This is a genomic window from uncultured Maribacter sp. (assembly GCF_963975365.1).
GTDB lineage: Bacteria > Bacteroidota > Bacteroidia > Flavobacteriales > Flavobacteriaceae > Maribacter.
Window position 1 is genome coordinate 57,672 of sequence record NZ_CAXBGF010000002.1, and the last position, 230,686, is coordinate 288,357.

General features: G+C 34.3%; 224 protein-coding genes and 3 tRNA genes (2 of these 227 only partly in view). 115 read left to right on the plus strand and 112 right to left on the minus strand.

Translation table 11 applies throughout. The features are described 5' to 3' along the window. The 3 genes from AACZ49_RS03230 to AACZ49_RS03240 all read left to right on the plus strand — a co-directional run. On the plus strand, nucleotides 1-319 hold the 3' end of the coding sequence (locus tag AACZ49_RS03230; protein ID WP_339651557.1) for a Gfo/Idh/MocA family oxidoreductase. Its footprint begins 1,076 nt before the window's first position; 319 of the gene's 1,395 nt are visible here — the last part of the coding sequence; its start codon lies beyond the left edge, outside the window; it ends in the stop codon at nucleotides 317-319. Nucleotides 320-434: 115 nt separating this feature from the next. Next, a complete protein-coding gene (locus AACZ49_RS03235) occupies nucleotides 435-1,655 on the plus strand; it encodes a sensor histidine kinase (RefSeq protein ID WP_339651560.1) in 1,221 nt (406 codons plus the stop codon). 115 nt (nucleotides 1,656-1,770) lie between these two features. Next, nucleotides 1,771-3,360, plus strand: a complete 1,590-nt coding sequence (locus AACZ49_RS03240; protein ID WP_339651561.1) for an amidohydrolase family protein — start codon at nucleotides 1,771-1,773, stop codon at nucleotides 3,358-3,360. Between the two features lie 167 nt (nucleotides 3,361-3,527). Here AACZ49_RS03240 and AACZ49_RS03245 read toward each other — a convergent pair whose 3' ends face one another. The 6 genes from AACZ49_RS03245 to AACZ49_RS03270 form a co-directional block, all read right to left on the minus strand. Continuing rightward, entirely contained in the window at nucleotides 3,528-3,785 is a 258-nt protein-coding gene (locus AACZ49_RS03245; RefSeq protein ID WP_339651564.1) for a hypothetical protein, read from the minus strand. A gap of 307 nt (nucleotides 3,786-4,092) precedes the next feature. Continuing rightward, entirely contained in the window at nucleotides 4,093-5,445 is a 1,353-nt protein-coding gene (locus AACZ49_RS03250) for a DEAD/DEAH box helicase (protein WP_339651566.1), read from the minus strand. A 238-nt stretch (nucleotides 5,446-5,683) separates the two neighbouring features. Next, a complete protein-coding gene (locus AACZ49_RS03255) occupies nucleotides 5,684-7,300 on the minus strand; it encodes a M28 family metallopeptidase (protein WP_339651568.1) in 1,617 nt (538 codons plus the stop codon). 115 nt (nucleotides 7,301-7,415) lie between these two features. Continuing rightward, nucleotides 7,416-8,876: an amidohydrolase family protein gene (locus tag AACZ49_RS03260; RefSeq protein WP_339651569.1), complete on the minus strand. Its 1,461-nt coding sequence runs from the start codon at nucleotides 8,874-8,876 to the stop codon at nucleotides 7,416-7,418. A 136-nt stretch (nucleotides 8,877-9,012) separates the two neighbouring features. After that, complete coding sequence (locus tag AACZ49_RS03265; RefSeq protein ID WP_339652173.1) at nucleotides 9,013-11,514, minus strand: FtsX-like permease family protein; 2,502 nt, start codon at nucleotides 11,512-11,514, stop codon at nucleotides 9,013-9,015. Between the two features lie 47 nt (nucleotides 11,515-11,561). After that, nucleotides 11,562-12,251 carry an ABC transporter ATP-binding protein gene (locus AACZ49_RS03270; RefSeq protein WP_091622973.1) on the minus strand — a complete coding sequence of 230 codons (690 nt, stop codon included), beginning with the start codon at nucleotides 12,249-12,251 and terminating at the stop codon, nucleotides 11,562-11,564. Between the two features lie 62 nt (nucleotides 12,252-12,313). Between AACZ49_RS03270 and AACZ49_RS03275 the strand changes: the two genes are divergently transcribed. Then, a complete protein-coding gene (locus AACZ49_RS03275) occupies nucleotides 12,314-13,054 on the plus strand; it encodes an arylesterase (protein WP_339651571.1) in 741 nt (246 codons plus the stop codon). Here AACZ49_RS03275 and AACZ49_RS03280 read toward each other — a convergent pair. The 3 genes from AACZ49_RS03280 to AACZ49_RS03290 all read right to left on the minus strand — a co-directional run bounded on the left by AACZ49_RS03280 (nucleotide 13,051) and on the right by AACZ49_RS03290 (nucleotide 14,701). After that, nucleotides 13,051-13,290: a hypothetical protein gene (locus AACZ49_RS03280; protein WP_339651574.1), complete on the minus strand. Its 240-nt coding sequence runs from the start codon at nucleotides 13,288-13,290 to the stop codon at nucleotides 13,051-13,053. The genes AACZ49_RS03275 and AACZ49_RS03280 overlap by 4 nt on opposite strands. 307 nt (nucleotides 13,291-13,597) lie before the next feature. Then, complete coding sequence (locus tag AACZ49_RS03285) at nucleotides 13,598-13,834, minus strand: hypothetical protein (protein WP_339651575.1); 237 nt, start codon at nucleotides 13,832-13,834, stop codon at nucleotides 13,598-13,600. A gap of 183 nt (nucleotides 13,835-14,017) precedes the next feature. Beyond that, nucleotides 14,018-14,701: a peptidoglycan DD-metalloendopeptidase family protein gene (locus AACZ49_RS03290; protein ID WP_339651577.1), complete on the minus strand. Its 684-nt coding sequence runs from the start codon at nucleotides 14,699-14,701 to the stop codon at nucleotides 14,018-14,020. Nucleotides 14,702-14,802: 101 nt separating this feature from the next. Here AACZ49_RS03290 and msrA point away from each other — a divergent pair, with 101 nt between their 5' ends. From msrA to AACZ49_RS03305, 3 genes are all read left to right on the plus strand, one after another. Further along, nucleotides 14,803-15,510 carry a peptide-methionine (S)-S-oxide reductase MsrA gene (msrA, locus tag AACZ49_RS03295; protein WP_339651579.1) on the plus strand — a complete coding sequence of 236 codons (708 nt, stop codon included), beginning with the start codon at nucleotides 14,803-14,805 and terminating at the stop codon, nucleotides 15,508-15,510. 76 nt (nucleotides 15,511-15,586) lie between these two features. Beyond that, nucleotides 15,587-16,963, plus strand: a complete 1,377-nt coding sequence (locus tag AACZ49_RS03300; RefSeq protein WP_339651582.1) for a DUF1080 domain-containing protein — start codon at nucleotides 15,587-15,589, stop codon at nucleotides 16,961-16,963. A gap of 3 nt (nucleotides 16,964-16,966) precedes the next feature. Further along, on the plus strand, nucleotides 16,967-18,295 hold the full coding sequence (locus tag AACZ49_RS03305; protein WP_339651584.1) for a Gfo/Idh/MocA family oxidoreductase: 1,329 nt from the start codon (nucleotides 16,967-16,969) through the stop codon (nucleotides 18,293-18,295). Between the two features lie 584 nt (nucleotides 18,296-18,879). On the opposite strand, the gene AACZ49_RS03310 is transcribed toward AACZ49_RS03305, so the two are convergent. From AACZ49_RS03310 to AACZ49_RS03320, 3 genes are read right to left on the minus strand one after another with little or no spacing between them, the layout of a single operon-like run. Beyond that, nucleotides 18,880-20,310 carry a hypothetical protein gene (locus AACZ49_RS03310; protein ID WP_339651586.1) on the minus strand — a complete coding sequence of 477 codons (1,431 nt, stop codon included), beginning with the start codon at nucleotides 20,308-20,310 and terminating at the stop codon, nucleotides 18,880-18,882. Continuing rightward, nucleotides 20,282-20,866 (minus strand): hypothetical protein, encoded by a 585-nt coding sequence (locus tag AACZ49_RS03315; protein ID WP_339651588.1) that lies wholly within the window; start codon nucleotides 20,864-20,866, stop codon nucleotides 20,282-20,284. The genes AACZ49_RS03310 and AACZ49_RS03315 overlap by 29 nt, the downstream gene beginning before the upstream one ends. Continuing rightward, the gene (locus tag AACZ49_RS03320) at nucleotides 20,850-21,395 is read right to left on the minus strand and encodes an RNA polymerase sigma factor (protein WP_339651590.1); all 546 of its coding nucleotides are present in this window, start codon (nucleotides 21,393-21,395) and stop codon (nucleotides 20,850-20,852) included. The genes AACZ49_RS03315 and AACZ49_RS03320 overlap by 17 nt, the downstream gene beginning before the upstream one ends. Nucleotides 21,396-21,499: 104 nt before the next feature. On the opposite strand from AACZ49_RS03320, the gene AACZ49_RS03325 reads away from it, so the two are divergent. The 5 genes from AACZ49_RS03325 (at nucleotide 21,500) to AACZ49_RS03345 (ending at nucleotide 25,962) form a co-directional block, all read left to right on the plus strand. Beyond that, nucleotides 21,500-22,411: an aldose epimerase family protein gene (locus AACZ49_RS03325; protein WP_339651593.1), complete on the plus strand. Its 912-nt coding sequence runs from the start codon at nucleotides 21,500-21,502 to the stop codon at nucleotides 22,409-22,411. 28 nt (nucleotides 22,412-22,439) lie between these two features. Continuing rightward, nucleotides 22,440-23,012, plus strand: coding sequence for a DUF2911 domain-containing protein (locus AACZ49_RS03330; protein WP_339651594.1), 573 nt, complete (start codon nucleotides 22,440-22,442; stop codon nucleotides 23,010-23,012). A gap of 41 nt (nucleotides 23,013-23,053) precedes the next feature. Further along, on the plus strand, nucleotides 23,054-24,043 hold the full coding sequence (gene meaB, locus AACZ49_RS03335; protein ID WP_339651595.1) for a methylmalonyl Co-A mutase-associated GTPase MeaB: 990 nt from the start codon (nucleotides 23,054-23,056) through the stop codon (nucleotides 24,041-24,043). Nucleotides 24,044-24,125: 82 nt separating this feature from the next. Next, a complete protein-coding gene (locus AACZ49_RS03340) occupies nucleotides 24,126-25,085 on the plus strand; it encodes a glycosyltransferase family 2 protein (protein ID WP_339651597.1) in 960 nt (319 codons plus the stop codon). Beyond that, nucleotides 25,069-25,962, plus strand: a complete 894-nt coding sequence (locus tag AACZ49_RS03345) for a lysylphosphatidylglycerol synthase transmembrane domain-containing protein (protein ID WP_339651599.1) — start codon at nucleotides 25,069-25,071, stop codon at nucleotides 25,960-25,962. Before AACZ49_RS03340 ends, AACZ49_RS03345 begins: the two co-directional genes overlap by 17 nt. Here the strand turns inward: AACZ49_RS03345 and AACZ49_RS03350 are convergent. From AACZ49_RS03350 to AACZ49_RS03365, 4 genes are read right to left on the minus strand one after another with little or no spacing between them, the layout of a single operon-like run. Next, the gene (locus tag AACZ49_RS03350) at nucleotides 25,959-27,617 is read right to left on the minus strand and encodes a glycosyltransferase family 39 protein (RefSeq protein WP_339651600.1); all 1,659 of its coding nucleotides are present in this window, start codon (nucleotides 27,615-27,617) and stop codon (nucleotides 25,959-25,961) included. The genes AACZ49_RS03345 and AACZ49_RS03350 overlap by 4 nt on opposite strands. Next, entirely contained in the window at nucleotides 27,614-28,183 is a 570-nt protein-coding gene (locus AACZ49_RS03355; RefSeq protein ID WP_339651602.1) for a phosphatase PAP2 family protein, read from the minus strand. Before AACZ49_RS03355 ends, AACZ49_RS03350 begins: the two co-directional genes overlap by 4 nt. A gap of 5 nt (nucleotides 28,184-28,188) precedes the next feature. Continuing rightward, nucleotides 28,189-28,416, minus strand: a complete 228-nt coding sequence (locus AACZ49_RS03360) for a hypothetical protein (protein ID WP_339651603.1) — start codon at nucleotides 28,414-28,416, stop codon at nucleotides 28,189-28,191. Between the two features lie 54 nt (nucleotides 28,417-28,470). After that, complete coding sequence (locus AACZ49_RS03365) at nucleotides 28,471-29,838, minus strand: MATE family efflux transporter (RefSeq protein ID WP_339651605.1); 1,368 nt, start codon at nucleotides 29,836-29,838, stop codon at nucleotides 28,471-28,473. Nucleotides 29,839-30,201: 363 nt separating this feature from the next. Between AACZ49_RS03365 and AACZ49_RS03370 the strand changes: the two genes are divergently transcribed. Further along, nucleotides 30,202-30,600, plus strand: a complete 399-nt coding sequence (locus tag AACZ49_RS03370) for a response regulator (protein ID WP_339651607.1) — start codon at nucleotides 30,202-30,204, stop codon at nucleotides 30,598-30,600. An 8-nt stretch (nucleotides 30,601-30,608) separates the two neighbouring features. Here AACZ49_RS03370 and mazG read toward each other — a convergent pair whose 3' ends face one another. Beyond that, the gene (mazG, locus tag AACZ49_RS03375) at nucleotides 30,609-31,385 is read right to left on the minus strand and encodes a nucleoside triphosphate pyrophosphohydrolase (RefSeq protein WP_339651609.1); all 777 of its coding nucleotides are present in this window, start codon (nucleotides 31,383-31,385) and stop codon (nucleotides 30,609-30,611) included. A 117-nt stretch (nucleotides 31,386-31,502) separates the two neighbouring features. Between mazG and AACZ49_RS03380 the strand changes: the two genes are divergently transcribed. Both AACZ49_RS03380 and AACZ49_RS03385 read left to right on the plus strand, forming a co-directional pair. Further along, entirely contained in the window at nucleotides 31,503-32,336 is an 834-nt protein-coding gene (locus tag AACZ49_RS03380) for a sugar phosphate isomerase/epimerase (RefSeq protein WP_339651611.1), read from the plus strand. Nucleotides 32,337-32,344: 8 nt separating this feature from the next. Then, the gene (locus AACZ49_RS03385; protein ID WP_339651614.1) at nucleotides 32,345-33,253 is read left to right on the plus strand and encodes an SMP-30/gluconolactonase/LRE family protein; all 909 of its coding nucleotides are present in this window, start codon (nucleotides 32,345-32,347) and stop codon (nucleotides 33,251-33,253) included. Between the two features lie 20 nt (nucleotides 33,254-33,273). Here AACZ49_RS03385 and AACZ49_RS03390 read toward each other — a convergent pair whose 3' ends face one another. Then, nucleotides 33,274-33,738: a hypothetical protein gene (locus AACZ49_RS03390; protein ID WP_339651617.1), complete on the minus strand. Its 465-nt coding sequence runs from the start codon at nucleotides 33,736-33,738 to the stop codon at nucleotides 33,274-33,276. Between the two features lie 266 nt (nucleotides 33,739-34,004). Here AACZ49_RS03390 and AACZ49_RS03395 point away from each other — a divergent pair, with 266 nt between their 5' ends. From AACZ49_RS03395 to AACZ49_RS03410, 4 genes are read left to right on the plus strand one after another with little or no spacing between them, the layout of a single operon-like run. Beyond that, nucleotides 34,005-34,736, plus strand: a complete 732-nt coding sequence (locus AACZ49_RS03395) for an MIP/aquaporin family protein (protein WP_339651620.1) — start codon at nucleotides 34,005-34,007, stop codon at nucleotides 34,734-34,736. 10 nt (nucleotides 34,737-34,746) lie between these two features. Then, nucleotides 34,747-35,622 (plus strand): alpha/beta hydrolase, encoded by an 876-nt coding sequence (locus tag AACZ49_RS03400; RefSeq protein ID WP_339651623.1) that lies wholly within the window; start codon nucleotides 34,747-34,749, stop codon nucleotides 35,620-35,622. Nucleotides 35,623-35,626: 4 nt separating this feature from the next. Beyond that, nucleotides 35,627-36,319 (plus strand): GDSL-type esterase/lipase family protein, encoded by a 693-nt coding sequence (locus tag AACZ49_RS03405; protein WP_339651626.1) that lies wholly within the window; start codon nucleotides 35,627-35,629, stop codon nucleotides 36,317-36,319. Between the two features lie 9 nt (nucleotides 36,320-36,328). After that, complete coding sequence (locus AACZ49_RS03410) at nucleotides 36,329-37,942, plus strand: family 20 glycosylhydrolase (protein ID WP_339651629.1); 1,614 nt, start codon at nucleotides 36,329-36,331, stop codon at nucleotides 37,940-37,942. 48 nt (nucleotides 37,943-37,990) lie between these two features. Here AACZ49_RS03410 and AACZ49_RS03415 read toward each other — a convergent pair whose 3' ends face one another. The 6 genes from AACZ49_RS03415 to ruvX all read right to left on the minus strand — a co-directional run bounded on the left by AACZ49_RS03415 (nucleotide 37,991) and on the right by ruvX (nucleotide 41,901). Then, nucleotides 37,991-38,410 carry a response regulator gene (locus tag AACZ49_RS03415; RefSeq protein WP_339651631.1) on the minus strand — a complete coding sequence of 140 codons (420 nt, stop codon included), beginning with the start codon at nucleotides 38,408-38,410 and terminating at the stop codon, nucleotides 37,991-37,993. After that, the gene (locus tag AACZ49_RS03420; RefSeq protein ID WP_339651633.1) at nucleotides 38,410-39,498 is read right to left on the minus strand and encodes a PAS domain-containing sensor histidine kinase; all 1,089 of its coding nucleotides are present in this window, start codon (nucleotides 39,496-39,498) and stop codon (nucleotides 38,410-38,412) included. The genes AACZ49_RS03415 and AACZ49_RS03420 overlap by 1 nt, the downstream gene beginning before the upstream one ends. A gap of 224 nt (nucleotides 39,499-39,722) precedes the next feature. After that, nucleotides 39,723-40,151 (minus strand): DUF5606 domain-containing protein, encoded by a 429-nt coding sequence (locus AACZ49_RS03425; RefSeq protein WP_339651636.1) that lies wholly within the window; start codon nucleotides 40,149-40,151, stop codon nucleotides 39,723-39,725. Nucleotides 40,152-40,211: 60 nt separating this feature from the next. Further along, nucleotides 40,212-40,802, minus strand: a complete 591-nt coding sequence (gene def, locus AACZ49_RS03430; RefSeq protein ID WP_339651639.1) for a peptide deformylase — start codon at nucleotides 40,800-40,802, stop codon at nucleotides 40,212-40,214. 2 nt (nucleotides 40,803-40,804) lie between these two features. Continuing rightward, nucleotides 40,805-41,485, minus strand: coding sequence for a DUF1919 domain-containing protein (locus tag AACZ49_RS03435; protein ID WP_339651642.1), 681 nt, complete (start codon nucleotides 41,483-41,485; stop codon nucleotides 40,805-40,807). Nucleotides 41,486-41,490: 5 nt separating this feature from the next. Continuing rightward, nucleotides 41,491-41,901 carry a Holliday junction resolvase RuvX gene (gene ruvX, locus AACZ49_RS03440; protein ID WP_339651644.1) on the minus strand — a complete coding sequence of 137 codons (411 nt, stop codon included), beginning with the start codon at nucleotides 41,899-41,901 and terminating at the stop codon, nucleotides 41,491-41,493. Between the two features lie 100 nt (nucleotides 41,902-42,001). Between ruvX and AACZ49_RS03445 the strand changes: the two genes are divergently transcribed. Together AACZ49_RS03445 and AACZ49_RS03450 are read left to right on the plus strand one after the other, a co-directional pair. After that, nucleotides 42,002-42,817: a 2,3,4,5-tetrahydropyridine-2,6-dicarboxylate N-succinyltransferase gene (locus AACZ49_RS03445; protein WP_339651647.1), complete on the plus strand. Its 816-nt coding sequence runs from the start codon at nucleotides 42,002-42,004 to the stop codon at nucleotides 42,815-42,817. Between the two features lie 253 nt (nucleotides 42,818-43,070). After that, nucleotides 43,071-43,865 (plus strand): glycosyltransferase family 2 protein, encoded by a 795-nt coding sequence (locus tag AACZ49_RS03450; RefSeq protein WP_339651650.1) that lies wholly within the window; start codon nucleotides 43,071-43,073, stop codon nucleotides 43,863-43,865. Here AACZ49_RS03450 and AACZ49_RS03455 read toward each other — a convergent pair. After that, on the minus strand, nucleotides 43,847-44,665 hold the full coding sequence (locus AACZ49_RS03455; RefSeq protein WP_339651653.1) for a glycosyltransferase family 2 protein: 819 nt from the start codon (nucleotides 44,663-44,665) through the stop codon (nucleotides 43,847-43,849). The genes AACZ49_RS03450 and AACZ49_RS03455 overlap by 19 nt on opposite strands. A 99-nt stretch (nucleotides 44,666-44,764) precedes the next feature. Between AACZ49_RS03455 and AACZ49_RS03460 the strand changes: the two genes are divergently transcribed. The 6 genes from AACZ49_RS03460 to AACZ49_RS03485 all read left to right on the plus strand — a co-directional run bounded on the left by AACZ49_RS03460 (nucleotide 44,765) and on the right by AACZ49_RS03485 (nucleotide 50,286). After that, the gene (locus AACZ49_RS03460) at nucleotides 44,765-45,595 is read left to right on the plus strand and encodes a zinc-binding alcohol dehydrogenase (protein WP_339651656.1); all 831 of its coding nucleotides are present in this window, start codon (nucleotides 44,765-44,767) and stop codon (nucleotides 45,593-45,595) included. Between the two features lie 18 nt (nucleotides 45,596-45,613). After that, nucleotides 45,614-46,174, plus strand: coding sequence for an L-threonylcarbamoyladenylate synthase (locus AACZ49_RS03465; RefSeq protein ID WP_339651659.1), 561 nt, complete (start codon nucleotides 45,614-45,616; stop codon nucleotides 46,172-46,174). A gap of 4 nt (nucleotides 46,175-46,178) precedes the next feature. Then, nucleotides 46,179-47,603 (plus strand): HD domain-containing protein, encoded by a 1,425-nt coding sequence (locus tag AACZ49_RS03470; RefSeq protein WP_339651661.1) that lies wholly within the window; start codon nucleotides 46,179-46,181, stop codon nucleotides 47,601-47,603. A gap of 1 nt (nucleotide 47,604) precedes the next feature. Continuing rightward, on the plus strand, nucleotides 47,605-48,642 hold the full coding sequence (locus AACZ49_RS03475) for a COX15/CtaA family protein (protein ID WP_339651663.1): 1,038 nt from the start codon (nucleotides 47,605-47,607) through the stop codon (nucleotides 48,640-48,642). Nucleotides 48,643-48,668: 26 nt separating this feature from the next. Then, nucleotides 48,669-49,166 carry a hypothetical protein gene (locus AACZ49_RS03480; protein WP_339651666.1) on the plus strand — a complete coding sequence of 166 codons (498 nt, stop codon included), beginning with the start codon at nucleotides 48,669-48,671 and terminating at the stop codon, nucleotides 49,164-49,166. Nucleotides 49,167-49,227: 61 nt separating this feature from the next. After that, nucleotides 49,228-50,286: a nucleoid-associated protein gene (locus tag AACZ49_RS03485; protein WP_339651669.1), complete on the plus strand. Its 1,059-nt coding sequence runs from the start codon at nucleotides 49,228-49,230 to the stop codon at nucleotides 50,284-50,286. A 106-nt stretch (nucleotides 50,287-50,392) separates the two neighbouring features. Here AACZ49_RS03485 and AACZ49_RS03490 read toward each other — a convergent pair whose 3' ends face one another. Further along, nucleotides 50,393-51,475, minus strand: a complete 1,083-nt coding sequence (locus AACZ49_RS03490; protein ID WP_339651672.1) for a hypothetical protein — start codon at nucleotides 51,473-51,475, stop codon at nucleotides 50,393-50,395. 89 nt (nucleotides 51,476-51,564) lie between these two features. Between AACZ49_RS03490 and AACZ49_RS03495 the strand changes: the two genes are divergently transcribed. The 7 genes from AACZ49_RS03495 to AACZ49_RS03525 all read left to right on the plus strand — a co-directional run bounded on the left by AACZ49_RS03495 (nucleotide 51,565) and on the right by AACZ49_RS03525 (nucleotide 61,912). Beyond that, the gene (locus tag AACZ49_RS03495; RefSeq protein ID WP_339651675.1) at nucleotides 51,565-52,467 is read left to right on the plus strand and encodes an ABC transporter ATP-binding protein; all 903 of its coding nucleotides are present in this window, start codon (nucleotides 51,565-51,567) and stop codon (nucleotides 52,465-52,467) included. An 11-nt stretch (nucleotides 52,468-52,478) separates the two neighbouring features. After that, the gene (locus AACZ49_RS03500; protein WP_339651678.1) at nucleotides 52,479-53,312 is read left to right on the plus strand and encodes an ABC transporter permease; all 834 of its coding nucleotides are present in this window, start codon (nucleotides 52,479-52,481) and stop codon (nucleotides 53,310-53,312) included. A 94-nt stretch (nucleotides 53,313-53,406) separates the two neighbouring features. Next, nucleotides 53,407-55,176 carry a T9SS type B sorting domain-containing protein gene (locus AACZ49_RS03505; RefSeq protein ID WP_339651681.1) on the plus strand — a complete coding sequence of 590 codons (1,770 nt, stop codon included), beginning with the start codon at nucleotides 53,407-53,409 and terminating at the stop codon, nucleotides 55,174-55,176. A gap of 88 nt (nucleotides 55,177-55,264) precedes the next feature. Beyond that, the gene (locus AACZ49_RS03510) at nucleotides 55,265-56,614 is read left to right on the plus strand and encodes a T9SS type B sorting domain-containing protein (RefSeq protein ID WP_339651683.1); all 1,350 of its coding nucleotides are present in this window, start codon (nucleotides 55,265-55,267) and stop codon (nucleotides 56,612-56,614) included. An 18-nt stretch (nucleotides 56,615-56,632) separates the two neighbouring features. Beyond that, nucleotides 56,633-58,099 carry a T9SS type B sorting domain-containing protein gene (locus AACZ49_RS03515; RefSeq protein ID WP_339651686.1) on the plus strand — a complete coding sequence of 489 codons (1,467 nt, stop codon included), beginning with the start codon at nucleotides 56,633-56,635 and terminating at the stop codon, nucleotides 58,097-58,099. Nucleotides 58,100-58,260: 161 nt separating this feature from the next. After that, a complete protein-coding gene (gene uvrB / locus AACZ49_RS03520; protein ID WP_339651689.1) occupies nucleotides 58,261-60,249 on the plus strand; it encodes an excinuclease ABC subunit UvrB in 1,989 nt (662 codons plus the stop codon). 136 nt (nucleotides 60,250-60,385) lie between these two features. Next, nucleotides 60,386-61,912 (plus strand): M20/M25/M40 family metallo-hydrolase, encoded by a 1,527-nt coding sequence (locus AACZ49_RS03525; protein ID WP_339651691.1) that lies wholly within the window; start codon nucleotides 60,386-60,388, stop codon nucleotides 61,910-61,912. 67 nt (nucleotides 61,913-61,979) lie between these two features. On the opposite strand, the gene AACZ49_RS03530 is transcribed toward AACZ49_RS03525, so the two are convergent. Beyond that, a complete protein-coding gene (locus AACZ49_RS03530; protein WP_339651693.1) occupies nucleotides 61,980-62,405 on the minus strand; it encodes an Hsp20/alpha crystallin family protein in 426 nt (141 codons plus the stop codon). A gap of 452 nt (nucleotides 62,406-62,857) precedes the next feature. On the opposite strand from AACZ49_RS03530, the gene AACZ49_RS03535 reads away from it, so the two are divergent. After that, a complete protein-coding gene (locus AACZ49_RS03535) occupies nucleotides 62,858-62,971 on the plus strand; it encodes a hypothetical protein (protein WP_339651695.1) in 114 nt (37 codons plus the stop codon). Nucleotide 62,972: 1 nt separating this feature from the next. Further along, on the plus strand, nucleotides 62,973-63,140 hold the full coding sequence (locus AACZ49_RS03540; protein WP_339651697.1) for a hypothetical protein: 168 nt from the start codon (nucleotides 62,973-62,975) through the stop codon (nucleotides 63,138-63,140). A gap of 2 nt (nucleotides 63,141-63,142) precedes the next feature. Here the strand turns inward: AACZ49_RS03540 and AACZ49_RS03545 are convergent, their stop codons facing one another. Continuing rightward, the gene (locus AACZ49_RS03545; protein WP_339651699.1) at nucleotides 63,143-63,544 is read right to left on the minus strand and encodes a TerB family tellurite resistance protein; all 402 of its coding nucleotides are present in this window, start codon (nucleotides 63,542-63,544) and stop codon (nucleotides 63,143-63,145) included. A 263-nt stretch (nucleotides 63,545-63,807) separates the two neighbouring features. Here AACZ49_RS03545 and AACZ49_RS03550 point away from each other — a divergent pair, with 263 nt between their 5' ends. Beyond that, complete coding sequence (locus AACZ49_RS03550) at nucleotides 63,808-64,185, plus strand: DUF1456 family protein (RefSeq protein WP_339651702.1); 378 nt, start codon at nucleotides 63,808-63,810, stop codon at nucleotides 64,183-64,185. 47 nt (nucleotides 64,186-64,232) lie between these two features. Here AACZ49_RS03550 and AACZ49_RS03555 read toward each other — a convergent pair whose 3' ends face one another. From AACZ49_RS03555 to AACZ49_RS03565, 3 genes are all read right to left on the minus strand, one after another. Next, nucleotides 64,233-64,568, minus strand: coding sequence for a hypothetical protein (locus AACZ49_RS03555; protein ID WP_339651704.1), 336 nt, complete (start codon nucleotides 64,566-64,568; stop codon nucleotides 64,233-64,235). Nucleotides 64,569-64,926: 358 nt separating this feature from the next. Next, nucleotides 64,927-66,120 carry an ADP-forming succinate--CoA ligase subunit beta gene (sucC, locus tag AACZ49_RS03560; RefSeq protein ID WP_339651706.1) on the minus strand — a complete coding sequence of 398 codons (1,194 nt, stop codon included), beginning with the start codon at nucleotides 66,118-66,120 and terminating at the stop codon, nucleotides 64,927-64,929. Between the two features lie 152 nt (nucleotides 66,121-66,272). Further along, nucleotides 66,273-66,911 carry an LON peptidase substrate-binding domain-containing protein gene (locus AACZ49_RS03565; RefSeq protein ID WP_339651708.1) on the minus strand — a complete coding sequence of 213 codons (639 nt, stop codon included), beginning with the start codon at nucleotides 66,909-66,911 and terminating at the stop codon, nucleotides 66,273-66,275. Nucleotides 66,912-67,061: 150 nt separating this feature from the next. Here AACZ49_RS03565 and lysA point away from each other — a divergent pair, with 150 nt between their 5' ends. Then, the gene (gene lysA, locus AACZ49_RS03570) at nucleotides 67,062-68,300 is read left to right on the plus strand and encodes a diaminopimelate decarboxylase (RefSeq protein ID WP_339651709.1); all 1,239 of its coding nucleotides are present in this window, start codon (nucleotides 67,062-67,064) and stop codon (nucleotides 68,298-68,300) included. Nucleotides 68,301-68,358: 58 nt separating this feature from the next. Further along, nucleotides 68,359-68,895: a DUF255 domain-containing protein gene (locus AACZ49_RS03575; protein WP_079510874.1), complete on the plus strand. Its 537-nt coding sequence runs from the start codon at nucleotides 68,359-68,361 to the stop codon at nucleotides 68,893-68,895. A 65-nt stretch (nucleotides 68,896-68,960) separates the two neighbouring features. Here AACZ49_RS03575 and guaB read toward each other — a convergent pair whose 3' ends face one another. Further along, nucleotides 68,961-70,433, minus strand: coding sequence for an IMP dehydrogenase (guaB, locus tag AACZ49_RS03580; protein ID WP_079510872.1), 1,473 nt, complete (start codon nucleotides 70,431-70,433; stop codon nucleotides 68,961-68,963). A 315-nt stretch (nucleotides 70,434-70,748) separates the two neighbouring features. Between guaB and AACZ49_RS03585 the strand changes: the two genes are divergently transcribed. Beyond that, a complete protein-coding gene (locus tag AACZ49_RS03585; protein WP_339652176.1) occupies nucleotides 70,749-72,893 on the plus strand; it encodes a TonB-dependent receptor in 2,145 nt (714 codons plus the stop codon). Nucleotides 72,894-72,957: 64 nt separating this feature from the next. Here the strand turns inward: AACZ49_RS03585 and AACZ49_RS03590 are convergent, their stop codons facing one another. Both AACZ49_RS03590 and AACZ49_RS03595 read right to left on the minus strand, forming a co-directional pair. After that, nucleotides 72,958-73,827 (minus strand): hydroxymethylglutaryl-CoA lyase, encoded by an 870-nt coding sequence (locus AACZ49_RS03590; RefSeq protein WP_339651713.1) that lies wholly within the window; start codon nucleotides 73,825-73,827, stop codon nucleotides 72,958-72,960. A 53-nt stretch (nucleotides 73,828-73,880) separates the two neighbouring features. Continuing rightward, nucleotides 73,881-74,501: a LysE family translocator gene (locus AACZ49_RS03595; protein ID WP_339651715.1), complete on the minus strand. Its 621-nt coding sequence runs from the start codon at nucleotides 74,499-74,501 to the stop codon at nucleotides 73,881-73,883. 177 nt (nucleotides 74,502-74,678) lie between these two features. Between AACZ49_RS03595 and AACZ49_RS03600 the strand changes: the two genes are divergently transcribed. Then, complete coding sequence (locus tag AACZ49_RS03600) at nucleotides 74,679-74,996, plus strand: Dabb family protein (protein WP_339652179.1); 318 nt, start codon at nucleotides 74,679-74,681, stop codon at nucleotides 74,994-74,996. 238 nt (nucleotides 74,997-75,234) lie between these two features. Here the strand turns inward: AACZ49_RS03600 and AACZ49_RS03605 are convergent, their stop codons facing one another. Continuing rightward, the gene (locus AACZ49_RS03605) at nucleotides 75,235-76,278 is read right to left on the minus strand and encodes a quinone-dependent dihydroorotate dehydrogenase (RefSeq protein WP_339651718.1); all 1,044 of its coding nucleotides are present in this window, start codon (nucleotides 76,276-76,278) and stop codon (nucleotides 75,235-75,237) included. A 58-nt stretch (nucleotides 76,279-76,336) separates the two neighbouring features. After that, nucleotides 76,337-76,786 carry a hypothetical protein gene (locus AACZ49_RS03610; RefSeq protein ID WP_339651720.1) on the minus strand — a complete coding sequence of 150 codons (450 nt, stop codon included), beginning with the start codon at nucleotides 76,784-76,786 and terminating at the stop codon, nucleotides 76,337-76,339. Between the two features lie 75 nt (nucleotides 76,787-76,861). Between AACZ49_RS03610 and pepT the strand changes: the two genes are divergently transcribed. Both pepT and AACZ49_RS03620 read left to right on the plus strand, forming a co-directional pair. After that, the gene (pepT, locus tag AACZ49_RS03615; RefSeq protein ID WP_339651722.1) at nucleotides 76,862-78,085 is read left to right on the plus strand and encodes a peptidase T; all 1,224 of its coding nucleotides are present in this window, start codon (nucleotides 76,862-76,864) and stop codon (nucleotides 78,083-78,085) included. 4 nt (nucleotides 78,086-78,089) lie between these two features. Then, on the plus strand, nucleotides 78,090-78,689 hold the full coding sequence (locus tag AACZ49_RS03620; protein ID WP_339651724.1) for a YdeI/OmpD-associated family protein: 600 nt from the start codon (nucleotides 78,090-78,092) through the stop codon (nucleotides 78,687-78,689). 12 nt (nucleotides 78,690-78,701) lie between these two features. Here AACZ49_RS03620 and AACZ49_RS03625 read toward each other — a convergent pair whose 3' ends face one another. From AACZ49_RS03625 to nusB, 4 genes are all read right to left on the minus strand, one after another. Beyond that, on the minus strand, nucleotides 78,702-80,051 hold the full coding sequence (locus tag AACZ49_RS03625) for a Gfo/Idh/MocA family oxidoreductase (RefSeq protein WP_339651726.1): 1,350 nt from the start codon (nucleotides 80,049-80,051) through the stop codon (nucleotides 78,702-78,704). Nucleotides 80,052-80,144: 93 nt separating this feature from the next. Next, nucleotides 80,145-80,429, minus strand: coding sequence for a preprotein translocase subunit YajC (gene yajC, locus AACZ49_RS03630; protein ID WP_091622797.1), 285 nt, complete (start codon nucleotides 80,427-80,429; stop codon nucleotides 80,145-80,147). Nucleotides 80,430-80,452: 23 nt separating this feature from the next. Then, on the minus strand, nucleotides 80,453-80,923 hold the full coding sequence (locus AACZ49_RS03635; RefSeq protein ID WP_339651728.1) for a DUF1573 domain-containing protein: 471 nt from the start codon (nucleotides 80,921-80,923) through the stop codon (nucleotides 80,453-80,455). 43 nt (nucleotides 80,924-80,966) lie between these two features. Then, nucleotides 80,967-81,914: a transcription antitermination factor NusB gene (gene nusB, locus AACZ49_RS03640; RefSeq protein WP_339651731.1), complete on the minus strand. Its 948-nt coding sequence runs from the start codon at nucleotides 81,912-81,914 to the stop codon at nucleotides 80,967-80,969. A gap of 172 nt (nucleotides 81,915-82,086) precedes the next feature. Between nusB and AACZ49_RS03645 the strand changes: the two genes are divergently transcribed. Next, a complete protein-coding gene (locus tag AACZ49_RS03645; RefSeq protein WP_339651734.1) occupies nucleotides 82,087-83,838 on the plus strand; it encodes an ABC transporter ATP-binding protein in 1,752 nt (583 codons plus the stop codon). Between the two features lie 65 nt (nucleotides 83,839-83,903). Then, nucleotides 83,904-84,287 carry a PUR family DNA/RNA-binding protein gene (locus AACZ49_RS03650; RefSeq protein ID WP_339651737.1) on the plus strand — a complete coding sequence of 128 codons (384 nt, stop codon included), beginning with the start codon at nucleotides 83,904-83,906 and terminating at the stop codon, nucleotides 84,285-84,287. Between the two features lie 112 nt (nucleotides 84,288-84,399). Here AACZ49_RS03650 and AACZ49_RS03655 read toward each other — a convergent pair whose 3' ends face one another. The 4 genes from AACZ49_RS03655 to AACZ49_RS03670 are packed head-to-tail and all read right to left on the minus strand — an operon-like array spanning nucleotide 84,400 to nucleotide 86,909. Further along, nucleotides 84,400-85,452: a lysophospholipid acyltransferase family protein gene (locus AACZ49_RS03655; protein ID WP_339651739.1), complete on the minus strand. Its 1,053-nt coding sequence runs from the start codon at nucleotides 85,450-85,452 to the stop codon at nucleotides 84,400-84,402. Continuing rightward, a complete protein-coding gene (locus tag AACZ49_RS03660) occupies nucleotides 85,449-86,369 on the minus strand; it encodes a bile acid:sodium symporter family protein (protein WP_339651742.1) in 921 nt (306 codons plus the stop codon). The genes AACZ49_RS03655 and AACZ49_RS03660 overlap by 4 nt, the downstream gene beginning before the upstream one ends. A gap of 4 nt (nucleotides 86,370-86,373) precedes the next feature. Beyond that, nucleotides 86,374-86,712 carry a tRNA-binding protein gene (locus AACZ49_RS03665; RefSeq protein ID WP_339651745.1) on the minus strand — a complete coding sequence of 113 codons (339 nt, stop codon included), beginning with the start codon at nucleotides 86,710-86,712 and terminating at the stop codon, nucleotides 86,374-86,376. After that, on the minus strand, nucleotides 86,709-86,909 hold the full coding sequence (locus AACZ49_RS03670; RefSeq protein ID WP_339651748.1) for a hypothetical protein: 201 nt from the start codon (nucleotides 86,907-86,909) through the stop codon (nucleotides 86,709-86,711). The genes AACZ49_RS03665 and AACZ49_RS03670 overlap by 4 nt, the downstream gene beginning before the upstream one ends. Before the next feature lie 202 nt (nucleotides 86,910-87,111). Between AACZ49_RS03670 and AACZ49_RS03675 the strand changes: the two genes are divergently transcribed. Together AACZ49_RS03675 and AACZ49_RS03680 are read left to right on the plus strand one after the other, a co-directional pair. After that, nucleotides 87,112-87,675, plus strand: a complete 564-nt coding sequence (locus AACZ49_RS03675) for a thioredoxin family protein (RefSeq protein WP_339651750.1) — start codon at nucleotides 87,112-87,114, stop codon at nucleotides 87,673-87,675. Between the two features lie 42 nt (nucleotides 87,676-87,717). Beyond that, the gene (locus AACZ49_RS03680; protein WP_339651752.1) at nucleotides 87,718-88,245 is read left to right on the plus strand and encodes a GNAT family N-acetyltransferase; all 528 of its coding nucleotides are present in this window, start codon (nucleotides 87,718-87,720) and stop codon (nucleotides 88,243-88,245) included. A 12-nt stretch (nucleotides 88,246-88,257) separates the two neighbouring features. On the opposite strand, the gene AACZ49_RS03685 is transcribed toward AACZ49_RS03680, so the two are convergent. Then, on the minus strand, nucleotides 88,258-88,794 hold the full coding sequence (locus AACZ49_RS03685) for a YfiT family bacillithiol transferase (RefSeq protein WP_339651755.1): 537 nt from the start codon (nucleotides 88,792-88,794) through the stop codon (nucleotides 88,258-88,260). A 108-nt stretch (nucleotides 88,795-88,902) separates the two neighbouring features. Between AACZ49_RS03685 and AACZ49_RS03690 the strand changes: the two genes are divergently transcribed. Further along, entirely contained in the window at nucleotides 88,903-89,541 is a 639-nt protein-coding gene (locus tag AACZ49_RS03690) for a peroxiredoxin (RefSeq protein WP_339651758.1), read from the plus strand. Between the two features lie 129 nt (nucleotides 89,542-89,670). Continuing rightward, entirely contained in the window at nucleotides 89,671-89,865 is a 195-nt protein-coding gene (locus tag AACZ49_RS03695; protein ID WP_027064347.1) for a cold-shock protein, read from the plus strand. 360 nt (nucleotides 89,866-90,225) lie between these two features. On the opposite strand, the gene AACZ49_RS03700 is transcribed toward AACZ49_RS03695, so the two are convergent. After that, a complete protein-coding gene (locus tag AACZ49_RS03700; protein ID WP_339651760.1) occupies nucleotides 90,226-91,158 on the minus strand; it encodes a peptidylprolyl isomerase in 933 nt (310 codons plus the stop codon). Between the two features lie 966 nt (nucleotides 91,159-92,124). Between AACZ49_RS03700 and AACZ49_RS03705 the strand changes: the two genes are divergently transcribed. Further along, nucleotides 92,125-92,490 carry a hypothetical protein gene (locus AACZ49_RS03705; protein WP_339651763.1) on the plus strand — a complete coding sequence of 122 codons (366 nt, stop codon included), beginning with the start codon at nucleotides 92,125-92,127 and terminating at the stop codon, nucleotides 92,488-92,490. Between the two features lie 52 nt (nucleotides 92,491-92,542). Here the strand turns inward: AACZ49_RS03705 and AACZ49_RS03710 are convergent, their stop codons facing one another. Continuing rightward, nucleotides 92,543-93,937: a M20/M25/M40 family metallo-hydrolase gene (locus tag AACZ49_RS03710; protein WP_339651766.1), complete on the minus strand. Its 1,395-nt coding sequence runs from the start codon at nucleotides 93,935-93,937 to the stop codon at nucleotides 92,543-92,545. Next, nucleotides 93,909-94,790 carry a PPK2 family polyphosphate kinase gene (locus AACZ49_RS03715; RefSeq protein WP_339651769.1) on the minus strand — a complete coding sequence of 294 codons (882 nt, stop codon included), beginning with the start codon at nucleotides 94,788-94,790 and terminating at the stop codon, nucleotides 93,909-93,911. Before AACZ49_RS03715 ends, AACZ49_RS03710 begins: the two co-directional genes overlap by 29 nt. Before the next feature lie 170 nt (nucleotides 94,791-94,960). Here AACZ49_RS03715 and AACZ49_RS03720 point away from each other — a divergent pair, with 170 nt between their 5' ends. Then, a complete protein-coding gene (locus AACZ49_RS03720; protein WP_339651772.1) occupies nucleotides 94,961-95,653 on the plus strand; it encodes a hypothetical protein in 693 nt (230 codons plus the stop codon). A gap of 15 nt (nucleotides 95,654-95,668) precedes the next feature. Here AACZ49_RS03720 and AACZ49_RS03725 read toward each other — a convergent pair whose 3' ends face one another. The 10 genes from AACZ49_RS03725 to AACZ49_RS03770 all read right to left on the minus strand — a co-directional run bounded on the left by AACZ49_RS03725 (nucleotide 95,669) and on the right by AACZ49_RS03770 (nucleotide 105,226). Further along, the gene (locus AACZ49_RS03725; RefSeq protein WP_339651775.1) at nucleotides 95,669-96,832 is read right to left on the minus strand and encodes a sigma-54 dependent transcriptional regulator; all 1,164 of its coding nucleotides are present in this window, start codon (nucleotides 96,830-96,832) and stop codon (nucleotides 95,669-95,671) included. A gap of 9 nt (nucleotides 96,833-96,841) precedes the next feature. Next, complete coding sequence (locus tag AACZ49_RS03730; protein WP_339651778.1) at nucleotides 96,842-97,723, minus strand: DUF6268 family outer membrane beta-barrel protein; 882 nt, start codon at nucleotides 97,721-97,723, stop codon at nucleotides 96,842-96,844. Then, nucleotides 97,710-98,645 carry a mechanosensitive ion channel domain-containing protein gene (locus AACZ49_RS03735; RefSeq protein WP_339651781.1) on the minus strand — a complete coding sequence of 312 codons (936 nt, stop codon included), beginning with the start codon at nucleotides 98,643-98,645 and terminating at the stop codon, nucleotides 97,710-97,712. The genes AACZ49_RS03730 and AACZ49_RS03735 overlap by 14 nt, the downstream gene beginning before the upstream one ends. Continuing rightward, nucleotides 98,642-99,985: an ABC transporter permease gene (locus tag AACZ49_RS03740; protein ID WP_339651784.1), complete on the minus strand. Its 1,344-nt coding sequence runs from the start codon at nucleotides 99,983-99,985 to the stop codon at nucleotides 98,642-98,644. Before AACZ49_RS03740 ends, AACZ49_RS03735 begins: the two co-directional genes overlap by 4 nt. Next, nucleotides 99,978-100,916, minus strand: coding sequence for an ATP-binding cassette domain-containing protein (locus tag AACZ49_RS03745; RefSeq protein WP_339651787.1), 939 nt, complete (start codon nucleotides 100,914-100,916; stop codon nucleotides 99,978-99,980). Before AACZ49_RS03745 ends, AACZ49_RS03740 begins: the two co-directional genes overlap by 8 nt. Before the next feature lie 237 nt (nucleotides 100,917-101,153). Then, nucleotides 101,154-102,272: a molecular chaperone DnaJ gene (dnaJ, locus tag AACZ49_RS03750; protein WP_339651790.1), complete on the minus strand. Its 1,119-nt coding sequence runs from the start codon at nucleotides 102,270-102,272 to the stop codon at nucleotides 101,154-101,156. A gap of 9 nt (nucleotides 102,273-102,281) precedes the next feature. Then, a complete protein-coding gene (locus tag AACZ49_RS03755; RefSeq protein ID WP_339651792.1) occupies nucleotides 102,282-102,839 on the minus strand; it encodes a nucleotide exchange factor GrpE in 558 nt (185 codons plus the stop codon). A gap of 139 nt (nucleotides 102,840-102,978) precedes the next feature. After that, the gene (locus AACZ49_RS03760) at nucleotides 102,979-103,941 is read right to left on the minus strand and encodes a TIGR01777 family oxidoreductase (protein WP_339651794.1); all 963 of its coding nucleotides are present in this window, start codon (nucleotides 103,939-103,941) and stop codon (nucleotides 102,979-102,981) included. Between the two features lie 123 nt (nucleotides 103,942-104,064). Beyond that, a complete protein-coding gene (gene mnmD / locus AACZ49_RS03765; RefSeq protein WP_339651796.1) occupies nucleotides 104,065-104,727 on the minus strand; it encodes a tRNA (5-methylaminomethyl-2-thiouridine)(34)-methyltransferase MnmD in 663 nt (220 codons plus the stop codon). Between the two features lies 1 nt (nucleotide 104,728). Continuing rightward, complete coding sequence (locus AACZ49_RS03770; protein ID WP_339651798.1) at nucleotides 104,729-105,226, minus strand: DUF4920 domain-containing protein; 498 nt, start codon at nucleotides 105,224-105,226, stop codon at nucleotides 104,729-104,731. Nucleotides 105,227-105,334: 108 nt separating this feature from the next. Between AACZ49_RS03770 and AACZ49_RS03775 the strand changes: the two genes are divergently transcribed. Beyond that, nucleotides 105,335-106,405: a branched-chain amino acid aminotransferase gene (locus AACZ49_RS03775; RefSeq protein WP_339651801.1), complete on the plus strand. Its 1,071-nt coding sequence runs from the start codon at nucleotides 105,335-105,337 to the stop codon at nucleotides 106,403-106,405. A 22-nt stretch (nucleotides 106,406-106,427) separates the two neighbouring features. Here the strand turns inward: AACZ49_RS03775 and AACZ49_RS03780 are convergent, their stop codons facing one another. Then, nucleotides 106,428-106,814 carry a nucleoside triphosphate pyrophosphohydrolase family protein gene (locus AACZ49_RS03780; protein ID WP_339651804.1) on the minus strand — a complete coding sequence of 129 codons (387 nt, stop codon included), beginning with the start codon at nucleotides 106,812-106,814 and terminating at the stop codon, nucleotides 106,428-106,430. 549 nt (nucleotides 106,815-107,363) lie between these two features. On the opposite strand from AACZ49_RS03780, the gene crcB reads away from it, so the two are divergent. The 4 genes from crcB to AACZ49_RS03800 all read left to right on the plus strand — a co-directional run bounded on the left by crcB (nucleotide 107,364) and on the right by AACZ49_RS03800 (nucleotide 110,777). Continuing rightward, entirely contained in the window at nucleotides 107,364-107,735 is a 372-nt protein-coding gene (crcB, locus tag AACZ49_RS03785) for a fluoride efflux transporter CrcB (RefSeq protein ID WP_339651807.1), read from the plus strand. 292 nt (nucleotides 107,736-108,027) lie between these two features. Continuing rightward, entirely contained in the window at nucleotides 108,028-108,366 is a 339-nt protein-coding gene (locus tag AACZ49_RS03790; protein ID WP_339651810.1) for a P-II family nitrogen regulator, read from the plus strand. A 30-nt stretch (nucleotides 108,367-108,396) separates the two neighbouring features. Continuing rightward, nucleotides 108,397-109,635: an ammonium transporter gene (gene amt / locus AACZ49_RS03795; RefSeq protein WP_339651813.1), complete on the plus strand. Its 1,239-nt coding sequence runs from the start codon at nucleotides 108,397-108,399 to the stop codon at nucleotides 109,633-109,635. 107 nt (nucleotides 109,636-109,742) lie between these two features. Beyond that, on the plus strand, nucleotides 109,743-110,777 hold the full coding sequence (locus AACZ49_RS03800) for an outer membrane beta-barrel protein (RefSeq protein ID WP_339651816.1): 1,035 nt from the start codon (nucleotides 109,743-109,745) through the stop codon (nucleotides 110,775-110,777). Nucleotides 110,778-110,832: 55 nt separating this feature from the next. Here the strand turns inward: AACZ49_RS03800 and AACZ49_RS03805 are convergent, their stop codons facing one another. Beyond that, a complete protein-coding gene (locus AACZ49_RS03805) occupies nucleotides 110,833-111,480 on the minus strand; it encodes a DUF1684 domain-containing protein (RefSeq protein WP_339651819.1) in 648 nt (215 codons plus the stop codon). Nucleotides 111,481-111,563: 83 nt separating this feature from the next. On the opposite strand from AACZ49_RS03805, the gene AACZ49_RS03810 reads away from it, so the two are divergent. After that, complete coding sequence (locus AACZ49_RS03810) at nucleotides 111,564-112,301, plus strand: DJ-1/PfpI family protein (RefSeq protein WP_339651821.1); 738 nt, start codon at nucleotides 111,564-111,566, stop codon at nucleotides 112,299-112,301. Here the strand turns inward: AACZ49_RS03810 and AACZ49_RS03815 are convergent. Both AACZ49_RS03815 and AACZ49_RS03820 read right to left on the minus strand, forming a co-directional pair. After that, nucleotides 112,288-113,703 carry an alpha/beta hydrolase gene (locus tag AACZ49_RS03815; RefSeq protein WP_339651823.1) on the minus strand — a complete coding sequence of 472 codons (1,416 nt, stop codon included), beginning with the start codon at nucleotides 113,701-113,703 and terminating at the stop codon, nucleotides 112,288-112,290. The two genes, AACZ49_RS03810 and AACZ49_RS03815, sit on opposite strands and share 14 nt — an antisense overlap. A gap of 130 nt (nucleotides 113,704-113,833) precedes the next feature. Beyond that, complete coding sequence (locus tag AACZ49_RS03820) at nucleotides 113,834-114,283, minus strand: Lrp/AsnC family transcriptional regulator (RefSeq protein ID WP_339651825.1); 450 nt, start codon at nucleotides 114,281-114,283, stop codon at nucleotides 113,834-113,836. Between the two features lie 223 nt (nucleotides 114,284-114,506). On the opposite strand from AACZ49_RS03820, the gene AACZ49_RS03825 reads away from it, so the two are divergent. The 3 genes from AACZ49_RS03825 to AACZ49_RS03835 all read left to right on the plus strand — a co-directional run bounded on the left by AACZ49_RS03825 (nucleotide 114,507) and on the right by AACZ49_RS03835 (nucleotide 116,472). After that, nucleotides 114,507-114,791: a hypothetical protein gene (locus tag AACZ49_RS03825; protein WP_339651827.1), complete on the plus strand. Its 285-nt coding sequence runs from the start codon at nucleotides 114,507-114,509 to the stop codon at nucleotides 114,789-114,791. An 85-nt stretch (nucleotides 114,792-114,876) separates the two neighbouring features. Then, complete coding sequence (gene purU / locus AACZ49_RS03830; protein WP_339651830.1) at nucleotides 114,877-115,728, plus strand: formyltetrahydrofolate deformylase; 852 nt, start codon at nucleotides 114,877-114,879, stop codon at nucleotides 115,726-115,728. 27 nt (nucleotides 115,729-115,755) lie between these two features. Continuing rightward, the gene (locus AACZ49_RS03835) at nucleotides 115,756-116,472 is read left to right on the plus strand and encodes a DUF4197 domain-containing protein (RefSeq protein ID WP_339652182.1); all 717 of its coding nucleotides are present in this window, start codon (nucleotides 115,756-115,758) and stop codon (nucleotides 116,470-116,472) included. A 200-nt stretch (nucleotides 116,473-116,672) separates the two neighbouring features. On the opposite strand, the gene AACZ49_RS03840 is transcribed toward AACZ49_RS03835, so the two are convergent. After that, nucleotides 116,673-117,455: an alpha/beta hydrolase gene (locus AACZ49_RS03840; RefSeq protein WP_339651833.1), complete on the minus strand. Its 783-nt coding sequence runs from the start codon at nucleotides 117,453-117,455 to the stop codon at nucleotides 116,673-116,675. Between the two features lie 224 nt (nucleotides 117,456-117,679). Here AACZ49_RS03840 and AACZ49_RS03845 point away from each other — a divergent pair, with 224 nt between their 5' ends. Beyond that, on the plus strand, nucleotides 117,680-117,871 hold the full coding sequence (locus AACZ49_RS03845) for a hypothetical protein (RefSeq protein ID WP_339651835.1): 192 nt from the start codon (nucleotides 117,680-117,682) through the stop codon (nucleotides 117,869-117,871). Here AACZ49_RS03845 and pyrF read toward each other — a convergent pair. The 6 genes from pyrF to AACZ49_RS03875 all read right to left on the minus strand — a co-directional run bounded on the left by pyrF (nucleotide 117,863) and on the right by AACZ49_RS03875 (nucleotide 124,924). After that, nucleotides 117,863-118,684 (minus strand): orotidine-5'-phosphate decarboxylase, encoded by an 822-nt coding sequence (pyrF, locus tag AACZ49_RS03850; RefSeq protein ID WP_339651837.1) that lies wholly within the window; start codon nucleotides 118,682-118,684, stop codon nucleotides 117,863-117,865. The two genes, AACZ49_RS03845 and pyrF, sit on opposite strands and share 9 nt — an antisense overlap. 3 nt (nucleotides 118,685-118,687) lie before the next feature. Then, nucleotides 118,688-119,764 carry a peptide chain release factor 1 gene (gene prfA, locus AACZ49_RS03855; protein WP_339651838.1) on the minus strand — a complete coding sequence of 359 codons (1,077 nt, stop codon included), beginning with the start codon at nucleotides 119,762-119,764 and terminating at the stop codon, nucleotides 118,688-118,690. Nucleotides 119,765-119,876: 112 nt separating this feature from the next. Beyond that, nucleotides 119,877-120,863 (minus strand): FAD:protein FMN transferase, encoded by a 987-nt coding sequence (locus AACZ49_RS03860; protein ID WP_339651841.1) that lies wholly within the window; start codon nucleotides 120,861-120,863, stop codon nucleotides 119,877-119,879. 81 nt (nucleotides 120,864-120,944) lie between these two features. Further along, nucleotides 120,945-121,412: a Rieske 2Fe-2S domain-containing protein gene (locus AACZ49_RS03865; protein ID WP_339651845.1), complete on the minus strand. Its 468-nt coding sequence runs from the start codon at nucleotides 121,410-121,412 to the stop codon at nucleotides 120,945-120,947. A 51-nt stretch (nucleotides 121,413-121,463) separates the two neighbouring features. Continuing rightward, the gene (locus AACZ49_RS03870) at nucleotides 121,464-122,642 is read right to left on the minus strand and encodes an AIR synthase related protein (RefSeq protein WP_339651847.1); all 1,179 of its coding nucleotides are present in this window, start codon (nucleotides 122,640-122,642) and stop codon (nucleotides 121,464-121,466) included. Between the two features lie 95 nt (nucleotides 122,643-122,737). Then, the gene (locus tag AACZ49_RS03875; RefSeq protein WP_339651849.1) at nucleotides 122,738-124,924 is read right to left on the minus strand and encodes a glutamine synthetase III; all 2,187 of its coding nucleotides are present in this window, start codon (nucleotides 124,922-124,924) and stop codon (nucleotides 122,738-122,740) included. 186 nt (nucleotides 124,925-125,110) lie between these two features. On the opposite strand from AACZ49_RS03875, the gene AACZ49_RS03880 reads away from it, so the two are divergent. Then, nucleotides 125,111-126,133 carry a glutamine synthetase beta-grasp domain-containing protein gene (locus tag AACZ49_RS03880; RefSeq protein WP_339651852.1) on the plus strand — a complete coding sequence of 341 codons (1,023 nt, stop codon included), beginning with the start codon at nucleotides 125,111-125,113 and terminating at the stop codon, nucleotides 126,131-126,133. A 97-nt stretch (nucleotides 126,134-126,230) separates the two neighbouring features. Here AACZ49_RS03880 and AACZ49_RS03885 read toward each other — a convergent pair whose 3' ends face one another. Next, nucleotides 126,231-127,169 (minus strand): calcium/sodium antiporter, encoded by a 939-nt coding sequence (locus tag AACZ49_RS03885; protein WP_339651854.1) that lies wholly within the window; start codon nucleotides 127,167-127,169, stop codon nucleotides 126,231-126,233. 148 nt (nucleotides 127,170-127,317) lie between these two features. Here AACZ49_RS03885 and AACZ49_RS03890 point away from each other — a divergent pair, with 148 nt between their 5' ends. From AACZ49_RS03890 to AACZ49_RS03900, 3 genes are all read left to right on the plus strand, one after another. Further along, a complete protein-coding gene (locus AACZ49_RS03890; protein ID WP_339651857.1) occupies nucleotides 127,318-127,677 on the plus strand; it encodes a BlaI/MecI/CopY family transcriptional regulator in 360 nt (119 codons plus the stop codon). Then, nucleotides 127,678-129,168 carry a M56 family metallopeptidase gene (locus AACZ49_RS03895; RefSeq protein ID WP_339651860.1) on the plus strand — a complete coding sequence of 497 codons (1,491 nt, stop codon included), beginning with the start codon at nucleotides 127,678-127,680 and terminating at the stop codon, nucleotides 129,166-129,168. A 524-nt stretch (nucleotides 129,169-129,692) separates the two neighbouring features. Next, the gene (locus AACZ49_RS03900; protein ID WP_339651862.1) at nucleotides 129,693-129,845 is read left to right on the plus strand and encodes an SsrA-binding protein; all 153 of its coding nucleotides are present in this window, start codon (nucleotides 129,693-129,695) and stop codon (nucleotides 129,843-129,845) included. Here the strand turns inward: AACZ49_RS03900 and AACZ49_RS03905 are convergent. Then, on the minus strand, nucleotides 129,842-130,354 hold the full coding sequence (locus tag AACZ49_RS03905; protein ID WP_339651864.1) for an adenine phosphoribosyltransferase: 513 nt from the start codon (nucleotides 130,352-130,354) through the stop codon (nucleotides 129,842-129,844). The two genes, AACZ49_RS03900 and AACZ49_RS03905, sit on opposite strands and share 4 nt — an antisense overlap. A gap of 74 nt (nucleotides 130,355-130,428) precedes the next feature. Between AACZ49_RS03905 and AACZ49_RS03910 the strand changes: the two genes are divergently transcribed. Together AACZ49_RS03910 and AACZ49_RS03915 are read left to right on the plus strand one after the other, a co-directional pair. Next, a tRNA-Arg gene (locus AACZ49_RS03910) sits at nucleotides 130,429-130,502 on the plus strand. A 133-nt stretch (nucleotides 130,503-130,635) separates the two neighbouring features. Then, nucleotides 130,636-131,466: a universal stress protein gene (locus tag AACZ49_RS03915; protein WP_339651867.1), complete on the plus strand. Its 831-nt coding sequence runs from the start codon at nucleotides 130,636-130,638 to the stop codon at nucleotides 131,464-131,466. Between the two features lie 38 nt (nucleotides 131,467-131,504). Here AACZ49_RS03915 and AACZ49_RS03920 read toward each other — a convergent pair whose 3' ends face one another. After that, nucleotides 131,505-131,906, minus strand: a complete 402-nt coding sequence (locus AACZ49_RS03920; RefSeq protein ID WP_339651870.1) for a hypothetical protein — start codon at nucleotides 131,904-131,906, stop codon at nucleotides 131,505-131,507. Nucleotides 131,907-131,999: 93 nt separating this feature from the next. Here AACZ49_RS03920 and AACZ49_RS03925 point away from each other — a divergent pair, with 93 nt between their 5' ends. From AACZ49_RS03925 to AACZ49_RS03965, 9 genes are all read left to right on the plus strand, one after another. Next, nucleotides 132,000-133,511, plus strand: coding sequence for a PAS domain-containing sensor histidine kinase (locus AACZ49_RS03925; protein WP_339651873.1), 1,512 nt, complete (start codon nucleotides 132,000-132,002; stop codon nucleotides 133,509-133,511). 3 nt (nucleotides 133,512-133,514) lie between these two features. Beyond that, complete coding sequence (locus AACZ49_RS03930; RefSeq protein WP_339651876.1) at nucleotides 133,515-133,964, plus strand: response regulator; 450 nt, start codon at nucleotides 133,515-133,517, stop codon at nucleotides 133,962-133,964. A 7-nt stretch (nucleotides 133,965-133,971) separates the two neighbouring features. Continuing rightward, nucleotides 133,972-134,172: a hypothetical protein gene (locus tag AACZ49_RS03935; protein WP_339651879.1), complete on the plus strand. Its 201-nt coding sequence runs from the start codon at nucleotides 133,972-133,974 to the stop codon at nucleotides 134,170-134,172. Between the two features lie 232 nt (nucleotides 134,173-134,404). Next, nucleotides 134,405-135,241: a universal stress protein gene (locus AACZ49_RS03940; RefSeq protein ID WP_339651882.1), complete on the plus strand. Its 837-nt coding sequence runs from the start codon at nucleotides 134,405-134,407 to the stop codon at nucleotides 135,239-135,241. An 85-nt stretch (nucleotides 135,242-135,326) separates the two neighbouring features. Then, entirely contained in the window at nucleotides 135,327-136,178 is an 852-nt protein-coding gene (locus AACZ49_RS03945; protein WP_339651885.1) for a universal stress protein, read from the plus strand. Nucleotides 136,179-136,280: 102 nt separating this feature from the next. Continuing rightward, nucleotides 136,281-137,126, plus strand: a complete 846-nt coding sequence (locus AACZ49_RS03950) for a universal stress protein (RefSeq protein ID WP_339651887.1) — start codon at nucleotides 136,281-136,283, stop codon at nucleotides 137,124-137,126. A gap of 17 nt (nucleotides 137,127-137,143) precedes the next feature. Next, nucleotides 137,144-137,989: a universal stress protein gene (locus tag AACZ49_RS03955; protein ID WP_339651889.1), complete on the plus strand. Its 846-nt coding sequence runs from the start codon at nucleotides 137,144-137,146 to the stop codon at nucleotides 137,987-137,989. 238 nt (nucleotides 137,990-138,227) lie between these two features. After that, nucleotides 138,228-139,199 (plus strand): ROK family protein, encoded by a 972-nt coding sequence (locus tag AACZ49_RS03960; protein ID WP_339651892.1) that lies wholly within the window; start codon nucleotides 138,228-138,230, stop codon nucleotides 139,197-139,199. Nucleotides 139,200-139,259: 60 nt separating this feature from the next. Continuing rightward, nucleotides 139,260-140,099 (plus strand): universal stress protein, encoded by an 840-nt coding sequence (locus AACZ49_RS03965; protein WP_339651895.1) that lies wholly within the window; start codon nucleotides 139,260-139,262, stop codon nucleotides 140,097-140,099. A 104-nt stretch (nucleotides 140,100-140,203) separates the two neighbouring features. Here AACZ49_RS03965 and trxA read toward each other — a convergent pair whose 3' ends face one another. Further along, nucleotides 140,204-140,503, minus strand: a complete 300-nt coding sequence (gene trxA / locus AACZ49_RS03970) for a thioredoxin (RefSeq protein ID WP_339651896.1) — start codon at nucleotides 140,501-140,503, stop codon at nucleotides 140,204-140,206. Nucleotides 140,504-140,620: 117 nt separating this feature from the next. Here trxA and AACZ49_RS03975 point away from each other — a divergent pair, with 117 nt between their 5' ends. From AACZ49_RS03975 to AACZ49_RS04000, 6 genes are all read left to right on the plus strand, one after another. Next, nucleotides 140,621-141,457 carry a universal stress protein gene (locus AACZ49_RS03975; protein WP_339651899.1) on the plus strand — a complete coding sequence of 279 codons (837 nt, stop codon included), beginning with the start codon at nucleotides 140,621-140,623 and terminating at the stop codon, nucleotides 141,455-141,457. A gap of 7 nt (nucleotides 141,458-141,464) precedes the next feature. After that, nucleotides 141,465-142,313 carry a universal stress protein gene (locus tag AACZ49_RS03980; protein WP_339651902.1) on the plus strand — a complete coding sequence of 283 codons (849 nt, stop codon included), beginning with the start codon at nucleotides 141,465-141,467 and terminating at the stop codon, nucleotides 142,311-142,313. A 66-nt stretch (nucleotides 142,314-142,379) separates the two neighbouring features. Beyond that, nucleotides 142,380-143,219, plus strand: a complete 840-nt coding sequence (locus AACZ49_RS03985; RefSeq protein ID WP_339651904.1) for a universal stress protein — start codon at nucleotides 142,380-142,382, stop codon at nucleotides 143,217-143,219. A gap of 377 nt (nucleotides 143,220-143,596) precedes the next feature. Continuing rightward, the gene (locus AACZ49_RS03990) at nucleotides 143,597-144,028 is read left to right on the plus strand and encodes a hypothetical protein (RefSeq protein WP_339651906.1); all 432 of its coding nucleotides are present in this window, start codon (nucleotides 143,597-143,599) and stop codon (nucleotides 144,026-144,028) included. Between the two features lie 34 nt (nucleotides 144,029-144,062). Beyond that, a complete protein-coding gene (locus AACZ49_RS03995; RefSeq protein ID WP_339651908.1) occupies nucleotides 144,063-144,611 on the plus strand; it encodes a hypothetical protein in 549 nt (182 codons plus the stop codon). A gap of 105 nt (nucleotides 144,612-144,716) precedes the next feature. Then, on the plus strand, nucleotides 144,717-145,724 hold the full coding sequence (locus AACZ49_RS04000) for a 2-hydroxyacid dehydrogenase (RefSeq protein ID WP_339651910.1): 1,008 nt from the start codon (nucleotides 144,717-144,719) through the stop codon (nucleotides 145,722-145,724). Between the two features lie 95 nt (nucleotides 145,725-145,819). Here AACZ49_RS04000 and AACZ49_RS04005 read toward each other — a convergent pair whose 3' ends face one another. Continuing rightward, nucleotides 145,820-149,440: a family 78 glycoside hydrolase catalytic domain gene (locus AACZ49_RS04005; RefSeq protein WP_339651913.1), complete on the minus strand. Its 3,621-nt coding sequence runs from the start codon at nucleotides 149,438-149,440 to the stop codon at nucleotides 145,820-145,822. A 237-nt stretch (nucleotides 149,441-149,677) separates the two neighbouring features. Here AACZ49_RS04005 and AACZ49_RS04010 point away from each other — a divergent pair, with 237 nt between their 5' ends. From AACZ49_RS04010 to uxuA (AACZ49_RS04055), 10 genes are all read left to right on the plus strand, one after another. Continuing rightward, the gene (locus AACZ49_RS04010) at nucleotides 149,678-150,454 is read left to right on the plus strand and encodes an IS30 family transposase (RefSeq protein WP_339651915.1); all 777 of its coding nucleotides are present in this window, start codon (nucleotides 149,678-149,680) and stop codon (nucleotides 150,452-150,454) included. Nucleotides 150,455-150,726: 272 nt separating this feature from the next. Next, nucleotides 150,727-151,749, plus strand: a complete 1,023-nt coding sequence (locus AACZ49_RS04015) for a GntR family transcriptional regulator (protein ID WP_339651918.1) — start codon at nucleotides 150,727-150,729, stop codon at nucleotides 151,747-151,749. 47 nt (nucleotides 151,750-151,796) lie between these two features. Beyond that, a complete protein-coding gene (locus tag AACZ49_RS04020; RefSeq protein ID WP_339651920.1) occupies nucleotides 151,797-154,292 on the plus strand; it encodes an alpha-L-rhamnosidase C-terminal domain-containing protein in 2,496 nt (831 codons plus the stop codon). 132 nt (nucleotides 154,293-154,424) lie between these two features. Further along, the gene (locus tag AACZ49_RS04025) at nucleotides 154,425-157,760 is read left to right on the plus strand and encodes a glycosyl hydrolase (RefSeq protein ID WP_339651922.1); all 3,336 of its coding nucleotides are present in this window, start codon (nucleotides 154,425-154,427) and stop codon (nucleotides 157,758-157,760) included. An 11-nt stretch (nucleotides 157,761-157,771) separates the two neighbouring features. Then, nucleotides 157,772-159,877, plus strand: a complete 2,106-nt coding sequence (locus AACZ49_RS04030) for a bifunctional aldolase/short-chain dehydrogenase (protein WP_339651924.1) — start codon at nucleotides 157,772-157,774, stop codon at nucleotides 159,875-159,877. A 180-nt stretch (nucleotides 159,878-160,057) separates the two neighbouring features. Then, a complete protein-coding gene (locus AACZ49_RS04035; protein WP_339651926.1) occupies nucleotides 160,058-161,338 on the plus strand; it encodes a sugar isomerase in 1,281 nt (426 codons plus the stop codon). A 10-nt stretch (nucleotides 161,339-161,348) separates the two neighbouring features. Beyond that, the gene (locus AACZ49_RS04040; protein WP_339651929.1) at nucleotides 161,349-162,722 is read left to right on the plus strand and encodes an FGGY family carbohydrate kinase; all 1,374 of its coding nucleotides are present in this window, start codon (nucleotides 161,349-161,351) and stop codon (nucleotides 162,720-162,722) included. A gap of 7 nt (nucleotides 162,723-162,729) precedes the next feature. Beyond that, nucleotides 162,730-163,881 (plus strand): alpha-hydroxy acid oxidase, encoded by a 1,152-nt coding sequence (locus AACZ49_RS04045; RefSeq protein WP_339651931.1) that lies wholly within the window; start codon nucleotides 162,730-162,732, stop codon nucleotides 163,879-163,881. Between the two features lie 18 nt (nucleotides 163,882-163,899). Then, nucleotides 163,900-165,309 carry a hypothetical protein gene (locus tag AACZ49_RS04050; RefSeq protein ID WP_339651934.1) on the plus strand — a complete coding sequence of 470 codons (1,410 nt, stop codon included), beginning with the start codon at nucleotides 163,900-163,902 and terminating at the stop codon, nucleotides 165,307-165,309. A 303-nt stretch (nucleotides 165,310-165,612) separates the two neighbouring features. Then, nucleotides 165,613-166,797 (plus strand): mannonate dehydratase, encoded by a 1,185-nt coding sequence (gene uxuA, locus AACZ49_RS04055; protein ID WP_339651937.1) that lies wholly within the window; start codon nucleotides 165,613-165,615, stop codon nucleotides 166,795-166,797. A 31-nt stretch (nucleotides 166,798-166,828) separates the two neighbouring features. Here the strand turns inward: uxuA (AACZ49_RS04055) and AACZ49_RS04060 are convergent, their stop codons facing one another. The 3 genes from AACZ49_RS04060 to AACZ49_RS04070 form a co-directional block, all read right to left on the minus strand. Beyond that, nucleotides 166,829-169,063: a c-type cytochrome gene (locus AACZ49_RS04060; protein ID WP_339651938.1), complete on the minus strand. Its 2,235-nt coding sequence runs from the start codon at nucleotides 169,061-169,063 to the stop codon at nucleotides 166,829-166,831. Nucleotides 169,064-169,144: 81 nt separating this feature from the next. Next, nucleotides 169,145-170,341, minus strand: a complete 1,197-nt coding sequence (gene uxuA / locus AACZ49_RS04065; protein WP_339651940.1) for a mannonate dehydratase — start codon at nucleotides 170,339-170,341, stop codon at nucleotides 169,145-169,147. A gap of 114 nt (nucleotides 170,342-170,455) precedes the next feature. Then, nucleotides 170,456-171,274 (minus strand): SDR family oxidoreductase, encoded by an 819-nt coding sequence (locus tag AACZ49_RS04070; protein WP_339651942.1) that lies wholly within the window; start codon nucleotides 171,272-171,274, stop codon nucleotides 170,456-170,458. A gap of 384 nt (nucleotides 171,275-171,658) precedes the next feature. Between AACZ49_RS04070 and AACZ49_RS04075 the strand changes: the two genes are divergently transcribed. Continuing rightward, nucleotides 171,659-172,489 carry a DMT family transporter gene (locus AACZ49_RS04075; protein ID WP_339651944.1) on the plus strand — a complete coding sequence of 277 codons (831 nt, stop codon included), beginning with the start codon at nucleotides 171,659-171,661 and terminating at the stop codon, nucleotides 172,487-172,489. An 80-nt stretch (nucleotides 172,490-172,569) separates the two neighbouring features. Here the strand turns inward: AACZ49_RS04075 and AACZ49_RS04080 are convergent, their stop codons facing one another. Continuing rightward, entirely contained in the window at nucleotides 172,570-172,800 is a 231-nt protein-coding gene (locus tag AACZ49_RS04080) for a hypothetical protein (RefSeq protein ID WP_339651946.1), read from the minus strand. Between the two features lie 214 nt (nucleotides 172,801-173,014). On the opposite strand from AACZ49_RS04080, the gene AACZ49_RS04085 reads away from it, so the two are divergent. Further along, nucleotides 173,015-173,551, plus strand: a complete 537-nt coding sequence (locus AACZ49_RS04085) for a lipid-binding SYLF domain-containing protein (RefSeq protein WP_339651948.1) — start codon at nucleotides 173,015-173,017, stop codon at nucleotides 173,549-173,551. A gap of 627 nt (nucleotides 173,552-174,178) precedes the next feature. On the opposite strand, the gene AACZ49_RS04090 is transcribed toward AACZ49_RS04085, so the two are convergent. The 6 genes from AACZ49_RS04090 to AACZ49_RS04115 form a co-directional block, all read right to left on the minus strand. Further along, nucleotides 174,179-175,798 carry a sodium:solute symporter gene (locus AACZ49_RS04090; protein ID WP_339651950.1) on the minus strand — a complete coding sequence of 540 codons (1,620 nt, stop codon included), beginning with the start codon at nucleotides 175,796-175,798 and terminating at the stop codon, nucleotides 174,179-174,181. 9 nt (nucleotides 175,799-175,807) lie between these two features. Continuing rightward, the gene (locus AACZ49_RS04095; RefSeq protein WP_339651952.1) at nucleotides 175,808-176,911 is read right to left on the minus strand and encodes an aldose epimerase family protein; all 1,104 of its coding nucleotides are present in this window, start codon (nucleotides 176,909-176,911) and stop codon (nucleotides 175,808-175,810) included. 93 nt (nucleotides 176,912-177,004) lie between these two features. After that, nucleotides 177,005-178,516 (minus strand): L-arabinose isomerase, encoded by a 1,512-nt coding sequence (gene araA / locus AACZ49_RS04100; RefSeq protein ID WP_339651955.1) that lies wholly within the window; start codon nucleotides 178,514-178,516, stop codon nucleotides 177,005-177,007. Between the two features lie 12 nt (nucleotides 178,517-178,528). Further along, nucleotides 178,529-179,230 (minus strand): L-ribulose-5-phosphate 4-epimerase, encoded by a 702-nt coding sequence (locus AACZ49_RS04105; protein WP_339651958.1) that lies wholly within the window; start codon nucleotides 179,228-179,230, stop codon nucleotides 178,529-178,531. A gap of 4 nt (nucleotides 179,231-179,234) precedes the next feature. Beyond that, complete coding sequence (locus tag AACZ49_RS04110; protein ID WP_339651960.1) at nucleotides 179,235-180,911, minus strand: ribulokinase; 1,677 nt, start codon at nucleotides 180,909-180,911, stop codon at nucleotides 179,235-179,237. Nucleotides 180,912-180,956: 45 nt separating this feature from the next. After that, nucleotides 180,957-182,513, minus strand: a complete 1,557-nt coding sequence (locus AACZ49_RS04115) for an alpha-L-arabinofuranosidase C-terminal domain-containing protein (RefSeq protein ID WP_339651962.1) — start codon at nucleotides 182,511-182,513, stop codon at nucleotides 180,957-180,959. Between the two features lie 201 nt (nucleotides 182,514-182,714). On the opposite strand from AACZ49_RS04115, the gene AACZ49_RS04120 reads away from it, so the two are divergent. After that, the gene (locus AACZ49_RS04120) at nucleotides 182,715-183,407 is read left to right on the plus strand and encodes an NUDIX domain-containing protein (RefSeq protein WP_339651965.1); all 693 of its coding nucleotides are present in this window, start codon (nucleotides 182,715-182,717) and stop codon (nucleotides 183,405-183,407) included. A 138-nt stretch (nucleotides 183,408-183,545) separates the two neighbouring features. Here AACZ49_RS04120 and AACZ49_RS04125 read toward each other — a convergent pair whose 3' ends face one another. Continuing rightward, complete coding sequence (locus tag AACZ49_RS04125; RefSeq protein ID WP_339652185.1) at nucleotides 183,546-183,902, minus strand: hypothetical protein; 357 nt, start codon at nucleotides 183,900-183,902, stop codon at nucleotides 183,546-183,548. A gap of 34 nt (nucleotides 183,903-183,936) precedes the next feature. On the opposite strand from AACZ49_RS04125, the gene AACZ49_RS04130 reads away from it, so the two are divergent. Continuing rightward, nucleotides 183,937-184,116 (plus strand): substrate-binding domain-containing protein, encoded by a 180-nt coding sequence (locus tag AACZ49_RS04130; RefSeq protein ID WP_339652188.1) that lies wholly within the window; start codon nucleotides 183,937-183,939, stop codon nucleotides 184,114-184,116. Nucleotides 184,117-184,181: 65 nt separating this feature from the next. On the opposite strand, the gene AACZ49_RS04135 is transcribed toward AACZ49_RS04130, so the two are convergent. From AACZ49_RS04135 to AACZ49_RS04165, 7 genes are read right to left on the minus strand one after another with little or no spacing between them, the layout of a single operon-like run. Then, the gene (locus tag AACZ49_RS04135) at nucleotides 184,182-185,798 is read right to left on the minus strand and encodes an altronate dehydratase family protein (protein ID WP_339651967.1); all 1,617 of its coding nucleotides are present in this window, start codon (nucleotides 185,796-185,798) and stop codon (nucleotides 184,182-184,184) included. Nucleotides 185,799-185,814: 16 nt separating this feature from the next. Then, nucleotides 185,815-187,251, minus strand: coding sequence for a tagaturonate reductase (locus AACZ49_RS04140; protein ID WP_339651969.1), 1,437 nt, complete (start codon nucleotides 187,249-187,251; stop codon nucleotides 185,815-185,817). Between the two features lie 27 nt (nucleotides 187,252-187,278). After that, nucleotides 187,279-188,574: a TRAP transporter large permease gene (locus AACZ49_RS04145; protein WP_339652191.1), complete on the minus strand. Its 1,296-nt coding sequence runs from the start codon at nucleotides 188,572-188,574 to the stop codon at nucleotides 187,279-187,281. Next, nucleotides 188,574-189,032 (minus strand): TRAP transporter small permease, encoded by a 459-nt coding sequence (locus AACZ49_RS04150; RefSeq protein WP_339651972.1) that lies wholly within the window; start codon nucleotides 189,030-189,032, stop codon nucleotides 188,574-188,576. Before AACZ49_RS04150 ends, AACZ49_RS04145 begins: the two co-directional genes overlap by 1 nt. 5 nt (nucleotides 189,033-189,037) lie before the next feature. After that, the gene (locus AACZ49_RS04155; RefSeq protein WP_339651974.1) at nucleotides 189,038-190,015 is read right to left on the minus strand and encodes a TRAP transporter substrate-binding protein; all 978 of its coding nucleotides are present in this window, start codon (nucleotides 190,013-190,015) and stop codon (nucleotides 189,038-189,040) included. A gap of 53 nt (nucleotides 190,016-190,068) precedes the next feature. Next, on the minus strand, nucleotides 190,069-191,472 hold the full coding sequence (uxaC, locus tag AACZ49_RS04160; RefSeq protein WP_339652194.1) for a glucuronate isomerase: 1,404 nt from the start codon (nucleotides 191,470-191,472) through the stop codon (nucleotides 190,069-190,071). A gap of 35 nt (nucleotides 191,473-191,507) precedes the next feature. Next, on the minus strand, nucleotides 191,508-191,804 hold the full coding sequence (locus tag AACZ49_RS04165; protein ID WP_339651977.1) for an SDR family oxidoreductase: 297 nt from the start codon (nucleotides 191,802-191,804) through the stop codon (nucleotides 191,508-191,510). A gap of 470 nt (nucleotides 191,805-192,274) precedes the next feature. On the opposite strand from AACZ49_RS04165, the gene AACZ49_RS04170 reads away from it, so the two are divergent. After that, entirely contained in the window at nucleotides 192,275-192,496 is a 222-nt protein-coding gene (locus tag AACZ49_RS04170; RefSeq protein ID WP_339651979.1) for a hypothetical protein, read from the plus strand. 162 nt (nucleotides 192,497-192,658) lie between these two features. On the opposite strand, the gene AACZ49_RS04175 is transcribed toward AACZ49_RS04170, so the two are convergent. The 5 genes from AACZ49_RS04175 to AACZ49_RS04195 are packed head-to-tail and all read right to left on the minus strand — an operon-like array spanning nucleotide 192,659 to nucleotide 196,254. Further along, nucleotides 192,659-192,934, minus strand: coding sequence for an ATP-dependent Clp protease adaptor ClpS (locus AACZ49_RS04175; RefSeq protein WP_091622406.1), 276 nt, complete (start codon nucleotides 192,932-192,934; stop codon nucleotides 192,659-192,661). Nucleotides 192,935-192,954: 20 nt separating this feature from the next. Further along, nucleotides 192,955-193,791: a 50S ribosomal protein L11 methyltransferase gene (prmA, locus tag AACZ49_RS04180; RefSeq protein WP_339651982.1), complete on the minus strand. Its 837-nt coding sequence runs from the start codon at nucleotides 193,789-193,791 to the stop codon at nucleotides 192,955-192,957. Between the two features lie 22 nt (nucleotides 193,792-193,813). Beyond that, entirely contained in the window at nucleotides 193,814-194,563 is a 750-nt protein-coding gene (gene tpiA, locus AACZ49_RS04185) for a triose-phosphate isomerase (RefSeq protein ID WP_339651985.1), read from the minus strand. Between the two features lie 36 nt (nucleotides 194,564-194,599). Continuing rightward, nucleotides 194,600-195,697: a BT_3928 family protein gene (locus AACZ49_RS04190; protein WP_339652197.1), complete on the minus strand. Its 1,098-nt coding sequence runs from the start codon at nucleotides 195,695-195,697 to the stop codon at nucleotides 194,600-194,602. Nucleotides 195,698-195,699: 2 nt separating this feature from the next. Beyond that, nucleotides 195,700-196,254: a DUF1599 domain-containing protein gene (locus AACZ49_RS04195; protein WP_339651987.1), complete on the minus strand. Its 555-nt coding sequence runs from the start codon at nucleotides 196,252-196,254 to the stop codon at nucleotides 195,700-195,702. Nucleotides 196,255-196,347: 93 nt separating this feature from the next. Here AACZ49_RS04195 and folP point away from each other — a divergent pair, with 93 nt between their 5' ends. After that, nucleotides 196,348-197,172 (plus strand): dihydropteroate synthase, encoded by an 825-nt coding sequence (gene folP / locus AACZ49_RS04200; protein WP_339651990.1) that lies wholly within the window; start codon nucleotides 196,348-196,350, stop codon nucleotides 197,170-197,172. Nucleotides 197,173-197,226: 54 nt separating this feature from the next. Next, nucleotides 197,227-198,012: a diadenylate cyclase gene (locus AACZ49_RS04205; RefSeq protein ID WP_339651992.1), complete on the plus strand. Its 786-nt coding sequence runs from the start codon at nucleotides 197,227-197,229 to the stop codon at nucleotides 198,010-198,012. Nucleotides 198,013-198,015: 3 nt separating this feature from the next. On the opposite strand, the gene AACZ49_RS04210 is transcribed toward AACZ49_RS04205, so the two are convergent. Beyond that, on the minus strand, nucleotides 198,016-199,782 hold the full coding sequence (locus tag AACZ49_RS04210) for an ABC transporter ATP-binding protein (RefSeq protein ID WP_339651994.1): 1,767 nt from the start codon (nucleotides 199,780-199,782) through the stop codon (nucleotides 198,016-198,018). After that, nucleotides 199,775-200,524 carry a tRNA pseudouridine(38-40) synthase TruA gene (gene truA, locus AACZ49_RS04215; protein WP_339651997.1) on the minus strand — a complete coding sequence of 250 codons (750 nt, stop codon included), beginning with the start codon at nucleotides 200,522-200,524 and terminating at the stop codon, nucleotides 199,775-199,777. Before truA ends, AACZ49_RS04210 begins: the two co-directional genes overlap by 8 nt. Nucleotides 200,525-200,679: 155 nt before the next feature. On the opposite strand from truA, the gene AACZ49_RS04220 reads away from it, so the two are divergent. Then, a complete protein-coding gene (locus AACZ49_RS04220) occupies nucleotides 200,680-201,174 on the plus strand; it encodes a metallophosphoesterase family protein (RefSeq protein WP_339651998.1) in 495 nt (164 codons plus the stop codon). A gap of 147 nt (nucleotides 201,175-201,321) precedes the next feature. Here AACZ49_RS04220 and AACZ49_RS04225 read toward each other — a convergent pair whose 3' ends face one another. Next, nucleotides 201,322-201,732, minus strand: a complete 411-nt coding sequence (locus AACZ49_RS04225) for a DUF4293 domain-containing protein (protein ID WP_339652000.1) — start codon at nucleotides 201,730-201,732, stop codon at nucleotides 201,322-201,324. Between the two features lie 193 nt (nucleotides 201,733-201,925). Here AACZ49_RS04225 and rho point away from each other — a divergent pair, with 193 nt between their 5' ends. The 3 genes from rho to AACZ49_RS04240 all read left to right on the plus strand — a co-directional run bounded on the left by rho (nucleotide 201,926) and on the right by AACZ49_RS04240 (nucleotide 205,146). Continuing rightward, on the plus strand, nucleotides 201,926-203,572 hold the full coding sequence (rho, locus tag AACZ49_RS04230) for a transcription termination factor Rho (RefSeq protein ID WP_339652002.1): 1,647 nt from the start codon (nucleotides 201,926-201,928) through the stop codon (nucleotides 203,570-203,572). A gap of 200 nt (nucleotides 203,573-203,772) precedes the next feature. Then, nucleotides 203,773-204,450, plus strand: a complete 678-nt coding sequence (locus AACZ49_RS04235; RefSeq protein ID WP_339652005.1) for a hypothetical protein — start codon at nucleotides 203,773-203,775, stop codon at nucleotides 204,448-204,450. A 12-nt stretch (nucleotides 204,451-204,462) separates the two neighbouring features. Then, on the plus strand, nucleotides 204,463-205,146 hold the full coding sequence (locus AACZ49_RS04240; protein ID WP_339652007.1) for a hypothetical protein: 684 nt from the start codon (nucleotides 204,463-204,465) through the stop codon (nucleotides 205,144-205,146). Between the two features lie 870 nt (nucleotides 205,147-206,016). Here AACZ49_RS04240 and rpsT read toward each other — a convergent pair. The 4 genes from rpsT to proS all read right to left on the minus strand — a co-directional run bounded on the left by rpsT (nucleotide 206,017) and on the right by proS (nucleotide 208,079). Beyond that, nucleotides 206,017-206,268 (minus strand): 30S ribosomal protein S20, encoded by a 252-nt coding sequence (rpsT, locus tag AACZ49_RS04245; protein WP_091622364.1) that lies wholly within the window; start codon nucleotides 206,266-206,268, stop codon nucleotides 206,017-206,019. A 55-nt stretch (nucleotides 206,269-206,323) separates the two neighbouring features. Next, nucleotides 206,324-206,395, minus strand: a tRNA-Glu gene (locus AACZ49_RS04250). A gap of 58 nt (nucleotides 206,396-206,453) precedes the next feature. Continuing rightward, nucleotides 206,454-206,525: transfer RNA gene (locus AACZ49_RS04255), tRNA-Glu, on the minus strand. A gap of 78 nt (nucleotides 206,526-206,603) precedes the next feature. Beyond that, nucleotides 206,604-208,079, minus strand: a complete 1,476-nt coding sequence (proS, locus tag AACZ49_RS04260) for a proline--tRNA ligase (protein ID WP_339652010.1) — start codon at nucleotides 208,077-208,079, stop codon at nucleotides 206,604-206,606. 96 nt (nucleotides 208,080-208,175) lie between these two features. Between proS and AACZ49_RS04265 the strand changes: the two genes are divergently transcribed. Both AACZ49_RS04265 and AACZ49_RS04270 read left to right on the plus strand, forming a co-directional pair. Then, nucleotides 208,176-209,459: a hypothetical protein gene (locus AACZ49_RS04265; protein ID WP_339652012.1), complete on the plus strand. Its 1,284-nt coding sequence runs from the start codon at nucleotides 208,176-208,178 to the stop codon at nucleotides 209,457-209,459. A 33-nt stretch (nucleotides 209,460-209,492) separates the two neighbouring features. After that, a complete protein-coding gene (locus AACZ49_RS04270; RefSeq protein WP_339652015.1) occupies nucleotides 209,493-210,998 on the plus strand; it encodes an outer membrane protein transport protein in 1,506 nt (501 codons plus the stop codon). 52 nt (nucleotides 210,999-211,050) lie between these two features. Here the strand turns inward: AACZ49_RS04270 and AACZ49_RS04275 are convergent, their stop codons facing one another. Both AACZ49_RS04275 and AACZ49_RS04280 read right to left on the minus strand, forming a co-directional pair. Further along, on the minus strand, nucleotides 211,051-212,496 hold the full coding sequence (locus AACZ49_RS04275) for a T9SS type B sorting domain-containing protein (RefSeq protein WP_339652017.1): 1,446 nt from the start codon (nucleotides 212,494-212,496) through the stop codon (nucleotides 211,051-211,053). Nucleotides 212,497-212,621: 125 nt separating this feature from the next. Then, on the minus strand, nucleotides 212,622-214,424 hold the full coding sequence (locus AACZ49_RS04280) for a T9SS type B sorting domain-containing protein (protein WP_339652019.1): 1,803 nt from the start codon (nucleotides 214,422-214,424) through the stop codon (nucleotides 212,622-212,624). A 134-nt stretch (nucleotides 214,425-214,558) separates the two neighbouring features. On the opposite strand from AACZ49_RS04280, the gene folE reads away from it, so the two are divergent. Together folE and cysS are read left to right on the plus strand one after the other, a co-directional pair. After that, on the plus strand, nucleotides 214,559-215,239 hold the full coding sequence (folE, locus tag AACZ49_RS04285; protein WP_339652022.1) for a GTP cyclohydrolase I FolE: 681 nt from the start codon (nucleotides 214,559-214,561) through the stop codon (nucleotides 215,237-215,239). Nucleotides 215,240-215,253: 14 nt separating this feature from the next. Beyond that, on the plus strand, nucleotides 215,254-216,732 hold the full coding sequence (gene cysS, locus AACZ49_RS04290) for a cysteine--tRNA ligase (RefSeq protein ID WP_339652023.1): 1,479 nt from the start codon (nucleotides 215,254-215,256) through the stop codon (nucleotides 216,730-216,732). A 7-nt stretch (nucleotides 216,733-216,739) separates the two neighbouring features. Here the strand turns inward: cysS and AACZ49_RS04295 are convergent, their stop codons facing one another. Beyond that, on the minus strand, nucleotides 216,740-217,657 hold the full coding sequence (locus tag AACZ49_RS04295; RefSeq protein WP_339652025.1) for an AraC family transcriptional regulator: 918 nt from the start codon (nucleotides 217,655-217,657) through the stop codon (nucleotides 216,740-216,742). A 196-nt stretch (nucleotides 217,658-217,853) separates the two neighbouring features. On the opposite strand from AACZ49_RS04295, the gene AACZ49_RS04300 reads away from it, so the two are divergent. The 7 genes from AACZ49_RS04300 (at nucleotide 217,854) to AACZ49_RS04330 (ending at nucleotide 223,472) form a co-directional block, all read left to right on the plus strand. Next, entirely contained in the window at nucleotides 217,854-219,377 is a 1,524-nt protein-coding gene (locus tag AACZ49_RS04300; RefSeq protein WP_339652027.1) for an aldehyde dehydrogenase family protein, read from the plus strand. A gap of 13 nt (nucleotides 219,378-219,390) precedes the next feature. Beyond that, nucleotides 219,391-219,765 (plus strand): DUF779 domain-containing protein, encoded by a 375-nt coding sequence (locus tag AACZ49_RS04305; protein ID WP_339652028.1) that lies wholly within the window; start codon nucleotides 219,391-219,393, stop codon nucleotides 219,763-219,765. A 118-nt stretch (nucleotides 219,766-219,883) separates the two neighbouring features. Continuing rightward, nucleotides 219,884-220,105, plus strand: a complete 222-nt coding sequence (gene yidD / locus AACZ49_RS04310; protein ID WP_339652199.1) for a membrane protein insertion efficiency factor YidD — start codon at nucleotides 219,884-219,886, stop codon at nucleotides 220,103-220,105. A 120-nt stretch (nucleotides 220,106-220,225) separates the two neighbouring features. After that, nucleotides 220,226-221,188: a prolipoprotein diacylglyceryl transferase gene (lgt, locus tag AACZ49_RS04315; RefSeq protein ID WP_339652030.1), complete on the plus strand. Its 963-nt coding sequence runs from the start codon at nucleotides 220,226-220,228 to the stop codon at nucleotides 221,186-221,188. Then, nucleotides 221,188-221,682, plus strand: a complete 495-nt coding sequence (locus AACZ49_RS04320) for a DUF192 domain-containing protein (RefSeq protein ID WP_339652032.1) — start codon at nucleotides 221,188-221,190, stop codon at nucleotides 221,680-221,682. The genes lgt and AACZ49_RS04320 overlap by 1 nt, the downstream gene beginning before the upstream one ends. 35 nt (nucleotides 221,683-221,717) lie before the next feature. Further along, nucleotides 221,718-222,239: a GNAT family N-acetyltransferase gene (locus tag AACZ49_RS04325; protein WP_339652034.1), complete on the plus strand. Its 522-nt coding sequence runs from the start codon at nucleotides 221,718-221,720 to the stop codon at nucleotides 222,237-222,239. Beyond that, nucleotides 222,240-223,472 carry an ATP-binding cassette domain-containing protein gene (locus tag AACZ49_RS04330; protein ID WP_339652037.1) on the plus strand — a complete coding sequence of 411 codons (1,233 nt, stop codon included), beginning with the start codon at nucleotides 222,240-222,242 and terminating at the stop codon, nucleotides 223,470-223,472. Between the two features lie 53 nt (nucleotides 223,473-223,525). On the opposite strand, the gene secDF is transcribed toward AACZ49_RS04330, so the two are convergent. From secDF to AACZ49_RS04345, 3 genes are all read right to left on the minus strand, one after another. Next, nucleotides 223,526-226,495: a protein translocase subunit SecDF gene (secDF, locus tag AACZ49_RS04335; protein ID WP_339652039.1), complete on the minus strand. Its 2,970-nt coding sequence runs from the start codon at nucleotides 226,493-226,495 to the stop codon at nucleotides 223,526-223,528. A 120-nt stretch (nucleotides 226,496-226,615) separates the two neighbouring features. After that, the gene (locus AACZ49_RS04340) at nucleotides 226,616-227,221 is read right to left on the minus strand and encodes a hypothetical protein (protein WP_339652042.1); all 606 of its coding nucleotides are present in this window, start codon (nucleotides 227,219-227,221) and stop codon (nucleotides 226,616-226,618) included. Between the two features lie 140 nt (nucleotides 227,222-227,361). Then, nucleotides 227,362-228,288 carry a malate dehydrogenase gene (locus AACZ49_RS04345; protein WP_339652045.1) on the minus strand — a complete coding sequence of 309 codons (927 nt, stop codon included), beginning with the start codon at nucleotides 228,286-228,288 and terminating at the stop codon, nucleotides 227,362-227,364. Nucleotides 228,289-228,579: 291 nt separating this feature from the next. Between AACZ49_RS04345 and AACZ49_RS04350 the strand changes: the two genes are divergently transcribed. Further along, nucleotides 228,580-228,957, plus strand: coding sequence for a hypothetical protein (locus AACZ49_RS04350; protein WP_339652047.1), 378 nt, complete (start codon nucleotides 228,580-228,582; stop codon nucleotides 228,955-228,957). A gap of 278 nt (nucleotides 228,958-229,235) precedes the next feature. On the opposite strand, the gene AACZ49_RS04355 is transcribed toward AACZ49_RS04350, so the two are convergent. Together AACZ49_RS04355 and gyrB are read right to left on the minus strand one after the other, a co-directional pair. Further along, nucleotides 229,236-230,252, minus strand: coding sequence for a DUF6588 family protein (locus AACZ49_RS04355; RefSeq protein WP_339652048.1), 1,017 nt, complete (start codon nucleotides 230,250-230,252; stop codon nucleotides 229,236-229,238). 71 nt (nucleotides 230,253-230,323) lie between these two features. Beyond that, on the minus strand, nucleotides 230,324-230,686 hold the end of the coding sequence (gene gyrB / locus AACZ49_RS04360; protein ID WP_339652050.1) for a DNA topoisomerase (ATP-hydrolyzing) subunit B. The gene runs 1,578 nt beyond the window's last position; the window shows 363 of its 1,941 coding nt (coding positions 1,579-1,941); its start codon lies beyond the right edge, outside the window — the gene reads right to left on this strand; the stop codon is at nucleotides 230,324-230,326.

Sequence of the window (230,686 nt, forward strand, 5' to 3'; positions counted from 1 at the left end):
AAAACATGTTTTGGAAATGGCTCAAAACAATAAGGAAGAATTAAACCATGAGTCAATTATAGTTCACAAGCTTTGGGAAAAACATGAAGTAATAAATATACCTATGGAAAAAAGTGGCCATGGTGGTGGAGACAAACGCCTTCATGATAAAATATTCGTCAATCCTGAAACAACTGACCCATATGGCAGAACTGCCGGTGTTAGAGATGGAGCAATGTCCATTTTAATAGGTATAGGTGCTAGAATAAGTATTGAATCTGGCAAGGCTATTAATATTGGAGAATTAACAGACCTTAAACCAAAGAAAGAGCGCAGCTGACACTAACTTTACATAATTATGTCATACAAAAACAAAAAACACTAGCATAATGATAAAAACATAATTAGATTTACATTTCTAATTTAGTATGTTTTTTTGTACATAAACAATATCTATGCCCGGATTTACCATTGACAAAGAGCGTCTTCAGGATAAAACCAAACTTTTTTTAAGGGTAAATTATACCACTAGCATAATATCCATTTTATTTGGAGCATTATGCTATTTCCTATTAGGCATAACCGAAGTTATTCCTTTCACACTTTTAGCATTTGGAGTTTTAAACTTCATCAACTTACAATACTTTAAAATTCATAAAAAGATATTTCCAACCTTCAATTTTTCATCTATAATTGGTCTTTTATCCTCATTTATAGTGACTTTATACAGTGGCGGAATACATAGTCCTTTTATCTTTATGATTCCGTTAGTTGCATTTGGTGGCTTTATCAACAGCAGTAGATATGGCAAACTCTATTTGAACGTTATTATAGTTCTCATCTTATTAGTTTTTACACAAACTATACCTGAGCTAAATATCACAGGAAATGCCGTGCCAGAAAGTTCGAGTGCTGTATTTAGCCTTGTTTCAGTTTTATTTTCGGTTTTTATTTTAGGAAACACATTTGGCAAAAGTTTATTAAAGACCTACAACGCACTGTATACTTCCAAGAAGGACATGGCCAATCAAGTTCATGAAAAAGAAAATTTACTGAAAGAAGTTCATCATAGAGTTAAAAACAACTTACAGACCGTATCAAGTTTATTAAGCCTACAATCTCGAAATATTAAAAGCAGCCCAATGAAAAGCCTCCTAAAAGGAACGCAGAATAGGGTAATCGCAATGGCAATGGTTCATGAAATGCTCTACATGCGAAAAGATATTAGCCATATTGAGTACAAATCTTATGTTCAAGAGCTAAGTGAATATTTAATTCGTTCTATAAAAGGAATCGACAATAATATTAATTTAAAAATTGATATTCCAGATATAAAGTTAGGTATAGACACTGCCATTCCATTAGGTTTATTAATCAATGAATCTTTGACCAATTCATTAAAGTATGGTATCGAAGGTGATAAAGAAGGCGAAATCAGTATTAAGTTACAAAAAGATTCAGAAAAAGAAAATTGTTACATTCTTGAAATAGGAGATAATGGTATTGGTTTTCCTGAAACAATCAATTACAAAAACACAAAGTCATTAGGGTTAAAACTCATATACAATCTTACCCGTCAATTACGGGGAACAATTGAACGCGATGCCTCCAAAAAAGGCACCAACTACATTATCAAATTCCAAGAAATAAACCAACAATTATCTCCAGTTATGTAAGTTAAAGCCTTTTGTGTTTTTTAGTTCAGAATTCTATTAATAAAGTTGATACTTGCTCTGTGTACTTATTATCTCTTTGCCTATATTTATAAGGACTAACTTAAACTGTCTCCTTATGTTCAAACAAATAGTATTAGCTACGGTATTCATTTTCGTAGGCTTACTAACGATCAATGCCCAATCTCTTGCAGGAGATGGCCCACACACTCAATTAATAATTAGAGGCGTTATGCTTATTAATGGAAATGGAGCACCACCACAAGGCCCCATTGACATTGTCGTTGAAAACAATATCATTAAAGACATTAAAGTTGTAGGATATCCTGGTGTAGCCATCGATAACTCTAAGCGACCACAATTAAAAGTAGGTGGCAAGGAGCTAGATTGTACTGGTATGTACTTAATGCCTGGCTTTATAGATATGCACACCCATATTGGCGGTGATGCGCAAGGTGCTGATCCAGATTATGTTTTTAAACTTTGGATGTCACATGGTGTAACCACAGTAAGAGAGGTTGCTGGAAGAGGTATTGATGCAACGCTAGATTTAAAACAAAAAAGCGAGAGAAATGACATTATCGCCCCACGTATAATCTCATATACCGCATTTGGGCAAACCAGTAAATCCTTTAATCCGTTGAACGATATTCCTATATCAACTTCGGAACAAGCTCGTGAATGGGTACGTGCGAATGCCAAAAAAGGAGCTGATGGTATTAAATTTTTTGGTGCAGAACCATCTATTATGGCGGCAGCACTTGATGAAAACAAAAAATTAGGACTAGGTTCTGCATGTCACCATGCACAAATGAGCGTTGCTAGATGGAATGTACTTCATTCCGCTAGGGCGGGATTAACTTCAATGGAACATTGGTATGGATTACCGGAAGCATTATTCGATAATCGTACGGTGCAGGATTTTCCTCTTGATTATAACTATCAGAATGAGCAACATCGTTTCGAAAATGCCGGAAAATTATGGGCACAGGCAGCTGAACCATACTCTGAACATTGGAATAATGTAATGAATGAATTATTGGCGTTAGATTTTACTTTGGACCCTACGTTTAATATCTATGAGGCTAGTAGAGATTTACAGCGCGCTAGACGTGCCGAATGGCATGAAGACTATACATTGCCCTCACTTTGGGAATTTTATCAACCAAGCAAAGTATCTCATGGTTCTTATTGGCATGATTGGGGTACAGAGCAGGAAGTGCAATGGAAAAAGAACTATAATCTTTGGATGACCTTTATTAATGAATATAAAAATAGAGGTGGTCGAGTTACAACAGGTTCCGATTCTGGGTTTATATTCCAATTATACGGTTTTGCCTATATACGTGAACTAGAATTAATGCGTGAAGCAGGATTTCACCCTTTAGAAATAATACAATCTGCAACTTTAAACGGTGCAGAAGCATTAGGTTTAGATGACAAATTAGGTTCAGTTACTATCGGAAAATTAGCTGACTTTGTTGTAGTTGAAGAAAATCCGCTTCAAAATTTAAAAGTACTATATGGAACAGGAGCAATAAAGCTTACCGATGATAATGAGGTGGTTCGTATTGGTGGTGTAAAATATACTATTAAAGACGGTATCGTTTACGATGCAAAAGCCCTATTAGCAGACGTAAAACGACAAGTTGATGAAGCCAAGGTCAAAGAGAATTATAGAATTAAGCAGCCTGGCATTAAGAACTAAAACTTTCTTTTGTTTACTGGTACCTTGATTGGACGCAATTGTTTTTTATTTTTTGAAGTTAAGGAAACAACTACAAGAACAATTAAAGCGGGTATTAAAAGTGTAAGTATTATCATAATTGAAATTTTAAAAGGATGCTTCATTGCACCTTTTTAATATAGCAAAGATTATGCCAGCTTACCATAATTCTTATGTGTAATAAACGCCAATTCTCTGTTGACTCTAGAATTTCTATATCGATACAAACGAGTTATTTCAGTTTCAGTAGTGATTGTAAACGTTTTATTATAGTCAGTACCATTAAGGCTATGAACCATAACAATGCCCATTTCAATAGTGTTAACTTTATCATCTGATTGAGGGTTTTGTGCTATCGCTAATGCTCCGGCGAAAATTATAAGTAGTAAGGTGAATATTACTTTCATATCTTAATATTGAACAATATAAAGATACCAGCGGCTCAACAATAAAGACTCTTGACCACGATGAACGACTGTAATTTTCGGCTAATGTAAATTCCTATGATGAATCGACAAAAAATGCCGATGAATAGCTTTTGACCTAAAAACATCACACCGAGATGATATGTAATTCGTCGAAATTTTTAAAAAATTTTATTATTAAAGCATCAATAAAAACACCTTTAATGGAATGTAATAAATGATATTTATTAAAGTATATACTTGCCCTGTTTTGTAAAAGAAAAGTATTTTGAATATATAGAAGGTATCCTTATTTGTTCCTACCCCTTTTTCCATAATTTTTATCGCCTCGAGTCTTTGGCTTAGAATATTTCTTTTTAATAATCCGTTTATAAGAACCGCCCTGGTTTTCTTTTTTGTTCTTATCCGATTTATCATGAAAACTAGCTCCACGCTCTTCTTCATTTATATTCAAAGGATTTTCACGCTCCTTATGTTTAGGCTGTTCGTCGAAAGTTAGTTTAGTGGCTATTTCAACATTACCAGGTAAGTCTAATAAATCTACTTTGTGCAACATCAAATCTTCGATGGCATCTTTTGCTTCTTCTTCATTTGGGGTAAATAATAAAATAGAAGTTCCCTCTTTCTCCGCCCTACCCGTTCTACCGATTCGGTGCATATAGTTTTCAGGATAAATAGGCGTATCAAAATTAATGACATGTGAAATTTCCTGAAGGTCAAGTCCCCTTGCCATAACATCTGTAGTTACCAAAATTCGGTTCTTACCTTCATCAAATTGGTTGATAGAGCGTAATCTATAGTTTTGGGTCTTATTAGAATGTATAATACAAATTTCTTCACTAAAAAATTCTGCCAGCTCTTTAAACAACAAATCTGCACTACGTTTGCTAGAGACAAAAACCAAAACTTTATGGTATTCCTCTTCTTTCTGCAGTAAATTAACCAACAAATTTACTTTTGTATAAAAGTTAGGCGTTGCATACCCGAATTGAGCTATGTTCTCTAATGGAGTTCCACTAACTGCAATTGATATTTTCTGAACTCCTGTAAAGAAATCGGTAATAAATAACTCTATGTCATCGGTCATAGTTGCAGAGAACATAATATTCTGTCTTCTGACAGGTAACAATTCGAAAATATTAACCAATTGAAATCTAAATCCCAAGTCTAACATAACATCGACCTCATCAATTACTAGTTTCTTGACCGATTTTAATTGAACTGCTTTGGTCAAAATTAAATCGTATAATCGTGCAGGAGTTGCCACCAAAATATCGGTACCCAAAGCCAACGCATCTTTTTGTCGTAACATACTTTTACCACCAAACACACCTAGGACACGAATAGCTGAATATTTAGCTAGTTTTTCAGCTTCCTCTACTACTTGTACCACTAACTCGCGAGTAGGCACAAGAATTACCACCTTTGGGTGTATCTCTTTAGAAAATGAGAGGTTATTTAAGATTGGAAGTAAATAAGCAAATGTTTTTCCTGTTCCGGTCTGTGCTATACCGACAACATCACTACCACTCATTACGATAGGAAAAGCCTTCTCTTGAATAGGTGTAGTATTTTCAAACCCTAAATCATCTAGAGCTTTTTCTAGGTTTCTAGAAATCTTTAAATCGGTAAACAAAGACATAACAATTACTTTTGTATTTCAGTTGCAAAGCTATGTGGATTAGTTGACAAAACACGATAACTAAGACAATTATCGTTTTTATCCTTTTAGATTCTATTTTTTTTAGAACTAAAACTAAATTTAGTTTTGTAGTTGACAACAGATTGAATGCCACATTCTATTCTTTACTAATATTAGTACTTGACAGTCAAGAATTTCCTAAATAGATTTTTAATTTCCCGTAAACCAGCTGACTCTTTTATTCTCTAGCCGCTTTAAATTCGCTGCGATCATACCATTTCGGAAAATAATTATCATTCGCTAATTTCAATCCAATCGCATAAAATAATTGCAAGTCTAATTTCACCCCACTAAGGTTTGTTGTTTCGGAATTATACTCATCAGAAACTTGATGGTAATTATTAATATTGTAGTATGTATTAAGTTTTTTTACCTCTTCAATACTTTTATCGAAGCCTTCATAGGTACCACTAGCATATAATGCAGGTATCCCGATTTTGGCAAAATTAAAATGGTCGGATCTAAAGAAATACCCTTTTTCCGCCTCTGGATCCGGTATAATATATCTGTCCTGTTTTAGAGCTTCCTCTTTGGCATATTCATCCATTTCGGAATGTCCGAAACCTGTAATAGTCAAATCTTTCATTTTTCCTGGACTGGCCAATGCATCCATATTTATGTTCGCAACTGATTTTTTAGGATCAAAAATTGGATTTTCAGCATAAAAGGCTGAACCCAACAATCCCTGTTCCTCTCCTGTAAGAGCAATAAAAAGAATTGAGCGTTTTGTTGTTTCACCTTTTTTAAACGCTTCTGCAATAGCTAACAACCCTGCAGTACCAGAAGCGTTATCTATTGCACCATTATATATTGAATCTCCATCAATGGCCTTACCAACGCCTAAATGATCCCAATGTGCAGAATAAATGATTACTTCATCTTTTTTCTCTGAGCCAGTTATCATAGCTACCACATTTTTAGAAACATCTTTTTTAATATTGTTTTCAACAGAAACGGAAACATTCAAATCCAAAGGTGTTGGTTTAAAATCTTTATTTCTAGATAGGCTTTTATAATCCTGGCCTTTCATTGCCGATGCATCGAAGATTTGCTGTGCACTTTCTCCACTGATCCAAGACTCTACCTCAAGCAATGGTAAATCACTTTCAATTGTTAATCGAGCACCAGTCCAACCAGATTCAATAACATTCCAACCATAAGAAGCGGGTTCCGTATCATGTATTATAATTAATCCTGCTGCGCCTTGTCGTGCAGCTTCTTCGTATTTATAGGTCCAACGACCATAATAAGTCATTTCATTTCCTTTAAATAAAGTGGAGTCTCCAGATTTAAAACCTGGGTCATTAATAAGAACTACAGCTGTTTTTCCTTTCCAATCTATTCCTTCATAATCGTTCCAATCATATTCAGGAGCCACAACACCATAACCGGCAAATACAAGTTCCGATTTTTCTAGACCAACATCGGTAACAGGCTTATTTGTTGTTGCTACAAAATCTTTTAAGTAGTCTAATTTTATTTCTGTATTTCTTCCTGAAATGATCATATGTTCTGATGGCGTACCGGTAATTTCTACCATTGGCACATCTTGAAAATAACTATCACCGTTACCAGGTGAAAGTCCTAGTTTTTCAAATTCATCTTTTAAATAGTTTACCGCTAGCGTTTCGCCAACGGTAAATGGCTTTCGACCTAGAAACTCGTCGGATGCAAGACGCTCGATATGTTTACCAATAACTTTTTGGTCAACCTCTATTACTGCCGTGGGCACCTCTTTTTCATCTATGCAGCTAACAAATAAAATGATTCCTAAAAATTGTAAAAAAATCTTCATCCTTAATATTTTGAATATGTGTTCGTTAAGGTAAATAGAATACCTATAAACAGGATATAAATCGTTATATATTTTGATTTAGCTCAATACCACAATTTAAAAAACGGTAAAAGCATTAATTACGCTCTGTGTCAAGTTCCATTTTTCTATCTTTTGCATTTTCAAGCAACACATCTATTTTATCTTTATCAAAATACTCACCGTCATTTACAACGGCGTAAATATCTTGCGTGGCTTTTATATCTTCTAATGGATTCGAATTTAAAAGAACTAAATCTGCCTGTTTATTTACTTCAACAGTGGCCATAGTAGTTAAGGTACCCATTAGCTTTGCTCCGTTTATAGTAGCACTTTGCAATATCTGTAAAGGCGTAAGACCAGCATCTTGAAACAGCATCAATTCTTCGTGAAGTGATTGCGCCGGATATACATAGGTATTCAAAGCAGCTGCATCACTACCGGCAAGAATGTTTATACCTGCTTCTTGAAAATAAGGCAATTGTTTTGCTATTAATTGATAACGGTCTTTACGGGCTTGTCTATCGTCTGGGGAATCATTTGCCATCCTATCGATTCTCCATTGATAATTGGATGTAAATCGATTTGTTAAATAGGCTAAATATGCATCATTTTCATGATTGTTTTCATCTAAATAGGCAAGTTGTTTTCCTCCTATCAATGTTGGCGTAATGGCAACAATGGTTTTACCTAATTTTTGATAGGCCAGATTCGCAATTTCTTGGTCAAAACCAGTCGCGTATAGTTCATTTGCACGCTCTTTGGTAATTTCACCAGCTTTTACTTTAGCAACAATATCCTTTTCATCATTACCTAATCGCAAAGCATAACTAGCATGCTCAATACTTGTAAAACCTTCATCGACCAATTCTTGCACCGTTAGATCTATTGGTATATGACCGGACACCATAAAACCTCTTTTTTTGGCCTCTTGAACGCTCTTTAAAAATAAAGGTCCGGGTAGGGTGTTCTCTGTAATTTTCACTAAATCAACGTTATAACTTTCAAGCTTATCAAGCATTTCTGACAATTCTTCTTCATTGGCAATTTCTAAATCTCCTTTCCAAATGGAATTGACACCTTCCAATTTTCTACCTGCCGTAAATATTTGGGGACCTAAAATTTTATTCTGTTCAATTTCATCTCTCCATTCAAGCACCTGTTCCCCTAAATCACTCGCCATATCGCGAACCGTAGTAACGCCATACGCCACAAAAACCGGTAGTAATGCCAAGTTATCCTCAACCAAATTTTCACCTTCAATATGTACATGCATATCCCACAGACCTGGAATAATGAATTTATTACTTGCATTATATTGATGATTAGTGTCGACTTCTGATTTGAAAATTTCATAATCACCAATTGCTTTTATCATTCCGCTATCAATAAGTATGGCCTTATCCTTTAGAATTTCTCCATTCGTAACGTTGATGATCTTTCCATTGTACACTAAAATTGCATTAGTAGATAATTTAAAAGCAGACTTTTTTTCAGATTTGCAGGATAAAATAAATAGGACGCTTATTATAATTGAAAATAAGAGAGATTTTTTCATAAGAGATTTTTTGAAAATACTAGTTAAATAGATAGGTAAACAAGAAGTGAATTTAATTAATACATTCATTTTCGCTTCTATTAAGATCAAGCTCTATTAAATATTATATAACATCAATATTTAAAAAACCACCACACTAACTACCTTCCTTTCGCAAAACTTGCAACGGCGGACTATTTAAAACACCTCTACTATTCAATAATCCTATAAACACCACCAATAAGGTAATACCTGGCATCACCACTAAAAAAGGTACCCATGAAGGTATAAATGGCGTGTCAAAAATAAAATAAGCAAGTAAGAAACTGCTAACCAAAGAAAGAAGTACGCCTACACCACTACCCAAAACGCCCAAAAATAGATACTCTAAAGCATTTATTTTTAAAATCTGTTTGCTTTGTGCTCCCAGAGTACGCAACAATACACTTTCACGAATACGTTGGTATTTACTGTTACGTACAGAACCGATTAAAACAATAATTCCTGTTAGAATACTAAAAAAAGCCATAAACGTAATCACCCATGAAATCTTATCCAAAATATTTTCAATAAGTGTTACCACTTGCCGTAAATCTATAATGGAGACATTAGGGAACTTTTTCACCAGTTCACGTTGCAAATTGGCCGAGGATTTTTTGTCCGGTGCGTTTGTTGTCAATACATGAAATTGTGGCGCATTCTCCAACACTCCTTTTGGAAATACAATGGAAAAATTGAGCTGCATACGTGCCCAATCTACTTGTCTAATATTACCAACTATGGTCGTCATTAATTTTCCTTGAACATTAAATAAAATAGTATCACCTAGAGTTACAAGAGCATCTTTGGCTACATTATCTGCCAAAGAAATCGGTATCACCTCAGCATTAGGTTCTACACTTGGTATCCACGCCCCATCTAATAACTTCTCAGAACCAATCATAGTATCTCTATAGGTAGTTCTAAACTCATGGTTTAATATCCATTTATTCACCCTTGTGGTACTATCTAATCGAATATCATTAACATTTCGTTCTTTTATACGCTCCATTCGCATAGTTACGATCGGAATATTATTTAGTACGGGTAAACCTTTAGGAATTATAGTATTGGCTACAGCTTCTCGTTGTTCGGTCTGTACGTCAAAAAGTATCAAATTCGGACTTTCGGTACTTGATTCGAAAGACGTTTTAGCGAGTAGAAAATCTTTAGTAAAATATAAGGTACTTATTAGAAAGGTTCCGATTCCTATTGCCAATATCAATACAACGGTTTGGTTATTTGGTCGATATAGATTCAATAAACTTTGTCGTGAAGCAAAGCTCCATGATTTAGGGAAATACCGTTTTATCAATCGCATAAATAGACTGGAAACTCCGGCCAAAATGGAGAACGTTACTAAGATACCTGCCACAAAACTTGCTGCAAATGACCATCTACCTAATAACCAATATGCAAAAAGGAATACAAATAGAACTATAGCTATCATTACCCATATTTGATATGGACGCGATTTTTTGCTCGTATCTTCTTGTACACGCAGAACTTGTAAAGGTGAAACGAACCACGTATTTATTAAAGGAGAAAGTGCAAACAAAACTGACATAAACACGCCTAATAACAAGCCGACAAAAATCGATTGATACGAGGTAGATATTTCTACTTGAAACGGCAGAAATTCTTGTAGAATTAATGGGAAAGCTTGTTGTAAAATTAATCCTATTACCGTGCCTATAAAACCACCCAACAATCCCATACCCGCAATTTGAAGCAAATAGATTAAAAAGGTCTGCTTACGGGTCGCTCCTAAACATTTGAGAACTGCGACCGATTTTAATTTCTCTTTAATATAAATATGAACAGAGCTAGCGATACCTACACATCCTAACAAAAGTGCTATAAACGCAACTAGGTTTAAGAATCGACCAACATTTTCATACCGGCGCCCTAATCGTTCACTAGTATCTATATGGGTGTCTAAATCGGCATTTTCGGCATCTAACAAAGGGTCTACTTTTTTGTTAAGCGCGATTAAATCTATAATAGAGTTTTTAAAATAATAATTATAACCTAAACGACTTCCTCTTTGAAGAAGACCGCTTTCTTCCATAAACCGAAACGGAACAATAATAGGTGGAGCGGCCGTAGCACCAATACCAGTACTACCAGGTGCGGTTATCAATGAACCGATAATCGGAAAAGTAATAGACCCTAGCTTTACACTATCGCCCGGTTTTAAATTAAATTGTAACATCGCGGTAGCATCAACTAAAGCACCTCCTTTTTCTTGGTATTCAATAGCTGCGTTTGCGGGTTCGGTTTCGAATTCGCCATAAAAAGGGAAGTTACCTTCTATACCACGTACTTGTACTAGTTTAGTAGCTCCATTCTTGGTGAAAGCTGCCATCGAAGCGAAATTCACCTCCCTAGCATCGGCTCCACCAAGGGAGTCCATCAACTGAATTACCCGCTCATTTGCTGGTTGATTACTATCGATGAGAAAATCGGCTCCCATAAGGGCTTTTGACTGTAGACCGATGTTATCTTTAAGGTTATCACTAAAAGACTGAATTGAAACGACTGCTGATATACCCAAAATTATGGAAGCCATGAACAAGAGCAAGCGCTTACCACTTGCCTTACCATCGCGCCAAGCCATTTTCAATAACCAATTAAAGTCTGCTTTTGAAGTTCGTGTTGGTTTACTCAAGATATTGCAGAGGTTTCATTGATTACTATTTTACCACCTTTAAGTCGTAATACATGTTGGTTCAGTTTAGCCAATTCTAAATCATGGGTTACAATAACCAAAGTAGTTCCCATTTCAGTATTTAAATCGAACAGTAATTTTATCACCTTTTCTCCTGTTTCTTCATCTAAATTACCCGTTGGTTCATCAGCAAAAAGAATTGAAGGTTTGTTTGAAAATGCCCTAGCTAAAGCAACCCGTTGTTGTTCCCCACCAGAAAGCTGTGACGGATAATGATTATGTCGATTGCCAAGACCAACTTTGGTCAGTAGTTCCATAGCATCTTTTGTTGCATGTGGCGCGCCTTGTAATTCTAAAGGAACACTTACATTCTCTAATGCGGTTAAGGTCGGTAACAATTGAAAATCTTGAAAAATAAATCCGACTTTTTTATTTCTTAAAAGAGCACGCTGGTCTTCATTCAACGTACTTAAATCTTCACCACAAAGATCTATACCACCTTCATCAATTTCATCTAAACCAGCACACAGTCCTAACAAAGTAGTTTTCCCACTACCAGAAGGACCTACGATTGCAAAAGTTTCCCCTTCCTCTATTGAAAAAGAAATATCATCTAATACTGTCAAATTTTTAGATCCACTCGTATACGTTTTCCTTAGATTACGTACGTTTAATATCTTTGCCATAAATCATTTTACTTCAAGCTAACAAAATAAGCAAATGATTTTGAATCTAATAAGCTAAAACTATGTTGAAAGTATTAAAGTTTCGTTATTTTTTATGGGCACTCATGGTTATTGGATGTGGAGAAAGTACAGAACAAAAACAATCGGATGGCGCTACCAAAGAAATTAGTACTACCCAAAAGGAGGTTATTGATACTAACCAAAAGGTTATCTTGTTTTATGGCAATAGTCTTACAGCCGCATATGGCTTAGATACCAAAGAAGGATTCCCAAATAGAATTCAGCAGCGTTTAGACTCTTTAGGATTGGAATATAAGGTCATTAATTCTGGATTGAGCGGCGAAACCACATCTGGCGGTTTAAATAGACTTGATTGGGTTCTGAACCATCCTGTAGATATTTTTGTTTTAGAGTTAGGTGCTAATGATGGACTAAGAGGAATACCCATTTCTGAATCGATGAACAATCTCCAAGCAATGATTGATATGGTAAAAGATAAAAATCCTGAAACTATAATTATTTTAGCCGGTATGCAGATACCTCCAAATATGGGTGCTGACTATACTTCTCAATTTATGGCTATGTATCCTGCTTTAGCCAAGTCTAATGAAATTCTGTTAATACCTTTTTTATTGGAAGGCGTTGCCGGTATACCAGAATTAAATTTAGAGGATGGCATTCACCCAACAGCAGAGGGGCAAAAAATTGTTACTAATAATGTCTGGAAAATTTTAAAATCGGTTGTACTACCAAAAACCGATACAGAGGTAACTACTACTACCGAAGTTGATAAATTGAATTAAGCAAAAAATGTTTTTACTGTTGTTGGTTTAAATTTTAAAGCTTGTTTAATTCTAGCATTTTTAACTTTAAAAAACCTTGCAGCTGTTTGGTAACCCTGAGTATTAATTTCAGATTGGACAATTATATCTGCCATGGGCATTACAATAGTCTCCACTTTGGTAACGGGTAACATCTCTTGAGCTTGGGACTTGGTTCCCAAACAGACAACAAGGAATAAGAAAATAACGGTACGCATAATAATAAGTAGGTAAATTTGGTTTGTAGATAACCCCTCTTTGTAAGTAAACGTATATTAAAATCGACAAAACGCACTGTTTTTACGATGAAAGTATATGTTTTCGATGTATTACCTTTATTCGTAGTCCTTTTTCCTACAAAATTTTTAGTTTTTAATCGATAATTGTGGACCGTTTATCGATTCAGCTATCATATTCCTACAATTTAATTGATTGTTTGCTTTTTGGATGTCATCTAGAGCTACTTTCTTGTAGCTATTAAAAGTATCTAGAACTGTTAAGTAGTTACTTTAAAACGTAATAAGATTAAGCAATTTTAGGTTTGTTAGCCTTAGTAAGAAAATTCAATTCCTTTTTGATATTAGAATTTTTAAACTTGTATAAACGAGCAACTTCAGTTTTAGTCTCCAAGTTCCATTCGTAAGATGTTTCAGTAACGATAGTCATTTCAGTAGTTTCAACTTTTACATCGGCAGTACTGTTTTGTGCTTGAGCAGTAAATCCTAAGAAGATGATAAAGATAATTGTTACTATTGTTTTCATGACTTTTGCGTTTGTTACACTTATAGAACGCAGCAAGCCTTAATTCACTAGGTGGTAAATCGCTCAAAAACACATATTACTCGTTACTTTACACATACTCGGTTGAAGTGTAAAATCTGGTCGATAAACGACACAGTAACCAAAATCACCTTAGCGATCAAAGATGCAGTTAATCGATACAGGTTACTTCAACTTCAATAAAATGTTGGGGTCTGGGCAATTTTCCTGATAAAAGGACAATTGTACGTTTGCGCATACGCCCGGATAATCACCGTTGTTTCCTTCTAAGTCCTTAATAATCTGAAAATGTAGATGCGGGGCATAATTGACATTAATATCAGGTGTACCTAATCTACCAATAATCTCGCCAGCTTGAAATTCTTTATCAATAAAAAGTCCGTCCAAAGAATCTACCGACAAGTGGCCATATAAAGTATAAAAGGTATGATTCCCCAAAATATGCTTCAATATAATCGTAGGGCCATAATCACCAATAACATTATTATTCTTAAAACTATGCACCACGCCTTTTATAGGAACAATTACTTTAGTAAAAGCAGCACACCAATAATCGATTCCTAAATGAATGTTTCGAATAGGTTTTGTGCTAGACGTGAAACCTTCTTTATCATTATATAGGTTACGTTTTTCTAAATAGCCCCCATAGGCTATTAATCCTTGCTTATCATGCAATACTTTATCAATATAATTTTGACAGATAGAATAGTTCGTAATATCTAAACCAAATAACTCCTCATTATCTTTTGATAGATTTAAGGGCACATATTTTTTAAAAGGAATTGTCGTGTCTAAAATAGAAATAGGGTTTGTGGTATACGATTTAAGGTCTTGAAGCAATGTATTCATTTTTCAAAAATATAATATCCTTTTATCTCGTTAACATTTTTTAACCTTTTTCCTCGTAAGGTCTTTGTAAATTACCTACAAATTGCTAATAGAAAATTACCATGAAATTATTACAAATAACAGTATTGGCCTGTGCTACATTACTAGCTACAAGTTGTCAATCTAAAGTCAAAAAAAATACCTTATCAGAAAATACCGAAAACACTGAAATTGTGAACGAAGAAGTTGATGAGGCTGTAAAACTAAGTGCCCAACAACTAAGTAAATATGAAACCGCCTATTTTGCTAGTGGTTGTTTCTGGTGCGTAGAAGCTATTTTTGAGAGTGTTAAAGGAGTTAAAGAGGTTATTTCTGGCTATGCCGGTGGCAAACAGAAGAACCCTACTTATGAAGACGTTGGTTATGGTAAAACCGACCATGCAGAGGCTGTAGAAATCTATTATGACCCTAAAGAAATCTCCTTTACCGAATTAGTTCAAGTTTTCTTTGGTTCTCACGACCCTACCCAATTAAACGGCCAAGGTCCTGATCGCGGTAGACAATACCGTTCTATTGCCTTTTACAAGACCGATGAACAAAAGAAAATAATAGAAGGATACATGCAAGCACTTACAAATCAAAATGTATATGGCGGCCACCCAATTACAACTGAAGTCACCCCTTTCACGGTTTTCTATAAGGCAGAATCTTATCATCAAGATTACGAAAAAAACAATCCTAATAATTCATATATTAAAAATGTATCTATTCCAAGATTAAACAGGTTTAAAGAAAGCTTTGGAGATTATCTAAAGAAGAGTGTCCACTAAAAGGTCTCCCAAAAAATTGTTATATTCAAGCGCCCTACCGGGCGCTTTTTTTATAAACCATAATTTACCAAAACCAATGAAATCAAATATCAATTTTCTACTCTTTACCTTAATTCTATCTACTTTGATAAGTTGTAACCAAAAACCCAAAGACGATACCCCATGGGTAAATCTTTTTGATGGAGAAACTTTAAATGGATGGACACAACTCGGTGGCGAAGCCACTTATTCAGTAAAGGATAACGCTATTGTGGGTACCACTGTTCATAATACACCCAACTCATTTATGACAACTGACAAGATGTATAGTGATTTTATTTTAGAATTAGATTATAAGGTAGACCCTAGTATGAATTCTGGCATACAGATTAGAAGTAATAGTTTACCACATTATATGGATGGGCGGGTTCATGGATATCAAATAGAAATAGATCCATCTGAAAGAGCATGGAGTGCTGGTATTTATGATGAAGCAAGAAGAGGTTGGTTAAACCCAATGACCGATAATCCTGAAGCTCAAAAGGCATTTAAACAGAATGAATGGAATCACTATAGAATAGAGGCTATTGGTGACACTTTAAAAACTTGGATTAATGATGTACCCGCCGCTTATTTAATTGATGACAAAACAGACAAAGGTTTTATAGCACTGCAAGTACATAGCATTTCTGATGAGCAGAAAGATGGTACCGATATTATCTGGAAGGATATTAATATTTTAACCGACAGTCTTTCTAAATATTCAAGAAAAAGTCCATTGACACCAATAATCACAAAAAATGGATTAGGTGCCGACGAAGTAAAAAATGGCTGGAAAATGTTATGGGACGGTGAAACTACAAACGGATGGAGAGGAGCTCGTTTAGATGAATTTCCAACAAATGGATGGGAAATTAAAGATGGTATTTTAACCGTACAATCATCAGGAGGTGAAGAATCTGCAGCAGGTGGTGATATTGTTACTAAAGAGTTATATGGTGATTTTGAATTAATATTAGACTTTAAAATTACTGAAGGCGCTAATAGTGGTATCAAATATTATGTAGATACCGATATCAATAAAGGACCTGGTTCTTCCATAGGTTTAGAGTATCAAATTTTAGACGATGCTAGACACCCCGATGCAAAACTGGGGAACCATGATGGTAGCCGTACCGTTTCATCTCTTTACGACCTTATTCAAGCAGATGTTAACAAACCAATGAACGAGCCAGGTGAATGGAATACGGCTCATATAGTTTCTAAAAATAACCATGTTGAACATTGGCTGAACGGAATGAAAGTTTTAGAATATGAACGTAAAAGTGACGACTACAGAAAATTAGTATCGGAGAGCAAATATGCTCAATGGCCTAATTTCGGAGAAGCTGACACAGGTCATATTTTACTACAAGACCATGGAGACAAAGTGTCTTTTAAAAACATAAAGATAAAATCAATCGAAAAAGAATAAGCCATGACGACTAGAAGAAATTTTATTAAAAAAACCTCGGCCGGAACAGCAGCGGTAACTTTGGGCAGTTTAGTCTTTCCAAGTAGTTCTTATTCAAACATTCTTGGCGCTAACGACCATATCAATTGTGCTATTATTGGAGTACGTAGTAGAGCAAAAGCACACGTAATAGCTATCCATAATGATAAAAATGCCAAGATTATATATTCTTGTGATGTCGATGATGTAATCTTACAAGAACATAATGTGTGGTGCCAAGAAAACATAGGATACATACCAAAAGTAGAAAAAGACTTTAGAAAAGTATTGGAAGACAAAGATGTCGATGCAGTATTCATTGCAACGCCCGAACACTGGCATGCACCAATGGCTATTTTAGCACTACAAGCAGGTAAGCATGTTTATGTTGAAAAACCTTGTAGTCATAATCCGTATGAAAATGACCTTTTGGTCGAAGCACAAAAAAAGTATGGAAAAAAAGTGCAAATGGGGAACCAACAACGATCTGCAAAAACTTCCATAAGTGCCATCAAAGATATAAGAGAAGGTATTATTGGTGATGTTTATAAAGGAGAAGCATATTACTCGAATAATAGAGGTTCTATTGGTAAAGGAAATATAATTGATGTTCCTTCAACATTAGATTGGGATTTATGGCAAGGGCCTGCACCAAGAGAATCGTATAAGGATAATATTCACCCTTATAACTGGCATTGGTTTCGCACTTGGGGCACAGGTGAAGTACATAATAACGGCACCCATGAAATTGATATCTGCCGTTGGGCCTTAGGTGTGGACTTACCAGAAACAGTCACATCTTTTGGTGGCAAATATACCTTTCAAGACGATTGGGAATTTGTAGACAACCAACAAGTTACCTACACTTTTGCGGAAAATAAATTTTTAACATGGACAGGCCATAGTCGAGGAATAATGAAACCAACGCGACCTGGCCGCGGTAGTACTATTTATGGGTCTAAAGGAAGTATTATGCTTGATCGTAATTTCTATCAACTTTACGATTTAGATGGCAATCTTTTAAAAGAGGAACTTGAAGGTGGCTCAAGCGAAACAACCAACACAAGAGGTGAAGGTCAATTAGATACCAACCATATTTCTAATTTCTTTGCAGGTATTAGAGAAGATAAAAGTCTTAATTCCGATATAAGTGATGCGAGTGTTTCTACCATGCTATGTCATTTAGGAAATATGGCTCAAGATGCAGGAGAAACCTTAAAGATTGATACCATTACTGGAAAAATCACCAACAATGCTAAAGCTATGGAATCATGGAAGCGCACCTATGCTGAAGGATGGGAACCGGTTCTATAACCTATAGTTAGGTAATATTAATTTTCAAATAAGAGCAATCTACTAGTTCGAATTATGAACTTAGTAGTTTGCTTTTTTATTCTCAGATATTAAAAACACACAATGTGATGAAAATTTTATCCTATTTGATAAGATGATATCTTAATTGTGTAGACCCCCTTAAAACATTGGTAGAATAATGACTGTATAGTGGTTTATTTTGATGAAGATAATATTGGAGGTTAACATCAATTCAATAAATTCATTTACTATCATGTAGCCATAGATGGTACCGCTAATTACTTAAAAAATGATGAAAGTCAAAAATATACAACGACCATATAACATTGGTATAGAAAAAAAGGTACAACCACTTATAGGGAAATGTTCATTTAAGTTTATCTAGACACAAATGATGATACCTCAAATTTAGAACCAGCCATTTTAACTAAAAATAAAAAATAGGATTTACTTTCGGTTATGCCGATAACGATAGAAGTACGGAGCGTGAAAATTTTATTGGATTGGTATTTATGCCCATTGAAGATAAAAGCCCAGTGTGGATAGAGGCAAGTATTTTTGGCACATTAGAAATGGTAGCGTAATTAGTGGATTACCACTTCACTATAATCTGAAGTAATTACAACAGCACGATTACTATTTTCTTTTAAGTAAGCGCCTTTATTAATAATTGAAGTACCATTTTTAATCTGTTCTAATTTTAAAGTAGCAGGTACTTTAAGAGTAGAAGAATTACCCTTCACATAAAAGTCAGTAGCCACTCTTGGCAATGATAGGTTTAATTCCCCATTTCGAACACTAATATCTAATTCTTTAAAATCTTGTCCCAATTCAAGAATATGTACTGCACCAAAGTTGTTTTTTATAAAAGCATTTTTAAGTAGTTTGTTTATTGTAACGGCAGATGAAGTTGCCTGCAAATTTAATTGATCAACCTCAGACAATGATATTTCTTCGGAATACGAAGTGCTTAATTGCCCATAATTCCATTTTTGAACATTTACAGGTGAATATGAAGCCGAAACATTAGTTTCCTGACCATCTATTGTGGCTGCCCAAAGGCTTGAATGCGAAAGTTTCGCATTCAAGTTTTTGGTATTTGCTGCTAGTTTTACTTCTCCATGACGTACATCCATTTTTATACGGGTAGACTTAGGTAACTTAATTTTTATGATTTTTTTTATTTTAAAATTCTTTTGGCCTTCATTCGTATTCAAATAGAAAATATTTGGTGCATTGATTAAACTATCGCGTCTTAAAAAAGCATAGTTCCTTATCGAATCTCTTTCCGCCAGACGATGCTTACGCTCCTTTTCACGCTCTTCAAGTCGTTTTTCCATTTCTTTGGCACGTTCTTCCATATGCTTAATTCGTTCTTCATTTTGTTTTTCCATCCGCTTTTCCATTTCTTCAGCTTGCGCTTCCATTTTTGAAGCCCATTCTTCTAAACGATCTTGATGCTTTTTATCAAAGCTTTTCTCAAAGTTCTTTTGCCATTTTTTCATGTATTTATCGCCATCTTTTTGGTATGCCTCATAATCAAATGAAAAAACTTCTGTTTGTGGTAAAGGAGGCATTTCTGGAAATGGTGCAATTTGTGGCATGTTAACCACGAAAGAAGCTATTTCAGGCACCTCAATTCGCACATCGCTAAAGTCAAAATGTGAATGAGAATCAAAATCCGCAAAAAAACTGTTGCTTTTCGATTTAGAAGATATTCTAATTTCCTTACTATTCCCTAAAATCTCAATTGGGCTATGCTTAAAATAACTCTCTGCTTCCTCTTTTGTAGCGCCTTCTAAGGTGATGGTGGCCGTAATGGCCACCTCATCTTTGTCCCATGTTTCAAATTCAATATCAGCATTGCTGGTATTGATGTCCACAACTGCATCATCTGCCACAATAAAACGTTCTTGAAATGTTTTACATTCCTTTTGGGCATTCATCCCTCCAGTAATTAATAGCCCTAATGCAATGATGAGTTGCCTAGATACTGTTTTCATTGATCTGTTCATTCTTTGATAATTTTAAATCGTTTAACTTTCTTTTTAACTTCTGTAATAATTGTAATCGTAATTGCAAATTCTCTATGAGTGCCGTTATGGTCTGGTCATTTGGCCCTAATTCTTTTAACTCTGCGTTTAAGGTTTTATACTCTATGTTCAGATTATTTAGTTGTTCCATATAACCGTCTATTAAATCTTTGGTATCAGGCGATACTTCTAGTTTTGCTAATTCTAGATTTATATTCGCCACATAATAATTTTCCACTTTCTTTAGATCTGGCGATAGGTCACCAAAAGTAAATTCAGTTTGTTTTTCATTGATAGGGTCACTTTCCACAACTGTACTCCCAACATTGCTATTATTATTCCATAAAAAATAGCTTACACCAACACTTAGCATCACCATTATCGAAACAGCAACTTTTAACCACGCTCTATTTGTTTTTTCGCCTTTAGGCAACGATTGCTGCAGTTTCTCCAAAAAGCGCTCTTCATGACCATTATTTATGATGGATTGCTGCTCTCGCTTTTCTTTTTTGAACATTTCCCTAAGATCCTGTTCCATATTTTTTACTTTTTAATAGTTCTTTTAAACGTCCTTTTCCTCTTAATAATCTTGTTCTACAGGCAGATTCTGAAATATTCAAAACCTGAGCAATTTCTTGATGATCATACCCTTCTAGCAAAAACATGAGTACAACATACTTGTATTTACTCTGCAAATCATCAATTGCTCTTCTAACCTGCTCTATACTAATTGTCGATGGTACATTCCAATTATCATCTTCTTCCACAACCTTCATATACCCTTCATTTAAAGTCACAACATTGTCTTTTTTTGACTTTAGAAAATCTATACTCTTATTTATAACAATACGCTTCAACCACGCTCCAAATGTCACATCTCCCTTATACTGATGTAGTTTTTGAAAAGCTTTTATAAACGATTCCTGTAAAACATCTTCCGCATCATCTGCATTCTTTACAAATCGCATAGCAACGATAAACATACCATCACAATATTTTCTATACAGTTGCAACTGTGCAGATCTATCATTTGCTTTACATTTCTCTACGACATTGCTTTGAAACATCGGTTGAATAAGTTGGTTTAAGTTTGTTGTTATAATAAGGACGTTAGAAAAAAAAGAATGTTGCAAAAATCTTTATTTTTACATCATCTAATTAATTGTTCCCTTTGAAACAAGTTACAATTTCCAATAACTATATAACCCTCATGGTGCTTGATTATGGCGCCACGATACAAAAATTACTGGTAAAAGGTAAGGATGGCAACTATACCAATGTAGTTGTTGGTTTTAATCACCCCAGTAGATATCGTTTAGATGACAATGTACTAGGTGCAAGTGTAGGTCGCTATGCTGGTCGTATTTCTAATGGAGGGTTTGAACTTGACAGGGAAAAATTTTATTTATACCATGAAGATGGAGTCCATTTACACGGTGGAAAAGAAGGTTTTCATCATAAATATTGGACCATTGATGAGGTAAACAAAGACGATAACCCTTCAGTTAAACTTTCTTATAAAAGCAAACATTTAGAAGAAGGTTACCCGGGTAACCTTACTGTAAGTGTTACCTATAAACTAATGAATAATGCATTACAGGTAATTTACGAGGGAACTACGGATAGAAGCACGGTTATTAATCTTACCAATCATTCATATTTTAAACTAGATTCAGACCCATATATAGACGATTATGAATTGCAGTTAAACTGTCCGTATAGACTTGAAATGAATGAGAATTTACTTCCAACGGGAGACATCATTCCTATTAGAAAATCTGAATATGATTTTTTACTGCCAAGAAAAATTGGAGTCCAACGCTTAAATACAGTTTTCATTAAAGATATTGGCAATGAAAAAGTTGCAGAAGTACATTCAAAAACATCTGGTATTTCAATGAAGGTATATACCAATCAACCAGCCGTAGTACTATACACACCTTCAGATTTTCCAGGTATTTGTTTTGAAACACAGAATTATCCTGATGCCCCCAACCAACCAGATTTCCCTAAAAGCGTCTTAAGACCAGGTGATATCTATAATAACATTTCTATCTTTAAATTTGATAGTATAACGCAATAAATAATTAAATTTTCTAGTCTTATAGCAAATGAAAGTATTGATTAAAATCCTCATTGGTATTGCTGTGCTAATAGCTTTTATTTATTTTATTGCTATACCCTATATACATAATGAAGCCAAAAAATTCAGTCCTGAAAAAACAGCTACTTTAGACCTAGAAGGCAGCTTGTTAGAAATATACTATTCGAGTCCGTCAAAAAAAGGTAGAACAATTTTTGGTGAGTTAGTACCTTATGGTAAAATATGGCGAACTGGAGCTAATGAACCTACCACTTTTACCACTACCCAACAAATTAAAATAATCGACAAAACTTTACCAGCAGGAAGATATTCTTTATGGACGATACCTAACAAAGATTCTTGGAAGGTTATTTTTAACACGGAAATACCCGAATGGGGCGTAACCCGTATAGATGGCAACCAAACTACTCATGAATCGAAGCACGACTACTTGACTATTGAAGTACCAGCCAAAAAATTAGTAGAACCAGTAGAGGATTTATCTATTAATTTTGAGGATATAGAAAATAATAATAAGTCTCAAAATCATTTAAGTTTGGCTTGGGATACTACAAAAATTATGGTTCCGATATACAAGTAGTACATTTACAATAGGCTTACCAAAACTCAAGCTGTTTTTTAATGAATATAGCCAACCTTAGCACTACAGAAATAATTGAGGGTATTTTTTCGAACAATATTGCAATTGTCAGCAAGGCTATTACTATTATTGAAAGTACAAAGCCAGAACATCGTATTATCGCTAATAAAATAATTGAAGCCTGTATTTCAAAGAAACATGACACCATTCGAATTGGAATAACCGGTGTGCCAGGCGTTGGCAAAAGCACATTTATAGAGCAATTTGGTAAAATGCTTACTGGTTTAGGTAAAAAAGTAGCGGTGCTTACCGTTGACCCTTCTAGCAGTAGAACAAAGGGTAGTATTCTCGGAGACAAAACTCGAATGCAAGAATTAGTAAAAGATCCTAATGCCTACATTAGACCATCTGCCTCTGGGTCTTCACTTGGCGGTGTTACTAGAAAAACTCGAGAAAGTATTGTTATTCTTGAAGCCGCCGGTTTTGATATTATTCTAATTGAAACGATTGGGGTGGGACAAAGTGAAACAGCCGTACATGGTATGGTAGACTTTTTTTTACTGCTAAAATTAGCAGGTGCCGGGGATGAATTACAGGGTATAAAAAGAGGAATTATAGAAATGGCAGATTCTATTGTCATTAATAAATCTGATGGGAATAATGTACAAAATGCCGCTCAGGCAAAAATGGAATTCGCCAGAGCTTTACATATGTTTCCACCAAAAGAGAATGGCTGGTCTCCTGAAGTGTTAACATGTTCTGCAATAGAAAACAAAGGGTTAGAAGAGATTTGGAAATTAATATTCAACTATTGCCAAACTATGAAAGAAACCGGTTATTTTAACAAAAACCGGCAACAACAAAATGAAAATTGGCTTATTCAATACCTAGAACAAGAACTTTTATCGAAATTCTATCAAAATCCGAAAACAAAAAAGTTATTGCCTTTACTTAAAGAGGAAGTAATGAATGGCAATACTTCACCTTTTTCAGCTGCAGAAAAACTATTAAACATACTTTCAACAAACTAGGTTGAGAAAGATGTAGTAATAATCATGTTCTTCATCTTAACGATAAAAAACATAACTTTGCAGCTATTCCAAAAACAACCTAATGCAACCTGTTACCACTTCCCTACTTTCGGTCGTTGTTCCTTTATATAACGAAGAATATAATGTGGCATTATTGACACAAAAAATCCACGAAAGCTTGGTAGGCTACGATTATCAAATTATATATGTTGATGATTTTTCTAAGGACAACACTAAAAAAGTGGTAAAAGCCCTTAAAGATGATAAGGTTCATCTTATTGAACTTAAGAAAAATTACGGGCAAAGTTTAGCTTTGGCTGCTGGTCTTGATTATGCAGAAGGTGAATATATCATTACCATGGACGGAGATTTGCAAAACGATCCTTCCGATATTCCTGAGATGCTTACCTATGCCGTAAGTGAGGAATACGATGTAGTAACGGGAATACGCCAAAAAAGGAAAGATTCTTTAGTAAAAAAAATACCCTCTAAAATTGCAAATTTTCTGGTACGTCGAATCACCAAATTAGAGATAAAGGATAATGGATGTGCCCTTAAAGTTTTCACTAAGGATATCGCCAAAGATTTAAACCTTTATGGCGAAATGCATAGGTTTATTACCTTATTAGCACATTTAGAAGGCGCACAAATAAAACAAATTCCTGTAAAACACCATGCACGTCACGCAGGCGTTTCAAAATACGGTTTAGAACGCGTATTTAAAGTAGTAGCAGATATGATGCTGCTACTATTTATTCGTAAATACTTTCAACGCCCAATACACCTTTTCGGAATATTCGGATTTTTAATGATTCTTTTGGGTGTATTAATTAACATATATCTCTTTGTCGTAAAACTAGGTTTTGGACAAGATATAGGCACAAGGCCTTTATTGATGTTTGGAATGATGTTTATTCTTGCAGGAATTCAATTGTTCACCATAGGTATTGTTATGGAATTGCTAATACGCACGTATTATGAATCGCAGAAGAAAAGACCGTACCGCATTAAAAAAGTAAGTGTAGGTGGCGAAGTTAAATAAGAAAATAACTACCGGATTAAAAGTACTAATCAGTGCAGTTCTTATATATTTCATCCTTACAAAAATTAATGTTGAAGAAATAAAGGGAATATTAGTAAAGAGTACTCCTATATATTTATTCGGTGCAGCCATTTTATTTATCATTTCAAAGATTATAGCGGCTGTGCGGCTAAATCTTTATTTTCATAATCTCAGTATACCTCTTACCCATAAAAGCAACCTTAAACTATATCTTTTAGGCATGTTTTACAACCTCTTTTTACCAGGTGGTATTGGTGGCGATGCCTACAAAGGCTATATTTTAAAAAAGAGTTTCGAAGTACCTACCAAAAAAATAGTGAGTGTTTTGGTCTTAGACCGTTTAGGAGGATTAATGCTACTTTTAATTTATGCTTGTGCATTATTATCCTTTTTAGATTTAGAAGCCTTAAACGGTTTTCGATGGATGTTCATTTTAGCTATCCCATTATCCATAGTCGTCTTTTGGTTTTTAAACAAAAGATTCTTCAATTATGTGCTTTCCATTTTTTGGAAAACCACCTTCTTATCTGCTTTGGTCCAGTTGGCCCAACTATTAAGTATATGGCTTATTTTGATTGCCCTGAAAATAGAATTGAATCAAATTGCATATCTTATCATTTTCCTTGTTTCATCAATCGTAGCGGTTGTTCCTTTAACTTTAGGGGGCATCGGTAGCCGTGAAGTTACATTTTTTTATGGCGCACAGCTATTAAGACTAGATCAAAATATATCGATTAGTGTAAGTGTATTATTCTTTTTAATTACTGCAATAGTTTCTTTAGCTGGGGTATGGTATCACTTCAAAGGAATAAAACTAGAATCTATAGAAACTTCAAAGCAAGAAGAGACTTTTTAGTAAATATGTAGCAAATGCATCTTACGCGTTACTTTTTTACGGGTATTTGGATTTAAAAATTTACCTTGAAGACGAGTTATTCGAAACTGATCTACAGAAATTTGAGAATCCCAGTCTAGGCCGCTATTCTGTAATATTGACAAATCTTCATCACGAGCATATACCCAAATATCCTTTTTACCCTTTAGTAAATTTGGCGTTGCTATTTGAATAGGATATTGATTATAAAAATCTAAAGACCATGTATAATCTGAACTAACCTTATACACTCTGTCTACAGGAATATTTTTCAGTTTAATGATTTTTGCCATTGAAGATCCACCTTGAAAATCTAATAAATTAGGATAAAAATGCAAATTCAAAACAGCGTTCAATAATAAGGAAGCACAGACAGAGATTGTTATTAATCGTTGATAAACACCCTCTCGTTTTAATGCATAGAAGATAATAATTACCGCAGCGATCATAAGAAAGATATAAGCCACTATACTCTTTAATTCAAATACATAAAAACAAATTAAAGCAGAGGCAATGAATACCACACCAAGTATAAAGTATTGACCTTTCATCAGTAATCGTGTAGCTTTCTCCCTATTTAATTGGTTTAAATTATAGAGATAAGATGCCGTTAAAACGGCAAACAAAGGAATGGTAATATTTAGATAGTGTGGTAATTTAAATTGTGCAAAACTAATAACTGTAAATATTAAAGTTATTCCCCCTAAGGTTAATACTTCAAACTTGGCGTTGTACTTAAATTTAAGCTTAATAAGCCTTTTTGCCTTAGCGTAATAGGCAGTAATTCCAAGAATGGTCCAAGGAAGAAATACCCATAAAAAAGTATGGAAAAAGAAGAAAAAGTCACTACTATTTTTCCCTATTCCTTCTCCACTAAGTCGTTCAAAACTTTGTTCCCAAAAAATAAAGAATATGCCACTACGGTTATCCTTTCCACGAATTACTTTTTCTGGATGCAAATCGAATTGAAGATAATAAGCATATAGCATAGGGCTGATGGTCATTCCAAAAACTAATAATGCCACTAATACCTTCCAATTCAAAAATGCTTTCCATTTACCCGTATACAAAAGATGGCACAAAATGGGCAAACCAATAACCAATAAAGAAATCTGCCCTTTAGTAGAGAATGCTATACCTGCTGCAAAGGCTCCTATTATAATTCCTTTTAAAGAACCTTTTTCAATATACTTGGTTAGTTGCCAAATCGCCAAAATACTAAAACCTGTCAATACCGCATCGGTACGTACATCTATCGCTCCCAAAACTATTGTTTGGGCGGTCATAAAGATTAAAGCTGATAATTTACCAACATGTTTACCATACAATAAATTTCCTAATCCGTAACAACTGTATGCAGCAAGCAATGTGGCCAAAATACCAGGTATTCTGTATGCCCAATCATATAAACCAAATATTTTATAGGATAAAGCGGCAAGCCAATAATGCATATGTGGTTTATCCAAATACTCTTCTGGACCTTTAAATAAGCTAAAAAAATCATTTTCTTGAACCATTCGCATGGCCATTACCGAAAACTGTGCAGAATCATTCTCAAACAACGTAACAAACATACCTGCCACGTAAACCAAGAATATCAAAACAATTAAAAACCAGTACCTTAGATTAGATATCATAGGGAGAATTTGCGAAGTGCAAATATAAATAACTTTACAAACAACCAGCCGAACAACGAACCTATTACCGCACCAGTAATAATATCTAGTGGAAAGTGAACACCAAGGTAAATTCGACTATACGCAACCAATGCAGCCCATAAGACTAGAAAGACACCAATATATTTTATGGTTGACTTTAAAATACTACCAAAAAACACTGCGATAGCAAACGCATTAGCGGCGTGTGCTGAGAAATAGCCATACTGCCCCCCACAATAACTTTTAACCAAACGCATTACAGGTACTATTTCGGGATCATGACAAGGTCTTAATCTGGCAACACCATACTTAAAAAAATTACTTAATTGGTCAGTAACAGTAATTAACAAGGCAACAGAAATTAATAAAACCAAAGTTCTTTTGAGTCCGAATTTTTGATACGACAGTATAAGAAGAAATATATACAATGGCACAGCACTTAACTTATGAGATATAAATTGAAATAAATTATCCCATTGAGGTGTTCCCAAACCGTTGAGGTATAAAAAAAAATCTTTGTCTAGTTGTAATAACTCTTGAAGCATATTACTTAATCTTCGTATCTAGAGACCTCCCTATCATAGAAAGCAGTGGCAGCCATTATTAAGTTTTCTGCCTCCTCTTCCAATTCCTTTTCGTCTTCTTTAGAAAATTCTTCAAGCCATTCTACCTCGTCATTTTCAAGATTTATAATAAATCTTGGAAACTCGGTATGAACAACAAATATTGCGGTTGGATAATCAGTATTGTCACCCAGTAAAAATTTTGGAAACTCCATAAAAAATGTACTATATAAGTTGAAATTTAACTGCGGATTTAGGTATCGAAACCATTAAGCCGCAATCAGTTTTTTTGTTAAATAATTAAATCGAAGATACAACATAATGGCCGATGCTGTTAAACCCGTTAGCAAACCAATCCAAATACCTGTGCTTTTCAAATCTGTGTAAAGACACAAGTAAAAACTTACAGGAAAACCTATTAACCAATAAGAAATAAAGGTAATAACCGTTGGTATTTTTACATCTTGCAATCCTCGTAATGCCCCAAGCACTACTACTTGAATTCCATCTGAAATCTGAAAAAACGCAGCCACCAATAATAACTCGGCCGCAATAACTATTACCTCAGTATTATCAGTAATGTTGGCTATATCATTTATATCTAAATATAAAGAAGGGAACCAAAACCTACATAATAAGAAAAGTATGGCAAAGAAAATTTCCAATAAAAAAGTGAGTAAAAATATGGACTGAGCAATACGCCTTAGCTCCGTAAAATTAGTCATGCCCTTTTGGTTTCCAACTCTTATCATTGCTGCTATTCCTAGCCCCATGCCAAACATAAAGGTCATACTACTTAAGTTCAAGGCAATTTGGTTGGCTGCTTGTGCATTTTTACCTAAAACGCCGCTTAACCATACTGCGGCGGTAAAAATCCCAACTTCAAAAAACATTTGTAATGATGAAGGAAATCCCAATTCAATAATTTTCTTCATCACCCTTTTCTCAATTTTCGCAAAATTGAAACCGGTTACGTAGTATTTGAATTTTTCTTTTCTCTTAAGAATAAGCCATAAATAAAATACCATAATAATCCTTGACACTAAAGTGCCAATTGCAGCCCCTACTATACCCATTTCTGGAAAACCAAAATTTCCAAATATTAAAAGATAGTTCAATATAATATTGATTATGTTGGCAATAATAGTCGCATACATAGGGTATTTAGTTTGCGACAATCCCTCTGAAAATTGTTTAAATGCTTGAAAAATTATCAGTGGAACCAATGAAAAAGCAACCAAATCTAAATACGGTAAAGCTAACGTTACAACCTCAACCGGTTGATTCATTATATGCATTATTGGTTTCGCAAGTAAAATCAGTCCGAATAGTGTCAAGCCCAAAACAGTACATAACACCAAACCATGCTTCAAAGCACTTTTAGCATCTTTTTTATTACTAGCACCATCTGCCTCTGCAACCAACGGTGTTATTGCGGTAGAAAAACCTATTCCCAAGGACATGGCTATAAACACAAAACTATTACCCAATGACACCGCAGCTAATTCAGCCGTTCCTAATTGACCAACCATTATATTATCTGCTAATTGCACGAAAGTATGCCCCAGCATTCCTAGAATAACCGGAACGGAAAGCTTAATATTATATTTAAATTCTTTGGTGAATTTTTGTAACAAACCTTTATCTCAAATTTTGACAAAGGTACTTCTAATTAGCCTATTTCAACTTAGAGAAAACTGTATTATATTATTGAAAATCTATGTGAATAAATTCTTTTGCTTCATTTCAAATAAAATTATCTCCATAAATAACCACAATATTATTGGGCCCTTTGATAAGATATTTTCCCTATTGAAAGACACAAAAAACTCTAGAAATAAACAGACCTACAAGATTATTCATCTCCAATTTCATCTTAATAAGTAAGATTACTTTCATGAATTATAGCTAAACAATTTTTCAAAGCAATGTACTATTTGTATATAATAAAACGTTATTCATATTGTATTAACACTACAAGACCATTAACTATTAGTAGCATGAGTGACACACCATTAGTTTGGATAATCGACGATGACGATATTTCAAAATATGTAATGAAGAGGAACCTTAGGCAACTTTCGGTAACAAATGTTATTGAATTTCCAGATTCCGTTCAGCCCTTAAAAATTCTTATTGAAAATTTTGATTCAACAAATGAATTACCAGACATAATTCTTTTAGACCTGAACATGCCCATTCTAAATGGGTTTCAATTTATGGAAGAATTCAAAATCGCAAATGAAAAAATAAAAAAGGACATAAAAATCTATATGCTGACTTCTTCATTGAGCTCAGAGGATGTAGATCGTGCAAAATCATTTCCCGAAATTTCAGAATATTTCATTAAACCGATTACTCTTAGAAATTTATCGAGAATTGTCGATAAAATTTTATAGGAATAATATTATTCTTTAGTCTTAGCTTCGTTCCAAAATACATCCATTTCTTTTAAGGTCATATCCTGTAAATCCTTTCCGATTTGTTTTGCGTTTTTCTCTAAAAACTGAAAACGCTTAATGAACTTTTTATTGGTTCTTTCGAGAGCATTTTCTGGATTAACACCTAAGAATCTTGCATAATTAATCATTGAGAAAAGTACATCTCCGAATTCCGATTCAATTTTATCGACTTCCCCAGATGCTACCTCTACTTGTAATTCAGCTAACTCTTCTTGTACTTTTTCGAATACCTGCTCTGGTTTTTCCCAATCAAAACCTACCCCTGCAACTTTGTCCTGTATTCTATTTGCCTTAACCAGTGCCGGCAAGCTTCGTGGCACACCTTCCAATACACTTTTTTTACCTTCTTTTAGCTTTATCTGTTCCCAATTACGTTTCACTTCTTCGGCATCGGCTACCTTTACATCGTCATAAATATGCGGGTGTCTATTGATTAATTTATCGCATATGGCATTTGCTACGTCAGCAATATCAAAGTCTTTAGTCTCAGAACCAATTTTAGCATAAAACATAATATGAAGAAGCACATCCCCTAATTCCATCTTCACCTCGTTCAAATCATTATCCAATATAGCATCTCCCAACTCGTAGGTTTCTTCTATGGTTAAATGGCGAAGCGACTGCATTGTTTGCTTTTTATCCCAAGGACACTGCTCGCGCAATTCGTCCATGATAGTTAATAATCTATCAAGTGCATTTAATTGGTCTTTTCTGCTATTCATTGGTAAAGTTTTTACAAAAATAAGTATCCCATGTATGACCGACTAAAATTCCTGTTTAGTTTTTGTACATTTAAAATCTTAAAGACTACATTCTTTTAGAACTAAAAGCCAACCCTTATGAAGACGCGAAGAAATTTCCTTAAACAATCAAGTCTATTCGGTGCTGCAACACTGATAATGCCACAGTTTAGTTATGCTAAACCTAAAAAATCATCTTTTGGCGTTCAACTATATTCTTTTAGAGATAGTATGTTAGAGAATCCTAAGAAAACGTTAGAACAGATTGCTAGTTTAGGTTTTAAAGAAATTGAAAGTGCAGGTTCAGCAAAAGGATATTACTACGGTCTTACACCTTCAGAAATGGGACAAACCTGTAAAGATTTAGGCATGAAAATTACAAGCGGCCATGTACGACTCGATGATAAATTTGAAAAAACTATGGAAGATGCCGTTGCCTCAGGCCAAAAGTATCTTATTTGTTCTTCAATGCCATCGGATGGACAAACCGTTGATAATTATAAAAATGTAGCCGAGCAATTTAATGTTGCTGGGGAAGCGTGCAAGAAATTAGGCTTAAAATTTGGATATCACAACCATGAATATGAATTTGATTCTGAAAATGGACAAATTCTTTACGATGTGTTAATGAACAACACTCAAGATGATTTGGTTCATATGGAATTGGATCTTGGCTGGGTTGTCGTTGCTGGTAAAGATCCAATTTCTTACTTTAAGAAATACCCAGGCAGATTTCCTTTGTGGCACTTAAAAGATATGGATATGAAGAAAAAGGAAAGCACTGAATTTGGTAAAGGAGCTCTAGACATAGCGTTAATGCTAAAAAATAAAGAACTTTCTGGCGTAGAACATATTTACATAGAACAAGAAGAATATGCTAGAACACCTATTGAAAGCATGAAATACAATATGGAATATCTTAAGAAGATTTAGTACCGACTATGAAAACGACCAATCAATTTATCACCACTATTATCTGTTCAATTTCAATAATTTCTTGTAAATCTCAATCAGTAGATTTAGTTGCAGAAGGTGCAGAATTAATTCAAATTTCAAACGAGTATAGTTTTACAGAAGGTCCTGCATCAGATAAAAATGGAAATGTATTTTTTACTGACCAACCGAACAATAAAATAATAAAATGGAATCCAATAGATAACTCATTAACTGTTTTCAAAGAGCCAGCAGGTAGATCCAACGGTTTATATTTTGATCATAATGGGAATTTATTGGCAGCAGCAGATGATAAAAATGAACTATGGCGAATTAAATCGAATGGCATGGTAGATACCCTTATCACCAATTACGGGGGTATGAAATTAAATGGCCCAAATGACATTTGGGTAAATACTAAAGGAGGAATCTATTTTACCGACCCCTATTATCAAAGACCTTATTGGGATAGAACTACTGCTGAGATTGAAGAAAAAAATGTGTACTACATTTCACCAGACTTAAAGAATATTACCATTGCTGCAACTGATTTGATACAACCCAATGGGATTATTGGTACACCAGATGGCAAAACACTTTATGTGGCAGATATCGGGGACCAAAAAACCTATTCATATTCCATTCAAAATAATGGAGCATTGACAAACCGCACGTTATTTGCAGATATGGGTTCTGACGGAATGACTATAGATAATGAAGGAAATATATATCTTACTGGAGAAGGTGTAACCGTTTTTAACCCGAAAGGTCAAAAAATATATCATATACCTATTAATGAAGAATGGACCGCGAATATTACATTTGGCGGAAAAAACCAAAACATTTTATTTATAACCGCCAAAGGCTCCATTTATACTTTAAAAATGAATGTTAAAGGAGTTAGATACAACGACTAACCTATTAAAGTAAAAAACCACTATTGTTTTAAAAATCTCCTATTTAAAATACCAGGTAAATCTTCATTTATACTTTCAGTCAATGTTGAGGAGTTAAAAATCATATTAGCAAATTCACTATTATTTAAATTCAAAACATTACTTTGAAATGACCATTTCCCAGTATAGTTTATAGTTCGACCACATCGTATTCCGTAAAGGTCCCCAGTTATACTTGTTATATTCAATTCAATTAAGTTCATTTCCCACGTTCCATCTACATTTACTTTAAGCAATCCTGTTAAACAAGAAAGTTCGTCTAACATATTTACCGAGGCTTTTCCATCTTCATTAGGATCTTGAGCAACACTTAAATTTACGTCCATCAAATTATAAGTACCAATAATCAATGGAGTTTCTTGATTATCGGTACCTCCATCATCTGACGTGCAAGCACCTAAGATTATTATCGAACAAAAAACAAGAACATATTTAAAATTTCTCAAAGTGTATTTGTATTTTATAATCAACAGTGTGAAAGTTAAGCTAATTATTTTTTTGGTGTTTAATTCCCACGCTAATCAAAAAATTACAAAATCAGCGTTGCTAATAAAATCTTTAAAATTCAAATGATTTAGTTAATACATTAGATTAAAAAACATTGAGTTTCACAAATCTAACAAGTGTCTATTATCAATAATGTAACAAATCGTTTTAATTCTTAATTATTCCGCGTTTTTTTTTATCTTAATCCACTTAAACCAACCAAACTATGATTGTATATATTTTTGAATTTATAGGTACTGCTATGTTAATTCTTATAGGAAATGGCATCGTTGCCAACCTAGTGTTAAAAGGAACAAAAGGTAGTGACTCTGGTTGGACAGGTATTTCATTAGCATGGGGCATAGCTGTTTTCATAGGTGTGTTTATGTCTGCCGATGTTAGTGGCGCACATCTTAATCCAGCTGTTTCCATTGGTCTTGCAACCGCAGGTAAATTTTCATGGGCCTTAGTACCTGGTTATATTGTTGCTCAAATACTGGGTGCTATGATGGGTAATCTACTAGTATGGTTAACCTATAAAAAACAATATGAAGCTACAGAAGATACAGATTCTATTTTAGCAACATTCTCAACCTCCCCTGCCATAAAAAGTCCTATTTGGAATTTGGTAACTGAAATTATCGGTGCTTTCGCACTTGTTTTTGGTGTTTTCTATATTGCTAGTGGTACAATGGGTGAAAATGCTGTCTCCTTAGGTTCCTTAGATGCTTTACCGGTTGCTTTATTAGTTATGGGTATAGGATTCGGACTAGGTGGACCCACAGGCTACGCCATTAATCCAGCAAGAGATTTTGGCCCGCGTTTAATGCATTCGATATTACCCATTAAAAACAAAGGTAAAAGCGATTGGGGTTATGCTTGGGTACCCATTTTCGGCCCTATAATAGGTGGGGTATTGGCGGCATTTTTATATAAATTAATTGAATCATTTATTTAAAATAAATAGAATGAAAAATATACTTCTGGTACCCTGTTTACTAGTCTCAATAAATATAATCGCTCAAAGTATTATTGAATTGCCATTCACCCCCATCTCTAGAGTAAAATGGTCAACAGCCGAGAAAGAGTACTTCTCAGACATATGGGATACTCAAGTAATAACCAATGTTTCTGAACCACGATTAGAAGTATATGAAGCTGATCAACCAAACGGCACTAGTGTAATAATTGCGCCTGGAGGTGGACTCTACGGCTTAAGTATAAACAGCGAAGGAAGAGATGTCGCCAAGTGGTTAAATAATAAGGGGATTACCGCTTTTGTATTAAAATATCGCCTGGTACCTACAGGTATTGATGGTGTTAAAGAAATTACAGATGAAAGCAATACCGATCCTACTAAAATTGGCGAAAGGGTATCTCCTGTATTACCTCTTTCGATTGCAGATGGTTTAGCAGCAATTACCTATGTTAGAACCAATGCGAAAAAATTAAAGTTAGACCCTGACAAAATTGGCTTTATGGGTTTCTCGGCTGGTGGTGCAGTAACCATGGGCGTTACATTTAATTACACCGTAGAGAATAGACCGAATTTTATTGTACCCGTTTATCCTTGGATGACCGTAATAGGTGATTATAAAGTTCCAGAAGACGCCCCAGCCATGTTAGTTATTTGTGCTTCTGATGATCCTTTAGGGCTTGCAAAGCCAAGTGCTGACCTTTACTCCGCTTGGTTAACCAATGGAAAAAATGTTGGAATGCATATGTACTCGAAAGGCGGACATGGTTTTGGTATGAAAAAACAGAATCTTGCTTCTGATAATTGGATTTCACAATTTTATAGTTGGGCACTTACTGAAAGTTTAACAAAACCAACAGTCAATTAATCTCATGCAAGATAAAAATCATTATACTACAGAATTAAAAATAAGTAAGCTCTTCCTTTTTTGTTTTTACATAATATTAAGTTTTTACTGTAATGCACAATCAGAAAATAAATTTTCTAATGAGGTCATTGCTATTACCGCAAAATACGACACTATATGGGACACTAATCGCGAAACCATTGTTTTTACAGGAAGTTCAAGTGTGCGATTATGGAAGAATCTAGAGCAGGGTTTTCCAGATCATCAAATTGTAAATTCTGGTTTTGGTGGTTCTGAATCATCTGACTTACTACATTTTTTAAATGATTTGGTTTTAATGTACAACCCAAAAAAAGTGTTTATTTATGAGGGCGATAATGATTTATGGGCAAAAAAAAGACCAAATCAAGTTCTTGATACCGCAGAAGAGATCATCCGTCGAATAAAAGCAAACAACCGCTCAACTCAAATTATATTAATAGCTGCAAAACCAAGTCTTAGAAGATGGGCGATTCGAAGAAAATATAAAAAGTTAAATAGAAAATTCGATCGCCTCGCAAAAAAAGACATTCAAATAGACTTTGTTGATGTTTGGCAACCTATGCTAAATAACAGAAAACCAATGACTGATATTTTTATTGAAGACGGACTGCACATGAACCAAAAAGGTTACAATATTTGGTATGAAGCCATTAAAAATTTAGTAAACAACCCATAATAAAAGACAATGCTTAAGACCCTATGTATTAGAAGCTTATTTTTTGCCGCCATCACCTTGGCCTTAATCGCATGTAGCGAAGTAAAAAAAGAGCGAATTGCCATGCCTACAACTGATTTATCTAAAGTTAGTTTGATTCCAAAACCTTTAAAAACAACACCAACAAATTCAGCGTTTGCATTAGATCAGTTTACCGCTATTTATACTTCAAAAAACGCAACTGGTTTTGAAGAGGTAGGTACCTTTTTGGCAGATAAGCTAAAAAGTAAAACCAACTTAACGATACCTGTAAATTCTGAAGGTGCCAATACAATTGAAAGAGTTATATATATCAACCAAAGCGATAGCATAGAATTAGAATCTCCTGAAGCATATCAACTATATATAAATCAAGATTCAATCATTATAAATGCAAATACAGCTGAAGGAGCTTTCAGGGGTATACAAACTTTAAGACAATTGGTACCGTTTGAAAGTAACGACACTTTGGCTCTACAGAAAATTTGGCCAGTACCTTCGGGTAAGATTGTCGACAATCCTAACTTCGGCTATAGAGGTTCAATGTTAGACGTTGCAAGACATTTCTTTAGTGTTGATGATGTAAAAAAATACATTGACCTATTGGCGTATTATAAAATAAATGTACTGCATTTACATCTAAGTGATGACCAAGGCTGGCGTATAGAAATTAAATCTTGGCCAAAATTAACCGAAGTTGGTGGTAGTACAGAGGTTGGTGGTGAATCTGGTGGTTTTTATACCCAAGAAGATTACAAAGAGATAGTTCGTTATGCCGCTGAGCGATATATGACCATAATACCTGAAATAGATATGCCAGGCCATACAAACGCCGCTTCGGTTTCATACCCGTTCTTAAATGGTAATGGCAAAATACCTAAACTATATGAAGGTATGCATGTTGGCTTTAGCACATTTGACACTCATAAGGATACGGTTTATACTTTTATTGATGATGTGGTTAGAGAAATCTCGGCAATAACACCTGGCCCATATTTTCATGTAGGTGGTGATGAAAGCCATGTGACAAAAAAAAGTGATTATATCTATTTCATTAATAAAGTAGAGAAGATTGTTCAGAAACATGGTAAACGAATGATTGGTTGGGACGAAGTAGCCATTGCCGATGTCGATTCAACTTCTATTTCACAATGGTGGGCAAGCGAAGAAAATGCTAAAAAAGCTGTAGAGAAAGGAATGAAAATTATCGTCTCTCCTGCCAAGAAAGCATATTTAGATATGCAATATGACACCTTATCTAAGTTCGGTTTACACTGGGCCGCTTACATACCTGTTGATACTGCTTATGTATGGACACCAGAAGAATATGGTATACCTGTAGAAAATATTTTAGGTGTAGAAGCGCCACTATGGTCAGAAACAATTAGTAATATAGATGAACTAGAGTACTTAGCATTTCCAAGAATAATTGGCTATTCTGAACTTAGTTGGAGTATTAAAGAAAATAGAAATTGGGAAGATTATAAAGTTAGATTAGCCGATCAGGCTCCATTTCTAGATAGAATGGATGTTAAGTATTATCCCTCTCCTTTAATAGATTGGAAAAAAAGTGATTTCACTTATGAGACAATTAAAAAGGACTAAATTAATTTATGAGGAAAAAGCCTTTATTTAAAAATGAAGGCTTTTTTTCTAAAATTCAAATTCATTAGCTCTCACCTTTTTGATTATAGTGTTCAAGATTTCGAAATTTAAAGGCTTTTCCATATACTCGATAACATTTTCAAATATTGCCGCTTTTAGTTTATCTTCTGGTCTTCCCGACGAAGTTGTAAGTATTATAGGAACATTCGGACAACATTTTCTATCTGTAATATCTTCCAGAAAATCCCAACCATCTAAAACAGGCATATTGATATCAAGTAAAATTAAATCAGGACATTCATTCTTCATTAAATAATCTAATCCATCTTTACCATTTAACGCAATTGCTATATTCTTATACCCATATTTTTCAAGATTCGTTTTAGTTATGAAATTTGTAATTTCATCATCCTCAATGATTAATATTTTAAACATTATTAGTAGTTTTATTTTAGTTTGAGCGTCCATTAAAATTGTATTAGAAATTCAGTGCCTTTGTTGACTTTACTTTTAACTTCAATTTTACCTTTATTTTGATTAATTATTGAATGTATAATGTATAGGCCAATTCCTAAACCATCCACATGTGTGTGCATCCGTTTGAAAAGTCCGAAAATTTTATCCGCTAAATTCTGTTTAAAACCTATTCCATTATCCTTAAAGGACAACGTTGTTTTACCATCGACTTTTTTGGTTGTTATTTTAACACTAAGCTTTCTATTGGGGTGCCTATACTTTAGCGCATTCGACATAAGATTTTGAATAATACTTTCTAACTGAACAGGATTAAAATTAATCATGGGGCAGCTAGAAAAATCTTCTTTTATTATGGTTCTACTTTCGATAATTTCTTCAGAATGACTTAATTTTATCTTACCAATGACTTCAGAAAAAACCATATCCTCTTTTTTATCACTGAAATTAGATTTTATTGCAATAACCTCATTTAGAGCTCCAATTTTATCGCACATCACGTTAGTTACAATTTTCATTTTTTCAACAATGGACACAAATTCATTAGAAGAAGGATCAGACAACAACACCATTTGCAAAAGACTCTTTAAGTTTGTCAGCGGAGCTCTCAAATCATGTGCTGCTAAATAAGAAAAATCCTCTAACTCCTGATTTTTTCTTTGCAAATTATCATTTACTTCTTTTAAAGAAGTTTGTGCGATCTTTAATTTTTCTATCGTATTGACAGTATTAGTAACATCAAGCGTCGTAACACCCAGATAATCACCAATTTTGAATGCCCTACTCATAAATCTAATCTCAGCATTTTCACCTTTATACATGATCTCATCAAATCCCATTGGCACACCTGTATCGATAACACTTTTATAAGAATCATATCTTTCCGTTCCTTCCAAATAAGGGAATATGTCCAATATATTTTTACCAATGAAATTTTCTTTTTCTACCCCTATAGTATTTATGTAAGATTGATTTACATCAACAAAATCCATATTACGATTCAAAATCAAAAAGGGTGAGTAAGCGTTATCAAAAAATGCACTCTTTAATACATTGCTAATTTCAGCTTTATTATTCTTCATGTTTTCAAATTTTATTTGTAACGATCAATAAACTATACCACTAAATTGCAACATTTCATATTGGTTTTTTGTGTATGTATGATGATTAAAAGAAAACTAGCGATTAAATACCCTTAACAATAGATAAACAAAATTTATTCATCATTAAAATAGTGTTTATAGTGTTTATTAAAGCAAAAAAAAACCCTTTTAGGGTTTTTTAAAAATTATATTGTAATTAAATATTATTCCTCCTCAGAAGTATTAGTTTTTTCTTCTTTTTCATTTGAGAAATCGGTTATTTTGTTATCGTTCAATATATTATACCATTGAATAACTTTTTTAATATCACTGACATAAACACGATCTTCATCGTAATTCGGAAGCACTTCGAAAAAGTATTCTTCTAATTTTATTTTTTCTTCTTTATGGCTAATTGAAGTTTTGCCTCCATCTTCTTTCGTCTGTATTTTTTGAAAAACCTCTCTTAAAGGCACTTCTTCTTCAAGCGTATAAATTGCTATTTCAGATAATACACTTACACTTGCACGTAGGCTTACCGTTATTCTTTTTCCATCCAACAAAGACTCCGCCACAAATCCTGTTCTTGTTTGGGTAATTAACTTATATAACCCTGGTTTTCCTGCAACAGATAAAATTTTCTCTAAACCCATAAACTATTTTAAAATTTAAGTCGACAAAGATTACACTTTTCTATTAATTAAAATATGATTTTAACGTCCTTTTTTCATTGCAGGAAATTTCATGCGGTAGTCTACATTTATCTTTCCTTTAGATATATTCGTCAATCTTCCTTTTAACATTCTCTTTTTTAGGGCTGATAATTTGTCAGTGAACAAAACACCCTCTATATGATCATACTCGTGTTGAATAACCCTTGCCAATAAACCATCAAAAGTTTTTGAATGTTCTTTGAAATTCTCATCCAAATAAGTGATTTTAATAGTATCTTTTCTATTTACATCTTCACGCACATCTGGTATACTTAAACAGCCTTCATTAAATGCCCATTCTTCACCTGTTTCCTCTTCTATTTTTGCATTAATAAAAACTTGTTTAAAACCATCTAATTGTTTTTGCTCATCTTTCGTAAGCTCTTCATCATCAGAGAAAGGAGTAGTATCTACCAAAAACAAACGAATTGGCAACCCAATTTGAGGTGCTGCTAAACCTACACCACTAGCATTATACATGGTTTCCCACATATTAGAAATCAGCTCATCCAGTTTTGTATATTCGTTATCGATATCTTCAGCAACTTTTCTTAATACGGCGTCTCCGTAAGCTATAATAGGTAAAATCATTTTTATTCTTTAAATCTAGTTCTAATTACAATTTCTTCATTTAGCCATTGTACAAGATCAAAGTACAAAAAGCTAAGCTTAAATCTTTTTTTCCCGTTCGGCGAACTTCCATTTTTCTTATTTGGATCCCTAATAAATTTTATATGCTGACGGTTAGTTAAACCCTCAATTTTATCAAAAGAAAAAGAAAGTTTATTCTTGAAGCTCATTTCATGAAACTCCTTGATATCCAAAGGAGAAACTTCTCTTCGGTCACATACCGTAAAAAAGTAATTATCCTTAGAAATTTCTAACATTCGTTGCTTTCTTCTGCTCCACTTTTCTCGGGCTTCTTTAATACTTTCATAATGTTGAAAATGTATTTCAACATCTCCTAAAAGCGCAATTGGATGGTTATTATAAGCATCTGCATATTTTGAAATTTCAATAAACTCTAATTCCATTTGCATATAAGAATCAAAATTACGAAGCAATTTCATATAGCATGGCCCATATAAAAACAACCCAACAAAGGGGGAATTATAAGGCAACCCTAGCCATTGATATGCTTGACCTCCCCAACAGTTTCTTGAAATTAAAACAAAATTGTTATTCTTCAATTTAGTAATATCCCTTTTACTATAATAAGAACTAAAAGCTTGTCTTAGTTTACGCTTTATAAAAATTTCTATTCTTATCAACATAGAATTCAAGCTATACTTAAATATGACTGTAAGATAATTGTTGCGCTAATCTCATCTATTAAAGCTTTATTCTTTCTTTGTTTCTTTTTCAAGCCACTATCTAACATGGTTTGAAATGCCATTTTCGAGGTAAAACGCTCATCATGCCTTTTAATAGGTACCGTTGGAAATTTCTCTGCCAGCTTCACTAAAAAAGGTACTATGTGTACCTCAGACTCAGAAGCGGTATTGTTCATTTGTTTGGGTTCACCAACAACTATGGTTTCTACATTTTCTTTAGGTATATAGTCCGCCAAATAAGTAAATATTTCCGCCGTAGCTACAGTAGTTAAACCAAATGCTATCATTTGCATATCATCGGTAACAGCTAAGCCAATGCGTTTTACACCATAGTCAATTGCAAGTATCTTTCCCAAACTTAATTTTTGGCAAAAATAAAGGATAATTTGTTATATGTGCTTTTACAAATGGTGAATTCCTCTACTTCAACTTATATTTGAGAAAATTTTGATGAAAATGACAGAACTGAGAACACAAATAGAGAAAGCATGGGAAAATAGAGACCTTTTAAAAGAGTCTGCAACCCAAGATTGTATAAGAGAGGTTATCGACCTTTTAGATGTAGGTAAATTAAGATGTGCCGAGCCGACAGCAAACGGATGGCAAATTAACGAATGGGTAAAGAAAGCGGTTGTTATGTATTTCCCTATTCAGAAAATGGAAACCTTGGAAGCAGGTATTTTTGAATACCACGATAAAATGCCTTTAAAAAGAGGGTATGCTGAAAAAGGAATTAGAGTGGTTCCTAATGCAGTTGCAAGACATGGTGCATATATATCTGCAGGTACTATTTTAATGCCTAGTTATGTGAATATAGGTGCATATGTTGATGAAGGTACTATGGTTGACACCTGGGCCACTGTCGGTAGTTGTGCGCAAATAGGTAAAAATGTTCACTTAAGCGGTGGTGTAGGTATTGGTGGCGTTCTGGAGCCATTACAAGCTTCACCAGTTATTATAGAAGATGGTGCATTTATTGGTTCTCGTTGTATTGTGGTAGAAGGTGTTAGAGTTGAAAAAGAAGCAGTTCTAGGAGCGAATGTAGTCTTGACAATGAGCACAAAAATAATTGACGTTACAGGTGAAACACCAGTTGAAAGCAAAGGTCTTGTTCCTGCTCGTTCAGTTGTGATACCTGGCAGCTACACCAAAAAATTTCCTGCAGGCGAATTTCAAGTACCTTGCGCACTAATTATAGGAAAAAGAAAAGAAAGTACAAACAAAAAGACATCATTGAACGATGCACTTAGAGAGTATGGTGTTGCGGTTTAAGCCTACCGTAAATTAGAATTTACCTTTCTAATACGTTTAGAACTTTTTAAACGATTGGAAAGGTTTTATTTTTTATTGATATTATTTTCAAAATAGACGCAACCATTCTAAAATATACACTCTTATAAACTGAACTAATATAGTACTGAATTTCAATCGTGTAAGAATTTCACTTCTTAACACAATTTTTTAATTCTTTTTTTGTTATAACTTTGTTAGCTCCGATTAGAGCAAACCTATCAAATTGGAATGTATGATTACCAAAAAAGAACAACTTACCGCATTAGTAATCACATATAATGAATTAGGATATATTGAAAAATGTATTGAATCCGTTTCATTTGCCGATGAAATTATTGTAGTAGATTCTTTTAGTACCGATGGAACGTTTGAATATTTAGAAAACCATCCAAAAGTAAAGGTTATTCAAAATACGTTCGAAAATTTTACTGCTCAAAAATCATTTGCTTTAAAACAAGCAACTAATGATTGGGTATTGTTTTTAGATGCAGATGAAATTGTTTCTGATTCATTACAATTGGAAATTTCCGAAACAGTCTCAAGTGATACTGAAATAGCTGCATTTTGGTTTTATCGCCAATTTATGTTCAAGAATGAAAAGTTGAATTATAGTGGTTGGCAAACAGATAAGAATTATAGACTTTTCAGAAAAAGCAAAGCATCTTTTTCCGATTGTAAAATAGTGCATGAAACTTTAGATGTTGAAGGAACTTCTGGTATTTTAACGGAAAAACTAATTCACTATTGCTACAAAAATCACGATGATTACAAAGGTAAAATGTTGAAATATGGTAGATTAAAAGCTATTGAATCATTTTATAGAGAGAAGAAGTATAGTTATGCAATGATGATTGCAAAAACTAGTTGGAAATTCTTTAACCATTACATTTTACGGCTTGGTTTTTTAGATGGTAAAAAAGGTTTTATCATTTGTCACTTAAATTCACTTGGCGTTTTAGAACGTTACAAAGAACTTAAAAAACTTGAGCAAAAGAACGAACTCGTGTATTACTTAGTAATGCCATAGAAAGTCCACACGCTTTTCTCCTTTTTGGTCGTATTTCTAATTCCCACATTTTTTGCAATCGATTCTGGTGTCTTATACCCTCTTTTATGGTCTAAATGTACACATACCGCACTATACCGAAGTTGTTTAGATTTTATTCCGAAGTTAAAAAGTCGTTCTCCCAATTCTCTATCTTGACCACCGTACTGCATTCGTTCATCGAATCCGTTTACATTTTCAATATCTTTTTTCCAACCAGATGAATTATGCCCGTTCCAACTTGCGTTGGTAGGGGTTATCCAATTTAAAATCTTTGAAATAAATCCTTGAGCAGTAAGTTTGTTGTTCTTAAAAGTTTGAGGAATACCTTTTTCTTTAAGCCATTGAATATTAAAACAACGTTGCTTTTCAATATCCTCTAGGGTAATCAAATTAGATATATTCATGGGCAACATATAATAACCACCAGAAATAAAATACCCTTGCTCTTTATTGATGTAATGAACCTGAACGAAATCTTCTCTAGGTATACAATCCCCATCGGTCATTATTATATAATCGGCAGAGCAAGCTGTTACTGCCTTGTTTAAAATTCTTGACTTTTGAAAACCATCATCTTCTTGCCACACATGAACAATAGGATAGTGAACCTTATTAGACATCTCAGCAATCAATTCTTTCGTAGGTTCTTTAGAGCCATCATCAGCAATGACAACTTCAAAATCTTTAAAAATTTGTTGCTCAAAACCCCACAGCACTTTCTTTAACCACTCTTCGGCATTATATGTACTAACTATGATACTTATTTTAGGAATCTCCATACTGTGTTTCAAATTACCACAAAAATATAAAAGTCTTATCTATCTTTGAATCTGAAAAGACTGTAAACATTAATAAACAACAAATAACAGCATTGTAAAATGAAGTTGAAAGAAATACCTGTATCTATTTACACTTCAATTATACTTTCATCGCTTTCAGTTAAAAGTATTGTTTCTAAAACAAAAGACGAAATACCAGTTATTGTATCTTTAACTTCTATTCCAGAAAGATTACAGACCTTACATTTAACAATACGAAGTATTTTAAACCAAGATGCGAGGCCAAAGAAAATAATACTTTGGCTACATAAATCTTTAAAAAATGAAATACCAAGTAAATTAAGAATATTGGAATGTGATTTATTTCAAATCATGTATTCTGATTTAACTAGTTCTCACAGAAAATTAATTCATAGTCTTAAACTTTTTCCAGAAGAAATTATTATTACTTGCGATGATGATATGATGTACCGTTCTAATTGGCTTCGATTACTTTATTACGAACACCAATTACATCCTAATGATATTATTGGAAATCAGACTAGGTATATTCGATATACTAAAGAGGGTGAATTACAATCATACAAGAATTGGGTTTATGACGAAAGCATCTATTTTAATAGAACTGCTGTTATTCCTATAGGAGCAGAAGGAGTTTTATATCCACCTAAAACCCTCTCAGACACAACTACTAATTATGAATTATTCCTAGCATTGGCTCCTAAAGCAGATGATCTTTGGTTTAAAGTAATGGCATTACTTAATGGAACAAATTCAATATTAGCTAAAAATAAAGCTGAAACACCAATTCCAATTATAGGGTCTCAAAAATACTCCTTAAAAAAATCGAATATAGGTGGCGACAAAAACAGGACTCAATGGCTAGCATTAACCCAGTATTTTAATATTAAACCAAAAACATTTCTGTAAAAAAATTTTAGAAGAGCTATGACAGAAGAAATCAATAAATGTATAGAGGTTCTTGAAAATGGCGGACTCATACTCTACCCTACCGATACCGTATGGGGAATTGGTTGTGATGCTACCAATAAAGAAGCGGTCCAAAAAGTTTTTAAACTAAAGCAACGAAATGATAGTAAGGCTTTAATATGTTTGGTTGCCAATGATGCTATGCTTGAAAAATATGTAGAAAAAGTACCCGATCTTGCTTATGACCTGATCGACTTAGCTACAAAACCAACTACTATAATCTACGACAAACCTCGTGGTGTAGCAGAAAATCTTATTGCATCTGATAACACTTTAGCCATTAGAGTAGCGTCAGATAAATTCTGCCAATACTTAATTGGTAAATTTAAAAAACCTATTGTGTCCACCTCCGCCAATATTTCTGGAAAGAATACCCCTAAAAGTTTTCAAAATATAGACAAAGCCATTTTATCAGGTGTAGACTATGTGGTAAATTTGCACCGAGAGAAACAGAATAGCTCTGCATCATCTATTATTAGACTTTCTAATGATAATACCGTGAAGATTATTCGAGAATAAAAACATGCAAGAGAGCCATATAGACGCTTTAAAAAAACCTATTTTCAACATCATTTCAGAAGCTGCAGAAGAACTTTCTGTAGATTGTTACGTTATTGGTGGTTTTGTAAGGGACTACTTTTTAGGTAGGGACATCCCTAAGGATATTGATATTGTTGCCATTGGTAGCGGAATTAAACTTGCCGAAAAAGTAGCCTCTAAATTGGATGGCAAACCACAAGTATCTGTTTTTAAGAATTTTGGTACTGCCATGATAAAAAGCGAAGGTGTTGAACTAGAATTCGTTGGCGCCAGAAAAGAAAGTTATCAACGCGATAGTAGAAAACCAATCGTAGAAGATGGCACATTAGAAGACGACCAAAAAAGAAGGGATTTTACCATTAATGCTTTAGCACTTTCGCTAAACAAAGCTAATTATGGGACGCTACTAGACCCTTTTAATGGTATAGTTGATCTAGAGAGTAAAATTATTAAAACTCCCCTAGAACCGAGTATCACATATTCAGATGACCCTCTGAGAATGATGAGAGCAATCAGATTCGCAACACAATTAGATTTTCAAATTGCCTTACCTTCTCTACAAGCTATAACCGAACATAAAGACCGGTTAAAAATTGTTTCTAACGAACGTATTCTAGATGAACTTCATAAAATTATGTTGTGTAAAAAACCATCATTAGGTTTTTCACTTTTACATAAAACAGGACTTCTAGAGTTAATACTTCCTGAACTTACCGCCTTACAAGGCATAGAGGAAATTGAAGGTCAGAAGCATAAAGATAATTTTTGGCACACTTTAGAGGTAGTGGATAATATTTCTGGGACTACCGATGACCTTTGGTTACGTTGGGCCGCTTTATTACACGATATAGGAAAGGCCCCTACCAAAAGATTCCATAAAACAATTGGGTGGACATTTCATGGTCATGAATTTGTAGGTTCTAAAATGGTCTACAAACTTTTTAAACGTTTACGCATGCCGCTAAATGAGAAAATGAAGTTTGTTCAAAAAATGGTTTTGATGAGTTCAAGACCTATTGTCTTGTCCGAAGATTTTGTAACCGACTCTGCGGTTCGTAGACTTATTTTCGATGCCGGAGACAATGTTGAAGACCTTATGACTTTATGCGAGGCCGATATTACTACCAAGAATCCTAAGAAGCAAAAAAAATACCATCAGAACTTTAAACTTGTTCGCCAAAAAATAGAAGAAGTAGAGGCACGTGATCATGTTCGTAATTTTCAACCACCCATTAGCGGAGAAGAAATTATGGAAACTTTTTCTCTAAAACCTTCCAGAGAAATAGGTATTATTAAAGAAGCTATAAAAGAAGCTATTTTAGAAGGAGAAATTCCGAACGAATACAAAGCTGCACAAGAATTTATGTATCTAAAAGGTCAAGAATTAGGCCTTAACATCAACAAATAGAATGGATATTATATTTAGAAAAATCGCTAAGATATCTTTAATTTTAGTTTATTTAGTAATCATTGCTGGTGCCGTCGTTCGTATGACGGGTAGTGGCATGGGTTGCCCAGATTGGCCTAAGTGCTTTGGTTACTACATACCCCCAACTGATGAAAGCGAGCTAAAATGGCAGCCAGATAGATTATTCGAAAAAGGTCAAGTAATTATAAAAGATGAGACTTTACAGATAGCTAAAGAAACCTTCACAACAAACAACTCTTTTAATTCTGATAATTGGGAATTATATACTAAACATGATTATGCAGTTTTTAATCCTTGGCATACCTGGATAGAATATATTAATAGGCTTTTCGGTGCATTAGCGGGTCTTGCTACATTGTTGCTTGCCATTACCTCTATCAAGTTTTGGAAAAAGAAAAAACGAATACCCATACTACTATCATGGTTAGTAGTATTCGGTATGGTTTTTCAAGCTTGGTTAGGCGCTACAGTAGTGTATTCAGTTTTAGAACCGGCAAAGATTACAGTACACATGTTTATGGCTCTGGTTATAGTAGCTATGCTGCTATACATTATATATCTAGCCAATGCCGAGAACAAGCTTATTCATTATGACAAACTTACACTTAACCTTAGTATTCTAGCAATAGGCATAACGCTCATTCAAATTGTTATGGGTACACAAGTACGACAATTTGTCGATGAGCAAATAGATCTCTACGGGTATGACGCAAAAAGCAGTTGGCTTAAGGAACCATTGTTATTATTTTATATACATAGGTCTTTTTCTATTTTAGTTTTGGTGCTCAATACTTTTTTAGCCTTTAGGATAACTAAATTAAATTTAGGGCACGTAAAAATCTATTGGGTTCTCTTTATTTTACTAGTTGAAGTATTTACCGGAATAGCTATGAATTATCTAAATTTCCCCTTTGCTAGCCAACCTTTACACCTTGTATTAGCTTCGATTCTTTTCGGAGTACAACTCTACGTTGTTTTAGATGCGTTAAAGCCTAGAAAAATTAACAAAACTTCGTAACTTTGCCCTCCCGCAAAAAATAAGGTATGATTTATAAAATTCGTATAATTCTTGACGCAGAGGAGGATATTTTCAGAGATTTAGAAATTGAGGCCCATAATTCATTAGAAGATTTTCACAATGCAATTACCCAAGCGTTTGGTTTTTTAGGTAATGAAATGGCTTCTTTTTATACCTGTAACGATGAATGGCAACAAGAGGAAGAGATTGCACTTTTTGACATGAGTGAATCCGGTTCAGATGTTCGTTTAATGAATGAGACATTTTTGGAAGATTTAATGACGCAAAACAATCCTAAACTGATTTATGTTTATGATTTCATGAATATGTGGACATTTTTTGTTGAACTTGCCGATATTGAGGAAAAAGAAGATGGTCGTTCATATCCTAATGTATTATTCTCATTTGGCGAACTACCAGAAACTCCGCCAGAAAAAAACTTTGAAGCTGAAAATAGTGCCTTTGACTTTGATGATACCTTTGAAAATTATGACGATTTAGATTTCGATGAAAATTGGAATTAGTCGTTATCGATTCAATTTTGAATCCCCTTTTAAAAACAATCCTTTTAAATAAGAACATTCTATGATTAACCTATACGCCACCCAAATTGAAAGTATTTCCATACATAGAGTGGGCAATAAAAATAAAAACGAAGGTGTTTTTCTTTCAGAAGAACCATTCAGGTTGAATGATGAAACTACTGGTTTATTAAAAGAATATTTTTTTAAACCTTTTAGAGAAAAAGAGGAGAATTACTATAAACTTACCAATGAAGTTGATGTTGAGTTCAACGAAATACACAAAATAGTAAGTGATGTTTTCGCAGATAATTCAAAAGCACATTTGAATTCTAAAAAAATTGCCTCACTTCTTTTCGAGCAATCAAATCATCCACACATTAAAAGCGGGGAAGTTTATGTTGCCTACTTAACAGGCTTATTATTAGACAATCAAAAAGTTGATGCCATTGGTATCTTTAAAAGTGAATTAAAGCACGATTTTATACAGTTCGAAGAAAAGGACAGCAACCTAGATATTGTTATACAACAAGGAATTAACATCAATAAATTAGATAAAGGTTGTTTAATCTTCAATGTAGATAAAGAAGAAGGGTATAAAGTTCTATCAGTTGACAGCAATAAATATGACACCAAATATTGGATAGAAAATTTCTTAGGTGTTGACCCTCTATCAGATGATAACTTCAAGACAAAAAACTACTTGAAATTCTGTCAAAATTTTGCAAAAGATGTGGTGTTACCTGCAGAAGATAAACAACAAGAGGTATTATTCATGAACCGTGCAGTGAACCATTTTGCAAAAAATGATTCTTTTGAAGAGTCTACGTTTTTGAATGAAGTAATGGAAAATCCTGAATTGATCCCAGAATTCAAACATTACAAAACAGAAAAAGGTCCAAAATATAGTATTCAAGATGTTTCTAATTTTGATATTGCCAACAAAGCCGTATCTGATGCACGAAAGAAAATAAAAAATGTCATTAACTTGGACACCAACATACAGATTAAACTAGATTTCATTAATCCAGAGTCTGCCGAAAAATTTGTGGAAAAAGGTTGGGATGAAGAACGACAAATGTACTACTACCTAGTGTACTTCAATAAAGAACAGAAGAGCTAAAAGCAAATATTTTAATAGTTACAAAATAAAAAAAGAGGATGAAATATGATATTCATCCTCTTTTTTTATATAAACAATGGGTCATCAAAAAATATTTGGTTTCATATTATATTTTTATATTATTCTCGATAATCTGTTTCATACTAACATCCTCATAATTTCGACGCACAAAGTTCAAGGCTAAATCAAGTACCTGACCCATAGTAGTACAACTTTTAAAATCCATATCCATAGTAAGCACTTCTATTTGCTCCCTAAGCATTGCAATATTTTCAGGTGTAGAAATCTCATCGGTCTTACAAATAGCCCTTAATTTTTTAATCCTATTTCCAGAACTTAAAATACGTTTCGCTACCATAGAGCGCTCCTCTAACTTATATTGATCTACTGAGTCGCTCTTTAATTTATTACGCACTAATTCGACCATTTTATAGTTTTCCTTAAAAAATTGAGGCCTATAAACCTTCAATTTACCTTCAAAACATTGCTGATCAAAATCTATAGCTCTAATCTTATAGACTACATGGTCAAAATCATGAGTAGGTACGATTACATAATTGTAAGAACGCATATCTCCCAAAAGTCGAATCATACAACGCTCATTAAACTTTACAAATTCCTTGGCCAATTGTGCTTTTTCCGGTTCAGTACATTTTGGCAGCATATTTTTTATAAACTCATCGCCAGGTATACCAGCAATATGCTCCTCAATCAAAGTATCTTTATATACTAAAAAGTTAAGATTATAAGGCGACAACATGTGCTCTAATTCTAACCCATAAATACGAGATGCATCTGTTTTCTTAACATAGAAATACGTGAAGTTGTCATTAAGAATATTACGGATTTTAATTCTAAAAGGCTTAGAATTACCGAACGTACAAAAGTCGACCGCATCTACATTCAAATATTGGTTAATATTATTACTACCATCAGAATGTAAAATGGAATAGACTTTTTTTAAACTATCATCAATTTCCTCTCTATCGAATTCAGAATAATAAGCGCGAATCCACAAGGTATCTTCATCATTGTTATCATACACGACTACAGAACCAGAAAAACGAAGTAAATCATCATAAAATATAGGAATTTCTATCTTTCTACTATAATGCTCTAAATACTCATCTAAAGCCTGGTTTACAGGATAAGCAGGTTTCTTTTTAGACATTAATCGTTCTTCTGACATGGCGTTGAAATAAATTTGATGATGTTAGCTGTAACAAAGTTAGGCTTTCCTCGTCAACTAGGTATATCAATCAATAACACCTTCAAACTTTGAACCATATTTTAACAGTACAAAATCTTACCAAAAAATTCGGGTACCTAACAGCCGTTAAAGATTTATCGTTTACTATTGAGAAAGGCAATGTTTACGGAATATTAGGACCAAATGGTAGTGGCAAATCCACCACACTAGGCATTGTTTTGAATGTTGTCAATAAAACCAGCGGACAATTTTCTTGGTTCGATGGAAAGGAAACCACCCACGATGCCTTAAAAAAAGTTGGTGCAATTATTGAACGCCCCAACTTTTACCCTTACATGACTGCTTTACAGAATTTAAAATTAGTCTGTAAAATCAAAGACGTTGAGGAAAATAAAATAGAGGAAAAGCTAGAATTAGTTGGACTGCTAGATCGAAAAGACAGCAAGTTCAGAACATTTTCTTTAGGAATGAAACAACGCTTGGCCATCGCCTCTGCTTTATTAAATGATCCAGAAATATTAATTCTTGATGAACCTACCAATGGCCTTGACCCCCAAGGAATTCATCAAATACGTGAAATCATTAAAACCATTGCTGCAAAGGGCACCACTATTCTGCTAGCCTCCCATTTATTGGATGAAGTTGAAAAAGTATGCACCCACGTGGTAATATTAAGAAAAGGAGAAAAATTATATTCTGGCAGAGTAGATAGTCTAAAAGCAAGCTTTGGCTTTTTTGAACTTAAAACAACCGACATGGATGCTTTGCATTCTTTTCTAAAGGAAAATGAACATTTCGGTGAAATAAAAATAGAAAATGGTTTACTCACAGCCTTTCTACATACCGAATTAGATTCCCAAAAGTTGAATAATCTATTGTTTGAAAAAGGCATAATAGTTTCACATTTGGTCAAAAGAAAAGAAAGCCTAGAAGAGCAGTTTTTAGAACTGACTAAAAACACAAAAGCCTAAACAACGCAACAATGATAAGATTACTACATATAGAATTCATAAAACTTTGGAATAATAGCGCAAGTAAGGTGTTGATTATTTCATACTTCACGCTATTAACTTCCATAGCTCTGTTTGCCGCCATTAAGTTCGATATTGGCCCTATTCAATTTCATTTGGCAGACCAGGGAATATTCAATTTTCCCTACATATGGCACTTTAACACATTTATTACGGCATTCTTTAAACTATTTTTGGCGATTGTAATCGTTTCGATGATGTCAAATGAATATAGCAACAAAACCATAAAGCAAAACTTAATTGACGGACTCTCTAAAAAGGAGTTTATACTTTCGAAATTCTTAACTGTTATTTCCTTTTCCCTGATTTCTACCCTTTTTGTTTTAATTGTTTCATTGATTTTAGGACTGGCATATTCAGATTACAATGAAATTTCAATTATACTAACTGACTTAGAATTTTTAGTAGCATTTTTTGTCAAACTAACAGGTTTCTTTTCGTTCTGTTTGTTCTTAGGAGTTTTGGTTAAAAGGTCTGCTTTCGCTCTAGGCTTTTTAATTCTGTGGCAAGTTTTTGAAGGCATCTTTAGAGGTCTTATTCGTTGGAAATTATTTGATGGTGAAACTACAGATGCTATCTTAGGCTTTTTTCCATTACAAGCTATGTTCAACTTAATCAAAGAACCTTTTTCAAGATTGGGTGCCGTGCAATCTGTCGTTAACCAAATGGGGGAAGAATTGAGCTTAGACTATGCTATTCATTGGTATGAAATTCTAATTGTTTTGATTTGGACAGCAATTTTTATTTATGGGTCATACGCTATCTTAAAAAAACGAGACCTATAACACAACTTATAGATTGGTCATTAATCCTATTTAACACTATTTCGAAAGGGTAAATTTTCATTTTGTAGTATATTGTATTGTTTACGAAGATGCTATGAAAAATAATTGGAATATATCATTACCAAAGATTTTGGCTATGCCATTAACTTTCATGGTATTTTTCATTACTTTTTCGCAAATTAATGCTCAAGACTGCCCTGCGCTTTTAAGTCCATTAAATGGTTCCGATTTAGTACCATTGAATTCGACTATTCGATGGGAACCAGTAACTGGTGTACCTGGGTATATTTTATCGTTAGGAACAACAGAAGGCGGAACCGATATTCTGAACCAACAAAATTTAGGGGCATCAAACAGCTATATTCCCTCAACAGGTTTACCAGAGAACACAGAAATATTTGTAACGATTACGCTGTTCTTTTTTAATCAACCTAATATTGTTTGCGAAAGTCAAAGTTTCACAACAGCCGTACTCAGTGAAACTCCAGCATGTACCACATTCAATATTCCAAAAGAAAATGCTTTAGATGTTAATACAGCAACAAATATTACATGGAACGCATCTGTGAGTGCTACTGGTTATTTACTGACCATTGGCACATCAATGAATGGAGGTGAAATAGTCGATAATCTTGACGTCGGAAATACCTTAAGCTATAATCCGACGACAGATTTAACTGAGGAAACGACCTTCTATATTTCCGTAATACCGTATAATAGATTAGGAATATCTATTGGTTGTGTTTCCTCTATATTTACTACCGCGCCAAAGGCAGATTTACCTTTCTGTACTACAATGATTACACCATTCGATGGCGAAACCAATGTTCCCTTAAGTCCGGTTTTAGAATGGAACGAAGTACCTAATGCAATGGGCTATAGAGTTACCATTGGTACATCACCTTTTGAGTCCAACATATTAGAGGATGCGATATTCTTTAAAACATCAACATTAGTAATTGATTTTGAACCTAACCGCTCCTTTTTCATAACCATAATTCCGTTTAACGATGCGGGTGATGCTATAGGTTGTGCACAAGAGACCTTTTCTACATTACTTGGTTGTGGTCCATATTTCGACCCTTTAACTGGTGAATTACAAGTCCTAAATCCCGAAATATCTTTCCCTGATACTGTCACCATTTGTCTAGGTAGTGAATCAAATATAATTTCTGCAACCGACCAAGCTGATGGTTATAGGTGGTTTAAGGTTGACGGTAAAGGAAATGAAACATTACTATCGTCATCGGAAGAAGTATCTATTTCAGAAGTAGGTGATTATGTTTACGAAGTATATACCGTATTCGAAGACTCAGGCAGTTCGTTTGAATGTTCTTCCTCAAAATATTTCACGGTTGAAGCCTCGCAAGCACCTGTCATTAAAAATATATTGGTTACCAATCAGTTCAACACAAGTAATTATGAAGTGTTGACCACCGAATCTGGAAATTATGAATATGCGCTAGACGATGAAAATGGGCCATATCAAGATAGTAACAGATTTAACGGAATACCTATTAAAAATCATACCGTTTATGTTCGTGATAAAGGAGGATGCGGCATTGTGAATCAACTTATTGAACAAGATTTGACCGTTGATGGATTTCCTGATTTTTTCACACCTAATGGTGATGGTATAAATGACTATTGGCAATTTATTCCACCTATAGCAACCGGTGAAAACAATTTATTGAACATATGGATTTTTGATAAATTTGGAGTGCTTTTAGCTCAGATAGCACCAAATTCAGTTGGCTGGAACGGTAATTTTAATGGAAGAGCACTACCAGAATCCAATTATTGGTTTAAGGCAATTTCAAATAATAATAAAATAATTAAAGGTCATTTTAGCTTAAAAAGGTGAACCCATGGGCAAAAAAAGAATCATATTATTTTTATGCTTTTGTATTGGGCTCTATTCTTCTTTATGTTATACCCAACAATGCCCAACAATGACATCTCCAATAGATGGCGACATTAATGTGCCCGTAGACAACTTAATTCAGTGGACCGCAGTTGATGGTGTTATTGGATATTTGATTTCATTAGGCACAACTCCTGGTGGTGGAGAGATTATTAATAGACGTTCCTCTGGATTAAACAATTTTTACCAACCCACTGTTGGTTTACCTGAAGACACCATAATTTATGTGACTATCAGTCTATTTTTACCCGACGCACCAATTAAGGTTTGTCCTCTCAAAATTTTCACTACCGTCAAAATAACCGACCCACCCGTTTGCACAACACTTGCCTCACCTCTTAACCAAGAAACAGGAATACGTGTAGACACTAATATTAAATGGAATTATGCACCTGGAGCTACCAATTACCTCATTTCTTTAGGCACTTCACCTAATAATTATGACATTATTGAAAATTTTGAAACCGGTAATATACTTTCATATAAGCCAGAAAATAATCTTGAATTAAACCAATCTGTTTTTGTTAGAGTAATTCCTTTCAATGAAAATGGTGAAGCTTTGTTATGCACTGAAGAATATTTCACCACTGGCGAACCTACGGTGCAATGTAATCCAAATGATTTTCCGATAATTACGATACCGGACAAAGTTTCTTTGTGTTCAAACTTAGAATTTGGCATCTTAAATAATAATCAAATAGCTCGTGGTTATAGGTGGATAAAAATAAATACCGATGGCTCTGAAAATCTTATATCTACCACCCAAGACTTAGAATTTAATGAAACAGGTTATTATCGTGTAGAGTTATATAATATAATTTCAGAATTTGGGGCAAGTATAGAATGCCCTGTTACTAAAAATTTTGAAGTCGTTGACTCAGAATTACCTGAAATAGAAAATGTAATAGTTTCAAGAGAACCCAACGGCCTGCGAATAGAAATTGTAGCTTATGGTAACGGTGAATATGAATACTCGCTGGAAAGTCGTGATAATGGATTTCAGGATAGTGCTATATTCACAAATCTTGAACCTGGCCAACGTACTGTATATGTTCGTGATAAATTCGGATGTGGTGTTACCCAACGTCTTGTAGAAAAAGAAATTTCCATTGAGGATTTCCCTCTTTTTTTTACACCTAACGGTGATGGCATAAATGATTTCTGGCAGCTAAAGAATGAAACAAATAGTAGGGAACTTAATATTGAGTTTATTTTTATATTCGATAGATACGGAAATTTACTTGCGCAACTAGACCCTAAAACCAAAGGTTGGAACGGAAATTTCAATGGTAGAGAATTACCTGAAACCGATTATTGGTTTAAAGCAGTGTCATTTTCCAAAAAAGTAATTAAAGGTCATTTTAACTTAAAACGCTAAATTAAAAATTTGATAAAAATGAATTTAAAAGAAATGTTTCTAGTTCTGAAGTACTTGGGCATTTTTTTGATGTGTTCATTTTTATCAGCTCAAGACTGTCCAACATTTAGCTATCCAATTAATGGAGCTACCGACGTATCCTTAGACGCTACGTTAACTTGGCCTGAAGTTTTAGGTTATAATGGGTATTTATTGTCTATTGGCACAACACTTATGGGAAATGACATACTTGATAGAAAACCTGTCGGTATCGACATATCTTATACTCCACCATTAGGATTTCCCGACAATACGAGGCTTTATGTGACTTTAAGCTTAGTACCTTTTGACGGCCCACCTATTGCATGTCAAGAAATTTCCTTTACTACAATCCAAACAACTTCTGCACCATCTTGCTCTATTTTGATAGCGCCGGACAATAATGCTAGTAGTGTTACTATAATAACCGATTTAGAATGGACTTATGCTCCCGGCGCCAACGGCTATACCCTATCTATGGGTACCACACCAAATGGAACTGACCTTGTCGATAATTTAGATGTACAGAATGTATTAAGTTACAACCCACCAGAAGACTTACCGCAAAACTCTTCAATTTATGTGCGCATTGTTCCCTATAACGATATCGGCACTGCGATGTCTTGTCCCGAAGAAGTCTTTACCACAAGTTTTGCGTTATACGTTTGTGACCCCTATGTTAATGAGAATACAGGCGAGCTAGTGTACCGTGCTCCAAATGTCAACCTACCTAACATCGTAGGAATTTGTAGTGATGAATTGCCTTATACCATTACTACAGATGATGATGCAGACGGCTTTAGATGGTATCTAACGAATAGTGGTAGTGAAGAATCTTTAATTTCACAATCACGAAGTGTAGACATTTCCATACCTGGTAGATATCGATTTGAAGCCTATAATACGATTACCACCGATAATGGTATTATCGAATGTAGCAGTTCTAAGCTTATTGATATTGTAGCATCCGAAGCAGCTACTATTACAGCAATAGATGTTGTGAACTTCGCTAATGGCAAAACAATTACCATTTCTGCCATAGGCGATGGTCAATACGAATATGCTTTAGACAACCGAGACGGCCCTTATCAAGATATTCCAATTTTCAACAATATTCCATATGGTCCACATATTGCATATGTACGCGATAAAAATGGCTGTGGAATTACGGAAAGATCGGTAGATAGGGATATCATACTCAATGATTTTCCCACATTTTTCACCCCCAACGGAGATGGCATCAATGATTATTGGCAATTTGTTCCTCCGATAGAAAATTTTGAATCTGTAATAGATATAATTTTTATATTCAACCAGTTTGGGGGACTACTAAAACAAATTAATCCAAATGATAAAGGTTGGGATGGAACTTTCAACAATAAGGCTTTACCAGAGTCGGATTACTGGTTTAGGGCAAGTTTTCTTAATAAACAAGAAATTATCGGTCATTTTTCTTTAAAAAGGTGATAGAAATCGTACGGGCTTACGTCTAATATAAAATTCGTCTTTCGTATTTTTATACTACGTATCAGCATGATGGATATTTAATTAGTTTCTACATACAAATACAGATGCAAGATGAATTTTAAGCAATTCGGTTTAGACTTCACAAAAGAGAATTACCATACATGAAATTTAAAGTAGTATCAGAATTTAAGCCGACAGGAGATCAACCAAATGCCATTAAAGAATTGGTTAATGGACTAAATGAAAATGAAAAATATCAAACCTTATTAGGGGTAACAGGCTCCGGAAAAACATTTACGGTAGCTAATGTTATAGAAGAAGTTCAAAAACCCACATTAATATTAGCCCATAACAAGACCTTAGCTGCTCAACTTTACTCTGAGTTTAAACAGTTTTTTCCAAATAATGCGGTTGAATATTTTGTTTCATACTACGATTATTATCAACCAGAAGCATTTATACCCACTAGCGGTGTATACATTGAAAAGGATCTTTCTATTAATGAGGATATAGAAAAATTACGACTAAGCACGACTTCCTCCCTACTTTCGGGCAGAAGAGATGTAATTGTTATTGCCTCGGTCTCTTGCCTGTATGGTATTGGTAACCCAGTGGAATTTCAAAAAAATGTCATCTCCATTAAAAAAGACCAGGTTATTGCCAGAACCAAGCTAATGCATCAATTGGTACAATCGCTTTATTCAAGAACTATGGCTGAGTTTAAGAATGGAAACTTTCGCGTAAAAGGAGACGTTGTAGATGTCTTTCCTAGTTATGCCGACCATGCCTACAGAATTCATTTTTTCGGTGATGAAATAGAAGAAATAGAAGCTTTCGACCCGTTTAATAATAGTATTATAGAAGTTTACGAGACACTTACTATTTACCCGGCCAATATGTTCGTTACCTCTAAAGATGTCTTACAAAATGCGATACATAGCATTCAAGACGATTTAGTTAAACAAATCAACTACTTCAAAGATATAGCCAAACCTTTAGAAGCAAAACGTTTAGAGGAGCGTACAAATTTCGATTTAGAAATGATACGTGAACTTGGTTATTGTTCTGGTATCGAAAATTACTCTAGATACTTAGATGGTCGTGAACCTGGCACAAGACCTTTCTGTCTTTTAGATTATTTTCCCGATGACTATTTAATGGTTATTGATGAAAGTCATGTGACCATACCACAAGTGCACGCGATGTATGGCGGTGACCGATCTCGAAAAGTAAATTTAGTTGACTATGGGTTTCGTTTGCCTGCTGCAATGGATAATCGACCCCTTAAATTTGAGGAGTTTGAAATGCTACAAAATCAGGTTTTATTTGTTAGTGCAACACCTGCAGATTACGAATTACAGCTAAGTCAAGGTGTATATATCGAACAAGTAATTAGACCAACTGGCTTGTTAGACCCCATTATAGAAATAAGACCAAGTCTAAATCAAATTGATGATTTGGTAGAGGAAATTCATCAGCGGGTTGAAAAAGATGAGCGAACTTTAGTTACAACATTGACTAAAAGAATGGCCGAAGAATTGGCAAAATACCTGGATAGAATTAACGTAAGATGTAGATATATTCATAGCGATGTAGACACTTTAGAACGCGTTGAGATCATGCAAGATTTACGAAAAGGAATCTTCGATGTGCTTATTGGAGTGAATTTATTACGTGAAGGATTAGACCTACCAGAGGTATCTTTAGTCGCAATTTTAGATGCCGATAAGGAAGGTTTTTTACGTAGCAATAGATCACTTACCCAGACCGTAGGTAGAGCTGCCAGACATCTAAATGGCAAAGCAATTATGTATGCAGATAAGATAACGAACAGCATGCAAAAAACGATTGACGAAACAAATTATAGACGTGAAAAACAGATAAAATATAACACCGATAATAATCAAATTCCGAAAGCTTTAAACAAAAGTTTGGACAATGTTTTATCCAAGAATTCAGTTTCAACTTATCACTTTATTAAAGAGGAATTACGTGCCGCTGAACCTGAGTTGGAATACATGACCAAAGAGCAAGTTGAGAAGATGATAAAGGAAAAAAGAAAAGCAATGGAAAAGGCTGCAAAAGAGCTCGATTTTATGCAAGCTGCGAAGTTGAGAGATGAAATAAAGTCGTTGCAAGAACAAGAATAAGTCCGATAACAACGAAAATTTCCTATTTCTAAAAAATATAAATTAAAATTTTAATTAGAAATATACAACCAATTGAAAAAAAAGCATTTTACACACAATTTTTAGACGAAACTAAATTGATTTATATCTATACAAAATGAAAAAATGGAAAGTTTTAATAGTATTCTTCATATATGTTTTAAGCAGCTATAGTAGTCAATGTCAAAACTTAAAAAGCGAGGAATTAAAATCACTAACTGATAAAGGATTCAATGTAGCTATTACGAATTTACATCATTTTTTGAAACTACAAAATGACGGTAATTTCCCGGAACAAATCAACAAAAATAAACAATGGTGCGACAGTGTTTTTAGAACTTTAGATTTCAAAACGCAGACCATAAAAACCGAAGGTGCTCCTCTACTCTTTGCTGAAAAAATATATAAAAAAAACTACAGGAACATTCTCTTTTATTTACAGATTGATGGGCAACCCGTTGATAGTTCCGCTTGGTCACAACCCAACCCATTTGAACCCGTTATTAAAGTATATGAAAATGGAATTTGGAGTCCAGTAGAAATTGAAACGAACCAAAATATTTATGATGATGACTGGCGAATTTTCGCACGATCTGCATCCGATTCAAAAGGTCCGGCAATGTCATTGATTTCCGCATTACAAATTCTTCAAAAGCAAAATATAAATCCGAAATACAACATAAAAGTGATTATGGATTTCCAAGAAGAATTAGGTTCTCCAGATTTACCAAAAGCAGTTTTAGAAAACAGAGATTTGTTGAGTGCTGATATGCTTTTTATTATGGATGGTACAAGACACCTTTCAAATTTACCAACATTAACTTATGGCGCTCGAGGAATAGCAACTGCAACCATAAAAGTGTTCGGACCATCATATGCGCTTCATAGTGGTCAATATGGAAATTATGCGCCAAATCCGGTTTTTGAGGCTGCACGATTAATAAGCAGTTTCAAGGATGACCATGGTATTGTGCAGATACCCGGATTTTATGATGGTGTCGTTTTAACTGACCGTGACAAAAAATTACTATCCACAATACCTGAAAATAATGATAGCCTAAATATAAGACTAGGCATATACAACTCTGAACAAGTTGCGCCTACGTATCAAGAAGCCTTACAGTTTCCTAGCTTCAATATAAGAGGTCTGAAAGCCGCATATACAGGTAAAGAAGTACGCACCTTAATACCTGAAGATGTTATTATCGAAATCGACATGAGATTGGTTCCCGAAACCCCTGCAGAAAGACAATTAGAATTATTACGAAATCATATCTTAAAACAAGGCTTTCATTTAGTTGATTCTGCACCCAATAATGAAGATAGAGCCACTTTCAAGAAACTTGCTTCATTAGAATTCCGAATTGGCTCAAAACCCTTTAGAACAGACATGGACAGCGATATCGGAAAATTTTTAAACACAGCACTAAAAAAAGTTTTTGGAAATAATATTGTTAATATGAGAACCACAGGTGGCTCTCAACCAATGGCCCCTTTTATTCAAACCTTGAACATACCCGCAGTATCTATCAGAATCCCAAACCCGGATAACAACATACATGGGCCTGACGAGAATTTACGGTTAGGGAATTATAGAGAAGGAATTTTATCGTGTTTGACAATTTTAAACGAGTCTTTACCATAAAAAAGTGCTTTGATTACTCAAAGCACTTTAAACAAACAACTTAAACCAACCTAAAAAAAATTTACAATTAAGATAACTCGATTTTTCTTTTTGGCTTTGGCAAAGCCTCTTCCTTCTTAGGAAGATTGAATTTTAAAACCCCATCAATGTAAGTAGCTTCAATTTTATCCGTAGCTACAGTTTCAGGTAGTGTAAAAGCTCTTTTGAAAGATGAAAGCGTAAATTCTCTTCTTGTAAATTTTTCTTTTGATTCTTCCTTCTCTTCCTTAGTTTCAGAAGAAACAGTCAAAACAGAATCATCTATTTCGATACTAAATTCATCTTTACTTCTACCTGGCACAAAAAGTTCCAGTTCAAAATTCCCTTCATTTTCTTTAATATTAACCGCTGGCATAGCAGTTCTTTCATTATGTGTACCACCGAACCAATCCGGCCTAAAGATTTCATTCATTAATGCTGGAAACAACACTTCATTTCTCTTAGTTAAACTCATAATAATATATTTTAAAAAGATTATTTTATTAATTAGTTTGAATAGAACAAACTATATACCAATCCATTTTATATGACACTATGTCTTACTAAGGTATCAATAATATGTCATTTTGTCATTTTACTATGTTTAGAGACTAAAAGTTCCTTGAACCAGCCACTATAAAACTTCAATTTTAATTAGTTTCATAATTAAACTCACTTCATCCATGGATAGACTGACCAACTTCGTACGGTAAATACGCTATAAAACAACCTTCTTTCCAACCATAATTTCAATCGCAGGGTTAGCATTGTATTTTTAATGATTTAATTGAAGCAATTAAATACATCTAGCTATTTAATAGATGTAGCACCTGGCTTGGTAATAGAAATTACCGATACTGCCCAAACTATATTAAGCACTTTAATTGGAGCTTGTTTTCTTTAACGGTTTTTAGCTTTTCGATGGTCATGGTTTTACTAAACCAAGCTTCAAGTAATTTTTTGCCAAAGGTCTTACCAGGTATTATCTCAGATGAAAAACATCAATTTCTATTAGGCCATTACATTGCAAACATGACATAACGTGACGAAAAAATTGATGCACATACTTAAAACACTATCCTATAATGTAAAAAACTCTAGTCAGTTAGAAAAAATTGAAATTGAAATCAATGTATTGTGCGAAGATGCAAAATTGAATATTGAGAATAAAAGAGATTTATCTAAAATTGATACCGGATATATCTCGTGATCTTAGTTATAATACGTCTTAAAAATAGCTATTAACAATTCTGGCGGAACAATTTTATCAGGGTATTTATGCATAATAACTAATACCTGTTGTATTGCACCAGGTGGTAAACCCATTTTCAATCCTATATCATGAATTCTTTTTATTTCAATCATTTCTTGTTTATCATCAATATTCATTAACAACAACAATCTATGAAACTGAACAATTCGTGCAGACAGTGATTTAGGTATTATATGCTCTACATTCTCGGTAAACAAACTATCGAATATTTTTTTACCGACTTCTAATTGTTGCGCAACTGAAAAAAGAAAGTCATATTCCGATCGCTTTATTTCATTGTTGACTTTAGCAAAAGCAATCATTTCTGATAAAATACTAAGTTTTTCTTTCTCTGTTGGCATAAATCAGTAGAATATATTGACATTCTTAATACTAACTTAAAAATTTAAGCATTCGTATATTTCAGAGCTTGTTTCATCTTTATACGTAATCTCTAGTTATTTTTAAAACTCATATTTTCTAAAACTTGATATCATTAAGATAAACTCCTAGCACTGAAACTAGCTTGAATAGTAAATAACAAATAACTTCCCAGTAAAAAAGACATAACACAAACCTATAGGTACATAATTTTATAATAACTTGCAGTGCTTAAATTAGTAGAATGACCAATAACGATATATTTAAAAAATTAAGAGTAGCCTTAAAATTCAGAGATGATGAAATTGTTGAAATACTTCAATTAGTAGATTTTAAAATTTCTAAGAGTGAGTTAGGTGCATTTTTCAGAAATGAAGAGCACCCTAATTATATGGAATGTGGTGACCAAGTGTTACGCAATTTTTTGAACGGATTGGTAATTCACCTTAGAGGAACTAAGGAGAATCCGAAAAACCCGGGTGACGTTCTTTCAGGAAAAACCAAAGTCGCGGCTAAGCCAGCTAAAAAATTTAATGTTAGAGAAGATTTTAAGAGCAAACAGTTAAAAAAAGTAGACAAAGCTATTACCCCTGTAAAATATAAAAACAAGAAAAAATCCTAATACACTTTAGTGTAGCAGGATTTTTTCTGATAACCAATTTTATTAAGTTAAGCTTTTACACGAACCGGAATAGTATAAATTTTACCTTCTTCCACTTCATTTAAATTTACTTTTTGATAGTTTAGCTTATTCTTAACAAAGCTTTCCATTTTTTCAAAATCTGTACTTACAGATAACACAACAATTTCTCCATCGTTATTTAATGTAAAACGAACTTGAGCTGTTAAATCGGTTTGCTCCTCAGAAAAATTATTTTCTGATAACAATGCTGATATCTGTGTGGAAAGACTGGTTGTTGGGTTTTCACCTATTGTATCGTTTGCCAATACATTACCTGTTGCAAGTAGCATTGCAGCTACCACTACTAAACTTAATTTTCTCATGACTTTTTGTTTTTCCTCCAGAAATTCTGAAGATTGATTAATAATTGATTGATGATGAATTATTAAAAAGACGCTTAAAAAATGATATTGTTACTGATTATTTCAACTTTAACATCTTTTTAATGAAATTTTCTCAATTTCTTCTGGTAAAAATAAACATCAAAAGAATAGACAATTCAAGTTTTAAAAGTCTTAACCATTATTTCATTTGGTTAACCTTACCCATTGATTAGCGATGTTTTCAAGTACACTAAATTTAAGTTATACTAACACAAATTACCATATTTAGAAAAGCTAAAGGCATAAAAAAAGACCATTCAAATGAATGGTCTTCAATATATTATTATAACAAACTTGTTTAAGCCAATACAGCTTTAACTTTATCTGCAGCTTCTTGAAACTGAACAGCCGATTGAACAGCTAATCCAGAATTATCAATTATCTCTTTTGCCAATTCTGCATTGGTACCTTGTAATCTTACAATAATCGGCACTTTCATTGAATCGCCCATATTCTTGTATGCATCCACAACACCTTGTGCTACACGGTCACAACGAACGATACCACCAAAAATATTGATAAGAATTGCTTTTACGTTGGGATCTTTTAATATGATTCTAAAAGCTTCTTCAACTCTTTTTGCGTCAGCAGTACCGCCAACATCCAAAAAGTTTGCTGGCTCACCACCTGCCATTTTAATTAAATCCATCGTTGCCATTGCAAGACCTGCTCCGTTAACCATACAGCCAACGTTACCATCTAAATCCACATAATTAAGACCAACTTCTCTCGCTTCAACTTCTATCGGATTTTCTTCTCTTAAATCACGCATTTCTGCATATTGCCTTCTGCGATAAAGTGCGTTATCGTCAATAGATACTTTTGCATCTACCGCCATAATCTTATCATCAGAAGTTTTCAACACAGGGTTAATTTCAAACATACTTGAATCACTTTCAACGTATGCTTTATATAAAGAAGAAACAAATTTGGTCATCTCTTTAAATGCTGCACCAGAAAGACCTAGGTTAAAAGCTATTTTTCTAGTTTGAAAACCTAAAATACCAGTTGCTGGGTCAACTTCTTCAGTGAAAATCAAATGAGGAGTGTGTTCAGCAACCTCTTCAATGTCCATACCACCTTCTGTAGAATACATGATCATATTCTTACCAGTAGCTCTGTTTAAAAGAACGGACATGTAAAATTCTCTAGTTGCACTATCTCCTGGATAGTACACATCCTCAGCAACCAATACTTGGTGAACTTTTTTACCTTTTGCAGAAGTTTGCGGAGTAATAAGGTTCATACCAATAATTTGGCCTGCTATTTCTTCTACCTCTTTAAGGTTTTTAGCCAATTTAACACCACCACCTTTACCACGACCACCTGCGTGTACTTGAGCTTTAATAACATGCCATCCAGTTCCGGTTTCAGCAGTTAATTGCTTTGCAGCCTCAACAGCTTCTTTTGCATTATGGGCAACTATTCCTCTTTGGATGCGCACCCCAAAACTTGCTAATATCTCTTTTCCTTGATATTCGTGAAGGTTCATATATATGGTGATTTTAATTGTTAGGCAAAAATAGGAAACACTAAGTAATAAAATAAAAATACAAGTGATTAATTAGAATAACTCTAAGAATAAACTGCATAAAACCACAAAATTTCTTCAAAGTAATCTAATTTCAAGGCCTAATTATTTTTTTACATTTCCCAATCCTGAAAATCTAAAGGGTCAAAATTTTTGAAATGACCGTTAAGTTCTATGATTTTTCTTGTTCGTTCTACTTCTGATAAAACGGTAATTGTAGCAGTTAAATGTAAGCTTATAAAATTAAGCCTGTCATTTTCTTTAGGGATCTGAAGAAGTTGATATTCTTGCTCGAAAGACAACCCAATTTTATGGGCCAATGTAAAGCTATTGAATGTTTTTACATTCAACTCTTTGTAAGGCACCATCATTATTTTATATAATTGATGTATATCTTTTATAATAGTTTGTTTTTTTTCTAAGGAGGCCTCATAATCGTAATCCAAAAGTTTTACAATTCCACCTGCATATAATTTACCTGGCATACTTTTATCAAAAGCCAACAGCTTAAAAACCTGTCGTGCAACACAAACAACATCCATTTCGCCACTATCATAAGTACTTACCACTTCTACTAGTTGAACCTCAACACCATAATCCATCTTGTTGTTTATAAAAACTGGAATACCAAAAGTGATGGCTTCCTCTCTACAATCGGTTATAAGTTGTTTATATCGTTCTTCAAAAATATGAAGAGGCACGGTTTCTCCTGGGAAAAATACGGACTGCAGTGGAAATAAAGGTATTTTCATAGTCTAAAATTATAAAGGACTTTACAGTAGCCAAAATAAACATAATTCATAATTGTTACAAATATCACATTTTGTTATTTTTATTGTTTTTATGTGATTATTTTTGTTGCTGTCCAATTAGAGAAGTAACTTTGTATAAAATAGTATAGTATGAAAAATGAGGATTTGTTGAAAATAGCAAAAACTTTTGGTGATCCAGTTTATGTCTATGACTCAGAAAAAATAGTTTCACAGTTCAATAGATTGACTAAAGCATTTGGGTCGGTTAAGAAATTACAGCTCAATTATGCGGCCAAAGCCTTATCTAATATAACTATTTTAAGATTAATGAATAGTCTTGGTAGTGGATTAGATACGGTTTCTATACAAGAAGTACAATTAGGATTGTTGGCTGGATTCAAACCAGAATCCATCATTTTTACTCCTAACGGAGTTTCGCTTGAAGAAATTGAAGCAGCATCTAAACTTGGTGTCCGTATCAACATTGACAACTTATCTATATTAGAACAATTTGGCGGCAAACACCCAACGATACCCGTATGTATAAGAATTAATCCGCATGTAATGGCCGGAGGAAATTCTAATATTTCGGTAGGTCATATAGATTCGAAATTCGGAATCAGTATTCATCAAATTCCACATTTGCTTCGCATTGTAGAGTTGACTAAAATGAATATTAATGGTATTCATATGCATACTGGAAGTGATATTTTAGATATCGATGTTTTCCTATATGCGTCTGAAATATTATTCGATACCGCCCGAAATTTTAAAAATCTCGATTTTATCGATTTCGGTAGTGGTTTTAAAGTTCCTTACAAAGAAGGCGATATTGAAACCAACGTTGAAGAGTTGGGTAAAAAATTAAGCACCCGTTTCAATGAGTTTTGCAAAGAATATGGGAAAGATTTGACTTTGGCATTTGAGCCTGGTAAATTTTTGGTAAGTGAAGCCGGCGTTTTTCTAGCTAAGGTAAATGTTGTTAAACAGACTACTTCAACCGTATTTGCAAGTGTAGATTCTGGTTTCAACCATTTAATACGCCCTATGCTTTACGGTGCTACACATACTATTAAGAACATATCTAATCCTGAGGGAAGAGAACGTTATTACTCTGTTGTTGGTTATATATGTGAGACCGATACATTTGCAAGCAACAAGAGAATTAATGAAATAACTGAAGGTGATATTCTCTGCTTTAAAAATGCTGGTGCTTATTGCTTTACAATGGCCAGCAACTACAATTCTAGATTTAGACCACCAGAGGTTCTTTGGCACAAAGGCAAAGCAATTCTTATTCGCGAAAGAGAAACTTTTGATGATTTAATACGTAATCAAGTGGATATTAAAGATTTGTTCGCTGTTAAAGAAATTGCTAAAGTGAAATAAAGAACGTAAAAATGCGTTAGTTTTGGTATTGCTATTGGACTAATATCTCAAAAATCATATGAAATCGAACGCTCTTTATATTTCAAAAACGGTTTTATTCATTGCCTTTATACTTATCTCGAGCATTACTTTTGCTCAAGAGGTGAATTGGCTTTCTTGGAATGAAGCTGCAGAATTAGCTGCAACCGATAAAAATCCTAAAAAAGTATTCATAGATGTCTATACCGATTGGTGCGGATGGTGTAAGAAAATGGACAAAGACACCTTTCAAAACCCTGAAGTTGCCGCTTATATGGCAGAAAACTATTACATGGTTAAGCTAGATGGAGAAGGCAAAGAACCTATTGAATACAAAGGAAAGATTTATAAATTTGTACCCTCAGGAAGAAAAGGATATCATGAATTTGCCGCTGCCTTAATGCAAGGTCGTTTAAGTTACCCAACAACGATTTTTTTGGATGAAGAACTAAATATGTTGTCACCAGTACCTGGTTATCAAAAACCAAAGCCGTTTTTAGAAATAGCCCGTTATTTTGGTGATAATATTTATAAGGAGAAAAAATGGGACGCCTATGTTAGTAAGACAGGCAAATAAAATACCAAATCAACAAATAAAAAAAGAGGTCTAAAAGACCTCTTTTTTTATGCATTATATTTTTTCTATCTACTATAATTCGGACTTTCCTTGGTGATAGTAACATCATGTGGATGACTCTCATTAATACCACTTGCAGTAATTTTTACAAATCTACCTGTATCTTGTAAAGTAGCTATATCCTTCGCACCACAGTAACCCATACCAGCTCTTAGACCTCCAATAAACTGATGAATACTTTCAAATAAATCTCCTTTATATGGTACACGACCTACGATACCTTCTGGAACCAACTTTTTAATATCATCTTCAACATCTTGAAAATAACGATCTTTACTACCTTGTTTCATGGCTTCCACAGAACCCATACCTCTGTATGATTTAAACTTTCGTCCTTCATAAATGATGGTTTCTCCTGGAGATTCTTTTGTACCCGCTAAAAGCGATCCCAACATAACGGTATCTGCACCAGCTGCTATAGCTTTAGGAATATCACCAGTATATCTTATTCCACCATCTGCAATAACAGGTACACCAGAGCCTTTAATTGCGGCTGCAACTTCTAACACGGCAGAGAATTGTGGAAAACCAACACCCGCAACTACACGAGTCGTACAAATTGAGCCTGGCCCAATACCAACCTTAACCGCATCTGCACCAGCTTCTACCAAATATTTGGCAGCTTCACCTGTTGCAATATTACCTACAATAACATCTAAATTCGGAAACTTATTTTTTACCGCTTTTAAAACAGCTACTACGCCTTTTGTATGACCATGGGCAGTGTCGATAACAACTGCATCTACACCTGCATTAACTAAAGCTTCAGCTCTTTCTACGGCATCGGCAGTAACACCTATGGCGGCAGCAACACGTAATCTTCCGTATTGATCTTTATTGGCACTTGGCTTTTGGGTTAATTTGGTAATATCTCTAAAAGTTATTAGTCCTACCAAAGTATTATCCTTTGTTACAACTGGAAGTTTTTCGATTTTATGTTGTTGAAGTATATCTTCAGCCTCTGATAATGAAGTACCCTCTTCTGCAGTAACTAAATTTTCTGAAGTCATCACTTCAGCTATTGGGCGTTCATTATTTTTCTCGAAACGTAAATCTCTATTGGTAACAATACCTAATAATTTTCCTGCATCATCTACAATCGGAATACCACCAATACTATACTCTTTCATATTGGCCTTTGCATCTTTCACTTTAGAATGTAAAGGTAAAGTCACAGGATCTAAAATCATTCCACTTTCAGCTCTTTTCACCTTTCTTACCTTCATAGCTTGCTGCTCAATGGTCATGTTCTTATGTAGAACACCAATACCACCTTCTTGAGCCATAGCAATAGCCATTCTAGATTCCGTAACCGTATCCATAGCTGCAGATATGATAGGAACGTTAATGGTTATATTTCTGGTGAATTTGGTCTGAATGTTTACATCTCTTGGAAGTACATCAGAATAGGCAGGTACTAATAATACGTCGTCGTATGTTAGACCTTCTCCTAGAATTTTATTTTGGTGGGCTTGCATAGCAATTAAGGATTTAATTGCGTGCAAAGATACTCTTTTTTTACTTAGTCAAATGAATACGGTTCATCAAGATCATACACTTATCAAGTGTTAAAATTTCAGTCCTAATCTTTTGATTTTAAAGTATTAATAACACACTATTTTTATTTATTCTAAATAAGCTTTGCAAATAACAAAGAAGGGTATTACATTTGCGCAAAAGAACACTATTTTAAGTAAGTCTAAATAAGTATAAATAAAATGAAAACCTCAATATTCCTTTTTACATTCCTATTAACTCTAGCTGTATTTGCTCAGAAACCAGCATCTACAAGCATGGATTCAATACATTTAAACGAAGTAACACTTAAAGCCAATTCTATTTTAGGGAGTAAGTTTGAAGCCAAGAACAGAACAGGTTCAGCCTATTACATTTCACCAAAAGAAATTAAGAAGTTTAATTATACAGACATAAACCGAACCCTTAGAAGTGTTCCTGGAGTAAATGTTTACGAAGAGGATGGTTTTGGACTTAGACCAAACATTAGCCTTAGAGGTACTTCTCCAGAGCGTAGCTCAAAGATTACCTTAATGGAGGATGGGGTATTAATTGCTCCAGCTCCTTACAGCTCACCATCAGCCTACTATTTCCCAACAATTGCTAGAATGCAAGCAGTAGAAATATTAAAAGGTAGTAGTCAAGTACAATACGGCCCATACACTACTGGTGGTGCCATTAATATGATTTCGACTGAGGTGCCAGACAGTTTTGGCATCTTTCTAAACTCTAGCTACGGTAGTTTTAACAGTGGTCGTTTACATACCCAATTGGGAGATAGTAAAAAGAATTTTGGATATTCTATAGAATACCTCAACTACAATTCTAACGGATTCAAAGAATTGGATAATGGTGAAAATACCGGATTTGATAAAAACGACTTGGTCGCTAAATTCAAAGTAAACACAAATCCTGAAGCTAAAATTGGTCAGGCCTTTGAATTTAAATTTCAATATTCTGATGAAATTTCCAATGAAACCTATTTAGGTCTTACCGAAGCTGATTTTTCCGCTACCCCCTTCCGTCGTTATGCAGGTTCGCAGGAAGATCAGATGAATACGAAACATCTACAATTTATGGGCACACATACCATGGCCTTTAGCTCAAATGTTAGAATCACTACAACTGCCTATTTAAATAATTTTAATCGTAACTGGTTCAAAGTAGATTATTTGACTGTAAACGGTCAACGTGAGAGTATTACTAACATTATTCAAAATCCCGAAGAGCTTTCAAGTTACTACGATATTGTTAGCGGAAATTCGAATACAGAAGCAAATGATGTCATTGCAGTAAAAGCAAATAATAGAGAATACCTTGCTACAGGAATCCAGACCAAATTGAATTACAGATGGAATACTGACAATACAGTTCACGATATAGAAGTTGGTTTACGCTACCACTATGACGAAGAAGACCGCTTTCAATGGGTTGACGACTATAGCCTTAACAACGGAACCATGGCAGTAGTAACGGCAAGACAAAGAGGTACTGATGCTAATAGAATAAGTGATGCCAGAGCTTTTTCTTCTTACGCGTTATACAAACTAAAATACAAAGAACTAACCTTGACCCCAGGCCTTCGTTATGAGAATATCAATTTAGGACAGACAAATTACGGTAGTAATGACCCAAAAAGAACAGGTGTCAATCTTTCGGAACGGGAGAACCAAGTAAATGTAATTATCCCAGGGATGGGGTTTAACTACAACTTTCAAAATATTTCTTTGTTTGGAGGCATCCACAAAGGATTCTCTCCGCCAAGTAATCAAGTGGGTGAAAAACCAGAAGAGAGCGTTAATTATGAGCTAGGCACTCGCTTTTCTTATGCAGGCTTTTCAGGAGAATTTGTTGGGTTCTATAATGACTACAGTAATCTTTTAGGAAGTGACTTGGCTGCAACAGGTGGTACAGGTTCCTTAGACCAATTTAATGCCGGTGAGGTTAAAGTACAGGGAATAGAATTCTTATTGAACTATAACCCCTTAATCAACTCAGATACCTTCGCATTACCTATTACAATTGGATATACCCTTACAGATACAGAGTTCTTAAATAGTTTTGGCAGTAGTAATAGCGTTTGGGGTGAAGTCAATATTGGTGATGAACTGCCTTACCTATCCAAACACCAGTTTAACGCATCCATTAGTTTAGAACATGAAAAATTTGAAGTAAACTTTAGTGGCCGTTATAACGGCGCCTTTAGAACAAAAGCAGGTGTAGGTGCTATTCCTGACAATGAGCTTGTTGCATCAAACATCGTATTGGATTTAGGCACAAAGTATCGTTATAACCAAAATATTACAATAACGATAAATGCAATGAATCTGTTAGATGAGACCTACGCGGTAGCGCGTGTACCTGCAGGACTAAGACCTGGAATTCCTTTTGGTCTTTTTGGTGGAATAGAATTAAGGTACTAATAACCCGTTTATATAAAAAAGCCTTGTCATGTACAAGGCTTTTTTTTGCTTCTTGGATTCAATATTAATGATAAGCCGAAAATAATTCTGTCGCTTTATTGTAAGCCGCTTCAAAAACCATCCAGTTCACTCCCGTGTCTGCCTTTTGAGCTGTAAAATAGGAAAGCATTTTTTCGGTGGGCATATTTCCAGTTAACTCATCTTTGGCCATTGGGCAACCTCCAAAACCTTGAACGGCACCATCGAACCTACGGCAACCTGCTTGGTAAGCTGCATCCACCTTTTCATGCCACTTCGTGGGTGTAGTATGCAAATGGGCACCAAATTCGATATTCGGGTATTTTGGAATAAGGTTGGAAAACAAATAATTTATAGTTTCGGAATCAGAGGTACCAACAGTATCCGAGAGGGACAAAATTTTCGCACCCATTTTTGATAACTTCTCAGTCCACTCCCCTACTATTTCAACATTCCAAGGATCACCGTATGGGTTACCGAATCCCATCGATATATAAGTCACCACCTCTTTATTTGCAGCATCTGCCAAATTAAAAATCTCTTGTAACGTTTCTACAGATTGCGCTATGGTCTTGTGGGTATTCCGCATTTGAAAATTTTCTGAAATAGAAAAAGGAAATCCCAAATACTCTATTTCTGGATGTGAAACCGCATCCTCGGCACCTCTGACATTCGCAACAATAGCCAGTAATTTTGTCTTAGTTTCCGATAGGTCTAGATTTGACAGAACCTCTGCCGTATCGACCATTTGGGGTATTGCTTTAGGAGATACAAAACTTCCGAAATCTAAAGTATCAAAGCCACAACCCAATAATGATTGTAAATACCTTACTTTTTCATTTGTAGGTATAAAATCCTTTATGCCTTGCATAGCATCTCTAGGGCATTCTACTATTTTAATTTTTGAATCGGACATTATGTAAAAATACAAACTCAAATTAAGTAAGACTTAATTATACAAGAAATAAGCTATCCGAAAAATAAAAAAATAGCTATCCCTAGAAAGACAGTAATTTGAACCCACTTAAGAACAAATCCTGTTTTTTTATTCCCTGTCAAAAACGTTGAAATACTACCTGATAATAAAGCGATACCGCTAAATACTATAGATGAAATCATAATAAAAAGAAGTCCTAAAACATAAAATTGAATAATAGTACTTATACTATCCGAGAATAAGAACCCTGGAAAAAAAGCTAGAAAAAAGATAGTCACCTTAGGGTTTAAAACATTCATTATAAATCCTTGTCGAAATAAACTACTTATACTTTTAACCTGTTTATTTTCAGTTTCAATTGAAATAGAATTTCCTCCTCTATAAACTGAAATTGCCAAATACACCAAGTATACCGCACCAAAAATTTTAATTAAAGTAAATATGGTTGGATTATTTTTTATAACCGCCGAAATCCCAAATGCCAATAAAGTAGTATGTACCAAACAACCTGTCATTAGACCAGCTACTACAGCAAGACCAAATTTGCGACCATTAGTAATACTTTGTATAAGTACAAAAATATTATCGGGCCCTGGTGACAGCGCCAAAGCAAAAGTAGCAATTGAGAACGCTAATAAGATTTCGTAGTTCAAATGAGAAATTAGTTGATTAAGGGCGTAAAGTACAAATTACCATTATTTACACCTATATTTAATATCTTGTTTAAAAATAATAAAATCATGAAAATTAAAGCGCTCGTTTTTCTAATCAGTATTTCATTCATGGCAAATGCTTTTGCCTCATCAAATGAAACTACAAATTCACCAACAATGATCCAGGCAGACAGCCTATTAAGGCATGTAGTTCTTTTTAAGTTTAAAGAAGGAACCACCAAATCACAAATAAAAGAAGTCGAAGATGCTTTTAGCGCTTTACCTTCAAAAATTGAACAAATAAAAGGATATGAATGGGGATTGAACAATAGCCCTGAAGGATTAGAAAAAGGTTTCACACATGCGTTTTTTCTAACTTTTGAAAGCGAAGAAGACCGTGCTACTTATTTACCTCACCCAGACCACAAAGCTTTTGGTGCAGTATTAACTCCATATTTAGATGATGTTTTAGTAATTGATTATTGGACCAATTAATAATTAAAACAACAGTATGTTAGTAAATTTCCCCAGGGCAAGGCCATGGAGTAATTTAAAAGAATAGGTTTTTAAACTTTAAAATTGACAAGCGAGACAAGCCTCGGGGTATTAAACCCTCTTAGAATAAAGATAAAAGCCTTTGTACATTTTAGTTGTACAAAGGCTTTTTTTTTATGGATGCGACTTCCGGTTTGAAAATCACCTATTCTTATTACTTAATAGTATTAATCTTCTTTCAATTATTTTCTTTTTCTAATAGTGCTTTATTAATTTTCTTCACCAATCCTGGCCCTTCATATACAAATCCTGTCCATAATTGAATTAAGTCTGCGCCCGCCTCTAATTTCTCCAAAGCATCTTCTGCAGAATGAATACCACCTACCCCAATAATTGGGAACGATTTGTTACTTTTTTCCGCTAAAAACCTAATTACCTCAGTACTTCTGTTCTTTAATGGCGCACCACTTAGTCCACCAGCTTCTTCTGTTAAAAGCACATGAGATTTTAAATTCCCTCTTGAAATAGTGGTGTTTGTTGCTATAACTCCATCAATCTTGGTCGTATTAACAATTTCAATAATATCAAACAGTTGACTATTGGTAAGATCTGGTGCTATTTTTAATAAAATAGGTTTTCGAATTGTACCGTTTCGTTCGCTTAATTTCAAATTTTCCAATTGCAACTCGCTTAACAAAGCCGTCAGCGGTTCTTTATCTTGTAACTCACGTAAACCAGGTGTGTTAGGAGAACTAACATTAACCACAAAATAATCTACATGGTCAAACAAGGCATCGAAGCATATTAAGTAATCTTTAATCGCCTCGTTATTTGGAGTAACCTTATTCTTACCAATATTCCCACCAATTAGTACCCTATGTTCCTTTTTTAGTTTTTCGGCTGCCTCAAAAACTCCATTATTATTAAAGCCCATGCGGTTAATAATAGCATGATCTGCTTTTAGGCGGAATAATCTTTTCTTTGGATTACCTTCTTGAGGTTTTGGAGTTAGAGTTCCTATTTCTATAAAACCAAATCCGAAATCTGATAATTCGTTATAGAGTACGGCATTCTTATCAAAACCAGCTGCCAACCCTACTGGATTTTTAAATTTAAGACCAAATAATTCACGTTCTAAACGTTTATCCTCTATAAGGAAGATAGATTTAAAAAGACCAGATAATCCAATCTTTGATAAAAATTTAATAGTCGAAAAACTTATGTGGTGAACTCTTTCTGGGTCGAAAAGAAACAAAATAGGTCTAATAAGTAGCCTGTACATTTATATATTTTAGAAGCACAAAAATACAAAAGTGTATTTGAAAAAAGTGTAAAATATGTTATCGGTTTTCGTTACTAATACTATCAGCGTAAACAGTAGGCATAACAATGAATGGAGAACGAGAAGCTTCTTTACACAGATTACGATATAATTCATATTGCTTCGAATTAAACAAAGTCAACATTCTTTTGTCAATCATGGTTTGAACTTTAGTCATACTATCCATCACACTTCTATACTTATCAGCTAATTGCCTAAGCTCTGTAACATTACTTTGCGGATATCGACTCTTTACGTTCTGAAGTTCATTGTTCAATAAATCGTTTCGATATTTCAATTCTGCACTGAAACTCACCAATTTTTCATGTTGATTATCATTTAATTGAAATACTTCAGAAATTATTGAATCATTAGTTAGACCCACACCTAATATACAATCTGCTTGGGCGTGCGTCTTACTTAGAAGTAAAAAGAGACAAAAGACCAACAACAATCTAATTATCTTCATCTTCTTATTTATCAAATCTTATCATTTACTAAATTACGATATATAACCCTATTTTTGATAAAATCATTTTTTACCATGCAGCATATCATTGACCGTTTTATTAGTTATGTTATTATTGACACACAAAGCGATTCATCATCTGAGACAACCCCAAGTACCGAAAAACAGTGGAATTTGGCAAATAAATTGGTAGAAGAACTGCGTTCAATTGGCTTAAAAGATGTTTCTATTGATGATAATGCCTACATTATGGCAACTTTACCTTCGAACGTAGAACACGAAGTTCCCACAATAGGTTTTATTTCTCATTTTGATACGTCTCCAGATTTTTCAGGTACTAATGTAAAACCGAAAATTATCGAGAACTACGATGGCAATGATATTGTCTTGAACGAAGAAAAGAATATTATTTTATCTTCATCATACTTTCACGATTTATTACAATATATAGGAAAAACATTGATTACCACCGATGGTACTACCTTATTAGGCGCTGATGACAAAGCAGGTATAACCGAAATAGTTACCGCTATGGAATATTTGGTAAAACACCCAGAAATAAAGCATGGAACTATTCGTATTGGGTTTACACCAGATGAAGAAATTGGCAGAGGGGCTCACAAATTCGATATAGAAAAATTTGATGCAAAATGGGCCTATACTATGGATGGTAGCCAAATAGGAGAATTGGAATATGAGAACTTCAATGCTGCTAGTGCAAAAATCAAAATTAATGGTAAAAGCGTACACCCAGGCTATGCAAAAGGTAAAATGGTCAATGCCGTACTTATTGCAAATCATATAATTGCAGAGTTACCAAGACATGAAATACCTGAGGAAACTGATGAAAGGGATGGTTTTTTTCATGTACACACTGTAAATGGTGAAATTGAAAATGCTTCTATTGAATTAATCATCAGAGATCACGACTTACAGCGATTTAATGAGCGGAAAGAATTATTGAAAGTATTGATCAAAAAATACAATCATAAATATGATGATTGTATTTCAATGGAATTAAAGGACCAGTATTTTAACATGAAAGAGAAAATAGAACCCGTATACCATATTGTAGAAATAGCAAAAAAAGCTATGGAGGATATAGGAATAACCCCAATAACAAAACCGATTAGAGGTGGAACTGATGGTTCTCAATTAAGCTACATGGGCCTACCATGCCCTAATATATTTGCTGGTGGCCACAACTTTCATGGCAAATATGAATACGTGCCCGTTGAGAGTATGCAAAAAGCAGTGGAAGTTATTGTAAGAATTTGTGAATTAACAGCTCAGCAATAAAGGTATGGATAAGTTAGAAAAACTAGAAAAATTCTACACCGATGTACATGATTTTAAAAATGGTATCGCCGAACTAAGGAAACTAGCTTTAGATTGTGGATTAATAGAAACCTATAAATGGAGTTTTCCAACATACACTTTTGAAAATAAGAATATCATTGCCATTTGTAAATTCAAGGTTGATTTTGGCATTTGGTTCTTTAACGGTGTCTTTTTAAAGGATCCTAAAAGAGTACTCAAAAATGCACAAGAAGGAAAAACTAAAGCCATGAGGCAATGGAAATTTTTATCTCAGCAAGAAATTGATAAAAAGGGAGTAGTAGATTACATAAACGAGGCTATTGAAAATCATAAAAAGGGGCTAGAGTTAAAACTCACAAAAAAGCCTAAAGAGAAAATTATTATTCCAACTCATTTGATATCTGAATTTAAAAAGAATAAAGAACTTAAAGATGTCTTTTACAATCTCACCCACTACAAGCAAAAAGAATATGCCGAATATATAGATCTCGCAAAACAAGAGAAAACGAAACAATTAAGGATCAGTAAAATAATTCCTCTAATTCTAGACGGCAAAGGTCTTAACGACTTTTACCGAAAATAAATTTCTTTCTGTTTACAAGGCAGGTAATTTCCAACCGTTATTGTAATTCGCTTTTAGAAATTGATTAGCTTCCTCATTTTTAAATTCACCTGAAATTTCATCCCAATAGATTCTATTTCCAGTTTTAAAGGCTACGTTACCCATATGCGAAACCAAAGCGGTATCGTAACCCACTTTAATAGGTGCGTTCAATTTTGAATTATCTCTACTTTTAACTGCCTCAATAAAATTTTTGGTATGCAGGTCTAATCCATTTAATCCACCATTATCATAAGAAACAGCCTGCATTTTTGGAATACCTTCTTGTCCCCATCCTTGAAATTCCCTTTCTGGTATAACTTCCCATCCCCCTCTATCCAATACTAGGGTTCCATTGTTTCCGATGAAGGCTATACCATGATTTCTACCATAATTGCCACCATCAATACCTGTAGCATGTTCCCAAAGTATAGAGAATCCGTCATATTCGTAAACGGTTTGCAAAGTATCTGGAGTTTCAGACGCATCATTGGGGTAGGCAAATTTACCCCCTAATGCCATCACAGATTTCGGGGTTTCCGCTTTCATTCCATAAAGAGCATAATCCATTAAATGAACGCCCCAATCGGTCATTAATCCGCCAGCATAATCCCAAAACCATCTAAAATTAAAATGAAACCTATTGGCATTAAAAGCTCTTTCTGGCGCTGGGCCTAACCACATTTTATAATCAACACCTTTTGGTGCGGCAGAATCTGCTATAATTGGCACTGGTTTCATCCAACCTTGATACGCCCAAGCTTTTGCCAATCTTATTTCACCTAGAGCACCCGAGTGTACAAATTTAATAGCATCTACAAAATGTGGCTGACTACGTTGCCATTGCCCAATTTGAACCATTTTATCTTTCGAATGCACAAAATCTAACATAATATTAGCCTCTTGCACAGAGTTAGCAACGGGCTTTTCACAATAAACATCTTTACCAGCGAGCAAAGAATCGGTCAATTGCAAACAATGCCAATGGTCGGGTGTACCTATAATTACCACATCAATATCTTTGTTCTCTAATAATTTTCTATAATCGCCATACCATTTTGGCTTTTTAATGCCTGCCTTTTCTAAATCTGCGGTTCTAGCTTTCAAAACATTTTCGTCTACATCGCATAGAGCAATAACATTTATTTCACTCATTTTAAGAAAAGAGGATAAGTCGGAGAAGCCCATTCCATTACACCCTATTAAGCCAACATTAATAGTGTCATTTGCTCCTACTCTTTTACGCATCATGGATAATACCTCCATCGGAAATACAAATGAAGCTCCCGTCATTACTAATCCTGCTGTACCTTTTCTAATAAAACTTCTCCTATTTTGTAACATGGCAATAATTTAGTTCTACTAAATATACTGCTTTTAGGCAAAAAAAAACACCGATGTATAAACATCGGTGTTTTTTATATGAAATATAAAAATTTATTTTTCTGGAGCGTTTAATTTAGCGCTCATTTCCATGGATATGGCAGATCTGTCAAATTTTAATTTCCCTGCCATTGTCTCCAACACGCAAGAAGAATCTTTTTCATTTAAATCCACTACCTTACCGTGCAGACCACTTTTGGTAATTACACGATCACCACGTTTTAACTCTGCTGAGAATTTCTTTTCATCCTTTTGCCTTTTCATTTGAGGTCGAATCATAAAAAAATATGCGACCACAAAAATCAAAATCATCGGAAGAAACTGCCCTATATCACCCATTTTTGGTATATCTGTATTTATATTTATTTAACAGGTCCTAGTGGAGCTGCGCCTTTTGGATTTACAAAAGCTTTAATTCTCAAAATTTCAGAACCTTTTTCAGTATTCGCTGTAACCGTAATTGTTTTGGTTACTTGATTTTGACCTGAACCATTAAAGTTAACTCTCAACTCACCAGTCTCACCAGGAGCAATTGGGTCCTTAGGAGGATTAGGTACCGTACAACCACAGCTACTTTTTGCATCTGTAATAATAAGTGGTGCGTTACCGGTATTTGTAAACTTGAATACTGTTTCTTGAGGTGTTCCTTGCTCAATTGTACCAAAATCGTGTTCTGCCTTTTCAAAAGACATTACAGGCACTGCTTTTGCAGCCTCATCTCTTACTGCAGCCTCTACTACGTTATCTGTTTTGATCTTACTTGATGCATTGTCTTTACAAGAAGTAAAAGCTACCATTGATACTAGACCAACAATTAGAACTATTTTTTTCATACTATTATGATTTATCAATTAATTGTAAAATTATAAAATATTTTTATAATAGACCTCTACCTATTTTGTTAAGCTTTCCTTCTGCTTTATATTCTTTGGTAAGCTTATCTAAAATACCATTTATAAATATGCTGCTCTTTGGGGTTGAGTATTCTTTTGCTATCTCTAAATACTCATTTATGGTTACCCTTTCTGGAATTGAAGGAAAATGTAACAATTCGCAGATGGCCATTTTTAATAAAATACTATCTATCTCAGCTATACGATCTTTATCCCAATTAGGTGTTTTACCCTCAATTTCTTTTTCTAATGCTTCATTTTTCAATAAAGTTCTAGATAGAAGTTGCAATGCATATTGCATGTCGTCATTATCCTTCAATAGACTTGGCAGAAAATATGACTCAGGATGCACTTGCTTTGCTTTTTTCAAATGCTTTAACACAAAAGTATTCACAATAGGAATATCATCTACCCATGTTAATTTATCGTCTTCGAAGTAGTCGTAAATCTTTTCATTAGGTGCAATAATTGTCTTAAACAAGGTCATTACCAATTCCTTATCCGAGGCATAATCACTTTCTGGCTTAGACATATACTCTTGATATGCTTCACTCTCTATAATTTCTTTATAGATAAGTTTTACATATTCCTCATTTAAGTACCAATTATCGAGCTTTCTATGATTGATTTCTTCAGTCAACTTAGAATTGTCCACCATTTGTAGCAACAAACGGTTTTGAATAAACTTGTTTGGATTTGGAAATTCTTGCTTCTTATCGCTAATGTATTTATTAGCTGAAAGAGAAATTTGGTCCGCAGCCCTTTTCTGTATTTCTACAAAAAGACTTAACCATAATAAATAAAGCGTATAGGTATTATCTATGCTTACTTTTAAAAACTTCTCTTGTTTTTGCAAGGAATCATCCTTGGATTGAATTAGGGCGTATATGCTCTGCATTACTTTAACCCTAATATGCCTTCTTGTAAGCATTTTAAAGAACTTTTTTAAATAAATTAATAATTAAAGCCGCAAAGGTAAGTATCTATTTAAAGGGTCACAATAGCAATCGCATTTATCTTAGCTTATTTATAACATATGGTTTTAGGGCAAAAAACTATCTTTGATCAAAGAATGAATATAATCTTCTTTTTTTGAACAACCTATGAAAGAACTTAAGCACCTTAATAAATACTTCAAGAAATATCGGCTTAAACTTTTTCTAGGAATCATAATCACTGTCGTAGCAAGGCTATTTCAATTGGTTATGCCTTCTTATGTCAATAAATCTATATCTGTAGTTGAAAGATATATTTCTACTGAAATAGGCAAATCAACAGCACAAGAACTTCTTTTAGAATACATTCTTATCATAATTGGTGCCGCATTACTATCTGGTTTCTTCACTTTTTTAATGCGACAGACTATTATTAATATTTCGAGATACATCGAGTATGATCTTAAAAATGAAATTTTCGACCACTATCAAAAGTTAAGTCTCAACTTCTACAAGAAAAATAGAACTGGCGATTTAATGAACAGAATTAGTGAAGATGTAAACGAAGTGCGCATGTATGCAGGACCAGCAATAATGTATGGCATACAAACACTCACTTTATTCGCATGTTTAATTCCTTTAATGTTTATAAAAGCGCCCACTTTGGCTGCTTACACCCTATTACCACTACCCATATTATCAGTTTTAATTTATCAAATCAGTAAGGTGATTCATAAAAGGAGTACTATCGTCCAGCAATATTTATCATCCTTGTCTACATTTACACAAGAAGTATTTTCAGGTGTTTCTGTTATAAAGGCGTATGCCTTAGAACCGCAGACCAATGATGAATTAGTAACATTAGCCATTGATGGAAAAGAAAAGAGTGTAAATCTTGCAAAAGTAAATGCATGGTTCTTTCCTCTCATGATTTTGTTGATCGGTATTAGTAATATTTTGGTGATTTACATAGGTGGCAAACAATATTTAGCTGGTGAGATAAGCGTTGGCCTTATTGCAGAATTCATTCTCTATGTTAATATGCTAACCTGGCCAGTTGCCATTGTAGGATGGTTAACCTCTATTGTTCAGCGAGCGGCAGCGAGTCAAGAAAGAATTAATGAATTTTTAAAAGTTGTACCAGAATTAAAAAACACCCCAACTTACAATCATAAGGTTAAAGGAAAAATAGAATTTAAAAATGTTGGTTTCACCTATGAAGATACAGACATTACTGCGTTAAGTAATTTGTCTTTCACTATCAATGAAGGGGAAACTACAGCTATTCTTGGTAAAACCGGATCGGGAAAATCGACAATTCTAGATTTGGTTGCTCGATTGTATGACACCACATCAGGAGAAATATTAATTGATGACCATCCTATTAAGCACTTTGACCTAACTAATTTAAGAGAATCAATAGGAGCTGTTCCACAAGATGCTTTTCTATTTTCTGATAGTATTAAGAATAATATAAAATTCGGCAAAGAAGATGCAACTGACGAAGAAATAATCAATATTGCCAAAGACGCCGTCGTTCATGAAAATATTATAGGGTTCTCTAAAAAATATGACACTGTATTAGGAGAACGAGGAATTACCCTTAGTGGTGGTCAAAAACAACGCGTATCTATTGCTCGTGCACTAATTAAAAAACCAAAAATATATTTGTTCGATGACTGTCTTTCGGCTGTCGATACCGAAACCGAAGAAGAAATATTGAGCAATCTAAAAAAAGCCTCTAAGAATAGAACTACATTGATTGTAAGTCACCGTGTCTCATCTGCTAAAAATGCTGATAAAATATTAGTTTTAGAAGATGGAAGACTAATTCAAGAAGGTACACATGAAGAATTAAATAGCAAGGATGGCTATTACAAACAGCTTTACTACAAACAGCTTTCAGAGAAAGAAAATTAGAAAATTGTTGTCGGTGAGCGTTTTTTTTTCCATTTTTGATAGTATAACGACACTAAACATAAGAAATGAGCGAAAGAGATTTATCAGATCAGGAAGAAATTCACTCCAAAGTTTTACGCGCTGGCAGAAGGACTTATTTTTTTGATGTAAGAAGTACGAAAGCTGGTGATTATTACCTTACCATAACTGAAAGCAAAAAATTTACACATGATGATGGGTCTTTCCATTATAAAAAGCACAAAATTTATCTATACAAAGAAGATTTTGAGGCCTTTAAGGAAAATGTGGAAGAAATGATGGATTTCATCATTAATGAAAAAGGTTCTGAAGTAATTTCTGAAAGACATCAAAAAGATTTCAAAAAAGAGGAAACAGAGGTTGAACAAGAAACAGAGAATACCTCAACAAGCACCTCTAGTTTTACTGATGTAAGCTTTGAGGACATTTAATTAAAAGTAAAATTTTAATATTAACCAAAACAACCTTTAGTGATAAGGGTCGTTTTGGTTATTATTTTCTTATTGTTACAATTCTTTTTACAGGCATTGTAATTACAGCCTTTTAACGTAGAACTAATTTTATGAGTAATATATTAAAAACTGTGAGCAACCCTATACTCAAAAGAGCTATTTCGATTGTTTGTAAAAACGAAATAGATATAAAAAGAGTGAGTAAATAAATAGGAAAAAGAATTAAACTAAATGCAAACCTAAAAGTACCTATAAATTCAGCTTCAGGCACTTTTGGTTTTAGCCATAAACGCCATAGCAAAATAACAGGAAAATTCAATAAACAAAACAGCAATTTTGATTGATTGTATTTTTTACTTTCGGTTAAAGCCCCACTCGTACTATTTGTTACTGATTTAGAATATGATTGAACTTTTTCGTTTACCAACACAGGATCGAGAAAGCTCACATTTTCATTCATTAACCTACTAACCGTTGCTTCATAATTTTCATGATTTGGTATATGACTGGTCAGTTTTTTTAAACTAGAAGAAACTATATCTTTTATTGATTGACTAGATTTATTAACATCCTCTAAATGAAAGAGGCTTTTGGCAGAAATAGATTTACCATAATGAACAGCCACTTCATCAGGAAAATGAGTTGCATTTTTATAATTTAATCCTACTGGTACTAATTGTATATCCAGTTCAGGATAAAGTTCAAAGCTTCTCAATAGTATTCTTGTAAAACCTTTACTTAGAGGCCTAACCCTACGTTGCAGATTATGATTTGCTTCTGGGAAAATAACCAGTGCTTCTCCCCTATTTAATATTTCAGAACAGGTGTTGAAAATTAAGTTATTATTCGCCAAGGTTTCTCTTCCATCTCTTATTCTATAAATAGGTAACATCCTGAAGTATGAAAAAATACGATTCAACCAAGAACTTGAGAATACGTCTGCACGAGTTAAAAAAAAAGGCTTTCGTTGGCAGTCTGTTGCTATCAATAAAACATCAATTAAAGCACTTTGATGGTTGGACAGAAATAAAATTGGTTTATCCGTTGGTATATTATCAAGTCCTGTAATTACTATTTTTTTATGATAGGTATAAAGTCCGGTCCTTACCACTAATTTAATTATCGAATATATAAAACCGCTCACGCTATAGTTTCTTTAGCAATAGGTTTACCATTCCATAATGCAGCTAAAATAAGTCCAGAAACGATATGCCAAATTCCCCAAAAAGCAGCAATTAATGCCATTCCTCCTAATCCATCAAAAAATGTGAAAATTAATAATAGGCCTAAACCCGAATTCTGTATTCCTGTTTCGATAGTAATTGACCTTACAGAATCTTCTGGCAATCGAAATAACTTACCGATACTGTACCCTGTTGAAAAAGCAATAAAATTATGGAATAATACAATCCAGAAAACATAAACAATATAATCTATAAAAATATCGAGATTATTATACAAAGCGATAAATACTAAACATATAAAAAAGAGCAGGGAAACCACTTTTAACCTTTTTGCTAATTTCATCGCTAAAACGGGATGGCTGTAGTTAACATACATACCTAAAATTAAAGGTAAACCTAATAGCAGCGATACAAGTTTAAACATTTCAACAGACGATATAGAAATCTCTTGAATCAATTTAGAACTTGGAGAATAAAGCATTGACCAAAAATGAAAATTCAATGGTGTCATTACTATGGCCAAAAGGGTTGCAATTGCGGTAAGACTTACTGATAATGCTGTGTTTGCTTTGGATAGATATGAGAGAAAATTAGATATATTACCCCCAGGGCAGGCTGCTACCATAAACATACCTAAAGCGATGCTTGGTAATGGTTCAATTAAAAGAATTAAAAGATAGGTTACTGCCGGAAGTAAAATAAACTGACTAAAAACACCTAAAATTAACGCTTTTGGTTTTAAAAATAATGGTCTAAAATCTTTAAGCGATATCTCTAAAGCGACACCGAACATTACCAAACCCAATACAAGGTTTAAAACCCATAAGGCACCTGCATCAAAATTAATATGAACGTTATCTAATAGGTTTTCAGTCAATAATCTAAGAAATTTTTAATCCGTTAGGCACTTTCATTTGTGGCTTAATTAGAACCACAGACTTGTTTTCAACTGCACCTAATATAAGACATTCACTCATAAAATCAGCTATTTGCTTATCTGGAAAATTAACCACGGCAATAACCTGTATTCCTAAAAGTTCACCTTTTTCATATTTATTGGTTATCTGAGCAGAAGTTTTCTTCACACCTATTTCATCTCCAAAATCAATATGCAATTTATAAGAAGGATTTCGTGCTTTAGGAAAATCGAATACAGCAACTACCGTTCCTGTTCTTATATCAATTTTACTGAAATCGGCCCAAGAAATGGTATCGCTCATTTAATGATATTAAGTTTTTTAATTAACTCTCTAGACACATTACCTGCATACATACCGTAAGCATCAACTAAATGTCCTTTCTCACCAGTAGTAGTTTCAATTACATACAATATAGTATTATAGTCTGGGTTACTCATACCTTCAGACCGATAAAATTTAACTACATCTAATTCCGTCGCTTTATAAATACATTTCATATGTTTATGTTCGATACCCGTATTACATAAATTAAAATCTGCCATATACCCTTTCTTTTGTTAATCTTGTATTGCAATAGAAAGTGATGAATATGAATTTTTTATATAATTTATTTTAAAAATCTAATGAAATTAGTAATTGTAATAACCAATTAAAAGGCTTTTAAATTTCTTAACTTAGTAACATTAAATTTAAAACTATATGTCAAGAACCGAAAGCAATATGTTGGCTTTAGGTACCATAGCACCAGAATTCAGCTTATTAGATACGGTAAGTCAAAAAACGATGAATCTGCCCACTTTAAAGGGGGATAAAGGAACCGTAATTATGTTTATTTGTAACCATTGTCCATTTGTAATTCATGTTAATCCAGAGATTACAAAATTGGCAAATGAATATCAGAAAAGAGGAATAAAGTTTATTGCCATTTCTAGTAACGACATTGAGAACTATCCTGCAGATGCACCACATTATATGAGAATTAAGGCAAAAGCTGAAAATTATACCTTTCCTTATTTATATGATGAACACCAAGAAGTCGCAAAAAGCTATGATGCTGCATGTACGCCAGACTTCTACCTATTCGATGCTGAACTAAAGCTCGTTTATAGAGGTCAATTAGATGATTCTAGACCAGGAAATAGACAACCTTTAAATGGAAAAGATCTTAGAGATGCTTTAGAAAATTTATTATCCGGAAAGAAAATCAACTCTCTTCAAAAACCCAGCATAGGTTGTAATATTAAATGGAAACCTCAAGTTTAATTTGAATTCAATTTCCATTAAAACATTTTTTGAAGAAAATAAATGAAAAGCACCTTTACATTTGAACCATTAGCTGCATCACGCTACGATGACTACATAAACATTGGCACTACAGCGTATAACCAACATTACAGGCACCTTTGGCCAAATGGTGACACATCTACCTATATTCAAAATAGTTTCACTAAAGAGATTCTATTAAAGGAAGAGCAAGATGATAACACTGCACTATATCTACTAAAAATGAAAGATGCTTATGTTGGCATTTTAAAAATCACATTAGATATGGCAATTGCCAACTTAAATAAATCAGAAGCTCTTTATTTAGATAAAATTTATATTCAAAAAGAATTTACAGGATTGGGTATCGGAAAAGAAACTCTTAAATTCATAGAAACCAAGGCAAGAGAGCTTTCTAAAAAGGCTATATTTTTAGGCGCTATGCAAAATGGTCCTGCCCTTTCATTCTATTTAGCAAATAATTTTTCTATTATTGACACCTCCAAAGTTCCATTTGAAAATGTCATTGAGAAAGAAAAACCAATGTATATTTTACTTAAAGAAATTTAATTACATATACCATTACCAACCTTTTCTAACCACCAAATTCTTTATATGAGCAAAATGGTGGTTACTATGCCAGGCGTATTTACCCAAATTTTCTGCTACTGACACATTAATACCACCTTCTGGATGAATGTAATATTTTTTGAAATCCTCTGATGAAAGACCCTTCAATAGATACACTAGCTTTGCGTGCAATGCGGTAAGATAATTTAAAGACAAATCTATCGGAGCTGTTTTGGAATCGAACAATTCACTCCAATCCTTTTCATAATAGGCTTTTATCAAAGGTCTATTTTCTGTTAAAGCCCATTTAAAACGGGTATAACTGTGATGGTGACTATCAGCTAAGTGATGGATTACTTGCCTTACTGTCCATCCTCCATCCCTATACGGTGTTTCCAATTGCGTTTCAGAAAATCCACTAACAAGGTTCGACAACCTTACTGGTAGCGTTTCTAATACATTAATCCAGTCTTTTAAATCTTCTACTGAAATCTCAGCCGGACAATTAAAATGACCAATTGGATATCTTAACTTTTCTAAATCTTCCATGAACTAAAAGTAAAAATTTTAATAGACTATTTAACCAAAAACCTTAACACAAAGTATATTAATCTAGTAATGTTATAGGATATAACATCTTTATTAAAATTCAAAAAAATGGCAACAATACGATTAGGAGATAAGGCTCCAGATTTTACCGCTGATAGTTCAATGGGAACCATTAATTTATACGATTATTTAGGAGACAGTTGGGGTATTTTATTCTTACATCCTGCTGATTTTACACCTGTTTGTACAACTGAATTAGGAACAGCGTCTGAATTTAAAGACGAATTCGATAAAAGAAACGTAAAAATGCTAGCCCTAAGTGTTGATGGTGCAGCATCTCATGCAGAGTGGATCAAGGATATTAATGAAGTTCAAAATACCATTGTTAATTTTCCCATTATAGCCGATGAGGATAAAAAAGTATCTCATTTGTATGATATGATTCACCCAAATGCAGACAACAATTTAACGGTACGTTCAGTATTTATCATTGCGCCAGACAAAAGCGTTAAACTTACATTGACATACTCAGCTTCGACAGGAAGAAATTTTTATGAATTATTGAGAGTTATTGACTCTTTACAACTTACTGCATACCATAAAGTTGCTACCCCAGCAAACTGGGAACATGGCAAAGATGTTGTTGTTATCCCAGCGATATCCACAGCCGATGCAAAAGAAATGTTTACTAAAGGAGTTACCGAGGTAAAACCTTACTTGAGAATGACTCCAGATCCTACTTCATAGGCCCAAAAATGAGTTCATCCTCAATAAGTTAGAGTTTAATTCTTAACATTAAGATAACCTGTTAGAATTTAAGATATTTAATAAAAAAAAACTATCTTCGCACTTTAATTAATATTTAATTTTTCTATTATGAGTAAAGGAACAGTAAAATTCTTCAATGATTCCAAAGGTTACGGTTTTATCACTGAAGATGGTTCAAACGAAGATCATTTTGTACACATTTCTGGCTTAATCGATGAAGTTCGAGAAGGTGATGTTGTGGAATTTGAACTACAACAAGGTAAAAAAGGATTAAACGCCGTTAATGTGAAAGTAATTGACTAGGTAACGATTTAACTTTTTTATAGTATGAAACCCGAACCATTGGTTCGGGTTTTTTTGTGCTTTATCTTAAAAATTCAAAAAAAATGTTCAAAGTCTACGCAACCTTTTATATGGTTCACTATCTATAAATTAAGCAAATTAAAGTTCCCCGACTTTATACGTCTAACCTATGAACACCTTTTTTACCGTATTTCTAATTTTAATTATCGTGAATATCGCATTACTCTTAGCTGGCTTTTCAGCTCGTAAAAAGTAATAATGGAGAATATCAATTACGAAAACTAAAGTATACTTAAAAAAAAAAAAACACCCTTATCAGTTCGATAAAGGTGCAGCTCTTTTATAAGTATATATTACTATTTATCCTACTTTCATTAATTCTACATCAAAAATCAATGTAGCATTTGGTGGAATTACTCCGCCAGCTCCTGCTGAACCATATGCTAAATCTGATGGAATTACAAAACGGGCTTTATCACCAACTTTTAAAAGTGATATTCCTTCATCCCAACCTGGTATAACTTGACCAATACCTAATTGAAAATCAATTGGTGAGTTACGCTTATAAGAAGAGTCAAATACATCTCCTGACAAGAGTGAACCTTCATAGTGAACAGATACTTGTTTACCCTTTTCAGCTTTAGCACCATCCCCTTTCTGAATCATTTTATAACGCAGACCAGATTCGGTAGATTCAAAACCAGCAGCAACTTTATCTAATTCAGCTTCTTGCTTTGCTTTTTCGGCTGCTAAACGGGCTTCACCAGAAGAATTAAAGTTCTCAAATGCTTTTACTGCATCCCAATTTATGGCTTCCTCACCCTCTCTAACTATCTCTAAAGATTCAATTAAATCTTCTTGTGCTATTTTATCAACAGCCTCTTGCCCAGCAACTACATGACCGAAAACGGTATGCTTATTATCTAACCATGGTGTTGGAACGTGAGTGATAAAAAACTGACTACCATTGGTACCAGGGCCTGAGTTGGCCATAGAAAGAACACCGGGTGCATCATGTTTTAAATCTGAATGAAATTCATCATCAAATTTATACCCTGCATCTCCAGTTCCTCTTCCTAGTGGACAACCACCTTGAATCATAAAATCTGGTATTACTCTATGAAATTTCAATCCATTATAAAAAGGTTCTCCTTTGCTTTTTGCGCTATTCTCCTTACTCCCTTCTGCAAGAGCAACGAAATTACCTACCGTACCAGGAGTTTTTTCATGAGTTAATTTTACTAATATTTCGCCTTTGTTTGTATTGAACTTAGCGTAAATTCCTTCTTCCATTCTACTATTTTTAAATATCTGACAAAGGTAAAGAAATTTAACGATTTGAGTGTTTTGCCAATTTTACTATGCTCATAATTACCTACTAAATGGAGATGAGCCAATTTATAATCACTTCTATCGATTAGAATAATTTATTCTTATGAATATAACTTTTTATGTTAACTGACTTCAAATGCTACAATTCTGCATGCCTGTTAAACAACGTATTTACCAAATAGATTTACTACGATTTGTTGCCGCTTTAGGCATTATGTTAGTGCACTATCTATATAGGAGGATTTAAAGCTGATAACTTAACAAACTTGAGTTTCTTAGAACTTGCAGGTGAATAGATAAAATATTGTGCTGTTTTTATTGATTTATTTTTCATCATCAGTGGCTTTGTAATTGCACTTTCGGTTTCAAATAAATCTGTCACCTACTTTTTCAAATCTAGAGTGGTACGTTTATTTTCTGTGTATTGGCTTTGTGCATTCATCACTTACATGGTCACAATATTCTTCGAAGCCCCAAGATTTTATACCACTTTTGGTCAGTTTTAATTCAATTTAACCTTGTTACAAGATTTTATCGATGTAGAACGTTTGGATGGAGCGTACTGGAACATGTCGGTCGAATTACGATTTTATGCACTTGCACTTAGCTATCCTATACTAAACCGTTATAAGAAGTTAAAAATAGCTACGATTGCATACACATGGCTTGCTTTATCAATTATTTATCTTTTCGTAAAAGCAATATGGTCGTAAAAGTTATCGACTGGTTCCTTATGTTCGAATGGTAACCAGCATTTATTGCCAGTATACTCATGGCTGATATTTATAGGAGTAAAAAAATAACAGAAAAAATGGCACCGCCATCTTTATCTGTTTTATTCTTTCTACATTTCATCGAATTCTTTATGCTAAAACAGCAATAATTATCTACCAAGAAACCTTCTCAGAACCGATTATAGCTGCCGCAATGTTCTTGGTATATGCACTAATGCTTTTGGTTATTTTAAGACGTCTTAAATGGCTGAACAAATCCTATTTTCTTTATTTAGGAATGATGACCTATCCCCTGTATTTACTACATCAAAGAATTGGTTATATAATTTTCAATAATCTAATGGGGCATTATAATAAATACTTGATTTTGGCAGGAACTATTACCTTAATGCTTACGGCGTCTTTTATTATTGTGAAATATAGTGCAACACCATTATCCAATTACTTCGAAAAGTATCTGGGCTTACAAATTGACCTCTTTTTAGATCTACGATATAAAGCAGCATCATTAAAAACTAAAGAGATAGAGAAAATGAGCGATAGTATAGCTGACAAATAAATTCGTAGATTAAATTTCTACGAATATTTTAAGATGCAATTATGGTATCGTTCTAAAAACCGTAAGTGTCCACCAAATAAATTAAACTCGCCATAGCGGCAGACCCTAATTCAAGCTCTCGTTTATTAACCTGTTCGAAGGTATCATTTGCAGCGTGATGATAATCGAAATACCGTTGTGAATCTGGCCGTAAACCTGCTAATACTAAACTTTCTTTTTTCAACGGACCAATATCCGCTCCACTTCCACCTTTTTCAAAGTAATGAATAAGGTAAGGTTCAAATAACGGTTTCCAGCTTTTAATTTTATCAAAGTCTTTATCATTGCTATCGAAAGTAAAACCTCTTGGGGTAAAACCACCTGAATCACTTTCTAAAGCAAATATGTGCTTCTCATTATTAGCCTCTGCTACCTCAGCATATTTTTTACCGCCCCTTAACCCATTTTCCTCATTCATAAATAAAACTACTCTAATGGTACGTTTGGGTTTATACCCTGTCTTCTGAAAAAGATTAAGAACTTCCATGCTTTGTACACAACCCGCACCATCATCATGAGAACCATCACCTAAATCCCAAGAATCCAAATGTCCGCCAACAACTATAATTTCTTCTGGCTTAGAACCACCTCTAATCTCTCCTATTACATTATAAGATTCTACATCTTCAAATTGTTTACAGTTTTGTTTAAAGTAAAAATTGATTTCAGGTTTTAACTTTAATGACGTACTCAACAAATCTGCAGCGTTTGTACTTATTGCCGCAGCAGGTATTCTATCATCAATAGATTGTTCATCATACCCCATTGAACCCGTATGCGGAAAATCATCAAGTCGCAGATTCATTGACCTTACAATTACACCTAATGCTCCATATTTAGAAGCTTCAAACGCACCTGAATAACGTTGATCAACACAATTTGAATATGCATTAAATGTATTGATCTGCGTAGGATCCATCGGCTTATTGAAGAAAACAATTTTACCTTGAATTTTATCCTTACCCAATGTAACCAATTCCTCAATACCATTTACTTCTATAATATTTGCCTTAATACCTTCAGGTGGTGTAGCAACCGAGCCTCCTAATGCACAAATCGCCACATTGGTTGTTATACCAGGTGTCGTTTCAAAATAAGCAAACTCTGTTGTGCCTCTTACCCATTTTGGCACCATTACAGGCTGCAACCAAACTTTATCGAGACCTAATAAATCTAATTGCGATTTCGAATAATTTATTGCCTGCTGAGCTTGAACTGACCCCGAAAGCCGACCCCCAATTTGGTTTGACAAATAGTTTAACCAATCATACCCTTTACCTTGAGTTAATGCGGCATCGTATATCTTTTTAATTTGTTCTTGATCATTGTTTTGAGAAAACCCAAAATAGGAAAAGAAAATAACGACTAATAGTGTGAGTTTACTTTTCACGTTGTAACTGTTCTTCATAGGTGCCTAAATTAGCTAATATTTTATCGCTTAACATAGGCTCTTTAATATCTTTGTATTTTTTTAACGATTGAAGTAGTATAGAAGCAACAATTATTCTAGTAGCTTTCTTATTATCTGCAGGTACAACGAACCACGGCGCATGATCATTTGATGTTTTTAATATTGCCTCTTCATAACAAGTCTGATAGGTCTGCCATAACTTGCGTTCCTTTAAATCACCTGGAGAAAATTTCCAATGTTTTTCCTTAAGAGCTAACCGTCTCAACAATCGTTGACGCTGTTCTTCTTTAGAAAGATTTAGAAAAAATTTGAATATTAACGTTCCATTCTCAGCAAGATGACGCTCAAAATCATTGATTTGTTCAAACCTTGTATCCCAAAATTTTTGATTTATATCATCTACAGTGTGTATACCAGGAATATGTTCATTAAGTATATATTCTGGATGAACTCTGGTAACCAAAACATTCTCGTAATGGGTTCTATTAAAAACCCCAAATTTACCCTTTGCAGGTAATACCAAGTAATGACGCCATAAATAATTATGGCTTAATTCCAATTCAGTAGGTACTTTAAAACTATGCACCTCTACTCCACTTACATTAAAATCTTTAAAGACCTCACGTATTAAACTATCCTTACCTGCAGTGTCCATTCCTTGTAAACAAACCAAAATACTATATTTACCATGTGCATATACCGTATCTTGAAACTCCCCAAGTTCTCTTCTTATTACCGATAATTCTTTTTTTAAAATTTTTTCTGATTTTCCGAAATCTTCATATGTTTTTGTTTTAGATATCGTAAAGTCATCATTTGCCCTGTATTGCTGTATTTCTATCTTAATCATACTGAAATATAAAATTTTAATTCTGTTTTAAATAGCGTAGAATATTTATCCTATAAAATTCCGTTTATCGAAATTCAAACGTATTGCATCGAAAATAATATTTTCAGCTGAACAAAGTACTTAGATTTAACCTTGTAAAATCCCAAATTTTACAATTTAAACAACCTACAATGAAGAAAGCGATCTACATTTTCTACACTCTTGCTATATTAATACTATCATCTTTTCGAACGAATGTAGATTGTGAATACGCGAATTCGAATATGGGGTTTGCAAAATCTCATATAAGTGCTGCACTTCTTACAGATGACATAAACCAAGCTAGGTTCTATGCATACAAGGCTGTAAATGCTTTGGAAAAATCTAAAAACCAATTAGAAATTTGTGGATGTACCTTTGCTAAAGCAAGTATGACCGAAAATTTAGATGCACTTGTTCTCGCGACCAAATCTACAACTTTAGAAGGCACTAGAACTTATTTAGATAAATCTGTCGAACTTATTAACAACACTATGTTTGTTCTAGATTCTCACGAAAGCCATAATAGTACATATGCTAATGATGTGTTATCAATGAACACAACTACTACTACAAAAAATGTAATTAACACCAAAGACAGCAAAACCCTAAGTTTAAATGAAAAAATCGACCTTTCATTAGCAAAGTATAAAATTTCACTTGAAAAAGTTGTTGCCACTGTAAATTGCAAAGAAGCAAAAGCCTTCGCACAACAAATATTTGATGAATGTGAAGATCAATTACTGAAACCAAATATATCTGAAGGTAGTAAATACTATAATTTACGAACAAAGGAAATCACGCAAAATGCATTAAACAGAATAGGGAACTGTGTAATCAATTAATGACCTATTTTTTAATTATTTACTAGCGAACAATTTTACATCATCTTCAGAAACATTTTGACCACCGAGTATAATTAAACGCTCAACTACGTTTCTAAGTTCTCTAATATTTCCTGTCCAATCATATGCCTTTAATAGCTTAATCGCCGAATCTGAAAAAGTCTTAGCGGCCATACCTTGTTCTTCAGTTATTTTATTCGAAAAATGTTCTATTAACAATGGAATATCATCCCTTCTCTCATTTAAACTAGGTACCTGAATAAGAATTACAGCTAATCGATGATATAGATCTTCTCTAAAGTTGCCTTCTTCAATTTCCTTCTTTAAATCTTTGTTGGTTGCTGCAATAACGCGAACATCAACTTTTATATCTTTATCAGAACCTACTCTTGATATTTTACTTTCTTGTAGTGCGCGTAATACTTTTGCTTGTGCAGAAAGGCTCATATCGCCAATTTCATCTAAAAATATAGTACCCTTGTTGGCAGCTTCAAACTTTCCTGCTCTATCTTTTACAGCAGATGTAAAAGCACCTTTTACATGACCGAATAATTCACTTTCAATTAATTCAGACGGTATTGCGGCACAATTAACTTCAATAAATGGTTCTCCACTTCTTGCACTTTTCTCATGAAGCCAGTGAGCAACTAGTTCTTTCCCTGTACCATTAGAACCTGTTATAAGTACACGAGCATCGGTTGGTGCAACTTTTTCTATCATACCTTTAATGATACTTATTTCATTACTTTCCCCTATCATCTCATAATTCTTACTAACTTTCTTTTTTAGATTCTTATTCTCTACAACCAAAACTTTTCTGTCTAAAGCATTTCTTACGGTTGTTAATAATCTATTTAAATCTGGCGGTTTTGAGATGTAGTCGAAGGCGCCCAAGCGCATTGTATTAACGGCAGTATCTAAATCCCCGTGACCCGATATCATTATAAAAGGTATTTCTGGTTTTATTTTTCGTGCAGCCTCTAAAACTTCCACACCATCCATTTTAGGCATTTTTATGTCACAGAGAACCAAATCATAATCATTGTTTTTAATAGTTTCGATTCCCTTTAATCCATCTTCGGCTTCTTCAACAGAATATGCATCATTCTCTTCAGATAAGATTTTGACCAATACCCTTCTTATTGCCGCTTCATCTTCTATTACTAATATTTTTGACATAATAACTTTTTAAATTCCTATTCTAAATCCTGTTCTAAAATAAAGTCCAGCTTCATCATTTAAGGTGAAAATATCATTTCGCTCCTCGTCCCTTAATACCCCATTCTGAAATAAGGAGTGACCGCCTATTAAGTAAACGGACATATCCTTTGTTATTTTATATTGATAACCTAAAGTCAATAATAATGCTGTAGAAGACACATCTGTAGATAAATTATTACCAGGGAGTAAGATATTGTTTTGAATATTTACATAATAACCATCTAAAAATAATTCTGTTTGAAAGAAATGTCCTTTTTTGGTGAAATATTTCATTCCAGATTTTGGTGCTCCTAAAACATAAGACCAATTGGGATGAAATCGCTTTTCATAGTACACAAAAGGCAAAGGAACATCAATAGGTGAAGTACCATTATATGAAATTCCTAAAACTAAAATAAAAGGCTTTTCTACATCTTTAATATTCTTATAGGCACCTACCGTATAATTCATGTTAAAATCATCTTGCTGTAATTCTTCCACAAAATTGGAAGACCACCTTGGGGTTACCACCCCTATCAAGCGCCATTTCTCACTCAATTTATACATATAAGCCATGTTGACATCTACCACATGAAACTTACTTAAATCATTAGAATTGGGAAATAGGTCATCAGGCACTTCAAAATTATATCGGTTATATTCCGCTCCTAGAATTAGGTAATCTTTTTTCTCTCGTAACGCAATCGGTACATTTAACACCAGCTTTATACGCGAAGTTTCTACATCACCACTATTATCTGGCATCAACATATACTCTACCCTAAATACATCTGGTGTTTGAGCTAAAATTGGATTTATCGCTACGGTAAGTAATAATACCCATAAAAAGAATCCGCTAGCCTTTTTCATTATTCCCTGCATTTGAAACAGCACTATGTTGAAAAGGTGCTTGTTGAAATAAATGTACATCTCTTTGAGGGAAAGGTATCGTAACATTATTATTCCTAAACTCTTCATCTATTTTGTATCGTAATTCACTTTTTATTCTAGGATCTGAAAAACTATCAGTGATATAAAAATTCAAAGAAAATAGTAATGCCGAATCTCCAAAATCTTCAAAAAGAACAAAAGGTTTAGGACTTTTTAATACATTTCTATGTGTCTTTATTATGTCCAATAATATTTTAGTTACAAGCTGTACATCACTACCATAAGCCACTCCCAATTTTATAGATTCTCTTGTAGTTTTATGGTTTTGAGTGTAATTATAAATGATGTCACTTATAAACTTATGATTAGGAATGATAATGACCTTATCGTCTCTGGTAATTGCCCTCGTTGTTCGTAATTTAATCTCAAAAACCTTGCCGACTTTACCATCGATCTCTATAATATCACCAACTCGTAAAGACTTATCTACTATTATGAAAACACCACCGATGATATCTTGGAAAATCTCTTGTAATGCAAGACCAAGACCAACAAACAAAGCGGCTGATGCTGTTATTAGAATGGTAATATTAATACCAGCAGCACTCATAGTAAACAGAATAACTACGACGTAAACTAGATACTTAATAAACTTGAAAATACTAATAAACTTAAGTTTATCATCTACTTCCATTTTCCTGGTAAAAAACCTTCTTATGCCCTGTAAAATTGTACTTGTAAGTAAAAAAGCCAATGTTAGAAGAAGAAGTAAACCTACCGTAATATGAATAGACTTTTCGCCTTCACCAAAATGGTAGCCTAGGTCTAAAAATTTCTTAATAGTTCCCCAGACATCATCTTCAATTATTTCCTTAATCTTTTCTGCACTCTCTTGGATCATGATGAATATTTAAGCCATTTGTACAATTCTTTATAACTAGGTTTTTTACCGTACATAAGAATACCAACACGGTAAATTTTAGCCGCCACCCAAACAATACCAATAAAAGTAGCTATTAATATCAAAATAGAACTTATTAATTGCCATACCGGCACACCACCTTCACCAATACCCCACGGTAGGCGCATTAACATAACAATTGGTGATGTTAACGGAAATAGTGAAAAAGCAACAGCAATAGGGCCATTTGGATTACTGAACACCGAAAAGAAGCCAACGTAAATAGCTAGCATTAATGGTAAAATAACCGGAAAAATAAATTGTTGAGTATCAGTTTCATTATCTACAGCAGCACCGATTGCAGCATATATTGAACTATAAATCAAATAGCCCAAAACAAAATAAATGATAAAAAAAATCAACATAACTAATATGGGTATTTCAAAAATTTCTTGGGCATACAATTGAATATTCTGAGTGACCGCATCTACATCTACACTTGCATTACCTGCGATTTCTGATGCCATTCCTCCTTTGGTTAAACTAGCAGGTTCAATATCGAAAATAGTCAAACCAATAAATAACAATATAGCTCCAGATACTATCCAAATTGCGAATTGCGTAATACCAGCTAACGATGTACCAATAATCTTACCCATCATTAAATGAAAAGGTTTTACCGATGATATAATTACTTCTATAATACGACTTGTTTTCTCTTCGATTACACTTCGCATAACGAAACCGCCATAAATTATAATAAACATCATTATTAGGTAACCAAAAGCTCCACCTATAATAGCCTTTATTTCATTTATCCCTTTTATGTTTTGAAGTCCATCGAAAGTTTCAATATTCATATTATAACTACGATCCATTTCGGCATATTCTTTAGGCGATAATCCAAGTTCTCGCAATCTTTCTTGTCGTAATCTACTCGTAATTGTATTTTCAAGTTTGTCTAATACTATAGAGCTTGGCGCTTCTTTACTATAAAAAAAGGCTCGTTGTGCCACCTGCTCCAAATTGGGTTCACTTGGTAAATAAACAAGCCCATAATAACCCAAGCTTAATGTAGAATCTTTGGCTTCAGCCAAGGTTACATTTTTAAAATTGACATATGCAGTTGCCTCTGAAGCTAGAAACTCATTAGAAAAGTAATCACTGTCGTTCAATACTGCGATAACCCTTTTTTCATTATCATTAAGTTGTGTTAAATAAGCAATTAAAAGAATCATACCTACCATTAGAACTGGGCTCAAAAAAGTCATTATAACAAACGACTTGTTTCGCACTTTTGCCAAGTATTCTCTTTTGATGATTAACGGTAATTTATTCATGAGCTATATTCTTATTTTGAATGGTCTTAATAAAAATATCATTTGCAGAAGGTATGGTTTCAACAAAGCCATTTACATTGGCTCTGCAACTTAAAAAGTCTAATATTATTTTAGAATCTTTTGTTGGAAGTTGCAACGTTAAATTCAATTGTTTTTCAGTGATATCATAATCATGTGACAAAAGTTGAAATTTATCTTGTACCTCACTGATCAATAGATCTTGGTTCACCGTTTCTAAACCTACTTTAAAGATATTATTCTTGTAGGCCTTTTTAATATCAGATAATTTACCATCTAGTATTTTTTCAGATTTATGTATTAAAGCGATATATTCACAAAGTTCCTCAACTGATTCCATTCTATGAGTAGAAAATATTATAGATGTACCATTATCCTTTAAACTTAAAATTTGTTCTTTTATAAGATTTGCGTTTATAGGGTCGAAGCCACTAAAAGGCTCATCGAAAATTAAGAGTTTAGGTTCGTGTAGAACGGTAACCACAAATTGTATTTTTTGCGCCATACCCTTCGATAGTTCTTGGATTTTCTTATTCCACCAATCACCTATTTCTAGCTTTTCGAACCAATATTTTAATCGCTTTTTTGCTTCTGCTTTTGATAGCCCTTTCAATTGTGCCAGATATAAGGCTTGTTCGCCAACCTTCATACTTTTATAAAGGCCACGTTCTTCTGGTAAATAACCAATTTGAGAAATATGTTCAGGCTTTAGAAGTTGACCATCAAAATAGACAGAACCTTTATCTGGAAAGGTAATTTGATTTATAATACGAATTAATGTTGTTTTACCAGCACCATTTGGACCTAGTAAACCATATATACTGTTTTTTGGAATTTCGAGGGAAACGTTCTTTAAAGCCGTATGGTTTCCAAATTGTTTGGTGACCTCATTAGCTACCAAAATATGATTCATGTACGCAATTTATTCAAAGATATTGAATTGTTTTGACTAGCTACATTCTTTGTGATTCCTTTATACAATACGCTATTTAGATAATAACTTTAGCAAACCACATTGTCCTAAAAAGCAAAACCCACCCTTAATAAATTAAGGATGGGAAAAAAATTGCTATGAAAAAGAAAATTAATATTGGTTGCCCAATATTATCTCAAATATACGTTTTTTATTTAAAAACGAAAGATTTTGAAGTTAAGAGAACATATCTTTTACTTTTTCGAAAAATGACTTATCTGATTTCTCAGGTTTCGGCTCAAAATTATCATTGCCCTGCATTTTTTCAAAAAAATCCCTTTGCTCTTTGTTCAACTCTTTTGGTGTCCAAACATTAACATGCACCAATATATCACCAGCACCATAACCGTTTAAACTTGTAATACCTTTACCGCGTAGTCTTAATATTTTACCTGATTGAATACCAGGTTCTAATTTTATACGGACCTTACCACCAACTGAATCAATTTCTTTTGAAGTGCCAAGGACAGCTTCAGAAATACTTACATAAAGATCATAGTGTAAATTATCACCTTCTCTTTTTAAAGTACTGTGTTCTTGCGTTTCAATAGCCACTAACAAATCGCCAGGAATTCCGTTTCCAGGAGCATCGTTACCTTTATTTGGCACTTTTAATTGCATACCTTCTTCAACACCTGCAGGTATATTTATCGATACAGTTTCTTCGACAACTTTAAGTCCCTGTGCATCTGCATCACTAGGCTTACCATCTAAAATTTGACCGCTACCACCACAAGAGCTACACACGGCAGCCGTTTGCATTCTACCTAAAATGGTATTCTGAATTTTTGTCACTTGACCCCTTCCACCACAAGTGCTACATGTTTTATAAGTAACACCTTCAGCTTGTACCTTTCTTCTTACTTTAACTTTCTTCTCAACACCATTAGCTATCTCCTCTAGAGTCAATGAAACCCTAATTCTTAGGTTGCTGCCTTTGACTCTTCTTTGACCGCCACCGCCGCCAAAGCCGCCAAAACCACCACCACCAAATGCCCCTCCAAAAATATCACCGAATTGACTGAAGATATCATCCATATTCATTCCTCCACCACCAAAGCCGCCCGAGCCACCTTCGAATGCAGCATGACCGAATTGATCGTAACGCGCCTTCTTATCTGCGTCACTCAATACCTCATATGCTTCCGCAGATTTTTTGAATAACTCCTCTGCAGAACTATCCCCTGGATTTTTATCAGGGTGATATTTTAATGCCTTTTTTCGGTATGCTTTTTTTATTTCTGCCGCAGACGCACTTTTACTGATGCCTAAAACCTCGTAATAATCTTCCTTCATTCCAACTTTTTAATTTCCTACTACAACTTTTGGATGCCTAATAATACGATCACCTAATTTAAATCCCTTTTCGATGACGTCTATAACCTTACCTTTCATCTTTTTATCTGGTGCAGGTATTTGAGTAATTGCTTCGTGAATATCTGCATTAAAAACATCACCAGCTCTAACCTCTAGAATCTCTAGCCCTTTTGACTTCAAAGTCTCATTCAACTTCACATTTATTAATTCAATACCCTTGAAAACCTCGATATCATCTGTCTTAGCCAACTCTTTAATAGCTCTATCAAAATCATCTAAAACTGGTAATAATGAAACGATCACCTCTTGACCAGCAGTCTTAAACAGCTCCATACGTTCTTTAGAAGTACGTCTTTTGTAGTTTTCAAATTCTGCAAATAATCTTAAAAATTTATCTTTTTCTTTCACTAATTCCTCTCTAAGCTTCTCCTCTTCAGATAGCTCTTCACCTTCAATCTCATTTTCTTGCTTTTGTTCTTGAGTTTCGTCTTCTAAAAGCTCATTTTCCAAAAATTCATCATCGAATGTGTTTTCTTTATCACTCATAACTTATTGTAATTTAATCGCTGATTAAAAGCAGGCAAAAGTACTGCCAATTCTTTAAAAATGTCAAAATGTCACAAAAGTTTAAAAAAAAATCCGCCAAATAGCGGATTTATAATTTTCGTTTTAAAAAGTCGGCTATTTAAGACACGAACTCTTTTGTTATTTTAGTTTTTGATTCTACACATTCACCTTTATTCTCATAAATAGCCCCAAGCGCTTGACAAATATTAGCATAATGAAAAATAAAACCATCTTCTTCAATCTTTTTGCTACTGACTCGTTGGCTTGCGAATAAAATATATGCCATTTCACCAAGAATAGTGTGTATTACGAATTTCGGAATATTTGGCAATAACAATGGTTTGTTCAAAACCTTGGCAATCTCCTTTACCAATTTTAAATTGGTCACGGGATTTGGAGCTACCCCATTATAAACACCTTCTAGTTGGTGTGAGGCAATATGCAAAAATATACCTGCCAAATCTGAAATATGAATCCACGATTGCCATTGTTCACCAGTACCATAAGCTGAACCTACATAATAGTTAACAGGCTTCGCTATTTCCGGCAAAGCACCACCATCATTAGACATCACCAAACCAATACGCACCTTCGCAACCTTTAAACCCAAAGCTTCGAACTCATCAATTTTATTTTCCCAAACATCCACTACTTTACCCAAGAAGCTATCATCTACTTGTGCTTCGTCTTCTGTATAATAATTACTTAAAGAATCTGGATAAACACCAATTGCTGATGCAGAAATGATTGATTTAACTGAATGTCTTTCAGTTTTAATAAGTGTATTTTTAAGTAATTCTAACGAATTTACCCTACTGTTAATTATTTCTTGCCTATACTCCTTCGTCCATCGTTTAGATATACTAGAACCTGCCAAGTTTATAATTACAGAAACGCCATTAAGGCAATTTCGGTCAATCTCTTTAGTAGTTGGGTTCCAGAAATAACCATGATAATTTAGGTCTGACACAATCTTTTCCTTACTGGTTGTGAGGTAGTTAACGCCATATCCTTTTTCATGGCATTGAGATACCAACTCCCTACCTACTAACCCTGTCGCACCCGTTATCAATACTTTCATAGTTTAAAGGTATTGCTTTTGGTGATTCTTGATATACTATTTAATTTCAATTTAACATTGCAACCAAACGTATTGATTATTAACACCTTGAAGTCTCTTAAAGTTTTAATAAAAGTTCTTATATTACTTTTTTCTCGCCCTTAACATTTCCCTTTTTCCTGGTGGCCCAGGTAATCTCTCAACGAGAAAACCGACCTCTAGCATGGCACGTCTAACACTGCCTTTTGCAGCATAGGTCACCAAATAACCATCCGATTTCAGAGACCTATGCATAATTTCAAATATATCAACGGTCCATAATTCCGGTTGAACACGGGCACCAAACGCATCGAAGTAAATTAGGTCGACCGTTTCTATAATATCGATATCCTTAAAATCTTTCTGTTCTTTTCTTAGAATGAATTCAGAACTGATTTCAATTTCTTCTTGCCATAGAGAAGAATGCATTAAATTAAAGTCATTTTTTCGTAAAACAGAATTTAATTCCTCAAGGTAATTCAGTTGATCAAGCTCTTCCCCAGAAACGGGAAACGCCTCTACGCCAGTATAATTAATTTTTAAATTTCGCTTCTCAGACTCAATCAATGTGATGAAAGCGTTAAGCCCTGTACCAAAACCGATTTCAAGAATATGTAAACTCTGACTCTTGAACAAATCTAATCCTGAATGAATAAATACATGGTAAGCCTCTTGAATAGCCCCATGTTTAGAATGGTATTGCTCTTGCCAATCCATTATCTGAATGGTCTTAGAACCATCGCCAGTTGTAATTATTTCTCTTTTCAAATTAATTTGGGACTAACACTCCAGAAGCTTCAAAACTAAATGTTCTTTTTGGAGTTACGATTTTAGCAATTTCATCGGCAGACTTACCTGCATCCTTTGCATAATGTTTTTGATCTTCGACACTCATTTCTTCAACAAATGCCAAACCATTTAATACGACTTCTTTCTCAGGAATATCAAAAGGCATGAAAAAACCGTATTCTTTAAAACGAACCATTGCTTGCTCGCCTTCAGGCAATTCTACAACCATCCAACATCCTTTTACCTTACAAACTTCATTAACCTTGGTTTTAAATTGCATAGGTAAAGAATCTGAAATTGCCATAGACGTATATTTCTGCCAAACTTCTTTCTTTTGATCAACAGTATCCAAAGCAAACTCTTCTCCATAATAAACACCAGAATTTGTATCAATAGATGGCAATGTCATAGAATTTTTCTGAGCAAAGCATGAAAAAATTCCAAATAAAAACACAAGTAAAATGTTAAATCCTTTCATAAATCTTAAAAATGATGAATTACCTACAAAACTGGTCAATTTTAATCTAAAAAAGAAGTGCCAGTAGGGATATTTGTTTAATTTTAATCAATTAAAGTTACGTATTTCATGAGTATTGAAACTAAAGATATCACAGTAGAGAAAGTTAAAACATCTAAAATTGACCAAGTAGATTTTGATAATCTAGCCTTTGGCTCAGTATTCACAGACCATATGCTTGTCTGCACCTATAAAAATGGTGCATGGGAGATGCCTAAAATTGTACCTTACCAACCAATAGTCCTAGACCCGTCCGCTAAGATTTTTCATTATGGGCAGTCTATATTCGAAGGCATGAAGGCTTATAAAGATAAAAATGACGATGTATTTTTATTTAGACCATTAGAGAATTTTAAGCGTCTTAATATTTCTGCGGATAGAATGTGCATACCACAACTTCCACAAGAATATTTTATGGATGGGCTTACCACACTTCTTAATCTTGATAAAGATTTTATACCAACTAAAGATGGTAGTTCATTATATATTAGACCTTTTATGTTTGCTTCCGGCAACGGATTTCATGCTTCACCAGCCAATGAATATAAATTCATTATAGCGTGCGCACCATCTGGGCCTTATTTTTCAGGTAAGGTAAAAGTACTTATTGAAGAACGCTATTCCAGGTCAGCAAATGGTGGAGTTGGTTACGCAAAAACAGGTGGTAATTATGCAGGCCAGTTTTACCCTACTCAATTGGCTGTTGAAAAAGGATACAACCAAGTTATTTGGACAGACGATACCAATCATGAATTCATAGAAGAGGCCGGTGCTATGAATATATTCATAAGAATAAACGACACTTTATTAACCGGACCGACAAGCGACCGTATACTTGATGGTATTACAAGAAAAAGTATAATTGATATTGCAAAAGACCAAGGCATAAAAACTGAAGTTCGAAAAATAACAGTTAAGGAAGTAGTTGAAGCAGCCAAGGACGGTTCATTAAAAGAAATGTTCGGAGCAGGAACAGCGGCAGTTATTTCACCAATTTCTGGATTTGGATACAGAGATACGGATTACGAATTGCCAGAAGTAGAAAACAGTTTTGCAGAATCTTTAAAAAAGATCATAACAGATATTCAATACAATAAGTCGGAAGACAAATTTGGCTGGCGATTTAAAGTTGATAAATAAAAAGGGGCCAATTGGCCCCTTTTTATTTATCAAGAATTATTTCAATATTAGGTTTAAAATAATTTGGACCTTTAAGAACTTTACCATCTTCCCTATATATAGGTTTACCATCCTCACCTAATTTACTCATATTACTTCGCTGAATTTCATTAAACACATCCTCTATTTTATATTGCATACCATGTTCTAAAATGGTGCCACATAAAATATACAACATATCACCTAGGGCATCAGCAACTTCAACAAGGTCATTATTCTGAGCAGCTTCTAAATATTCCCTATTTTCTTCATCCATAAGGTTATAACGTAAAGTATTCTTTGCTTCCCCTAAGTCGGCAATCATATTTTCTGAAACACCTAGACCAAAAGAATTATGAAATTCTTTGACCGCTTTGATTTTGTTTTTCATCTTTATTTTACAGTTTTCCGTTAGCTTTGCGTAAAAATAGGAAATATGTTTAGCACAGGACAAGTCATTTTTGCCATAGGATTCGCAGTGGTTTTCGCCATCATTATTATCATTTCCTATAAAAAAGACTTCAAACTACACCAAAAGAACTACAAAGGTGTTAAGTGGATTGGCTTATTCTTTGTGATATTCTTAGTATCACTGCTTTGCATCAAGTTTTTACTAAAAGGATAGTTAATATTTTACCTACATAACAAAAATTAACACTTTTACAACAAAATAGCCTTTTTACTGGTAAAATATACCAAATAACGTAATTTTGCGTTATACATCTATAGATGGCAAATTATCATGATGACATTTTTTACAATTTTTTTAGTTTTAGTAGGTATTAATATCGCGATGGTGGTAGTGAGCTTGTTAAGTGTTTCACAAAAATCGAAACAATCTTCTCAAAAATTATCCAATCAACACACTTCTGTAATTTATCCTTTAGATTTACTTACATCTAGTTACAAGAAAGCAGTTTAGTTTATACCTTTATAAGGTATGAAACAATTTTTGCTCGTTTTCCTAGGAGGAGGTTTAGGTAGTATATTAAGATACTGGATTTCAAAAAACCTTAATCCCTATTATTCAAATTTCTATCTAGGTACTTTTTTGGTTAATATCATAGGTTGTCTTTTAATAGGTATACTAATAGGTATTTCTTTAAAACACAATTACATTACTCAAAACCAAACCCTTTTTCTAGCCACCGGTTTCTGCGGGGGCTTTACAACCTTCTCTACATTTGCATTAGAAAGTAATCTTCTATTAAAGGAATCTTCCATTCTTTACACTTCCCTTTACTTAGGCTTAAGCGTTGCATTAGGCATTCTAGCCATATCATTTGGACTTTGGATTTGCAAAATGTTATAAATCCAACAATCAATACCGACTTTTTTATTATTTAATTATTTTTTAACTATTTCTCGTTTTTTTAAACAATCAGTAGATAAATAATGAATTTTCTGACGATTCAATCAAAATTCATAATTACCCCCATAACTCTATTCCACTTATTTATAAAATAATCAATCAATAATATCAATACCCTAAAATTTATGGGGTATAAATTATGATACTCATAAAAATATTCATTCACACCCTAAAATAATTAGGGGGTTATTGTATTTAACATATATTTGACATTATCAAAAAACTTAGTCAAATGAAAAAAATTGAGGCAATTATCAGAAAATCAAAGTTTGACGATGTCAAAGCGGCATTACATCAAATAGAGGTTAACTTCTTTAGCTACTGGGATGTAACTGGAGTTGGAAATGAAAAACAAGGTCATGTTTATCGTGGCATTTCTTACAGTACAACGGATATACAACGTAGACACCTATCTATAGTAGTATCGGATGACTTTCTAGAAAAAACCGTGAATTCTATTCTTGAAGCTGCATACTCAGGTAATGTAGGTGATGGAAAAATATTTGTATCCGAAGTATTGGAAGCTTACCGAATTCGAACTAAAGAGAATGGTTTGGCAGGTATCAACTAAAAATTTAAAAACTAACTAAAACGAAAAGAAATGGACGCAGGATTATTTACAGCAAATAACGTATGGATGATGATGGCTACCGCATTGGTATTCTTCATGCATACTGGTTTTGCTTTTCTAGAAATAGGATTGACCAGACAAAAAAATACAATAAACATATTATTTAAAAACATATTTATTATCACAGGAGGTTTACTTCTTTATTATGCATTTGGTTTTAACCTAATGTACCCAGGTTTTGAAGATGGTGACTTAGGATTAATAAAGTTTGCAGGATTTGGTATTGCTGCACCTGAAGGAGGTATGACCGCTGAATACGCAGATGGTGGCTATACCTGGTGGACAGATTTTCTTTTTCAAGGTATGTTCGCGGCAACTGCAGCAACCATTGTATCTGGAGCTGTGGCTGAGCGTATTAAAATAGGCTCTTTCATGATTTTTACCGTAATCTATGTAGGTCTAGTTTATCCTATAGTAGGTGCTTGGAAATGGGGTGGAGGATTCTTAGATTCATGGGGATTCTATGATTTTGCAGGTTCCACATTAGTGCACTCAGTAGGCGGATGGGCCGCTTTGATCGCTATTACCTTATTAGGAGCAAGAATTGGCAAATTCGGTAAGGACGGTAAACCAAATGCAATACCAGGTCACAGTATACCAATGGCAACTGCCGGTGTTTTGATACTATGGTTAGGTTGGTTCGGATTTAATGGTGGTTCGGTATTATCTGCAGATCCAGAATTAACTTCATTAGTATTGGTTACGACAAGTTTAGCTGCCGCTGCAGGTGGATTCGGAGCAATGATAACCTCTACAATACTTTATAAGAATTTAGATTTAACCATGTTCCTTAACGGTATTCTTGGCGGTCTAGTTGGTATTACTGCCGGTGCAGACTTAATGTCACCAAACGAAGCAGTTGTGATCGGCTTTCTTGCAGGTATAATTATCGTAGGTGGTGTTGCCTTAGTTGATAAATTAAAATTAGATGATCCTGTTGGTGCAGTTGCAGTACACTTAATCTGTGGTATCTGGGGGACATTAGCTGTAGGTATTTTTGGAAACTTAGCAAGTGGCGCTCAATTTATGACACAACTTTATGGTGTATTAATAGTAGGTGCTTTCTGTGTTGTGACATCTGGTATCATATTAGGTGTGCTTAAAGTAACCTTAGGCTTACGAGTATCTAAAGAAGAAGAAGTAGAAGGCTTAGATATTCATGAACACGGTATGGATGCTTATGCAGATTTTAGAATGAACGATCACTAATACAAAGAAATACGGAGCGCTTTGCAGAGCGCTCCGTTACATAACCTTTTCAATAAATTAATTTCTCAAAACTAATTAATCCCAATAGGGATTTAAATTCAAAACTTATGAAAACGATTATAATTACAAAGTACGTAAAAAATATATTTTTAGCAGGTTTTGCACTTGTATCAACGGTTATTTTTGCACAAGAGGAAGAAAAAAGTGCACTTAGTCTTAGCGGTTCAATAGATACATATTACAGAACTACATTCAATGAAGCAGGTGTAGATGAGTCTTCCTCATTAACATCATTTGCGAACCAAACAGGTTTTGCATTAGGTATGGCCAATATAATAGGCACTTATGAAACTGGTGACACTGGTTTTGTCGTAGATTTAGTTTTTGGCCCGAGAGGAACAGAGGCAACTTTTAATAATGATGTACTAAATGGCATTATTAATCAGGCCTATGCTTATTGGAATGTGTCAGAAGGAACTACTTTAACAATTGGTAGATTTAATACATTTCTAGGATATGAGGTTATTGCTCCAGCAGCAAACTTTAACTATAGTGTTTCACATTTATTTTCAAACGGACCGTTCTCGCATGTTGGTTTAAAAGCTGATTTTGCTCTATCTGAAGATGTTAGCTTAATGCTTGGCGTTATGAATCCATGGGATACCAATGATATCACAGGTACCGGAGAATACTCTTTCGGTAGTCAATTAGGGTTCTATGGTCAATTCTTGAACTTATACTATGATAGTGGTAAAAATGATGGATTAGGTTTTGAAATTGATTATACCGGTGGTTTTGATGTATCTGATGACTTTTTCTTCGGCATCAATGCTGCGTATAATAAAAACTCAGAAACTGAAAGCGGTTTCTACGGTTTGGCAATCTACCCTCAACTTACAACTTCAGAAACCTTTGCTATTGGCCTAAGAGGTGAATATGTAGCCTTCACACAAGATGGCCTGGATGATACACCTGTACTAGCTGCTACATTAACTGGTAGCTATACAACTGGTAATTTAATAATAAAGCCAGAAGTTAGGTTAGATAGCTGGGGCAATGATGTTGAGCCTTTTGGCAATGCAACAGACCCAACAAATTCTCTAGCTTCTTTTACTTTAGCTGCCATCTATTCTTTCGACTAAGAAAATAGAATGTAATAATTTATAAAATCCCCTAGCAGTACGTTAGGGGATTTTATTATTTTTTAAAGTCTTTTACCCCTGCCATTACTTTAGAAGCTATATTATTTACAGCAGGCACTAATGGGCAAGAGAACTTTTTATTGTAGGCACAATAGGGATTATATGCTTTATTAAAATTTAATACAATTTCATTCCCTTCAGGAATTCTTAAATCAAGATATCGTCCACCACCATAAGTTTCCTCACCATTTGTAGCATCGGTAAAAGGAAGAAAAAGATAATCTTTATACTTTTCTTGTGTAATTAATTCTGGAGTCTGATATATTTCTAATTCTTGATTTTTTCCATTTAATTTAAATTTAGCTATACCATACAACACCTCCGTTGATTCCCTTTCCGTAGTTGTTGGCATAGAAAATGGCAAAGCTTCAGGTGTTCTAATAAACTCCGCAACTATTACATAATTAGTATCGGGCTGAAAAAAGTCTAGTGTTTCGAAATCTATTCGAAACCTATCTGCCAAGGGTGAAGTTTCTGGGTCTTTAAATTCAGCATTTAGCTTCGCTTGAAAGTTTAAAATATCTGCCAATTTATCTGATTTGACCAAAGTCTTTACATCTTGTTTCTCATCATGATATTTTTTTTCTTGCTTACAAGAAAAAAACATAAACATAACTGTAATAATTACAAATATCTTCATCATTCTTCGTTTACATTTCAAAAATACAACTTATTCATTGCACCATTTTCGCATATAATCGTACTTTACGTATTAATACTATTCTTATGAACTTTAAGTCCTTTTTCATACTTCTACTTTTTACTACTTTAAGTTGTGAGCAGCCAAAGCTAACAAAGAATGATACAACCGAAGAAATAAGAATTTTACCAAAACTTAACACTGAGCATTATAACGTGGCATTTTTAATTATGGACGGTACTTTTAATACTGAATTCACAGCACCTTTCGATATTTTTCAACATACTAAATTTAGAGAAGGTATTAAAGCGATGAATACGTTTACCGTAGCAAATACACTAAAACCGATTACAACTTTCGAAGGAGTTCGCATTCTGCCAGACTTTGATTACACGAAAGATGATTTACCAAGAATTGATATTCTCGTAGCACCTAGCACTGAGCATTCAATGGATAAGGACTTAAAAGACACCACCATGCTAAGTTTTATTAAAAAGATTGATAAAACTTCACTTTACACGACCAGTCATTGCGATGGCGCATTTCTTTTGGCCGAATCTGGGATTTTAGACTCCGTAGCATCGACTACTTTCCCCAGTGATATTGAAAATTATAAAAAAATGTTTCCAAATCTTGATGTCAAAGACAATGTTCTTTTTGTTCACGATGGCAAATACATAACCTCTGCAGGTGGCGCAAAAAGTTTTGAAGCTGCGTTATATTTATGTGAAGTTCTTTATGGGAAAAAAATCGCCGAATCGATAGCCAAAGGCTTGGTTATCGATTGGGATTTAGAACAAGTTCCCCATCTTACTGTTCAATAATCTCGTAACGCGCATCCTTTAAGTACTTCTCAACAAGCATGTTAAACTCTGGCGTAATACGAAATAAAGCGGTATCCTCAAGTTCATACAGTTCACTTTTGTTGGTATAACCATTTTTCAAAAGCTCTTCTAAGTAAAACAATGCAGTACCATAATCTTCTATTTTAGCACTGGAAGAAATCACCTTTAAATAAGGAGAATAATCTGAAGGATCCGTAATGGTTCTAATCATATATAATAATTTCAGCGCCTCTGAATCAACTTCCTTATCTACGGAAATAAAATCGATATTATCCGAAATCAGTGCATTTATATATCCTCTTAATCTACTAGACATTTGGCGTTCGTATAACACTACGCTTTTATCTAGTTTCGATAAATCTTCCATTTGATAATTCCACCATCCTAGGTTTGCATAATTATATGTAACAATATCTTCCTCTAAATAATAGCTATAATCTTCCTTTAAAAAGGATTCTTTCAAGAAATAACTATTCTGACTTCTATTTGCTTTTTTATAAGAAGTGCTACGACGCAAAGACTTTTGAGATATTTTAAGAGAATCTAATTCTAACAATGGATTGAAAACTTTCTCCATATCTGTCAGTAGATAGTTTGCTAAAATCGGTTTTTCGATTGAAACAAAACTATTTGCTTTGGTCAAAAATTGCGAATATGACTCTGCAATAAAACTATCATTACGGTGAATATCACCTTTTGCCATACTTGTTAAAGTAAGAATCCTAAAAGCACTGGCAATTGTATTGACATCAGGTAAAATTCGATCATCATCAAAAACCAATAATTCGTTTGGGAATTTCAACTTATTGAGAATTTGCTGAGTATCGAGCATGTCTCTAAAACTATAATCAGACCTATTTACAATACCTATAAATTGAAATGTATGTTTTGCATTCAAGATTTCAATATTACCAATAGAAGCACCTATAGAAACAACCCCCTTTATTTCCTTTATAAAGGTTGGTAAAATAGAGGCAAACATGGCACCACTTCCAAAACCGGCAGTATATGTGCGATTTTTGGCAATAGGCACTATATTTATTAAGGCGTTGAACATTCTATTGGCTATTAGAACATTTTCAGAAATGGATATTGAATCAGTTACATTATCTGAGCTTGCCAAAATATAGCCTTCCTTTTCAGCGGCATTTACTAACATAGAAACAGAAGCCTTTCCTTTACCTTTCAAATCAAATACAAATATGACAGGCCAAGGTTTCTGAACTTCAAAAGTGGAGGGTAAATAGAGCGATATGGTTTCTTTTAAAGAATCGTTCACCACTACATTTTCTGTAATCGAACCTTTTAACAATCTCAATTCTTGAGAAAAATTGGAAGTTGAGAACAAAACCAAAGCAAAGAATAGTATTTTTTTCATCATTTAATTTGCATCAAAAATCTAGCCAAAAAATTAATTTCTTAAGAATCGTTTATCAAAAAAAATGTTTCATGATCCGATTTAAATCTCATGAAGCTTTTTAAAATTAATTAAATATTAAATACCCTCAAGACTATTTTATTTTATGCATCGGGGCATTTGAAATAACTTGCGATAGTACAATATGTGTTCTGGTTTCACCATATTGAATAAGTTGGTCTATAAACTTTTCAAGGTGAAATTGATCCTTCAAAACAACTTCCATCACAATATTTTCGTTACCCGTAATTCTATAACAGTTTATTACTTCATGCAAGGTTGGCACCACAGCCAAAAAAGGCTTTAACTTACCCATAAATGCCCGAAGCGTTATGATAGCCTTAAGCTGATGACCTGTTAGTGCATGCGAAACCGAAGCTTTATAACCTAAAATAATACCTAGGTCCTCCATTTTTTTCACTCGTTCAGCTACAGCAGGTGCAGTAAGCCCTACTATGCGGCCAATATTTGCGAACGATTCTCTTGCATTATTTTGCAACTGCGTCAATATTTTCCAGTTAAGCTCGTCTATCTTTGGATTCAAAGGTATATTTAATTAAAATTAACGTAACTAAGGCAAAATTACGAAATACATTTATAATCGATAGAAAATTATGGAATAACTAACGTAATTTTATATAGTAGCATTATTACCCCACAACATGGCATATCGTAGTTTAAAAAATTTACCTATATATAGAAAAGCGTTGGAACTTTGTACCATGAGTAGAGAGATTGCTTCATACGTTTCTTTAAATAAGGACCTTATGCGACTGTATGAATCTAAGAGTCTTAGAGATATAATGGCTAATTCTATTTTGACCGATTCGATACTTATCCCTCAAAAAATAGCACAAGTAGAATATTCTAATTGCAATTCTGAACGTTTAGAAACTATATCTTATATAAATATAATAATAAGGAATATAAATTCTTATTGCTTAGGCTTAGAAAAAGATGGTGTAAAAGAAACAGAATACATTAACTTACTGCGCACAGAGATTAAGAGCTTTAGAAAATTCTATAAAAAATGGAAATCCGAGCTTCTATAGAAGCTTTACTTGCCCGAAAAATTAAATTGATTACTTAGTATTTTAAGAATTATGCCCTATTTTTGGCAGCTTAATTACTACTCAATTGAAAACCACTATCTTAGTTCATTGCCCAGATCAATCAGGTATAATAAGCACAGTAACTGGATTTATTCACAGAAATCATGGCAACATTGTTTATCTCGACCAGCACGTTGATAAAACTGCCGACGTATTTTTCATGCGTATTGTTATTGAATTTGCTGATACCTTTTCTAACCTCTTCCATTTTAAATCATTATTTCAAGATGAACTGGCTTCGCCTTATAAGATGGAATGGAGCTTACATACCGACGATAAATTACCTAAAATGGCAATTTTCGTCTCTAAATACAACCATTGTCTATACGACTTATTAAGCAGGTATCGTTCGGGTGAATTGGCAGTTGAAATACCTTTTATACTTAGTAATCATCCTGATTTAAAGCATATTGCAGACCAATTTGAAATTTCCTTTTATCATATTCCATTTAATAGGCAAAATAAAGTTGAAGCAGAAAAAAAACAATTGGCATTACTAGAAAAATATGAAATTGATTTCATTGTTCTCGCACGGTATATGCAAATTGTAAGTGGCAATCTTATTAGTAATTTTCCGAATAGAATAATAAATATCCATCACTCATTTTTACCTGCCTTTGCTGGCGCGAAACCTTATCACGCAGCATTTAAGAGAGGAGTTAAAATTATTGGTGCTACCAGCCATTATGTAACTGAGGAGTTAGATGAAGGTCCAATTATTGAACAGGATGTCACTACGGTAACCCACTCTCACTCAATCGAAGACTTTATAACCAAAGGTAGAGACTTAGAGAAAATTGTACTTTCTAGAGGAGTAAAACTTCATATAGCACGAAAAACAATGGTCTACAACAATAAAACCGTTATTTTCTCGTAACCTACATAAGACCTTTATAAAATAATGATGATAAAAAAAATAAGCTTAATTTTTTATGTGTTCTTCATAATTTCATGCACCGAACTCCAACAAGTAGTTAACCAATTACCGGGATCTACCAGTACTGGTTTAAGCAATGAAGCCATTGCAAACGGTTTAAAAGAAGCACTTGATCAAGGAATCGAAAGACAAGTAAGCAAACTAACCAAGACCGATGGTTTTTTTAAAAATGACTTGGTCAAAATTCTATTGCCGGAAGAATTACAAAAAGTAGATAAAACTTTACGAGATATAGGATTAGAAAACCTAGCTGATGAAGGATTAAAAATTTTAAATCGTGCTGCAGAAGATGCGGTTTCTGAAGCAACACCAATTTTCGTTAATGCGGTAAAGGAAATGTCTTTCGTAGATGCTAGGAATATTCTTTTAGGAGACAATAATGCAGCAACTACATATTTAGAAACTAAGACTAATACTGCTTTATATGATAAATTCAACCCTATCATTAATGCATCATTTAAAAAAGTAGGTGCCGATGAAATTTGGAATACCATAATTACAAAATATAATGCAATTCCGTTGACCAACAATGTAAATCCTGATTTAACCGACTATGTAACCAAAGAAGCCCTTTCTGGAGTCTACACAATGATTGCAGTAGAGGAAGAAGAAATTAGGACAATACTATCATCACGTACCACAGACATACTTAAAAGAGTATTTGCACTTCAGGATAAAAAATAGTTTTTTAACACTTACTACAATAACTTAAAAAATATGACGTTAAAAATTATAGAGAACAATATGCCAACATATTCATTTTCAATTTTTTGAGTTAGTTATTTTTTGAGTTAGTTAGTTAAAAAAACCGGTGGGAGCACCGGTTTTTTGTTTTTACCTAATTACAAGTAATCACAAAAAATCATAATCTTTTTAAAAATAATTTAAACTGGGAAGGTTAAATATTTTATTACTTCTTCATTAAAAAATTTTGGCTGTTCTACATTAACTACATGACCACAATCTTCAACTACTAAAAGCTTCGAATATCGATGAAGTTCAACAATCTTTCGAATACTTGGTAGAAATAGATAATCTTCTTCACCCATTACATAAAGTGTAGGTATTTTAATATCGGCAGCTCTAAAGAACCTTAGCAAAGGGTTTATCTCCGAAGTAAGTTTAAACCAGCGTATAAATTCTTTTTGGTATAGCTTTTTAGCCTCTCTTACAAAAAGAGAACGAGATTCCTTATGGTTTTTATTTGGCATTATTATGAATGCAAAAAACTTATACAACCATAGATAAGGAATTATAGTTTTAAAAATTATCCCAAGTTTCATGAGAATTTGAGATCGCAAGTTTAATTTCATTATAGCTCCACCCAAGACCATACTCTCTACTCGTTCTGGATGTAATTCAGCAAGATTACGTATTAAAATAGTTCCGAGAGATATTCCTACAAAGTGCGATTTTTTAATATTTTCAAAATCGATAACCTCAACAATATCATTAGTAATAACATCAAATGTATATTTCTCATCAAATACATTTTTAAGATTTGGCTTAGAATTACCATGCCCCCTTAAATCTAAGAGCAACACATTAAAATGCTTTCTAAATTCACGAATCTGTTTGAACCAGATAGAAGAACTGCCACCTGCACCATGTACAAAAGTGACCCAAACAGTAGAAACCTTATGTTTATATGTTATATAATGAAGCAAATCTGAGTTCTTTTAGAATAAGTTAATTTACAATGTATCAATTCTTTTTTACATTCTAATTAGCAGAATGGAATATCGCCAAAAACGATCAATATTTTAAAGTTTTAATTGCCTAAGTGTTAAAAAAAAAGACAAATTACCAGATAATTAGTTGTATAGCTCAACATACTGACATCCAAAAATTGAAACTGCACGTATATTTGTAAGAACTTAATTTTTGTAGTATGGAAAAGCAATATTGTAAAGTAGGATCGGTAAAACCGATAGAAGCAAACGCTGACATAATCACCTTGTTAGAATATCAATATCAAAATTTTATTAACAAAGCTTCGAACATACAATCCAATAACCATTTAGGGGAATTTTTTGAACAAAAGGCGCAAAAGATTAAGAGAACTTTAGAGAATCTAGTTTAATCTTGATATTTCTTTTTCCATTGCTATTTGTAATTCCTTTGCCTTAAATTTGGCAGCTTCCGCATAATCATGCTGATCAGATGCATAGATAATTCCGCGAGAAGAATTGATCAATAGACCAATATCTTTGGTTATACCATAGGCACATACATCTTCTAAACTTCCACCTTGTGCGCCTACACCTGGTACGAGTAAAAAACTATTAGGTACAATTTCACGTATTTGTTTTAGATACTCAGCCTTTGTAGCACCAACTACATACATTAAATTCTCAGAACCCTGGTAAGTTGTAGAAACTGCTATTACTTCCTTATAAAGCTCTTGACCATCAATTTTTTTTGTTTGAAAATCAAAAGCTCCTTCGTTTGAAGTTAAAGCTAGCAATATAGTATGTTTATTTTTAAATTGTAAAAATGGCTCAACGGAATCTCTTCCCATATAAGGAGCAATAGTGATGGAATCAAAATTAAGATCTTCAAAAAATGCCTTAGCATATCTTGTAGACGTATTGCCTATATCACCTCTCTTTGCATCAGCAATGGTAAAAATATCAGGATAGTTAGTATTTAAATATTCTATCGTTTTTCTTAGCGATGACCAACCCTGAACTCCATAAGCTTCATAAAATGCAATATTAGGCTTATAGGCCACACACAAATCATGGGTTGCATCTATTATAGCTTTATTAAAAGAAAATATAGGATCCTCTTCATCTAACAAAAACGTTGGAATTTTTTCTAAATCGGTATCTAAGCCAATACATAAAAAGGATTTCTTTATATGTATTTGATCTACTAACTCTTGAGTGGTCATATTTTAAAAAATCTCAGAGGCTTCCCTCAATTTCTCAGTATTTTCAACAAAACTCAATTCATCTATTATTCTTTGTATATCACCATCTATTATATTCGACAAATCGTACAAAGTAAGACCAATACGGTGATCCGTAACTCGACCTTGCGGATAATTATACGTTCTAATTTTTGCAGAACGGTCACCACTACTAACTTGAGAATTTCGCTTTGCTGCATCTGCCTCTTGCTTCTTTGCTAACTCCATGTCATACAATCGAGATCGTAAAACCCTAAATGCCTTATCCTTATTCTTATGTTGAGATTTCTGGTCTTGACATTGCGCCACCAATCCTGTAGGTAAGTGTGTTAGACGAACTGCAGAATATGTTGTGTTCACCGACTGGCCACCAGGACCAGAAGAGCAGAAAAAATCTATACGTACATCTTTTGGGTCTATTTGCACATCAAAATCTTCAGCTTCTGGTAAAACCATTACTGTAGCTGCACTAGTGTGCACCCTACCCTGTGTCTCGGTTTGAGGTACACGTTGTACACGATGAACACCTGCTTCAAACTTTAGGGTTCCATAAACATCGGTTCCTGAAACTTCGAACTGTATTTCTTTATATCCTCCACTTGTACCTTCGCTAAGGTCAATAACATTAGTTTTCCATCCTTTAGACTCACAATATTTTGTGTACATTCTAAATAGATCGCCAGCAAAAATACTCGCTTCATCACCACCGGTTCCCGCACGTATTTCAACTACTACATCTTTGGCATCTTCAGGGTCTTTCGGAATTAGCATGAGTTTTATATCCTCTTCTAATTTAGGCAGTCCTGCTTTAGCCTCCTCCATTTGCATTTTTGCCATTTCCAGCATTTCGGCATCACTACCATCAGCGATAATTTCCTCTGCTTCAGCTATATTATTGGTAAGCTCTAAATATTCAGCACGCTTATCCATTAAATTTTTCAGGTCCTTATACTCTTTTGTGAGTTTAACATAACGATCCTGATCAGTAATTATATCTGGCTGAATTATAAGGTCGGAAACCTCATCAAAACGTTGTTTTACGATGTTTAACTTGTCTATCATATGCTTACTTCACTTGTACCGCGAATTTACGATAAATTTACAGACACCCTAAAGGGATTATTAGTGTAACTTGGAAAAATTACTGAAGAATACAAGAATTCTAAGATTCTTTCTAATTAAGAATGATGCCGTTACTTTTGCACATTTTATTCTTATTATCAACGATAATAACTTCAGTATCCCCCAATTGATTTATCAATGCTAGACCGGCCTCTAAACCCATAACAAAGATTGATGTAGCCAATGCATCTGAAAGCTCTGCACTTTTAGCAAATACCGATACACTCTTAATGCCAGTGGATGGAAAACCCGTTTTAGGATTTAATACATGTGTGAACTTTTCATCGTTTACCAACAAAAAATCAGCATCGCCTCCAGAAGTCGCTACCGACGACTCTAAAATTGGAAGCCACGAAAACAGACCACCTTGCCGCTCAGGGTTCACTATACCAATTAGCCATTTATCTCCAGTGGCCTTAGTACCCCACGTGGTAATATCTCCATCTAAATTTATTATACCTGCCTTCACCTCTTTTGATACCAGCAAGGCCTTTGCCTTATCTGCAGCAAACCCCTTACCTATTCCACCAAAAGAAATACGCATGCCTTTTTTATTAAGATAAACCGTTTGATCCTTACTATTCAATATTATATTCTTATAGCCCGTTCTTGAAACAGCTTCTTTAACCTCAAGATTATTAGGTAACGTGCTCATAGAACCATCGAACTTCCAAATATCTTCTAATGCCGTGTAAGTGATATCAAAGGCACCTTTTGTTATTTCAGAGATTTGTATAGATCTTTCAATAAGCTTATAGAGCTCCCAACTTACAGAAACAGGGCTAATTCCAGCATTTTTATTGATGAGACTAGTTTCAGAAGCTTTATCCCAAGAAGAAATTAATTTTTCAATTCTTTGAACCTCAGCCAAGGCTTCTAGTATATAAATATTCCCTAACTCTTCATCGACAGAAATAACAGTTACATCAAAAGCACCACCCATGACCTCAAATGTTCTTTTGACGGTAACGTACTTTTCCCCTTGACCCACTACAATGTAGGTCAAAAGACAGAAAAATAATGCACAAATCTTTTTCACTTACTTTCTCTAATTAGAGATAAACAATTGGTACAAAGTATCGTATGCTAGGTTGGTGTAATTGTACTTGAAGCAGAAAATTTATTCGAAAACTCTTAATATTGAACCCTCAAGAGCCGTATTATATATTTTTAAAGCCTTTGAAGTACTATTCGGAATCTCATTTAAAGGTATACCAGTTTGTGAAAATCTAGAACCATGTACATCACAGTAAAAGATACCACCATCTTGATTTACAAAGCGAACTTGATCATATTGCTCGTGACTACAAATTTGAGTAGCTGCAACAAGTTCCCCTTCTAAATTTCTAACTACAACAACATCTGTAGATTTTAATATTGCTGATGATTTAACTAAAATAAAACCACCATTAATCATCAATTTTGCTGCTTCAGGAGAATTAAGATCAATAGTGAAATCTACATCAGTCGGCTGAACTACAATATTTCCTTCAATTTCACTGTATTTTGAGCAGCTGCCCAAACAAGGGAATGTTATTGCAAATGCCGCACCAGCACCAAGCGTACGTAAAAATTTCTTTCTTTCCATAGCAAAATAGGTATATAATCAAGAACGATATATTTACACTATTCGTATGTACTAATACACAAAGGTACCATAGGTACTTGAAATTGTCAGTTTTTTTGAATCTGACGCTTGTACCCTACCAACAATTTGGGCATCTACACCGAAACTTTTGGCTATTGCGATGATATCTTCTGCAATTTCTTCAGATAGGTAAAACTCCAATCGATGACCACAATTAAAAACCTTATACATCTCTTGCCAATCTGTACCCGATTGCTCTTGTATTAATTTAAAAAGTGGAGGCACGTCAAATAAATTATCCTTTACAACATGTAATTCATCAATGAAATGTAAAATTTTGGTTTGTGCCCCACCGCTACAATGAATCATGCCATGAATTTTATCTGAACTATACTTTGATAAAATCTTTTTTACGATTGGTGCGTATGTTCTTGTTGGCGAAAGCACCAACTTACCTGCATTTATAGGAGAATCTTCAACCATATCGGTCAACTTTACAGTACCTGAATACACTAGATCTTTTGGAACTTCTGCATCAAAACTCTCAGGAAATTTTTCGGCTAAATAATTCGAAAACACATCATGTCGAGCAGATGTAAGTCCGTTACTCCCCATTCCTCCATTATACTCTTTCTCGTAATTCGCCTGACCGAAAGAAGCTAGTCCGACGATAACATCTCCTGCCTTAATATTTGAATTATCAATAACATCAGACCTTTTTAATCTTGCCGTTACAGTGGAGTCAACAATTATGGTTCTCACCAAATCACCCACATCAGCCGTTTCTCCTCCGGTAGAATGAATGGTAATACCGAAATCACCTAAATCACTTATTAATTCCTCTGTACCGTTGATAATTGCCGATAATACTTCTCCTGGAATTTTATTCTTATTTCTCCCTATGGTAGAAGAAAGCATAATATTATCTGTCGCACCAACACAAATAAGATCATCAATATTCATGATGAGCGCATCTTGAGCAATACCTTTCCAAACAGAAATATCTCCGGTTTCTTTCCAATACATATAAGCTAAAGAAGATTTAGTTCCCGCACCATCTGCATGCATCACCAAACAATAATCTTCATCTCCCGTAAGATAATCTGGAACTATTTTACAAAATGCCTTAGGAAAAAGACCTTTATCAATGTTTTTGATCGCATTGTGTACATCTTCCTTAGAGGCGGAAACTCCTCTCTGATTGTATCTTTCACTGCTAAATGTGGACATAACTTTAATTTGTGGCAAAAATAAGAGAATCATTAAAAATTCAACCTCTCATCTGATTAATATTCCTTCAATTTTTAAAAATTGAAAAATAGCACCTATTTAAGGGTCAATAACTCTCGGTATTTCGTCAGTGGCCATATCTGGTTATCCATTAATTTCTCCAATTTATCACTATGAAGTCTAATATCGTCGAAATACGGTTTCACATTATTGCAGTATGCTTCGGCCTTCTTCTTTGTGTCTTTTAGTGCATTCGCTTTTTTGCGTGCATCTGTCATCGAATCAACCATTTTCTTAATACTAACCATATTTTCGGCAATTTCTTCGATCATCGACAATTGCCCTTCTGAGAATTTCTTGTGGGCGGCACCATAAATTTCCTTTAGGCCAGAAACATTTTTGATTAATATATTTTGATACGCCACAGCAGCAGGTATTATATACCCATAGACTAATTCATTATAGACCCTACCTTCTATCTGTATATGCATAATGTAGTTTTCTAAATCCACTTCTTGCCTTGCGCGAACCTCAATTTCACTCATGACCTTCATTGTTTGAAAAAGAACTAAACTTTCTTTTGAAGTCAACACATTAAGTGCTTCAGGGGTATTTCTATTATTGCTTAACTTTCTTCGTTGAGCCTCGGCCTCCCAGTCTTTACTGTAACCATCACCATCGAACCGAATTCGTTTTGAAGTTTTTATATATTCTCGTAGTATATTGAAAACCGCCTCGTCCTTTTTTAAGGCTTTCTTATCGATCAAAACATCAACTTCTTTTTTAAAATCCTTTAGTTGCTTAGCTACTATCGTATTTAAGATAGTCATTGGCTTGGCACAATTGGTCTTCGCCCCGACCCCACGCATCTCGAATTTATTTCCTGTAAAGGCAAAGGGTGATGTTCTATTTCTATCAGTATTATCCATTAATATCTCAGGAATTTTACCCACTACATTTAATTTTAGTTCGGTCTTTTCTTCTGGTGACAATTTACCATGCGATACACCTTCAAGCTCATCTAAAACATTGCTTAATTGTTTCCCAACAAATATGGAAAAAATTGCCGGTGGAGCTTCATTCGCACCTAAACGATAGTCATTGCCTGGCGATGCAATGGAAGAACGCAAAAGCTCTTCATACGTATCAACCGCTTTAATGGTATTGATGAAAAAGGTTAAAAACTGTAAATTTTTCATGGGTGTAGAACCTGGGCTTAGTAAATTAACACCAGTATCGGTTGCCAAAGACCAATTGTTATGTTTACCTGAACCATTAATTCCTGCAAATGGTTTTTCATGAAACAATACTGTAAACTGATGTTTATCCGCAATTTTATCCATTACATCCATCAATAATAGATTATGGTCAATTGCAAGGTTTGCTTCTTCAAAAACAGGAGCCAATTCAAATTGATTCGGCGCAACTTCATTATGCCTTGTCTTTACAGGAATACCCAATTTAGTACATTCTTTTTCCAAATCGCTCATAAAACTTAGCACACGACTTGGTATCACACCAAAATAATGATCATCCAATTGCTGACCCTTTGCTGCCGTCTCACCTACCAATGTTCTACCCGTCATCATAATATCTGGTCTAGAATGAGCAAGAGCCTTATCTATTAAAAAATATTCTTGCTCCCATCCAAGGGTTGCATATACCTTAGAAACATTTTTATCGAAGTATTTTGCAACTGCCGTTGCTGCGTCATCAACAGCACTAAGTGCTCGTAGCAAAGGAGCTTTATTATCTAAAGCCTCCCCAGTATACGCAACGAAAATGGTTGGAATACATAATGTTGTACCATATATAAACGCAGGTGAAGAAGGATCCCAAGCAGTATACCCTCTTGCTTCAAAAGTATTTCGAATACCACCACTTGGAAAACTTGAGGCATCAGGTTCTTGTTGCACTAATTGTCCGCCACCGAATTTTTCCAATGCGGTACCATCGGGCAACAAGTCAAAAAAGGCATCATGTTTTTCAGCTGTAGAACCCGTTAAAGGTTGAAACCAGTGTGTATAATGGGTGGCACCCATGGTAATTGCCCATCCTTTAATTGCCTCGGCCACCTGATCCGCTATTTTACGGTCTATTTTAGAACCGGACACCATGGCACTCTTTAGGCTTTCTAATGCGTCTTTAGTAAGATACTGTAGCATCTTATGTTCATTGAAGACATTCATCCCGAATAACTCAGATCGTCTTCCTTTCTCTTCTATCGCTATACTATTTCTTGTCTGACTTTCGGCTATTGCAGCAAATCTTGATGATATCATAAATAAAAATATTATTAATTTGTCAAAATTACGTCCTATAAATAGAAATATGATAAAATACCCGATAAAAAATAGGGGTAGAAAACAATTAATTTAATTTTTAAAGATTTACCTCCTTAAAAATTCATACAGATTGATAAAAAACATATTTTTGTTTGTCTTTTATTAAATAATAACGAACATATTATGGCCAAAATTAAATTAGAATACATCTGGTTAGATGGATACTTTCCAACTCAAAACATGCGAAGCAAAACGAAGGTTGAAGAGCATGAAGATTTCAAAGGAACTCTTGAAGAATTAGGCAATTGGTCTTTCGACGGGTCGTCTACTAGACAAGCTGAAGGTGGATCTTCTGATTGTTTATTAGTACCGGTAGCAATATATCCAGATCCGGACAGAATCAACGGTTACCTAGTGATGACTGAAGTAATGAATCCTGATGGAACTCCTCACGTTTCTAACGGTAGATCTACTATTGACGATGAAGATGAAGATTTCTGGTTTGGATTTGAGCAAGAATATTTCATCATGGATACCAAAACCCAATTACCATTAGGTTTCCCAATCGGCGGTTACCCTGCTCCACAGGGCATGTATTACTGTTCAGTTGGTGGTAAAAATACACATGGTAGAGATTTGGTTGAAGAGCATGCTGATCTATGTATTGATGCTGGTTTAAACTTTGAAGGAATTAACCAAGAAGTTGCTTCTGGACAGTGGGAGTTTCAATTATTCGCTAAAGGTGCTAAAAAAGCTGGAGATGAAATCTGGGTTGCAAGATACCTTCTTGACCGATTAACTGAAAAATATGGTTACTATATTGAGTACCACCCAAAACCATTAGGAAAAGATATGGACTGGAATGGTTCAGGTATGCATGCAAATTTCTCTAACACTGCTTTAAGAACTAGTGGAAGTAAAGAAGTTTATGCCGCAATCTGCGAATCTTTTAGACCTTTCGTAAAAGAACATATTGCTGTTTATGGAGAGTTTAATGATCAGCGTTTAACAGGTTTACATGAAACTGCTTCTATTAATGATTTCTCTTGGGGTGTTTCCGATAGAGGAGCTTCTATTCGTATTCCATTAATTGCAGTTCAAAAAGGATACAAAGGATGGTTAGAAGATAGACGACCAGCTTCTAATGGTGATCCATACAAGATTGCTGCTAGAATCATTAAAACTGTAAAAACTGCAAAGATTTAACACCAAATTAATTGTTGATTATACTAAAAACGCCTTGGATTTCTCCAGGGCGTTTTTTATTGCTTATAGGTTATATTTAAATAATGATTTAGATACTTTATCCAATAGTTATATAAACAAATGCCAAATACAACCCTAACAAAATTATACCATCTCTCCAACCCAAGCGTAAGCCTTTAGGTATAAATACCAAAGGCAGAATGAGAAAGGATATTCCCAACATCCAAAAAATATCGTTTGTCAGTAGGCCTTGATCCATTACCCGTATCGGGGTAATAATTGAAGTTATACCTAAAACGGCTAGCAGATTAAATATATTGGATCCAATTAAATTACCTAAAGAAATAGCCTTTTCCTTTTTTATCACTGCTATTATTGAAGCCGCTAATTCTGGAATACTAGTACCTACGGAAACAATTGTAATCGCAATTACGCGTTCACTAACACCAAAAGCAGTAGCCATACCAACAGCACCATTAATCAATAACTCTGAACCACCCCAAAGAGCACCCCCCCCTAAACCTAAAAACAGTGCGGTTTTGTATAACGGTAACATTTGATCAGGTTCATCTTCTTCATCAATTACTGCCGGTTTTTGAAAACGCAATAAATACACCAAGAATAAGAAAAGAAAAATCACCATGGTAATACCTTCGTATTTCTCTAAAACTCCATCAAAATAAATAAAGAAGAAAAAGAGTAATGAGGCCAACATCATCACTGGCCAATCCGTTTTATAAAAACTTTTACTTACATCAATAGGGCTTAACAAAATTGTTATCGCTAGTACCAATCCTAAATTGGCAATATTAGATCCTACAACATTACCTAAAGCCAAATCCGGGAAACCGTCTAATGCAGCATTTATACTAACAATTAATTCTGGTGCCGAGGTAGCAAAAGAAACGACCGTCATACCTATAACAATTTTCGGAATCTTTAATTTTAGCGATAAATCGACAGCAGCTTTTAAAAGCCAATTACCACCGGCTATCAATAAAAACAGTCCGGTAAGAATAAATAGAAAGTTCTGCATGAAAAGAGTTTTTACAAATATAAATAGAAGAAATCTGTTGATCGGCAAGTATTGAGAGTATCTAAAAACTAAAATTATAGTTAAATAACTATTTTTATAGTTTCATAACTATAATTTTAGTTTACATTAGCCGAATAATCATATTTTAATGGAAAAATTAACCAATAAGGAAGAAGAAATCATGAAAATCCTTTGGCGCTTAAAAAAAGCGTTTGTCAAAGAAATCATGGAAGAAATAAACATAGAGAAGCCCCATTACAATACTCTTTCTACTATTGTACGAAATTTAGAGGAAAAGAACTTTGTAGGTTTTACAGCCTATGGAAAAACACATCAATATCACCCAATTGTAAGCAAAGAGAGTTATTATAAGGCTTATGTAAATGAAGACATGGTTGGGTATTTTGACAATTCTTATAAAAATATAGTATCCTTTTTTGCTAAGGAGGAAAAAATCTCCGTCGAAGAACTAAAGGAAATCATATCACTAATTGAAAACAGTAAATAAATGGAAGCACTATGCTACTATATATTAAAAGTAAGTTCTGTACTACTTCTATTTTTTAGTTGTTACCAACTATTTTTAAGGAAAGAAACCTTGTTTCAGTTTAATAGATTCTTTCTTCTTAGTGGACTTATTTTTTCGGTACTATTTCCATTATTATATATAACGAATACAATAAACGCGTCTTTACTTGATTTTACAGATACCGACGCAGCTATATCCACTTTGTCCGAATCCTCAACAATTAATGTTTTAAATCCCTATTCCTTACTAATATCACTATATCTAATCGGGGTTTTCATTTTATTCATCAAATTATTTAGACAAGGCTTAGATTTAAACAGAGTACTTCAAAAGGGTGAGCGTGTAAAATTACTGGCAACAGTTCACATTAAAACTAAAACCACTCTACAACCTTTCTCCTTTTTCAATAGAATCGTTTACAATCCCACACTACATTCAGAAAAAGAATTAGAAGCCATAGTAGCACACGAAGAAGTTCACGTTACTCAATTTCATTCTTTAGATATTATATTAATGGAAGTTTTTTTAATTATACAATGGATTAATCCTATTGTATGGCTATATCGAATAGCGGTTAAACAAAATTTAGAATTTCTTGCCGATACGGAAAATCATCAAATCAAAACCAACAAAAAAGCATATCAATACATCTTACTGCAAAGGGCAGTTGGAAATCATCATTTATCAATCGTCAATCCATTTTTTAATTCATTAATCAAAAAACGAATCATCATGATCAATCAACAAAAATCACACAAATTAAAAGCATTAAAGAGTTTATTAATTCTGCCATTTCTAGCCGTCTTTTTAGTAGGCTTCAATGTAAGGGAAGTTTATTCCTATAAGAATATTTCGCAATCCGATTCTATACAAAACACCATAGAACTCCTTATAGATAAAAATACTTCAGATTCAGAATTGTTAAAAATTAAAACAGATTTAGCCAAGGATGAATTTGATTTCTCATATACTACGGTTAGAAATAAAGATGGTGAAATAAAAAACATATCTATTGAAATTTCTGGTGGTAACAAGAAAAATGGAGAGTTTAGTAGCCAATACAATTCTGTTTCGGACAATGACACCATGGACCCAACCTATATATTAATAGATACGGAAAATAATAGTATTTCATTTAGAAGGGCAGAAGTAACTAATAGAGTAACTCACATAAAAAAGTCTGCACCTGGCAACAATAAAAAAATATCCATTAGTACTACTAATACTTCTACCAAAGACTACGACTTTAAAATAGTAGAAAAAGAAGGAAACGGATTTATGTTTATTACTACAGATGGCGACGAAGAACCATTATTTTATATTGATGGAAAAAAAAGTGACGCCAAAGCGCTAAAAGATTTAGCTGAAAGTACTATTAAATCTATGAATGTCATTAAAGGTGACAAGGCTATTAAAAAATATGGAGAAGAAGCAAAGCATGGGGTAATAGAAATAATTACAAAAGAATAATCATCTAAAAATTTTATTAAGGATTGACTTTAATGTAAATCCGGTGTTACTACAACATCGGATTTTTTTGATTTTAATGATGAAATAGCCTTTTTAATCATTTCTGATGATGAAATGTGCCTTAGTAATTAAAAAGTGTTCAAATACACCTCTATAATTGTTTCACAATTAAATTAAAAACTCATATTTACTATCATTTTAACAAAAATTTGTAGAGCAATGCTTTAATGTTATAACTAATAAAGTCTATTTACTTATAGTTTCGCAATTGATTACACTAATTTAACAAGTTTTATTTGCACTTCGAATTAAGCCCTTATATCTTTCACGTACAAACACTTAGATAACCTTTAATAACTAAAACCATTCATCATGATAGCTCTAATAAAACTATTGGTCGTATTAATTTTAAGTATCATTATTACGCTTGTTTTACATTAGGTTCTCTTATTCTTAAACAAAGGAAATATTGTGATTTAATTAATCGCTCTCTTATTTATGTACTTTTGCAATAAATAAAAACCTTGAACAAAGTAATTTACAAGCTACTTGCTAAGCTTAACAAAGCACTTTTACCTTCGTATAGTAAGCAACGATTAGATCTATCTAAAGCCAATAAATTTCAAATGGCGCTAATAGGTTGGCGTTATTTCATTACTACTAAGGCACTTGATTAATATTTTATCAGAGATTGTATCGAGTATCCATTAATTTTTGAAGACCCATTTAGAAATGTAAGTTCAATTAAAAAATTACATTGAACTATTTCACCTCCTAAGCGTTCTATCAACTTACATGCTGCATTTGCTGTACCACCAGTCGCAAGTACATCATCATGTACCAATACCTTATCTCCTTTTTTTATGGCATCTGTATGAATTTCGAGCGTATCTGTACCATATTCAAGATTATAGGTCTCGCTGAGTGTAGTAGATGGTAATTTTCCTGGTTTTCGTATAGGCACAAAACCAGCATTAAGCTTATTTGCGAGCATAGGCCCAAATATGAACCCCCTACTCTCCATACCAACAACCTTATCTATTTTTTGACCGTTCAATAAATTGAACAATGTATTAGTAGTTTCTTTTAGTGCATCAGGGTTTTGTAATAACAAAGTTATGTCCTTAAAAATCACTCCTTCCTTAGGAAAATTAGGTACATCTCGAATTAAGCTTCTTAAATCCATTTAATATAGTGCTCTTAATTTTGTGGTAAATGTAAAAAGAAATATATTTGCAGCCCGTTAAGGGAAATATTAACGGCCTCGTGGCGCAACTGAATAGCGCACTTGATTACGGCTCAAGAGGTTACTGGTTTGAATCCAGTCGAGGTCACTAAAGGGGATTTTCCACAAATTTGATGGAAAGTCCCCTTTTTTATTTCCTTCTTATTCATTGAAAATGAAGAGATTGCGTTAAAAATTTCATTGACCCGAAAAGTTTGATCCTAGAAAAAAAGCAATATAGCATGAAGAGAATATTAGTTCCTGTAGATTTTTCCAAGCCATCTGCACATGCATTGCATATTGCAGCATTAATCGCAAAACAACTACAAGCGGAAATTGTAGTACTTCATATGTTGGGAATTTCAGAAGCGGTACTTACTAAAAATGAAGCACAGGAATATGAAGAAGCGAAATATTATATGAACCTTGCTAGAAAACGTTTCAAACCTTTTTTGAAGAAACCTTATCTAGAGGATATTAAAGTAAGAGAAATAATTCAAAATTATAAAGATTTTAAGGAATTGAACAAAGTAGCTCAAGAACAGCATATAGATTTTATTGTAATGGGTTCGCATGGAACCAGCGGCATAGGTGATTTCTTCGTAGGATCCAATACCGAAAAAGTAGTACGGTCATCAGATGTTCCAGTTTTGGTGGTTAAAATGCCAAATCCAGATTTTAAGATTGAAAATATAGTATTCGCCTGCGATTTTACCGAAGATTCGGTATTAGCCTTCAAAAATGTTAAGGAATTTGCTACTAATTTTTCTGCGAAGTTGAACCTTGTTTATATTAATACGCCACATTACGATTTTAATAGTAACACCGAAATAGAAGAGCGTATATCAAAATTCTTCTATAAAGCAGGTACAAATGAACAAGAGGTAACAATTTACAATGATTATAGTGTAGAGCATGGTCTTATGAACTATTCTAAAAAGGGAAGTTATGATATACTGGCTATACCCACACGAGGCAGAAAGCCCATATTACATTTTCTATTAGGTAGCAGGAGTATTGGGGAAGATGTGGCCAACCATGCAAATCTACCTGTATTGACATTTAAAATATAAGTAGCATCGTAAAGTTTCAAATTTCTAAATTAATTAGTCTATTTCAATAGTAGGTCAATCTTTGCCAAAAGCATAAGTTCTGACTTATTTTTTCTTGAAAACGAATTGGCAATGGCATTAGTGGTCTTTTTAATCAACGATTTTATTTCTTGAGAAAAAACCTGAGGATGTTCTTCATAGAATTCTTTGAACTCTTTAAAACACTCCTCACTTGTCTTTTCATATTCTAGAAGCCAGTCGAAAACAATTTCAATTTGGTTTGCGGCATCAGTTCCATATCTATCGGTAAAGTCATCTACGTAAAGCCAATTCTCTTTTACAATTTCCTCAACTTTATCCCATTCTTTTAAATGTACACTACCATCACAAATAGCAACTGCATAAAACAATTTACCTAAGCTCTTATATAGTTCGTTCATCGTCTTATCTGTAATTTTCATTTTAAATTGATTTAAGTTGTACATTTTAAAAATATGATACAAATGCTAGAAATTCCATGATAAGAATCAGTTGTAATCTTTTATATTTGATATATGCGAGTTTTCAAAAAAAACAGTAATATTTTCAATCTTCTTTCAGAAGGTATTTCGGAAGGTATAATTGTTGTAAATACCGAAAAGGTTATCGTTGCAACCAATTCTTCAGCAATGGAAATGTTCGGTTATGAAAAAGATGAACTGATCGGGAAACACCTCGATATCCTTATCCCTAAAAGATACCATCATAACCATGATGCCCATGTTGAACACTTTATAGCAAAAAGTGGAAAACGTCAAATGGGACATGACCTCGATTTATTTGGCATTAGCAAAAACGGTAACGAATTTCCGGTTGAGGCTGGTCTAAATCCATTTGAACTTGATGGTACCACTTATGTAATGGCTTTAATTATCGATATTACAGAACGTAAACAAAAAGAAATAGAACTTAGTCACTGGGCGCGTATTTTTAACGAATCGCTGAACGAAATCTATGTTTTTGATGCTGTTACTTTCAAATTCGTCAATGTTAATAAAGAAGCACAGCGAAACTTAGGCTATACCATGGGGGAGCTGGTCAGTATGACCCCCGTGAACATCAAACCAAAATTAAGCCGACGTGAATTTAGAGAATTGATACAGCCTTTATTGAAAGGTGATTTGGAAAAACTAAAGTTTGAGACCATTCACGGAAGAAAAAATGGTTCATCCTATCCCGTAGAAGTACATCTACAACTATCAACTATAGGGGAAAACAAGGTTTTTGTAGCCATGATACTTGATATTACGGAGCGAAAAAACTACACCAAAAAACTCGAAAAAACTGTAGATGAACGCACCAAACAATTGACGGAGGCGCTAACTGTAGAAAAGGAGCTTAATGAATTAAAAACACGTTTTTTATCCTTGGTGTCGCACGAGTTCAAAACGCCTTTGAGCAGTATATTGACCTCAATTACGCTGTTGGGAAAATACACCCAGACAGAACAGCAAGAAAAGCGTGATAAGCATGTGTTCACGATTAAAAAAAAGGTAAAATACCTTGATAGCATTCTTAACGATTTTCTTTCCGTAGAACGATTGGATTCCGGTAAGATTAATTATAAGATAGAAACCTTTCTGCTTAGTAAAATAGTTAACGAAGTAATTTATGACGCCAACATGTTACTTAAAGCGGGACAAAAAATTCGATATCCCGAAAACATTGATGATATTATCATTCAATTCGACGAAAAAACATTGGTGCTGGCACTATCGAATCTAGTACATAATGCCATAAAATATTCCCCCGAAGATTCTGTTATAGATGTACAGGTAACCATCGAAGAAAATAAATTGTTATTAAAAATTATCGATGAGGGAATTGGAATTTCCGAAGAAGAACAAAAACATATTTTTAACCGTTATTTTAGAGCAGAAAATGCCCTTTTGACACAGGGTACCGGAATAGGCCTGAATATTGCAAAACAACACCTAGAAAACTTAGGTGCTGGCTTAGAATTTTCAAGTCAGTTAAATAAAGGGTCCATCTTTACGGTAAGTATACCCCAAGAACATAAAACCTAAAAAATGAAGACTATTCTACTTATTGAGGATGACAGAGCTTTACGCGAAAACACCGAAGAGCTTTTAGAGCTATCCGGGTATATGGTACTGACTGCTCCCAACGGTAAATTAGGAATAGAATTAGCCAAGGAAAAAATACCCGATTTAATCATATGTGATATTATGATGCCGATCATTGATGGCTATGGCGTTTTAGAAAATATATCTAAGGATGAAAAAACCAAACAGATTCCTTTTATCTTCTTATCAGCTAAAACAGAACAAAAAGAAATTGAAAAAGGAATAAAACTTGGCGCAGACGATTATCTAACCAAACCGTTTGAAGAAGAAGACATCATTAGCACCATAGAGAGCCAGCTGGCTAAAGCTAAACTTATGACCGGTAAGCATGACAAAACATTAAACGACCATGGCGTTTCAGAAGATGAATTACAATCTTTGAACGAACTTTAGAACTTTTTTGCGTTTAACTTCTTTTCTGAACAATTTTCCATATAGAGAATCGCTTACGGTTATTGTACCAACAGAACTAGCAGCAATTTCTAATAAAAAGTCTCAAGAAAATTTTAGGAAGAAACAATACTATTTCTTTAGAATTGATGAAATTTTTGACAGAGAACAATATAGTTTTAAAGATACTATTACCATAAATGGCCAATAGTTCGATGCAAAATAAAGCGGCACAGTCATGTTTGCTATTCGCAGATAACATAAACACGAAACCAGTAGAATCCATTAAAATATCATGTAAACATTTGGCACGTGTTACCGGCATTAGCACTGAAATCCTTGAACTATAAATTAGATATAGTAAATCAGAAAATTATTTTAACTGATTAATATCATATATTCATTTCTTTCGCTTGCTTAAATTTGTGGCGCAACGCCTGTGAATGAAATACATTTTATTACCCACGGATTTTTCGGCCAATTCTTGGAATGCTTTAGAATATGCGATACGGTTCTTTAAAAGTGAGAACTGCACTTTCTATATTTTACACATTGGTGAGTTAAAAGACTCTGGTGTGAATGGTAATTCTTTTACTTTTCCTACCAATAAGATGTTCTCTACAATTAAGAAAAAAATTGACACATTTTCTTTACGCGTTGAGCGTTTGCTCACCCACCAAAAACATCATCTTGTTTTACTTCACGAATATGGTAATTTTATAGATATTATACGAAAAACGGTATATGAAAAAAAAATTGACCTTATCGTTATGGGCACAAAAGGGACATCGGGCTTAAGAACGGCTATTGTTGGTAGTAACACAGGTGATGTTATTACCAAAGTTATCTGTAATGTATTGGTAATACCCGAAAATGCATCGATTACAAAACCAAAGAATATCGCATTCGCAACCGATTATAATATCTTTTATACCCACCCCATATTAAATACCCTTTCAGATCAGCTACGAATCTCGAAGGCCAATTTTAATATACTAAATGTATCGCACTCCAATGGATTTCTTACAGGCACTCAAGAAAAAAATAAAGAATATTTAAAAGATTATATAGAAGAAATATTTGTGGGTACACTTAAGTTTCATAGTGTAACCAATGAAAACATCAAGGAAGCAATTCTAAAATTTGTTGACGATAACCAAATAGAAATGCTAACGATGGTAGCCAAAAACCTTAACTTTTTTCAGCAACTATTATTCGATACGACTATTGAAAAGCTAAGTTTTCATACAACAATACCAATATTTGTACTTCATGAGTAAGATACTAAATTCTTGAACTGACCAAAATCATAGTTTTTAGTCATTATCGACACTATTTTTCTTGAAATGTAAAAAAGAAAGACCGTTGAAAAAGATTTTAATTCCTACTGATTTTTCCAAGAACTCAAAGAATTCCATTCGTTATGCAGTGGACTTATTTAAAGAAACTCCTTGTCATTTTTTTATTCTATATGTCAATATAGAAGGTTCAAACGTTAAGGAAAAGCCCGTTTATGAGTTTGGCACGAATGTTCTGGTAGAAATTGAACCCAAGGCAATCAATCAAAAGGTAATGGACTTGGAGAAATTTATTACGTCGCTATCGTCAAAAAAAGAACATCATCATTTTACGACAATGCGTGAACAGGGTTACTTTCTAACAACTATCCGCAGGCATATTGAAGAAAAAAAAATTGATCTTATCGTTATGGGTACTCGAGGTGCATCGGAACTTAAAGAATTCTTTATCGGCACCCGTTCGGGAGATGTAATTACAAAAGTAGAATGTGATGTATTGGTGGTTCCTGACAAAGTAAAATTCAAGAATTTCAAACAAGTAGTAATTCCTATTGATTTTGAAGCTGATTTTGACGATTCTATTTTAAAGAAAATAGCAAATAACATTACCTCAGAGAAAGCACAAATTAAATTACTTTATGTTACAAAGTCACAAATTCCGCTTTTTGATGAAATAGAAATACAACAAAAACAATTGGTAAAGCTGCTTTCAGAAAAATTACCAAATCCGATTAGTTTTCACAGGGTTGTATCTAAAAAAATAGAAGATGGTATTCAAATTTTCGCAGAAAGCATGAGTGCCAATCTAATTATAATGATTTCAAAGGATTATGGCCTAATTCAAAGGTTATTCTTAGACACTACGGTAGAAGAGGTAAGTTTTAATACGAGCATTCCACTTTTGTCGCTTCAGGGATAAAAAATACCTATTCCTATTCTACTACCTATATCCGTAATGACATATATCATAGGTATTAGGCTATGATAGAGATATTTTTAAGTAATCATTAAAAAAAATGCTATGACCACCATTTTGATTCCTACCGATTTTTCGCATAATGCCATGCATGCAATAAAATATGCTTTACAACTGTACAAATGCGAACGCACTGATTTCTATTTTTTACATGCCTATGCCGATGAGGTATACGGGCCCTTTAAAGAGAATGGGGGGAAGTCGATAGAAAAGCAAAAAGAAATCACTAGAATAAATGTAGATCAGGCACTTAAAAATACAATAGCCGAACTTACTGAAAAATATCACAATCCAAAACACAGTTTTGAAGCCGTATCATCCTTTGAATCTTTGGTCGATGCGGTCAATGATTTTGCCAACCAAATAAATGTGGATCTTCTAATTATGGGTACCCAAGGCAAGACTGCTGACAAAAAAATTACGTTTGGCAGCCATACGGTTCAAGTATTCAAATATGTCTCTTGCCCCGTTTTGGCTGTTCCTGAAAACTACGAATATCAACAACCTAAAAAAATCCTATTTCCTACTGACTACATGTTGCCGTATAAACGTAGAGAACTAAAGCTTTTGAATACTTTGGCCGCTGAGTTTAAATCGGAAGTTCATTGTCTTTATATTTCTAATTTTGAAGATTTAAGCCTAAGACAAATTGACAACAAACGGTTCTTACAAGAATCTTTACCCGATGCCTACCTGTTCTATGAACGTACGCCTGTTAAAAATAAAGGCGAGGCCATTATGGAATATATTTTTGAAAAGAACATCAATCTTTTGGTAATGGTCAAAGCCAGGCACTCCTTTCTTGAAGATATGCTATACCGATCCACGGTAGACGATATTGGGTTACACCCTAAAATTCCATTTATGGTCATGCAGAACTTGCCCAGATAATATTTAACTCCTGTACTATGAAAAAGATACTTTTGCCTACAGATTTCTCAAATAACGCTTGGAACGCCATTTGTTATGCCCTTGAATTTTTTAAAACTGAGAAATGCGAATTTCAAATACTACACACGTACACCCCAACCTTCTATCGCTTCGATTATATGATGGGCGGGCCCACTTTTAGCGCAATACCAGATTTGGGCGTAGATATTGCACAGGCAGGTTTAGATAAAACTTTAGTGGATATAAAACTAAAATTCAATAACCCTAATCATACATTCAAAACCCTTTCTGCATTTAACACATTAACCAATGAGATCTTGGAACTTTCAGAAACCAAAAACTTTGATTTGGTCGTAATGGGAACACAGGGAGCAACTGGTGCCAAGGAAATTTTTCTTGGAACACATACCGTTCATGTCATTAGAAAGTCAAAGATTCCTATTTTGGTTGTTCCTGTTGGTTATGGGTTTAAAGAAATAAAATCTATTATTTTCCCTACCGATTATGGACAATTATATAATGAAAAAGTATTAAATCTCTTAATTATGCTCTCAAATACCCACAACTCAAAATTAACCGTATTACATGTAAAGCAAGAGTATAATTTAGTCGATGAACAGAAGGTGAATAAAAAGGCGCTAATGGATTATTTAAAAAATATTAATACCGACTTCGTAGAAGAAAGAGGAAAATTGATGCCCGAGGCAATCCGTACATATATTGAAGAACACCAATCGGGACTTTTGGTAATGGTGAGCAGAAAACATTCGTTTTTAGAAAGGTTAATAGTAAAATCGAATGTGGATTTTATTGGATACCATACTGAAATTCCCTTTTTGGTTATACCAGAAATTTCAGAGTAACACTTTAAAAGAAATAGATGATTAATGGAATCTTTTACCAAACAATTTTTTAGATATTCTAATTGACAAGCAGCACAAGCTCATGTTTAATTTATTCGGGATAGTAAAGGCATCAGTATAGGGGTGAATTAAAATTATTTATATAAGGCACTTTACGCGATATCCTATTAATATAAGTTGACCAATATCAATCGAAATCGACATACGATTATTTTAATTTGAACAATAATTTAACTTTATGGTAAAAGAGGTAGTTTTAGGAATTGACATTGGTGGTAGCCTTACTAAGGTTGGCCTCGTTACTAGAGAAGGGAATATTTTAGAAAAGACCGTTTTCAAAACCAATGCTCAAAATCCGTTTCCAAGTTTTATGGAAAAACTAAAATTGGAAGTGGAAACTCTTCTTCAACAATGGGAAGGAGAAATAAAGCTATTTTCTATAGGTATTGGTGCACCCAATGCCAACCCATACACAGGGCAAATTGAAAACCCTCCGAACCTGAAATGGGGTAAGAACACTCCGATTTCAAAGATTATCAATCAAACTTTTAAATTACCCGTATCACTAGCGAACGATGCAAATGCAGCTGCTTTAGGAGAAATGCTTTTTGGCGCTGCAAAAGGAATGAAAAATTTTGTGGCATTGACTTTAGGTACAGGACTTGGAAGCGGAATCATTATAGATGGCAAACTATTAATTGGAGAACATGGTGCTGCAGGAGAAATAGGTCATGTAAATGTTGACCCGAACGGCAGAATGTGTAATTGTGGTTTACAGGGTTGTTTGGAAACCTATGCATCGGTAACCGGCATCAAAAGAACCGTTTTTGAGTTAATGGCAGATATGTGTGAAAATTCGCCGTTACGTGCCCTTAGTTTTGAAGATATGACCGGAACGGATATTTCAGACGCTGCTCTGAAAGGAGATTTAATAGCATTAACTGCTTTTAAAAAAACAGGGGAAGTTCTTGGAAACAAAATGGCAGATACCGTTGCCCATTTAGACCCAGAGGCCTTTATACTATCGGGCGGACTAAGCAAGGCAGGCGATATTCTACTACAACCAATAAAAACCCACATGGAGAAATATCTTTTTAATGCTTATAAAGGCAAAATTAAGATACTATTATCAACCGCTACAAGTGCCGATGCAGTGTTAGGCCCTGCTGCATTGGCATGGTTAGAATTAGGGAATACTTCAAATGTATGATTATTGTCATTTGAAAAAATTCTAAGCACGTCTACATTTAGGCTTAAATCAATGTAAAAAATGAAAAACATACTGATTCCTACAGATTTTTCTGAAAATGCATGGAATGCCCTTATTTACGGAACATCATTGTTCAAAAAAATTAATTGCACTTTTTATTTGGTTCATGTAAATCCTATTCAACCATACTCGGGTAGTAAAACCAACATGTTCTTACCTCCAGAAATACTTGAAGAAAGCATTTTAAATGAAAGCAGGAAAAAATTAAAATCATTAATGGAAAAGATTCAAAAATTACCGCCAAATATGAAGCATACATTTGAAACCAAAGCTATGTATGGTTTTTTTACAGATTATGTAAAACAAGAAGTAATTGATAAAAACATTGATTTAATTATTATGGGCACCAAAGGAGCATCGGGCCTAAAAGCTGTTTCTTTAGGTAGCAATACAGGTAATATTATCAGCAAAGTGCCGTGCGCAGTATTAGCAGTACCAGAAAATGCAAAATATAGCGATCCAAAAGAAATAGGTTTTCCTACCGATTTTCTTTTAGGGTATGATACCAAGGTGATGAAAAAAATAAAAGAGTTTGTTATGATGCATGATTCTGCTATACGCTTTTTATATGTTACATCTAAAGGAAATGGGCTTAGTCTAGACCAATTAAAAAATCGTGAATTTTTAAAAGACCTTTTTACTGATATAGCCTATTCATTTCATACCCTAACGGCAAAAAAACTTGACATAGCCGTTCAGCATTTTGTTGAAAGTTGCAATTTAGATATAATTGTAATGGTTGCAAAAAACCTAAATTTTATAGAACGTATTCTGTTTAGACCAAAGGTTGAAAAAATTAGTTACCATTTAAATGTTCCATTTTTGGTAATTCATGAATAAAATTTGCAAAACACAAAAGGTTCAAATCTTTCTCCAAGTAACATTTTAATAAACCATTGGGCCATTCTCTAAAATCGTAGATAAACTATTAATACAAATTACAATTAGGTATGTGATTTTACGATTTGAATTAAATCGTTCTTTTGCAATACCCCAGACTGTCGCCAAAGCTGTTTCCCATTTTTGAACAATAGCATGGTAGGGACCCCTCGAACTTGATATTTAGCAGCTATCGATTGATTCTTGTCCACATCAATTTTGACAATTTTAATGGTTTCGCCCATTTCATCCTTTACTTGTTTTAAAATAGGGCCCAACATTTTACATGGTCCACACCAATCTGCATAAAAATCCACAAGAACTGGAGTTTCAGATTCTATAATTTTGGAAAAACTACTTTTCATCTATTTCTAATTTAAACACTAAAATAGTTTAAAGTATACTTTGGCAAACTGACCAATGTCATGGCTATTAGCTTTATCCTTCACTAATTTTATTTCGCAATCAAAAAATATTTTAGAATGATACGAATTCTTTTACCTACCGATTTTTCTGAAAATTCCTTAAAAGCGATTCGATATGCATTAAAGGTATATAAAGACATAAAAACTACATTTTATTTGCTTCATACCTATACCCCACCAGTCTATCAGACCGAATACGTTATTGGTAGCCCGGGCCAAATTGGTTTAGGTGATGTTTTACAAGAAAGTAGCATGACCCAATTAGAAAAATTGAAAAGTGAGTTAGAACATGAATTCCCAAACCCTAATCATACTTTTATTGCTCATTCCGCTTTTAATACGCTAATAAATGAGGTTTTAGAAACCGTTGCGGCAGAAAATATAGATGTTATAATAATGGGAACAAAGGGCGTTACCGGCGCTACAGAAATTTTATTTGGCACATATACGGTTCATGTAATCAAAAAAGCAAAGTGTCCTATAATTGCAGTTCCCCCAAATTTTAAATATGAAGCTCCTAAAGAAATATTATTCCCTACCGATTATGAAATTGAATATAAGAAAGGGAATATGCAGACTTTGTTGACAATTGCCACACAACATAAATCAAGAATTAATGTAATGCACGTACGAACGGGGTATGACCTTACTTCGAATCAAGAAAAGCAAAAAGCAGCGCTTGAAAAATTATTAGGAAACCAGGCATTGTTTCATGAATTACCTGATAACGGTATCATAGAAGCAATCAATGAATTTCAGATAAAACAGAAGATTAACCTACTAGTGATGGTAAAGAATAAACACACTTTTTTAGAACGATTGTTTATTGAACCAATTATTAAAAAAATAGGATTGCATATTACTGTTCCCTTTATGGTACTCCCTCAAAATTAAAAATATTATGAAGAATATACTCGTCGCTTCAGATTTTTCTAACAACGCCTACTGTGCACTCTTCTATGCTACAAAACTATTGGCATCAAAATCATGCACTTTCCATCTATTGAATGTTTACAACGAGTTAACACCTTTACAAGGCAAAAAATCCAAATTGTTAGTTGGTAAAAAACTACTAGAAAAACTAAAAATTGAATCTGAGGAAAATTTAACAAAGACAATGCATAAAATTGTATTGGACAATGATAACCCAAAACATCAATTTCAGACCATATCAAAGAAAGGAATTCTATCAAAGATTATTACTAAAACAATTGATAAGCTGCATATAGATTTGGTCGTAATGGGCAATAAAGGCGTTACAGATGCAGCTGATATTTTCTTTGGAAGCAATACGATACAGGTCGCAAACATAATTAACAAGTGTCCTATTCTTGCAATTCCTGGTGAAATGGATTTCAAGGAACCTAAGGAAATAGCTTTTGTAACTGATTTCAAGAAAGGGTGTGCTAAAAAATCAATAGAACCCTTACTCTTCATAACCTCTTTATTTAAAGCTAAAATAAGAGTATTGCATATAACGGAAGAAGAAATTTTAAATACCGAACAAGAATCTAACCGAAAATTGTTGGATATCTGTCTAAAGGATATCGACCATATTTTTCATTGGAGACAATTATCTAACGACAAAGCTAAGGTCATTCAGGCATTTATCGAAAAATTGAATGTAGACCTATATTCAATGGTTAATCAAAAACATAACCTTTTTGAAAAACTGACCCATGAACCGGTTATCAAAGATGTAAGCATGTATTCAGAAACCCCGTTTTTAATTCTTCCAGCGCAAGACTGATTATAATCATAGTTATAATATAAATCATAAAATATATTTACTATAGAAACCTCAAATAATTTAAAAATGGACAAGAGAATATTAGTACCTACCGATTTTTCAAAAAACGCCCTTAATGCTGCGAGGTATGCGCTTAATCTTTATAAAGAAATTAAATGTGAATTTTACTTTTTAAACGTTTTTAGGTTGGATAGTTATAGCACCGACAACCTATTGATCCCTGAACCCGGTAGTGCGGAATATGAAGCCGGAAAGACTAGATCAGAAGAAGAGTTAGATAAACTATTGGATATTCTAAAGCTACACCATGACAATTTGAAACATTCGTACCATACCATTTCTAAATTTAATTTTTTAGCAGAAGCTTTAAAGCAGATAATTGATGAAAAAGATATCGATTTAGTAGTTATGGGCACCCAAGGAGCAACAGGTGTCAAAGGTCAAATTTTTGGAAGCAATACGGTTAACGCCATGGAGAAAATTAGGAAATGTCCTGTTTTGGCCGTTCCGGAAGATGTTCGGTTTTCCTCGCCCAAAGAAATAGTATTCCCTACTGATTATAAGACCGCCTTTAAACGTAAAGAATTGGGTTATCTAATTGAAATCTCAAAAATGCACGGCACTGCAATCCGAGTATTATATATAGCAAAAAATGCAGAATTGAATGATGAACAAATAAACAATCAGAAATTACTTGGAGATATATTAGGGAACTTAAACCATAGTTTTCATACACTCTCTAAAAAAGATGTTTCAGATGGTTTAACCGGTTTTGTCGAAAGTAGGGACAGTGATATGATAGCGTTCATTAATCATAAGCACTATTTCTTCAGCAGCATATTTTCTAAACCTTTGGTCAAGGAAATAGGATATAATGCTACCGTTCCCATTTTAGCCTTACATTAATTACAAAAAAATGATGAGGCATAAGGGAATTTGAATTAAGACCTTACTAAATTTGTTACTAATCAATTTTATTACAGCTGAATTTCTGATTTGACTATTAAAACAAAAGTTGTAAAATTTACCCTTTGCGTTTGCCCTAAATGAATTAGGACTATGTTTTAATTATAAATAGACCATCGCCGTTAAGGTATTTCTTTATCATTCAAAGCCTACACTCTAGGGGCATTATTATGTAAATTAAGAAGTTTATTTGCTTTAAAGAAAATTAGTTTTCAAATAAAGGAAACAGAAAATTATCACTTAAATTTTGGTTCCTGACCTATATCATTGTGTGCTTTTTTATTGGGCGCTAGTTTTAATAAATTGACCCAACAACAATGGAAAAAGAACAGATAAGTACAAGCCAGAAGAACAATTGTGTAGAAGAACTTCATTGGAAAACACAGCAATGGAAATCACACTTTCAAATCATGGATGATGAACTGATTCTAGCCGAACGTCTCTTAGATAGTCAAATTTTTAGGCCTAAAACGCGAAATCTTTTTGAGCGTATACAGGAATACAAAAAACGAATCAAGAAAATTAAGGACACCAAAAAAGGACTTCTCATTGATATTTCTATTCATGAAAATAATTTAGGTGGTATGTTAGAATACACCGATAATGAATTTGAATTAAGCTTTTACCGAAACCATGACAAATTACAGAATGAAGTAGATTCTTGTTTTAAAACTTTTCAAAAACTGAAATTAGAAATTTTCAACTATACTGGTGGTTTTTTAGACATATATAACTTAAAAGGCATATAATATTTTTTCTTTCAACTTCAAAAGAAACTGACCAATGTCATTTTCAATATACATGTATTACTATACATTAGAATTAGTATTTATAACATTTGAAATATCCAATAAAATGAAATATACCTACATAGATTCGTATAGTACCGAAGATATGCATGAGCAATCTAAAAAGTGGTTTTCAGAACTTTCTTTTATTAAAGATGAGCAACATTTTCTAATTAACTTAATTCATTCTTTTGCGATTAAACCTATAGACAAAAAAGAATTTTCGAAAACAGAAGCTTTCAGAAAAGATATAGAAGAAAACCAAAAAATATTAAATCCTATCTTAAAACAAGTTCAAAAACATATGAACCAGTTAGAGATTATGATAGATGATGTAAATCAGTTAGAAATGGAGAAAGCCTACAGGAAGTCACACAAAAAACTATTTCAAAAGGTGAACCAATATCTTTTAGAATATAGAACTATAAAAGAAAGAGGTTTTGCGAAATTATCGTTCATACTTAAATCAACAAAACAGAAAAAAGCTTTAGGTAACCCCGATTACCAAGTTAGAACTGTCAAAAATGAAAAAATTAATTCATGAAAATACTTTCAACAATAACACAAGAACATAATAAAGTTAGCGAAAGATTATATCAAATTTATTTTACTCACAAAAAATAGAAAATATTTAGAAAACAACGATACTATGAAATTACTGGTATATAGTGCAAAAGATTTTGAAATTCCTTTTCTAAAAAGTGCCAACAACAATCGATATGAGACAACCTATACCAAAAATGCGTTGGACAGTGAAACGGCATTAAAGGCTATTGGTTATAATGCTATTTCTATTTTCTCAGGAGACGATGCATCGTCAATTGTCCTAGAAAAACTTTGGGATTTTGGCGTTCGTTATATCACTTTACGTTCTAGTGGTTATAACAACCTTCATATTAAAACTGCAAAACGTTTTGGGTTTCATGTTGCTAATGCATCAGACTATTCGCCACATGCTATTGCCGAACATGCAACGGCACTTTTATTGGCTTTGAACAGAAAAATTATTTTGGCAAATACCCGAGTTCATAATTACAATTTTTTACAAGACGACTTAATGGGATTTAATTTGCATGGTAAAACTGTAGGTATTATTGGCACCGGCAGAATAGGTAGTATCATGGCCAAGATAATGCATGGTTTTGGATGTGAAATTCTAGCATACGACCAAGCACCGGATTATGACCTTATTGAGCTTTGTAATGTAACCTATACCCCAATGAAAGAGTTATGTGAAGCGTCTGATATCATTAGCCTTCACATACCCATGAATTATGAAAACTATTATTTCATCAATAAGGAAAAATTATCTTTAATGAAAAATAGTACAATTCTTATAAATACCGCAAGAGGGGAATTGGTAGACACTAACGCATTGATAGAAGCATTAGAAGCTAAAGAGATTGCCGGGTATGCTACCGATGTATACGAAAAAGAAAAAGGTATTTTCTTTAAGGACCATTCTAAAACTGAAATAAACGATGAACGTTTAAAAACATTATTATCGCTTCCCAATGTTTTATTAACACCCCATCAAGCTTTTATAACCAAAGAAGCTTTAACGAATATAGCAGAGATAACTTTTGAAAATTTAAAAAGTTGGTCTCAAGGCAAAATCAGTAAGAACGAATTGGGAATGGAACTAATTAATTCATAATAGTCTATAAATATCAATTAAAAATTTTCTTTCTTCTCTTAAATCTTGGTCTTTACGAGAACTCTTGATATAAAAGCATTTTACTTTTTAGCTAGTTATTTTTTTATTTCAAATTGGTAACTACCCGAAGTCAATTCTAAAACCACATTATGGTCTTGCATTGGTAAAATTCGAACACCTTTTACCTTTTTAATTTTCTTGCCAACAATGGTAATCTTGTTGGTACTGTCTACTGGCAACTTTAAAGTTGCAGTTGTATTGGCGGGTAATGTAACGATATACTTCCATACTTCATTTTCCCAGTGCCATTCACTTGAGATACGACCGTACATGCTATCATAATGCCCCTTGGCAAATGTCATATTCTTATCGGGATCTGGTGTGGGCATCAAAACAAAATGCTTAAAACCGGGATTTTCCTCATCTCTTTGAATACCTAGTGAATAATTATACATCCAAGCCGCGACAGCCCCAAATGAATAATGATTAAAGGAGTTCATACTATTATTACCGCTAAAACCATTTTCCACGGTATAAGAATTTAGGCGCTCCCAAATGGTAGTGGCCCCGTTTTTAACCGAGTACAACCAAGAAGGGTAGGATGTTTGCTGCAGTAGTCTATAGGCAATTTCACTTTTTCCGTTATCTGAAAGCGCCTTGTTAATTGAAGCCGTACCTATGAAACCTGTCATTAAGGAATATTCTGGACGAACAACTCCAAGTTCATCCTCATTTGAACGTTGAACAGTGGCTACCAAATTAGAAATGGACTTCGTCTTGTTCTCTTCGCTTAAAACACCCATGTTTAAAGGGATGGAATAAGAAGCTTGTGTGTCTACAAAATCCCCCGCTTTTTTTTGTCTATCCTCTGGTAACGGAGGTCCAAAGCGCATACTCTGGTTACCCAAGTGCACTGATTTTCCGGTATCGCTATCTACATAGGTCATATTGAAGAAAGCCTTTCGTTCCTTATATTCTTTTTGAAAAGCTTCGGCATCCACATGTTTACCCAACAACGTGGCCGTTTTGGCCAAAATTTCCAAATCTTTTAAATGATATGCCGTCCAAAAAGCCGTATCCTCATTTTTGAATCCCTCGGGGCTCAACCAATCACCCAAAGGCCCTTCGTTGATTACACCAGTTTCAGGGTCTATTTTTGAACTAAGAAAGGTCACATATCTTTTCATAGCGTCATAATGTTCCTCAAGCAAAGTCAAATCCCCGTATTGTTGATAGATTTCCCATGGGATGATAATACCCGCACTTCCCCATAAGGTTCCTCCAAAACCACCGCCTACAGGGGCTACATCGGTAAAACGACCATCTTTTCTTTGAATGTCCCTCATAGACAACAGATGCCTACTTAAAAATGGGTCTACATCGGCAAGGTAAGTCGATGCCTCCGAGAACACATTAATGTCACCACTCCAACCCATACGTTCATTTCTTGCGGGTGTATCCGTAGGGATGGACAAAAAATTACTTCGTAGCGACCAGGTTATATTTTCCCAAAGTTTGTTGACCAACTTATTGGAAGTTTCATAACTGGATGCCAATCTTTTTATTGAACTGACCACCAATCCCTTAACATCATTCAATGGCAAAGGTTCATCGATTCCGGTAATTTCCAGAAATCGAAAACCGTGGAATGTAAAACGCGGTCTTATAGTTTCCTCCCCACCTTTTCTAATATAGATATCCTGGGTCAATGCTGCCCTTATGTTTTCCAACATTACCATTCCTACATTAGGGTCATACTCCCTTAAATCCGGATACTTTACTTCGGCGTATCTCAATGTAATGGTATCCCCAGCTTTCCCGGGTGGTAGTTTTATTTCTGGAAAACCAACCATATTTTGATTCAGGTCGTACACAAAAACACCGGGTCGTACTTCCTCTACATTTACGGATGTCAACTCTTTTACAATAGAAGGGCTCTCGCCTATTTGCCCAATTAACTCCAAATTTTCGTAGCTTAAATCCTTAGCTTTATAGGTAGTCCCCTCTAGTGGCACCACCACTACCGACTTCCAATTCGCATCGTCAAAATTAGTAGTTGCCCAGCCTTCAATCGTCGACTCCTTATTGGCATCATATACTTCTCCTTGAAAGAAACTTCCATATTGTATGGGTCCATCCGTAAACAGTTTCCAATCCGAATCATTAGTGGTAATCACTTTTTCAGTTCCATCCTCATAGGTGATAATCAGTTGGGCCAATAATGATTGTCTATCTCCAAAAAAATTCCAATTTTCACCACTATAGGTAATATTTCCACTCCACCAACCTTCGCTTAGCCAAGCACCTAAAGCATTGTTACCATCTATGAGATCGGTAACGTCGTAGGTCTTGTACATGTGGGTTTTATTATACTGTGTAAGCCCTGGAGTAAAATAATCATCACCCACTCTTTTGCCATTTAGGTACATTTCATAAATACCCCTAGCCGTAACATACAATCTAGCTTTGGCAACTTTATCATGGGTAACACTAAATTCCGTTCTTAACATGGGTTCCGAATTTTTACTTGGGTCTGCCAACACCAAAGTGCTTTCTGCCCCTCCAGAAATATATAATGCGCCATCTTTTAAAGCTAAATTGGAATTCCCATTGATCTGTTTTTCAAATACCCCATTATAATCTCCTTCTTTTTTAAAACCGTCGGAAAAAAGGGCATTGGAAGGAGCCCTGAAGTTTCTAATTTTAACATTGGAGAATTTGGCTTTTTGACCGGTGTTTGCATAGAATCCAATATCTGCTACCATAGGAAAACTGATGTAATTGTTTCCCGAACCTACAGGATTAAGGTTGATGCCTTTAGGGGCACGCGGATTATCAGCTGCGTTAGGATCTTTAGTCAGCTCATTATTTTCATCCATCCCGTTGAGATATACCCTAAAAATTCCAAAATTACATTCCGAATAGAAAATATGCTTGTCATTTTTATTGTCCTCATTTAGCAAAAACAAGGGTATTTCATAGCTTTTAAAAGGTTTGTTATTAGTATCCTCTGGCGCATAACCCACCCTATAAATATTAAATTTAGCCAAACCATCGTCGGAGCCATCCACGGAGGCAACATCCAATTCAAAACGTATAAAACTTTCATCTTTTCCAACCTTCACTCCTTGGATATTCATATCCTTATCCATCAAACGGGTATCATTCCCTCCAAACACAAAGGACGCCTGGGCACTTTTAGATTTCTCATCTAACTGTATACCATACTCTAATTTAAAAACGGACAAATAATGCGAGTATAAGACCAAATCTTCTTCACTACCACCAATCCATTGCGCGCCGTTCCATTGGTCGGAATTAGGATTGGAATCCATTAACCCCGTTTCAAACCATGATGCATTCTGTGACATTTTATCTTTTTCATCCCAAACGGAAAGTTGCCAATTGTACTTCGTCCTTGGTTGAAGCTTTTCGCCTTTATAAGGAATAGTCAAAGAACTAGCGCTGTTTACCTTTCCACTATCCCAAAGCAAATCTCCCTTTTCCGAGCTCACTTTAATTTGATACGCAGTTTGTTGTTGTCCATGAATATTCTCGATGGTCTTCATCTGCCAACTAAATCGCGGGGTCTCCACATCAATACCCATCGGGGACTCCAAGTATTCTACGGTAAGCTCCTGTGTAGGCGTTTGTCCATAGGTATAAAGAAGTGTGAATAAAAGAGTTACTGTAAGTGCAAATATTCTTTTCAACATATTTTTTATTAATTTAAAAGCTAATAAATAGTAAGGGAATCACCCTAAAAAGTAATATGCTCCAATATATTTTTTTATTTATAAATAACTGTTATGTACAGTTATGTTGACAAAATTAAATGGAAGAAATTACAACTTTTTTAATTTCTAAGTTCAAGTAATAAGTGCAACACGAATATTTAAAACAGATGGGGCTAGCCCCATCTGTTTTAGGCTCAATATTTATATTCGTCTTGCATGAAAAAATACAAACACTTATGCCTTCAGCAAAGGTATCAAATTCAGTCCCTATTGGATATGGGGTTGTCACAAACTAAAATAGCGGTTTACCTAGGGGTTAATAGGAGTACCATATCTCGTGAACTCAAGCGCAATATGCCTAAGCGAGGTAGAACAGCTGGATGTTATCTCGGAGAACACGCTCAACGAAAGACAGACTACCGTCATGTGGGTAAACTTAAGTCTTTTATATTGACAGAAGATATGAAAAGGCGGACCAAAGGGCTCATGATCCATGAGAAATGGAGTCCGGAACTGATAGCCAAGCGACTGGCGAAAGATTCCGAACAATGTGTGAGCCATGAGACTATATATAAATGGATATGGATGGCAAAGCATAGTAACCACAAAGATCACCTAGAATATAAAAAGCTCTATAAACACCTACGCCACACTGGACGCGGACAGAAGCGCAACAATATAAAGGACAGGCGTGGTGCCATAGCAGGAAGAATCGGTATAGATGAACGTCCAAAGGTTGTGGATAGCCGCTCTCGTATTGGAGACATCGAAGTAGACTTAATGATGGGAAGTAATCATAAATCCGCCCTATTGGTAATGACCGATAGGACAACTTTGATAACGATGATCGAAAAGCTCAAAAGTAAAAATGCAGATGAAGTATATGAAAAAATGAACCGGAGACTTACCAACTTTAACACATCATGGACCAGACCATCACATTTGATAACGGAAAGGAATTTGCCTACCATCATAAAATCGCAAAAGACTTAAATGTAAAGACTTATTTTACAAGACCATATACCTCTCAGGACAAGGGAACCGTAGAAAACAGAATAGGCGTTATCAGAAGGTTTTTTCCTAAGAGAACAGATCTTAGGGTTGTGTCGACCAAAAGAATAAAAGAAGTAGAAAGATTACTAAATTACAGACCTATTGGAAAATTTAATTACAATAACCCAATTGAAGTCCTAAACAACAAAGTTGTTACACTTATGGGTTGAACTCAGCATTTACTATCTTCGAAAAAACATTCTTTATAATTCATGCTACACCTCATCCAAATCATAGAAGATTCCAAAGTACCAAAATACAAGCAAATTATTAACTCCTTGTTTACAGCTATTGAAAACGGCGATATTAAGAAAAACGACAAACTGCCCTCTGTTAATGAGTTATTGATAGAATTTGATATTTCAAGGGATACTATAGTGAGGGCCTATGACCATTTAAAAAAACTGAAGGTCATAGAATCTGTGCCGGGTAAAGGCTATTACATAAAAAAAGATGACCTTGTTTTAAAGGCGAAGGTATTTTTACTCTTTAACAAACTAAGTGCACACAAAAAAATAATTTATGATGCCTTTGCCAAGGAACTTGGGGACAATGCCACGATTGATTTTTTTATTTATGACAATAACTACCGGCAGTTTAAAAATATAATTAAGGAAAGTAAATCAAGGGATTACACACATTACGCCATTATTTGCCATTTTGAGGAAGGGGGTGAAGACCTCATCAATTTTATTAAACAGCAAATCCCTTTAGAAAAGTTAGTTATTCTAGATAAAAAGGTTGATCTCTTAGGAACTTCAGTAGGATGTATTTATCAAGATTTTGAAAAAAATATTTATGATGCCCTAGCAGAACTAAACCCCTTATTAAAAAAATATAGACAAATAAAACTATTGTTACGAAAGAGAACCTACCATCCTGTGGAGATCAAAAAAGGGTTTATAAAGTTCTGTGGCCAGTATGCCTATGAATTTAATATTGTAGAGGAAATAGAAAATGAAATTATTGAAAAAGACACCGCCTACATCAACTTAATGGAAAATGACCTGGTTATTTTGATTAAAAAAATAAAGGAAACAACATTCACTCTTGGTAAGGATGTGGGTATCATTTCTTACAATGATACTCCTTTAAAAGAAATTCTTTTGGATGGTATTACCGTAATATCAACCGACTTTGAAAAATTAGGGAGGGAAGCTGCCAAACAAATTGTTGAAAAACAAAAACAGCAACTAGAAAATCCTTTTTATGTAATTCCCAGAAAATCACTTTAAAGTCATTCTTATAAAGAAAAACATATACCTAAAACCCTAACGCACTCATGAAAACAAAACCAAGCATAAATACAACATTATTATCCATTGAGCAAAAATTTAAGAATTGTCACATCAAAAATGCCTTAATAATTCTTCTTGTAGCGCTATGTTTTCCTACAATCGTTCAATCTCAAATTAATAACAATACCAACGATGCGGAACCCTGGAATGCCCAATGGATAACAGGCCCAGGAATTTCAATTAATTCATGGACCGCCTCAAGAGACGCCAGTTTAAAAGAATATGGTGTTTTCAAGTTCAGAAAAACATTGGAATTAGAGCATGTACCGACTTCTTTCGTAGTACATCTGTCAGGCGACAATAGGTACAAACTATATGTGAATGGCGAATTGACCTCCCAAGGCCCAGCCCGTGGAGACCTTTACTTTTGGAATTACGAAACAGTGGACCTCGCCCCATTTTTAAAAAAAGGCAATAACCTTATTGCGGCAGTGGTCTGGAACGACGGCCCCGTTAAACCAGAAGCACAGATAACCCATTTAACGGGTTTTATTTTACAAGGTGATACGAAAATTGAAGAAGTCATCAACACGAATGATTCATGGAAAACCATAGAAGATGAAAGTTACGAACCCCTACCGGTTCGTGTTGGCGGTTATTATGTAGCTGGCCCAGGCGAATTGGTAGACATGTCCATAAACATCCAAGGATGGGAAAAATTGGATTACAATGACAAACAATGGGTTCAGGCTCGTGTTATGGGTACAGGGAACTTAAAACAATTTGCGGTCAACTCCTCTGGATGGATGTTGGTGCCGTCCCCTATTCCACAAATGGAAATGACAAAGGAACGATTGGCGTCCACTAGATTATCGAGTGGTGTGGTTGTACCAAAATCATTTCCAGCAGAAAAAGCGGATTTCTCTATACCGGCCAATTCAGAAGCTACCCTTTTATTGGACCAAGGTCATTTGACCAATGCCTACCCTACCCTTGTTTTCAGTGGTGGAAAAAATACCAAGATAGGCATGAGCTATGCGGAAAGTCTTTTTATCCATACTGATGAAGACCTTAGCGGCTTCAGAGTACCTGAACTTCCCAAGGGGAATAGAAATGAAGTTGAGGGTAAAATATTTATTGGTAAAAAAGACAGTATCATTTCCAGTGGAGCAGCAAATCAAACGTATGCACCCCTTTGGTGGCGTACATACAGATATGTACAAGTAACTATTAAAACCGAAGAGGAACCATTGACCATAAATGACATCTATGGGATATTTACGGGATACCCTTTTACCCAAAATGCCAGTTTAAATACCGGTAATGGAGAAATGGATAAAATAATGGAAATAGGATGGCGTACCGCAAGATTATGTGCTTTTGAGACCTATATGGACTGCCCTTATTACGAGCAACTTCAATATATTGGCGATGCAAGGATTCAAGCACTTGTTTCTTATTTTAATGCCGGAGATGACCGTTTGGCAAGATATGGACTAACATTAATGGACCACTCCCGTATTCCCGAGGGGATTACCATGAGCCGGTACCCCACAGATCTAGATCAGCAGATACCTACATTTTCACTATGGTGGGTGGCCATGTTACACGATTATTACAAGTATAGACCAGATGCTGATTTCATAAAGAACAAACTTCCAGGTGCCAGGGAGGTGATGTCCTTCTTTGCTTCCTATCAACAGGAAGATGGATCTTTGAAAAATGTACCCTATTGGGTGTTTACCGATTGGGCAAACGGTGATGGTTGGAATTTTGGTATGGCGCCCAAGGGAGCAAATGGCGAATCTGCTATTTTGGACCTTCAACTACTTTGGGTATACCAACAAGCTGCCGAACTTGAAGGTGATTTGGGCCTAAAGGATTTTCAAAAACTATACAATGAACGCGCAGAACAGTTAAAGCAGACCATAAGACAAAAGTATTGGGACACGAGCAGACAACTATTTGCGGATACACCAGATAAAAAATATTTCTCACAACATGTAAATTCCTTGGCCATTTTATCCGGTGTCAGTACAGGTGAGAAGGCAACAGTATTGGCCATGAATATTTTGAAAGACAAAAGTTTGGTACAAGCATCTATATATTATAAGTTCTACCTGCATCAAGCCTTGGCCAAAGCCGGTTTAGGGGATAATTATTTAGATTGGCTAGACAAATGGCGAGAAAACATAGCGATGGGGCTAACTACATGGGCGGAAGATTCTGAAGTAAGTACCGCTCGATCGGACTCCCACGCCTGGGGCTCAAGTCCAAACGTTGAGTTTTATCGCATTTTATTGGGTATTGACAGTGATGCACCAGGTTTTGCGAAAGTGCGGATTGAGCCACATTTGGGAGATATCAAAGAAATTAGTGGATCAATGCCCCATCCCTCAGGTGAAATATCTGTTCACTATAAACAGAGAAAAAATAAGTTGGAGGCAGAAGTGATATTACCTCAAGATTTAGAAGGAACATTTATTTGGAACGGAAATGAACATATCTTAAAATCAGGAACTAATAATCTTAGTTTATAATCTTGTGAAAATTTGTTTTCGTCCTTATATAGTTCCCAATTTTTTTAAATTTTCATTCTCCATTCATAACAGTACGGAATAGAAGTCATTGGTTATTTAAGTATTCTTGTCTTCTTTTATACACGAGACATTATGAAACTATCCAACTATTTACTATCAGGATTGTTATTATTAAGTATTCTAATCAGTTGCAATAAAGAATCAGCATCTTTAGAAACTTCCATAAACAGCGAAGAACTATTACAAAACTTTCAAAACCCACCAAATGAAGCTAAACCAAGGGTTTGGTGGCATTGGATGAATGGGAACATTACCAAAGAAGGTATTCGCAAAGATCTGGAATGGATGCATCGAACGGGCATCGGTGGTTTTCAAAATTTTGATGCCAATTTGTTTACACCTGTCGTGGTAGAAAAAAAGTTGGTCTTTATGGAGCCCGACTGGAAAGACGCCTTTAAGTTCACTACAGATTTGGCAGATAGCCTTAACCTTGAAATGGCTATTGCGGGATCACCTGGATGGAGTGTTACCGGTGGCCCCTGGGTAGAACCAAAAGATGGTATGAAAAAATATGTTTGGTCTGAACTTGAGGTTGAGGGCGGGCAAACATTTGCAGGAAAACTACCGGAGTCACCAAAGATAACTTCCTCCTTTCAAAATGTAGCAGCATCTACAGGTTTTTCAACGGATGAAGGTAAAAAAAAGGAAATACCCGAGTATTATGCCGATGCAGCCGTGGTTGCTTATAAAATTCCCGATAATTATACATCTTTGGCTAGCCTAAAACCAAAAGTGAGTTCTAGCGGTGGAAATTTCAATTTAGAAAACCTAACCGATAAAAATTTAAGTAACGGCATCTATTTGCCACCGGCCGGTGTTGGCGAAAAAACATGGATTCAATATACGTTTAACACACCAACCACTTTTAAAGCCTATACCGTAGTTGGTGCAGAAGTTGGAGAACTTGCCGTTTTCAATGGAATGCCCGAGAATAGGTCTATCGAAATTAGCGATGATGGAAAAACGTTTAAAAAAATAGCAGATATACCAGGTAATATTGTAGCTGAAACCTCGGGTGTTTTCCCTGACACTACGAGCAAATATTGGAGATTTGTATACGAAACGCTTCAACCAACCCCATCTGGTATTGCAGCTATGTTCGGCGCACCTACCGACACTAATCCAAAAGGGGTACATGTTGCTGAATTTGAATTATACAATACGGATCGTATCGGTGAATTTGAGGACAAAGCTGGGTTTTCTCCTTTTAAGGAAACTGGTGCTTTAATTGTTAATGCAGCTACCAATCCGATTTCGAAAGAAGGTGTTGTTGATTTGACTGCAAAAGTTGATGCCGAAGGGAATTTGAATTGGGACGTACCAGAAGGTCGTTGGCGAATCATCCGTTTGGGGTATTCCTTGACAGGTCGTGAAAATCATCCAGCTTCACCGGAAGCCACTGGCTTGGAAGTCGATAAATTAGATGAAGATGCTGTTCGCCGTTACATAAACTACTATCTAGACCTTTATAAAGATGCTACTGGTGGTAAAATGGGTGCAGAAGGTCTGGGCTATATTATTTTAGATAGTTATGAGGCGGGTCATATGAACTGGACACATGACATGCCCGCAGAATTTGAACAGCGCCGTGGTTATAGTATTTTACCTTGGTTGCCCGTTCTTACGGGCCGTACCGTAGAAAGCACTGAAGCTTCAGAGAAATTTCTTTGGGATTTTAGAAAAACAATCGGTGAAATGATCGTTGATAATCATTATACCATTATTGGCGAGGAATTAAAAAAACGTGGTATGGGCAGGTATACCGAATCTCATGAAAATGGTCGTGTATATTTAGCAGATGGTATGGATGTAAAACGTGATGCAGATATACCTATGAGTGCAATGTGGACACCGGGTGGTTTGGCTCCGGGCCCAGATGAGCAGGTTCGTAGCGAAGCAGATATTCGAGAAGCGGCCTCTGTAGCCAATATTTATGGCAAACCTTATGTTGCGGCAGAATCTATGACTTCCATTATGAATGCATTTAGTTGGCATCCAGAGAAGTTAAAACGTACGGCAGATTTAGAATTGGCATCGGGTTTAAACCGTTACGTAATACATACTTCTGTACATCAGCCTTTAGATGATAAAATGCCCGGTTTTTCTTTAGGTCCGTTTGGGCAATACTTTACAAGGCAAGAAACATGGTCTGGTGCAGGTGCAAAAGCATGGATAGATTACCTAAGTCGTAGTTCTTACATGCTACAACAAGGTAAGAATGTAGCAGATGTTTTATACCTCTATGGAGAAAATAACAACATTACATGGATATCTAAAGACACCCTACCTTCTATTCCCCAAGGTTTAGAATTTGATTATGTTAATGCCACCATTCTTAAAGCCGATATCACCGCTAAAGATGGAAATTTAGTCGCGCCAAGTGATGCTACCTATAAAGTGCTGGTACTCGACGAATCTACAAAAGAAATGTCTTTAGGTGTACTGAAAAAAATAAAGGAATTACAAGATGCAGGTGTCGCGGTAGTGGGTACCAAACCACGGTCCACGCCTAGTCTTGGTGATGATGCTGAAGAATTTTCACAGTTAGTTAGTTTGGTTGCTTCTAAAATGACAAGCTTTGACCAAATAAACCTTTCTGCGGATGTTTTAATTTCAAATACAGAAAATAAGGTTTTGTTCAGGCATAGAAATATTGGCAAAAACCAAGATATTTATTGGTTAAACAACCGATCGGAAAACCCCACTACATTAAAAGCCGATTTTAGGGTAAAAGGTAAAAAACCAGAACTATGGAACCCCATTACGGGCGAAGTAAGCGAGTTGTCTTATACTATTAATAATGAACGTACAGTAGTTGAGCTAGACCTAGATTCTTGGGGAACAGCTTTTATTGTTTTTGTAGATGACACCTCAAGAAATTCCTATTCAACTACCAAATCAGCCAAAGAACAAATTGCCGTATTAAAAGGACCATGGCGAGTAGATTTCCAGGAAAATAGAGGTGTACCTGCTATTGCAACTTTTGAAATTTTGCAAAGTTGGACCGAAAATACTGATGAAAACATCAAACATTTTTCAGGTACCGCTACTTATACCCATACGTTCGACCTTGCCAAAAAAATGGAAGGAAGTACATATCAAATTGATCTAGGATCCGTTAAAAATATTGCTGAAGTAATTCTTAATGGTGAAGTTGTTGGGACCGTTTGGAAAACCCCTTTTACTTTAAATATCACGGAAATGCTAAAAAGTGGTGAAAACAAATTAGAAATAAAAGTGACTAATACATGGGTTAACCGTTTGATCGGTGATGCCCAAAAGAAACCGGAAGAAAGAATTACCTTTACTACTATGCCCTTTTACCAAGGACATGAACCCTTGTTAACATCTGGACTACTGGGTCCGGTTGAAATAAAATCAATCCAAAAAAAGAGCAATTCATATTAAAAATATATTCAATGATTTCAAGTACAAAAAAGTTTACACATGTGGATTACCTCTGGGACGATGAGAAGGCAACCGCTTTGGGAGACGATCAGGTAGCTTTATTTCTTTATAGATCCAATATTTTAGGTGCTGATTTAAGAATAACCAATTACGGCGGTGGTAATACCAGTTGTAAAACAATAGAAAAAGATCCGTTGACCAATGAAGATGTTGAGGTAATGTGGATCAAAGGTTCCGGCGGTGATATCGGCACATTGAATAGGGCGGGAATTGCAGGTCTATACACGGAAAGATTACGCAACCTTAAAAACGTATATGGTGGTTTAGCAGATGAAGACCGTATGGTAGGCTTATTTAATCATTGTATTTATGATTTGGATAGCCGTGCACCTTCTATTGACACGCCTTTACATGGTCTTTTGCCTTTTAAGCATATAGACCATTTACACCCCGATGCGCTAATTGCAGTGGCTGCTGCCAAGGATAGTAAAAAAGTGACCAAAGAAATATGGGGAGACACCATGGGATGGGTTCCTTGGCAAAGACCTGGTTTTGACCTTGGTCTGCAATTAGAAAAATGTTTGAATGACAATCCAGGAATTAGAGGAATAGTTTTAGGTAGCCACGGTCTATTTACTTGGGGAGATACTTCGTTCGAAAGTTATATTAACAGCTTGGAAGTTATTGAAATGGCTTCTGAATATATTGAGAAAAAAATAAAGGAAAAGGGAAGTGTTTTTGGTGGACCAAAAGTAAAGTCCTTACCTGCTAATGAGCGAAAAGAAAAAGCTGCAGAGTTAATGCCCTTGTTAAGAGGTCTATGTTCTTCGGAAGCTAGAATGATTGGTCATTTTAACGATAGTGATGTCGTATTGGAATATATCAACAGTAATGATTTGGAACGGTTGGCACCCATGGGCACTTCCTGTCCCGATCATTTCTTACGAACCAAAATTCAACCCTTGGTACTACAACTAGATACCAATGAAGACTTAACACAAACGGATAGCGTTCTAGACAAATTAAACCCGGCTTTTGAACAATACCGCCAAGAGTATAAGGAGTATTATGACACCTGTAAAAAGGATAATAGTCCGGCCATGCGAGACCCTAATCCTGTTATAATTATCTATCCAGGTGTGGGCATGTTCAGTTTTGCAAAAAATAAACAAACTACCCGTGTAGCGAGTGAATTTTATATTAATGCTATCAATGTGATGCGAGGCGCGGAAGCTATAACATCCTACACCTCACTTCCCAGACAAGAAGCTTTTGATATTGAATATTGGTTGTTGGAGGAAGCAAAATTACAACGGATGCCAAAAGAAAAACCACTATCAAGAAAAGTGGCTTTTGTTACTGGTGCTGGTGGAGGAATTGGTAAGGCCATTGCAGATAAATTGGCAGAGGAGGGAGCTAATGTTGTACTCAGTGATATTGCCGAAGATAGATTAAAAGTGGCCGTAGAAACCTATGCTAGAGATATCGCAAGTTATGCGGTTTGTGATGTCACTAAAAGTGAATCTATAGCCGAAGCCTATAAAAATGCATGTTTGGAGTTTGGTGGAGTTGATATTGTAGTACACAGTGCAGGATTGGCCATATCCAAACCATTGACAGAAACAACCGATAAAGATTGGGAAATCTTACAGAATGTATTGGTAAAAGGGCAGTTTGATCTTGCAAAACAAGGAGTTGCCATCATGAGACAACAAGGACTTGGTGGTGATTTTATCAATATAGCTAGCAAGAACGGATTGGTTTCAGGACCTAACAATGTAGGATATGGTACTGCAAAAGCAGCACAACAACACATGTCTAGATTATTGGCAGCGGAACTTGCATCCGATAAGATTAGGGTAAATGTTGTAAATCCGGATGGCGTTATCGTTGGTAGTAAAATTTGGGAAGGCGAATGGGCCGAAGGCCGTGCAAAAGCTTACGGTATTACTGTAGAGGAACTTCCTGCCCATTATGCAAAAAGAAATTTATTGAACGAAATCATCTATCCAGAAGATATTGCAAACGGGGTATTTGCCCTTGTAGGAATTTTGGATAAATCCACAGGAAACATCATTAATGTAGATGGTGGTATGGCAAATGCTTTTGTAAGATAAATTGAATTGTAAATATCCCTCGTGGTAAGCCCACTAGGAATTCGAAGGAAATAATATTTAAATTTCGACGCAAGCGTCGGAGCATATAAATCTCGATTATCGAGTTAATTAGATTGAGTTAATGTACATGTTTCCCCAGGTCTAAAGATCTGGGGTTGCACTAGCCACAAAGTAGATGATATGATAGTAGAGAATTCCGCCATTGCGGCCGATAATAAAAATTTAGTGCAAGCTCAAAATGAGAAATTCGATTTTCTTGCCAATCAACTAACTAAATCGGGTATTGATGTTAATGGCGTTATAAAAAAGCTGGCTGAATTCCAAGTCGCCATACCCAGTTGGGCCTTAGGGGCCGGTGGTACTCGTTTTGGCCGATTTTCCTTTGGTGGTGAACCTGCCTCCTTAGAGCAAAAAATTGATGATGTGGGAATCATTCACGCTCTTACGCAAACGGCAGGCGCTATTTCATTACATATTCCTTGGGATATTCCTACCGATTATAATGCCATTAAGGAAAAGGCTGCCCAACACAATTTGATTTTCGATGCCGTAAATTCCAATACTTTCCAAGATCAGAAAAATACCAGGGAAAGCTACAAGCATGGTTCATTAAGCAATATCAGTATTGCTTCTCGTGAACAGGCTGTGCAACATAATATTGATGTTATAAGAATTGGCGAAAAACTAGGTTCCAAGAGCCTAACCGTTTGGTTATCTGACGGTGCTAATTTTCCTGGGCAAACTAATTTTCAATCTTCTTTGTTACATACAGAAGACAGTTTGAAGAAAATATACAAGTCAATGCCCAAAGATTGGAGCTTGTTTATTGAATACAAACCGTACGAACCTAACTTTTACAGCACGGTTATACAAGACTGGGGTACCTCGTTTATGTTGGCCAACGCCTGCGGAGATAGAGCATATACCTTGGTAGATTTGGGTCACCATTTACCCAACACCAATATCGAGCAAATAGTTGCCACTTTAATGTTAAAGGGTAAATTAGGGGGATTCCATTTTAATGATAGTAAATACGGTGATGATGACCTTACGGTGGGCAGTATTAAACCTTATGCCCTCTTTCTTATTTTCAATGAGTTGGTTCAGGGGATGCAGCACAATCCTCAAAATCCATATCCTGCTTGGATGATAGATGCCAGTCACAATATCAAAGATCCATTGGAAGATCTGATCCAATCTTTAGAGGCTATTCAAGAGGCTTACGCAAAAGCAATGCTCATAGATCAGACAAAATTGAAAGAAGCACAAACTGCTCAAGACGTTACGCTTTGTCAAGAAATTATCCAAACAGCTTATAGAACAGATGTTAGGCCCTTATTGGCCAAAGCTAGATTGGAGAAAGGTGGCGCCATTTCCCCAATTTCAACGTATCGAAATCTTAAGGTCAGGGGAAATTTGATAAAAGAAAGAGGAGCTGACTCCATAGCAACCGGACTATAATTTGACCATCATGAAAATTAAAGTAACGGCTGTATTCGATATTGGAAGGACGAATAAAAAATTCTTTCTTTTTGACGAGAGTTTCCAAGAAGTACATCGTGAATATATTCGATTTGATGAAATCGAAGATGAGGATGGATACCCAACTGAAAACCTTGAAGCCATAGAAGAATGGGCTAAGAAAGTATTTGATAATATGCTCAATTCTTCGAAATATGAGATAGAAGCCTTAAATTTTTCATGTTACGGGGCAAGCCTGGTACATATAGATGAAAATGATAAAGCAATTAGCCCTCTATACAATTATATGAAGCCTCTAAATCATGATATTTATGATTTGTTTTATGAAGCTTATGGTGACGAGAAGGAACTTTCTAGAATAACGGGCTCTCCTAAATTAGGCATGTTAAACACTGGCATGCACTTATATTGGTTAAAACACACTCAACCAGAGGTTTTTAAAAGAACTAAATATTCCCTACACTTACCTCAATATCTAAGCTACTTGTTTACAGGCATCCCAGTAAGTGAGTACACAAACATTGGTTGCCATACCATGCTTTGGAACTTTGAAAAAAACGATTATCACTCATGGGTATATCAAGAGCAAATTGATGAAAAATTACCACCCATTAATTTCGCCAGAAAAACGACAATAGTAAATTACAAGGGCAAAAAAATTAAAATAGGTGTTGGAATCCATGATAGTTCCTCAGCACTATTACCATATATTCGAAGTATAACCAAACCATTTTTATTGGTTTCAACTGGCACATGGAGTATTTCGATTAACCCATTCTATAAAGGAATGCTTACCATAAAAGATATTAAGGACGACTCACTGTTTAATATGCGAATCGATGGTAGTCCGGTAAAAGTTTCTAGATTATTCTTGGGCCATGAATATAAACTTCAGGTTAAATATTTATCCAATTACTTTAATGTTTCAAATGATTCTCATAAGAAGGTAAAATTTGATCAATCAACTTTTTTTGAAATTAACAAAGATTTTGTTCACATGTTCAAATGGTCCACTTTGTCTTCAGAAGATATGCCAAATGAAACTACAATACCCTACAATAAATTTGAACATGCTTACCACCAGTTAATGTTGGAATTAGTTTTACTTCAAGAAAAAAGTATAAGGGCAGCCATAGGTAATTCAAAAATAAAACATCTTTATATTGATGGCGGTTTTAGCGACAACGAAGTATATATTCAATTACTTTCGTTATTCTTGGAAAATATGACTATCAACACTACAGATTCTTCATTAGGATCGGCCTTAGGAGCCGCTATCGTAATATCTGATATAAAACTAGAATCTAAATTCCTTGTTAAAAATTATTCCTTAAAAAAACACGTTCCTTTTATCACCAAATAAATATAATATGGCAGCAAATTTTGATTCTAATTACCCATCTGTTGATGATTTAAGAAACAAGGCAAAATCTAGGATTCCTAGATTTGCATTTGAGTATTTGGATGGTGGTTGTAATGAGGATGTGAGTTTAGCTAGAAATACTTCGGAAATCAGAAAGGTACAATTAGAACCGCGCTATCTTCAAAATTATGGAACCAGTTCCATTAAGACGAAGGTTATGGGAATGGAATTTGATTCTCCCTTTGGAATTGCACCTGTTGGGCTTCAAGGTTTAATGTGGCCAAATTCACCGGCTATTCTAGCAAAAGCCGCTTTTAATCACAATATCCCTTTTATATTAAGTACCGTAACCACCATGGATATTGAAAAGGCAAGTGAATTAACCGAGGGTAATGCCTGGTTTCAATTATACAATCCAGTGGATGATGCCATCAGGGATGATCTAATTGATCGTGCCCAAGCGGCGGGCTGCCCAGTTTTGGTATTACTTTGTGATGTACCTACTTTTGGATTTCGCCCAAGAGATTTTAAAAACGGACTTGCTTTACCACCAAAAATGACTTTGGCCAACATACTTCAAATTTTAGGAAAACCCACATGGGCTTATAACACTTTAAAGTATGGCCAGCCCACCTTTGAAAATTTAAAACCTTACACCCCTGAAGGATTGAACCTAAAACAATTGGGTGCCTTTATGGACAAAACATTTTCCGGTAGGTTGAATGAAGAAAAAATAAAACCGATACGCGATAAGTGGAAGGGGAAATTGGTCTTAAAAGGTGTTGCTTCGGAACAAGATACCAAAGATGCCATAAAAATGGGATTTGATGGCATCATACTTTCAAACCATGGCGGTAGACAATTGGATGCCGCACAATCAACAATTGGTACTTTACAAGATATAGCGTCAACTTATGGCGACCAAATAGAAATAATGTTAGATAGTGGTTTACGCTCTGGACCAGATATTGCGAGAGTCATGGCCAGTGGTGCCAAATTCACTTTTATGGGACGTTCCTTCATGTACGGTGCAGGAGCACTGGGCAATAAAGGTGGGGACCACACCATTGGTATGTTGAAAACACAGTTTAAACAAGTCATGGACCAACTCTGTTGTGAGCGTGTTGAAGATCTACCCAAACATTTAATAAAAAAATAACCAACCAAAACTAAAAATATGAGTCAGTTTAACATTGAAGAGGAAATAGAGGATATTGTTGGTGGTGAATTTGAAAGAACGCCAGTACCACAATCCAAACTAAAAAGTTGGAAAAGCTTCTTAGGGATGTACGCAGGGGAACATGCCGCTGGAACCGAATTTGTAATTGGCCCATTATTTTTAACTACGGGTGTTAGTGCTTTTGACCTGATAATTGGTCTCTTGCTTGGAAACTTAATGGCAGTTCTTTCATGGCGTTTTCTAACTTCAGAAATTGCCGTTAAAAGAAGATTGACGCTTTATTATCAGCTAGAAAAAATATGTGGAACAAAATTGGTTGTAGCCTATAATTTAGCAAATGGTGTATTGTTTTGCTTCTTGGCAGGAGCCATGATTACAGTATCGGCTACAGCCGTGGGTATTCCTTTTGATATGGAAATGCCCAAACTTACGGACACTATGCCCAATGGTGCTACGTGGATTATTATTGTATTAATTATTGGTGCTGTAATTTCATTGATTGCTTCAAAAGGTTACGATACCGTATCCAAAGCAGCCAATTGGATGTCACCGGTCATCGTATTGGCATTTTTAGTTTGTGGAATTGTAGCATTGCAACAATTGGGAGTTGGTAGTTTTTCTGATTTTTGGAATATTTGGGGAGAAGGCAGTGAGCCCTTTCCAGGGCAAATAAAATATACGTTTTGGCATGTATTCTTTTGGTCTTGGTTTGCAAATGCAGCAATGCATATAGGCATGTCCGATCTATCCGTTTTTCGTTTTGCAAAAAAAGCAAGTTCTGGATGGACAACAGCAGCAGGTATGTACGTAGGACACTACATGGCTTGGATAGCGGCCGCTTTACTATACGCTGTATATGTTCAGACACCTGAGGCACAGGCCTTATTGGGACAGGGTGAGGCACCAACTGTAGCACCAGGTCCATTAGCTTACAATGCCATTGGGGTATTCGGTATTATTGCCGTAGTACTAGCAGGTTGGACTACCGCCAATCCTACGATTTATAGGGCTGGGTTAGCTTTTCAAGCAATCATGCCAAAAGCCTCCACCTTTTGGGTCACTATTTTGGCTGGATCAATTGCCACGATTGCTGGATTATTCCCTGCCTTTGCCATGAAATTATTGGACTTTGTAGCATTATATGGATTTATATTAGCACCTATTGGGGCCATTATTGTTTTTGAACATTTCTTTCATAAACAATCGGGTATCATAACCAACTATGCTGAAAAAGCGAACTTACAGTTCAACAAATCGGTCTTGTTTGCTTGGGCGATAAGTTTTGGACTATTTTATTTTATATCTGTTCAGTTTAATGTGTTTCTATCATTCGTAACATTACCAGCATGGTTATTATGTGGCGCCTTGTTTTTGGTTTTTAGTAGATATTCTCAAAAGAAGGTATAACCTAATATATAAACTACACCTATTTCATTTCTAAATAACATAGGTCTATATAGCACTGTTTATTTTAAAGACTATTCTCTATTAATAATAAGCTTTAATATAAATTGAATCAATACTTTTTAAATTTATCCGGTTAAAAGTTGATATAAAAATATAGCAAATAGGAATGGTTATAGTATCTTGAACAAACATTCAAAGGTGTAATTTACCTCAATAATAGAAATGGTGGCTCCGTCTCCTTTACTATGAAACATTTATTTAAAAAAGAGGTTTCCAAGAAAATTAGTTTAAAAATATCAAGAATTGAAATTAGAAAATACATGGAGATGGTACGGGCCAAATGACCCTGTTTCATTACAAGATATAAGACAAGCAGGCGCCACAGGTGTCGTTAGTGCTTTGCACCATATCCCCAATGGTGTTGAATGGTCGATTGATGAGATCATAGAACGTAAAAAAACAATTGAAGCGGCAGGTCTTACTTGGTCTGTAGTAGAAAGCGTTCCTATTCATGAACAGATAAAAACAAAAAAAGGAGATTATAAAGTCTACTATGAAAACTACAAACAGACACTTATAAATTTAGGCAAATGTGGCATCGATACGGTCTGCTATAACTTCATGCCTGTTCTTGATTGGACGAGAACCAACTTAGATTACGAAGTTGAAGATGGTTCTACAGCACTACGGTTTGAAGCTGTAGCTTTTGCTGCATTCGAATTGTTTTTATTAAAGAGGCCAGGGTCTGAAAATTCATATACAACAAAGCAAAAATCCGATGCAAAAGCATTTTTAAGCAAACTGGATGAGGAAGGTCAAAAAAAATTAATAAGAAATATAATTGCTGGGTTACCAGGTGCAGAGGAAGGTTATTCATTAGAAGAATTCAATACTATCCTCGCTACATATGACGCTATTGGCCCAAATGAGCTTAAGGCACATTTATTCGATTTTTTATCTCAAATAATTCCTGTTGCAGAAAAATCGAATGTAAAAATGTGTATACATCCAGATGATCCGCCTTTTCCAATCCTAGGACTACCTAGGGTTGTAAGTACAGAACAAGATATTATTGACCTTTACAATGCTTTTGATAGTCCAAACAACGGGTTAACTTTTTGCACAGGTTCCTTTGGAGTTCGGCCTGATAACGATTTACCCGGTATGGTAGAACGTTTAGGCGGCCGAATTCATTTTATTCATTTACGAAGTACACAAAGAGACGCCGATGGCAATTTTCATGAAGCTAATCACTTAGAAGGCAATGTAGATATGTATGCCGTTATGAAGGCGTTGATAAAGGAACAGGAAAAAAGAAAAACAGCAGGAAGAAAAGATTTCAGGATGCCTATGCGTCCTGATCATGGTCACAAAATGTTAGATGATTTGAGAAAGAAAACTAATCCTGGGTATTCAGGAATTGGTAGGTTACGTGGTTTAGCAGAATTAAGAGGATTGGAAATGGGAATAAGAAAAAGTTTGAATTAGAATCTTTTTCAAACTTTTTCTTAAATCATTGTTATTTGTCGAACGCCTTTAATTCGCCTTCAGTAAATTCCATCCCAGAATTAGATTTTACATTTCTAAGCTCATTAATACGTTCTTTACCCAATGTTTTGGGAACATCGGAAAAAGCATTCGTAACATATGATATTATGTCGGCAATATCTATATCTGAAACCGATTCATTTCTTCTTAAACCTGGCATTGCCAGATTCATAGTGTATTCTTTACCATTAACATGTACAGGACCTTCTAAGCCATGTAGTACTATTAGCGCTAAACGCTCTGTATTTTTCACATGTTCAGAATTCATTAAAGGAGGCGCTAGACCTTCTATTCCTTTTCCATCGGCCCCATGACATGATGCACATATTTGAAAAAATATTTTAGCTCCACGTGTCCTATTATCTTCATTAATTTTTTTTCTAGTATAAATGGAATTTAGTTTACCCTGTTTTTTATCTGAAATACCCCGAACTAGCTTATTTACAAACTCAGTATGCTTCAGGGTATCCATTATCGCTTCATTGCTATAAATTAAGGTATCAACATCGGTTAAACCACTAATTATCGCTTCGGTAATTGTGCTATTAAGTTTTCTTCTTTTTAAAATCTCCATCATAATTGGAGTGAATTTAACTTCATTGAGGGCTATCCAACTTCCTAGGGAACCGCCCAAATAAACATCCAAACTAAGTTCATTTTTCTTCAAAATTGAATTAAAAACTCTAATTGCCTTTTCTATATTTTCTTCAGAAACGAAATGTTTTGATAGTACAAGGGCATGGGCAATAGCCTCAAGATTATCGGTATTCATAACCTCTACTAATAAATCAAAAGACAAGGCATCCCAACCTTCTAGAACATATAAAGCATGTAATTGGCTTAATTTATTTTTGGAGTTGAGTACTACATCCTTAACTGCATCAGTAGCTTGGGTCAAACCTTTAAAAATTAAATATTGCTGTGCTCGGTCACGGATCCATCCATTTTTATTGGATAACAGAGAAACCAATTCAGTAGCATTCAAAACATCAAAATCAGGAATGATATCAGCCACAACATCCACATGATTTACTTTTAATATCCTTCCAAAATCAACCAACGTATCTAACCTATCAGTTTTTATTTTTTCTCTTAGATAAGGACTCATATAGGCATGATGACCAATAATACCTCGATGCATATCAACAATATACATACTACCTTCTGGACCATTCTTTAAACTTACCGGACGAAAACCTTCATCGGTAGAAGTTAAAAATTCTTTATTCTGCCAAGCTTGTTTTGCAATAACCGAATCACCCGTAAAATTCAAAAGTGCTCTTTTTACCAAATTACCTTCTGGTATACAAATAAAAACATTCTGATCATACAATTCTGTAAACGCACCTCCTCTATATACCAATGGACTACATGCAGCCGTAGCATTTACTATTATACTGTCGGCATTTAAAACACCTTTTGCATATCCCCTATTTACTGAAGCGGCATGAACTGGATATACCCTTTGGTCGGTTGTCATAAGCTTATCTACACTAGATTTTGGTGTAAAATATTTGTTTCGTATTGCGGTATTAGGCAAAACATAATCGCCTAATAATATTCTTGAATTATCATTATAATATAACCTTCCAAAATTGTCATGGGTTATACCCCATTGTCCTCTAAAAGTTGTTGGTTCTTTATTCCAAACCCCATTTGTTCGCCGATATCTAAAATTCGATTTGGCATTATAAATCCAGTTATCCATATTTAACTCTAATCCATTTGGTTGATGTTCAGGATTACCTTCTACCGCATAAACTGAGTCTACCAGGACTTTATTGACAGGTTTATCATCTTCAATTTCAACAAACCATAAATTGGGTGGTTCTGCATAAAGTAAGCCACCATATACATGTGCCAATGCTCGAGGCATTACCAAACTATCCATAAAGACTTTGAAATGGTCGGCTACTCCGTCCTCGTCCAAATCTTCTAAAATTAGGATACTCCCAGTTGGGTCTTCTTCGCTTGAACCTTGAATATCATTCATATAACCAGGCATCTGGGCAACCCATATTCTACCTTTGCCATCAAAATCGATAGCCACCGGAGCTTTTAATAGTGGTTCGACCGCAACAACTTCTAATTTAAAGCCATCTTCAATTTTATATGAATCTAAAGAAATACTTATCTTTTTTTGAGAGGACTCACATGAACATAAAATATAACCAAGGGTAAAAAGTAAAATAAGCTTAAAACGCATAAAAAAGTTAGTTTTGACAAAAAATTAATTACCTGAATATAAAGAGATATAACTCTGTTTTACTCTAATTACTCAGGAATTTTAAACTTGAAGTCCTTCTCTAATGCCCATTTCCAAACCTGTTAATTGTGAAAGACCAATTGCTCTACCAATTAATGAATAACCAGAATAAAACTCAATTTGACGCCTTTTATCATCTAATAAAACATGGCCATGATCCGGTCTCATCGGAATACCAACAATACCATTATTAGACCTTTTTCGCGCCTGTTGTTGCTTTATAAGAGCTTTCATTACTTTTTCAATTGGCACAGAACCGTTAAGATGATCTGCTTCATAAAAGCTACCATCTTCTTCTCTCGTGACATTTCTTAAATGGATAAAGTGAATCTTTTCGCCAAAATCCTCTATGATTTTCACTAAATCATTGCTAGAGGATGCGCCTAAAGAACCTGAACAAAAGGTTAATCCGTTGCTAGAAGATGGACAACACTCTAACAAAAATTTTATTTCCTGATAATTAGAAACAATTCTTGGTACACCAAATACTGAAAACGGTGGATCATCAGGATGGACAGCCATACGGACCCCAATTTTTTCAGCTTCGGGAATAACGGCATTTAAAAAATAAGACAAATTATCTTGAAGTTGCTTTTTAGAGATTTTTAAAACAGTAGCGTGATTGGCTTTAAACTCTTCTAATGCAATTAGCTTTTTAGAGCCTGGCATTCCAGACAAAATGGATTCTTCTAGTTTCTTTTTTTCTAAGTAAGTAAGTGCATCAAAGTAAGTTTTCGCATCATCATATGCTTCTTTAGTGTATGATTCTTTTGCGTTTTCTCGTTCTAATATAAATAAATCAAAAGCTGATGCTGAAACTGGACTATATCGTAAGGCCGATGCACCCGTAGGTAAAATATAATCCAAATCGGTTCGTGTCCAATCTATCAATTGCATAAAATTATAGCAAACATCGTATATGCCGTTTTCAGCAAGATTTTTAAGCGTTTGAATGTAATTGGCAATATAGGTATCCCTTTCAGGTAGTCCGTATTTAATTGCAGTATGAATATTTACACTTTCAACTACCGCCCATTCCATACCATGGGCCATAATTTCAGATCTTAATGTGGCAATCGTTTCTACAGGCCACACCTCACCAATCGGAACTTTTTGACATGCAGCTACAATTCCCTGTACACCTAACTGTTTTATATCTGATAAGCTTACTCCAAATTCAGGACCGAACCAGCGAAAGGTTTTCTTTAAATAATCCATACTTCTTACTTACAAACTAGTTTTTCTAAAGGATTCTAGATTTATAAATCCAGAAAACAATCAATTATAAAATAATAGCCTTAAATCGCATCATTATCTTTAAAAAATAAATACCTAAACACCTGAAAATGAACTAAAACCACCATCGACATCGTAAATACTACCTGTAACAAAACTAGAAGCATCACTTAATAAATAGTGCACCATACCATTAAGTTCTGAAGCATCACCAAAACGACCCATTGGTGTATTTTTAATTATACTATTACCTCTTTCTGTATAAGTGCCATCTTCATTAGTTAACAATCTTCTGTTCTGATTACCAATAAAAAAGCCTGGTGCAATTGCATTCACTCTTATTTTATCACCATGTTTAGAAGCAAGCTCATTCGCCATCCATTTTGTGAAAATATCTATAGCACCCTTGGCCATTGAATAACCCAATACCCTAGAAATACTTTGCTTAGCGGCCATTGAAGAAATATTTACTATAGAACCATAACCCTGTTCTACCATTAATTGGCTCAATATCACTGTTGGAATCACAGTACCAAATAAATTAATATCGACTACTTTTTGGGTATCCCCCATTGCTATATCTTGAATCGTCTGATCAGGTTTCAATGTTGCTCCTGGTATGTTACCGCCAGCAAGGTTTACGAGTCCGTCTAAATATTTAAATTCCTTTTTTATTTCTTTCCTTAATGCAGTAAGTTGCCCCTCATCCATAACATCTACCTTGAAAATATGGGTGCTGTTGGTTACTATGGCATTCAATTCATCTTGTTTAGCCTTTAACTTGTCTTCTGACCTACCAAGTAATAATACGTTTGCTCCATTTCTTACAAGGTATTCAGCAATTGAACCACCTAAGGTACCGGTACCTCCAGATAGTGCGTAATTCCTATTTTTTAAAGATAATAACTCGTTCATATATTTATTTTACTTTTATTCTGAAAAGAATTAGTTTATAATTTTTTAACGCTATTAATGTAGAGCACTAAAATACCTCCAATACCTTATCTATAAAATGTAATTCTGCAGCTTTCTAACGATAAAACTTTAAACTACTTTAATTTTTACCTATGCTATGCCAAGTTAAGGTATTTCTTAAAATGAACTTGTGAACTATAGTCTTTATAAAAATTGAATTCCCTATTTATTATCTGATTTCCATTATTAAAATCTTTGAACAAGAGCTTTTTACCCCATAAAATTATCGGTATGATAAAAGTTATGCCTATTCAACTATTTTCTAGTTTAGAGTAATTTATTTCCTCTCTACACCTGTAACTTTGCCAACTATTTCTATATACCGTGAAGAAAGCAATTCTCTTTATGATTATAAGTACGTTTTCATTTAGTTTAATGAATTCGTTTGTAAAACACCTAAGTCATTATCCAACCTTTGAAATTGTTTTTTTCAGAACAGCTGGCTCATTACTATTAGGAACAATCTATATTTTAATTAAAGGAATTCCCATCTTAGGTAATAGTAGAAGATTAATGATTTTTAGAGCTTTAGCCGGGATAACCGCTATGAGTCTTTTTTTTATGTCGTTGCAATATTTACCGGTAGGCACAGCCGTTTCCTTAAGGTACCTGGCACCCATTTATGCCGCAGTTTTCGCTATTTTTTTACTAAATGAAAAACTAAAAACTATTCAATGGTTTCTTTTTTTATTAGCATTTAGCGAAGTACTAATCTTAAAAGGTTTTGACCAAGAACTCAATACAACAGGCTTGTTGTTAGTTCTAGTTGCTTCGATTTTTAGTGGATTGGTTTATGTTCTTATTCGTAAAATTGGTAATAACGACCATCCTTTGGTAATTGTCAATTATTTTATGTTTCTCGGTACAGTAATTGGAGGCATATTAAGTATAAATGGATGGATTCAACCAAAAGAAAATGATTGGCTATTATTATTAAGCCTTGGTATTTTCGGGTTCTTCGGTCAAGTATTCATGACCAAAGCTTTTCAAATAGCTAAGACCAATTTAGTTGCTCCACTTAAATATATTGAGGTAATATTTACGATTTTGATAGGAGTTACATGGTTCGATGATATATATTCCGTTTGGAGCCTAATGGGAATTCTAATGATTATCGCCGCCTTGGTAGCCAATGTGTTAATTGGTAAACGATAAATAAATCTGTAATATATCAAAATAAAAAAGCCACCGAATACAAAGTTTCGGTAGCATATAGTTATGGTCAGAAATTTCTTTTATTTTCTATCAGATTCCTGCTCTGCTAAACTATTATTAGCATCATTTAATGAGTTTACTATTACAGTTGTTACCTCATCTTGTATCTCCTCAGAATAGTTTAAATAATAAATAGCAGACAACATTAGTGTTAATACTAACATTAGATTCACAACCATTTTAGAATCGAAGAAATTATCTCTTTTACTCATATCAGTAAGTGTCTGGTTTACAGTAGGAATATAAGTCAAAAAAAACTAATTAACAAATTTTTAAGAAAAATATCTGATTAAGATTTTCATCAAAATCTATATGTACGTTAAAGAATACTTAAATATTAACCTTTTTAATTAACTAATTAACAGTGATTTAAAATACAATTGCATTAAATTTTAACTTAAATAGGTAAGCTAGACTACATATCGTTTTTAAATTTGTATTAAGTTTTAATTTTAAACTAGAATTATGAAAATCTTAAAATCAATTACGATTACTGCACTCCTATTTTTAGCCATTGGTCTAAATGCACAGAACAACAAAGATCAAAAAATAATTAGAGATGCAAATAAAGCAATAACCAAGCTAATGAAATTGGAAGTGGGTCTAGACCAATTTTTCTCGAATTCAGCCGGATATGTCGTTTTCCCTAATGTTGGTAAAGGCGGATTAATTTTTGGTGGCGCTTCAGGAAATGGAGTAGTTTATGAAAACGGAACTATGATAGGAATGGCCAATTTAAAGAAATTTAGTGTAGGTCTTCAAGCAGGTGGTCAAGCAATTACTGAAGTAATATTTTTTGAAACAGAAGCCGACTTAGCAGAATTCAAAGAAGGAGATTTTGAATTTTCAGCTGAAGCCTCTGCAGTTGCATTGAAATCTGGAATTGCAGTTAATGCCAAATACAGAGATGGTGTTGTAGTTTTTGCGCTACCAAAAGCAGGTCTAATGGCAGATGCATCAGTTGGTGGTCAAAAATTTGAATATAAACCGATAATAAATTAATCCATTAAGAAAAAAATAAGAATTCAGGCTTATCTTATTTTTTAATATTATCTATTTATAGTAATATCTGGGTAACAGGTCTTTCTATCATTAACAAATATAATCGTCCCATTTATATATTCAGATTCATTTGATATCAACCAATTGTCTTAACCAGCCTTATCATCAAGAATACCAATTTGTTTGTATGATATTAATTTCAACATTATTTCCCTACCCTCATCTTTAATACTACAAACATCTTTATCACTATCTGTTTCGATAGCTCTTGAGATGCTTGAGTTACACCGTATTTTTCTGGAGTGTATTCATACAAATAGTTTGCATTAATAAAATCTACCCACCTTTAGATACAACTTCTCCTAAAACATCAATAGAACCGATAACAATACAAATTTACTCCTCCAATCTTTTATTCGGTATTTAGATAATATGTTTTTAATGCTAATTAAAATTACTCTAGAATACGGATTTAGATTATCGTAATAACCAAATTTTATAACCCTAAGCCACTCGCTATGATTCTAAAATATTAATTAGATTTTTACTATAAATAAAATGGGCCTACTATAAATTAGGCCCATTTTAAAAACATTATCAAACAATTAATTAGAAATAATATTAAAACTATTTCCCGTTAAAAAATATCATGATACCAATTACAATTAAGACGATGATAATAGAAACGGTTACATCGACCCAATTATAACTGCTCTTATTTTTATTTTTCTCCTCTTCAGTAATCGTTCCGAATGTAAGGTTTACAATTTGTTCTTTATCTGGCACTTCTGTCATTAAACTAACCACCACCATAAAAATTAAGCAGAATAAGAAAAACCATGCCCCAAAGGTCAAGAAATTCATGTCTCCCAAGAAATACAATAAACTATCAGAATCTAAATTGTTTTTCACCAATTCTAAGGCAATTCTTAGAAAGGCTACTACAATACCCATTACTAAAGTATAAAAGGCTCCTGTTGAGTTTATTCGTTTATAAAATATACCTAAAAGAAAAACAGCTGTAATTGGTGGCGCTATATATGATTGTACACTCTGTAAATATTCATACAACACGCCTGATATATTTGCCATAATCGGAATCCAAATAATACCGATAATAACAACAAAAACAGTTGCTATTTGTCCAGTTCTCACTAATTTTTTCTCTGGTGCATTAGGTCTCAATTTTTTATATACATCAACTGTAAATAATGTAGAACAAGAATTAAATACCGAAGCCAATGAACTCATAAGTGCTGCTAATAATCCTGCTGCAACAAGACCCCTTAAACCTGAAGGCAATAAATTACTCATTAAAACCGGAAAGGCTTCATCGGCACTTTCCCACTCCAATTCCCCTCTCATTTTTAAGGTAAGCGCGATTACGCCAGGTATTAAGAATAAAAATACCGGTAAAAGCTTTAATAATGCCCCAAAAATAGTACCACGCCTTCCTTCCTTAATATTCTTCGCTGTTAATGTTCTTTGTACAATGTACTGATCCGTACACCAATACCAAATACCTACTATAGTACTCGTGATAAAAAGAGATGGCCAAGGAAAATCTGGGTCGGTTGCCGGTCTCCACATATTAAAATATTCAGGTCCTAGGGTATCTACCATACTTCCCCATCCTCCAACTTTATCTAAACCGATAAATGTTAAAACTGCAGCACCAACAACCAATAGAATTGCCTGAAGTGTTTCTGTATAAACTACGGCACGCATACCACCTAAAACTGTGTATATACCCGTTAAGACAACCGTTGCAATGGCACCCGTCCAAAAATCAATACCTAATAAGGCAGAAACTACAACCCCTCCTGCATAAATCGTTACCGAAATTTTGGTAAGTACATAAGCAACTATGGAAAAAATAGATAGTACCCATCTTGATCTAGCATCAAAGCGTTTCTCCAAAAATTCTGGCATTGTAAAAACACCACTTCTAGAATAAAATGGAAGAAATACCCAGCCTAACATTAAGACTACCCATGCGTGAATTTCATAAATAAGCAATGGTAGTTTATTACTTGCACCTGTACCCGCTAAACCCACTACATGCTCAGAACCTATGTTCGATGCAAAAATAGAGGCTCCAACTACGAACCAACCAACATTTCTACCAGCTAAAAAATAATCTTCTGTATTATCTTCTTTCTTTCGAATAACCCAAACGGCTATTCCGACCAGTAATAAAAAGTAAAGCGAAATACTGATCCAATCTAAATTATCTAATTGTTGCATGCTAATGGTTTATTTGGTAGAAAACTTAAAGGTAGTTTTAGTTGAATATTTATCTCCTGGTTCTAAGGTCACCGAAGGAAATTTTGGTTGATTGGGAGAATCTGGATAGTGTTGGGTCTCTAAACAAAAACCGCTTCTCTTTGCGAATGTTCCTCCGTTTGGTGCAGGTAATGTTCCATCTAAAAAATTACCTGTGTAAAATTGTATGCCAGGTTCATCTGTTAGAACCTCTAATGTACGGCCAGACTCTGGGTGATATGCTTTGGCTACCGAACGGTAACCAGATTCATAATCGTTCAATACCCAACAATGATCGAAACCACCACCTAATTTTATTTGTTCATTTTCTGCATTGATATCCTTTCCTACCAACTTTGCTTCTCTAAAATCAAAAGGAGTTCCCTCAACCATAGCTAATTCTCCTGTTGGTATTAACCCACCATCTACAGGAATGTATGTGTCAGCATCAATTTCTACTTCGTGATCCAAAATGGTTTGTGAAAAATCACCAGAAAGATTAAAGTATGAATGTTGGGTAAGGTTAACGACAGTAGTTTTATCTGTTGTAGCTTCATACAAAACATCTAAACTATTATCAGAATTCAATGTATAAGTTACCATAGTAGTTAAGTTACCAGGAAAACCTTCTTCCATGTTCTTACTTAAATAACTAAGCTTTAAAACTCCCTTATCTCCGTCTTGTATATCTACTACTTTCCATACAACCTTATCAAAACCTTTTAACCCACCGTGTAAACTATTTTCACCATTATTTTTGGCCAAAGTATAATCGGTATTATTCAGACTAAATTTTCCTTTAGCTATTCTGTTACCGTAACGACCTACCAATGCTCCAAAAAATGGATTATCTTTTTCATATTGTTCTAAATTCTCAAAACCTAAAACAACATTCTCTAATTTTCCTTTATTATCTACTGTCTTTAAAGATGTAATACGCCCACCATAAGTTATGATATCAACCTCAAATCCATTTATATTTTTAAGAGAAAATAATTCCACCTTTTCACCTCTTTCTGCTACCCCATAATCACTTTTTTCAACTTTGATTGTCTTAGTTTCTCCTTTTGACATTTCTTCGTTGCCTTCTTTCATAGTTTTTTCCTTACAGTTAACGTTAAGTAATAATGTACCTAATAGCAGAAATAAATAACAGATTTTGGTAAATGGTTTCATATCTTAAAATTATTACAATTTATTTTTGAATAAATGAAAATACGCTTCATTGGCATTTAATTGATTTTTAAATTCACGAATCGTTGTATTCTTATCGATTACTACCAATTCAATCCCTGCCATTTCTGCAAAATCTTCCATAAATTCAGTAGTCAACGCTTGAGAATAAACTGTATGATGAGCTCCGCCAGCCAATATCCACGATGTTGCTGCAATCTCCAAATCGGGTTTTGCATCCCAAAGTACTCTAGCTACTGGCAAATTAGGTAAATTTCCCATTGGTTTTACAGCTTCGACTTCGTTTACTATCAATCTAAATCGATTACCTAAATCTACTAGTGATACATTAATTGCAGGACCCGATGGTGAATTAAATACCAGACGTACAGGGTCTTCTTTTCCTCCTATTCCTAAAGGATGTACTTCACATGATGGTTTTGCATCTGCAATAGATGGACAAATTTCTAACATATGAGACCCCATAACATACGCTTTTTCAGGTGTAAAATGATAGGTATAATCTTCCATAAACGAAGTACCGCCTTCTAAACCTGTAGCCATAACTTTTAATGCTCTTAACAAGGCTGATGTTTTCCAATCTCCCTCACCACCAAAGCCATAACCATCTGCCATTAATCTTTGTGTAGCGATACCAGGTAATTGTTTTAATTCCCCCAAGTTTTCGAATGTATCGGTAAAAGCCTTGAATCCTCCTTCATCTAAAAATGCCCTTAACCCCAATTCAATTTTCGCAGCATCAATTAATGATTGTCTTTTTCCTCCACCACTTTTCAGCTTTTCACTCAATACATAGCTGTCCTCATATTCTGCCACCAAAGTATCGACTTCATTTTGCGTTAATTTATTCATATGCTTAACCACATCTGAAGAGTCATAGCCATTTACAGAAAAACCAAATCGTAATTGTGCTTCCACCTTATCACCATCTGTTACTGAAACCTCTCTCATATTGTCACCAATACGAGCTACATTAAGATTTTGAAATTCATGCCAACCCATGGCTACACGTGCCCAGTTTCCTAATTTTTGTTGAACTCTTCCTGTCTGCCAATGCCCTACAACAATTTTTCTGTCTTTACGCATTCTAGTCATCATATGACCTAATTCTCGATCACCATGTGCAGATTGATTAAGGTTCATAAAATCCATATCAATCGTTTCCCATGGCACTTCTGCATTATATTGCGTATGCAAATGACATAGCGGTTTATTTAAAACACTCAAGCCTTTAATCCACATTTTAGCAGGAGAAAAAGTGTGCATCCAAGTGATTACTCCTATACAATTTTTACTTGAACTTGCTTCAAGACAGACATCTGTAATTTCATTTGGAGTTTTAACCGTGGGTTTATAAACGATATTTACCGGTATATATTTAGAGGAATTTAATCCATTAACAATGCTCTGAGAATTCACCGCTACCTGTTTAAGGGTATCTGGTCCATATAAATGCTGGCTGCCCGTAACAAACCAAATTTCCTTTTCATCTATATCTTTATTCATAATATGTAGTTGTTATTGACCGTAATAGGCATTTTTACCATGCTTACGTTCGTAATGTTTTTTTATTAAGGAATCTTTTAATCTTGCTGCATTTGGGTTTATTTGGAGAGTCAGATATGCCATTTGAGCAACAGTTTCCAATACTTTACTGTTATAAACCGCTTTAGCTGCAGTCTTACCCCAAGCAAAAGGTCCGTGATTACCTATTAAGACCATTTCAACTTCTTCTGATGATAAGTTTCTTTCCTTAAAACAATCAAGAATCTGAATACCCGTATTATGCTCATAGTTTCCTTCTATAAGAGTATCATTCATTGGTTCAGCGCAAGGTATATCTGCCGTTAAATGATCTGCATGTGTTGTGCCAAAAACCGGAATATCTTTTTGTGCTTGAGCCCAAGCAACCGAATAAGTAGCATGTGTGTGCGCTATACCGCCAATGTGATTCCAGTTTTTATACAGAAATGCATGTGTCTTTGTATCGGAAGAAGGTCTCATTGACCCTTCTACAATATTATTTTCGTAGTCAACGATTACGATATCATCTGGTGTTAACTTTTCATATGGAACGCCACTTGGCTTTATTGCAAAAACCCCATTTTCCCTATCTAATGCACTAACATTACCAAAAGTATAGATAACAAGACCTAAATCATTAAGCGCAATATTTGCTTCAAAACATTCTTGTTTGAGTTCTTTATATTTAGAATTCATTCTATTATTTTTTATTGATGGATCTCTCAATGAAACCACCTAATTCTTTATAAGAATCCATTAAATAATTATACGTTTCAACCGCCTCTATCTGAGGATGATATTCGGCTTCAAAATCACTACCCATTTGTTTACTTGCCTCTACCACATTTGAATAAATACCTGATGCTACAGCTGCATAAATAGCAGCACCTAAAGCAGGTGCTTGATCAGAAGCGGCCACCTTAATCGGCATATTCATGACATTTGCCAAAGTTTGCATAATAAATGGTGATTTTCTCGCAACACCTCCAATACCAATAATGGAATCAATTTTTACACCTTCTTGTTGAAAACGATCTGCTATCATTTTCGAACCAAAACATATAGCATTCACCAATGCTTTAAAAACATGAGGTGCTTTAGAGCCTAGAGAAAGATTTGAAATAGCACTTTTTAGGTTTTGGTCGGCATCTGGTGTTCTTCTTCCATTTATCCAATCTAATGCCGTAGGTATACTTTCTGATAAAGGAATAGCTTCTGCTGCATCTGATAATTTCTTAATGAAATCACTATCAATTTCATTTTTCAACGCATCTTTTTGTTGGTCTGATAAAATAGTAGAAGTCATTACTAAATTATCAATCGGCCATGATAGTAAATCTTTAAACCAGGCCAATAAATCACCAAAAGCAGATTGCCCAGCCTCAAGACCAACAAATCCAGGAATTACGGAGCCATCGACCTGTCCACATATACCTTTGATAGTCTTTCCTTCGACATCTTTATTTGCGGCAACCATTATATCACAAGTAGATGTACCCATGACCCGAACAAGGGCATGCTCGTCTATTTTAGCACCCACCGCTCCGGAATGTGCATCAAAGGTACCCACAGCAATTGCTGTGTCTGTTGTTAAACCTAGTTTAGTTGCCCATTCTTTACTCAAATTACCAGCAACCTCATCTGATGTATATGTTTTGTCATAAAGATTATCACGTAAATCCGCCAAATAAGGGTCTACCTTTTCTAAAAATTCTTTTGGTGGAAGTCCGCCCCAACTCTCATGCCACATTGCTTTGTGACCGGCAGCGCACCTACTTCGCTTAAAGGTTTTAAGATCTTTATTTTCAATAAGTAAATAGGTCATTAAATCGCAATGTTCCATCCAAGTAAAGGCTGTTTTCTTCACCTGCTCATCTTCCTTCACTACATGCGCAATTTTTGCCCAGAACCATTCAGAAGAATAAATACCTCCTACATATTTAGTGAAGTTTTGACCACCCCAATTAACGCCTAATTCATTAATTATCCCGGCCTCTTCGATTGCGGTATGATCTTTCCAAAGAATCATCATTGCATTTGGGTTTTCAGTGAAACCATCTACCAGTGCCAATGGAGTACCATCTTTGGTTACTGGCACTGGCGAAGAACCTGTGGTATCTATACAAATACCTTTTACTTCCTTTGGGTTTACATTACTCTGATCCATTACAGATTTTATTGTAAACTCAAGACCCTCTATATGGTCAAGTGGATGTTGCCTAAACTGATTAATAGAAGGGTTACAATATTTTTGTTCCACCCATCTTTTATACCAATGTACTGCAGCAGCTATTTCTGCTCCATTTGTAGAATTTATCAATACTGCCCTAACGGAATCCGAACCAAAATCTAAACCGATAACAAATGCCTTTTTCAAAATCTAGTTATTATAAAATTACATGTAAAAAATGCCTATTAAAATTTATTCCATCATAGCACCTTCTACAACAATAACCGAAAAAGGCGGTATAGTTAATTCCAAAATTCCCTTTTTAAACTTAAAATCGTTGAAATTTTTAGGAGCAATTTTGTTCGGGTTTTCAAAAGAATTATGGTCGTGTAAACTTTTTGAACTTAAAATAGCACCACTGATATTCTTTAATTTGAATTCATTCAAGTCAATGGCCACCATAGTGTTCTTTTTTGAATCAATATTGGTAAACGAAATATGGACTTTTTGGTTTAAATCTTTAGACGCGGAAACCGTTAATGCAGGTAAGGTTTCCCCTTTGAAATTATACGATGGCGAATCAAATGAGAGCGGTATCAATTTTGCATCTTGATGCACTTTATACATGTTCATTACATGATAGGTAGGTGTTAGTATCATCTTCTCTTTATCGGTCAAGATTACCGCCTGTAGCACATTGACGGCTTGTGCCAAATTGGCCATTTTTACACGGTCAGCGTGGTTATTGAAAATATTCAGGTTCATACCGGCAATCATTGCATCACGCATGGTATTTTGTTGGTAAAGAAATCCAGGATTTGTACCCTCGGAGACTTCATACCATCCGCCCCATTCATCAACAATCAGATCTACCTTCTTTTCCTCATCATACTTATCCATAATGGCCGTATGTTTAACGATTAGCTCTTCCATTAACCAAGATTCCTTCATGGTCTTAAAATAAGTTTCTTCGTCAAAATTTACATCTGGACCTTTAGCACTCCAATCGATAACCGAATAGTGGTGAAGAGCTACTCCTTGCAACATGCTTTTAGGTATATTTTTCATTAACACCTCTGTCCAATTATAATCGTCATTACTAGCCCCTGATGCAATTTTATAAATACCTCCCTCCACATCAGCATCTGACATGAACGTTACATATTTTTTATAAATATCCGCATAGTATTCTGGGCGCATATTACCTCCGCAACCCCAAGCTTCGTTACCTATTCCCCAATATTTCACCCCCCATGGTTCTTCCTTGCCGTTTTCGCGTCGTAAATCGGACATAGGGCTTTTACCCTTAAAATTGGTGTACTGCACCCAATCGGCCAATTCCTGCACCCCTCCACTACCTACATTACCGGACAAATAGGGTTCGGCGCCCAATTCTTCACACAGGTTCAAGAAGTTATGGGTTCCAAAACTATTGTCCTCCGTAACTCCGCCCCACCATGTATTTACAATGGTTGGTCTTTGTTCTAAATCCCCTATACCATCCATCCAATGATATGTGTCTGCAAAACACCCTCCGGGCCAACGTAAATTCGGAATCTGCAATTCTTTTAATGCTTCAATGATATCTATTCGCACCCCCTCTGAATTCGGAATGACACTATTCTCACCAACATAAAAACCCTCATAAATACATCTGCCCAAATGTTCTGCAAAATGGCCGTATATATGTTTGCTTATAATTGGAGCATTTTCAATACTAACAATTTCAATTTTTGTTTGAGCAGAAATTAATTGGGAGAAGCCAACTAAAATCAAAATTGCCGCAGACTTTAAAAAATGTTTATCCATAAAAATGTGTATTAATCTTAAATATGATTATATAAATTCTAGCCTTTTTTAAAATCGAATTAGTGTTTTAGTTCACTATAATTTATTCAACAACAACAATAATAAATAAAAAAAGTGTATTTTAAACACTTAACTTTAAAAATTTTCACATCATAAATAAATCCTTTAAAATAATTAGCTTGCCATTCTATTAGACATAAAATGATACTTAGCACATACAATAAAGAAGACAAAGTATTACTCGCTGTAGACTGCATTATTTTTGGTTTTTTAAAAGATGAATTAAAAATTTTATTAGTACAAAGAGACTTTGAACCTGAAAAAGGAAAATGGTCATTAATTGGTGGATTTCTTAAAAAAGAAGAAAATTTAGATAAGGCCGCAATTAGAATTTTAAATCACTTAACCGGTCTTAACAATATTTATATGGAGCAGGTATATACCTTTTCTAAAGTAGATAGAGATCCTGCAGAAAGAACTATTTCTGTTGCTTATTATGCTCTAATTGATATTGCTACCCATGATGAGAAAATTTTAAAACAAAACCCAATTCAATGGTTTAATCTAAAAGATGCACCAAAGTTGATTTTTGACCATAACCGTATGGTTGAAAAAGCAATTGCAAGGTTACGCAGAAGAGCATTAAGTAAACCTATTGGATTTGAGCTTTTACCCGAAAAATTTACCATGAGACAGCTTCAAAAATTATATGAAGCTATTCTTGATTCAAAATTGGATAAAAGAAATTTCATCAACAAATTCAATTCATTTGATATATTGATAAAACTGGATGAAAAGGATATGACTTCTTCTAAAAAAGGTGCATATTTATTTAAGTTCGACCAAGAAAAATATAACCGAAAAGTAGAGGACGGTTTTAATTTTAAGATTTAAAATTTACTCAAATACGGTTTTAAGAAAATCATCAATTCTTTTTACGATTGGTTAAAACCAAGTATGATAAAGTACAAATGAATGCGGGGCAATTTCAAAAGAAATTACTTATGAATAGATACTATTTGTCCACAAAATTTAAATATAATCTTCCCTTTCTGCATACATTCGAGCACAGGAGCAATTCTTAAATAAAGTTGGCGGTATTTTTTCATAAACATAGGTTAGTGAAGATCCCATTTTCCATAAAACAGGATTTTCAGCTTTTCTATTCCCAAAACAATCGGTTGCTTCAGAAGTAACATTGCTATCATGGCCCTTTCTACTTTCTAGATGTACAAATGAAAGTGTTACATCTAAATCTGCTATTGCATTTACTTGAGATAATATTTCTGAATTACAAATACCGTTCTCAAAAAGTAGTTTATTTGCGGTTGTTCCTAACAATAATGTCAACTCACCACCGATAGAAAACCAGAAACTGCAATTTTTTATTCAACAGAAAACAAACAACGGACTACTTGGAGCCATAAAATATTTACAAGGATTATGCATTCACATACAAAATGATTTCTGTGTTGTAGGTTTTAGTAATAAACCGTTCACACAGTTCATGGAACCATCAATCAATTCCGTAGATCAATCACCCGTAGAAATGGGACGAATGGCGGCAAAAGTATTCTTAGAACAAATGGACAGCGAACAATAGGTCAAAATTCAGAAGAAAATTATACTTCCTTCTAAATTGGTCATAAGAAAGTCTTTCTATAAAATTTAAAGAGAAACTCCTCTCTTCCATGGGATAAAATCATCTTGACCTAATCGATCTGCCTTTGACTTTATTTCACCACTTGCTACCATTACAACATACTCCAAAATATCTTCACCCATTTGTTGTATAGTTTTTTCTCCACGAATAACAGCACCAGTATCAATATCAATAATATCTGGCATTCGTTCAGCAAGTATAGTATTTGAAGAAACTTTTAAAACGGGTGCAATAGGATTACCAGTAGGTGTGCCCAATCCTGTTGTAAATACAACCACATTGGCTCCTGACCCTACCATACCTGTGGTACTTTCAACATCATTACCCGGGGTGCAAAGTAAGTTCAAGCCAGGTTTTGTTACATATTCACCATAGTCCAAAATAGCTTCAATTGGCGATGTTCCGCCTTTTTTGGCAGCACCTGCAGATTTCATAGCATCGGTAATTAAACCATCTTTAATATTCCCTGGGGATGGATTCATATCAAAACCCGAACCCGCAGCCTCGGCCGAAGCTTCATAAGCTTTCATAAGTTGCATAAATCGAGCTGCATCATCATCGTTTACACATCGATTAACAAGCTCTTGCTCTACCCCACAAAGTTCTGGAAACTCAGAAAGAATTGGTGACCCACCAACTGCAGCTAGAATATCTGAAGCATAACCTAAGGCGGGGTTTGCAGAAATTCCAGAAAAACCATCAGATCCTCCACATTCCAATCCCATTTTCAAATTAGAAATAGAAGCTGGTTTACGTTGAATTGTATTAGCATCTTTTATCCCGGCAAATGAATCTTTAATAATGGTATTCAACATTTCATCGACCGTACCCATCTGCTGTTGCTCGTAAATAAGTACAGGCTTACTTAAATTTGGGTCAATATCATTTAATGCATTTTTCAAAAGGTCTATTTGCAAATTCTGACAACCTAAACTTAAAACAGTAGCACCTGCTACATTAGGATTTTTAACATAACCTGCTAAAAGTTTTGCTAGGGTTTGTGAATCTTGACGAATGCCACCACAACCACCTTGATGGGTTATAAATTTAACGTCAACGTTATCAAAAGCTTCACTGCTGGTTTCGGCTTTTCCATCATTATAATCAGCATCCTTCCCATTTATCAGATTACGTAATAATTGTCTTTGCTTTCGCTCTTTACCCATTGATAGTTCTTTTTCAAAAACTTCTTTGAGGACCTCTATATTTCTATTTTCACAAAAAACCAAGGGAAAAAACAACCATACATTTTGTGTCCCTACTTGCCCATCTGATCTATGATACCCCATAAACGTTCGGTCTTTCCACTTAGAGATATCTGGTGCCTTCCATGTAACTCTCTCTGTCCTTTTTGTAACCAAATTACTTTGATGTTTTACATTTTCGGTGGTTAGTACATCTCCTTTTTTAATTGGCAACATTGCCTTACCCACCAAAACACCATACATGAAAATTTGATCCTCCCTATCCAAATCAACAAATGCAATTTTATGTTTTGCTTTAGTATCGCTTAAGATAATAATTTCTTCACCTTCATATTGTACACAGTCACCCTGCACCAAATCTACTAAGGCAATTGCAACATTATCTTCAGCCTGAACTTTAATTAACTTTTTCTGCATGGATTCTATTTAAAAACTAACTTAATTTTGAGAAAGCCTCTTTAATACCGTACTCCTCAATCATTTTTAAGGATGTTGCAATAGCTTCCGTTAACCCTTCAATCTTATTCAAATCTTCATCCCAATACACAGTATTACCTAACACTTGTGATGCTATCTTTTCCATCGAATCTAATTTCCAAATGGCAGCCATTTCTGCCACAATTTCCTTACCATCATTAATAGGTAACTCTTTACCGTTATAAGTACCATTATAAAACCGAATTAAACACGCAAAAGCAAACACTGTTCGTGTCGGCAAATCGTTTGTTCGATTTACATATTCTAGCAAACTAGGTAAAACCCTAACCTTGAATTTTGAGATGGAATTTAATGCGATACTGGATAATTGATGTTTTATAAATGGATTTCTGAATCGGTCAAAAACAGCTTCAGCAAAGATTTCCAACTCCTTCTTTTCCATATCTAAGGTTGGAATAATTTCATCAAAAACCAACGACCTAATAAATGGTCCTGTAAAACTTTCATCTATGGTCTCTTTAACCGTTTCATTTCCGTAGAGTATAGAAAATGGTACCATTGCTGTATGTGCTCCGTTCAAAATTCTAACTTTTCTGGTTCGAAACGGTTGCATATCATCTACAATCTTAACAGCTAAATCTGTTTTATGAAATGGTAATTTTTCTTTTAATTTATCATTACCTTCAATCACCCATAAAAAGAATGTTTCAGCACTTACAATTAGATTATCCTGATACTCTAATTGCTTATAATAATATTCAATTTGGTCACGTGGGTAACCAGGTACAATTCTATCAACCAATGTATTATGGAAAGAACATGAATTCAGCACCCAATTCTTAAAATCTTTGGATAAATTCCATAATGAAACATAATCTAAAATAAACTGTTTTAGGGTATCTGAATTATAATTAATCAATTCACAAGGAATTATGGTCAACCCTTTATCTTTTGCTCCGTTAAAATGAGTAAAACGTTCAAATAAAAGTCTTGTCAATTTCGCCGGAAAAGAACTTGGTGGTGTCATTTCTAACGTATCTGAGGCTATATATGATATACCCGCTTCGGTAGTATTTGAAACTATAAATTCCAATTCTTCTTCTTTAGCTAGATTCAAATAGTCCTCATAATTAATGTATGGATCAATACCTTTAATAATATTGGTAATTAACTCTTTTTCTTCGACCTCTTTTCCATTCCTTATACCTTTTGTAAACAATGTATATAATCCATCTTGATCATTCAATATGGATACCATACCTTTATCAATAGGTTGCACTACTACTATACCGCCATTAAATCCAACTTCATTATTCAAAGTTTGAAATGCATATTCAACAAAGGCACGTAAAAAATTACCTTCTCCAAACTGAATTATTTTAATGGGTAATGTATTAGAAAGGCCTATGTTTTTTCTATTTAATTTCTGCATGAATTTTATAAAAAACGATGAAAAATTTTATAAACCAAATAAGCTAGGAAGCCATAAACTTAATTGCGGAATGTAGGTTACCAAGAATAGAGCAACAATCATAACAACAAACAAGGGCAGTAAGGGCTTAAAAACCTTTTCTATGGTGGTTTTAGCAACACCTACCCCAACAAATAATACTGAACCCACAGGAGGTGTACAAAGACCGATACAAAGGTTCAATACCATGATAATACCAAAGTGCACCGGGTCTAATCCCAACTTAGTAACTACAGGCAAAAATATAGGGGTAAAGATGAGTACTGCAGGTGTCATATCCATAAAAATACCTACGAACAACAACAATAAATTTATGATAAGAAGTATGACAATTTTATTATCACTAAGGCTTAAAAGGCCTGTACTAATATCTTGGGGAATATTCTCATAAGACAAGGCCCAAGACATACACATAGATGACCCGATTAATAGCATAACAATTGCCGTAGTTGCTGAAGAATCTAATAATATTTGCGGTAGCTTAGGAAGGGTTATTTCTTTGTAAACAAACCCTAATATTAAGCTATATAACACTGCTATAGCAGATGCCTCTGTAGCTGTAAAAATGCCCGTAACAATACCGCCAATAACCACAACCAACATAAAGAGGCTTGGCAATGCATTACTAAAAGCTTTACCCACTTGCCTTAAACTACTTCGCTTACCTACTTTATACTTCTTCTTTTTTGCCCAAAATGAAGCTACTATCATTAAGAACAATCCGGTCATGATGCCAGGTATATACCCTGCAAGAAAAAGTGCCGCAATTGAGGCGCCACCACTGGCCAATGAATAAACGATCAATACGTTACTGGGAGGAATAATTAAACCCGTAGTTGCTGAAGTTATATTCACAGCAGCACCAAATTCTTTTGAATATCCTTCCTTTTCCATCTCCGGTCCTAAAATACTTCCCATAGCAGATGCCGATGCCATCGCTGAACCAGCAATTGCTCCCATTAACATAGCAGCAATAACATTAATTAAGGCTAAACCACCAGGCAATGAACCAACGAGAGTTTTTGCAAATGCAATGAGTCGATGTGCTATTCCACCTTTATTCATTAGTTCGCCCGACAACACAAAGAAAGGTATGGCCAGCAGTGCAAAACTATCGAGCCCTGTAGCCATTCGTTGAGATACGGTTGTAAATGCAGGAATTGCTGGTATACTCACCAACATTGTTAATAACGATGAGATTGCAATACTCCAAGCTACTGGTGTTCCTATCGCTAAAAGGCAGATAAAACTAATTATCAGTACAAAAATCGGAATATATTCCATCATGATTTTAAATTTATTAAGTCAGATGCTTTATAATACATAATTAACAATCCACTTATAGGAATAATAATATAGACTACCGCTAATGGCAATTGTAAGGCAGGTGATTGTTGCCCCAGTACATATGAGATATATACCAGTCTAGAACCACCTATTACGAAAGCAAAAAAGACAAATAGAATAATTAGAATAGTCACTATAATCTTCAGATTTTTTTGAGTTTTCTTATTCTGTCTTAGGGGTAAAATATCAATAGCAACATGTAGATTACGGCCAGAAACATATGCTGCTCCCAAAACTCCTATCCATATCATTAAATACCGAGCTAATTCATCGGTAAATGAACTAGGATTTCCTGTTACGTATCTCGTAAATACTTGCCATAAAACATTGATGACCATCATTGACATAATTAGCATCAATGTTTTACTTAATAAGGCGTCTATTTTACTTCGCATAATACTTAATGTATTTCTTGAATTTGTTTAATAAGCGGATAAATTTCAACATCATCTTTATAACCTTCATAAATACTCTGTACTTTTTCCGCAAAAAGCGATTTATCTGGTCTAAAAATTTTAACGCCCGCCTTTTGAACTTCCCGCAGTGCTTCTTCCTCCGCTTCTGCCCAAAGTATACGTTGATATTCAACTGATTTTTCAACAGATTCGTTTAACCAGTTTTGTTCTTGTTCATTAAGTTTTTCCCATACATTTGTACCAATCAATAATACATCTGGCAGTACGGTATGCTCATCTAAAGAGTAGTATTTACAAACTTCATAATGACGAGATAAATAGAAACTTGGCGGATTATTTTCAGCACCGTCAACAACACCTTGTTGTAAAGAAGTATATAATTCACCCCATGAAATAGGTGTTGGTGAGCCACCTAAGGCCTTAACCATATTTACTGCTGTTACACTCTCCATTACCCGTATTTTTTCACCCTCTAAATCAGTGGGTTTTTCAATAGGTTTATTCATCGTGTAAAAACTGCGACTACCCGCATCGTAATATCCTAATCCTTTTAACCAATATTTCCCCCCTTCATTTAATAACATTTTTCCAATAGGGCCATCAAGAACATCAAATGAATGTTGACGATCTCGAAACAAAAAAGGAAGACCAAGCACTTTCATTTTTGGAGCGAAATTCTCCAAAACACCTACAGAAACTTTAGTCATATCTAAACTGCCAATTTGCAAAAGCTCAAGACATTCACGTTCGGTACCTAATTGCTGACTGGGGTATATTTCTAATTTAAGTTTGCCACCAGAACGTTCAAATAAATCCTCTCCCATTTTCACCATGGCCTTATGAACTGAATGACTAATATCTAAACCATGACCTAAGCGCAATGTTTTTGATTCATTTTCTATTTTGCAACTTAAGAACGTTAAGGCTAAAATAAAAATGGATATAATTGATTTACTTTTCATGTTATTTGTTTGGTACTACCATAATATTCTATAGAAATAAATATTTGTGAAATTTAAAAATTGAAATATTCTTTAGCGTTATTGTAACAAATATCTTGAATGATCTTACCCACCAATTCAAAATCTTGTGGCAATTCACCTCGCTCCATTTCTTGTCCGAAAAGGTTGCACAATACCCTTCTAAAATACTCATGCCTAGGATAAGAAAGAAAACTTCTAGAATCAGTCAACATTCCTATGAAACAACTAATAAGGCCCATATTTGAAAGTGCATTTATTTGTTTGGTCATACCATCTTTTTGATCTAAAAACCACCAACCAGAACCAAACTGCATTTTTCCTTTTATCTTACCATCATTATAATTACCTATCATGGTGGCCATTATTTCATTATCTGCCGGATTTAGATTGTATAAAATGGTTTTGGCAAGTTTATCTCTAGAATCTAACATATTTAAAAAACTTGACAACGTTGATGCTTGAGAATAATCACCGATCGAATCCCAGCCAGTATCAGGCCCAAGTATCCTGTTCATTCTTGCATTATTATTTCGTAAAGCTCCTAAATGAAATTGTTGAATCCAATTTCGTTTTTCATATTGCTCACATAAAAACAATAATAAGGAAGTTTGAAATTTCTCAACTTCCTCTAACGACAATTGTTTTTTAGCTCTTCTTTTTTGAAAAATTATTTCAATTTCCGAATCGGTAAAGGTTTTAAAAGGAACATAACTTAACCCATGGTCAGCTAGTGTACATCCATTTTCCTCAAAATAATCTAATCTTACATTTAGCGCATCACATAAAGATTTATAAGAATCAATAGTTACATTACTCACTTCTGATAATTTATCTAAATAATCAAGAAAAGAATCACTTGAAATCATAATAGCCTTATCTGGCCTAAATGCGGTGCTAACCTTGACGCTAAAATCACTATTCTTAATTTTTACATGATGATCCAAACTATCGATTGGATCCTCGGTCGTGCAAACAACCTCTACATTCATATTCTTTATCAGATTTTGACAACTAAAGTCCACTGTTTGCAGTTTAGCGGTGGCCTCATCATAAATTTCGTCGGCTGAATTTGAATTCAATAAAATATCAATATCAAAATATCTTTGTAATTCTAAATGAGTCCAATGATATAAAGGATTTCTTAGTGTATAAGGTACTGTTTTCGCCCATTGAGTAAACTTCTCCTTATCTGAAGCATCACCAGTTATAAACTTTTCTTCGATACCAAAAGTTCGCATTGCCCTCCATTTATAATGGTCTCCATTAATCCAAATTTTTGTAAGATTCTCGAAAGTGCGATTATTCGCTATCTCATTAGGAGGTAAATGACAATGATAATCTATAATAGGCATTTGAGATGCATAATCATGGAATAGCCTTTGAGAAAACTTATTCTCTAAAAGGAAGTCATTCTTTATAAATGTTTTACTTGTCATTATAGATTTACTCATTAAATTTCATTTGATGGTCTTCAAATAGCAACCAATATACCAACATCTACATAAACAATTCGTCCATTAATTAAAATGCTTGCTTCTAATGCCAGAAATATTGTGGCACCAGCTAAATCTTCAGGCTTACCATATTTAACCGATACTGTGATATTTATTATAAAATCATTAAAGGAATGAACATCTACACGAATAGGTTCTGTTTGAGAAGTATCAAAATAACCTGTGCCAATACCATTTAATTGAATAGTACATTTCGTCCATTCTGAAGCAAAACTGTGTGTCAGCATTTTAAGCCCAGCTTTTCTTTGTTGCAAAGCTTTTATATGCTGGAGTTGAATTTAGATAAAATAAAGGTTGTTCTCCAGAAATAGATTTAAAAATCACGTTTTTTACATCTTTACCTACAAAGAAAGCTTCCTTTTCACCTAAATCACATGATATACCATCAACAGATATTTCACCTTTTCCACCAACATTAACAATACCTAATTCTCTTCTATCAAGATAATTGAGTAGAAATTAAAATTCAACAATTATTCTCGTTTCAAATTATCATCATTTAAATTTAAAAAAACCTGTATAACAAGAATAAGTATTTAAATTCTGATAATGAAATCCACATTAAATGAAGTTATTAAACATGAATATAGCACTTAACCACTTTTTAGACCTTTTTAGTTAAATTGTTCATAAATACTATTATCTAATACCCTCATAACTACATACAATTGACAAAGAATTGCGTAATTTGAATATTATGTTAACTTTGAAAAAAAAGCAGCACATGGAGTTACTTGAAAAAGCTCAGGAATTTATAGGTCGAAAAATGAGTAATATGTCTACTAGTGACCGAGTAGAAGCATCTAGAGAAGCAAAAGCTCTTATTTTGAGCATTAATGAAATATACAAGAAAACTAAGGATCCTAGTTTAATGGATGTAATGAAAGATGTTACCGTAAAAAAGAAAAAGATTGAAAAACGATTAAATGGTCTTCCATTAGTATAAATCGTTTTATCTAATTTATTTTTTTGATTTATCAAATAAAAAAGCCCCTTTTAATAAGGGGCTTTTTTACATTTTACTACTATAAGCATTATAGTGAATTCTATTTTATGCAATTAAAACCAAAATCTACTTTTAAAAATTCTTCTTATTTCAATAATATTATTAAGTAATTTCAGCACTTAAACCAGCTTGCAGTAGTTTAGAACATTGCGGTTTTAACTCTTCATACTCTCCAGTCTTAACCGTGCATTTTCCTTTATAATGAACAATTAAAGAACATTGTTCGGCCTGTTCTGGTGAATGTTCACATACAGACATTAAGGTATTTATTACATGGTCGAAAGTATTGACCTCATCATTAAAAAGAACGATTTCATTTTGCTGAACCGTCTCTTCCTCTAAAAGTAGTTCTTCGGAAATTTCTTCTCTTGTGCTCATTCTATTCCAATTAATACAATCTAATTTACATATTTTGCGGCAACCCAATTATTACGTTCAAGATTTTTTTCAAATTTTAACTCTAATTCAACACATTTTTGAGTTATTATTTCCAAGTCTTCGATATAAAAACCACTTAACAATAATATTCCCTTCTCATTCAAAGATTTTACATAAGCAGGTAAATCTTCTAATAGAATATTTCTATTGATGTTTGCAATAATTATATCGTATTTTCTATCTTTTAATAATGCCACATCCCCCTCATATACAGAAATAAAATCCATATTATTCCGAATCACATTCTCCTGTGCATTCAAAAAACACCAATTATCTATATCGATTGCATCAACATCAGTAGCTCCTCGCATCGCAGTTAAAATTGCCAATACGCCAGTACCACTCCCCATATCCAATACTGTTTTATTTTTAACATTTAACTGTAAAATATGCTGCAACATCATATGAGTAGTTTCATGATGTCCTGTACCAAAGCTCATTTTAGGCTCAATTATGATATCATATTCAACACCTATTGGCTCATGAAAAGGAGCTCTTATCATACATACATCATCTACAATAATTGGCTTAAAATTTTGCTCCCAAGTAGCGTTCCAATTCTCTTGCTCAATTTCTTTATAATTATATATAAATTTATATCGAGGATTCTGCAGAATCTCAAGATTCTCTAATATATCTTCAGACCAATCTGCTTTTTGAATGTATGCTAACACTTCATCCTCCTCTTCAACAAAACTTTCAAAACCGGCTTCGCCCAATTCTGCTATGAGAATATCTGAAGCCGGTTCTTTAGGCTCTACCGTAAAACGATATTCAATATAGATGTTATTACTCATTTTTTAAAGCTCATTTTTTTAACTAAATCGCTTTAACGATAGCAATAAAATCATCAGCAACTAAAGCCGCACCACCAATTAAACCACCATCAACATCTGGTTTTGAAAAAATTTCTTCAGCATTACTTGGCTTAACACTACCACCATATAAAATTGTAACGTTGTTGGCTATAGTAGCATCAAAAGCATCTGCAATAGTTTTACGAATAAATGCATGCATTTCTTGAGCTTGTTCCGGTGAAGCAGTTTCTCCTGTGCCAATAGCCCAAACTGGCTCGTATGCCAATACTATTTTAGACCAAGCAGCTGGTTCTAAATTAAAAAGAACATTTTTCAACTGACCTTCGACCAATTTAAAATGATTACCAGATTTACGATCTTCTAATTCTTCTCCGAAACAGAACATTACTCTCATTCCCTTTTTCAAAGCAGCAACTACCTTTTTTGAAAGAATTTCGTCACCTTCACCAAAATACGCTCTTCTTTCCGAGTGTCCGATAATAACCGTATCTACACCAATACTTAAAAGCATATCTGCAGAGATCTCACCTGTAAAAGCTCCACTTTCAGCATAATGCATATTCTGTGCGATTACCTCTATTTTAGAATTATCCAATGCACGAACAGCGCTAGCTAAATTAACATATGTTGGCGCTACCATTACCTCTGCAGTGGTATCTGGCAATTTTGCCGATAACTCCGCTAAAAGTGTTTCAGTTTCTGCCAAATTCTTGTTCATCTTCCAATTTCCTGCTACTATTTTTGCTCTCATTTCAATTTTATTTCTAATTATTTTTTATTTACAATTTTAGTCAAATTTCAAATTCTCTAAATCGTTGTAATGTACTTTCTGTTTTATTGTACCCTTTTCTAATACTAATACTCCTGGGTTAGAACGAACAATAGTCTTCAAAGTCGTTTCGTCTGTAAAATAAAAATCAAACCCTAATCCGTTTTCCTTCTTTAACATAGTAGTTTGATCAGGACCAGATGCAGACATACCAATTACCTTATAACCCTTTTTCAATGCTTTATCGGTAACACTTCTAACTTCATGAAAAACATCAAGATCAGCCTTTCTTAAATCATATGCAATAACCATTACCAACTTTGGTTCTTGCAATAAAGAACTAGCAAAATCTTCTCCTTCTTGCTCAATGGTAAAGTCATGTACCGGTGGCTCGTACCCTGCTTGTATCTCACTTGTTTCAACTTCGACAAATTCACCATCTACAGCAGGGTAATCTCCATTGGTTATGTGAATTTCCTCATTGCCATTAACATTAAATTTCCATTTATATTCAAATATGGCTTTAGGAGCATTTTCTGGAAAACTCATTCCTTCCCCTATATTTTTCCCAATTTCATAAGGCCTAAAATCAATAACTGGCAAATGGTTAAGAACATAATATACATATCCTATACAGGCTAATAGTGAAACCATTAAGGCAGCTTTAACTATCTGTGGTTTTACTAATGGAGTAATATACTTTCTACCAGCATATAGTATAAGAATTAAAATTAAAAGAACCACATCTTTAGTAAAAGATTCCCAAGGGGTTAATTTAATAGCATCCCCAAAACAACCACAATCGGTAACTTTATTAAAATATGCAGAATAAAAGGTTAGAAATGTGAAGAACACAATCATAGCAAGCAATGTCCAAATTGTTATCTTACGCTTATATCCAAGAATAAGCATTACCCCTACCATAACCTCTACAACCACCACCAAAATGGAAATTGCCAAAGCATAAGACGTTAAGAATGGCAGATCTAAAACCCCTTGACTAAAATACTCCTCTAATTTAAAAGAAAAACCAACGGGGTCATTCAGTTTAATAAAACCGCTAATAACAAAAAGTATCCCAACAAATATTCTTACAACTCCTACTATATATTTCATCATCAATCTATTTCTTTTGATTCGGAACCCAAATGTATCAGTGCAAACACGGCATAATTAATTATGTCTTGATAGTTGGCATCTATACCTTCACTAACCAAAGTTTTACCTTTATTATCTTCAATTTGTTTTACACGCAGTAATTTTTGTAGAATTAAATCAGTAAGCGAACTAACTCTCATATCGCGCCATGCTTCACCATAATCATGGTTTTTGTTCAGCATAAGTTCTTTGGTAATCTTAATATGCTTGGCATATATATCTACTGCTTTTTCGATATTTAAATCAGGTTGTTCAGCAACGCCAAGTTCTAGTTGAATCAACGCCATAACAGAATAATTTATGATACCTATAAACTCTGAACGTTCGTCTTCATCAACCTTACGGACTTCATTTTCTTGAAGACTACGTATACGTTGCGCTTTAATAAATATTTGGTCGGTTAATGACGGTAACCTTAATATTCGCCATGCACTACCATAATCTGTCATTTTTTTTTGGTACAGATTCATACAAACCTGAATTACCTCATCGTATTCCTTTGCCGTATCTAGCATGTAATTCTATCTAATTTGTGTAAATTTCGCTTAAAAAAACGTAACCATCAAGATTGATGGTTTAAACTTGAATAATGCCACAAATTCTTGATAATGACCATAAATTGCAACGGTAAACTTATATCACTGGACCAGCCCAAGATAATGGGCATTTTAAATGTTACTCCAGATTCATTTTTTGACGGTGGAAAGTACAAGGACGAGACAAGTATTTTAAATCAAGTCGGAAAAATGATTAACGAAGGAGCCACGTTTATTGATGTTGGGGCATACAGTACAAGACCATGTGCCCATGAAGTAGATGAAAACACAGAATTAAATCGAATAATCCCAATTATAAAATTGATTCTGAAAGAATTTCCCAACGTTATTTTATCCATAGACACTTTTAGAAGTAGCGTTGCAAAAGAATGTGTACAACTAGGTGCAGCAATTATTAATGATATTTCTGCTGGTTTACAAGACCAACAAATGTTAAGCACAGTTGCAAGTCTGAATGTACCATATATTATGATGCATATGAGAGGGACTCCACAAAATATGCAGCAAAAAACAGACTATGATGATATATTCAAAGAAATTCTTTTATTTTTTTCTGAAAGACTTTCATTAGCCAAATCACTAGGGATTAAAGATATTATAATAGACCCCGGTTTTGGTTTTGCCAAGAATGCAAACCAGAACTTCGAACTCTTAAGACAATTAGAAATGATGAGTTTCATTGAGCACCCTTTATTAGTAGGCATTAGTAGAAAATCTATGATTTATAAAACCTTAGATACCTCTGTAGATAAAGCTTTAAATGGTACAACGGCATTACACATGGTCTGCCTACAAAAAGGCACTAAAATATTAAGAGTTCATGATGTAAAAGAGGCCATGGAATGCGTAAAATTACATGATCAATTAAATGCCTAAGTTTATACTCAATTCTTGTAATCAATTTTCTTATTTTTACTAAAACGGTACTGATTGGATTTTTTAAATTTTATTGACTTTAGAATTACCGATGTATTAGACATCATTTTTGTTGCCGTACTCCTATACTATATATACAAGCTGGTTCGTGGATCGGTTGCTATCAATATATTTATCGGAATAGTAATTATTTGGGCCTTTTGGAAACTGACCGAACTCCTAGACATGCAAATGATCAGTAGTATGGTTGGTGCATTTATGCAAGTAGGATTAATCGCGCTAATCATTGTTTTTCAACAAGAAATTCGAAAATTTCTATTGATGATAGGTTCAACTAATTTCGCCAATAAAAGAAACTTTATAAAACACTTCAAATTTTTAAAGCAAGAAGGCCTTTCAACCGACACCGATGTAGATTCGATTCTTAAAGCTTGTGAAAAAATGGCCAGCACCAAGACAGGTGCCATTTTGGTTATAGAACGGAATAATTCTTTAGATTTTATTAAGTCTACCGGAGATCGAATGAATATTGAAATTAACCAGCCTATACTTGAAAGTATATTTTACAAAAATAGCACGCTACATGATGGGGCTGCCGTTATAGTAGGAAACTATATAGTCGCCACTAGAGTTATATTACCTGTATCTAACGAGCGAAATATCCCTCTTCGTTTTGGCCTACGACATAGAGCAGCAGTAGGAATCAGCGAAAAAACTGATGCATTAAGTATTGTTGTAAGTGAAGAGACGGGTTTAATTTCCTATATAAAAAATGGAGAATTCATTTTGTATGATTCCATCACACAATTAGGCAATATGATTAAGCAAGATCTTATTTAAAAGTTAAGCAACCTCCTCAGCTAAGAATTGTGCTTCATATAGATTACTATAGTATCCACCTTTCTTTAGTAGTTGTTTGTGAGTGCCAGATTCTACTATTTTACCAGCATCCATCACTATTATCTTATCCGCTTTTTTAATGGTTGCCAATCGGTGCGCAATAACGATTGAAGTTCTACCCTGTGTTATCTTGTCGGTAGCTAATTGAATCAATTGTTCTGAATACGTATCTATGGATGAAGTAGCCTCATCCAAAATTAAGATGCTTGGGTTACTAACATATGCCCTTAGAAAGGCTATCAATTGACGCTGACCACTTGAAAGCATTGTGCCTCGTTCTTTTACATTATACTCATACCCACCAGGAAGACTAGATATGAATTCGTCAACACCAATGGCTTTAGCGGCATTCTCAATATCATCAACGCTAATAGAAGTACTTTTCAATGAAATATTATTTGCAATTGTATCAGCAAATAAAAAAACATCTTGTAAAACAACAGCTATATGAGAACGTAAAGATGCTAATTTGTATTCCTTAATATCAACACCATCAATAGTTATCTCTCCTGAATTTATTTCGTAAAAACGATTCAATAAATTAATTATGGTACTCTTACCCGCACCAGTAGAACCAACTATAGCAACCGTTTCGCCAGCTTTCACCTCAAAAGATATACCATGCAGTACTTCCTCTTCCTCTAAATATCCAAAACGAACATTGTCAAACTTAATATCACCTTTAATTATTTCTTGCTCATAAGAACCGACATTCTGTATATGACTATCTGTGTCTAATATTTTAAAAACCCGATTTGCAGCCACCATGCCCATTTGTAGCGTATTAAATTTATCTGCGATTTGACGAAGTGGTCTAAACAATAAGTCGATCAACATAATAAATGCGAAGATGGTGCCTGCGATATCCGTAGTAATATTAGCTACGTTTTGCAATCCTCCATACCAAACAATCAAACCAACAGTTATCGATGAGACAATTTCTGCAATGGGAAAGAAAATAGAATTATACCACACTGTTTTCAACCACGCATTTTTATGCTTTTCATTAATCACCCTAAACTTATCGCTCTCAATTTTTTCACGTGTAAAAAGTTGCACTATTTTCATACCAGTAATACGCTCTTGAACAAAGGAATTCAAATTGGACACCTCTGCCCTAACTTCGGTAAAGGCAATCTTCATTGCCTTCTGAAATAATCTGGTTGCATAAATAATTATCGGTAATAATGAGAAAACAATTAATGAAAGTTTCCAATTGATAAAGAGCATTACTACCGCAGCAACTAACATTTTTAACAAATCTGCTACAATTACAAAAAAGCCCTGACTAAAAATTTCTCCAATACGTTGCATATCTGCAACTGCTCTAGTTACCAATACCCCCAATGAAGAATTATCAAAATACTTCATTTTGAAACTGAGCATTTTTTTAAATAAATCGATACGTATATCCTTTATAACAGACTCACCCAACCAGTTAGCATAATAATTAAAGGCCAATTGACTTACCACTTGCCCTATCAATACAACTAACATAGCAATAGTTAGATATAACAACATCTCTTCATTACTTTGCTTAATGGCATCGTCAATGATTCTCTTAACAATAAGAGGCGTTAGAATGGCAAAACCAGACAATAATATAGCTGCGAGCGCTACCCCATAAAAAGTAAGCTTGTACGGTTTAGTATAGGCCATTAAGCGTTTAAAAAGACGAGTGTCAAATGCTTTGCCAGAATCCTTATCCATTCTTTAAAATAGTATTGGGGTAAACAATAGAGGTCAAATATAATCCTTTTGCAGGAACAGATGCTCCCGCCATTGCCCTATCCTTACTTTTTAATATGGTATTAACATAGTCAGCGGAATATTTACCAACACCAACATTTAATAGTGTCCCTACAATAGCCCTTACCATGTTTCTTAAAAATCTATCTGCTGTAATCGTAAAAATAATCTTATCATTTTCTACATTCCATTTTGCTTCGCGTATATCACAAATGTTGGTAAACACATCTGTATTCGATTTAGAAAAACACTCAAAATCTTTTTTACCGATTAAAAATCCTGCAGCAGTATTCATTTCAACTAAGTCTAAATCCTTCCATATAAAATGAGCCAAATCCATTACAAATGGATCTTTAGTTTTTGAAATATGGTATTCATATGTACGAGCAGAGGCATTGAAACGTGCGTGTGCATCGTCTATTACTTCGAAAATTCGCTGTACCGCTATATCATTAGGTAGATAAGAATTTAGCCTAAATAGTAATTCTGGAATTCTTGTTAATTGCTCAAAATCAAAATGAGCATACATTTCTTTGGCATGTACTCCAGTATCGGTACGGCCCGCTCCCATTAATGAAATAGGATTATTCAAGAGTTTAGACAAAGCATTTTCCAACACCTCTTGCACCGTTATAGCATTTGGCTGATTTTGCCAACCATGATAAGCCTTACCGAAGTATGAAAATTGAATAAAGAATCTCAAAGGGATGTACTAGTTTTGTATTCTGTAAAGGTATTAAAAAGGAATCCGTTTTAAAATTCATTATTAATTGTTAATTCGTAATAATTATAATTGACCTAGGATAAATGAAAAATAGTTTTTATAGATTATTTCCACATTTAAATTAAATCCCTAGTATGACTAAAATTCTATTGCTTTCCGATACACATTCTCATATTGACGATGCCATATTAAAGCATGTTGGATGGGCCGATGAAGTTTGGCATGCTGGCGACATAGGTTCTTTAGAGGTTACGGATGCCATTAAAAAGCTGAAGCCCTTAAAAGGTGTACATGGTAATATTGACGACCATATAATTCAAAAAGAATTTCCAGAAAATAATAGATTTTTCTGCGAAGGTGTTGATATTTGGATAACGCATATTGGTGGCTACCCTCCTAAATACAATATTAGAACACGAGATATGATAAAAGAAAATCCGCCAAAGCTATTCATATGCGGACACTCACATATTCTTAAAGTTATGATGGATAAAAAATTAGGCGTCCTACATATGAACCCAGGTGCCTGTGGCAAACACGGTTTTCACCAAGTACGTACAATGCTACGTTTTGTAATAGACGGGGAGGATATTAAAGATTTAGTGGTTGTAGAATTGGGCAAGCGATAGCACCTGTATCATTTAAGCTTTTCAACCAATTAAATAATTTAGTCGATAGTTTGTCTCTATACTGTCAAAGCAATGAAAACTTCCTAAAACAAAAAAACCCGGAAACTACCCCGGGTTTAACGCACTAATACTACTAAGATGTTAGGTTTAACGCAAGCGATCAACAGATTTTACAAGATCTTCATCCTTTTTTATCGCCCTATTTGCAAGGACTAAAAAAATGATAGAAAATACTGGAATCAGCATCCCAATACCCTTCTCAGAAACCGAAATCTCTCCGGATAAGTTTAGTGATCGATAAACGAAAAATCCAAGTAAAAAAAAATTTAATATCATGTTCAGCCTGTTAATTACAAACTGAGTTTTTCTATTTTTAAATTGTACTATTGACCAAATAGCCAATACAGTAATTATGTAAAATACAATGGAAATAAGCATTTCATTATCCGCAAAAACCTCAATACCATCTATGTTTATCCATAGATTGAAGAAGAACGGTAATACGCTCGCAAGAATGGCAACGATTAGTAAATAAAAGCTCTGTATCCTTTGAATCATAAATTTATCATCACTTTATAGCACAAAAATACAGGTCTTTTCAAAAATTATAACTCTTTTATTCAAAATAATTTGTAATATTGCTTCGTTATCATGTTATAACGCCTACCAATAAGGAAAACATTCCTTGAGTTTATCCAAAAAAAATATACTTCTTACAAAATATTATACTCATAATTTATTCGACTACTTAATGTTTGAGATTTCAGATTTAAAATCAAAAAAGCTACCTGAGCTTCAGGATATTGCTAAAGGACTAAAGGTTCCCAAATTCAAAACCTTAAAAAAATTAGATTTAGTCTACCAGATATTAGACTTACAAGCTGCAAACCCTAAAGTTACTGCTGCTATTGCACCTGTTAAAACAGAAGCATTAGAAGTTAGCAAACCTGTGGAAGAAAAACCGAAACCGAAGCCAAAACCAAGGCCAAGACCACGGGTTGCTCCAAATGAAGCAAAGGAACCGAGATCTACTGTAAAAGAAGAGTCTTCAAAAAAAGAAGACGCTCCTGAAAAAGATGTAAAGGAAAGCGCAGAAACACCTAAGCCTAGGCCACGACCAAGGCCAAAAGCTCCGAATACACCAAATACCAAAAAAGATTTTCAGAAGAATTCTCCTCAAAATAATAATCCGAATAGCAAAAAGCCAAACCCGAGAACTCCTCACGACAAAAGTAATTTTGACAAGGACCTAAAAAATAGGTATAAGGAGCCAGAGTATGAATTTGACTCTATTATAGCGAGTGAAGGTGTATTGGATATTATGCAAGATGGTTACGGATTTTTACGTTCGTCAGATTACAATTACCTATCATCACCAGATGATATTTATGTATCACAATCACAGATTAGACTTTTCGGTTTAAAAACTGGGGATACCGTTCTAGGTAATGTTAGACCACCTAAGGAAGGTGAAAAGTATTTTCCTTTAATTAAGGTGAATAAAATTAATGGCATTGACCCACAAATCGTTCGTGATCGTGTTTCATTCGAACACTTAACTCCGTTATTCCCTCAAGAAAAATTTAACTTGGCAGAACGCCAAAGTACTATATCTACCCGTATTATCGACTTGTTCTGTCCTATTGGAAAAGGACAAAGAGGTATGATAGTATCTCAGCCAAAGTCTGGTAAAACCATGCTTTTAAAGGATATTGCAAACGGTATCGCTGCTAATCACCCTGAGGTATATCAAATTATATTATTAATTGACGAACGCCCTGAAGAGGTTACCGACATGCAACGCAATGTACGTGGCGAAGTTGTTGCCTCTACATTCGATAAAGAACCTACTGAACATGTTCGTGTAGCGAACATTGTTTTGGAAAAAGCCAAGAGATTGGTAGAATGTGGTCATGATGTAGTAATCCTATTAGATTCTATTACGCGTTTAGCACGAGCGTATAACACCGTGCAACCTGCATCCGGTAAAGTATTAAGTGGTGGTGTTGATGCTAACGCACTACACAAACCAAAAAGATTCTTTGGTGCTGCCCGTAACATCGAAGGCGGTGGTTCTCTTACTATTATTGCTACAGCATTAACAGAGACCGGTTCAAAAATGGATGAAGTTATTTTTGAAGAATTTAAAGGTACTGGCAACATGGAACTTCAATTGGATCGTAAAATTGCCAACAGAAGAATATTCCCTGCCATTGACCTAACTTCTTCTAGTACACGTAGAGACGATATGCTATTAGATGAAACTACTTTACAACGTATGTGGATTATGCGTAAGTATCTTGCAGATATGAATCCTGTAGAAGCAATGGAGTTTATTGAGCAGCGTTTTAAACAAACGAAGAACAATGAAGAATTCTTGCTGACGATGAATAATTAAGAAACATAAGTTTTATAAAAAAAATCCCGATTTCAAATTGAAGTCGGGATTTTTTATTTTCAACAAAGCGCTATCTCTATTAATACCATAAACCCACTTTCAACACTCCTTTATTTTTTTTAATATCTTTAACAAATAAGAGAAAGATTCTCCCCCAGTCTTTTTTCAGTTTTCTTATCACAAACCCTAATTCACGGAAAATGAAAAGACCAACTTCAATTACCACCAAAACCCTATGTGTTCTTGTGCTAAGTAGTATTTTTAGCTGTAATCAAATACAGAAAGAAAACGAACCAAATCCAAAAAGTCCACCAATCATTGATGCTCCTGCTAATATTATTTCACTAAACGAAGCAAATACTATTTATGACAATTATTCAGAACATAGGGTTAGCCTAATTGAGCCTTACGAAACAAAACAACGGCAACCGGATGAAAAATTTGAAGCATCTCGATTCGTAGATTTTGATTACGATTCCCTAAAGCAATACATAGCTTATATAGACCAAGAAGCTCATTCGGGCGGTGTTAACAAAGTTACCAAATTAAGATTGTATTTCGCCAACTACCCTAATGAAGAAAAATTCCCTAACGGAAAAAAGGTAATTCACAAAAGACAAAATTCAATTTTCATGGTTCCTACTCTAGAAAAAGATGGAATTAATTATGGATTCTTCATTGGTAGTAATGGTAAAGCCGAATTGATTAAAGATTGGAAAGATTCTTCTAATGAAGGTATGGGATTATCTGACGATAAAAAACAAAAAGCACTAGCAGGGTTCGTATCCAAATTCTCCTTAAACACTAATTTACAAGTTAGCAAAAGCTTAGCTTTAAATTTTGGTCAAGGTGGCCCACCGCCAAAAACAGATTTTTAAAACAAGTACTGCATGCTTACATTGTCTTTTATCAAGGAAAATTATTATATGCTAGTTTATGCAGTGACGCTATTTATATCACTGTCCACATATAGAAAATATTATGATACGGCATTAAAGTACTTTCCAATGATTATTGCTTATACTTTTTTCAATGAAGTATTAGGATATTTAGTAAGAACTTATAACGAAATTTCCTTTTTTCAGAATGTCAAATACAGCAACTTTAATGATGTAATTTATAATATATATGCGATTATATTCTTTTGCTTTTTTTACTTCGTTTACAGGCAATTAATACATAATAGAAGTTATAAAAAGTGGATAATCATTAGCGCAATAATCTCACTTTTGGCATATTTAATAAGTACTATATTTCAAAACCCACTTGAAACCAATCTCTATTACGCCCTTGCAATAAGTTCTTGGCTATTAGTGTTTTGTATTATTCTATATTTTAAAGATAAAGCCCAACAACAGCAAGAATTATTTCAAATACACAACCTAATGTTTTGGGTAAGTCTTGCTTTATTAGTTTTTTATACCGTATTTCCAGTAATTTATGTTATAGGATATACAGATTATGAGACTTGGATAAAGTACGAATTAAGATCAGTTCTGAGAGTACTTATAGTCATAATGTACAGTCTGTTCATAATTGGATTCATGAAAGGAAGAAGACACGCCTTTAGGTAATATAAAATCTATTATAGAATAAATAATCTGCTAATTAAAGATTGAATTATGATAGAGTACATATTGAATAATTATTTCATGTTACTCTACTTTTTTGCTCTAATGCTATCCATTGCTAAATACCACCTCTATTATAATACGATATTAAAATAACTACCTGTTCTGATTACCTACACATTCTTAACAGAAACCCTAGGTATTATCATTCGAGATGTAGATGAAATTCAGATTATCTACAAACAAGGGTATTATAATTATAATACAGTTATTTTCAATATTTTTGATATTATCTTTTTTCTATATTTCTATTATATATTTTATCATATCATTGACAAATCAATAAGCAAAAAGATAATTAAATATGGTAGTTGGGTATTTTTGGCCACTTGTATAATCAATTTGTTTTTGCAAGACTTTTACTTACAACCTCAAAATTATGCAATATTAATCGGTGCTATAATTTTACTCTATGCTGTTCTAACATACTTATATCAAATACTCAAGAAAGATCAAAAACTTCCAGTACACACAAACTTAACTTTTTGGATCAGTTTGGGTATTTTATTTTTTATACATGCTACCCAGTAACTATGTATATTTTATACCTACCATTATAATTTCTATAATGAATCCAATTTATCAGTATTTCATTATGCAACAATTGGCATATTCTACTCATGTATTATACTTGATTTAATATTGATGAAGCGACTTCGTATAAAATCGAACCAATTAGGATACAACTAAATTAATTCTACCATTAAAACAAAAGACCTTCTCAAACTCAATAATATTGAATTTAAAGAAGGTCCAGTACAACAAAAAAACCTTCCTAGAAGGAAGGCTTTAAATATTATAAGTAAAGCTAAATTAAAGAGCCGCTACGTGCTTCGCTAATTTACTTTTTAAGTTTGCAGCTTTATTATCATGTATAATGTTACGTTTTGCTAAACGGTCTATCATACTAACCACTGTAGGGTATAATGTTTCAGCAGATTTTTTATCTTCTTCAGCACGCAACTTTCTCAATGCATTACGCATTGTTTTATGTTGATATTTGTTACGTAAACGTACTGCTTCGTTTCTTCTGATTCTCTTTAACGCTGACTTGTGATTTGCCATTTTATCTCTTAATTTGTTTATAGGATTTATTAAAATCCTGAAAATGTTTTACTAGTAGTCCGTAGGGGAATCGAACCCCTGTTACCAGGATGAAAACCTGGCGTCCTAACCCCTAGACGAACGGACCATTATTTTAACTAGAACTTATAAATAGCAATTAAAAACCTAAATCTTCAACTACTTAGTAGTCCGTAGGGGAATCGAACCCCTGTTACCAGGATGAAAACCTGGCGTCCTAACCCCTAGACGAACGGACCATACTTTGAGCAATTGCGGATGCAAAAATACAAATATTTTTTACTATCACAACACCTGAATATTATTTTTTAAAATTTTTAATATGCTTTCGCAAATAACACTCTTTTATTTGAGGGTTTACCGGTCACCATACACACGCCTTCTTCAGTCACAGCATCAATAGGAATGCACCTAATCGTTGCTTTTGTTTCGTTTTTCACACGCTCCTCGGTTTCCTTGCTACCATCCCAATGTGCAGATATAAATCCACCTTTTTCATCTAAAATTTTCTTGAATTCATCATAAGAATCAACTTTAGTAATATGCTTCGTACGATAATCCAATGCCCTTTGATACAAATTCTTCTGAATATCTTCCATTAAGAACTCTATTTTAGCCACCACATCGGTCGATAGAACGGTTTCTTTTTGCAGTGTATCTCTTCTAGCTACCTCAAATGTACCATTTTCCAAGTCTCTTGGTCCTACCGCTAACCTAACAGGCACTCCACGTAGTTCATATTCATTAAATTTAAAACCAGGCTTATGCGTATCTCTATCATCGAATTTCACAGAAATACCTTTAGACCTTAATTCTTTCACTAATGGCAATACTTTTTCAGAAATTTCATCCAACTGATCTAATCCTTTATAAATAGGGACTATTACTACTTGAATTGGCGCCAATTTTGGTGGAATCACTAATCCGTTATCATCACTATGCGTCATCACCAATGCCCCCATCAATCTAGTAGAAACTCCCCATGAGGTAGCCCAAACATACTCTTTACCACCCTCTTTAGTAGCGAACTTAACGTCGAATGCCTTTGCGAAATTTTGACCTAAGAAATGTGATGTTCCCGCCTGTAACGCTTTTCCATCTTGCATTAATGCTTCAATACAATAGGTTTCAATCGCACCCGCAAAACGTTCGCTTTCGGTTTTTGTTCCTTTAATTACTGGTACTGCCATATGGTTCTCGGCAAAATCAGCATAAACGTTCATCATTTGTTCCGCCTCTGCTATTGCTTCTTTTTCAGTAGCGTGTGCAGTGTGCCCTTCTTGCCATAAAAACTCCGACGTTCTCAAAAATAGTCTTGTTCTCATTTCCCATCGCACAACATTGGCCCATTGATTAATCAATAAAGGCAAATCTCTGTAAGACTGAATCCATTTCCTATAGGTATCCCAAATAATTGTTTCAGAAGTAGGTCTTACAATTAATTCCTCTTCCAGTTTTGCATCTGGATCTACAATTACTCCACTACCGTCTTCAGCGTTTTTTAATCTATAATGGGTAACTACTGCACATTCCTTAGCGAAGCCTTCTACATGACTAGCTTCTCTACTAAAGTAAGATTTTGGTATAAATAAAGGAAAATATGCATTTTCATGTCCCGTTTCCTTAAACATTTTATCCAAGCCTGCCTGCATCTTCTCCCATATTCCATAACCGTAGGGCTTTATCACCATACAACCTCTAACGCCAGAGTTCTCGGCTAAATCTGCCTTCACTACTAATTCGTTATACCATTTGGAATAATCCTCACTTCTCTTAGTCAAATTTTTACTCATTTTCTGGAGTTTGGCACAAATTTTGTGAATATTATAATAAATTAATTGGGTAAAACTAGTTATTTTTAATATGTTCAACAATTTAATTTTGATCCGATGATATATTCTTTACCCCACAACAGACTTCGCAACATAACAATGTTGGTGACCTTAGGTATAATAATAGCCTCATGTGGTTCTTACCAACAATCTTCTTATTATGACAATGACGGTATTTATTCCAATAATGCCCCAGCCACAGTAGAAAGAAGACCAGAGCAACGAAATTACCAACAAAATAATACAGAAACGGACACCTATTCTGATTATTTTGAAGAAAAGGCCAATCAATATAATGAAATATTGGATAGTGAAATTTTCACAGATGTTGATTCTTACTCGAGCAAAACTGTAAATGACAGTGTACCACAAGGTCAATTAACAGATTATTATTCAAGTGAAAACGACTACCAAGGTTACGGTGGATGGGGCGATAATAATTCTAACGTAAGTATTAACATTTATGACAATGGATGGAATAATTGGGGATACGGAGGACTTTATGGTTGGGCAAACCCAGTTTGGGGATGGAACAATTGGGGATATGGTGGTTATTATGGATATGGATGGAACAATCCTTGGAGATGGAACAGATGGAATAATTGGGGATATGGTGGTTATTATGGATATGGATACGGATGGAACTACCCTTACTATGGTTTTGGGTACGGATACATAAACTATAACCACAATTATGGCTACTACAATAACAGAAGTTATGCCTACAACAACTCTAGAAGAGGTAATTTTAACAGAACTACCATAAACAACGGTGCTACAACAAATACATTAAGGGGTAGATCTAACGTAAACACAAGAGGAGATTCTCCTAGATACAGAAGTACCGATTCTAGAACGGCAACAGCAAGAAGCTCTTCAAATTCTCGTAGCGCAAGAACGTATTCTGGAAACACAACAACCACAAGAACTGTTGGTGTTGATCAGAACAGAGATTACAGAACTAGTAGAAGCACAAGGGCCACACCAAGATACAACTCATCTTCGCGAAGTTCTAGCAGATATTCTTCAAGTCCAAATACATCAGGCACCACAAGATCCAGTAGTAGAGTTATGACCCCAAGAACATCAACATATAGAAGTTCTGGAAATAGTAGCTCACGAACAGGGAACAATTATTCAACGGGTCGTTCTGCAAGCAGTTCAAACAGTGGGTCTTACAGAAGTTCCGGCAATAGCTCAAGAAGTAATTCTAGCGGTTCATATAGAAGTTCGGGCAGTAGTAGCTCTAGAAGTTCTGGTTCGTCGGCAAGAAGCTCAGGCAGTGGGTCCTCCAGATCCTCTGGCTCATCATCTAGCAGAAGTAGTGGTAGAAATAATTAATTTTAATGATTTTTTAAAATCCAAAATATTGATATGAAAAGATATTTAACTTTCATAACACTAGCAGTGTGTGCCTTCGGTAGTGCTCAGAACATAAATGAAGTATTACAATATGGTATGGAAAACCTTCAAGGAACTGCTCGCTTTCAGGCAATGGGGGGAGCTTTTGGAGCATTAGGAGGTGATTTATCCTCTTTAAATGTAAATCCGGCCGGGTCAGCTGTTTTCAACAATAGTTTATTTACCATTTCTGGATCAAATTACAACACCAACAATCAATCTAGCTATTTTGGAAATAGCATAAGTTCAAGGAATAACAATTTAGACCTAAATCAGATTGGTGGTGCATTTGTTTTTAAAAACACGAATTCCGATTCCGATTGGCAGAAATTCACCTTGGCATTAAATTATGATGTTGTCACAAATTTCGACAATGAATATTATGTTGCTGGAAACAGCACTCAAGGTATTGACAATTACTTTTTAAATTTTGCACAAGGCACACCTTTCGGGTCTATTCTACGCCAAGACGGAGAATATATAGAAGAAGCTTATTTAGACATCGGCTCTAATCAGGGTTATAAAGAGCAACAGACATTTTTAGGGTACTATGGAGGTATTCTTGACCCTATTTCAGGAGATGATAACAACACCGATTACGTTAGTAATGCCATTTACAATTCCTTAAATCAGGAGCTTTTAAGAAGAACCACTGGCTACAACAGTAAATTAACCTTAAATATGGGCTCTCAATTTAAAGAGAATATTTATATGGGAGCCTCTTTAAATTTTCATAATGTATTGTATTCAAGGTTTGACCAATTCACAGAAAACGGATATGACCCAACTTCAGAAATACAGAGAACAACTTTCGACAATTACTTACAGACAGAAGGTTACGGTTTCTCCTTTAGCTTGGGAGCAATAGGCAAACTAAATGAAAATATACGTTTAGGTGGAAGCTACCAATCCCCTACATGGTATCAACTAGAAGATGATTTTTCTCAACGCATCAATTCTGATTTGGCCGATGATGAAATTAATTTTATTGATCTTAACATTGTAAATCTTTTTGAATCATATACGGTTAAAACCCCAAGTAAGATGACTGGAAGCATAGCTATCATCTTTGCACAAGATGGATTATTAAGTTTTGATTACGGGTATCAAGATTTTTCTAAGGCAGAATTACGACCTACAAGCGACCCAAGTTTTCAAATTGTTAACAACCAAATTTTTAATGACCTAGGTACGGTATCGACATTTCGACTTGGTGGAGAATACAAAATTGAACAAGTTAGTTTAAGAGCTGGTTATCGTTTTGAACAAAGCCCTTATGCCAATGGAAATACCATAGGTGATTTAAATGCCGTTTCTGGCGGTATCGGTTATAATTTTGGAGGTAGTAGATTAGATTTTGCCTTAAGCCGTTCTCAGCAAGATATTAACGAACGATTATTTGATACTGGTATTACTACACCAGCGATTATTAATAGAATTAATACCAATGCAACGTTAAGCTACACGATAAATTTCTGATTAAGTTTATTGCTAAATACATAAAAAAAGGGAGCAAATTTGCTCCCTTTTTTTATCTCTTTAATGAAAAATGTGTTTTTCTTGTTTTAGCTACCAATAAATTTCCATCGGTTTCAGAATATTCAAATCGAAACCAGTAATCGGTAGCAGGCATCGGCTGGCCATTAAAAGTGCCATCCCAACCACCTTCGGGGCCTAGCTGTTTTAATAGCTTACCATACCTATCGAAAACAAATACAACAGGATTGATTATCAAATCCGGTCTATCAATACCTTTAATATTCCAACCATCATTAATACCATCTCCATTTGGTGTAAAAAACTTAGGATACCCTACCACAAGAAATTCCAACGGGTCGGTAATACCACAACCGTTTTTGTCATTTATAATTACCGTATTAAGTCCGGGAGGTACATTTATAAATACAGAATTATCTTGAAACTCACCACCATTAATAGCATATTCATAATCCCCATTACCCTCAACAAAAAATTCAATGTTATTCTGGTCAGGATCAATTGATAGGTTAGCATCTAATGTTTCTACTCGATCTAGTATGGGCGTTCCAAAAAACGTAATTAGTACGCCGCTATCATCGCTTACTGTTGGCGGTGTTCCTGAAATAGTAGTAATTGTCGCAAAATAGCGTCCAGAGTTAGGACTTACTACAACTAATTCTGCACCAAAATCCCCAGATCCCGTAAGCGTATCGTCTACTACACCATCATCTTCATAATCAACGGTCCACTCAACATTTAAAATATCTGCACCAGCAGGAGAATTCAATGCACTTATAGTAATATCATCATCACCTTCACATGCGATTATATCCAATCCTAAAAATTCATCCCTAAGCGTACAATCTAAAGCAGTATTTTGATCATCACTAACAGAACTTCCTGTAAAAGTTAACATAAAAGGTTCTGGATCTCCTGTAAAATTATCGGCAAAATTATTAATTAGAATATAATATAGTTCACCTGGTAGCACATCTAAATATTCATCATAAGTGTTCTGACTTCCTGTTAAAGAAGCTGCACCTTCTTGCCCGCTTTCAGGATTCACACCTAGACCCGTAAAATTAGTATCGTTCACTTCATAATTACAACGTATCGGTTGTGCCGTGCCATTACTAATATCGGCACAATCAATATCTGGACCATAAACAGCAAAATCCCATTCTGCAGTAGGCGTAGATCCAGATGAAGACAATGCTTCAATATCAAAACCAACTTGACCACCGGTACCCGCCCTAAAGACAAACCAAGAAGTGTTGAATTCAATATTTGCAGATACAAGACTTCCTTTCTCCAAGCACCCTGTTTGTAGTATTACTTCTGGGTCAAAATCATCAACATCGCCAGTACCCCCAGCGATTCCCATAATAGGTTGATCAGCACATACAGGTATTGCTGTTCTACAATCGGCTGAATTTTGAGCAGTTGAATTCCAATAGAAAAGAAACAAACAACATACAGAACAAAGAAGTGTTCTCATAATATAGAGTGGCTATTAGTATACGTAATGTATATTATAACTACACATGCCAAACTTTAGTATTTTACATCGATTATTATGGTGTTTAATCGATAAAATACACTTTTCAGATAGCTTTTATGGCACTATCGTTTTAAAGTAAAATGATTGTTTATATATGCGGCATTGGTGCTTTGTCCCAAAGAATTGGTATACGACAACTTAAACCAATAATCCGATTCTGGCAATAAAACACCCTTAAAAGTACCGTCCCAGCCACTTGAATCCTCATTCAATTGATACAATAACTTGCCATATCGATTATAGATTGTAATAACAGGGTTGTCTAAAACTGAAAGTCCGTCTACCTTCCACTTATCATTTACACCATCTGCATTAGGTGTAAAAAATTTAGAAAAGCCTACAACCACTATATTCTTTGAATCTAAACCACAACCATTTAAATCTGTAACAGTTATCCTATGCTCGCCCGGAAACAGATTATTAAATATCGAACTACTTTGAGGTTCTTCATTATCCACTTGATAATCAAAATCACCATCATCTTCCAAAAATACCGAAACTACGTTCGATTCATCATCTTCATATAGGATAGTTACATCAGAAATAACAGGCGGTTTAGAAAAAACAACCGTAACAGAACGAACAGTAACACATTGCAATGCGCCTTCCAAATTAGTAACGGATAAGGTGTAAACACCTTCTTTTGCAACCGTTATAAGTGAAGTGTTCTGCCCAGAACTCCATTCATAAGTAAAATTAGAATCTGGAATTCTTTGACCTATCGTTACAACAGGAGTATCTCCACAAATAAACACACTCGTATCAAAATCTAAATACGGTAGTTCAATACCGTTAATATCAAAAGATTCTGATGCATCATAACAACTACCATTCTCTATTGATGTTGTACGAACAAAAATCGTTTCTGAGATTTGTGAGGGTATATATTCTTTAGTAAGCGCATTAATGCCATTCACAGCCTCTTCGATTGAGGAATGATAAGTGACTAGAAATTCTAAAGAACTTTGATCTCCTAAGACTTCTAAATCCTTCGAATTAAAATCTAAAGCAGTACCATCTAAACAAACTGTTTCATCAGTTAATTCATATGTAAATGGTGCAGGCGCATAAGCTACTTGTGTTTCACTTATTAAATTATTTCCTAAAGGTCTAATGACTAAAACCCGATACATAGCAGAAACTGCTACATTTAGTTCCGGGCCGCTTTCACCCGGTATGCGTTGATAGCCTGTACCTATATCCAAATACCATTCATAATCTATCGCATCTAATGTTGTAGCATCTAAAATTACATTTTCACTATCACACGCAATTTTTGGCGGACCTAATAAATTATCTATTATATTACAATCCAACGCCGAATTTGGAAATTCTAAAAAAATGTTTCCTGAAAATTGAATTGAGAATCCAGAATTATTATTACTATAATTATTAATCAATAAATAATAATCTTCATTCGGTGCAGCTTCTAACCAATCTTCATACTGAATATTAGCAACTCCCGTTGGATCTTGACCAACACCAATATATATACTGTCATCCGAATTATCAAAATAATTACATCGAATAGGTTCACCGAGATTACCACAATCATTGGTTTTATATAAGGCAAAATCCCAATCCTCATTTGAATCAAAACCTATATTAAAACCTAATTGTCCGGTCTCGCTAGTTCTAAAACGATACCATGCAGAGTTAGTCTCTACTGTACCTGTTGCTTGAGTGATACAACCTGATACTGAAGCTCCATTAAAATCATCTAAGCCATATCCGTTGGTACCCGCATTAATTGGAGTATTGTTACAAATAGGAATAGCACTAATACAATCTGGCGCTACTTGTGAAAAACAAGATAAGGTGCCAAAAAAATTAATAAAGAGAATGGTTATACCATACTTAGTCATAGGGGCTTCGAAATTTCTAATATTAAAATTAACGAGACCTTTACGTTATGTCTAATTTATGTTGTGTAGTGCCCCTATTTAGTTATAAAGTGGCACATATTGTATATCTTTGCAGCTTGTAAAAGTTAGTTGAAATGAAAATTGAGGATACATTGGAAAATCAATTTGATGAATTAGGAAACGATCATATTCCTACTTCAGAGGATACCCCCTTACGCAAAGACGCCTTTGTTTTAGATGACGCTACGAAGATTCAGCGTATACGTGAAAATGTTCGTGACATAATGCTTACTCTAGGATTAGATTTGAATGATGATAGTTTAAAAGGAACTCCTAATCGAGTTGCTAAAATGTACGTAAACGAAATATTTGCAGGTTTACACCCTAGTAGAAAGCCAAAAGCATCTACGTTCGATAATAAATATAAATATGGCGAAATGTTAGTTGAGAAAAACATAACGTTATATTCTACCTGCGAACACCACTTTTTACCTATTGTTGGTCGCGCGCATGTAGCCTATATTTCTAATGGTACCGTAGTCGGACTTTCTAAAATGAACCGTGTTGTTGATTATTATGCAAAAAGACCACAAGTTCAAGAACGTTTGAATATTCAAATCGTAAGAGAATTACAAGAAGTTTTGGGAACAGAAGATGTTGCTTGCGTTATTGATGCTAAGCACCTTTGTGTTAACTCAAGAGGAATACGTGATATAGAAAGCAGTACGGTAACCGCTGAATATGGTGGTAAATTCAAAGAAGAATTGGTACGCCGTGAGTTTTTGAATTACCTTAATCTAGACACCCATTTTTAATCGCATATAGCTTCATGCAATTGTACGAAAATCAAGAAATTAGAATATATAATTCCTTAACGGGGAAAAAAGAAGTTTTTAAACCAATAAACGAAGGCCATATTGGCATGTACGTTTGTGGGCCTACCGTGTATAGTAATGTGCATTTAGGCAATTGTAGAACTTTCATGTCCTTCGATATGATTTTTAGGTATTTCAGGCATCTAGGCTATAAAGTCCGGTATGTCAGAAATATAACCGACGCAGGTCATTTAGTAGATGATGCAGAAGATGGAGAAGATAAAATTGCAAAAAAAGCCAGATTAGAAAAATTGGAACCGATGGAAGTTGTACAACGATACACTGTCGATTTCCATAATATTTTAGAAAAATTCAACTTCTTACCCCCAAGTATTGAACCGACAGCTACGGGTCATATTATAGAGCAAATTGAAATTATTAAGGACATTCTTGAAAAAGGATTTGCCTACGAAACCAATGGCTCTGTATATTTCGATGTTGCCAAGTTTAACAAAGAACATGAATATGGTAAACTAAGCGGTCGTAAACTTGAAGACATGATTGCGAATACCCGTGATCTTGCCGCACAAGACGACAAATATAATCCTCAAGATTTTGCCCTTTGGAAAAAAGCGGAACCACAACACATTATGCGTTGGCCTTCACCGTGGGGAGATGGATTCCCAGGCTGGCATTTAGAGTGTACCGCAATGAGTACAAAATATTTAGGGGAAACTTTTGATATTCACGGCGGTGGAATGGATTTAAAATTTCCACATCATGAATGTGAAATAGCACAAGCAGAAGCTTGTAATGGAAAAAGCCCAGTGAATTATTGGCTACATGCTAATATGTTGACCCTTAATGGTAGAAAAATGGCTAAATCTACAGGAAATAGTATACTTCCCGGAGAAATTTTCTCAGGCGAAAACGAAATCCTTAGCAAACCATTCTCTCCATCAATGGTTCGTTTTTTTATGATGCAGGCACATTATACTAGCATTTTAGATATGAGCAACGAAGCACTTTTAGCTTCTGAGAAAGGCTTTAATAAACTAATGGAAGCAATAAGTTCTTTAAAATCTTTAAACACGGGCAAGACAACAAATTTTAATATTGCAGATTGGAAATCTTCCTGTTATGCTGCCATGAACGATGATTTTAACACCCCAATATTAATAGCGACCTTATTCGATGCTGTAAAGCATATCAATCTTATAAAAGAAGGTACAGAATCTATTACCGAAGAAGATAGAGCAGAACTTGAAAATACAATTCACAATTTTGTTTTTGATGTATTAGGGCTTGAAAACAAAAGTAGTTCTGATGCAGATACTGAAAAATTAGCTGGTGTTGTTGAGTTATTGATAGAATTACGTAAATCTGCTAGGGAAAATAAGGATTTTGCCACTTCAGATAAGATTCGTGACCAGTTAGCAGCTTTAGGCATACAACTTAAAGATGGTAAAGAAGGTACCACGTATAGCCTTTAGTTTTAGTCTAAAATCTAGCTTTTTTTATTTTAGACTGGTATTCTCCTGGCGCTAAGTTTTGCCTTGTTTTAAATACTCTATTAAAATAAGACCTACTTTCAAAGCCGCAATCTAGATACACATTTTTTATACTTCGTTTAGGGTCTTGTAATAACCCAACTGCCAATTTAATTCTTTCGTTATTTATGAATTCGACAGGTGAAATTCCTAATTCGGACTTAAAAGTTCTATAAAAATTAGATACACTCATACAAGCAATTTTACTTAACTGCTCTACATGAAGCGATTTATGTACATTATTCCTTATATACCGAATAACCTCCGTTAACCTACTTTCACTTTTAATTGAAAGTGTTGCATTGCTATAAATTTTTCGCTCGTTGGTTTGTAAAATTCGAATGATTAATTCACGCAGCATATTATCCACAAAAAAATCTTTGGACGGGTGGTCTTCAGTAAATAAAAATAATAGTCGCTGTATTATTTGATAAATCCCTCTGTCATTTACGAAGTGAAAATTGTAATCCATAATACCCCAATCTTCCTTACTATCCTTTGGCATATTTTCATTCATAAATTGTAGCACCTTGTTTATTTTATCTTCGGAAATAGCCATAGCTAAACACCTAGTAGGATTTTTCGCCATTGCCTCAGGAAAATCTATACACATACTTTCATTGGCTGGCAGTACTAGAGATTCACCAGGTAAAAAATCAAAAGACTCATAATCACGCAAATGCATAATCTTTTTTCCTTGAATCATGCTAGCCAAAACGGGTTGCTCAAATTTCAACAATACACTTTTAGCCTGCTCATGTGTTTCAAAGACATGCATGGCTGCATTATTCATAGTATAGGATGTTTGGTTTTCAACCAAAGTTTCTAACTGCCTTCCTTTTAAAAAATTCTCTGATAATTGTATCACACTATAAATTCTTATGATTAAGAAATTTACAAAATTTTACACTTAAAAAAATCATAATACCAATAAATGATAGGATTGTTCATGTTATTCGTAGAATGCGTCAGATATTTCAAGAATATGCGCAGTAAATTTAGAATGTCGTACAAATTATTTTGATTCGACCATGAAATATAATTATTAACTTAAATCATATACGATGAGCACAACAGCAACTGTAGAAAAAGATGTACTTCAAAAACCAAAATTTAAAAACCAATATGAAAACTTTATTGGCGGTAAATGGGTAGCACCTAGTAAAGGAGAATATTTTGAAAACATTTCGCCAGTAGATGGCAAATCATTCACTAAAATTCCAAGGTCTACTGCTGAAGATATTGAATTGGCAATTGATGCTGCATGGAAAGCAGCTCCGTCATGGAATATATCATCAGCCACAGAAAGAAGCAATATGCTTTTAAAAATTGCCGATAAAATTGAGCAAAATCTAGAAGTATTGGCCAGAGCAGAAACTTGGGACAATGGTAAGGCCATACGCGAAACCCGAGCAGCCGATTTACCTTTAGCCATTGACCATTTCAGATATTTTGCTGGGGTAATAAGAGCAGAAGAAGGTTCGGTAAGTGAGTTAGATGCCAATACCGTTGCCTTAAACGTTACCGAACCGCTAGGTGTAGTGGGGCAAATAATTCCATGGAATTTTCCACTTTTAATGGCAACATGGAAATTAGCACCGGCCTTAGCTGCAGGCAATTGTGTTGTACTTAAACCTGCAGAACAAACTCCAGTTGGTATCTTAATCTTGATGGAAATCATCGAAGGTATTTTACCCGAAGGTGTTCTTAATGTTGTTAATGGTTTTGGCGCAGAAGCAGGCAAACCCTTGGCATCAAGCCCAAGAATAGACAAAATTGCGTTTACTGGGGAAACAACTACTGGTCAATTAATCATGCAATACGCATCTAAAAATATCACCCCGGTCACATTAGAACTTGGTGGAAAATCGCCTAATATTTTCTTCGAAAGTATAATGGATGCCGATGATGAATTCTTTGATAAATGTTTAGAAGGCGCCAATATGTTTGCCTTAAACCAAGGTGAAGTCTGTACTTGTCCATCTAGAATGTTAGTTCAAGAAAGTATTTACGATAAGTTTATAGCGCGTGTCATTGAACGCACCAAGGCTATAAAAATGGGACATCCATTAGACCCAAATACAATGATGGGAGCTCAAGCTTCTAATGACCAATTTGAGAAAATATTGAGTTATATTAAAATAGGAAAAGAAGAAGGTTGCGAAGTTCTCACGGGTGGAGAGCAAGCTTACAACGAGGGCTTAGAAGGTGGTTACTACGTACAACCAACTATCTTAAAGGGCAACAATAAAATGCGTGTGTTTCAAGAAGAAATATTCGGCCCTGTACTTTGTGTAACGACATTTAAAGATGAAGCCGAGGCAATCGAAATCGCTAACGACACCTTATATGGTTTAGGCGCTGGTGTCTGGACCAGAGATACACACCAAGCATATCAAATATCAAGAGCAATAAAAGCTGGTAGAGTTTGGGTCAACTGTTATCACTTATATCCTGCTCATGCACCATTTGGTGGATATAAAAAATCTGGAATTGGTAGAGAGAATCACAAAATGATGCTATCTCACTATCGACAAACTAAAAATATGCTTATATCATATGATAAGAAAGCAATGGGATTCTTTTAGACAACAAATAAAAATGAAAACTAAACGAGTTTTGATAACAGAAAAAGCAGCCGCTATAATTGCTCAATTAAAAAAGACACATGGTGAACTTATGTTTCACCAAAGTGGAGGCTGTTGTGATGGGTCAGCTCCTATGTGTTTCACCAAAGGTGATTTAATGCTCGACGACAATGATGTTTGGCTAGGTAATATTGAAGGATGTGATTTTCATATGTCAAAAGACCAATTTGAATATTGGAGACACACACAATTAACCATAGATGTTACCCCAGGTAGAGGCGCTAGTTTTTCATTAGAAATTCCATTAGGCATACGGTTCTTAATTAAGTCAAGATTATATTCTAAAGAAGAAGCAGAACATCTAGAACCCATAAGAATTGGCCTTTAAAAGAGATCTAAAAATTTAAAACAAGTCCGTATGTAAAAATATACGGACTTGTTATTTCTAAAAAGTTACCTGTATTATAGTAAATTTGTACTATTAATTAGCTGTTTTGAACATTTCAATAAAAAAAATTCTAATTGCCCCTTTTGTACTATTGGTTCGCTTTTATCAATTAGCAATATCACCCTATACTCCAGCAACGTGCAGGTACTCCCCTACATGTTCTCAATATACTTTAGAAGCCTTAAAAAAACACGGATTATTTAAAGGTGGATGGTTAGCTACAAAGAGAATATTTAGCTGTAATCCTTGGGGTGGTAAAGGTTATGACCCAGTACCCTAAAAAGTTGAATTCTTACAATTGTTATCTTTAGTAATTAGATAAACTTTTACCCTAACTATGTATTACAAAATCGATTTGTCTGTTTGCTATTTATTATCTTAGCCTTTCAAAATACGACACATGCATTTCTTAGGAATTATTTGGAATCCGAATGAAACTCTTTTCAATATTGGATTTATACAGATTAAATACTATAATCTACTTTGGATAACTGCCTTCGCGCTTGGTTGGTTTATCATGAAAAGAATTTTTACCAATGAGAAAAAATCGGTAGAACAATTAGATTCCCTTTTTATATATACTGTTTTGGGCACCATGTTAGGCGCAAGATTAGGACATGTTTTCTTTTACGACTGGGCCTATTACTCCAATCACCTTGCTGAAATTCTACTACCGGTACGAGAAAGTGAATCGGGTAGTTTGTTATTCGGACTAATAAATGGTTATGAATTTACAGGTTTTACAGGTTTAGCAAGTCACGGAGCTACTTTAGGTATTATTGTTGGAACATACTTATATACAAGAAAATACCCTGAGTTCAGCATGCTTTGGATATTTGACAGAATGGTGATTCCTGTTGCAATTGGATGCTTTTGTGTTCGTTTGGGAAACTTCTTTAATTCTGAAATTAATGGGAAAGTTGTTAATGAAAACTTCATTTTCGCCACGAAGTTCATACGTGACTCAGATGACTTACATCCCTCAAAAGCATTAGGTATTACTCAAGAAAAAACATTGAATGCTGCATATGCCGCAATAGAGAACAATCCTCAATTTTCAGAATATTTAGCACAAATACCTTACCGTCATCCTGCTCAATTATATGAAGGCATAGGTTATATATTTATATTCATTCTACTTTACTTTTTATATTGGAAAACTGACAAAAAGAATAAAACAGGATACTTATTCGGGTTGTTTTTCGTATTACTTTGGTCGGTACGTTTCTTAGTAGAATTCGTTAAGAAAAGTCAAGGTGGTTTTGAAGACACCTTGGGTATTTTATCTACAGGACAATGGTTGAGTATTCCATTTATTCTAATTGGTCTTTTCTTTATGTTCAGGAAAACTAAAACTGCCTAATGCTAAGTTTTAAACGTATTATTTGGGTTTTCACAGTAGTTTTTACGCTGGTATTTTCCTCTTGTAAGGAAGATGCTATAAGAACGATTTCAACACAACAGATTGAATTTACTCACGAAGGAAATTTAAATGTGTATGTAAATACTAGTGATACTTTAACAACAAAGTTCGACATAGAATTTGCTGAAACAGATTACGAAACACAAACGGGATTAATGTACAGAAAAAGCATGAAAAACAATCAGGCTATGCTTTTTATTTTCCCTAATGAAGCGATGCACTCTTTTTACATGAAGAACACTGAATTTTCTTTAGATATTATTTACATAAAAGAGGATTTGACGATTGCTAGCATGCAAGAAAACGCGCAACCTTTTAATGAAACGGGTTTATCTTCAATGGCACCGATAAAATATGTTCTTGAAATAAATGGTGGTCTTGCAGAAACTTTAGGAATATCGATTGGAGACCGCGTTAGTTTCAGTCGTGACTAATTGCGAATTTCTCTATTAATTTAGTAAAGAGTAAAATGCCAGATTATGTATTGTTCAATGAAGAATCAGAACGGTTGCTTTTTAAGAAAGTATCACTATCTGATTTTGAAAACTGGCTTCCATTTCACCAAGAACCTTTAAGTAGTCAATATTGGTCAGGCTTATCTAAAGACCCCATTACCGCCTGTAAGGAACAATTTTCAAGAATTTTCGAACGCTATAAAGAACAGTCAGGTGGTATGAATGCTCTTTTTTCGAAGGAGACCAAAAAACTTATTGGTCTTGCAGGTCTTTTAGCGCAAGAGGTAGATGGCATAGTAGAGTTAGAAATTGGTTATTCTATTCTACCAGAATATTGGCGACAAAGCTATGCTTTTGAAGCAGCAAAAAAATGCAAAGAAGTGGCTTTTGAGAATAAATGGGCAGAAAGTTTAATATCTATCATTCAAGTAAATAATATTCCATCACAGAAAACAGCATTGAAAAATGGAATGAATATTGACTTTAGTACTACCTACAAAGACAATTCTGTTCATATTTTTAGAATTAAAGCATAAATGAATCATTGGGTAATCTACATTGACAATAACTCTGCTAAAAAAAATTTCATTAAAGATTTTCAAAAGGGTGAAATTCCGAATGAACTTATAAAATACCAACAGAAAAAAGGACTTTTATACTCTCAATTTACCTTAGAGAGGCTTATAGACGAGGAAGACAAACACGACCATAAAATTATAAGCTCTGAACTACAGGATCTTGAAACGATGTCAAATGGCGAACAAAAAAAGGCTTTATTATATTATACACTTCAGCAAAAGCCAGATTATATCATCTTAGACAATCCTTTTGACAATTTAGATATCACATTTCAAGAAGAACTTAAAACTATACTAAAGGAATATTCAAGTCACATTTCTTTTATACAAATAGCAAGTAGAAAGGCAGATACTCTTTCCTTTATAAAACAATTCGGAAGACTAACTTTTGACACTTTCACTATAATTCAAGATTTGGATTTTGAAAAACAAATAAAGAAACATGCCTTTAGCAACGTAAGTATACCACAACCGCTAGAAAATGCACCTAGCTTTAACAACCCATTAATACAATTTAAGAATGTTAGCATTTCTTATGGAGACAAAAAAATACTTGACAATATCAACTGGACTATACATAAAGGGGATTTTTGGCAATTAACTGGAGCCAATGGAAGTGGAAAATCTACCATACTTTCTATGATTACAGGAGATAATCCAAAAGCTTTCGGCCAAGAAATATATCTTTTTGGAAACCTAAAAGGAAGCGGTGAAACCGTATGGGATATTAAAAAGAAAATAGGCTACTATTCGCCTGCCATGACCAATAAATTTAAAGGCAGACACACCGTAGAAAACATGTTAATTTCCGGTATTACCGACTCTATAGGTCTTTATACGATACCAACCGACATTCAAAAAAGGATTGTTAAACAGTGGTTAATAATACTAAATCTCCATGATTTAAAAGACACCTATTTTAATAATCTATCATCAGGCAAGCAACGATTGGTGATGACGGCAAGAGCGATGGTGAAACATCCTCCAATACTTATACTTGATGAGCCCACTACGGGAATGGACGATGAATCTGCCGCTCTATTAGTTACTTTAGTTAACAAAATTGCGCATGAAACCAATACAGCCATTCTATTTGTTTCTCACAGAAAAGAACCTCACCTAGAACCAAAGAGCATTTATACCCTAGAAAAAACATGTTCAGGCTCAATTGGTTCTACAACTGCCACATAAAAAAATCGCTATCCTTTTGAGATAGCGATTTTAAAATTTGAGTTAGTAATTATTTATTCCGATTTACCAGAAGTAATTTTCTTACTTAATGCATCAAACATTACAGGAGTTGCAATAAATACAGATGAGTAGGTACCTACAACAATACCCACGATCATTGCGAACATAAACCCTCTCAATGATTCACCACCGAATATAAAAATTGCCAATAATACTATTAATGTAGTCAAAGAGGTATTTAAAGTTCTACTCAAAGTACTGTTTATAGCGTAATTAACATTTGCACCACCTTTCCAGCCACGTTCTGACAAAGTTTCACGAATACGGTCAAACACAACCACGGTATCGTTCAATGAATACCCGATTACGGTTAATATAGCCGCAATAAACGCTTGGTCAATTTCCATGTTAAATGGCATCAACTTACCGAATATAGAGAAAACACCTAATACAATTAATACATCATGAAATACAGCAACAACTGCACCCAGTGAGAATTGCCATCTTCTAAATCTTAATAAAATATAAAGGAAAACTACCGCTAAAGAACCTAAAATGGCTAAAAAGGCATTATTCTTAATATCATCTGCTATTGTAGGACCAACCTTTACCGATTGCAAAATACCTACAGTCCCATCATCTACACCACCTAAAACGAAAGCATCTTTACTGATACCATCTGGTAAATATTTTTGAAGAGATGTATACAATTTATCCTGAATCTCAGTATCAACTTCAATACCTTCAACATCTACTTTATAAGGAGTAGTAATTTTTACTTGATTAGATTCACCATATGTTTTCACATTGGTACCACTTCCAAAAACCGTATTTAATTCAGAAGCAATTTCAGAGGGATTAACAGGTTGTTCGAAACGAACTGTATATGAACGACCACCTACGAAATCTACTCCTTGCTGTAATCCAGGTCCGAAGAATAATGAAAACAAACCAACTGCTACCAGAACACTTGATAATATGTAAGCTATTTTTCTTTTAACCAAGAAATCAATATTTACATTCTTGAAAAGGTTTTTAGTCAAACTAGTTGAAAAGTCTAAGCTTCTTCCTTTACCACTAACATACCAATCTACCAATAGCCTTGTAATAAATATAGCGGTAAAAAGTGATGTTATAATACCAATTAATAAGGTGGTCGCAAATCCTTTTATAGGTCCTGAACCAAAAATGAACAAGATAACAGCAGTTAAACCTGTAGTAATGTTCGCATCTAAAATAGAAGACAAAGCATTTCCAAAACCGTCAGCAACTGCTTGGCTCTTTCCTTTGCCTTTTGCCAACTCTTCTTTGATTCGCTCAAAGATTAGTACGTTCGCATCAACAGACATACCAATAGTTAAAACGATACCTGCAATACCAGGCAATGTCAATACCGCATTTAAGCTTGTTAACACCCCGAAAATTAATAAGATGTTCAACAATAAAGCAATGTCAGCAAATGCACCAGCTTTACCATAATATGCGATCATCCATAGTAGAACTATAGCCATTGCAATTAAGAAAGACATAAAACCACTATCAATAGCCTCTTGACCTAAAGAAGGACCAACAATTTCTGATTGAATAATTTCTGCAGAAGCAGGTAATTTACCAGCTCTAAGAACATTCGAAATATCTTTAGTTTCGTTTACTGTAAAGTTACCTGTGATTTCTGAACGACCCCCAGAAATTGGACCGGAAGAAACACCTGGAGCGGTATATACCTTGTTGTCAAGAACAATAGCAATACCTGTTTGGTTCGTATAGGCGTCACCAGTTAATTTCTCCCATTCCTTAGCACCTTTAGTGTTCATGGTCATCGAAACTGCAGGCTTACTGAACTGGTCAAAATCTGCACGAGCATCACTTACAACATCACCACTAATTCTAGGTGTACCATCACGGTTAGATTTTAAGGCATATAAATCGATTACTTCGGTATCTTCGGTTGAAGGTCTTTCCCAAACAAATTTTGTGAACTGAATGTCGGCAGGCAATAACCTTCTAATTTCTGGCATCCTAAAATAAGAACCAATTGTTGCAGTATCCTTAATAGCTGCTCTGAACATTGCATTAGTTCCCGGGTTAGCAGGAATTAACAATTCGTATAACGGATTTACCTGTGTTGCTAAATCTAAAGAATCAGCAGAAACATCAGACAATAATGAATCCAATTCAGACTCTTCCTTTATCTGCTCTGGTCTTTCAACTTCTACAATATCTTTTAATTTTTCATTCGCCTGAATAAGGAATGTGCTAAAGCTTGTATTGCTTTGCTTGTATGTTTCCCAAAACTCTAATTGAGCAGTACTAGACAAAAGGTCTTGAGCACGAGCAATATCCCTAGCCCCTGGCAATTCTACCAAAATACGCCCAGAATTGCCTTCTCTTTGAATGTTTGGCTGTGTAACACCAAAACCATCGATACGCTCTCTTAATACTTCAAAAGCAGAAACGATAGATTCATCAATTTTTCTTCTTATGATAGGCTTAACCTCATCATCTGACATTTGAAAATTGATTTCATCACTAAGACCTTTGTTAGCGAAAATATCTGGTGAAGCTAATTTAGTTTCTCCTTTAATGTTATCGAATGCTTCGAAGAACAATTCAATATAGGTTTCATCACTATTTGTAGTTGCAGCATCGGCATCGGCCAAGGCTTTATTAAAAACTGGGCTTTTTGTGTTATTAGCTAATCCTTTAAGAATGTCTTTAACCGAAATCTGAAGTGTTACGTTGATACCACCCTTAAGGTCAAGTCCTTTATTCAACTCTTTCTTTTTGGCTTCATTATAATTGGTATATCCAAGAATACTATTGTTGCCAATCGAATCAAGATAGTTCGCAGCTACAACTTCCCTTTTTGCTACATAGCCATCTTCTGCTTCCGTTATACGGCTCGCTGCGAATACATTCGCCTCTTTTTCTACTTTGCTTGTAATGAAAGTATAGGATAGCTGGTAGATACTAACTAACCCAAATAATAAAGCAAAAAGCTTTATAAGTCCTTTGTTTTGCATTTTATAATATATTTAGTTTATGTTGATTAAAATTTTGTTTACTTTAAAATCTAAAGCAAACTACCTTTACACAGAGTAATTACGTTCCTTAGAGATTTTTTTTTGGAATTAGCTATTCCCTTAAACAGAAGGTCCTGCCCTAACTTCTGGAATAGTCTGTGAAGTGTTATCTATTGCAATTGCAATATTTCTATTAATCTTAAAAGATACATGTACAATAGCATTTTGTTTAAAAACTATTCTATCGTTAAACTGTATGATTACTGGATTAGAAAAACTATCATAATCCTGCTTTTGAATTAAAACAAGATTTCCATTTAAATTGAATCCATTCTCAGCTTGTTGATGTAGGTCTGATACTATTAGATTATACTTTTCAGGAAGCTGTTCTTTTGGGAAATTAAGTGGAAGTTCATTATCATATATTAATGACAGTTGGTTTTCTTGAGTAAGAAATTCCTTAACACTAAGGGCATCAACATCACTATAATAACGAATACTTACTTGTCTCCCGTCATTTTCTATTATTTCAATAGCATCAACACCTAAGACTTTAAGGCTTTTGGTAATTGCTGCCAAAACTTCATCATGAGCATTTTCCGAAGCAAATTCTACATCTGTAAATTGTAATAAAATTTGCTGATTAGAAGCTTTTGTTTGCTCTTGACTTAGCCCTAATAAGGCAAGAATAATAATTAAAGTACTTACGCACCATTTTGCATTCATGCGACAAATATAAAAATAAAGATTATACTAGGTAGTCTATTTTATACAATATAAATATTTCCGAAGTCTATCATATTCTAAAAAGAAAAGCCTTATAGTTGAACTATAAAGCTTTTCTTTTATTCATTTTTTTATATAAACTACAACTCTAAAAGGCCATTTGTTTTAGAAACACCTTCTGCACTCTCTTTCATTTTCGCTTTTTCAGCAGCACTCAATGGTATATCTATAATTTTCTCGATACCATCTTTACCTAAAATTACAGGAACACCAATACAAATATCGCTTAAACCATATTCACCATCTAACATTGTAGAACATGGAAACATCTTCTTCTGATCACATGCTATTGCCTGAACCATTGAAGACACTGCCGCACCTGGAGCGTACCATGCACTAGTACCTAACAACTTCGTTAATGTTGCGCCACCAACTTTAGTATCATCTGCAACTTGTTGTAGCCTTTCTTCTGATAAAAATTCTGAAACACGAATACTATTTCTTGTCGCGTGAGAAGTTAATGGAACCATACCTGTATCGCTATGCCCACCTATTACCATACCATCGATATCTGAAATAGGAGCTTCCATAGCTTCCGCTAAACGGTATTTGAATCTTGCGCTATCTAAAGCCCCACCCATACCAATAATTCTATTTTTAGGGATACCAGTAGTTTTATGTACCAAATACGTCATAGTATCCATTGGGTTACTAACTACTATAATAATAACATTTGGAGAATGCTTTAAAAGGTTACTTGAAACAGTTTTTACAATACCTGCATTTATACCGATCAATTCTTCTCTAGTCATACCTGGTTTTCTCGGAATACCAGAAGTAATTACCGCTATATGGCTATCAGCAGTTTTAGCATAATCATTTGTGCTGCCTGTAATTTTAGTATCAAAACCCATCAATGATGCAGTCTGCATCAAATCCATCGCTTTACCTTCTGCATAACCTTCCTTAATGTCCAAAATAACTACTTCAGATGCGAAATCTTTAATAGCAATGTACTCTGCACAACTAGCACCTACTGCGCCTGCACCAACTACTGTAACTTTCATGTTTATATATTTTATGAATTATTATTTATAAAATAGGATCACCGACCCTATTTGTAATGAATTTTCAATCCAAAAATAGGTATTTATTGATGAAAAATCATCTAGAGCAGCTCATTAAATTACTAGTTATTCTCCTTAAAAACATCGTTTAAATGCACATGGTGTTAAAAAAAAATGCGGTTCAACGAAAATATTGGAATTTAGTTACCATACATCGAATATAAATAATAACGTATAATATAGAGCGTTAATTACTTTGGATCCCAAATCCAAACCAAATTTAACCTACTTATGACTAAAAAGTTCCTCTCTTTGGCGGCCATATGCGCCATAGTCTTTCTGGCCAATTGTTCTAGGATAGAACAAAACAATGATCCCATTATTGGGATATGGTCACAATCGAAAATCACTACTACGGAAAATTCATCTAAGCAAACCGTTCGAAAAGAATGGATATTCAATGATGTATATTTAGGAAGGTATCATGAAATTAATGGTACTACCATTATCTTAAAAACAGATTTCAACTGGTCCAAGCAAGGCGACATATATACAATTGAGTATAGAGGCCTTGAAGACAAACCCAATAATTACATAACCATTCAAAGTTTAGAAGATAATTTTTTTCTAAAGAATATGGATGGTGCCACAATGGCTATTAGGGAATAAACGATTTTAACAGGGCCATGGGAAAAAGTCTGTCCAGAGCAATCTGGGCAGTCTTTTTTATTTAAAGCTATTTTGATGGCATTGAAATCTCCTCATCTGAACTAAATAACAAATATCAAGTTCATAACTTCATATGATTAATTTGAAGAGAGGTTTCATTTATAAACTTATACCTAAAGCAGAAGAAAACCCCTATAAGATTTCAATAAATCTTATAGGGCTTTTACATGATAACAAACTTAATTACTTAAAACTCTATAAATTATTTAAATTCAATTTTATCTAAAACCAAAATTAACACCAACTGTAGCAGTATTAAACTCTCCTAAATTATACTCGGCATTCAATCTAAAGAAACCTAATTTAAGCTTTGTCCCTAAAGTACCTATAACTCCACTAACCTTTTTAGTAATAGCGAATGGATCAACATAGGTTTCTGATGTTAACGGCCCTTCAGTTACTCTATATGTTCCTAAAACATCGGTTACAGATTTTCCTGAAACATAACCTAAACCTCCATAAAAATTAATAATTGGAAGTTTAGTAGAAACAACCCCATTAAAAACCCATGTATTAATAGTAGCTTCAATTCGCTGGTTTTCACCTTCAACAATATTTACGTTCGTCAAATCATAATCTCCAGAAATATTAGTATATCCGATAACCGCAGAAATAGCTACAGGCAATATTTTATCAGCAGGTAATAATTTCGTAAAATCGTGTTGAATTCCAAAACCAATTAAACCGATCGAAGCATCTTCATATTCCATTTTAGGAAGAAATCGAGCTTTTATTTCAGTTCCTTTAATCAAACCAACACTAGCTTGAATATATCCCGAAGGTATAAAATCAACACCTTCTCCAGAAAGTCCCGATGGTAATTCAAACTCTTGTCTAGCAGTAAAGCCAGCAACTTCACCTTCTACAAATACAGTTGTACTGGAAATATCCCCTAGGGCAGTAGAAACCTCTCGAGCAACACCCGGATTATCTACAAAATCTAAATTCTCATAATCATTAGGATCTAAGATAAAAGCTTTTTTATCTGACTTATTCTTAAAACCTGTAATATTACCGATAATTGATATTTCGAATCCGCCTAATGGCTTAGCATCAGCTGTATTATACCACCCAGTCGCTAAGCTATAAACCACACTTTCTGATAGCGGCGCCATATAATCGGTCGTAAACTGCTCGGCATCGTTAACACCTGCAGCAAAGATATCATTAAAATCTACTTGAGCCGTTGCAGTTAAACAACTCCCAATAAAAACTAACGTAAGTAACTTCTTCATTTCTAAAATTTTACCTAAAAATAAAAAACCTGCGCTGTAGGCGCAGGTTTTTGTTGTGTAAGTAGTACTTTCTATGTGTCAATGTTCGCATAAACAGCATTCTTCTCAATAAATTCTCTTCTTGGCGGAACCTCATCACCCATCAACATAGAGAAAACACGATCTGTTTCTGTTGCATTATCAATAACAATTTGTCTTAAAGTCCTGAATTCTGGATTCATTGTGGTATCCCACAATTGTTCAGCATTCATCTCACCAAGACCTTTGTAGCGTTGGATACTAACGCCTCCACTATAACTATCAGCAATTGCATCTCGTTCTTTATCACTCCAAGCATATTGCTTTTTCTGTCCTTTTTTCACTAAGTATAATGGTGGAGTAGCAATATAAACGTGACCACTTTCAACCAACTCTCTCATATAACGGAAGAAAAA

Excerpts from the sequence above, each read along its gene's own strand:
- AACZ49_RS03235 (WP_339651560.1), top strand. The coding sequence starts at position 435 with ATGCCCGGATTTACCATTGACAAAGAGCGTCTTCAGGATAAAACCAAA.
- AACZ49_RS03240 (WP_339651561.1), top strand. The coding sequence starts at position 1,771 with ATGTTCAAACAAATAGTATTAGCTACGGTATTCATTTTCGTAGGCTTA.
- AACZ49_RS03245 (WP_339651564.1), bottom strand. The coding sequence starts at position 3,785 with ATGAAAGTAATATTCACCTTACTACTTATAATTTTCGCCGGAGCATTA.
- AACZ49_RS03250 (WP_339651566.1), bottom strand. The coding sequence starts at position 5,445 with ATGTCTTTGTTTACCGATTTAAAGATTTCTAGAAACCTAGAAAAAGCT.
- AACZ49_RS03255 (WP_339651568.1), bottom strand. The coding sequence starts at position 7,300 with ATGAAGATTTTTTTACAATTTTTAGGAATCATTTTATTTGTTAGCTGC.
- AACZ49_RS03260 (WP_339651569.1), bottom strand. The coding sequence starts at position 8,876 with ATGAAAAAATCTCTCTTATTTTCAATTATAATAAGCGTCCTATTTATT.
- AACZ49_RS03265 (WP_339652173.1), bottom strand. The coding sequence starts at position 11,514 with ATGGCTTGGCGCGATGGTAAGGCAAGTGGTAAGCGCTTGCTCTTGTTC.
- AACZ49_RS03270 (WP_091622973.1), bottom strand. The coding sequence starts at position 12,251 with ATGGCAAAGATATTAAACGTACGTAATCTAAGGAAAACGTATACGAGT.
- AACZ49_RS03275 (WP_339651571.1), top strand. The coding sequence starts at position 12,314 with ATGTTGAAAGTATTAAAGTTTCGTTATTTTTTATGGGCACTCATGGTT.
- AACZ49_RS03280 (WP_339651574.1), bottom strand. The coding sequence starts at position 13,290 with ATGCGTACCGTTATTTTCTTATTCCTTGTTGTCTGTTTGGGAACCAAG.
- AACZ49_RS03285 (WP_339651575.1), bottom strand. The coding sequence starts at position 13,834 with ATGAAAACAATAGTAACAATTATCTTTATCATCTTCTTAGGATTTACT.
- AACZ49_RS03290 (WP_339651577.1), bottom strand. The coding sequence starts at position 14,701 with ATGAATACATTGCTTCAAGACCTTAAATCGTATACCACAAACCCTATT.
- msrA (WP_339651579.1), top strand. The coding sequence starts at position 14,803 with ATGAAATTATTACAAATAACAGTATTGGCCTGTGCTACATTACTAGCT.
- AACZ49_RS03300 (WP_339651582.1), top strand. The coding sequence starts at position 15,587 with ATGAAATCAAATATCAATTTTCTACTCTTTACCTTAATTCTATCTACT.
- AACZ49_RS03305 (WP_339651584.1), top strand. The coding sequence starts at position 16,967 with ATGACGACTAGAAGAAATTTTATTAAAAAAACCTCGGCCGGAACAGCA.
- AACZ49_RS03310 (WP_339651586.1), bottom strand. The coding sequence starts at position 20,310 with ATGAACAGATCAATGAAAACAGTATCTAGGCAACTCATCATTGCATTA.
- AACZ49_RS03315 (WP_339651588.1), bottom strand. The coding sequence starts at position 20,866 with ATGGAACAGGATCTTAGGGAAATGTTCAAAAAAGAAAAGCGAGAGCAG.
- AACZ49_RS03320 (WP_339651590.1), bottom strand. The coding sequence starts at position 21,395 with ATGTTTCAAAGCAATGTCGTAGAGAAATGTAAAGCAAATGATAGATCT.
- AACZ49_RS03330 (WP_339651594.1), top strand. The coding sequence starts at position 22,440 with ATGAAAGTATTGATTAAAATCCTCATTGGTATTGCTGTGCTAATAGCT.
- meaB (WP_339651595.1), top strand. The coding sequence starts at position 23,054 with ATGAATATAGCCAACCTTAGCACTACAGAAATAATTGAGGGTATTTTT.
- AACZ49_RS03340 (WP_339651597.1), top strand. The coding sequence starts at position 24,126 with ATGCAACCTGTTACCACTTCCCTACTTTCGGTCGTTGTTCCTTTATAT.
- AACZ49_RS03350 (WP_339651600.1), bottom strand. The coding sequence starts at position 27,617 with ATGATATCTAATCTAAGGTACTGGTTTTTAATTGTTTTGATATTCTTG.
- AACZ49_RS03355 (WP_339651602.1), bottom strand. The coding sequence starts at position 28,183 with ATGCTTCAAGAGTTATTACAACTAGACAAAGATTTTTTTTTATACCTC.
- AACZ49_RS03360 (WP_339651603.1), bottom strand. The coding sequence starts at position 28,416 with ATGGAGTTTCCAAAATTTTTACTGGGTGACAATACTGATTATCCAACC.
- AACZ49_RS03370 (WP_339651607.1), top strand. The coding sequence starts at position 30,202 with ATGAGTGACACACCATTAGTTTGGATAATCGACGATGACGATATTTCA.
- mazG (WP_339651609.1), bottom strand. The coding sequence starts at position 31,385 with ATGAATAGCAGAAAAGACCAATTAAATGCACTTGATAGATTATTAACT.
- AACZ49_RS03380 (WP_339651611.1), top strand. The coding sequence starts at position 31,503 with ATGAAGACGCGAAGAAATTTCCTTAAACAATCAAGTCTATTCGGTGCT.
- AACZ49_RS03385 (WP_339651614.1), top strand. The coding sequence starts at position 32,345 with ATGAAAACGACCAATCAATTTATCACCACTATTATCTGTTCAATTTCA.
- AACZ49_RS03395 (WP_339651620.1), top strand. The coding sequence starts at position 34,005 with ATGATTGTATATATTTTTGAATTTATAGGTACTGCTATGTTAATTCTT.
- AACZ49_RS03400 (WP_339651623.1), top strand. The coding sequence starts at position 34,747 with ATGAAAAATATACTTCTGGTACCCTGTTTACTAGTCTCAATAAATATA.
- AACZ49_RS03405 (WP_339651626.1), top strand. The coding sequence starts at position 35,627 with ATGCAAGATAAAAATCATTATACTACAGAATTAAAAATAAGTAAGCTC.
- AACZ49_RS03410 (WP_339651629.1), top strand. The coding sequence starts at position 36,329 with ATGCTTAAGACCCTATGTATTAGAAGCTTATTTTTTGCCGCCATCACC.
- AACZ49_RS03415 (WP_339651631.1), bottom strand. The coding sequence starts at position 38,410 with ATGGACGCTCAAACTAAAATAAAACTACTAATAATGTTTAAAATATTA.
- AACZ49_RS03420 (WP_339651633.1), bottom strand. The coding sequence starts at position 39,498 with ATGAAGAATAATAAAGCTGAAATTAGCAATGTATTAAAGAGTGCATTT.
- AACZ49_RS03425 (WP_339651636.1), bottom strand. The coding sequence starts at position 40,151 with ATGGGTTTAGAGAAAATTTTATCTGTTGCAGGAAAACCAGGGTTATAT.
- def (WP_339651639.1), bottom strand. The coding sequence starts at position 40,802 with ATGATTTTACCTATTATAGCTTACGGAGACGCCGTATTAAGAAAAGTT.
- AACZ49_RS03435 (WP_339651642.1), bottom strand. The coding sequence starts at position 41,485 with ATGTTGATAAGAATAGAAATTTTTATAAAGCGTAAACTAAGACAAGCT.
- AACZ49_RS03445 (WP_339651647.1), top strand. The coding sequence starts at position 42,002 with ATGACAGAACTGAGAACACAAATAGAGAAAGCATGGGAAAATAGAGAC.
- AACZ49_RS03450 (WP_339651650.1), top strand. The coding sequence starts at position 43,071 with ATGATTACCAAAAAAGAACAACTTACCGCATTAGTAATCACATATAAT.
- AACZ49_RS03455 (WP_339651653.1), bottom strand. The coding sequence starts at position 44,665 with ATGGAGATTCCTAAAATAAGTATCATAGTTAGTACATATAATGCCGAA.
- AACZ49_RS03460 (WP_339651656.1), top strand. The coding sequence starts at position 44,765 with ATGAAGTTGAAAGAAATACCTGTATCTATTTACACTTCAATTATACTT.
- AACZ49_RS03465 (WP_339651659.1), top strand. The coding sequence starts at position 45,614 with ATGACAGAAGAAATCAATAAATGTATAGAGGTTCTTGAAAATGGCGGA.
- AACZ49_RS03470 (WP_339651661.1), top strand. The coding sequence starts at position 46,179 with ATGCAAGAGAGCCATATAGACGCTTTAAAAAAACCTATTTTCAACATC.
- AACZ49_RS03475 (WP_339651663.1), top strand. The coding sequence starts at position 47,605 with ATGGATATTATATTTAGAAAAATCGCTAAGATATCTTTAATTTTAGTT.
- AACZ49_RS03480 (WP_339651666.1), top strand. The coding sequence starts at position 48,669 with ATGATTTATAAAATTCGTATAATTCTTGACGCAGAGGAGGATATTTTC.
- AACZ49_RS03485 (WP_339651669.1), top strand. The coding sequence starts at position 49,228 with ATGATTAACCTATACGCCACCCAAATTGAAAGTATTTCCATACATAGA.
- AACZ49_RS03490 (WP_339651672.1), bottom strand. The coding sequence starts at position 51,475 with ATGTCAGAAGAACGATTAATGTCTAAAAAGAAACCTGCTTATCCTGTA.
- AACZ49_RS03500 (WP_339651678.1), top strand. The coding sequence starts at position 52,479 with ATGATAAGATTACTACATATAGAATTCATAAAACTTTGGAATAATAGC.
- AACZ49_RS03505 (WP_339651681.1), top strand. The coding sequence starts at position 53,407 with ATGAAAAATAATTGGAATATATCATTACCAAAGATTTTGGCTATGCCA.
- AACZ49_RS03510 (WP_339651683.1), top strand. The coding sequence starts at position 55,265 with ATGACATCTCCAATAGATGGCGACATTAATGTGCCCGTAGACAACTTA.
- AACZ49_RS03515 (WP_339651686.1), top strand. The coding sequence starts at position 56,633 with ATGAATTTAAAAGAAATGTTTCTAGTTCTGAAGTACTTGGGCATTTTT.
- uvrB (WP_339651689.1), top strand. The coding sequence starts at position 58,261 with ATGAAATTTAAAGTAGTATCAGAATTTAAGCCGACAGGAGATCAACCA.
- AACZ49_RS03525 (WP_339651691.1), top strand. The coding sequence starts at position 60,386 with ATGAAAAAATGGAAAGTTTTAATAGTATTCTTCATATATGTTTTAAGC.
- AACZ49_RS03530 (WP_339651693.1), bottom strand. The coding sequence starts at position 62,405 with ATGAGTTTAACTAAGAGAAATGAAGTGTTGTTTCCAGCATTAATGAAT.
- AACZ49_RS03535 (WP_339651695.1), top strand. The coding sequence starts at position 62,858 with ATGGTTTTACTAAACCAAGCTTCAAGTAATTTTTTGCCAAAGGTCTTA.
- AACZ49_RS03545 (WP_339651699.1), bottom strand. The coding sequence starts at position 63,544 with ATGCCAACAGAGAAAGAAAAACTTAGTATTTTATCAGAAATGATTGCT.
- AACZ49_RS03550 (WP_339651702.1), top strand. The coding sequence starts at position 63,808 with ATGACCAATAACGATATATTTAAAAAATTAAGAGTAGCCTTAAAATTC.
- AACZ49_RS03555 (WP_339651704.1), bottom strand. The coding sequence starts at position 64,568 with ATGAGAAAATTAAGTTTAGTAGTGGTAGCTGCAATGCTACTTGCAACA.
- sucC (WP_339651706.1), bottom strand. The coding sequence starts at position 66,120 with ATGAACCTTCACGAATATCAAGGAAAAGAGATATTAGCAAGTTTTGGG.
- AACZ49_RS03565 (WP_339651708.1), bottom strand. The coding sequence starts at position 66,911 with ATGAAAATACCTTTATTTCCACTGCAGTCCGTATTTTTCCCAGGAGAA.
- lysA (WP_339651709.1), top strand. The coding sequence starts at position 67,062 with ATGAAAAATGAGGATTTGTTGAAAATAGCAAAAACTTTTGGTGATCCA.
- AACZ49_RS03575 (WP_079510874.1), top strand. The coding sequence starts at position 68,359 with ATGAAATCGAACGCTCTTTATATTTCAAAAACGGTTTTATTCATTGCC.
- guaB (WP_079510872.1), bottom strand. The coding sequence starts at position 70,433 with ATGCAAGCCCACCAAAATAAAATTCTAGGAGAAGGTCTAACATACGAC.
- AACZ49_RS03585 (WP_339652176.1), top strand. The coding sequence starts at position 70,749 with ATGGATTCAATACATTTAAACGAAGTAACACTTAAAGCCAATTCTATT.
- AACZ49_RS03590 (WP_339651713.1), bottom strand. The coding sequence starts at position 73,827 with ATGTCCGATTCAAAAATTAAAATAGTAGAATGCCCTAGAGATGCTATG.
- AACZ49_RS03600 (WP_339652179.1), top strand. The coding sequence starts at position 74,679 with ATGATCCAGGCAGACAGCCTATTAAGGCATGTAGTTCTTTTTAAGTTT.
- AACZ49_RS03605 (WP_339651718.1), bottom strand. The coding sequence starts at position 76,278 with ATGTACAGGCTACTTATTAGACCTATTTTGTTTCTTTTCGACCCAGAA.
- AACZ49_RS03610 (WP_339651720.1), bottom strand. The coding sequence starts at position 76,786 with ATGAAGATAATTAGATTGTTGTTGGTCTTTTGTCTCTTTTTACTTCTA.
- pepT (WP_339651722.1), top strand. The coding sequence starts at position 76,862 with ATGCAGCATATCATTGACCGTTTTATTAGTTATGTTATTATTGACACA.
- AACZ49_RS03620 (WP_339651724.1), top strand. The coding sequence starts at position 78,090 with ATGGATAAGTTAGAAAAACTAGAAAAATTCTACACCGATGTACATGAT.
- AACZ49_RS03625 (WP_339651726.1), bottom strand. The coding sequence starts at position 80,051 with ATGTTACAAAATAGGAGAAGTTTTATTAGAAAAGGTACAGCAGGATTA.
- yajC (WP_091622797.1), bottom strand. The coding sequence starts at position 80,429 with ATGGGTGATATAGGGCAGTTTCTTCCGATGATTTTGATTTTTGTGGTC.
- AACZ49_RS03635 (WP_339651728.1), bottom strand. The coding sequence starts at position 80,923 with ATGAAAAAAATAGTTCTAATTGTTGGTCTAGTATCAATGGTAGCTTTT.
- nusB (WP_339651731.1), bottom strand. The coding sequence starts at position 81,914 with ATGCTTACAAGAAGGCATATTAGGGTTAAAGTAATGCAGAGCATATAC.
- AACZ49_RS03645 (WP_339651734.1), top strand. The coding sequence starts at position 82,087 with ATGAAAGAACTTAAGCACCTTAATAAATACTTCAAGAAATATCGGCTT.
- AACZ49_RS03650 (WP_339651737.1), top strand. The coding sequence starts at position 83,904 with ATGAGCGAAAGAGATTTATCAGATCAGGAAGAAATTCACTCCAAAGTT.
- AACZ49_RS03665 (WP_339651745.1), bottom strand. The coding sequence starts at position 86,712 with ATGAGCGATACCATTTCTTGGGCCGATTTCAGTAAAATTGATATAAGA.
- AACZ49_RS03670 (WP_339651748.1), bottom strand. The coding sequence starts at position 86,909 with ATGAAATGTATTTATAAAGCGACGGAATTAGATGTAGTTAAATTTTAT.
- AACZ49_RS03675 (WP_339651750.1), top strand. The coding sequence starts at position 87,112 with ATGTCAAGAACCGAAAGCAATATGTTGGCTTTAGGTACCATAGCACCA.
- AACZ49_RS03680 (WP_339651752.1), top strand. The coding sequence starts at position 87,718 with ATGAAAAGCACCTTTACATTTGAACCATTAGCTGCATCACGCTACGAT.
- AACZ49_RS03685 (WP_339651755.1), bottom strand. The coding sequence starts at position 88,794 with ATGGAAGATTTAGAAAAGTTAAGATATCCAATTGGTCATTTTAATTGT.
- AACZ49_RS03690 (WP_339651758.1), top strand. The coding sequence starts at position 88,903 with ATGGCAACAATACGATTAGGAGATAAGGCTCCAGATTTTACCGCTGAT.
- AACZ49_RS03695 (WP_027064347.1), top strand. The coding sequence starts at position 89,671 with ATGAGTAAAGGAACAGTAAAATTCTTCAATGATTCCAAAGGTTACGGT.
- AACZ49_RS03700 (WP_339651760.1), bottom strand. The coding sequence starts at position 91,158 with ATGGAAGAAGGAATTTACGCTAAGTTCAATACAAACAAAGGCGAAATA.
- AACZ49_RS03705 (WP_339651763.1), top strand. The coding sequence starts at position 92,125 with ATGTTCTTGGTATATGCACTAATGCTTTTGGTTATTTTAAGACGTCTT.
- AACZ49_RS03710 (WP_339651766.1), bottom strand. The coding sequence starts at position 93,937 with ATGAAGAACAGTTACAACGTGAAAAGTAAACTCACACTATTAGTCGTT.
- AACZ49_RS03715 (WP_339651769.1), bottom strand. The coding sequence starts at position 94,790 with ATGATTAAGATAGAAATACAGCAATACAGGGCAAATGATGACTTTACG.
- AACZ49_RS03720 (WP_339651772.1), top strand. The coding sequence starts at position 94,961 with ATGAAGAAAGCGATCTACATTTTCTACACTCTTGCTATATTAATACTA.
- AACZ49_RS03725 (WP_339651775.1), bottom strand. The coding sequence starts at position 96,832 with ATGTCAAAAATATTAGTAATAGAAGATGAAGCGGCAATAAGAAGGGTA.
- AACZ49_RS03730 (WP_339651778.1), bottom strand. The coding sequence starts at position 97,723 with ATGAAAAAGGCTAGCGGATTCTTTTTATGGGTATTATTACTTACCGTA.
- AACZ49_RS03735 (WP_339651781.1), bottom strand. The coding sequence starts at position 98,645 with ATGATCCAAGAGAGTGCAGAAAAGATTAAGGAAATAATTGAAGATGAT.
- AACZ49_RS03740 (WP_339651784.1), bottom strand. The coding sequence starts at position 99,985 with ATGAATAAATTACCGTTAATCATCAAAAGAGAATACTTGGCAAAAGTG.
- AACZ49_RS03745 (WP_339651787.1), bottom strand. The coding sequence starts at position 100,916 with ATGAATCATATTTTGGTAGCTAATGAGGTCACCAAACAATTTGGAAAC.
- dnaJ (WP_339651790.1), bottom strand. The coding sequence starts at position 102,272 with ATGAAGGAAGATTATTACGAGGTTTTAGGCATCAGTAAAAGTGCGTCT.
- AACZ49_RS03755 (WP_339651792.1), bottom strand. The coding sequence starts at position 102,839 with ATGAGTGATAAAGAAAACACATTCGATGATGAATTTTTGGAAAATGAG.
- AACZ49_RS03760 (WP_339651794.1), bottom strand. The coding sequence starts at position 103,941 with ATGAAAGTATTGATAACGGGTGCGACAGGGTTAGTAGGTAGGGAGTTG.
- AACZ49_RS03770 (WP_339651798.1), bottom strand. The coding sequence starts at position 105,226 with ATGAAAGGATTTAACATTTTACTTGTGTTTTTATTTGGAATTTTTTCA.
- AACZ49_RS03775 (WP_339651801.1), top strand. The coding sequence starts at position 105,335 with ATGAGTATTGAAACTAAAGATATCACAGTAGAGAAAGTTAAAACATCT.
- AACZ49_RS03780 (WP_339651804.1), bottom strand. The coding sequence starts at position 106,814 with ATGAAAAACAAAATCAAAGCGGTCAAAGAATTTCATAATTCTTTTGGT.
- crcB (WP_339651807.1), top strand. The coding sequence starts at position 107,364 with ATGAAACAATTTTTGCTCGTTTTCCTAGGAGGAGGTTTAGGTAGTATA.
- AACZ49_RS03790 (WP_339651810.1), top strand. The coding sequence starts at position 108,028 with ATGAAAAAAATTGAGGCAATTATCAGAAAATCAAAGTTTGACGATGTC.
- amt (WP_339651813.1), top strand. The coding sequence starts at position 108,397 with ATGGACGCAGGATTATTTACAGCAAATAACGTATGGATGATGATGGCT.
- AACZ49_RS03800 (WP_339651816.1), top strand. The coding sequence starts at position 109,743 with ATGAAAACGATTATAATTACAAAGTACGTAAAAAATATATTTTTAGCA.
- AACZ49_RS03805 (WP_339651819.1), bottom strand. The coding sequence starts at position 111,480 with ATGATGAAGATATTTGTAATTATTACAGTTATGTTTATGTTTTTTTCT.
- AACZ49_RS03810 (WP_339651821.1), top strand. The coding sequence starts at position 111,564 with ATGAACTTTAAGTCCTTTTTCATACTTCTACTTTTTACTACTTTAAGT.
- AACZ49_RS03815 (WP_339651823.1), bottom strand. The coding sequence starts at position 113,703 with ATGATGAAAAAAATACTATTCTTTGCTTTGGTTTTGTTCTCAACTTCC.
- AACZ49_RS03825 (WP_339651827.1), top strand. The coding sequence starts at position 114,507 with ATGCGACTGTATGAATCTAAGAGTCTTAGAGATATAATGGCTAATTCT.
- AACZ49_RS03835 (WP_339652182.1), top strand. The coding sequence starts at position 115,756 with ATGATAAAAAAAATAAGCTTAATTTTTTATGTGTTCTTCATAATTTCA.
- AACZ49_RS03845 (WP_339651835.1), top strand. The coding sequence starts at position 117,680 with ATGGAAAAGCAATATTGTAAAGTAGGATCGGTAAAACCGATAGAAGCA.
- pyrF (WP_339651837.1), bottom strand. The coding sequence starts at position 118,684 with ATGACCACTCAAGAGTTAGTAGATCAAATACATATAAAGAAATCCTTT.
- prfA (WP_339651838.1), bottom strand. The coding sequence starts at position 119,764 with ATGATAGACAAGTTAAACATCGTAAAACAACGTTTTGATGAGGTTTCC.
- AACZ49_RS03865 (WP_339651845.1), bottom strand. The coding sequence starts at position 121,412 with ATGGAAAGAAAGAAATTTTTACGTACGCTTGGTGCTGGTGCGGCATTT.
- AACZ49_RS03870 (WP_339651847.1), bottom strand. The coding sequence starts at position 122,642 with ATGTCCACATTTAGCAGTGAAAGATACAATCAGAGAGGAGTTTCCGCC.
- AACZ49_RS03875 (WP_339651849.1), bottom strand. The coding sequence starts at position 124,924 with ATGATATCATCAAGATTTGCTGCAATAGCCGAAAGTCAGACAAGAAAT.
- AACZ49_RS03880 (WP_339651852.1), top strand. The coding sequence starts at position 125,111 with ATGGCCAAAATTAAATTAGAATACATCTGGTTAGATGGATACTTTCCA.
- AACZ49_RS03885 (WP_339651854.1), bottom strand. The coding sequence starts at position 127,169 with ATGCAGAACTTTCTATTTATTCTTACCGGACTGTTTTTATTGATAGCC.
- AACZ49_RS03890 (WP_339651857.1), top strand. The coding sequence starts at position 127,318 with ATGGAAAAATTAACCAATAAGGAAGAAGAAATCATGAAAATCCTTTGG.
- AACZ49_RS03895 (WP_339651860.1), top strand. The coding sequence starts at position 127,678 with ATGGAAGCACTATGCTACTATATATTAAAAGTAAGTTCTGTACTACTT.
- AACZ49_RS03905 (WP_339651864.1), bottom strand. The coding sequence starts at position 130,354 with ATGGATTTAAGAAGCTTAATTCGAGATGTACCTAATTTTCCTAAGGAA.
- AACZ49_RS03915 (WP_339651867.1), top strand. The coding sequence starts at position 130,636 with ATGAAGAGAATATTAGTTCCTGTAGATTTTTCCAAGCCATCTGCACAT.
- AACZ49_RS03920 (WP_339651870.1), bottom strand. The coding sequence starts at position 131,906 with ATGAAAATTACAGATAAGACGATGAACGAACTATATAAGAGCTTAGGT.
- AACZ49_RS03925 (WP_339651873.1), top strand. The coding sequence starts at position 132,000 with ATGCGAGTTTTCAAAAAAAACAGTAATATTTTCAATCTTCTTTCAGAA.
- AACZ49_RS03930 (WP_339651876.1), top strand. The coding sequence starts at position 133,515 with ATGAAGACTATTCTACTTATTGAGGATGACAGAGCTTTACGCGAAAAC.
- AACZ49_RS03940 (WP_339651882.1), top strand. The coding sequence starts at position 134,405 with ATGAAATACATTTTATTACCCACGGATTTTTCGGCCAATTCTTGGAAT.
- AACZ49_RS03950 (WP_339651887.1), top strand. The coding sequence starts at position 136,281 with ATGACCACCATTTTGATTCCTACCGATTTTTCGCATAATGCCATGCAT.
- AACZ49_RS03955 (WP_339651889.1), top strand. The coding sequence starts at position 137,144 with ATGAAAAAGATACTTTTGCCTACAGATTTCTCAAATAACGCTTGGAAC.
- AACZ49_RS03960 (WP_339651892.1), top strand. The coding sequence starts at position 138,228 with ATGGTAAAAGAGGTAGTTTTAGGAATTGACATTGGTGGTAGCCTTACT.
- AACZ49_RS03965 (WP_339651895.1), top strand. The coding sequence starts at position 139,260 with ATGAAAAACATACTGATTCCTACAGATTTTTCTGAAAATGCATGGAAT.
- trxA (WP_339651896.1), bottom strand. The coding sequence starts at position 140,503 with ATGAAAAGTAGTTTTTCCAAAATTATAGAATCTGAAACTCCAGTTCTT.
- AACZ49_RS03975 (WP_339651899.1), top strand. The coding sequence starts at position 140,621 with ATGATACGAATTCTTTTACCTACCGATTTTTCTGAAAATTCCTTAAAA.
- AACZ49_RS03980 (WP_339651902.1), top strand. The coding sequence starts at position 141,465 with ATGAAGAATATACTCGTCGCTTCAGATTTTTCTAACAACGCCTACTGT.
- AACZ49_RS03985 (WP_339651904.1), top strand. The coding sequence starts at position 142,380 with ATGGACAAGAGAATATTAGTACCTACCGATTTTTCAAAAAACGCCCTT.
- AACZ49_RS03990 (WP_339651906.1), top strand. The coding sequence starts at position 143,597 with ATGGAAAAAGAACAGATAAGTACAAGCCAGAAGAACAATTGTGTAGAA.
- AACZ49_RS03995 (WP_339651908.1), top strand. The coding sequence starts at position 144,063 with ATGTCATTTTCAATATACATGTATTACTATACATTAGAATTAGTATTT.
- AACZ49_RS04000 (WP_339651910.1), top strand. The coding sequence starts at position 144,717 with ATGAAATTACTGGTATATAGTGCAAAAGATTTTGAAATTCCTTTTCTA.
- AACZ49_RS04005 (WP_339651913.1), bottom strand. The coding sequence starts at position 149,440 with ATGTTGAAAAGAATATTTGCACTTACAGTAACTCTTTTATTCACACTT.
- AACZ49_RS04010 (WP_339651915.1), top strand. The coding sequence starts at position 149,678 with ATGAAAAAATACAAACACTTATGCCTTCAGCAAAGGTATCAAATTCAG.
- AACZ49_RS04015 (WP_339651918.1), top strand. The coding sequence starts at position 150,727 with ATGCTACACCTCATCCAAATCATAGAAGATTCCAAAGTACCAAAATAC.
- AACZ49_RS04020 (WP_339651920.1), top strand. The coding sequence starts at position 151,797 with ATGAAAACAAAACCAAGCATAAATACAACATTATTATCCATTGAGCAA.
- AACZ49_RS04025 (WP_339651922.1), top strand. The coding sequence starts at position 154,425 with ATGAAACTATCCAACTATTTACTATCAGGATTGTTATTATTAAGTATT.
- AACZ49_RS04030 (WP_339651924.1), top strand. The coding sequence starts at position 157,772 with ATGATTTCAAGTACAAAAAAGTTTACACATGTGGATTACCTCTGGGAC.
- AACZ49_RS04035 (WP_339651926.1), top strand. The coding sequence starts at position 160,058 with ATGATAGTAGAGAATTCCGCCATTGCGGCCGATAATAAAAATTTAGTG.
- AACZ49_RS04040 (WP_339651929.1), top strand. The coding sequence starts at position 161,349 with ATGAAAATTAAAGTAACGGCTGTATTCGATATTGGAAGGACGAATAAA.
- AACZ49_RS04045 (WP_339651931.1), top strand. The coding sequence starts at position 162,730 with ATGGCAGCAAATTTTGATTCTAATTACCCATCTGTTGATGATTTAAGA.
- AACZ49_RS04050 (WP_339651934.1), top strand. The coding sequence starts at position 163,900 with ATGAGTCAGTTTAACATTGAAGAGGAAATAGAGGATATTGTTGGTGGT.
- AACZ49_RS04060 (WP_339651938.1), bottom strand. The coding sequence starts at position 169,063 with ATGCGTTTTAAGCTTATTTTACTTTTTACCCTTGGTTATATTTTATGT.
- uxuA (WP_339651940.1), bottom strand. The coding sequence starts at position 170,341 with ATGGATTATTTAAAGAAAACCTTTCGCTGGTTCGGTCCTGAATTTGGA.
- AACZ49_RS04070 (WP_339651942.1), bottom strand. The coding sequence starts at position 171,274 with ATGAACGAGTTATTATCTTTAAAAAATAGGAATTACGCACTATCTGGA.
- AACZ49_RS04085 (WP_339651948.1), top strand. The coding sequence starts at position 173,015 with ATGAAAATCTTAAAATCAATTACGATTACTGCACTCCTATTTTTAGCC.
- AACZ49_RS04090 (WP_339651950.1), bottom strand. The coding sequence starts at position 175,798 with ATGCAACAATTAGATAATTTAGATTGGATCAGTATTTCGCTTTACTTT.
- AACZ49_RS04095 (WP_339651952.1), bottom strand. The coding sequence starts at position 176,911 with ATGAAAGAAGGCAACGAAGAAATGTCAAAAGGAGAAACTAAGACAATC.
- araA (WP_339651955.1), bottom strand. The coding sequence starts at position 178,516 with ATGAATAAAGATATAGATGAAAAGGAAATTTGGTTTGTTACGGGCAGC.
- AACZ49_RS04105 (WP_339651958.1), bottom strand. The coding sequence starts at position 179,230 with ATGAATTCTAAATATAAAGAACTCAAACAAGAATGTTTTGAAGCAAAT.
- AACZ49_RS04115 (WP_339651962.1), bottom strand. The coding sequence starts at position 182,513 with ATGGATAAACATTTTTTAAAGTCTGCGGCAATTTTGATTTTAGTTGGC.
- AACZ49_RS04120 (WP_339651965.1), top strand. The coding sequence starts at position 182,715 with ATGATACTTAGCACATACAATAAAGAAGACAAAGTATTACTCGCTGTA.
- AACZ49_RS04135 (WP_339651967.1), bottom strand. The coding sequence starts at position 185,798 with ATGCAGAAAAAGTTAATTAAAGTTCAGGCTGAAGATAATGTTGCAATT.
- AACZ49_RS04140 (WP_339651969.1), bottom strand. The coding sequence starts at position 187,251 with ATGCAGAAATTAAATAGAAAAAACATAGGCCTTTCTAATACATTACCC.
- AACZ49_RS04145 (WP_339652191.1), bottom strand. The coding sequence starts at position 188,574 with ATGGAATATATTCCGATTTTTGTACTGATAATTAGTTTTATCTGCCTT.
- AACZ49_RS04150 (WP_339651972.1), bottom strand. The coding sequence starts at position 189,032 with ATGCGAAGTAAAATAGACGCCTTATTAAGTAAAACATTGATGCTAATT.
- AACZ49_RS04155 (WP_339651974.1), bottom strand. The coding sequence starts at position 190,015 with ATGAAAAGTAAATCAATTATATCCATTTTTATTTTAGCCTTAACGTTC.
- uxaC (WP_339652194.1), bottom strand. The coding sequence starts at position 191,472 with ATGACAAGTAAAACATTTATAAAGAATGACTTCCTTTTAGAGAATAAG.
- AACZ49_RS04170 (WP_339651979.1), top strand. The coding sequence starts at position 192,275 with ATGGAGTTACTTGAAAAAGCTCAGGAATTTATAGGTCGAAAAATGAGT.
- AACZ49_RS04175 (WP_091622406.1), bottom strand. The coding sequence starts at position 192,934 with ATGAGCACAAGAGAAGAAATTTCCGAAGAACTACTTTTAGAGGAAGAG.
- prmA (WP_339651982.1), bottom strand. The coding sequence starts at position 193,791 with ATGAGTAATAACATCTATATTGAATATCGTTTTACGGTAGAGCCTAAA.
- tpiA (WP_339651985.1), bottom strand. The coding sequence starts at position 194,563 with ATGAGAGCAAAAATAGTAGCAGGAAATTGGAAGATGAACAAGAATTTG.
- AACZ49_RS04190 (WP_339652197.1), bottom strand. The coding sequence starts at position 195,697 with ATGAAATATATAGTAGGAGTTGTAAGAATATTTGTTGGGATACTTTTT.
- AACZ49_RS04195 (WP_339651987.1), bottom strand. The coding sequence starts at position 196,254 with ATGCTAGATACGGCAAAGGAATACGATGAGGTAATTCAGGTTTGTATG.
- folP (WP_339651990.1), top strand. The coding sequence starts at position 196,348 with ATGACCATAAATTGCAACGGTAAACTTATATCACTGGACCAGCCCAAG.
- AACZ49_RS04210 (WP_339651994.1), bottom strand. The coding sequence starts at position 199,782 with ATGGATAAGGATTCTGGCAAAGCATTTGACACTCGTCTTTTTAAACGC.
- AACZ49_RS04220 (WP_339651998.1), top strand. The coding sequence starts at position 200,680 with ATGACTAAAATTCTATTGCTTTCCGATACACATTCTCATATTGACGAT.
- AACZ49_RS04225 (WP_339652000.1), bottom strand. The coding sequence starts at position 201,732 with ATGATTCAAAGGATACAGAGCTTTTATTTACTAATCGTTGCCATTCTT.
- rho (WP_339652002.1), top strand. The coding sequence starts at position 201,926 with ATGTTTGAGATTTCAGATTTAAAATCAAAAAAGCTACCTGAGCTTCAG.
- AACZ49_RS04235 (WP_339652005.1), top strand. The coding sequence starts at position 203,773 with ATGAAAAGACCAACTTCAATTACCACCAAAACCCTATGTGTTCTTGTG.
- AACZ49_RS04240 (WP_339652007.1), top strand. The coding sequence starts at position 204,463 with ATGCTTACATTGTCTTTTATCAAGGAAAATTATTATATGCTAGTTTAT.
- rpsT (WP_091622364.1), bottom strand. The coding sequence starts at position 206,268 with ATGGCAAATCACAAGTCAGCGTTAAAGAGAATCAGAAGAAACGAAGCA.
- proS (WP_339652010.1), bottom strand. The coding sequence starts at position 208,079 with ATGAGTAAAAATTTGACTAAGAGAAGTGAGGATTATTCCAAATGGTAT.
- AACZ49_RS04265 (WP_339652012.1), top strand. The coding sequence starts at position 208,176 with ATGATATATTCTTTACCCCACAACAGACTTCGCAACATAACAATGTTG.
- AACZ49_RS04270 (WP_339652015.1), top strand. The coding sequence starts at position 209,493 with ATGAAAAGATATTTAACTTTCATAACACTAGCAGTGTGTGCCTTCGGT.
- AACZ49_RS04275 (WP_339652017.1), bottom strand. The coding sequence starts at position 212,496 with ATGAGAACACTTCTTTGTTCTGTATGTTGTTTGTTTCTTTTCTATTGG.
- AACZ49_RS04280 (WP_339652019.1), bottom strand. The coding sequence starts at position 214,424 with ATGACTAAGTATGGTATAACCATTCTCTTTATTAATTTTTTTGGCACC.
- folE (WP_339652022.1), top strand. The coding sequence starts at position 214,559 with ATGAAAATTGAGGATACATTGGAAAATCAATTTGATGAATTAGGAAAC.
- cysS (WP_339652023.1), top strand. The coding sequence starts at position 215,254 with ATGCAATTGTACGAAAATCAAGAAATTAGAATATATAATTCCTTAACG.
- AACZ49_RS04300 (WP_339652027.1), top strand. The coding sequence starts at position 217,854 with ATGAGCACAACAGCAACTGTAGAAAAAGATGTACTTCAAAAACCAAAA.
- AACZ49_RS04305 (WP_339652028.1), top strand. The coding sequence starts at position 219,391 with ATGAAAACTAAACGAGTTTTGATAACAGAAAAAGCAGCCGCTATAATT.
- lgt (WP_339652030.1), top strand. The coding sequence starts at position 220,226 with ATGCATTTCTTAGGAATTATTTGGAATCCGAATGAAACTCTTTTCAAT.
- AACZ49_RS04320 (WP_339652032.1), top strand. The coding sequence starts at position 221,188 with ATGCTAAGTTTTAAACGTATTATTTGGGTTTTCACAGTAGTTTTTACG.
- AACZ49_RS04325 (WP_339652034.1), top strand. The coding sequence starts at position 221,718 with ATGCCAGATTATGTATTGTTCAATGAAGAATCAGAACGGTTGCTTTTT.
- AACZ49_RS04330 (WP_339652037.1), top strand. The coding sequence starts at position 222,240 with ATGAATCATTGGGTAATCTACATTGACAATAACTCTGCTAAAAAAAAT.
- secDF (WP_339652039.1), bottom strand. The coding sequence starts at position 226,495 with ATGCAAAACAAAGGACTTATAAAGCTTTTTGCTTTATTATTTGGGTTA.
- AACZ49_RS04340 (WP_339652042.1), bottom strand. The coding sequence starts at position 227,221 with ATGAATGCAAAATGGTGCGTAAGTACTTTAATTATTATTCTTGCCTTA.
- AACZ49_RS04345 (WP_339652045.1), bottom strand. The coding sequence starts at position 228,288 with ATGAAAGTTACAGTAGTTGGTGCAGGCGCAGTAGGTGCTAGTTGTGCA.
- AACZ49_RS04350 (WP_339652047.1), top strand. The coding sequence starts at position 228,580 with ATGACTAAAAAGTTCCTCTCTTTGGCGGCCATATGCGCCATAGTCTTT.
- AACZ49_RS04355 (WP_339652048.1), bottom strand. The coding sequence starts at position 230,252 with ATGAAGAAGTTACTTACGTTAGTTTTTATTGGGAGTTGTTTAACTGCA.